Annotated in this window: 224 protein-coding genes and 2 pseudogenes (2 of these 226 cut by a window edge); 106 read left to right on the forward strand and 120 right to left on the reverse strand. The window is 71.2% G+C overall.

All coding sequences use genetic code 11. The features are described from left to right. The 8 genes from IE307_RS00265 to modA all read right to left on the reverse strand — a co-directional run. A protein-coding gene (locus tag IE307_RS00265) for a three-helix bundle dimerization domain-containing protein (protein ID WP_229904241.1) crosses the window boundary here: on the reverse strand, window positions 1–325 show its 5' end (the start). The gene continues 449 nt to the left of window position 1, outside the view; the window shows 325 of its 774 coding nt (coding positions 1–325); it begins with the start codon at window positions 323–325; the stop codon falls past the left edge of the window. 28 nt (window positions 326–353) lie between these two features. Further along, window positions 354–1,511: a PrsW family intramembrane metalloprotease gene (locus IE307_RS00270; RefSeq protein ID WP_191295400.1), complete on the reverse strand. Its 1,158-nt coding sequence runs from the start codon at window positions 1,509–1,511 to the stop codon at window positions 354–356. Next, window positions 1,508–2,137, reverse strand: coding sequence for a hypothetical protein (locus tag IE307_RS00275; protein WP_191295401.1), 630 nt, complete (start codon window positions 2,135–2,137; stop codon window positions 1,508–1,510). Before IE307_RS00275 ends, IE307_RS00270 begins: the two co-directional genes overlap by 4 nt. 71 nt (window positions 2,138–2,208) lie before the next feature. Next, window positions 2,209–3,297: a YeiH family protein gene (locus tag IE307_RS00280; RefSeq protein WP_191295402.1), complete on the reverse strand. Its 1,089-nt coding sequence runs from the start codon at window positions 3,295–3,297 to the stop codon at window positions 2,209–2,211. Then, the gene (locus IE307_RS47225) at window positions 3,297–3,428 is read right to left on the reverse strand and encodes a hypothetical protein (RefSeq protein WP_268250325.1); all 132 of its coding nucleotides are present in this window, start codon (window positions 3,426–3,428) and stop codon (window positions 3,297–3,299) included. The genes IE307_RS00280 and IE307_RS47225 overlap by 1 nt, the downstream gene beginning before the upstream one ends. An 86-nt stretch (window positions 3,429–3,514) precedes the next feature. Continuing rightward, a complete protein-coding gene (locus IE307_RS00285) occupies window positions 3,515–4,561 on the reverse strand; it encodes an ABC transporter ATP-binding protein (protein ID WP_191295403.1) in 1,047 nt (348 codons plus the stop codon). After that, the gene (gene modB / locus IE307_RS00290) at window positions 4,558–5,355 is read right to left on the reverse strand and encodes a molybdate ABC transporter permease subunit (protein ID WP_191295404.1); all 798 of its coding nucleotides are present in this window, start codon (window positions 5,353–5,355) and stop codon (window positions 4,558–4,560) included. Before modB ends, IE307_RS00285 begins: the two co-directional genes overlap by 4 nt. Next, the gene (modA, locus tag IE307_RS00295; RefSeq protein WP_191295405.1) at window positions 5,352–6,149 is read right to left on the reverse strand and encodes a molybdate ABC transporter substrate-binding protein; all 798 of its coding nucleotides are present in this window, start codon (window positions 6,147–6,149) and stop codon (window positions 5,352–5,354) included. Before modA ends, modB begins: the two co-directional genes overlap by 4 nt. A 291-nt stretch (window positions 6,150–6,440) precedes the next feature. Here modA and IE307_RS00300 point away from each other — a divergent pair, with 291 nt between their 5' ends. Beyond that, window positions 6,441–7,397 (forward strand): threonine ammonia-lyase, encoded by a 957-nt coding sequence (locus tag IE307_RS00300; protein ID WP_229904242.1) that lies wholly within the window; start codon window positions 6,441–6,443, stop codon window positions 7,395–7,397. A 292-nt stretch (window positions 7,398–7,689) separates the two neighbouring features. Further along, window positions 7,690–7,833: a hypothetical protein gene (locus IE307_RS00305; RefSeq protein ID WP_191295406.1), complete on the forward strand. Its 144-nt coding sequence runs from the start codon at window positions 7,690–7,692 to the stop codon at window positions 7,831–7,833. A gap of 86 nt (window positions 7,834–7,919) precedes the next feature. Here IE307_RS00305 and IE307_RS00310 read toward each other — a convergent pair whose 3' ends face one another. Beyond that, window positions 7,920–8,795 carry an NmrA family NAD(P)-binding protein gene (locus IE307_RS00310; protein ID WP_191295407.1) on the reverse strand — a complete coding sequence of 292 codons (876 nt, stop codon included), beginning with the start codon at window positions 8,793–8,795 and terminating at the stop codon, window positions 7,920–7,922. 98 nt (window positions 8,796–8,893) lie between these two features. Here IE307_RS00310 and IE307_RS00315 point away from each other — a divergent pair, with 98 nt between their 5' ends. The 3 genes from IE307_RS00315 (at window position 8,894) to IE307_RS00325 (ending at window position 10,967) form a co-directional block, all read left to right on the forward strand. Next, window positions 8,894–9,451: a TetR/AcrR family transcriptional regulator gene (locus tag IE307_RS00315; RefSeq protein ID WP_191295408.1), complete on the forward strand. Its 558-nt coding sequence runs from the start codon at window positions 8,894–8,896 to the stop codon at window positions 9,449–9,451. A gap of 72 nt (window positions 9,452–9,523) precedes the next feature. Continuing rightward, window positions 9,524–10,093 carry an RNA polymerase sigma factor gene (locus IE307_RS00320; RefSeq protein ID WP_191295409.1) on the forward strand — a complete coding sequence of 190 codons (570 nt, stop codon included), beginning with the start codon at window positions 9,524–9,526 and terminating at the stop codon, window positions 10,091–10,093. Next, window positions 10,086–10,967 (forward strand): CU044_5270 family protein, encoded by an 882-nt coding sequence (locus IE307_RS00325; protein WP_191295410.1) that lies wholly within the window; start codon window positions 10,086–10,088, stop codon window positions 10,965–10,967. Before IE307_RS00320 ends, IE307_RS00325 begins: the two co-directional genes overlap by 8 nt. Window positions 10,968–10,986: 19 nt before the next feature. On the opposite strand, the gene IE307_RS00330 is transcribed toward IE307_RS00325, so the two are convergent. After that, a complete protein-coding gene (locus IE307_RS00330) occupies window positions 10,987–12,066 on the reverse strand; it encodes an amidohydrolase family protein (protein ID WP_191295411.1) in 1,080 nt (359 codons plus the stop codon). A 64-nt stretch (window positions 12,067–12,130) separates the two neighbouring features. Between IE307_RS00330 and IE307_RS00335 the strand changes: the two genes are divergently transcribed. Further along, window positions 12,131–12,604 (forward strand): MarR family winged helix-turn-helix transcriptional regulator, encoded by a 474-nt coding sequence (locus IE307_RS00335; protein ID WP_191295412.1) that lies wholly within the window; start codon window positions 12,131–12,133, stop codon window positions 12,602–12,604. A gap of 26 nt (window positions 12,605–12,630) precedes the next feature. Beyond that, the gene (locus IE307_RS00340; protein WP_191295413.1) at window positions 12,631–13,404 is read left to right on the forward strand and encodes a DUF6357 family protein; all 774 of its coding nucleotides are present in this window, start codon (window positions 12,631–12,633) and stop codon (window positions 13,402–13,404) included. A 7-nt stretch (window positions 13,405–13,411) separates the two neighbouring features. On the opposite strand, the gene IE307_RS00345 is transcribed toward IE307_RS00340, so the two are convergent. Beyond that, on the reverse strand, window positions 13,412–14,011 hold the full coding sequence (locus IE307_RS00345) for a TetR/AcrR family transcriptional regulator (RefSeq protein ID WP_191295414.1): 600 nt from the start codon (window positions 14,009–14,011) through the stop codon (window positions 13,412–13,414). Between the two features lie 153 nt (window positions 14,012–14,164). Here IE307_RS00345 and IE307_RS00350 point away from each other — a divergent pair, with 153 nt between their 5' ends. The 5 genes and pseudogenes from IE307_RS00350 to IE307_RS00375 all read left to right on the forward strand — a co-directional run bounded on the left by IE307_RS00350 (window position 14,165) and on the right by IE307_RS00375 (window position 19,965). Then, on the forward strand, window positions 14,165–14,986 hold the full coding sequence (locus IE307_RS00350; protein WP_191295415.1) for a CPBP family intramembrane glutamic endopeptidase: 822 nt from the start codon (window positions 14,165–14,167) through the stop codon (window positions 14,984–14,986). Further along, window positions 14,979–17,063, forward strand: a pseudogene (locus IE307_RS00360) (penicillin acylase family protein). Before IE307_RS00350 ends, IE307_RS00360 begins: the two are co-directional and overlap by 8 nt. A gap of 568 nt (window positions 17,064–17,631) precedes the next feature. Further along, entirely contained in the window at window positions 17,632–18,405 is a 774-nt protein-coding gene (locus IE307_RS00365) for an MOSC domain-containing protein (RefSeq protein ID WP_191295417.1), read from the forward strand. A 112-nt stretch (window positions 18,406–18,517) separates the two neighbouring features. Continuing rightward, complete coding sequence (locus IE307_RS00370) at window positions 18,518–19,348, forward strand: PDR/VanB family oxidoreductase (protein WP_191295418.1); 831 nt, start codon at window positions 18,518–18,520, stop codon at window positions 19,346–19,348. After that, window positions 19,345–19,965, forward strand: a complete 621-nt coding sequence (locus IE307_RS00375) for a DedA family protein (protein WP_191295419.1) — start codon at window positions 19,345–19,347, stop codon at window positions 19,963–19,965. Before IE307_RS00370 ends, IE307_RS00375 begins: the two co-directional genes overlap by 4 nt. On the opposite strand, the gene IE307_RS00380 is transcribed toward IE307_RS00375, so the two are convergent. Next, entirely contained in the window at window positions 19,955–20,872 is a 918-nt protein-coding gene (locus IE307_RS00380; protein WP_191295420.1) for a LysR family transcriptional regulator, read from the reverse strand. The genes IE307_RS00375 and IE307_RS00380 overlap by 11 nt on opposite strands. A 109-nt stretch (window positions 20,873–20,981) precedes the next feature. Here IE307_RS00380 and IE307_RS00385 point away from each other — a divergent pair, with 109 nt between their 5' ends. The 4 genes from IE307_RS00385 to IE307_RS00400 are packed head-to-tail and all read left to right on the forward strand — an operon-like array spanning window position 20,982 to window position 24,646. Then, window positions 20,982–22,100, forward strand: a complete 1,119-nt coding sequence (locus IE307_RS00385) for an FAD-dependent monooxygenase (RefSeq protein WP_191295421.1) — start codon at window positions 20,982–20,984, stop codon at window positions 22,098–22,100. Beyond that, window positions 22,097–23,848 carry a CocE/NonD family hydrolase gene (locus IE307_RS00390; RefSeq protein WP_191295422.1) on the forward strand — a complete coding sequence of 584 codons (1,752 nt, stop codon included), beginning with the start codon at window positions 22,097–22,099 and terminating at the stop codon, window positions 23,846–23,848. The genes IE307_RS00385 and IE307_RS00390 overlap by 4 nt, the downstream gene beginning before the upstream one ends. After that, on the forward strand, window positions 23,845–24,324 hold the full coding sequence (locus IE307_RS00395; protein WP_191295423.1) for a nuclear transport factor 2 family protein: 480 nt from the start codon (window positions 23,845–23,847) through the stop codon (window positions 24,322–24,324). Before IE307_RS00390 ends, IE307_RS00395 begins: the two co-directional genes overlap by 4 nt. Before the next feature lie 13 nt (window positions 24,325–24,337). After that, on the forward strand, window positions 24,338–24,646 hold the full coding sequence (locus IE307_RS00400) for an NIPSNAP family protein (RefSeq protein ID WP_191295424.1): 309 nt from the start codon (window positions 24,338–24,340) through the stop codon (window positions 24,644–24,646). Window positions 24,647–24,734: 88 nt separating this feature from the next. On the opposite strand, the gene IE307_RS00405 is transcribed toward IE307_RS00400, so the two are convergent. From IE307_RS00405 to IE307_RS00430, 6 genes are all read right to left on the reverse strand, one after another. Next, window positions 24,735–26,201 carry a sensor histidine kinase gene (locus tag IE307_RS00405; RefSeq protein ID WP_229904243.1) on the reverse strand — a complete coding sequence of 489 codons (1,467 nt, stop codon included), beginning with the start codon at window positions 26,199–26,201 and terminating at the stop codon, window positions 24,735–24,737. Further along, window positions 26,198–26,908 carry a response regulator transcription factor gene (locus IE307_RS00410; protein WP_229904244.1) on the reverse strand — a complete coding sequence of 237 codons (711 nt, stop codon included), beginning with the start codon at window positions 26,906–26,908 and terminating at the stop codon, window positions 26,198–26,200. The genes IE307_RS00405 and IE307_RS00410 overlap by 4 nt, the downstream gene beginning before the upstream one ends. Further along, entirely contained in the window at window positions 26,887–28,032 is a 1,146-nt protein-coding gene (locus IE307_RS00415; RefSeq protein ID WP_191295426.1) for a streptophobe family protein, read from the reverse strand. Before IE307_RS00415 ends, IE307_RS00410 begins: the two co-directional genes overlap by 22 nt. Beyond that, complete coding sequence (locus tag IE307_RS00420; protein WP_191295427.1) at window positions 28,032–28,814, reverse strand: ABC transporter permease; 783 nt, start codon at window positions 28,812–28,814, stop codon at window positions 28,032–28,034. Before IE307_RS00420 ends, IE307_RS00415 begins: the two co-directional genes overlap by 1 nt. Then, window positions 28,811–29,719 carry an ATP-binding cassette domain-containing protein gene (locus IE307_RS00425; RefSeq protein ID WP_373305952.1) on the reverse strand — a complete coding sequence of 303 codons (909 nt, stop codon included), beginning with the start codon at window positions 29,717–29,719 and terminating at the stop codon, window positions 28,811–28,813. The genes IE307_RS00420 and IE307_RS00425 overlap by 4 nt, the downstream gene beginning before the upstream one ends. Window positions 29,720–29,935: 216 nt before the next feature. Beyond that, entirely contained in the window at window positions 29,936–30,517 is a 582-nt protein-coding gene (locus IE307_RS00430; protein WP_191295429.1) for a TetR/AcrR family transcriptional regulator, read from the reverse strand. Window positions 30,518–30,718: 201 nt separating this feature from the next. On the opposite strand from IE307_RS00430, the gene IE307_RS00435 reads away from it, so the two are divergent. Together IE307_RS00435 and IE307_RS00440 are read left to right on the forward strand one after the other, a co-directional pair. Further along, complete coding sequence (locus tag IE307_RS00435; protein WP_191295430.1) at window positions 30,719–31,555, forward strand: alpha/beta fold hydrolase; 837 nt, start codon at window positions 30,719–30,721, stop codon at window positions 31,553–31,555. Beyond that, on the forward strand, window positions 31,548–32,117 hold the full coding sequence (locus IE307_RS00440; RefSeq protein ID WP_191295431.1) for a TetR/AcrR family transcriptional regulator: 570 nt from the start codon (window positions 31,548–31,550) through the stop codon (window positions 32,115–32,117). Before IE307_RS00435 ends, IE307_RS00440 begins: the two co-directional genes overlap by 8 nt. Before the next feature lie 3 nt (window positions 32,118–32,120). On the opposite strand, the gene IE307_RS00445 is transcribed toward IE307_RS00440, so the two are convergent. The 5 genes from IE307_RS00445 to IE307_RS00465 are packed head-to-tail and all read right to left on the reverse strand — an operon-like array spanning window position 32,121 to window position 36,237. Further along, on the reverse strand, window positions 32,121–32,654 hold the full coding sequence (locus IE307_RS00445) for a hypothetical protein (RefSeq protein WP_229904245.1): 534 nt from the start codon (window positions 32,652–32,654) through the stop codon (window positions 32,121–32,123). 46 nt (window positions 32,655–32,700) lie between these two features. Beyond that, a complete protein-coding gene (locus IE307_RS00450) occupies window positions 32,701–33,360 on the reverse strand; it encodes a response regulator transcription factor (RefSeq protein WP_191295432.1) in 660 nt (219 codons plus the stop codon). Beyond that, window positions 33,357–34,511, reverse strand: coding sequence for a sensor histidine kinase (locus IE307_RS00455; RefSeq protein ID WP_191295433.1), 1,155 nt, complete (start codon window positions 34,509–34,511; stop codon window positions 33,357–33,359). Before IE307_RS00455 ends, IE307_RS00450 begins: the two co-directional genes overlap by 4 nt. A gap of 14 nt (window positions 34,512–34,525) precedes the next feature. After that, window positions 34,526–35,317 (reverse strand): ABC transporter permease, encoded by a 792-nt coding sequence (locus tag IE307_RS00460; protein ID WP_191295434.1) that lies wholly within the window; start codon window positions 35,315–35,317, stop codon window positions 34,526–34,528. After that, on the reverse strand, window positions 35,314–36,237 hold the full coding sequence (locus tag IE307_RS00465) for an ABC transporter ATP-binding protein (protein WP_191295435.1): 924 nt from the start codon (window positions 36,235–36,237) through the stop codon (window positions 35,314–35,316). The genes IE307_RS00460 and IE307_RS00465 overlap by 4 nt, the downstream gene beginning before the upstream one ends. Window positions 36,238–36,591: 354 nt before the next feature. Here IE307_RS00465 and IE307_RS00470 point away from each other — a divergent pair, with 354 nt between their 5' ends. Next, window positions 36,592–39,447, forward strand: a complete 2,856-nt coding sequence (locus tag IE307_RS00470) for a chemotaxis protein CheB (protein WP_191295436.1) — start codon at window positions 36,592–36,594, stop codon at window positions 39,445–39,447. Window positions 39,448–39,453: 6 nt separating this feature from the next. Here IE307_RS00470 and IE307_RS00475 read toward each other — a convergent pair whose 3' ends face one another. Together IE307_RS00475 and IE307_RS00480 are read right to left on the reverse strand one after the other, a co-directional pair. After that, window positions 39,454–40,200, reverse strand: coding sequence for an ATP-binding protein (locus IE307_RS00475; protein WP_191295437.1), 747 nt, complete (start codon window positions 40,198–40,200; stop codon window positions 39,454–39,456). Next, on the reverse strand, window positions 40,197–40,592 hold the full coding sequence (locus IE307_RS00480) for an STAS domain-containing protein (RefSeq protein WP_191295438.1): 396 nt from the start codon (window positions 40,590–40,592) through the stop codon (window positions 40,197–40,199). Before IE307_RS00480 ends, IE307_RS00475 begins: the two co-directional genes overlap by 4 nt. Window positions 40,593–40,849: 257 nt before the next feature. On the opposite strand from IE307_RS00480, the gene IE307_RS00485 reads away from it, so the two are divergent. Beyond that, entirely contained in the window at window positions 40,850–41,098 is a 249-nt protein-coding gene (locus IE307_RS00485) for a hypothetical protein (RefSeq protein WP_191295439.1), read from the forward strand. Here the strand turns inward: IE307_RS00485 and IE307_RS00490 are convergent. Further along, entirely contained in the window at window positions 41,077–42,495 is a 1,419-nt protein-coding gene (locus IE307_RS00490) for an amidase family protein (RefSeq protein ID WP_191295440.1), read from the reverse strand. The two genes, IE307_RS00485 and IE307_RS00490, sit on opposite strands and share 22 nt — an antisense overlap. 161 nt (window positions 42,496–42,656) lie before the next feature. On the opposite strand from IE307_RS00490, the gene IE307_RS00495 reads away from it, so the two are divergent. Together IE307_RS00495 and IE307_RS00500 are read left to right on the forward strand one after the other, a co-directional pair. Beyond that, on the forward strand, window positions 42,657–44,438 hold the full coding sequence (locus IE307_RS00495; protein WP_191295441.1) for an N-acetylglutaminylglutamine amidotransferase: 1,782 nt from the start codon (window positions 42,657–42,659) through the stop codon (window positions 44,436–44,438). 115 nt (window positions 44,439–44,553) lie between these two features. After that, a complete protein-coding gene (locus IE307_RS00500) occupies window positions 44,554–45,837 on the forward strand; it encodes an MFS transporter (RefSeq protein ID WP_229904246.1) in 1,284 nt (427 codons plus the stop codon). Between the two features lie 41 nt (window positions 45,838–45,878). Here the strand turns inward: IE307_RS00500 and IE307_RS00505 are convergent, their stop codons facing one another. The 3 genes from IE307_RS00505 to IE307_RS00515 are packed head-to-tail and all read right to left on the reverse strand — an operon-like array spanning window position 45,879 to window position 48,301. After that, complete coding sequence (locus tag IE307_RS00505) at window positions 45,879–46,529, reverse strand: GOLPH3/VPS74 family protein (RefSeq protein ID WP_191295442.1); 651 nt, start codon at window positions 46,527–46,529, stop codon at window positions 45,879–45,881. A 9-nt stretch (window positions 46,530–46,538) separates the two neighbouring features. Beyond that, the gene (locus tag IE307_RS00510; RefSeq protein WP_191295443.1) at window positions 46,539–47,141 is read right to left on the reverse strand and encodes a response regulator transcription factor; all 603 of its coding nucleotides are present in this window, start codon (window positions 47,139–47,141) and stop codon (window positions 46,539–46,541) included. Beyond that, window positions 47,138–48,301 carry a histidine kinase gene (locus IE307_RS00515; RefSeq protein WP_444543456.1) on the reverse strand — a complete coding sequence of 388 codons (1,164 nt, stop codon included), beginning with the start codon at window positions 48,299–48,301 and terminating at the stop codon, window positions 47,138–47,140. The genes IE307_RS00510 and IE307_RS00515 overlap by 4 nt, the downstream gene beginning before the upstream one ends. A 133-nt stretch (window positions 48,302–48,434) precedes the next feature. Here IE307_RS00515 and IE307_RS00520 point away from each other — a divergent pair, with 133 nt between their 5' ends. From IE307_RS00520 to IE307_RS00535, 4 genes are all read left to right on the forward strand, one after another. Further along, the gene (locus IE307_RS00520; protein WP_191295444.1) at window positions 48,435–49,319 is read left to right on the forward strand and encodes an ABC transporter ATP-binding protein; all 885 of its coding nucleotides are present in this window, start codon (window positions 48,435–48,437) and stop codon (window positions 49,317–49,319) included. Window positions 49,320–49,346: 27 nt separating this feature from the next. Then, window positions 49,347–50,066 (forward strand): ABC transporter permease, encoded by a 720-nt coding sequence (locus IE307_RS00525; protein ID WP_191295445.1) that lies wholly within the window; start codon window positions 49,347–49,349, stop codon window positions 50,064–50,066. A 324-nt stretch (window positions 50,067–50,390) separates the two neighbouring features. After that, the gene (locus IE307_RS00530; protein WP_191295446.1) at window positions 50,391–51,152 is read left to right on the forward strand and encodes a class I SAM-dependent methyltransferase; all 762 of its coding nucleotides are present in this window, start codon (window positions 50,391–50,393) and stop codon (window positions 51,150–51,152) included. A gap of 239 nt (window positions 51,153–51,391) precedes the next feature. Beyond that, on the forward strand, window positions 51,392–52,834 hold the full coding sequence (locus IE307_RS00535) for a PepSY-associated TM helix domain-containing protein (protein ID WP_229904247.1): 1,443 nt from the start codon (window positions 51,392–51,394) through the stop codon (window positions 52,832–52,834). Window positions 52,835–52,957: 123 nt separating this feature from the next. Here IE307_RS00535 and IE307_RS00540 read toward each other — a convergent pair whose 3' ends face one another. Beyond that, on the reverse strand, window positions 52,958–53,509 hold the full coding sequence (locus IE307_RS00540; RefSeq protein WP_191296402.1) for a sigma-70 family RNA polymerase sigma factor: 552 nt from the start codon (window positions 53,507–53,509) through the stop codon (window positions 52,958–52,960). A gap of 79 nt (window positions 53,510–53,588) precedes the next feature. Between IE307_RS00540 and IE307_RS00545 the strand changes: the two genes are divergently transcribed. Both IE307_RS00545 and IE307_RS00550 read left to right on the forward strand, forming a co-directional pair. Then, entirely contained in the window at window positions 53,589–54,731 is a 1,143-nt protein-coding gene (locus IE307_RS00545; RefSeq protein WP_229904248.1) for an MFS transporter, read from the forward strand. Then, window positions 54,728–55,498 carry a hypothetical protein gene (locus IE307_RS00550; protein ID WP_191295448.1) on the forward strand — a complete coding sequence of 257 codons (771 nt, stop codon included), beginning with the start codon at window positions 54,728–54,730 and terminating at the stop codon, window positions 55,496–55,498. The genes IE307_RS00545 and IE307_RS00550 overlap by 4 nt, the downstream gene beginning before the upstream one ends. Here IE307_RS00550 and IE307_RS00555 read toward each other — a convergent pair. Next, entirely contained in the window at window positions 55,467–56,573 is a 1,107-nt protein-coding gene (locus tag IE307_RS00555; RefSeq protein ID WP_229904249.1) for an acyl-CoA dehydrogenase family protein, read from the reverse strand. The two genes, IE307_RS00550 and IE307_RS00555, sit on opposite strands and share 32 nt — an antisense overlap. 55 nt (window positions 56,574–56,628) lie before the next feature. On the opposite strand from IE307_RS00555, the gene IE307_RS00560 reads away from it, so the two are divergent. Together IE307_RS00560 and IE307_RS00565 are read left to right on the forward strand one after the other, a co-directional pair. Beyond that, a complete protein-coding gene (locus IE307_RS00560) occupies window positions 56,629–58,209 on the forward strand; it encodes a CoA transferase (RefSeq protein WP_229904250.1) in 1,581 nt (526 codons plus the stop codon). Continuing rightward, window positions 58,206–59,837, forward strand: coding sequence for an AMP-binding protein (locus tag IE307_RS00565; protein WP_268250326.1), 1,632 nt, complete (start codon window positions 58,206–58,208; stop codon window positions 59,835–59,837). Before IE307_RS00560 ends, IE307_RS00565 begins: the two co-directional genes overlap by 4 nt. Here IE307_RS00565 and IE307_RS00570 read toward each other — a convergent pair. Genes IE307_RS00570 through IE307_RS00585 form a run of 4 tightly spaced genes read right to left on the reverse strand, consistent with a single transcriptional unit; the run spans window position 59,827 to window position 62,680 of the window. Continuing rightward, window positions 59,827–60,597, reverse strand: a complete 771-nt coding sequence (locus IE307_RS00570; RefSeq protein ID WP_191295450.1) for a metal ABC transporter solute-binding protein, Zn/Mn family — start codon at window positions 60,595–60,597, stop codon at window positions 59,827–59,829. The genes IE307_RS00565 and IE307_RS00570 overlap by 11 nt on opposite strands. Before the next feature lie 3 nt (window positions 60,598–60,600). Then, on the reverse strand, window positions 60,601–61,404 hold the full coding sequence (locus IE307_RS00575) for a metal ABC transporter permease (protein WP_191295451.1): 804 nt from the start codon (window positions 61,402–61,404) through the stop codon (window positions 60,601–60,603). Further along, complete coding sequence (locus IE307_RS00580; protein ID WP_191295452.1) at window positions 61,401–62,036, reverse strand: ABC transporter ATP-binding protein; 636 nt, start codon at window positions 62,034–62,036, stop codon at window positions 61,401–61,403. The genes IE307_RS00575 and IE307_RS00580 overlap by 4 nt, the downstream gene beginning before the upstream one ends. 44 nt (window positions 62,037–62,080) lie before the next feature. Beyond that, on the reverse strand, window positions 62,081–62,680 hold the full coding sequence (locus IE307_RS00585) for a sigma-70 family RNA polymerase sigma factor (RefSeq protein WP_191295453.1): 600 nt from the start codon (window positions 62,678–62,680) through the stop codon (window positions 62,081–62,083). Window positions 62,681–62,699: 19 nt separating this feature from the next. Between IE307_RS00585 and IE307_RS00590 the strand changes: the two genes are divergently transcribed. The 3 genes from IE307_RS00590 to IE307_RS00600 all read left to right on the forward strand — a co-directional run bounded on the left by IE307_RS00590 (window position 62,700) and on the right by IE307_RS00600 (window position 64,739). Next, entirely contained in the window at window positions 62,700–63,272 is a 573-nt protein-coding gene (locus tag IE307_RS00590; RefSeq protein ID WP_191295454.1) for a hypothetical protein, read from the forward strand. A gap of 127 nt (window positions 63,273–63,399) precedes the next feature. Further along, a complete protein-coding gene (locus tag IE307_RS00595; RefSeq protein WP_229904251.1) occupies window positions 63,400–64,149 on the forward strand; it encodes a zf-HC2 domain-containing protein in 750 nt (249 codons plus the stop codon). 23 nt (window positions 64,150–64,172) lie between these two features. Beyond that, entirely contained in the window at window positions 64,173–64,739 is a 567-nt protein-coding gene (locus tag IE307_RS00600; protein ID WP_191295455.1) for a copper resistance CopC family protein, read from the forward strand. Here the strand turns inward: IE307_RS00600 and IE307_RS00605 are convergent. Genes IE307_RS00605 through IE307_RS00625 form a run of 5 tightly spaced genes read right to left on the reverse strand, consistent with a single transcriptional unit; the run spans window position 64,736 to window position 69,211 of the window. Further along, window positions 64,736–65,701, reverse strand: a complete 966-nt coding sequence (locus tag IE307_RS00605) for a GlxA family transcriptional regulator (RefSeq protein WP_191295456.1) — start codon at window positions 65,699–65,701, stop codon at window positions 64,736–64,738. The two genes, IE307_RS00600 and IE307_RS00605, sit on opposite strands and share 4 nt — an antisense overlap. After that, window positions 65,691–66,521: an ABC transporter ATP-binding protein gene (locus tag IE307_RS00610; protein ID WP_191295457.1), complete on the reverse strand. Its 831-nt coding sequence runs from the start codon at window positions 66,519–66,521 to the stop codon at window positions 65,691–65,693. The genes IE307_RS00605 and IE307_RS00610 overlap by 11 nt, the downstream gene beginning before the upstream one ends. After that, a complete protein-coding gene (locus IE307_RS00615) occupies window positions 66,518–67,588 on the reverse strand; it encodes a FecCD family ABC transporter permease (RefSeq protein ID WP_191295458.1) in 1,071 nt (356 codons plus the stop codon). The genes IE307_RS00610 and IE307_RS00615 overlap by 4 nt, the downstream gene beginning before the upstream one ends. Before the next feature lies 1 nt (window position 67,589). Then, window positions 67,590–68,582 (reverse strand): ABC transporter substrate-binding protein, encoded by a 993-nt coding sequence (locus tag IE307_RS00620; protein WP_191295459.1) that lies wholly within the window; start codon window positions 68,580–68,582, stop codon window positions 67,590–67,592. A gap of 14 nt (window positions 68,583–68,596) precedes the next feature. Then, entirely contained in the window at window positions 68,597–69,211 is a 615-nt protein-coding gene (locus tag IE307_RS00625; RefSeq protein WP_191295460.1) for a DJ-1/PfpI family protein, read from the reverse strand. Between the two features lie 251 nt (window positions 69,212–69,462). On the opposite strand from IE307_RS00625, the gene IE307_RS00630 reads away from it, so the two are divergent. Continuing rightward, window positions 69,463–69,924, forward strand: a complete 462-nt coding sequence (locus IE307_RS00630; RefSeq protein WP_191295461.1) for a hypothetical protein — start codon at window positions 69,463–69,465, stop codon at window positions 69,922–69,924. Window positions 69,925–69,934: 10 nt separating this feature from the next. Here IE307_RS00630 and IE307_RS00635 read toward each other — a convergent pair whose 3' ends face one another. Continuing rightward, window positions 69,935–70,717: an MBL fold metallo-hydrolase gene (locus IE307_RS00635; RefSeq protein WP_191295462.1), complete on the reverse strand. Its 783-nt coding sequence runs from the start codon at window positions 70,715–70,717 to the stop codon at window positions 69,935–69,937. A 91-nt stretch (window positions 70,718–70,808) separates the two neighbouring features. On the opposite strand from IE307_RS00635, the gene IE307_RS00640 reads away from it, so the two are divergent. Beyond that, window positions 70,809–71,411, forward strand: coding sequence for a TetR family transcriptional regulator C-terminal domain-containing protein (locus tag IE307_RS00640; RefSeq protein ID WP_191295463.1), 603 nt, complete (start codon window positions 70,809–70,811; stop codon window positions 71,409–71,411). Window positions 71,412–71,417: 6 nt separating this feature from the next. Here the strand turns inward: IE307_RS00640 and IE307_RS00645 are convergent, their stop codons facing one another. Beyond that, window positions 71,418–73,223 (reverse strand): glycoside hydrolase family 2 protein, encoded by a 1,806-nt coding sequence (locus IE307_RS00645; RefSeq protein WP_191295464.1) that lies wholly within the window; start codon window positions 73,221–73,223, stop codon window positions 71,418–71,420. A gap of 189 nt (window positions 73,224–73,412) precedes the next feature. On the opposite strand from IE307_RS00645, the gene IE307_RS00650 reads away from it, so the two are divergent. From IE307_RS00650 to IE307_RS00670, 5 genes are all read left to right on the forward strand, one after another. Next, complete coding sequence (locus IE307_RS00650) at window positions 73,413–73,988, forward strand: hypothetical protein (RefSeq protein WP_191295465.1); 576 nt, start codon at window positions 73,413–73,415, stop codon at window positions 73,986–73,988. A 9-nt stretch (window positions 73,989–73,997) separates the two neighbouring features. Next, window positions 73,998–75,638, forward strand: a complete 1,641-nt coding sequence (locus tag IE307_RS00655; protein WP_191295466.1) for an AbeC-like domain-containing protein — start codon at window positions 73,998–74,000, stop codon at window positions 75,636–75,638. 14 nt (window positions 75,639–75,652) lie between these two features. Further along, complete coding sequence (locus IE307_RS00660; RefSeq protein WP_191295467.1) at window positions 75,653–76,015, forward strand: hypothetical protein; 363 nt, start codon at window positions 75,653–75,655, stop codon at window positions 76,013–76,015. Window positions 76,016–76,153: 138 nt separating this feature from the next. Then, complete coding sequence (locus IE307_RS00665) at window positions 76,154–77,737, forward strand: glycoside hydrolase family 76 protein (protein ID WP_229904252.1); 1,584 nt, start codon at window positions 76,154–76,156, stop codon at window positions 77,735–77,737. An 85-nt stretch (window positions 77,738–77,822) separates the two neighbouring features. Then, a complete protein-coding gene (locus tag IE307_RS00670; RefSeq protein ID WP_191295468.1) occupies window positions 77,823–78,761 on the forward strand; it encodes an acyltransferase domain-containing protein in 939 nt (312 codons plus the stop codon). Here the strand turns inward: IE307_RS00670 and chvE are convergent. Beyond that, window positions 78,758–79,852 (reverse strand): multiple monosaccharide ABC transporter substrate-binding protein, encoded by a 1,095-nt coding sequence (gene chvE / locus IE307_RS00675; RefSeq protein ID WP_308436323.1) that lies wholly within the window; start codon window positions 79,850–79,852, stop codon window positions 78,758–78,760. The genes IE307_RS00670 and chvE overlap by 4 nt on opposite strands. A 175-nt stretch (window positions 79,853–80,027) precedes the next feature. Then, entirely contained in the window at window positions 80,028–81,413 is a 1,386-nt protein-coding gene (gene yczR, locus IE307_RS00680; protein ID WP_191295469.1) for a MocR-like transcription factor YczR, read from the reverse strand. Window positions 81,414–81,509: 96 nt separating this feature from the next. Here yczR and IE307_RS00685 point away from each other — a divergent pair, with 96 nt between their 5' ends. Continuing rightward, window positions 81,510–82,682, forward strand: coding sequence for a M20 family metallopeptidase (locus IE307_RS00685; protein ID WP_191295470.1), 1,173 nt, complete (start codon window positions 81,510–81,512; stop codon window positions 82,680–82,682). 71 nt (window positions 82,683–82,753) lie between these two features. Then, entirely contained in the window at window positions 82,754–83,965 is a 1,212-nt protein-coding gene (locus IE307_RS00690) for a PucR family transcriptional regulator (RefSeq protein ID WP_191295471.1), read from the forward strand. 101 nt (window positions 83,966–84,066) lie between these two features. On the opposite strand, the gene IE307_RS00695 is transcribed toward IE307_RS00690, so the two are convergent. Beyond that, the gene (locus tag IE307_RS00695) at window positions 84,067–84,357 is read right to left on the reverse strand and encodes a DUF4342 domain-containing protein (RefSeq protein ID WP_191295472.1); all 291 of its coding nucleotides are present in this window, start codon (window positions 84,355–84,357) and stop codon (window positions 84,067–84,069) included. A gap of 134 nt (window positions 84,358–84,491) precedes the next feature. Between IE307_RS00695 and IE307_RS00700 the strand changes: the two genes are divergently transcribed. Continuing rightward, a complete protein-coding gene (locus tag IE307_RS00700) occupies window positions 84,492–84,851 on the forward strand; it encodes a hypothetical protein (protein ID WP_191295473.1) in 360 nt (119 codons plus the stop codon). Between the two features lie 67 nt (window positions 84,852–84,918). On the opposite strand, the gene IE307_RS47400 is transcribed toward IE307_RS00700, so the two are convergent. Beyond that, on the reverse strand, window positions 84,919–85,509 hold the full coding sequence (locus tag IE307_RS47400; protein WP_191295474.1) for a LysM peptidoglycan-binding domain-containing protein: 591 nt from the start codon (window positions 85,507–85,509) through the stop codon (window positions 84,919–84,921). A 331-nt stretch (window positions 85,510–85,840) separates the two neighbouring features. Here IE307_RS47400 and IE307_RS46525 point away from each other — a divergent pair, with 331 nt between their 5' ends. Further along, a complete protein-coding gene (locus IE307_RS46525) occupies window positions 85,841–86,068 on the forward strand; it encodes a DUF2188 domain-containing protein (protein ID WP_229904253.1) in 228 nt (75 codons plus the stop codon). Window positions 86,069–86,104: 36 nt separating this feature from the next. Here IE307_RS46525 and IE307_RS00715 read toward each other — a convergent pair whose 3' ends face one another. Further along, a complete protein-coding gene (locus IE307_RS00715) occupies window positions 86,105–87,109 on the reverse strand; it encodes a Ppx/GppA family phosphatase (protein ID WP_191295476.1) in 1,005 nt (334 codons plus the stop codon). Between the two features lie 197 nt (window positions 87,110–87,306). Between IE307_RS00715 and IE307_RS00720 the strand changes: the two genes are divergently transcribed. Next, window positions 87,307–89,925: a SpoIIE family protein phosphatase gene (locus tag IE307_RS00720; RefSeq protein WP_191295477.1), complete on the forward strand. Its 2,619-nt coding sequence runs from the start codon at window positions 87,307–87,309 to the stop codon at window positions 89,923–89,925. Between the two features lie 4 nt (window positions 89,926–89,929). Here the strand turns inward: IE307_RS00720 and IE307_RS00725 are convergent, their stop codons facing one another. Both IE307_RS00725 and IE307_RS00730 read right to left on the reverse strand, forming a co-directional pair. Then, window positions 89,930–91,147, reverse strand: a complete 1,218-nt coding sequence (locus IE307_RS00725) for a GAF domain-containing protein (RefSeq protein ID WP_191295478.1) — start codon at window positions 91,145–91,147, stop codon at window positions 89,930–89,932. Window positions 91,148–91,254: 107 nt separating this feature from the next. Then, the gene (locus tag IE307_RS00730) at window positions 91,255–92,397 is read right to left on the reverse strand and encodes a carboxylate-amine ligase (RefSeq protein WP_191295479.1); all 1,143 of its coding nucleotides are present in this window, start codon (window positions 92,395–92,397) and stop codon (window positions 91,255–91,257) included. Window positions 92,398–92,553: 156 nt separating this feature from the next. On the opposite strand from IE307_RS00730, the gene IE307_RS00735 reads away from it, so the two are divergent. Continuing rightward, a complete protein-coding gene (locus IE307_RS00735) occupies window positions 92,554–94,104 on the forward strand; it encodes an FAD-dependent monooxygenase (RefSeq protein WP_191295480.1) in 1,551 nt (516 codons plus the stop codon). A 210-nt stretch (window positions 94,105–94,314) separates the two neighbouring features. Next, on the forward strand, window positions 94,315–95,133 hold the full coding sequence (locus IE307_RS00740) for an ANTAR domain-containing response regulator (protein WP_229904254.1): 819 nt from the start codon (window positions 94,315–94,317) through the stop codon (window positions 95,131–95,133). A 37-nt stretch (window positions 95,134–95,170) separates the two neighbouring features. On the opposite strand, the gene IE307_RS00745 is transcribed toward IE307_RS00740, so the two are convergent. Further along, a complete protein-coding gene (locus IE307_RS00745) occupies window positions 95,171–96,160 on the reverse strand; it encodes a hypothetical protein (RefSeq protein WP_229904255.1) in 990 nt (329 codons plus the stop codon). Window positions 96,161–96,225: 65 nt separating this feature from the next. On the opposite strand from IE307_RS00745, the gene IE307_RS00750 reads away from it, so the two are divergent. From IE307_RS00750 to IE307_RS00760, 3 genes are all read left to right on the forward strand, one after another. Continuing rightward, entirely contained in the window at window positions 96,226–96,696 is a 471-nt protein-coding gene (locus tag IE307_RS00750) for a (2Fe-2S)-binding protein (RefSeq protein ID WP_191295482.1), read from the forward strand. After that, on the forward strand, window positions 96,693–98,720 hold the full coding sequence (locus IE307_RS00755) for a xanthine dehydrogenase family protein molybdopterin-binding subunit (RefSeq protein ID WP_191295483.1): 2,028 nt from the start codon (window positions 96,693–96,695) through the stop codon (window positions 98,718–98,720). Before IE307_RS00750 ends, IE307_RS00755 begins: the two co-directional genes overlap by 4 nt. Window positions 98,721–98,799: 79 nt before the next feature. Further along, window positions 98,800–99,276 carry a MarR family winged helix-turn-helix transcriptional regulator gene (locus tag IE307_RS00760; protein WP_229904256.1) on the forward strand — a complete coding sequence of 159 codons (477 nt, stop codon included), beginning with the start codon at window positions 98,800–98,802 and terminating at the stop codon, window positions 99,274–99,276. 297 nt (window positions 99,277–99,573) lie between these two features. On the opposite strand, the gene IE307_RS00765 is transcribed toward IE307_RS00760, so the two are convergent. Further along, window positions 99,574–100,608, reverse strand: coding sequence for a LacI family DNA-binding transcriptional regulator (locus tag IE307_RS00765; RefSeq protein ID WP_191295484.1), 1,035 nt, complete (start codon window positions 100,606–100,608; stop codon window positions 99,574–99,576). A gap of 216 nt (window positions 100,609–100,824) precedes the next feature. Here IE307_RS00765 and IE307_RS00770 point away from each other — a divergent pair, with 216 nt between their 5' ends. From IE307_RS00770 to IE307_RS00785, 4 genes are read left to right on the forward strand one after another with little or no spacing between them, the layout of a single operon-like run. Continuing rightward, a complete protein-coding gene (locus IE307_RS00770; protein ID WP_191295485.1) occupies window positions 100,825–102,081 on the forward strand; it encodes an ABC transporter substrate-binding protein in 1,257 nt (418 codons plus the stop codon). A gap of 18 nt (window positions 102,082–102,099) precedes the next feature. Continuing rightward, window positions 102,100–103,011: a carbohydrate ABC transporter permease gene (locus IE307_RS00775; RefSeq protein ID WP_191295486.1), complete on the forward strand. Its 912-nt coding sequence runs from the start codon at window positions 102,100–102,102 to the stop codon at window positions 103,009–103,011. Window positions 103,012–103,015: 4 nt separating this feature from the next. Then, window positions 103,016–103,903 carry a carbohydrate ABC transporter permease gene (locus tag IE307_RS00780; protein WP_191295487.1) on the forward strand — a complete coding sequence of 296 codons (888 nt, stop codon included), beginning with the start codon at window positions 103,016–103,018 and terminating at the stop codon, window positions 103,901–103,903. A gap of 18 nt (window positions 103,904–103,921) precedes the next feature. Then, a complete protein-coding gene (locus IE307_RS00785; protein WP_229904257.1) occupies window positions 103,922–105,274 on the forward strand; it encodes a GH1 family beta-glucosidase in 1,353 nt (450 codons plus the stop codon). Here IE307_RS00785 and IE307_RS00790 read toward each other — a convergent pair. The 4 genes from IE307_RS00790 to IE307_RS00805 are packed head-to-tail and all read right to left on the reverse strand — an operon-like array spanning window position 105,249 to window position 109,436. Then, on the reverse strand, window positions 105,249–106,622 hold the full coding sequence (locus IE307_RS00790) for an alpha/beta hydrolase (protein ID WP_191295489.1): 1,374 nt from the start codon (window positions 106,620–106,622) through the stop codon (window positions 105,249–105,251). The genes IE307_RS00785 and IE307_RS00790 overlap by 26 nt on opposite strands. A gap of 9 nt (window positions 106,623–106,631) precedes the next feature. After that, window positions 106,632–106,886, reverse strand: a complete 255-nt coding sequence (locus IE307_RS00795) for a DUF3253 domain-containing protein (protein WP_191295490.1) — start codon at window positions 106,884–106,886, stop codon at window positions 106,632–106,634. Further along, a complete protein-coding gene (gene crtI / locus IE307_RS00800) occupies window positions 106,883–108,343 on the reverse strand; it encodes a phytoene desaturase family protein (protein ID WP_191295491.1) in 1,461 nt (486 codons plus the stop codon). Before crtI ends, IE307_RS00795 begins: the two co-directional genes overlap by 4 nt. A gap of 16 nt (window positions 108,344–108,359) precedes the next feature. After that, entirely contained in the window at window positions 108,360–109,436 is a 1,077-nt protein-coding gene (locus IE307_RS00805) for a polyprenyl synthetase family protein (RefSeq protein WP_191295492.1), read from the reverse strand. 144 nt (window positions 109,437–109,580) lie between these two features. On the opposite strand from IE307_RS00805, the gene IE307_RS00810 reads away from it, so the two are divergent. From IE307_RS00810 to IE307_RS00825, 4 genes are all read left to right on the forward strand, one after another. Then, window positions 109,581–110,507: a phytoene/squalene synthase family protein gene (locus tag IE307_RS00810; protein WP_191295493.1), complete on the forward strand. Its 927-nt coding sequence runs from the start codon at window positions 109,581–109,583 to the stop codon at window positions 110,505–110,507. 13 nt (window positions 110,508–110,520) lie between these two features. After that, window positions 110,521–111,483 carry a Rieske (2Fe-2S) protein gene (locus IE307_RS00815; protein WP_191295494.1) on the forward strand — a complete coding sequence of 321 codons (963 nt, stop codon included), beginning with the start codon at window positions 110,521–110,523 and terminating at the stop codon, window positions 111,481–111,483. Between the two features lie 80 nt (window positions 111,484–111,563). After that, entirely contained in the window at window positions 111,564–111,851 is a 288-nt protein-coding gene (locus tag IE307_RS00820; RefSeq protein ID WP_191295495.1) for a WhiB family transcriptional regulator, read from the forward strand. Then, a complete protein-coding gene (locus tag IE307_RS00825; protein WP_191295496.1) occupies window positions 111,848–112,711 on the forward strand; it encodes a MerR family transcriptional regulator in 864 nt (287 codons plus the stop codon). Before IE307_RS00820 ends, IE307_RS00825 begins: the two co-directional genes overlap by 4 nt. On the opposite strand, the gene IE307_RS00830 is transcribed toward IE307_RS00825, so the two are convergent. Genes IE307_RS00830 through IE307_RS00860 form a run of 7 tightly spaced genes read right to left on the reverse strand, consistent with a single transcriptional unit; the run spans window position 112,708 to window position 118,701 of the window. Further along, window positions 112,708–114,150, reverse strand: coding sequence for a cryptochrome/photolyase family protein (locus IE307_RS00830; RefSeq protein ID WP_191295497.1), 1,443 nt, complete (start codon window positions 114,148–114,150; stop codon window positions 112,708–112,710). The two genes, IE307_RS00825 and IE307_RS00830, sit on opposite strands and share 4 nt — an antisense overlap. Continuing rightward, window positions 114,147–115,358, reverse strand: a complete 1,212-nt coding sequence (locus tag IE307_RS00835; RefSeq protein WP_229904258.1) for an NAD(P)/FAD-dependent oxidoreductase — start codon at window positions 115,356–115,358, stop codon at window positions 114,147–114,149. Before IE307_RS00835 ends, IE307_RS00830 begins: the two co-directional genes overlap by 4 nt. Next, window positions 115,355–116,878, reverse strand: coding sequence for an FAD-dependent oxidoreductase (locus tag IE307_RS00840; protein ID WP_191295498.1), 1,524 nt, complete (start codon window positions 116,876–116,878; stop codon window positions 115,355–115,357). Before IE307_RS00840 ends, IE307_RS00835 begins: the two co-directional genes overlap by 4 nt. Continuing rightward, window positions 116,875–117,567 (reverse strand): class I SAM-dependent methyltransferase, encoded by a 693-nt coding sequence (locus IE307_RS00845; protein ID WP_191295499.1) that lies wholly within the window; start codon window positions 117,565–117,567, stop codon window positions 116,875–116,877. Before IE307_RS00845 ends, IE307_RS00840 begins: the two co-directional genes overlap by 4 nt. After that, on the reverse strand, window positions 117,554–117,868 hold the full coding sequence (locus tag IE307_RS00850; protein ID WP_191295500.1) for a lycopene cyclase domain-containing protein: 315 nt from the start codon (window positions 117,866–117,868) through the stop codon (window positions 117,554–117,556). Before IE307_RS00850 ends, IE307_RS00845 begins: the two co-directional genes overlap by 14 nt. Next, window positions 117,861–118,187, reverse strand: a complete 327-nt coding sequence (locus tag IE307_RS00855; protein WP_191295501.1) for a lycopene cyclase domain-containing protein — start codon at window positions 118,185–118,187, stop codon at window positions 117,861–117,863. Before IE307_RS00855 ends, IE307_RS00850 begins: the two co-directional genes overlap by 8 nt. A 55-nt stretch (window positions 118,188–118,242) precedes the next feature. Further along, window positions 118,243–118,701 (reverse strand): hypothetical protein, encoded by a 459-nt coding sequence (locus tag IE307_RS00860; RefSeq protein WP_191295502.1) that lies wholly within the window; start codon window positions 118,699–118,701, stop codon window positions 118,243–118,245. A gap of 213 nt (window positions 118,702–118,914) precedes the next feature. Between IE307_RS00860 and IE307_RS00865 the strand changes: the two genes are divergently transcribed. Next, a complete protein-coding gene (locus IE307_RS00865; RefSeq protein WP_191295503.1) occupies window positions 118,915–119,502 on the forward strand; it encodes a histidine phosphatase family protein in 588 nt (195 codons plus the stop codon). 28 nt (window positions 119,503–119,530) lie between these two features. On the opposite strand, the gene IE307_RS00870 is transcribed toward IE307_RS00865, so the two are convergent. Genes IE307_RS00870 through IE307_RS00880 form a run of 3 tightly spaced genes read right to left on the reverse strand, consistent with a single transcriptional unit; the run spans window position 119,531 to window position 122,561 of the window. Continuing rightward, entirely contained in the window at window positions 119,531–120,886 is a 1,356-nt protein-coding gene (locus tag IE307_RS00870; protein WP_191295504.1) for a PEP/pyruvate-binding domain-containing protein, read from the reverse strand. Continuing rightward, entirely contained in the window at window positions 120,874–121,476 is a 603-nt protein-coding gene (locus IE307_RS00875; RefSeq protein ID WP_191295505.1) for a transcriptional regulator, read from the reverse strand. The genes IE307_RS00870 and IE307_RS00875 overlap by 13 nt, the downstream gene beginning before the upstream one ends. Then, entirely contained in the window at window positions 121,473–122,561 is a 1,089-nt protein-coding gene (locus tag IE307_RS00880; RefSeq protein ID WP_308436326.1) for a TetR/AcrR family transcriptional regulator, read from the reverse strand. Before IE307_RS00880 ends, IE307_RS00875 begins: the two co-directional genes overlap by 4 nt. 138 nt (window positions 122,562–122,699) lie before the next feature. Between IE307_RS00880 and IE307_RS00885 the strand changes: the two genes are divergently transcribed. Continuing rightward, window positions 122,700–123,545, forward strand: a complete 846-nt coding sequence (locus IE307_RS00885) for an NAD-dependent epimerase/dehydratase family protein (RefSeq protein ID WP_191295506.1) — start codon at window positions 122,700–122,702, stop codon at window positions 123,543–123,545. Window position 123,546: 1 nt separating this feature from the next. Here IE307_RS00885 and IE307_RS00890 read toward each other — a convergent pair whose 3' ends face one another. After that, window positions 123,547–124,020, reverse strand: a complete 474-nt coding sequence (locus IE307_RS00890; protein ID WP_191295507.1) for an Lrp/AsnC family transcriptional regulator — start codon at window positions 124,018–124,020, stop codon at window positions 123,547–123,549. A 112-nt stretch (window positions 124,021–124,132) separates the two neighbouring features. On the opposite strand from IE307_RS00890, the gene IE307_RS00895 reads away from it, so the two are divergent. Next, window positions 124,133–125,416 carry an APC family permease gene (locus IE307_RS00895; protein WP_191295508.1) on the forward strand — a complete coding sequence of 428 codons (1,284 nt, stop codon included), beginning with the start codon at window positions 124,133–124,135 and terminating at the stop codon, window positions 125,414–125,416. On the opposite strand, the gene IE307_RS00900 is transcribed toward IE307_RS00895, so the two are convergent. Further along, window positions 125,310–125,981 (reverse strand): hypothetical protein, encoded by a 672-nt coding sequence (locus tag IE307_RS00900; protein ID WP_191295509.1) that lies wholly within the window; start codon window positions 125,979–125,981, stop codon window positions 125,310–125,312. The two genes, IE307_RS00895 and IE307_RS00900, sit on opposite strands and share 107 nt — an antisense overlap. A 164-nt stretch (window positions 125,982–126,145) precedes the next feature. Here IE307_RS00900 and IE307_RS00905 point away from each other — a divergent pair, with 164 nt between their 5' ends. The 3 genes from IE307_RS00905 (at window position 126,146) to IE307_RS00915 (ending at window position 129,375) form a co-directional block, all read left to right on the forward strand. Next, window positions 126,146–126,313, forward strand: coding sequence for a hypothetical protein (locus IE307_RS00905; protein WP_191295510.1), 168 nt, complete (start codon window positions 126,146–126,148; stop codon window positions 126,311–126,313). A gap of 468 nt (window positions 126,314–126,781) precedes the next feature. Continuing rightward, window positions 126,782–128,755, forward strand: a complete 1,974-nt coding sequence (locus tag IE307_RS00910; protein ID WP_191295511.1) for a sensor histidine kinase — start codon at window positions 126,782–126,784, stop codon at window positions 128,753–128,755. Beyond that, on the forward strand, window positions 128,743–129,375 hold the full coding sequence (locus IE307_RS00915) for a response regulator transcription factor (RefSeq protein ID WP_191295512.1): 633 nt from the start codon (window positions 128,743–128,745) through the stop codon (window positions 129,373–129,375). Before IE307_RS00910 ends, IE307_RS00915 begins: the two co-directional genes overlap by 13 nt. Window positions 129,376–129,393: 18 nt before the next feature. On the opposite strand, the gene IE307_RS00920 is transcribed toward IE307_RS00915, so the two are convergent. The 5 genes from IE307_RS00920 to IE307_RS00940 form a co-directional block, all read right to left on the reverse strand. After that, on the reverse strand, window positions 129,394–131,715 hold the full coding sequence (locus IE307_RS00920; RefSeq protein WP_229904259.1) for a DUF7617 domain-containing protein: 2,322 nt from the start codon (window positions 131,713–131,715) through the stop codon (window positions 129,394–129,396). A 199-nt stretch (window positions 131,716–131,914) separates the two neighbouring features. Then, window positions 131,915–134,272 carry a bifunctional salicylyl-CoA 5-hydroxylase/oxidoreductase gene (locus tag IE307_RS00925; protein ID WP_191295513.1) on the reverse strand — a complete coding sequence of 786 codons (2,358 nt, stop codon included), beginning with the start codon at window positions 134,270–134,272 and terminating at the stop codon, window positions 131,915–131,917. Continuing rightward, entirely contained in the window at window positions 134,269–135,849 is a 1,581-nt protein-coding gene (locus tag IE307_RS00930) for an AMP-binding protein (protein WP_191295514.1), read from the reverse strand. The genes IE307_RS00925 and IE307_RS00930 overlap by 4 nt, the downstream gene beginning before the upstream one ends. A gap of 26 nt (window positions 135,850–135,875) precedes the next feature. Next, window positions 135,876–136,778, reverse strand: a complete 903-nt coding sequence (locus IE307_RS00935) for an acyl-CoA thioesterase (RefSeq protein WP_191295515.1) — start codon at window positions 136,776–136,778, stop codon at window positions 135,876–135,878. Further along, the gene (locus IE307_RS00940; protein ID WP_191295516.1) at window positions 136,775–137,257 is read right to left on the reverse strand and encodes a cupin domain-containing protein; all 483 of its coding nucleotides are present in this window, start codon (window positions 137,255–137,257) and stop codon (window positions 136,775–136,777) included. The genes IE307_RS00935 and IE307_RS00940 overlap by 4 nt, the downstream gene beginning before the upstream one ends. A 40-nt stretch (window positions 137,258–137,297) precedes the next feature. On the opposite strand from IE307_RS00940, the gene IE307_RS00945 reads away from it, so the two are divergent. The 3 genes from IE307_RS00945 (at window position 137,298) to IE307_RS00955 (ending at window position 139,498) form a co-directional block, all read left to right on the forward strand. Next, window positions 137,298–137,714, forward strand: coding sequence for a RidA family protein (locus IE307_RS00945; protein WP_191295517.1), 417 nt, complete (start codon window positions 137,298–137,300; stop codon window positions 137,712–137,714). Window positions 137,715–137,778: 64 nt separating this feature from the next. After that, on the forward strand, window positions 137,779–138,627 hold the full coding sequence (locus tag IE307_RS00950; RefSeq protein WP_191295518.1) for a fumarylacetoacetate hydrolase family protein: 849 nt from the start codon (window positions 137,779–137,781) through the stop codon (window positions 138,625–138,627). A gap of 46 nt (window positions 138,628–138,673) precedes the next feature. Beyond that, on the forward strand, window positions 138,674–139,498 hold the full coding sequence (locus IE307_RS00955; protein ID WP_191295519.1) for a PaaX family transcriptional regulator: 825 nt from the start codon (window positions 138,674–138,676) through the stop codon (window positions 139,496–139,498). Window positions 139,499–140,001: 503 nt separating this feature from the next. Here the strand turns inward: IE307_RS00955 and IE307_RS00960 are convergent. Next, entirely contained in the window at window positions 140,002–140,535 is a 534-nt protein-coding gene (locus tag IE307_RS00960; RefSeq protein WP_191295520.1) for a M15 family metallopeptidase, read from the reverse strand. A gap of 89 nt (window positions 140,536–140,624) precedes the next feature. Between IE307_RS00960 and IE307_RS00965 the strand changes: the two genes are divergently transcribed. Together IE307_RS00965 and IE307_RS00970 are read left to right on the forward strand one after the other, a co-directional pair. Further along, window positions 140,625–140,969: a hypothetical protein gene (locus IE307_RS00965; RefSeq protein ID WP_229904260.1), complete on the forward strand. Its 345-nt coding sequence runs from the start codon at window positions 140,625–140,627 to the stop codon at window positions 140,967–140,969. 14 nt (window positions 140,970–140,983) lie between these two features. Continuing rightward, entirely contained in the window at window positions 140,984–141,469 is a 486-nt protein-coding gene (locus IE307_RS00970) for a glutathione peroxidase (protein ID WP_191295521.1), read from the forward strand. Here IE307_RS00970 and IE307_RS00975 read toward each other — a convergent pair whose 3' ends face one another. Continuing rightward, window positions 141,470–142,372 (reverse strand): DUF1963 domain-containing protein, encoded by a 903-nt coding sequence (locus IE307_RS00975; RefSeq protein WP_191295522.1) that lies wholly within the window; start codon window positions 142,370–142,372, stop codon window positions 141,470–141,472. A gap of 254 nt (window positions 142,373–142,626) precedes the next feature. Here IE307_RS00975 and IE307_RS00980 point away from each other — a divergent pair, with 254 nt between their 5' ends. Next, on the forward strand, window positions 142,627–143,469 hold the full coding sequence (locus IE307_RS00980; RefSeq protein ID WP_191295523.1) for an AfsR/SARP family transcriptional regulator: 843 nt from the start codon (window positions 142,627–142,629) through the stop codon (window positions 143,467–143,469). Here IE307_RS00980 and IE307_RS00985 read toward each other — a convergent pair. Genes IE307_RS00985 through IE307_RS00995 form a run of 3 tightly spaced genes read right to left on the reverse strand, consistent with a single transcriptional unit; the run spans window position 143,446 to window position 147,268 of the window. Beyond that, window positions 143,446–143,958, reverse strand: a complete 513-nt coding sequence (locus IE307_RS00985) for a flavin reductase family protein (protein WP_191295524.1) — start codon at window positions 143,956–143,958, stop codon at window positions 143,446–143,448. The genes IE307_RS00980 and IE307_RS00985 overlap by 24 nt on opposite strands. 8 nt (window positions 143,959–143,966) lie before the next feature. Beyond that, the gene (locus IE307_RS00990) at window positions 143,967–146,051 is read right to left on the reverse strand and encodes a tetratricopeptide repeat protein (protein ID WP_191295525.1); all 2,085 of its coding nucleotides are present in this window, start codon (window positions 146,049–146,051) and stop codon (window positions 143,967–143,969) included. Between the two features lie 11 nt (window positions 146,052–146,062). Then, complete coding sequence (locus tag IE307_RS00995; protein ID WP_191295526.1) at window positions 146,063–147,268, reverse strand: hypothetical protein; 1,206 nt, start codon at window positions 147,266–147,268, stop codon at window positions 146,063–146,065. A 369-nt stretch (window positions 147,269–147,637) separates the two neighbouring features. On the opposite strand from IE307_RS00995, the gene IE307_RS01000 reads away from it, so the two are divergent. Then, complete coding sequence (locus tag IE307_RS01000; RefSeq protein ID WP_191295527.1) at window positions 147,638–148,072, forward strand: cupin domain-containing protein; 435 nt, start codon at window positions 147,638–147,640, stop codon at window positions 148,070–148,072. A gap of 3 nt (window positions 148,073–148,075) precedes the next feature. Here IE307_RS01000 and IE307_RS01005 read toward each other — a convergent pair whose 3' ends face one another. Then, window positions 148,076–148,441, reverse strand: coding sequence for a winged helix-turn-helix transcriptional regulator (locus IE307_RS01005; protein WP_229904261.1), 366 nt, complete (start codon window positions 148,439–148,441; stop codon window positions 148,076–148,078). A gap of 106 nt (window positions 148,442–148,547) precedes the next feature. On the opposite strand from IE307_RS01005, the gene IE307_RS01010 reads away from it, so the two are divergent. The 4 genes from IE307_RS01010 to IE307_RS01025 all read left to right on the forward strand — a co-directional run bounded on the left by IE307_RS01010 (window position 148,548) and on the right by IE307_RS01025 (window position 151,212). Then, window positions 148,548–148,916 carry a DoxX family protein gene (locus tag IE307_RS01010; protein ID WP_191295528.1) on the forward strand — a complete coding sequence of 123 codons (369 nt, stop codon included), beginning with the start codon at window positions 148,548–148,550 and terminating at the stop codon, window positions 148,914–148,916. 39 nt (window positions 148,917–148,955) lie between these two features. Then, the gene (locus IE307_RS01015; protein WP_191295529.1) at window positions 148,956–149,666 is read left to right on the forward strand and encodes a spermine/spermidine synthase domain-containing protein; all 711 of its coding nucleotides are present in this window, start codon (window positions 148,956–148,958) and stop codon (window positions 149,664–149,666) included. 72 nt (window positions 149,667–149,738) lie between these two features. Continuing rightward, a complete protein-coding gene (locus IE307_RS01020; protein WP_191295530.1) occupies window positions 149,739–150,830 on the forward strand; it encodes a VanZ family protein in 1,092 nt (363 codons plus the stop codon). Continuing rightward, entirely contained in the window at window positions 150,805–151,212 is a 408-nt protein-coding gene (locus IE307_RS01025; protein WP_191295531.1) for an SRPBCC family protein, read from the forward strand. Before IE307_RS01020 ends, IE307_RS01025 begins: the two co-directional genes overlap by 26 nt. 3 nt (window positions 151,213–151,215) lie before the next feature. On the opposite strand, the gene IE307_RS01030 is transcribed toward IE307_RS01025, so the two are convergent. After that, window positions 151,216–153,291, reverse strand: coding sequence for an alpha/beta hydrolase (locus IE307_RS01030; RefSeq protein ID WP_229904262.1), 2,076 nt, complete (start codon window positions 153,289–153,291; stop codon window positions 151,216–151,218). Next, on the reverse strand, window positions 153,288–154,361 hold the full coding sequence (locus IE307_RS01035) for a class I SAM-dependent methyltransferase (RefSeq protein WP_191295532.1): 1,074 nt from the start codon (window positions 154,359–154,361) through the stop codon (window positions 153,288–153,290). The genes IE307_RS01030 and IE307_RS01035 overlap by 4 nt, the downstream gene beginning before the upstream one ends. Window positions 154,362–154,465: 104 nt before the next feature. On the opposite strand from IE307_RS01035, the gene IE307_RS01040 reads away from it, so the two are divergent. Then, the gene (locus IE307_RS01040; RefSeq protein WP_229904430.1) at window positions 154,466–157,129 is read left to right on the forward strand and encodes a LuxR C-terminal-related transcriptional regulator; all 2,664 of its coding nucleotides are present in this window, start codon (window positions 154,466–154,468) and stop codon (window positions 157,127–157,129) included. Here the strand turns inward: IE307_RS01040 and IE307_RS01045 are convergent. The 5 genes from IE307_RS01045 to IE307_RS01065 form a co-directional block, all read right to left on the reverse strand. Further along, window positions 157,097–157,747 (reverse strand): VOC family protein, encoded by a 651-nt coding sequence (locus IE307_RS01045; protein WP_191295534.1) that lies wholly within the window; start codon window positions 157,745–157,747, stop codon window positions 157,097–157,099. The two genes, IE307_RS01040 and IE307_RS01045, sit on opposite strands and share 33 nt — an antisense overlap. Window positions 157,748–157,757: 10 nt before the next feature. Further along, on the reverse strand, window positions 157,758–158,375 hold the full coding sequence (locus IE307_RS01050; protein ID WP_191295535.1) for a DedA family protein: 618 nt from the start codon (window positions 158,373–158,375) through the stop codon (window positions 157,758–157,760). Beyond that, window positions 158,372–159,514, reverse strand: a complete 1,143-nt coding sequence (locus tag IE307_RS01055) for an alpha/beta hydrolase family protein (protein ID WP_191295536.1) — start codon at window positions 159,512–159,514, stop codon at window positions 158,372–158,374. The genes IE307_RS01050 and IE307_RS01055 overlap by 4 nt, the downstream gene beginning before the upstream one ends. A 77-nt stretch (window positions 159,515–159,591) precedes the next feature. After that, window positions 159,592–160,248 carry a response regulator gene (locus IE307_RS01060; RefSeq protein WP_191295537.1) on the reverse strand — a complete coding sequence of 219 codons (657 nt, stop codon included), beginning with the start codon at window positions 160,246–160,248 and terminating at the stop codon, window positions 159,592–159,594. Then, a complete protein-coding gene (locus IE307_RS01065) occupies window positions 160,245–161,699 on the reverse strand; it encodes a sensor histidine kinase (RefSeq protein ID WP_191295538.1) in 1,455 nt (484 codons plus the stop codon). The genes IE307_RS01060 and IE307_RS01065 overlap by 4 nt, the downstream gene beginning before the upstream one ends. A 127-nt stretch (window positions 161,700–161,826) precedes the next feature. On the opposite strand from IE307_RS01065, the gene IE307_RS01070 reads away from it, so the two are divergent. Both IE307_RS01070 and IE307_RS01075 read left to right on the forward strand, forming a co-directional pair. Next, a complete protein-coding gene (locus IE307_RS01070; RefSeq protein WP_191295539.1) occupies window positions 161,827–162,408 on the forward strand; it encodes an NADPH-dependent FMN reductase in 582 nt (193 codons plus the stop codon). A gap of 5 nt (window positions 162,409–162,413) precedes the next feature. Beyond that, window positions 162,414–163,010, forward strand: coding sequence for a TetR/AcrR family transcriptional regulator (locus IE307_RS01075; protein WP_229904263.1), 597 nt, complete (start codon window positions 162,414–162,416; stop codon window positions 163,008–163,010). Here the strand turns inward: IE307_RS01075 and IE307_RS01080 are convergent. Together IE307_RS01080 and IE307_RS01085 are read right to left on the reverse strand one after the other, a co-directional pair. Then, window positions 162,997–163,761 (reverse strand): zinc-binding dehydrogenase, encoded by a 765-nt coding sequence (locus IE307_RS01080; RefSeq protein ID WP_229904264.1) that lies wholly within the window; start codon window positions 163,759–163,761, stop codon window positions 162,997–162,999. The genes IE307_RS01075 and IE307_RS01080 overlap by 14 nt on opposite strands. A gap of 226 nt (window positions 163,762–163,987) precedes the next feature. Further along, window positions 163,988–164,716 (reverse strand): SDR family NAD(P)-dependent oxidoreductase, encoded by a 729-nt coding sequence (locus tag IE307_RS01085; RefSeq protein ID WP_191295540.1) that lies wholly within the window; start codon window positions 164,714–164,716, stop codon window positions 163,988–163,990. A gap of 101 nt (window positions 164,717–164,817) precedes the next feature. Between IE307_RS01085 and IE307_RS01090 the strand changes: the two genes are divergently transcribed. Further along, the gene (locus tag IE307_RS01090; protein WP_191295541.1) at window positions 164,818–165,654 is read left to right on the forward strand and encodes a helix-turn-helix transcriptional regulator; all 837 of its coding nucleotides are present in this window, start codon (window positions 164,818–164,820) and stop codon (window positions 165,652–165,654) included. Here IE307_RS01090 and IE307_RS01095 read toward each other — a convergent pair. From IE307_RS01095 to IE307_RS01105, 3 genes are all read right to left on the reverse strand, one after another. Further along, on the reverse strand, window positions 165,647–166,573 hold the full coding sequence (locus tag IE307_RS01095) for a bile acid:sodium symporter (protein WP_229904265.1): 927 nt from the start codon (window positions 166,571–166,573) through the stop codon (window positions 165,647–165,649). The two genes, IE307_RS01090 and IE307_RS01095, sit on opposite strands and share 8 nt — an antisense overlap. A 93-nt stretch (window positions 166,574–166,666) precedes the next feature. Beyond that, window positions 166,667–166,975, reverse strand: a complete 309-nt coding sequence (locus IE307_RS01100; RefSeq protein WP_191295542.1) for a hypothetical protein — start codon at window positions 166,973–166,975, stop codon at window positions 166,667–166,669. Between the two features lie 43 nt (window positions 166,976–167,018). Next, complete coding sequence (locus IE307_RS01105) at window positions 167,019–167,375, reverse strand: nitroreductase family deazaflavin-dependent oxidoreductase (protein ID WP_191295543.1); 357 nt, start codon at window positions 167,373–167,375, stop codon at window positions 167,019–167,021. Window positions 167,376–167,438: 63 nt separating this feature from the next. On the opposite strand from IE307_RS01105, the gene IE307_RS01110 reads away from it, so the two are divergent. The 3 genes and pseudogenes from IE307_RS01110 to IE307_RS46530 all read left to right on the forward strand — a co-directional run bounded on the left by IE307_RS01110 (window position 167,439) and on the right by IE307_RS46530 (window position 170,334). Further along, complete coding sequence (locus tag IE307_RS01110) at window positions 167,439–167,981, forward strand: hypothetical protein (protein WP_229904266.1); 543 nt, start codon at window positions 167,439–167,441, stop codon at window positions 167,979–167,981. A gap of 130 nt (window positions 167,982–168,111) precedes the next feature. Further along, window positions 168,112–169,920: pseudogene (locus tag IE307_RS01115) on the forward strand (glycoside hydrolase family 3 protein); the annotation flags it as partial. Between the two features lie 27 nt (window positions 169,921–169,947). Continuing rightward, entirely contained in the window at window positions 169,948–170,334 is a 387-nt protein-coding gene (locus IE307_RS46530; protein WP_229904431.1) for a carbohydrate-binding protein, read from the forward strand. Here the strand turns inward: IE307_RS46530 and IE307_RS01120 are convergent. From IE307_RS01120 to IE307_RS01140, 5 genes are all read right to left on the reverse strand, one after another. Then, the gene (locus tag IE307_RS01120; RefSeq protein ID WP_191295545.1) at window positions 170,331–171,404 is read right to left on the reverse strand and encodes a glycosyltransferase 87 family protein; all 1,074 of its coding nucleotides are present in this window, start codon (window positions 171,402–171,404) and stop codon (window positions 170,331–170,333) included. The two genes, IE307_RS46530 and IE307_RS01120, sit on opposite strands and share 4 nt — an antisense overlap. Continuing rightward, window positions 171,401–171,901, reverse strand: a complete 501-nt coding sequence (locus IE307_RS01125; RefSeq protein WP_191295546.1) for a VanZ family protein — start codon at window positions 171,899–171,901, stop codon at window positions 171,401–171,403. The genes IE307_RS01120 and IE307_RS01125 overlap by 4 nt, the downstream gene beginning before the upstream one ends. Window positions 171,902–172,041: 140 nt before the next feature. After that, on the reverse strand, window positions 172,042–172,668 hold the full coding sequence (locus IE307_RS01130) for a response regulator transcription factor (RefSeq protein WP_191295547.1): 627 nt from the start codon (window positions 172,666–172,668) through the stop codon (window positions 172,042–172,044). Next, window positions 172,665–173,657 carry a sensor histidine kinase gene (locus IE307_RS01135; RefSeq protein WP_191295548.1) on the reverse strand — a complete coding sequence of 331 codons (993 nt, stop codon included), beginning with the start codon at window positions 173,655–173,657 and terminating at the stop codon, window positions 172,665–172,667. The genes IE307_RS01130 and IE307_RS01135 overlap by 4 nt, the downstream gene beginning before the upstream one ends. Before the next feature lie 68 nt (window positions 173,658–173,725). Next, window positions 173,726–174,952: an aspartate aminotransferase family protein gene (locus IE307_RS01140; protein WP_191295549.1), complete on the reverse strand. Its 1,227-nt coding sequence runs from the start codon at window positions 174,950–174,952 to the stop codon at window positions 173,726–173,728. A gap of 77 nt (window positions 174,953–175,029) precedes the next feature. Here IE307_RS01140 and IE307_RS01145 point away from each other — a divergent pair, with 77 nt between their 5' ends. The 7 genes from IE307_RS01145 to IE307_RS01175 all read left to right on the forward strand — a co-directional run bounded on the left by IE307_RS01145 (window position 175,030) and on the right by IE307_RS01175 (window position 183,730). Then, the gene (locus IE307_RS01145; protein WP_191295550.1) at window positions 175,030–175,899 is read left to right on the forward strand and encodes a LysR substrate-binding domain-containing protein; all 870 of its coding nucleotides are present in this window, start codon (window positions 175,030–175,032) and stop codon (window positions 175,897–175,899) included. A 2-nt stretch (window positions 175,900–175,901) separates the two neighbouring features. Next, complete coding sequence (locus tag IE307_RS01150; protein WP_191295551.1) at window positions 175,902–176,885, forward strand: LacI family DNA-binding transcriptional regulator; 984 nt, start codon at window positions 175,902–175,904, stop codon at window positions 176,883–176,885. 89 nt (window positions 176,886–176,974) lie between these two features. Next, window positions 176,975–178,258 carry an ABC transporter substrate-binding protein gene (locus IE307_RS01155; RefSeq protein WP_191295552.1) on the forward strand — a complete coding sequence of 428 codons (1,284 nt, stop codon included), beginning with the start codon at window positions 176,975–176,977 and terminating at the stop codon, window positions 178,256–178,258. Further along, the gene (locus IE307_RS01160) at window positions 178,255–179,136 is read left to right on the forward strand and encodes a carbohydrate ABC transporter permease (protein WP_229904267.1); all 882 of its coding nucleotides are present in this window, start codon (window positions 178,255–178,257) and stop codon (window positions 179,134–179,136) included. The genes IE307_RS01155 and IE307_RS01160 overlap by 4 nt, the downstream gene beginning before the upstream one ends. Then, the gene (locus tag IE307_RS01165) at window positions 179,133–179,960 is read left to right on the forward strand and encodes a carbohydrate ABC transporter permease (RefSeq protein ID WP_191295553.1); all 828 of its coding nucleotides are present in this window, start codon (window positions 179,133–179,135) and stop codon (window positions 179,958–179,960) included. The genes IE307_RS01160 and IE307_RS01165 overlap by 4 nt, the downstream gene beginning before the upstream one ends. Window positions 179,961–179,965: 5 nt before the next feature. Further along, the gene (locus IE307_RS01170; RefSeq protein ID WP_191295554.1) at window positions 179,966–182,680 is read left to right on the forward strand and encodes a glycoside hydrolase family 2 TIM barrel-domain containing protein; all 2,715 of its coding nucleotides are present in this window, start codon (window positions 179,966–179,968) and stop codon (window positions 182,678–182,680) included. A 45-nt stretch (window positions 182,681–182,725) separates the two neighbouring features. Further along, window positions 182,726–183,730: an LLM class flavin-dependent oxidoreductase gene (locus tag IE307_RS01175; RefSeq protein ID WP_191295555.1), complete on the forward strand. Its 1,005-nt coding sequence runs from the start codon at window positions 182,726–182,728 to the stop codon at window positions 183,728–183,730. Here the strand turns inward: IE307_RS01175 and IE307_RS01180 are convergent. Continuing rightward, window positions 183,719–184,990, reverse strand: coding sequence for a lanthionine synthetase LanC family protein (locus IE307_RS01180; protein ID WP_191295556.1), 1,272 nt, complete (start codon window positions 184,988–184,990; stop codon window positions 183,719–183,721). The genes IE307_RS01175 and IE307_RS01180 overlap by 12 nt on opposite strands. Window positions 184,991–185,014: 24 nt before the next feature. Between IE307_RS01180 and IE307_RS01185 the strand changes: the two genes are divergently transcribed. Together IE307_RS01185 and IE307_RS01190 are read left to right on the forward strand one after the other, a co-directional pair. Then, window positions 185,015–185,866 carry an aminoglycoside phosphotransferase family protein gene (locus IE307_RS01185; protein WP_229904268.1) on the forward strand — a complete coding sequence of 284 codons (852 nt, stop codon included), beginning with the start codon at window positions 185,015–185,017 and terminating at the stop codon, window positions 185,864–185,866. Between the two features lie 30 nt (window positions 185,867–185,896). Further along, a complete protein-coding gene (locus tag IE307_RS01190; RefSeq protein WP_191295558.1) occupies window positions 185,897–188,926 on the forward strand; it encodes an AfsR/SARP family transcriptional regulator in 3,030 nt (1,009 codons plus the stop codon). Window positions 188,927–188,946: 20 nt separating this feature from the next. Here the strand turns inward: IE307_RS01190 and IE307_RS01195 are convergent, their stop codons facing one another. The 11 genes from IE307_RS01195 to IE307_RS01245 all read right to left on the reverse strand — a co-directional run bounded on the left by IE307_RS01195 (window position 188,947) and on the right by IE307_RS01245 (window position 198,923). Then, the gene (locus IE307_RS01195; protein ID WP_191295559.1) at window positions 188,947–189,720 is read right to left on the reverse strand and encodes an ABC transporter permease; all 774 of its coding nucleotides are present in this window, start codon (window positions 189,718–189,720) and stop codon (window positions 188,947–188,949) included. Beyond that, on the reverse strand, window positions 189,717–190,667 hold the full coding sequence (locus tag IE307_RS01200) for an ATP-binding cassette domain-containing protein (protein WP_191295560.1): 951 nt from the start codon (window positions 190,665–190,667) through the stop codon (window positions 189,717–189,719). Before IE307_RS01200 ends, IE307_RS01195 begins: the two co-directional genes overlap by 4 nt. Window positions 190,668–190,734: 67 nt before the next feature. Continuing rightward, complete coding sequence (locus IE307_RS01205; RefSeq protein ID WP_191295561.1) at window positions 190,735–191,847, reverse strand: MalY/PatB family protein; 1,113 nt, start codon at window positions 191,845–191,847, stop codon at window positions 190,735–190,737. Window positions 191,848–191,862: 15 nt separating this feature from the next. Continuing rightward, a complete protein-coding gene (locus tag IE307_RS01210; RefSeq protein ID WP_191295562.1) occupies window positions 191,863–192,306 on the reverse strand; it encodes a winged helix-turn-helix transcriptional regulator in 444 nt (147 codons plus the stop codon). Beyond that, window positions 192,303–193,244: an LLM class F420-dependent oxidoreductase gene (locus tag IE307_RS01215; RefSeq protein WP_191295563.1), complete on the reverse strand. Its 942-nt coding sequence runs from the start codon at window positions 193,242–193,244 to the stop codon at window positions 192,303–192,305. Before IE307_RS01215 ends, IE307_RS01210 begins: the two co-directional genes overlap by 4 nt. Further along, window positions 193,241–194,329, reverse strand: a complete 1,089-nt coding sequence (locus IE307_RS01220) for an acyl-CoA dehydrogenase family protein (RefSeq protein WP_191295564.1) — start codon at window positions 194,327–194,329, stop codon at window positions 193,241–193,243. Before IE307_RS01220 ends, IE307_RS01215 begins: the two co-directional genes overlap by 4 nt. A gap of 115 nt (window positions 194,330–194,444) precedes the next feature. Further along, window positions 194,445–195,194 (reverse strand): glucose 1-dehydrogenase, encoded by a 750-nt coding sequence (locus tag IE307_RS01225; RefSeq protein WP_191295565.1) that lies wholly within the window; start codon window positions 195,192–195,194, stop codon window positions 194,445–194,447. Beyond that, window positions 195,195–196,700, reverse strand: coding sequence for an aldehyde dehydrogenase family protein (locus IE307_RS01230; protein ID WP_191295566.1), 1,506 nt, complete (start codon window positions 196,698–196,700; stop codon window positions 195,195–195,197). Window positions 196,701–196,708: 8 nt separating this feature from the next. Continuing rightward, complete coding sequence (locus tag IE307_RS01235) at window positions 196,709–197,557, reverse strand: 3-oxoacyl-ACP reductase (protein WP_191295567.1); 849 nt, start codon at window positions 197,555–197,557, stop codon at window positions 196,709–196,711. Window positions 197,558–197,567: 10 nt separating this feature from the next. After that, a complete protein-coding gene (locus tag IE307_RS01240) occupies window positions 197,568–198,653 on the reverse strand; it encodes a Zn-dependent alcohol dehydrogenase (RefSeq protein WP_191295568.1) in 1,086 nt (361 codons plus the stop codon). 78 nt (window positions 198,654–198,731) lie between these two features. Then, entirely contained in the window at window positions 198,732–198,923 is a 192-nt protein-coding gene (locus IE307_RS01245; RefSeq protein WP_191295569.1) for a ferredoxin, read from the reverse strand. A 45-nt stretch (window positions 198,924–198,968) separates the two neighbouring features. On the opposite strand from IE307_RS01245, the gene IE307_RS01250 reads away from it, so the two are divergent. Continuing rightward, window positions 198,969–200,129, forward strand: a complete 1,161-nt coding sequence (locus IE307_RS01250) for an acyl-CoA dehydrogenase family protein (RefSeq protein WP_191295570.1) — start codon at window positions 198,969–198,971, stop codon at window positions 200,127–200,129. Between the two features lie 10 nt (window positions 200,130–200,139). Next, window positions 200,140–201,051 carry an acyl-CoA dehydrogenase family protein gene (locus IE307_RS01255; RefSeq protein WP_191295571.1) on the forward strand — a complete coding sequence of 304 codons (912 nt, stop codon included), beginning with the start codon at window positions 200,140–200,142 and terminating at the stop codon, window positions 201,049–201,051. Here the strand turns inward: IE307_RS01255 and IE307_RS01260 are convergent. Then, window positions 201,035–202,123: an NAD(P)H-dependent flavin oxidoreductase gene (locus IE307_RS01260; protein WP_191295572.1), complete on the reverse strand. Its 1,089-nt coding sequence runs from the start codon at window positions 202,121–202,123 to the stop codon at window positions 201,035–201,037. The two genes, IE307_RS01255 and IE307_RS01260, sit on opposite strands and share 17 nt — an antisense overlap. Then, window positions 202,104–203,690, reverse strand: a complete 1,587-nt coding sequence (locus tag IE307_RS01265) for an acyl-CoA synthetase (RefSeq protein ID WP_191295573.1) — start codon at window positions 203,688–203,690, stop codon at window positions 202,104–202,106. Before IE307_RS01265 ends, IE307_RS01260 begins: the two co-directional genes overlap by 20 nt. A 73-nt stretch (window positions 203,691–203,763) precedes the next feature. Between IE307_RS01265 and IE307_RS01270 the strand changes: the two genes are divergently transcribed. Together IE307_RS01270 and IE307_RS01275 are read left to right on the forward strand one after the other, a co-directional pair. Next, on the forward strand, window positions 203,764–204,555 hold the full coding sequence (locus tag IE307_RS01270; RefSeq protein ID WP_191295574.1) for a crotonase/enoyl-CoA hydratase family protein: 792 nt from the start codon (window positions 203,764–203,766) through the stop codon (window positions 204,553–204,555). Window positions 204,556–204,564: 9 nt separating this feature from the next. After that, the gene (locus tag IE307_RS01275; protein WP_191295575.1) at window positions 204,565–205,287 is read left to right on the forward strand and encodes an HAD family hydrolase; all 723 of its coding nucleotides are present in this window, start codon (window positions 204,565–204,567) and stop codon (window positions 205,285–205,287) included. On the opposite strand, the gene kstD is transcribed toward IE307_RS01275, so the two are convergent. From kstD to IE307_RS01295, 4 genes are read right to left on the reverse strand one after another with little or no spacing between them, the layout of a single operon-like run. After that, complete coding sequence (gene kstD, locus IE307_RS01280) at window positions 205,284–206,990, reverse strand: 3-oxosteroid 1-dehydrogenase (protein WP_191295576.1); 1,707 nt, start codon at window positions 206,988–206,990, stop codon at window positions 205,284–205,286. The genes IE307_RS01275 and kstD overlap by 4 nt on opposite strands. Then, entirely contained in the window at window positions 206,987–207,439 is a 453-nt protein-coding gene (locus IE307_RS01285) for a pyridoxamine 5'-phosphate oxidase family protein (protein WP_229904269.1), read from the reverse strand. The genes kstD and IE307_RS01285 overlap by 4 nt, the downstream gene beginning before the upstream one ends. Beyond that, window positions 207,432–208,946 (reverse strand): acyl-CoA synthetase, encoded by a 1,515-nt coding sequence (locus IE307_RS01290; RefSeq protein WP_191295577.1) that lies wholly within the window; start codon window positions 208,944–208,946, stop codon window positions 207,432–207,434. Before IE307_RS01290 ends, IE307_RS01285 begins: the two co-directional genes overlap by 8 nt. A 25-nt stretch (window positions 208,947–208,971) precedes the next feature. Beyond that, on the reverse strand, window positions 208,972–210,000 hold the full coding sequence (locus IE307_RS01295; RefSeq protein WP_191295578.1) for an LLM class F420-dependent oxidoreductase: 1,029 nt from the start codon (window positions 209,998–210,000) through the stop codon (window positions 208,972–208,974). Window positions 210,001–210,045: 45 nt separating this feature from the next. Between IE307_RS01295 and IE307_RS01300 the strand changes: the two genes are divergently transcribed. From IE307_RS01300 to IE307_RS01325, 6 genes are all read left to right on the forward strand, one after another. After that, window positions 210,046–210,990, forward strand: a complete 945-nt coding sequence (locus IE307_RS01300; protein ID WP_191295579.1) for a Zn-ribbon domain-containing OB-fold protein — start codon at window positions 210,046–210,048, stop codon at window positions 210,988–210,990. 7 nt (window positions 210,991–210,997) lie between these two features. After that, window positions 210,998–212,053: a thiolase family protein gene (locus IE307_RS01305; protein ID WP_191295580.1), complete on the forward strand. Its 1,056-nt coding sequence runs from the start codon at window positions 210,998–211,000 to the stop codon at window positions 212,051–212,053. Then, window positions 212,054–213,196, forward strand: coding sequence for a thiolase family protein (locus IE307_RS01310; protein WP_191295581.1), 1,143 nt, complete (start codon window positions 212,054–212,056; stop codon window positions 213,194–213,196). Further along, window positions 213,193–214,053 (forward strand): TIGR03619 family F420-dependent LLM class oxidoreductase, encoded by an 861-nt coding sequence (locus tag IE307_RS01315; RefSeq protein ID WP_191295582.1) that lies wholly within the window; start codon window positions 213,193–213,195, stop codon window positions 214,051–214,053. The genes IE307_RS01310 and IE307_RS01315 overlap by 4 nt, the downstream gene beginning before the upstream one ends. Continuing rightward, on the forward strand, window positions 214,050–214,490 hold the full coding sequence (locus IE307_RS01320; RefSeq protein ID WP_229904270.1) for a nuclear transport factor 2 family protein: 441 nt from the start codon (window positions 214,050–214,052) through the stop codon (window positions 214,488–214,490). The genes IE307_RS01315 and IE307_RS01320 overlap by 4 nt, the downstream gene beginning before the upstream one ends. Before the next feature lie 117 nt (window positions 214,491–214,607). Beyond that, window positions 214,608–215,084 (forward strand): hypothetical protein, encoded by a 477-nt coding sequence (locus IE307_RS01325; RefSeq protein ID WP_191295583.1) that lies wholly within the window; start codon window positions 214,608–214,610, stop codon window positions 215,082–215,084. A gap of 351 nt (window positions 215,085–215,435) precedes the next feature. Here IE307_RS01325 and IE307_RS01330 read toward each other — a convergent pair whose 3' ends face one another. After that, entirely contained in the window at window positions 215,436–216,662 is a 1,227-nt protein-coding gene (locus IE307_RS01330) for a cytochrome P450 (RefSeq protein WP_191295584.1), read from the reverse strand. A 128-nt stretch (window positions 216,663–216,790) separates the two neighbouring features. Here IE307_RS01330 and IE307_RS01335 point away from each other — a divergent pair, with 128 nt between their 5' ends. Beyond that, window positions 216,791–217,918 carry a steroid 3-ketoacyl-CoA thiolase gene (locus IE307_RS01335; RefSeq protein ID WP_191295585.1) on the forward strand — a complete coding sequence of 376 codons (1,128 nt, stop codon included), beginning with the start codon at window positions 216,791–216,793 and terminating at the stop codon, window positions 217,916–217,918. Here the strand turns inward: IE307_RS01335 and IE307_RS01340 are convergent. The 3 genes from IE307_RS01340 to IE307_RS01350 are packed head-to-tail and all read right to left on the reverse strand — an operon-like array spanning window position 217,902 to window position 220,469. Beyond that, window positions 217,902–218,846 carry a protein kinase family protein gene (locus IE307_RS01340; protein WP_191295586.1) on the reverse strand — a complete coding sequence of 315 codons (945 nt, stop codon included), beginning with the start codon at window positions 218,844–218,846 and terminating at the stop codon, window positions 217,902–217,904. The genes IE307_RS01335 and IE307_RS01340 overlap by 17 nt on opposite strands. Window positions 218,847–218,856: 10 nt before the next feature. Beyond that, window positions 218,857–219,711 (reverse strand): SDR family oxidoreductase, encoded by an 855-nt coding sequence (locus IE307_RS01345; protein ID WP_191295587.1) that lies wholly within the window; start codon window positions 219,709–219,711, stop codon window positions 218,857–218,859. Further along, complete coding sequence (locus tag IE307_RS01350) at window positions 219,708–220,469, reverse strand: SDR family oxidoreductase (protein WP_229904271.1); 762 nt, start codon at window positions 220,467–220,469, stop codon at window positions 219,708–219,710. The genes IE307_RS01345 and IE307_RS01350 overlap by 4 nt, the downstream gene beginning before the upstream one ends. Before the next feature lie 63 nt (window positions 220,470–220,532). Here IE307_RS01350 and IE307_RS01355 point away from each other — a divergent pair, with 63 nt between their 5' ends. The 4 genes from IE307_RS01355 to IE307_RS01370 are packed head-to-tail and all read left to right on the forward strand — an operon-like array spanning window position 220,533 to window position 223,828. Continuing rightward, on the forward strand, window positions 220,533–221,300 hold the full coding sequence (locus IE307_RS01355) for an enoyl-CoA hydratase family protein (protein ID WP_191295588.1): 768 nt from the start codon (window positions 220,533–220,535) through the stop codon (window positions 221,298–221,300). Then, window positions 221,275–222,072 (forward strand): CoA transferase subunit A, encoded by a 798-nt coding sequence (locus IE307_RS01360; RefSeq protein WP_191295589.1) that lies wholly within the window; start codon window positions 221,275–221,277, stop codon window positions 222,070–222,072. Before IE307_RS01355 ends, IE307_RS01360 begins: the two co-directional genes overlap by 26 nt. After that, window positions 222,069–222,782 carry a CoA-transferase subunit beta gene (locus IE307_RS01365; RefSeq protein ID WP_191295590.1) on the forward strand — a complete coding sequence of 238 codons (714 nt, stop codon included), beginning with the start codon at window positions 222,069–222,071 and terminating at the stop codon, window positions 222,780–222,782. Before IE307_RS01360 ends, IE307_RS01365 begins: the two co-directional genes overlap by 4 nt. Next, the gene (locus IE307_RS01370; protein WP_191295591.1) at window positions 222,779–223,828 is read left to right on the forward strand and encodes an NAD(P)H-dependent flavin oxidoreductase; all 1,050 of its coding nucleotides are present in this window, start codon (window positions 222,779–222,781) and stop codon (window positions 223,826–223,828) included. Before IE307_RS01365 ends, IE307_RS01370 begins: the two co-directional genes overlap by 4 nt. Here IE307_RS01370 and IE307_RS01375 read toward each other — a convergent pair. The 3 genes in view from IE307_RS01375 to IE307_RS01385 are tightly spaced (at most 14 nt apart) and all read right to left on the reverse strand, a layout consistent with a single transcriptional unit that may run on beyond the window. Then, window positions 223,812–224,942, reverse strand: coding sequence for an acetyl-CoA C-acetyltransferase (locus IE307_RS01375; RefSeq protein ID WP_191295592.1), 1,131 nt, complete (start codon window positions 224,940–224,942; stop codon window positions 223,812–223,814). The two genes, IE307_RS01370 and IE307_RS01375, sit on opposite strands and share 17 nt — an antisense overlap. Window positions 224,943–224,956: 14 nt before the next feature. Next, entirely contained in the window at window positions 224,957–225,553 is a 597-nt protein-coding gene (locus IE307_RS01380) for a TetR/AcrR family transcriptional regulator (protein WP_268250327.1), read from the reverse strand. 14 nt (window positions 225,554–225,567) lie between these two features. Next, window positions 225,568–225,984, reverse strand: the 3' portion of a protein-coding gene (locus tag IE307_RS01385; protein WP_191295593.1) for an SDR family oxidoreductase. It continues 327 nt past the right edge of the window; only the last 417 of its 744 coding nucleotides appear in the window; its start codon lies beyond the right edge, outside the window; the stop codon is at window positions 225,568–225,570.

Genomic DNA, 225,984 nt, shown 5'->3' on the forward strand with positions numbered 1-225,984 from the left:
CCCTGCGTGCAACCCCGGCCGTGTGCGCCCAACGGCGGGGTAACTCCTCGGCGAGCAGACGGCGTGCCGTGTTCCGCGCCCAGCTGGACAGGAACGTCCCCGTCGTCTCGGCGACCGGGAAGGCGCGCGCCGACGCCCGCACCTCACGGGCCACGAACAGCGGCACGTACTCCTGCACCCTCGCGCCGCCGAACCGCGCCCGGGCCCGTTCGATCCACTCGTGCACGAGGCTCGGGGGCACGTCGTCGTACTCGCGGACGAGCTGGGACTCCAGCCGCCGGATCCGCTCGTCCGCCTGGCTCGCAACTTCCGCCGTGGTCGTCACGCCCACCACCGTAAGCCTTGAAGACGTCCTAGCGAACGGCTCCGCGCAGCCTGAGCAGTTCGGCGCGGGCGTGGAGGACCTCGTTCGTCTCGAGCCCTTGCGCGCGGGCCAGTTCGCGGGCAAGATCCGCCGTCGCGTCCTGGAGGTGCCGCGACCTGCTGCGACCGTGCACGAGCCTGCGGAACGCCTTGCGGTCCCTGCGCAGTCCGCTGACCGCGGAGAGCAGTGCGGGATCGATCACACCGGCGTCCACCTCCGGCTGCAGCAACCGGCGGATCCAGATCCGCTCCTGCCGGGCGGCGTGCCGCAGGACGTAGAAGAGGGTGATCAGTTCGATCGCCGCGATCAGGAACGGCAGCACGACCGCCACGGCGCCGATGCCGCCGCTCAGGCCGGTCATGTCGTCCCAGGCGAAGTGGAACACCATCGCGGTCAGCATGGTCAGGACGCCGCGCGGCACGTTGCGCTCGCCCGGTGTGCGGCCGAGTACCCACATGAGGCCCGCGCAGAAGATGGCGCTGAACAACGCGTGCGACACGATGCCGGCCGCACCGCGGACCAGGAAGATCTGCAACGACGTGAGGACCTGGCCGGTGCCGAAGGTCTGCGCAGCGCCGTTGTAGACGTAGAGCACGTCCTCGAAGACCTGGAAGCCCAGGCCGATGAACGCGCCGATGATGAAGCCGTCGTAGGCGCCGCGCACGAGCCTCGGGGCGAGCCCGATCAGCAGGACGAGGCCCAGCGCCTTGCCGAACTCCTCGTTGATCGGCGCGGTGAGACCGGCCGCCCAGTCGGCGGCGAACGCCGTGCCGCCGAGCTTCGTCCAGATCTCGAGCAGCGCGGTGTTGGCGGGCAGGGCGATCCAGAACGTCGCGGCGAGACCTCCCCAGAAGAACGCGGCCGCGAGCAGGGCGGCGGGTTGCGCGGTGTAGCGGTTCTGGTGGCGCAGCAGGAGCAGCCACGGCACCAGGTACAGCCCGAACAGCAGCACTCCCCCAGTGAGGGCGGGGCTGTAGAAGTGCGCCCCCGGACCGAAGTAGCGCACCACCGCCAGCGCGCCACCGCCCACACCCAGCAGGTAGACCCAGAACGCGAGGTTGCGGGGCTGGACGAACCGGAACCGCTCCCCCCAGCCCGACTGCTCGATCGCGGCGAGCTGCGCGGTCTTGGCCTCGGTGGTCGTCATCGGCCCGCTCCCGCCGTGATGCCGCGCAGGAACGTCCCCACGGTGTCCTGCTGGCGTTCGAACTGGCCCGGCGCGGTGCGGACCCGCACGAGCAGTGCCGGTGCCGCGTCGGCCTGTCCCGGCGTCCTGGTCATCTTGAACGCGACGTCGAGGCCGTCGCCCTGTGGCGAGGTGCTCGCCTGCGCGACGCCGACGAGGCCGCTCGCGGTCGTCACGGTGCCGCGCGACCCGTCGATCCCCGGCGCGCCGCCCTCGGAGCGCAGCACCTGGTCGAGGAACGCGGCCGCGGACCCGGTGAACGCGGCGCCCCTCAACGCGATCGCCGCGCCCCCCGTCGTCAGCTGGACCTGCACGCTCGCCGGGGACGCGGAGCCGGAGCCCGCCAGGACGCCGTCCTCGAGCTGCCACCCCACCGGTGGCACGGCCGTCGAGCCGTCGCCGAGGTCCAGCACGTCACCGGCGCGGATCTCGTTGTGCCACGGGATGACCGCGTTCAGCGCCGGCAGCCCGTACAGGAGCAGCAGTGCGATGGCGAGGACGCCCAGGGCGGGTGCGAACGTGCGCCGGTCGAGTCCGAGGAACCTGTGCTCGACCGGCACCCATCCGCGCGGTGCTGTCTCCGTCATCCGCCACCCCTCTCACGCACGCGACCGGCACCACCTGACCACAGATGGCGCCGGTCGGCAGGACGTGGAGGTCAGCCGTTGAAGCCGGAGAAGAGAATGCTCGCCAGCCCCAGACCCACCAGCAGGTTGAACACCGCGGCACTGGCGAAGACCCCGATCGGTTTCCACCCCGCCTCCCGCAGCGGAGCGACCTTGAACTCCAGCCCGATCGAGACGAACGCCAGGATCAGGAACAGCGTGCGCAGGTCGTTCACGGTCGTGATGGCGGCCTTGTCGCCACCGGACTCCAGGAAGATCGTCGCGATGATCGATGCCGCCAGGAAACCGAGCACGAACTTGGGAAAGCGCTCCCACAACGCCTTGCCGCTGACCTTCGCCTCCCCCGTGCGCTCGACCTTCAGCGCGAAGTAGGCCGTCAGCGCGACGGCGACGACACCGAGCAGCGCGTTCTGCGTCGTCTTCACGATCGTCGCGATCTGCAGCGCCTCCTCGCCGACCAGTGCGCCGGCCGCGCTCACGGCGGCGGTGGTGTCGATGTTGCCGCCGATCCACGCGCCCGCCACCGCGGGCGACAGGCCGAGGGCGTCCACGGCCAGTGGCAGCAGGAAGATCGAGGGCAGCGCGAAGATGATGACCAGGCTCGCGGTGTAGGCGAGCTGTTCCCGGCGTGCCTGCACGGCGCCGGCCGCCGCGATGGCCGCGCTCACACCGCAGATCGACACCGCCGACGCCAGCAGCGCCCGCAGCTTCGAGTCGACGCCGAGCTTGCCGCCGAGCCACCACGTGAACCCGAACACCAGTGTGATCAGCAGGAACGCCTGGGCGATGGCGGGGCCGGCGGCCTTGACGATCACCGCGAAGTTGATCGACGCGCCCAGCAGCACCAGGCCCGTCTTGATGAAGAACTCGGTGCGGAACCCGGCGGCGAGCTTGTCCCGGAACCCGAGCCCGGTCAGCACCGCGTTGCCCAGCAACCCCAGCAGGATCGCGTAGACCGGGTACTCGACGCTCTTCGCGATGCCGCCGAGCCAGGTGCCCTTGGTGAACACCGGCACGTTCTGCTCCAGGTACCGGGTCAGCGCGCCCAGCACCACGACGACCGCGACACCGGCGACCGCCCACCACACCTGAGATCGTTGCCGCGTCTCGACTTCCGCCATCACGGCACCAGCCAGCCCGGCAGGGCGCCGACCAGCACCAGGCCGAGCAGGACCAGTCCGGCGATCGTCGCCGCCCAGTCCTCGTTCAACGCGAGCTTGCGCTCACGGCCGACACCGTCCTCCGCGCTCATGCCGCGCCTCCGTCCACTCCGTGGTGGCGGCAATGGTCTGAGCAGGAGGTGAGCGGCGGCAAGGGCTCCCGCGATGTGGAACGGTGTCAGGCCGGGTAGACGTGGACCTCGGTCGCCTTCACCGCCGCCCACAGCGCGTCCCCGGGACGCAGCCGCAGCTCGGCGAGCGTGGCCGTGGTGATGTCGGCGAGCACCGCCGGCGGCCCGTCCAGGCGGACGCGGGTGGTGTGCGCGTGCTGCTCGACCGCCGCGACCGTGACGGGCCAGACGTTGCGCGGGCTGCCCTCCGGCCGCGCCGCGTGCAGGCTCACGGCGTTGGGCGGGAACACGACGTGCACCGGACCGTCGACGGGTTCGGCGATGGTGAGGCCGCCACCGCCGTCCAGGCCGACCTGGGTGCCCGATGCCCTGCCGCGGTAGAAGTTCAGGCCGACGAGGTTCGCGACGTAGTCGGTGCGCGGCCGGCGGGCGACCTCCGCGGGAGGACCGGACTGCACCGCGCGGCCGCCTTCGAGGATGACCAGCCGGTCCGCGAGGACCATGGCGTCCAACGGGTCGTGCGTGACGAGCAGCGTGTGGCCGCCGAAGTCGGCGAGGTGGCGGCCCAGTTCCGACCGCACCTGCAGGCGGGTGCTCGCGTCCAGCGCGGCCAGCGGTTCGTCGAGCAGCAGCAGGCTCGGGCCGGTCGCCAGCGCCCGTGCGAGAGCGACCCGCTGGGCCTGACCGCCTGACAGGGAACGGGGTCTGGTCTGCTCGTACCCGCTCAGCCCGACCCGGTCGAGCCAGCGCGCCGCCTCGGCACGTGCCTCGGCCTTGGGCGTGCCGCGGGACCTGAGTCCGAAAGCGACGTTCTCCAGGGCGGACATGTGCGCGAAGAGCAGGTAGTCCTGGAACACCACGCCGATCGGCCGCTTCTCGGCGGGCACGAACGCGTTCGCACCGTCCCAAGTGGACTCCGCGACCGTGATGTGCCCCGAGGTCAGCGGGAGCAGGCCCGCGAGGGCGCGCAACGCGGTGGACTTGCCGGCGCCGTTCGGGCCGAGCAGTGCGACGACCTCGCCCGGCGCGATCGTCACGTCGAGGTCGAGGGAGAAGGTGCCGCGCGTGACGCGCAGCTCGGCGTCCAGGGTCACGTCGGCCCGCTGATCCACCGGTCGCGCAGACCGGCCAGCACTCCGACGGACACCAGCAGCAGCACGACGCTCAGCACGATGGCGGCGTCCGGATCCGTCTCCAGCGCGAGGTACACCGCCAGCGGCATGGTCGTGGTCTCACCGGGGAAGTTGCCGGCGAACGTGATCGTGGCGCCGAACTCCCCCAGCGCCCGCGCCCAGCACAGCACCGCGCCCGCCACCACACCCGGCAGCACCGACGGCAGCGTCACGCGCCGGAACGTCACCCACTTCGACGCGCCCAGCGTGGCCGCGGCCTCCTCGTAGCGCGGATCGGCGGCCCGCAGCGCGCCCTCGACCGAGATCACCAGGAACGGCATCGCCACGAACGCCTCCGCGACGACGACACCGGCGGTGGTGAACGGCAACGAGATGCCGAACCACGCGTCGAGGTGCTCGCCGATCAGGCCGCGCCGCCCCAGGACCAGCAGCAGCGCCACACCTCCGACCACGGGCGGCAGCACGAGCGGCACCGTGACGAGCGCGCGCAGGAACCCCCGGCCCGGCAGCCCGGAGCGCGCCAGCAGCCACGCCAGCGGGATGCCGAGCACCAGGCACAGCACCGTCGCCAGCGAGGCGCAGATCAGCGACAACCGCAGCGCCTCACCGACTTCCGCGCTGAGCAGCGTCGGCAGCGAGGTCCACGGCGTCTTGACGAGCAGCCCCGCCAGCGGGACCAGCAGGAACGCCAGCCCGGCCACGGCGGGCAGGACGAGGACGACGGGCAGCCGTCCCCGCACCCGGTTGCGCGTCACGGGCCGTCGAAGCCCGCCGCGCCCAGCACGGCACGGCCCTCGCCGGACAGCACGAAGTCGACGAACGCCTTGGCCACGGCGGCGTTGGGCGCCTTGGCCAGCGGGGCGATCGGGTAGTCGTTGACGGCCTGCGCGGACTCGGCGAACTCGATGCCCTCCACCTTGTCCCCGGTGGCCTTCACGTCCGTCCGGTAGACGAGCGCGCCGTCGACCTCGCCGAGCGAGACCTTGGTGAGCACGGCCTTGACGTCCTGCTCCAGCGTGTCCGGCTGCGGCGTGATCTTCGCGAGCTCGAAGACCTTCTTGGACGCGGCCCCGCACGGCACCTGCTCCGCGCACAGCGCGATCTTCTTCCCCGCGTCGGCGAAGTCCGCGAGCCCGGCGATCCTGCCCGGATTGCCCTTCGGCACCGCGATCGCGAGCCTGTTCTTCGCGAACGTCCTCGGCGCGTCCGTGACGGTCCTGGTGTCGGTCACCTGCTTCATGTTCGCCGGTGCTGCGCTCGCGAACACGTCGGCGGGCGCGCCCTGGTTGAGCTGCTGGGCCAGCGCCGAGCTGCCGCCGAAGTTGAACCTGACCTTCGTGCCGGGGTTGGCGGCCTCGAAGTCTTCGCCCAACTGGGTGAACGTCTCGGTCAGCGACGCCGCCGCGAACACGGTGACGTTCCCGGTGACCTCCGGCGCCCCCGAGCCGGGCGCCGGCGTGCTGCCGGTCTGCTGGCCGCACCCGGCGAGGGCCAGCGCGGCCGCCAGTCCGGTGGCCGCGATTCTGGACGTTATCCGCAGATTCGGCATGCATCGATCGTAGATGCCGCTCGTGCGGCACGAAAGTACCCCTTCTGTTCCGCAGATGCGCCAGTACCCTCGCGTCCGCGAGGTCCACCACGTGCTGGGCGTCCGCCGACGGCTACCGCGTGCTGCTGTCGTGGGCGGAGGTCGACCCGGAGTTCGGCACCGGTCGACGCCAGGTGTCTCGCGTTCGCTCGTGGATCAGCACGCCGGACACCCCGTGAAGCCGCTCCCCAGTGGACACTCGGCCGCTCCTGTCACGGCCGGGATCCGGCGGACACCACCTAGGGTGGTGCCATGGCTGACCTGGTGACCATCGACGACGTGAGGGCCGCGGCCGAGGTGATCGGCGGACGGGTGCTGCGCACGCCGACGTTGCCCTCCCCCGGACTGTCCACCCTGCTCGGCGTCCCGACGACGGTCAAGCTGGAACTGTTGCAGCGCAGCGGTTCCTTCAAGACGCGCGGCGCGTTCACGAAGATCCTCTCGCTCTCGGACGAGGCGCGGGCGGCGGGTGTGGTCGGGGTCAGCGGCGGCAACCACGGGATCGCGCTGGCCGACGCCGCGAGCGCCCTCGGTGTGGCCGCCACCGTCGTGATGCCGTCGTCGGCACCTGCCCGGTCGGTCGAACTGGCTCGCGCCTCCGGGGCGGACGTGCGGCTCACCGACGGGCTGGCGGCGGCGTTCGCGCTGCTCCACGAGCTGGTGGAGGCGGGCGCGACGCTCGTGCACCCCTACGACGACCCGGTCGTGGTCGCCGCTCAGGGCACGGTGGGTCTGGAGTTCGCCACCGACGCGCCGGACGTCACGGACGTGCTGGTGAGCATCGGCGGTGGTGGGCTCATCTCGGGTGTGGCGGCGGCGTTCCACGCGCTCGTGCCCGGCGTGCGCGTGTGGGGTGTCGAGGTGGAGGGCGCTGACGCGATGCGTCAGGCGCTGGACGCCGGTGGACCGGTCGACATCACGCCCACGTCGATCGTCTCGACCCTGTCGGCGCCGCACGCGTCGCAGCTGACCTACGACCACGCCGTGACGCTGGTCGAGGACGTGCTGGTCGTGTCCGACGCCGACGCGGTGCGGGGGTCGATCGCGCTGGCCGAGGCGCAGAAGGTGTGGGCGGAGCCCGCCGCCGGGTGTCTCGTGGCGGCGGCGCCCGCGGTGCTCGAGCGGGTCGGGCCCGGTGCGCGGCTGGGAATCGTGGTGTGCGGCGGGAATGCGACTTTCGCGGACGTCGTTCGCTGGAGCGGCGTTTAGGGCACGCTGGGTCCCTCGACCGCGGAGGACGACCGTGCGCCAAGACGAACCAGCGACCACGGCCGTGGTCGCCGCCGTCCGCCGCGGTGGATCTCGCGACGTTGCGCCGGCGGACGACGCCGGAAGCGGGCGAACCCTGTCGCACGTGCTGACGGACTGGCCCGTCCGGTGCCCGAACGGCGCGCGGACCGTCGAGGTGCTCGTGACAGCGGGCGGTGACGTCAACGCGCGATTCCGGGGTTCGCACCGCGAGGCGCCGCTCCATTGAGCCGCGAGCGCCGAGGAGGTGGAAGTGCTCAACGCCCTCCTGGACGCCGGCGCGGACATCGACGCCGTCAGCGCCCCGCGGCGCCAAGCGCTCGGCGCACTCCCGTTGACCGCTGTGGCGCGCACCCCCGGTGCGCGAGGTTCAGGTCGTCCCGGCCCGCACCGGTGAGGAGGGCTCGAGCGGTCGGACAGGCCGAGCGGCGCTGGGCGCCGACCCGGGCTGGGTGCCGCCCTGGGAGCGCACTCCCTGACAGGTCAGCCGAGCGCCTCCCGCGCCCAGGTGGCGAAGCTGGTCAGCGGCAGGCCCAGTTCCCTGGCGTACTCGGGACGGCCGACCATGCCCGACTCGTTCATCCGGTCGTGGCCCGCGCCCATCTCCGGCATCCCGGCGGCGAGAGCCTGCTCCAGCGTCAGGTCCGGCGCGGTCAGTTCGGTGCCGAGCACGCCGGAGAGCACCTCGGCGACCTCCGCCATCGACAGGTGGTCGCCGGCCAGTTCCAGCTCGACGCGGTCGAAGCGCTCCGGCTCCGCGACGGCGGCGGCCACGGCCGTGCCGACGTCCCGCGTCGCGACCAGGGACAGCCGGGTGGTGGGCTTCACCATGCTCACCAGGCCGCCCTCGACGCCGCGCGGGAACAGGAAGGCCGACTCCGGCAGGAAGTTCTCCATGAAGAAGCCGGGCTTGAGCAACGTCCACCGCTCGAACCCGGCCGCGCGGACCCGCTCCTGGATCGCGGCCTTGGTGTTCATGGACGCGGCGCGCACCGGGTAGAGCTCGTCGACGAAGTGCGGGCCGGCGCCGTCGACGGTGGTCTGGATGAACTGCGGAACGCCCTGTTCCACCGCGGCCTCGATCAGGTTGGTCGCCTGGGCGAGCTCTCCGGGGAAGTCGAAGCCGTCCTGCTTGAACTCGGCCATCTGCACCGAGAACACCGCGCTGGCGCCCTTGGCCGCGCGCACCAGTGACTCGCGGTCGTGCAGGTCGCCGGTGACGAGTTCGACTCCGAGGGCCTTGGCGCGGTCCGACTCCGGATCGCGGACCAACGCGCGCACGGGGACACCTGCCGCGGTCAGTGCGCGGACGGCCGCGCCTCCCTGCTTGCCGGTGGCTCCGGTGACGAGCACGGACATGGCTCTCCTCCACGAAGGACGTTTAAACGGCGGGGCCCGCCGTTTCGGTGTCCGCTACGATATGGCGGGCCCCGCCATTTATCAACCACGAGGTAGCCATGACCGATCGCCAGCGCGCAGACGCCCGGCGCAACCACGAGCGGATCCTCGCCGTGGCCGAGCAGGAGGTCGCCGTGCACGGCGCGAACGCCTCGCTCGAGCAGATCGCCCGCGTCGCCGGCGTCGGTTCGGCGACCGTGCGCCGCCACTTCCCCACCCGCCAGGCGCTGCTGCAATCCGTTCTGTGGCACCGGATCGAGGTGCTGTGCGAGAGGGCGCGCGAGCTCACCGGGGCAGGCGACGGCAGGGCCGCGCTCCTGGAGTGGCTGGCCGAGGTGGTGACGTACTGCGTTGCCGCGAAAGGACTTGCCACCGCGCTGGCCCACGAAGGCGACCCGGTCAACGGGAACTCGTGCGCCTCGGCCATCGAGGAGGCCGCCGAACCGTTGCTGCGCAGGGCGATCGAGGAAGGCGCCGTCGCGCGGGACGTCACGGTCGTCGAGCTCGTCACGTTGATCGTCGGCATCGCGATGGTCACCGAACACCACCAGGACCCGGCCGCGTCGGCCGAGCGGCTGTTCGCGGTGGCGGTGGAAGGGATCAGTCCGGCCGGCTGACCGCGGCGCCGTGAACTCGATCGGGGAGTTGAGCGGATAGCAGGGTGAAGACCCTTCACCCGAAAGGCCACCATGACAGCGACCGACGCGGAACTCATCGAGGCGTCGTTGCGCGTGCCGGAGGAGTTCGCCCTCCTCTTCGACCGGCACGCGCCGCACATACAGCGCTACCTCGCCCGGCGCCTCGGTCAGCAGGCCGCCGACGACCTGCTCGCCGAAGCGTTCCTGGTGGCGTTCTCGAAACGGGAGCGCTACGACTCCTCCCGCCCGGACGCCCGGCCGTGGCTGTACGGCATCGCCACCAACCTCGTCGGCCAGCACCGGCGCGAGGAGGTGCGCCGGCACCAGGTGCACCCGGCCACGTCCCACGTGGGCGACCACGCCGACCGGGTGGCCGCCGACGTCACCGCCCAGGCCATGCGGTCGATGCTGACCGGCGCACTGGCCGTGCTGTCCACCGAGGACAGGGACGTGCTGCTGCTGGTCGCCTGGGAACAACTCAGCTATCTCGAGGTCGCCGAGGCGCTGGCGATCCCGGTGGGAACGGTGCGGTCCCGGCTGAACCGCGCCCGCCGCAAGGTCCGGGAAGCGCTGGGAACCGACAACCACACCGAGGTCGAGGAGCTGCTCAACAATGGATGACCTCCAGCTCGTCCGGGAACTGGACGACACCCCGCTCAAGTCCGCCGACCAGCTCGCCGCCGCACGGGCACAGCTCGTCGCGGGCATCAAGCCGCGCCGGCGTGGCCGCGCCGGAGTCATCGCCGTCGCCACGATCGCCGTGGCGGCCGCGGCGGCCGCCGTCGTCGTGACGGTGCTGCCGTCCGGCTCCCCGGACGAGCCGCGGCAGGACGCCACGCCCACCGGCTCAACGGCCCCGGTGGACACCGCCGTGCAGCTGCTGAACCACGCCGCCGCGGCAGCCCGTTCGAAGCCCGACGAGGTGCCCCGGCCGGATCAGTTCTACTACGTGCGCAACGGCGAGTGGGAGGGCTGGCTCTCCGTCGACGGCACCCGTGACGGCCGGATCAGCACCTCCAGGGCCGACGAGCCGGTCACCACGCCCGGCTGCGTCAACGGCACCAGGAAGGTGCTCGACAAGTACGACAAGCCGACGGGCGCGACCGAGAAGTGCACGCCGGTCCGCGCGTACCGGGACGACCTGCCCACCACAGCCGACGACGTGCTTCGGCTGCTGAAGGGCGAGGACAAGGGCCGGCCGGTCAACTCCTACGGCAAGGACGTGCTGGCCATGGTCAGCTTCTCCTACCTGCCGGGACCGCAGCGGGCCGCGTTGTTCGACGCGGCGACGCAGGTGCCGGGGTTGACGGTCGTCGAGGACGTCTCGTCCGGCCGGCCCGGCATCGGGATCAGCTGGCCCGTGCCCGAGGGCTCCGCGCCGTGGGCCGAGCCGGTGGTGATGGTGTTCGACAAGGACACCTACGAGTACCTCGGCACGAAGAACTCGCCGCAGGACGCGGCCGGGTTCGTCGACCAGGTGGGCGACCGCGTCTAGCGGACCCTTCGGGGAGCGCCTACCGCCCTGGGGTCGGTAGGCGTTGCCCCGCGATCCACACGCCCACGACGTCCCGCGTCACCGAGATGTCGACAGTCGGGTCGCCGCCGACCAGGACCAGGTCCGCGCGCTTCCCGGCCTCGACAGCGCCTCGATCGCGGAGGCCGAAGACCTGCGCGGGCACGGAGGTCGCGGCCGCGAGAGCCTCGGCCGGGGTCAGCCCGGCGGCGACGAGGAGCTCGAGTTCGCGGTGCAGCGACTCGCCGTGCTTCGGGGCGAACGGCGCTCCGGGCGCGGAGTTCGCGTCCGTCCCGGCCAGCAGCGGGACGCCGGCCTCGCGCAGCTTCGTGACCGTGTCGCGCGCGTGCTCGTAGCGGAATCCGGCCGCCGCGAACAGCTTCGCGACGCCTTCCATCATCGTCAGCGTCGGCACGGACACCATCCCGATCTCCCGCATCCGGCCGATCGTGTCGTCGTCCAGCACGGCGTCGAGCGGTGCGTGGGTGCTGACGTCCGCACCGGCCTCCACGGCCACCCGGAACGCGCCCGTCGTGGTCGCGTGGGCGACGACGAGCAGGCCGTGCTCGTGCGCCGCCTGGACGAGGGCGTTCACGGTCGCCTGGTCCATGCCCTCGGGCGGCGCGGCCTCGGTGACGACCTTGACGTAGTCGGCGCCGCCGGCGACCCGTCGTCCGACGAACGCGCGCGCCTCGTCCGGGGTGGTCACGACCGCCTCCGCCGGGATGCCCGGCATCTTCGCGTGATGACCGCCCTGCCCGACCGCCGGCACCGTGGCGCTCAGGATCTGCGCGACGCCCTTCTGCCGGCGCATCTCGTCGACGAACTCGAGCGGCCACGCGCCCATGTCCAGCCCCGTCGTCACACCGCGGCGGGCGAGGTCCTCCAGGTCGGCGCGGCCGCGCACGGTGTGCACGTGCGCGTCGATCAGGCCGGGCAGCAGCACGCCTCCCGCCGCGTCGACCACCGTGTCGGCCGGGGCGGTGTCCTCTCCGGACACCGATTCGCCGAACACCACCCGCCGGGGCCCGCTCACCGCCGAACCGTCGAACACCCGCACGTTCTCGATCGCCGTCGTCATCGCGCCTCCGCAGATTTACCTTTAGCGAAAGCTATCACGAAAGCGGACCGGTTAGGATCGGTGCATGGCAACACCCCGTGAGCTGTCCTCGCTCTCCCTCGCACAGCACGCCGTGAGGTTGCGGACGCTCCTGGACCGGCCGATCGCCGAGGCGCTCAAGAAGCACGGGCTCTCCGCGGGCGAGCTCGACGTGCTCGGCGCCCTGGCCGCGTCCGGTGACGCCGGAGCGCTCCCCCGCGAGCTGTCCTCGCAGCTCCTGCTCACCACGGGAGGCCTCAGCAACATCCTCCGCAGGCTCGAGGAGGACGGGCACATCACCCGCGAGGCGAACTCGTCCGACGCGAGGAGCAGCATCGTGCGTCTCACCGAACAGGGACTGCGCGTCGGACGGGAGACGGGGAACGCCGTGAGCGAGGCGATCAGCCGCGTCCTGCGGCCCGTCGACCGATCCGTGCTCGACACGGCCGCCCAGCTCCTGCACCAGGTTCTCGTCGACCTCGACGAGGACGCGCCGGTGCACCGCGAGTTCCCGTCCTGAGTCCCCCGAGCGAAGAGGTCCACGACATGAGCGAAGTCGTCTTCTCACGCGAGAACGTCTGGATCCCGCGAGTGGTCCGCGCGGACGGCGAGCTCAGGCTCCGGCTCGGCGCGGGAGCCGACGCCAACCACGACCCGCGCACGTTCACGTTCCCGATCTCCGAGGCCCACTTCGCGGTGATCTCGGAGGACCTGACCCGGCACCTGCTGCTCTGGAGCGCGGTCCTGCCCCTGTGCGAGGCCGCCGGAACGCGGGGTCCCCTGGACGAACGCGCCGCGGTCGCGCTGCTGGACCCGGTCCTCCTCGGCACGCCCGAGGACGTCGAGTCGTTGTTCCGGACCGTCCCCTGGGACAGGCGCCAGCTCATCGCCCAGGGCGCGGACATCGGCCTGCTCGAGCGCGGCGAGATCTTCGCGGCCTTGCGTTCCGCGACCACGAAGTCCGACTGGCACCGCGTCCAGAGGCACGACGCGGACCGCGACCGCGCCCGGCGCGGCGTACAGCTGAGCCCCCTCGACGCGGCGTTGCTCGAATACACGGGCCGGTACGTGCACGGCGGGAAACGCCCGGCCCGCGAACCCGGCGCCGTCGACCCCGCGCTGCTGCCCGAGGTCATGCGGGTGGTCGCCACCGCCGAGCAGGCCTGCGCCGGACTGGACCTCTCCCCCGGGTGGCGGCAGGTCGAAAAGACCGTCGAGGACGCGGTGCGCCGCGCCTACCCGGATCTGGTCGACGACGCCGTGCGCACCGTGAGCTTCCTGATGTGCTCCGAAGCCGCCGCCCGAGCACGGACGGCCTGACAGCGGCTCACCTGGGCGCCGACGCCCGGAAGACGACGGACAGGGCGTCGTCCAGGACGCCCTCCTCCTCGTCCCCGGTGGGCCGCGCGACGGGGACGATCCTGCTCAGGGCCATGCCTTCCACGACCGCCAGCAGGAAGCGGGCCCGGCGCGGGATGCCGGCCTCGGGGATTGCGCCCTGCTCGGCCAGCACGCGCAGCCAGCCGGCTATCGCGTCGAGCGTCCTGACCGTGTAGGCCCCCCAGGCGTTGCGCGCCTCGGCGGTGCTGCCGGAACCGAAGGTCGTGCTGAGGACCGTCAGCATCCTGTCCGCGGCGGCCCGGCTCATCGGCTGCGGCGGCGGCAGGAGCTGCACGAGGCACTCGCGGAGCCTGGTCTCGGCGGGCACGGACGTGTCGCGGATCCGCATCTCGGACGGCGCGTCGTCGAGCGCGGTGGCGAAGATCGCCTCGTGCAGCGCCTGCTGGGTCGGGAAGTAGTGGCGCAGCGTGCTGGGGCCGATGCCCGCCCGCTCGGCGACCGCCCTGACCGCGAGCGTCGACTCGGGGTCCTCGGCCAGCAAGGCCCGCGCCGCGTCCACGATCTGCTGCCGCCGGGAACCGACCATCGCTCTCCTCGGCCTCCTTCCGAACCTGGTGCCGATGGCGAGGAAGTCGACCACGGGGCGCGCCCGATCCTACCTCGGCCGAAGTGCTCCGGTTGTCGTTAGTACATTGTGCTAGTACGTTGTGCTAACGACCCCCGGAAGGAACTTCTGATCATGTCCACATCGAACGGTGACCAGGTCGTACGGCCTGGCCCCGCTCCCAGCTCCGCGCGGCCGCGGCGGCTCGAGGTCTGGCAGTTCCTCGTGCTGGTCGTGGTCTACCTCGTCCTCGTGCAGGGCGTGAGCGCGCTGCTGACCTCCGGCCAGGACGTGTCCTACGGGGCGCCGACGTCGATCGACTACCTGGTCCGCATGATCGTGGTCCCGGTCGGGCTCGCCATCGCGTTCACACTGGGCGTCGTCGGCTACCTCGGCACCTGGCAGGAGGTCTTCGCCGACCACCGGCCGGTGCGGCGCTGGCTCGTCGTCGTCCCGATCGCGCTCTTCGCCACGGTCGCCGTGATCACCAACTACCCGGGCCTCGCCTCCCACGGCCTCGCCTTCGCGCTCCTCCTGCTGGTCGCGACGCTCATGGTCGGCTTCGGCGAGGAGCTCTTGTTCCGCGGGATCGGCGTGATCACGTTCCGCGCCAACGGCCACAGCGAGTTCCGGGTCGGCCTGTGGACCACCCTCCTCTTCGGCGCGGCCCACGGCACCAACATCATCACCGCCGGCCCGAAAGCCCTCGTCCAGGTCGTGCTCACCAGCGCGACGGGTCTCGTGTTCTACCTCATCCTCCGCAGCACCGGCGCCCTGCTCGCGGCAATGGCCGCACACGGCCTCTGGGACTTCTCGGTGCTGAGCAGCCAGGTGCGCCCAGACGAACCGTGGCCACTCGTCAACCTCGCCGGCGTCGTCCTCGCCCTCCTGCTCCTCCTCGTACTGGTCCTACGCCGCCGCATCACGCCACAACAGGAAAAGGAATGCGATGTCTGACACCAACCCGTTCCCCCGCAGGTCCGTGCTGCGCGCCGCAGCCGGGGCGGCCGGCGCGGCCGCGGCCACCGCGATCGCCGGTCCGAGCTCCGCCCTCGCCTCGCTGGCAGGCCAGCAATGGCACGTGAACGGCAAAAGGCACCTGACAATCACCTGGGACGAGTGGGCAATCCCCACCATCACGGGCAAGGACGAGTTCGACGTCACCCACGGCGTCGGCTACGCCCAGGCCAGGACCAACGCCCGCGAGATCCTGGACATCTACGGCAGGGCCCGCGGAGCGGCCGCAGCCCGCTGGGGCTCCCCCTACCTGGCGGAGGACAGGTTCACCGTCCAACTAGGACTCAAAGCCAAAACCGACCAGTGACTCAGCGCCCAGAAGCCGAAAACCCTCGCCCGCATCAAGGCCTTCTGCGACGGCTTCAACGCCGCCTGCACCGAAAACCCCGCACTGGGCGGCGACCGGCGCGAGATCCTGCCAGTCACCCCAAGAGACGTCATCGGCCACGTGGTCCGCGTCTTCGCACGCTTCACCACCCTCGACGGCAAAGGGCTGGCGTTCCCGCCAGAACAGTTCACCGACACCGTGGGCTCCAACGGCTGGGCGGTCTCCGGCCACCGCTCCTCCACCGGACACGCGATGCTGGTCATCAACCCCCACCTGGTCTGGCGCGGCTACCAGCGGTTCTTCGAAATGCGCACCCGCCACCCGGGCCGCGACTTCCACGGCGCCGCACTGCTGGGCCTCCCGTGGCAGAACATGGGCTACAGCCCGTCAGTCGGCTGGGGGCACACGGTCAACCCCATCCCGAACATGTCGGTCTACGACCTCAACCTCACCGGCAACCGCTACCTCCACAACGGCCGCCAACGCGAACTAAAGGTCACCGAACACCGCATCAACGTGCGCGGCGAAGCCCCCGTCACAGTCCTGGAACGCCACAGCGTCCACGGCCCGGTAGTCACCGCGCCAGACGGCACAGACGTGGCGATCCGCATCGCCGGCGTCCTGCACCACCCGGCCACCTCAGCCCTGGAGGGCTGGTGGCGCCTGTCCTTGGCCACCAGCGTGCAAGAACTCTTCAAAACCCACGACAAATCACCCCTCCCCCTCTTCAACATGATCGCCGCAGACGCACACGGCTCCATCGGCGCCCTCTACTGCGGCACTCCCCCGACCCTCAACCACGCCACCTACGACGACACCCAGCGCCGCCTCCCCGGCGACGACCCGAAGTGGTTGTGGAACGAGGTCCACCCGGCCTCGAAGATGCCCAGAGTCATCAACCCGGAGTCCGGCTGGGTCCAGAACTGCAACGAGACCCCGTGGTTCTACACCGACCCACCCCTCCCCGCCGCGAACTGGCCGGCGTCCATCGCCCCCGGCGTCACCCAGGTGGACGACTTCCGCCCGATCACCTCCCGAACCTGGCTCAAGTCCCAGAACAAAATCACCCCAGAAGCCCTGCTGGGCCTCAAATTCACCAAACGCGCCCTGCTGGCAGACGTAGTCCTCGACGAACTCCTGGCAGCCGCCAAGACCCAGACAGACCTCCAGGACGCGGTCACCGTCCTGTCCTCCTGGGACCGCCACGCCAACCAGGACAGCAAGGGCTACGTGCTCTTCTACCTCTGGAGCATCCTCAACGTCACCGGCATCGGCGACAAAACCCTCTTCCGGCACGTCGCAGAACCAGGCGCCGTCCCCACGGGCCTGGCCAACCCCACCGCAGGCGTGGCAACCCTCCGCGCAGCCAAGGCGATCCTCCTGAACACCGGCACCCCTCTGGACGCCTCCGTAGGCCAGGTCGCAACCCTCGGCGAGGGCCAGAACACCATCCCCGCCAACGGCGGCTCCGGCGTCGTCGGCATCCTGAAGTCGTTCGAGATCATGCCAACGGCCGACGGCTTCAAGAAGGTCCTCGGCGACACCTGGGTGTCACTGGTCCAGTTCCGCCCGAACGGCAAGACAACCGCAGACAGCGTCCTCGTCTACGGCAACACCACCGAACCCACCGCTCCACCGTCGAAGTCGCAGTACCCGGTGTGGGCAGCCGACCGCCTGCGCACACCCTGACAACAAACGCGACCAGCCACCGCAAGCCCACCCGCGCGGTGCCAACCGCCGCCCGCCAACGCAAAGCAACCTCGGACGCAGGCCCGGCGCGTGGTGCCAACCGGACAGCCGACAACGCAAGCCGTCCATGCACCCAACCTGGCGTGGCGATGCGCAGCGAGCCGTCCGAGCTGAAAGCTCTGGGCGGCGGCGCACCCCGCTCATGGCGATTGGGGCTTGACCTTGAGGGGCGGGGTGCTACCCCTCATCGGGCACGGCCGGGCGCTTTTCAGCCCGGCTTTTCCGGCCGTCTCAGCGCCCCGCCAGAGGCTCAAGGTCAAGCCCCAATCGCCACCCCGCTCTTCGTCCCGACCTGCGCGCCCGTCCTCGCAAGGCGACCAACCCCCAGGAACGCGACCAACCCCGCTGGAACAGGAACGAACCAACGCAACCCGACCCCGCCGATTACGCAATCGTGAACCCACAATTGCCAACAACGCACTTGTAGTCACAACACCACCTGCCTAGCTTCAAAAGGGACCTCACAGCAATCGCCATTCCCCATCGGCGACAGAAATGCGAGCCCCCCTTGCCAGGCACAGCAAAGAACCTCTTCACCTACCCGATCAAAGGCCTGACCGCCCACCCCCTGGACCAGGTAATCCTCCACCCGAACCGAGGCTTCCCCCACGACAGAACCCTGGCCCTGGCCCGCCCGAACGGCCGCTACCAGCCCGGCACCCGAACTGCCCTGCCAAAACAGGAGTTCTACGCTCTGGTCTCAGACCCCCGCCTCTCCGGCATCATCACCCACTACAACCCGGACACAGAGATCCTCACAGCCGAAGTAGCAGGCCACCAGGTCCTGAACACCGACCTCAGCACCACCGAAGGCACAGACGAAGCAACGCGATTCTTCACCCGCGTACTGGACCTACCACCAGACCAGAACCCAGTACTGGCAAGAGAACCCAACAGACGCTTCACCGACGCGAACGCGGCCGGCGACGGCCCGATGAACTGGGTCTCCCTGATCAACCTGGCCTCCCTCCGCGACCTGGAAGCACGAACCGGCACCACCATCGACCCACAACGGTTCCGCGCCAACATCTTCGTGGACGGTCTTCCAGCGTGGTCCGAAGTGGACCTGCTCAACCAGAAGTTCACCCTGGGCGGCATCCAAGTCAAGGCCGTCCACCAAACCAAACGCTGCGCCGCAACCGAGGTGAACCCAGCAACAGGCAGACGCGACCTACCAGTGGTGACCCTGCTGCAACGCACCTACGGACACCAGTTCATGGGGTTCTACGTAGAGGTCCTCACCACCGGAACCCTGCACAAGGGCGGTGAGGTAGTTGTCTGACCTAACTCTAGAAGTCAGCGAGACAACCGACCTGACCCCAACAGTCCGCCGCTTCACCCTGCAACACCCCCACGGCCTCGCGCTGCCACCACACGAACCAGGCGCGCACATCGTGATCACCACCCCAGCCGGCCACAAGCGCAGCTACAGCCTCGTAGACCCTGGCGGCGACCAGCCGCGCCACTACGCCGTATGCGTCCGCCGCGACAACAACAGCCGAGGCGGCTCCACGAGCATGCACAACGACGTGGCCGTGGGAACAACCCTCCGAACATCCCTGCCGGCCAACAGGTTCCCCCTACACCCGTCACCGAAGTACCTGTTCATCGCAGGCGGAATCGGCATCACGCCCATCCGGTCGATGGTGCGCCAACTGCGCGCGGAGGCCAAGACCGACACCCGACTCCTCTACCTGACCCAGTCAGCCGAAGAGACCCCGTTCCGGGAGGAGTTCACCGGCCCACACGACACAGTGCACCACAGCGACGACCACGGCCTGCTGGACCTGTGGCCCTACCTGGCCGAACCAGACGACGACACGCGCGTCTACTGCTGCGGCCCGGCTCCACTCATGCAAGCCGTCCACACCCTGACAGCCCACTGGCGCGCCAGCCGGATCCACGTGGAGCAGTTCACGGCGGAACGCAAGATCTCCGCACCGTTCACGGCGGTCTGGGCTCCTGACGGCCTCCGGGTGGAGGTTCCAGCGCATCTCTCACTGCTCGAAGCCCTGCGCCGCAACGGTGTTCCGGTCGAGTCGTCCTGCGAGGCCGGGGTCTGCGGCACCTGCCGGCTGGCGGTCCTCGAAGGCGAGGCCGAGCACCACGACTCCGTGCTGACCGACGAGGAACGGCCATCCACCATCGTGGCCTGCGTGTCGCGCGCCGCTTCCTCCGAGATCGTCGTCGGACCTCTCGTCCGTTCCCGAAAGGACCACCCGTGATCGACTGGCTGCGGCTCGCCGAGTCGCTCATCTCCTCGCCCTGGCTCTACGCGGTGCTGATCGCGGTGTCCTTCCTGGACTCGTTCCTGCCGCTGATCCCGAGCGAGCCCGTCGTGATCGTCGCGGGCGTGTACGCGGCGACCGGGCAGACCGACATCGTGCTCGTCATCGCCGCCACCACGCTCGGCGCGTTCCTCGGCGACATGGTCCCGTACGCGGCGGGGCGGTTGTTCGGCACTCGCTTGCTCAAGCGGCTTCCGCCCGGCAGCAAACGCCGTGCCGCGCACGACTGGTTCGCCCGCGAGCTCGACGCCCGCGGCGGCTTCATCCTCGTGACGACGCGGTTCATCCCGGTCGGGCGTTACCTGGCCACGTTGTCGACGGGGCTCGTCAACTTTCCCCTGCGCAAGTACGTGCTGTTCATCGCGTTCGCCACCGCCTCCTGGAGCGCCTACACCGCGCTCACCGGCTACCTCGGCGGCGTTCTGTTCCAGGAGAACACGTTGCTCGCGATCGCCGTCGGCGTCGGTCTCGCGTTCGTCGTGACGGGGTTCATCGAGGTCGTGCGCCGCATCCGCCACCGCGGGAGTGCCGTGCCGGACACCGTCACCGACTGAGGCCTTCGGCGGCGGCGGCCATGATGTGACGGGTGCGCTCGCGCAGCAACTGGTGCGTGCGGTCGTGGTGGTTGCGCGGATGCCACGCCATGCCGACCGTCACGGACGGCAGTTCCACCGGAACGGTGAACGTGCGGAGCCCGAGCGTGTCCAGCATCCGCCGCGCCAGCCTGGCCGGGGCGATGCAGACGACGTCGGTCTCGGAGGCGATGAACAGGGCGCTCGCGAACGTGGGCACCACGGCCGCCACGCGCCGGCTCAGGCCCAGTTCCGCCAGCTGCTCGTCGATCGGGCCCTCCGCCCGGCCACGCCGCGACACGACGATGTGGTCCGCGTCGGCGAACCGTTGCGGTGTGACCACCTTCGCCTTCGCGAGCGGGTGACCCGGCCGCACCACGCCGATCAGCCCCTCGGTGACGAGCGCCTCCGTGTGGATCTCCGAGTCGCCGGGGCGGATGTTGCCGATCTCCAGGTCCACCAGCCCCTCCCGCAGCGCGGGGACGTCCTCGAGGGTCTCCGGCCGCAGGCGCAGTGAGATGCCGGGGGCCTGCTCCCGCAGGTCGTCGATGAGCGACGGGATGAACGTCGTGGACAGCATGTCGGTGACCTGCAGGTCGAACACGCGCACCGCGGTCCGCGGATCGGCCGTCGTGGACGGCGCGAACAACGCCCGTGCCCTGGACGCGATCGCGTGCACCTCACCGCGCAGCTCCAGGGCCCGCGGGGTGGGCACGAGGTCGCGCCCGGCCCGCACGAGCAGCGGGTCGTCGAAGACCCGGCGCAGCCGGGCCAGCGCGCGGCTCATGGCGGGAGCCGAGGTGTGCAGCTTCGCCGCCGCCTTGGTGACGCTGTTCTCGGCGAGCAACGCGTCCAGCGCCTCGATCAGGTTCAGATCGATGTAGTCCATCCTCGGATTATCACATTCGAAAGACTCACGTACCAGAGTTGCACTGGCAGCAATCCACATCAGCTCCTAGTGTCGGTGACAAGAGAAGAAATCGTTGGAGGACAAGGACATGACGGGGGAAGCAACCGTGACACGGGCTGTCGTGATCGGCGCCGGAATCGTGGGGCTGACGACGGGGATCGCCCTGCACCGAGCCGGGATCGACGTGGTGATCTGCGAGCACGCGCCGGAGATCCGCGCGGCCGGAGCCGGACTGGGCTTGTGGGCCAACGCGCTGGCGGTGTTCGACGAGCTCGGCATCGGCGACGAGGTGCGCGCCATCGGCAAGCCCAGCGAGATGTACTTCCACGACCCCGCCGGGAGGCTGCTCGACACCCCGGAGTTCGGTGCCGAGGACCACCAGTACCTGCTGGTGCACCGCGCGAAGCTCAACGACCTGCTCGCCGACGCCGTCGGGCGCGAGAACATCCGCCTCGGCACCGGTTTCAGCGAGTACGAGGAACGCGCGGACGGCGTCGAGGTCCGGTTGACCGACGGCAGCAGCGAGGAAGCCGGCCTGCTCGTCGGCGCGGACGGGGCCTACTCCGCGGTGCGCGCGCAACTGGTGCCGGGCACTCCGGCGCAGGAACACGCGGGCCACCAGGTGTGGCGCGCGGTCGTGCCCACCACCGGCATCTCCGTGCCCGGCAACCGGTTGATCCTGGGCACCGACGGGTGCCGGGGCGGGTACGTGCGCACCGCGGACGGAACCGTGTACTGGCTGGTGAACCAGTTCAAGTCGCCGCCGCTGACGGGCACCCGCAAGGAGCAGGCGCTGGAGCGCGCCCACCACCTGGAGGAGGGTGAGGGCGGCGTTCTGGCCCAGCTGATCGCGGCGACGCCGGAAGAGCTGATCCTGCACAACCAGATCATGCTCGTGCCGCCGCTGCCGCACTGGGTGTCGGCCCGGGTCGCGCTGGCGGGCGACGCGGCGCACGCCATGTCGCCGCACATCACCGCCGGGGCGACGCTCGGCATCGAGGACGCCGCCCTGCTCGGGCGCCTGCTCGGCTCCGGCGGCGACGTGCCGGCCGCGTTGCAGGCCTACCAGGCCGACCGGATCCCGCGGTACGTCCGCGTCGCGGAGCTGTCCGCGGCGGTCGAGCACTCCCCCACGCCGCAGGACTTCGCGCGGCACTACGCCGCGTTCAGCAACTGGATGATCACGCCCCAGCAGGTCCGGGCATGAGCTTCGTCGTGGACGTCGACGTGGCCGTGCCCATGTGCGACGGCGTCGCCCTGGCCACCAACGTGTGGCGGCCGGAAGGTCCCGGGCCGTTCCCCGTGCTGCTGGTCCGCACCCCGTACGGCAAGGACGACGCCGGGACGTTCGGCAACCCCAAGCTGCCGGACGTGTTCGCGTTCGTGGAAGCCGGTTACGCGGTGGTGGCGCAGGACGTCCGCGGGACCTCCCGCTCGCCCGGGACGTTCGCGCCGGGCACCCACGAGGGTCGCGACGGCACCGACACCCTGGCGTGGCTCGCCGGACAACCGTGGTGCGACGGCGCTGTCGGCATGTGGGGCGGGTCGTACATGGGCTTCACCCAATGGCTCGCGGCCGCGCACACCCCACCGTCGCTCCGCGCGGTCGCACCCGTGATGAGCTCCGCCGACCTGTACCGCGCGCCGTGGTACTCCCCCGGCGGCGCGTTGTCCCAGGACGCCGTGCTGACGTGGAGCACGCTCTCGGCCCTGCGGAACCTGGGCCGAGACCCGGCCAGCGGCGATCCGGCCGACGCAGCGACCCTGTTGTCCACTTTGGACGACCCACGGCGGCTGCACGATCCGTTGCCGCTCAACGGACGCGAGGCCGTGACGCGCAACCTGCCGTGGTTCGGCGAGGTGCTCGGTCATCCCGAACGGGACGAGTTCTGGCAGGAGGTCGCCGCGATCGACCGCTGTGGCGACATCACCGTTCCGGCGCTCCAGTTCGGCGGCTGGTACGACGTGTTCATCGGCGAAACCGTGCGCTCGTACCGGATGATGCGCGCCCACGGCGGCAGCGCGGCGGCTCGAGACGGGCAGCGGCTCGTCATCGGCCCCTGGGCGCATCCCGACGGCGCGGACCTCGGCACGTTCCCGGACCGGTCCTTCGGGCTCGCCGGCAGCATCAAGGCCGCCGACGTCACCGGCGAGCACCTGCGGTTCTTCGACCGCTGGGTGCGCGGGCGGACGGACGTCCCCGACGACACCCACCGCGTCCGGATCTTCGTCATGGGCGTCGACCAGTGGCGCGACGAGGAGGACTGGCCGCTGCCCGGCACCCGCTACACCGACCTGTTCCTCGGCGGGAACGGCCGAGCCAACACCGTTGCGGGCGACGGGGTCCTGACGCGCGACGCCGTGCGGGAGGAAACCGCGGACACGTTCCTGTACGACCCGCGCCGCCCTGTTCCGACCCTGGGCGGCACCGTGCTCGCCGGAGCGCCGGGCGATTACCCCGGCCCGGCAGACCAGTCGGCCGTCGAGACGCGGGACGACGTGCTGTGCTTCACCAGCCCCGTCCTCGACCAGCCGGTGGAGGTCACCGGGCACGTCACCCTCGTGCTGCACGTCTCCAGTTCGGCGCCGGACACCGACTTCACCGGCAAGCTCGTCGACGTGCACCCCGACGGCAGGGCGATCCTGCTGTGCGAGGGCATCCAGCGCGCCCGCTACCGCGACTCGCTGACCGAACCGGCGTTGATGGAGCCCGGCACCGTGTACGAGCTGACCGTCGACATGTGCGTCACCTCGAACGTCTTCCTGCCCGGCCACCGCATCCGGCTCGAGGTCTCCAGCAGCGACTTCCCCCGCTACGACCGCAACCCCAACACCGGCGGCACGATCGCGAGCGAGGACGCCCCGGTCGTGGCCGTCAACCGGGTCCACCACGGACCGGCGCACCCCAGCCGGCTGGTGCTGCCGCTCGTCGACCGCGCGGAGGTGCGGACATGACCACCCTCGAGGAACTGGCCGACCGGGCGGCCGTCACCGACGTCGTCACCGGCCTCGCCCACGCCCAGGACGACCGCGACTGGGTCGCGCTGCGGCGGCTGCTGGCCGACGAGGTGCTGCTGGACCTGTCGACCCACCACTTCGGCAGGCCACCGGCCACCATCCCGGCCGCGGACCTGGTCGAGCTGGCGAGCGGCACCCTCACCGGGTTCGACAGCACGCACCACGCCACCTCCAACCTGGACGTGCGGCTGTCGGGCGACGAGGCGCGGTGCCGCGCGCACGTGGTCGCCTACCACCACGTTCCCGCGGATCCCGGCGTCGTCGACCACTGCACGATGCGCGGGTACTGGCAGCTCGGCCTGAGCAGGATCGGCGGGCGCTGGCTGATCACCCGCTGGGCCGTGCAGCGCACCTGTCCGTGGGAGGGCTCTCCGGACGTCTACGCGCTCGCCGCCCAACGCGCCGCTTCCTGACGAGGAGAACCCGATGTTCTACGAGATCCGCACCGAACACGCGCGAGCCGGCCTCGGCGCCGAACTGGCGCTGTACATGGACGAGATCGTCATCCCCCTGCACCAGGAGCGGGGCATGACGGTGGTCGGCTCCTTCGCCGGTGCCGAGGACACCTTCGTCTGGATCCGGCGCTTCGAGGACGAGGCCGACCGCGAACGCGTCCTGGACGCCGTCCACGGCCACCCCCGCATCGGGACCGTCGCCGACACGGTGTCGGCGATGCTGAACCGGTCGGAGTTCACGGTCAGGCTGGAACCGACCTCCCGGTCCGGCCTCCGCTGACCCCGGCCCGGATCGCGAGGCGTGCTCCCCGGCAGGAAGAACCGTGGGCGTTCGCCGCGCTGCTGAACGGTTTCGCGGCAGACCTCGCTCAACGGGCCTGGTCGTGCAGGGGCAGGGTGAGGCGGAACCGAGCGCCCTCGCCCAGGGTCGTGTCGAGCTCGACGTCACCGTCGTGGGCACGGGCGAGGGCGCGGGCGATCGCCAGGCCCAGTCCGGCGTTGGCACCGTCCGGGCGGGTGCGCGAGCGGTCTGCGCGGTAGAAGCGGTCGAAGACGCGGGCCGCCTGGTGCGCGCTCAAGCCAGGCCCCCGGTCCGCCACCTCCAGCACGGCACGGCCGTTCGCCGAGCCCACGCCGATGCGCACGGGGCTGCCCGGCGGGGTGTAGGTGGCGGCGTTGGCGACGAGGTTGGTGACGACCTGGCGCAGGCGGTCCTCGTCGGCGTGGACGGGGGCGGGCCCGGGTGGTCCGGCCCCGTCGAGGCCGGTGAGCTCGACCGGGCGGGACGGGTCCAGGGCGAGCAGGTCGTGGCGGGCGTCGTTGGCGAGGGTGCGCAGGTCCATCGGGGCGGCGTCCAGCTGGGCGCGCGGTGCCTCGTCGAGCCTCGCCAGCAGGAGCAGGTCCTCGGTGAGGCCGGTGAGCCGGGTGGCGTCGCGGTCGATGCGGAGCATCGCCTCGTCCACGTCGGCGCGCTCGGGCATCCCGCCCATCCGGTACAGCTCGGTCGAGCCCTTGATGCCGAACAACGGCGTGCGCAGCTCGTGGCTCACGTCCGAGAGCAACGTCCGCATGCGCGCCTCGGACGCGGCCCGGTCGGCGAAGGCGCGTTCGAGCTGGCCCAGCATCGTGTTGAGCGAGGTCGCCAGGTGCCCGACCTCGGTGGCCGGCGCCGCGAGGACGGGCACGCGGCGCGTCAGGTCCCCGTCGGCGATCGCGGCGGCGGTGTGCTCGATCCGGCGCAGCGGCCGCAGTCCCCTGCCCAGCGCGAACCAGCCGACCGCCGTCAGCAGCAGGAGCAGCACGGCGCCGCTGACCAGGCTCGTCGTGCGCAACCGGGCGGTGGTGGCGTCGGCTTCGGCCAGCGGCGCCGCGACGACGACCGTCCCGTTCCAGCCGGTGGCGGGCTTCGCGATCGCGCGCCAGCGGCCGGAGCCGTCCGCGGCGGGCAGGTCGACGGGCCCGCCGCCGGTGGGCACCGTGCGCAGTTCGGCCGGGCCCGGCAGGGAGATGTCGTCCGGCCGGCTGGGGTGCAGGGTCCCCGCCACCTCGCCGTTCGCGTCCAGGTACACGAGGTGGGGCCCGCCGATCAGGCGCAGCGCGGGATCGAGGAGATCGGGGCGGGCGGTGGTGCCCGCGGTGCCGAGCGGCCCGGCGGCGGGGACGCGGGAGAGGATCTCGCCGAGCGAGCGCAGCTGGGCGTCGACCCGGTCCAGCTGGTAGCGCTCCAACTGGTCGGACACGACCGCGCCGACCAGGCCCAGCCCCGCGAGGAGCAGGCTCGCCGTGAGCAGCAACAGCCTGGTGCGCAGGGAAAGCCCGCCCAGAACCCGTCTCACCGCGCGGGCTCCCTCATCACGTACCCGACGCCGTGCACGGTGTGGATCAGCTTGGGATCGTCCACGTCGACCTTGCGCCGCAGGTACGAGATGTAGGTGTCGACGATGCCCGCGTCGCCGCCGAAGTCGTAGCGCCACACCCGGTCGAGGATCTGCGCCTTGGACACCACGCGCCCGGCGTTCTCCATCAGGTACCGCAGCAACCGGAACTCGGTGGGCGAGACGCGCACCGGCAGCCCGGCCCGCGTGACACCGTGGCCCTGGGGGTCGAGCACGAGCGCGCCGACGGTGAGCACGTCCTCCCGGTGGCCCGAGGTGCGGCGCAGGATCGCGCGGATCCGGGCGATCAGCTCCTCCAGGTCGAACGGCTTGGTCACGTAGTCGTCGGCACCCAGCGACAGGCCGGTGACCTTGTCCGCCTTGCGATCCCGCGCGGTGAGGAACAGGACGGGCACGGGCCCGCGATGCCCCTCCGCGCGCTGCTCGCGCAACCGCCGGACCACCTCGAACCCGTCCACGTCCGGCAGCATCACGTCGAGCAGCACGAGATCGGGCGGGTCCTCGGTGGCCGCGGCGACCGCCTCGGCCCCGGTCGCCGCGGACGTCACCTGGAACCCCGCGAAGCGCAGCGTCGCGGACAGCAGTTCGCGCACCGTGGCCTCGTCGTCCACCACCAGCAGCGTCGTCACCCGACCCGGTTCTTCCACGCAGGCGACCATACGGACACCAACCTGAGAACCCCGTTCGCGAGCAGCCCGACGACGCACCCCAAGGCCAGCGCGGCCAACGGGTTCACCGCCCACGACGCGTCGAGCACCGGCACCTCGAACCCGAACGCGTCGACGCCGAGCCGCACCGACACCCGCGACCACCACGCCAGAACCCCCAGCGCGACCGCCGTTCCCGCACACACCACCAGCGACCTGCCGGCCAGCGCGACCACGACACCCAGCCCCAGCACCACGGCGACCGCCACCCACGTCAGCGGCCCGCCGTGCGCGGGCGGTGCGACTCCATCGAGGACGCACGCGAGCGCGCCGTCCGTCCGGACCGTCCACGGCAAGCCCAGCCCCAGTGCCACCACGCCCAGCACGACCGTCGGGAACAGGAGCAGGACACCGCCCGCCACGGCCGGGCCGCCCAGCACCCCTGCGAGCACCACGGCCGCGACGGCGAGGCCGCTCGCGGTCCACAGTGGACCGCGCAGGCGAATCCCGAACCGCCTCACGAGCCAGCACACCCCGACCACGGCCGGCACCCAGCCGATCGCCGCCGGTCCGACCGGTGCGGAGAACCCGATGCTCAGCTCGTCCACCGGACCGCCTCGGCCCCACGGTCCGATGGCAGGCAGTCCGCAGACGCCGGACATCCCGCCTGCGGCGCCACCGGGCGGCGTCACCGTGCCTTTCGCCGCCAAGGCGATCGCGGCGACGCCGCCGGGGAAAGCGATGGCGGCTGCCGCGCCGCGGACGAGCAGCCCGTCCCGGTGGCGCAGCAGCAGCCATCCGAGCACCAAAGCACCCACCAGCGCCACTCCCGACGGCACGACGCCGAGGTTGCCCCGCACGGCGACCGGCATGCTGCCCGACGGGACGGCGCTCACGTCGGCTGAGCCTCCGACGGCCATGGCGACGACGGTCGCCGTCAACCGGCCGAACTCCGCCACCTCGCCTGCGTCCACGAGCAACAACGCGGCTGCGGCGGTGCCTGTCATGGCGGCCAGGGCCGCGACTGCCGCCACCGCACCCCGCCGGACCTCCTGCCACCGCACCACCACGCGTCCTGGCGATGTGGTGCCCGCGACGGCCTTCACGTCACGCCGCGCCGCCATCACACGTCCCGGCGTTCGAAGACCACGAACGCGGCACCCAGCACCGCGGCGACCCCCAGGCACATCCCGCCCAGGTTCAGCCACGGGTGCGGGTAGGCGGGGTTCGGCACGGTCGCGAACACCGCCGCCGCGCCCTGCGTGGGCCAGAAGTCGAGCAAACCCTGGAACCACGCGGGAAACAGCCCGGCCAAAGCAGGCACCAGGAACACGACGCCCACCAGCGTCGTGATCGCACCCGCCGTGGCCCGCAGGATCGTGCCGAGGCCGATCGCGAACAGTGCGATCGCCGCGAGGTAGAGCCCGCCACCCACGACGGCGGAGAGCACTCCGGGGCCGCCGAGTTCGGCGTGCGGCACGTCCTGCGCGGCGAGAAGTGCCTGGCCCAGCAGGAAGGTCGCGAACATCAGCACCTGGCCGGCCACCACGGCGACGGCGGTCGTGACCACCACCTTGGCCGCGAGCAGGCGGTGTCTGCGCGGCGTGACCACCAGTGACGTCCGCACGAGGCCGGTCGCGTACTCGGAGGTGACCACCAGTGTGCCGAGCACACCGATGACCAACTGGGCCACGAGGTACGCGGTCAGGCTGCGGGCCGTCGGGTCCCACGCCAGCAGTTCGGCGGCGGACGCACTCCGGTACTCGTCACCCGCTCTGCCGGTCGCCATGGCCGCGACGCCGAGGCCCACCGCGAAGAGGCAGGCGAGGGTGTACCAGGTCGACTGCAAGCTGCGCAGCTTCACCCATTCCGCGTGCAGCGCGTGACCGAACCGCGCGGGGCTCACGCGGTCACGCCCTGGTACTCGACGCTGTCCCTGGTCAGCTCCATGAACGCGTCCTCCAGCGACGGTCGCTGCGGGGTGAGCTCACCGAGGACGGTGCCGTGGTAGGCGGCGAGCTTGCCGATCTCCTCGCTCGCCAGGCCCGAGACCACGAGCGACGAGTCGGGTCCTTCCCGCACGGCGGCGCCGGCCGCGGTCAGCCGGAGCGCGAACGCGGCGGCCTCGGGCGTGCGGACGAGCACCACGCCCTCGCCCCTGCCGCGCAGGAACTCGGTCATGCCCGTGTCGGCGATGAGCTTGCCGCGGCCGATCACGACGAGGTGGTCGGCGGTCTGCGCCATCTCGCTCATGAGGTGGCTCGAGACCAGCACCGCGCGGCCCTCGTGGGCCAGGGACCGCATGAAGTCGCGGATCCAGCGGATGCCCTCGGGGTCGAGCCCGTTGACCGGCTCGTCGAAGATCAGCACCTTGGGGTCGCCGAGCAGCGCCGCCGCGATGCCGAGCCGCTGCCGCATGCCGAGCGAGAACGCGCCCGCCCGCTTGTGCGCCACGCCTTCCAGCCCTGTCCTGGCGAGCACCTCGTCCACCCGGCGGCGCGGCAGACCGTTGCCGACGGCGAGCGCCAGCAGGTGGTCTCGGGCCTTCCGCCCGCCGTGCACGGCGCCGGCGTCGAGCAGGGCGCCCACCTCGGTCAGCGGCACGGGCAGGTCCCGGTAGCGGCGTCCACCGACCGAGACCGCACCGCGGGTGGGCGCGGCCAGGCCGAGGATCACCTTCATGGTGGTGGACTTGCCCGCGCCGTTCGGGCCGAGGAACCCGGTCACCTGGCCCGCCTCGACGGTGAACGACAGGTCGTCCACCACGGTGTCGAGGCCGTACCGCTTGGTCAGCCCCCGCACTTCGATCATCGTCATGGGCCCGAGCGTGGTGACCCGGTCTGATCGATCCCTGGGAGTTCCTGGGAGAACTCGGGGAATCGCGCGTCCGAACGGGGTCGCGGCGCCGAGTTCACAGGGAACACCCAGATCCCGGCGGGACGAGCACGCACCTCGGCGACGGCGACCAGAGGTTCGAACACCACCTTGCCGTCGTTCTCGACGGCCGGCACGTCACGGAACTGCCGGTCAGGTCCCGGCGGAGCGCGGACTCCCGGCCCGCAGACCGGAGACCAGGGTGTCGATGAGCGCGTGATAGCTGCGGTCGACGTCGCGCGGCAGCCCGAACGCGCCCGCGCTCTCGAGGCTCGCGAAGCCGTGCATCGCCGATCGCAGCGCACGGGCGGCGTCGACCGCGTCGTCGTCGTGCAGCCCGAAGCCGGCGACCACGGCGAACAGGGCGCGCACCGACTCGTCGCTGACCCGGCGGTCTTCCTCGTCGCCGGCCGCGGGAGCGCGCAGGGAGGCCGTGTAGCGGCCGGGGTGGTCGCGGGCCCAGCGGCGGTAGGCGTCGGCGAACGCGTGGACAGCGTCCGGGCCCGCCCTGCCGACGGCCGCGCGGGCGGCCTCGTCGCCGAGTTCGCGCTTGGCCTGCAAGGCGATGCCGCGGCGCAGTGCGTCCAGCGACTCCACGTGCCGGTAGAGCGACGGCGTGCGCACCCCGAGCCGTTCGGCCAGCAGACCCATGGTCAGCGCGTCGAAGCCGACCTCGTCGGCGAGGTCGGCACCGGCCGCGATGACGGTGGCCGGACCGAGGCCCGCCCTAGGCACGAGCGCCCGCCGCAACAGAGGTCATCAGGCACACCACTTCGCCGAGGTACTGGACACAGCCTGCGCACTCGATCATCTCAGGTCCTCGTTCCGCCACCGTGCGACCACGTCCGCCGTGTCGCCGGTCTCAGCCGTTGACAGCGTCTGGCTAATTGCGTTAGCTTTTAGCTAATCACATTAGCTTCTGTCCTGGAGGACGGCATGACCGAGCACCTGAACATCGCCGGCAACACCATCGCCTACGACGTGAGCGGGCAGGGACCCCTCGTCGTGCTGGCCCACGGCATCGGCGACAGCCGCCACTCCTACCGCTTCCTCGCCCCGGCGCTCGTCGCGCAGGGCTACCGGGTCGCGAACGTCGACATCCGCGGGTGCGGCGACTCCGGCCTCGGCTGGGACGGCTACAGCCGCACCGACATCGCGGGCGACCTGGTCGCCGTCGTCCGCCACCTCGGCGGCCCGGCCGTGATCATCGGCCAGTCGATCAGCGGCGGTGCCGCGACCATCGCGGCCGCCACGGCACCCGACGTGATCGCCGGCGTCGTGGAGCTCGCGCCGTTCACGCGGGCGCAGTCCTTCGACGTGGGAGGGCTGCTGCGGGTGAAGCGCTACCGCGCCGGCTACACCCAGCTCGCGAAGGTCCTGGTCGCGGGCAGCCTGACGGGCTGGAAGAAGTACCTCGACCTGGCGATGCCGATCAAGCCCGCGGACTGGGAGGCCGAGCTCGGCCGCATCGACTCCAAGATGCGCGAGCCCGGCCGGATGAAGGCGTTGCAGGCCATGTGCAAGGCCAATCCCGCCGACGCCGGCGCGCAGCTGGCCAACGTCACCTGCCCGGTGCTGGTCGTCATGGGCAGCGCCGACCCCGACTGGGCAGACCCGCGTGCCGAGGGCGAGAAGGTCGTCGCCGACCTGCCGCGGGGACTCGGTGAGCTGGCGGTGATCGAGGGCGCCGGGCACTACCCGCACGTCCAGACCCCCGACGAGGTCCTCGCGCTCGCCCTGCCGTTCCTGGCCAGGACGCTGACCCGTGCCTAGGGAACGGCTCGGTCCGTCGTCGGTGACGCGGGCCGCCGCGGACCTGGCCGACGAGGTCGGGTTCGAGCGGCTCGGCATGGGCCTGCTGGCCCGGCGTCTGCTGGTCAGGACCCCCTCGCTCTACAAGCACGTCGGCGGCCGGGCCGATCTCGCCCACCGGGTCGCCGTCCTCGCCACGACCGAGCTCGGCGACGCACTCCGCGACGCGACGCAGGGCGTTGCGGGAAGCGAGGCCCTGGCCGCGGCGGCACGGGCGCTGCGGACCTTCGTGCACGACCACCCCGGCCGGTACGCGGCGGTCAGCACCGCCCGGCCGGTGGGAGCCGGCGACCCGCTCGTCCCCGCCCGGCGCCGGCTCCTCGGTTCGCTCACGGCGGTGCTGCACGGGTACCGGCTGGACCCCGGGCAGGAGCTGCACGCGCTGCGCATGGTGCGCAGCATCGTCGCGGCGTTCGCGACGACGGAGACGGCCGGCGGGTTCCAGGTCGAGGTGGACGCCGAGGACAGCTTCACCTGGATGGTCACCTTCATGGACAACGGTCTGCGGGCCGCGCGGTCGTGACGGTCACCGCTGCCCGCGCACGCGCCCCCAGGGCTTGAACACCGAGAGCACCATCGCGAATCCCAGCAACACCAGCGCACTGGTGGCCAGGAACGCCACGAACCACATGTCCTGCAACGGTTGTTCGCCTGAGGCCAGTTCACTGATCGGTCCGAGGAAGAACAGCAGCATCGCGCACGCGACGACGTTGAGGACCAGTTTCACGGCGACCCACCAGAAGCGCACGAGTCCCCACTTGGTCGACAGTCCCAAGAGGACACCGGTGAGCAGGCAGACCAGGCCGGCCACGAGGGCGGCCAGCAGCAGCGGGACGACGGAGTAGTTCGCGAGCGCCTGGTACACGTCGGTGCGGTCGTCGCCCGACCGCGCCCAGCCGACCGCCACGAGGACGGCGGCGGCGACGTCGACCCCGATCCACGCGCCCGCCGACACGACGTGCGTCACGAGGACGGTCTTGCGCAGCCCGGCCGCCAGGGGCCAGCGGACCCGGTTCGTCCGTGCGGGCAGGGTGGTTCGGGGCGTGGTGAGAGTGCTCATGGTCGTCCTTGTCCGTGGGGGTGTGTGGAAGACGTGCGGGTGGGCCTCAGGAACGGACCAGTCCGGTCTGGTGGGCCACCACGACGAGCTGGGCGCGGTCACGCGCCTGGAGCTTCGCCATCGCACGGTTGACGTGGGTCTTGACGGTGAGCGGTGAGACGAAGAGCTGGGCGGCGATCTCGTCGTTGGACGAACCGTTCGCGGCCAGGGCGACGACCTCGCGTTCGCGCTGGGTCAGCACGTCCAGGCGTTCCGGGTTGACCGGCTCGCTGGTGCGCTGGGCCAGGAAGCGGCCGATCAGCGCCTTGGTCGCCTTCGGTGACAGCAGTGCGTCGCCCTGGGCGACCGTGCGGATCGCGGCCTGCAGTTCGGCGGCGTCGACGCCCTTGCCGAGGAAACCGCCGGCGCCCGCCTGGATGGCCTGGGCCACGTGCTCGTCGACCTCGAACGTGGTCACCACCAGCACCTTCACGCCTGCGAGGTTCTCGTCGGCGGTGATGCGGCGGGTGGTCTCGAGCCCGTCCATCCGGGGCATCCGGATGTCCATGACGACGACGTCGGCGCGGCTCGTGCGCAACTGGTCGAGCGCTTCCAGCCCGTCGGCCGCCTCGCCCACGACCTCGAGGTCCGGCGCGGAGTCGATGAGGACGCGGAACCCGGCGCGGATGAGCGGCTGGTCGTCGGCGAGCAGGACGCGGATGGTCATGAGTTCTTCCCGAGGGGCAGGGTGACGTGGACGTGGAAGAGGTCGCCGGGGCCGAGGGCGGCGTGCGCCGTGCCGCCGACCGCGCTCGCCCGTTCCCGGATGCCGATCAGCCCGAGGCCCGAGCCGCCCGCGGGTGCGGTGCGGCCGCGGGGGTTCACGACCTCCAGGACGAGCTCGGCCCGCGTGTAGGTGACGGAGAGGTGCGCGGTGCCGTTCCCGTGGCGGTGGACGTTGGTCAGCGCTTCCTGCACGACCCGGTAGGCGACGAGGTCGACGGTCGCGGGCAACGGCCGCGGCTCGCCGGCCGAGGTCCACCGCAGCTGCAGGCCGGAGTCCCGGAACGTCTCCACCAGCGGTCCCAGCCGGTCCATGCCGGGCGCGGGTTCCGCCGGTCCGTCCTGCTCGTCCGCCCCGCGCAGGACGCCGAGCAGGTCGCGCAGCTCGTCGAGCACGGAACGGCTCGACCGGCGGACGTGTTGCAGCGCTTCGGCCGCGGCACCGGGCTGCGAGGTGATCAGGTGCTCGGCGACGGCCGCCTGGACGTTGATCACGGAGATGTGGTGGGCCACCACGTCGTGCAGCTCGCGAGCGATGTGCAACCGCTCCTCGGCCACCCGGCGCCGCGCCTCCTCCTCGCGGGACTGCTCGGCCCGCAGCGCCCGTTCCTCGACGGCCGCGATGAACGCCCGTCTGCTGCGCACCGCCTCCCCCGCCGCCGCGGCCATGCCGATCAGGGCGAACCGGCCCAGGTTCTCCCAGAACGAGCCCGTCGGCCCGGCCACGAGCGCGACGGCCGGAACCGCCAGCAGGACAACGGCCTGCGCCGCCCGGCGCGCCGTCCACCGGTCGGTGTGCACCGCGAGCGTGAAGGTCGCGACGGCCAGCGGAACCAGGAACGGTTCCAGGTCGGCTCCCAGTGCGGTCGCGGCGGCCACCCCGAGAGCGGTGACCGCCACCGTCCACAGCGGCCACCTGCGGCGCGCCACCAGGCTCACGGTGACCACCGCCAGCAGGCCCACCACCGGCGGGGTCCGGACGTCCAGCGACGACTCCCCGCCGTCGGCGGTGCTCATCGCGAAGATCACCGCGCAGATCACGATGGCGCCCAACGCGTCCACGAGAAGCGGATGCCTGCGCGTCAACAGCCCCATCGCGATCTCCTCGCCTACACGTCACGACGGCGCAGCAGCACCGCGGCGACGAGCAGGGGAACGACGACCCAGGCCGCGAACACGGCGGCGCCGGAGGACGCGGTGAGCAGCCCGGGACCGGGAGCGACGCTCGTGAACGCCTCCGCCGCCGAGGAAGGCAGGAACTTCAGCACGCCGTCCCTCCACGAGACCGGCAGGAGGAGACCGCCCAGCCCCGGTGCGAGGAACACGAGGACCACCAGGGCGGACACCGCTCCCGCGGTGTTGCGCAGGAGCGCGCCGAGCGCGAGACCGATGACCGCGACCCCGGTCATCGTCACGGCGGACCCCACGAGTGCCGCGAGGACACCGGCGTCACCGATCCTCGCCGTGGGCAGCCCGGCGCCGCCCATGACGGCCTGCCCGGCGAAGAAGACGATGAACGCGCTCGCCAGCACGACCGGGAACACGGCGCCGACGAGCACGACGACCTTGCCCGCGAGCACCGGCGACCGCGACGGCACACCGGTCAGGGTGGACCTGATCATGCCGGTGGAGTACTCGCCCGACACCACCAGCACCCCGAGCACACCGACCACGAGCTGGGCGAACAGGACCCCGCTCAGGGTGATGCCCGCCGGGTCGGTCACCCCGTCGGCACCGTCGGAGTCCGTGCCGATCGTGGAGGCGAAGACCAGCCCTGCCACGATCATCGTCAGCGACGCGCCCAGCACCGTGAGGCCGCTGGACCGCACCGAGCGCAGCTTCACCCACTCGCTGCGCAGCACACCACCGAACGTGAGTCCGGCCTCGCGGGTGGCCGTCACGCCGCCTCCCCGAGCGAGGTGGCCGCGCCCTGGTACTCGACGACGTCGCGGGTCAGTTCCGCGTAGGCGTCCTCGAGCGACGCCTTCTGCGGAATCAGCTCGAACAGGGGGATCCCCGCCTGCAACGCCCGCGTGCCGATGTCCTCAGTGGACAGACCGGTCACGTCGAGCACGTCGCTCGTGACCGAGCTGATCCGCACCCCGTCGCCCCGCAGCACCTCGACGAGTTCGCGGCTGCGCGGCGAGCGGACGTGCACACCGCGTTCGACGGACGCGATCAGCTCCGCCATCGGCACGTCGGCCACGAGCTTCCCGCGCCCCACCACGATCAGGTGTTCGGCGGTCAGCGCCATCTCGCTCATCAGGTGCGAGGAGACGAAGACCGTCCTGCCCTCGGCGGCGAGGTCCTTGAGCAGGTGCCGGATCCACCTGATCCCGTCCGGGTCAAGGCCGTTGACCGGCTCGTCCAGCACCACCGTGCGCGGATCACCCAGCAGGGCGACCGCGATGCCCAGCCGCTGGCCCATGCCGAGCGAGAAGGCGCCGGCCCGGCGCCTCGCCACCTCGGTGAGGCCCACGACCTCCAGCACCTCGTCGACCCGCCTGCCCGAGATGCCGTGCGTGGCACCGAGTGCGAGCAGGTGATCACGAGCAGAGCGTCCGGGGTGCACGGCGCGCGCGTCGAGCAGCACGCCGATCTCCCGCAACGGGGCGCGGTGCGCGCGGTAGGGCTTGCCGTTGACCCTGGTGAAGCCGGAGGTCGGCGAACCGAGCCCCACGAGCATCCGCATGGTCGTCGTCTTGCCCGCGCCGTTCGGACCGAGGAACCCGGTCACGACGCCGGGTTCGACGGTGAAGGAAAGCCCGTCCACCGCGGTCTTCGGCCCGTACCGCTTGCTGAGGCCCACCACCTCGATCATTGTTTCTCCCGGGGGTTCGTCTGTGTCCCTCAGAGATTCGCCGATCGAGGAGCAAAGGACGTCGTACTGACGCAGATGCTTGAATACCGCGTTCGCAGTATATGAACGAAAGCGCTGGTAGCGGAACCGTCCGGCAGTTGCACAACGGTAAATCGACGATTAACCGCAGCGCATTTCATTCGCGCGGCGACGGTGGAAATGCGACGACGCCAGGGCCGGAATTCACGCCGTCCCCGGACCCCACCCACATCTCAGCGCTCCACTCGCCCAGCACATCCCCTGGAACGAGGTCACGAGGAAGCACGCGGCCAGGCCGGGGGACGGAACAGGCCCGGACGAAATAGGCTCACCGGTGTGAACCCCGACGCCGCCCGCTACCGGGCAGTGGTCATCGGTGCCTCGCTCGGCGGCGCCGAGGCACTGCAGGTGCTGCTCGGCGGTCTGCGCACCGACCTGCCCGTCCCCGTCGTGATCGCCCAGCACCTGGGCCCCGGTGTGAGCCACCTGCACACGATGCTCGGCCGGGCGTCGCGGCACCCGGTCGTCTGGGCTCAGGACGGCCAGGTCCTCAGCGCGGGGCACGTCTACCTGTGCCCGGGACGCACCCAGGTGAGCCTGGAGCCGGACGGCACGCTCACCGTGCATCCCAAGCCCGGCAAGTCCTCCATGAGACAGGTCGACGGGCTGTTCGTCTCCGCCGCGAACTCGCTGGGCGGGCAGGTGCTCGCGCTGGTGCTGACCGGGCTGGGCAGCGACGGCACCGCCGGCGCGCTGGCCGTGAAGCAGGCGGGCGGCACCGTGATCGTGCAGGACGAGTCCACCGCGACCGCGTTCGGCATGCCGTCGGCGGTGATCGCCGCGGGAGCGGCCGACCTCGTGCTGCCGCTGGGTGAGCTGCCCGACCTGCTGGACCGGGTGGTCGGGTCCGGCCGTCCGGTGCCCACGCCCGCCGTGCGGGCGAGCGAGGCGGTGTTCGCCGCGGGCGGGCGGCTCGGGCGGCTGATGAACGAGGTCGACTGGGGTGCCACCGCGCTCGGCCCGGTCGACCGGTGGCCGGTCGTGCTGCGCGACACACTGGCCATGGTGCTGACCAACCCGGTGCCGATGGACCTGATGTGGGGCCCGGACCTGCTGCAGCTGTACAACGACGCCTACAGCGCCGTCATCGGCGAACGCCACCCCGGCGCGCTCGGGCGGTCGGTGTTCCAGGTCTGGCCGGACGCGGCCGCGACGTTCGGCCCGGCCCTGCGGCAGGTCCTCGACACCGGGACGGCCGTGCGCCTGGTCGACCAGGCGTTCGTGGTGAACCGGTCGGACCGGCTGGAGGAGGTGTTCGCCACCGTCGCCTACAGCCCCGTCCGCGACGGCGGCCGGGTCGCCGGGGTGCTCGCCACCCTGGTCGAGACGACGGACCAGGTCCGCAACGCCCGCCGCCTGGACACGTTGCACCGCCTCGCCGCCACCTCGCGCCAAGCGGGCGACACCACGTCCGACCTCGAGGTGTGCCAGTGGCTGATGCGCGCGCTGGAGGCCAACTCGCAGGACGTCCCGTTCGCCCTGGTCTACCTCGTCGAGGGCCGCGGGGCGCGCGCCCACCTCGCCGCCTCCACCGGCCTGAGCGAGGACAGTCCCGCGCTGGAGCGGATCGTCACCAGCGACCGGCCGTCGGTCTGGCCGCTGCACGCCTGCGTCCGCGAGGCGGCTCCGCAGGTCGTGGACGACCTGACGAGCCGGTTCCCCGACCTGGTGTCCGGGACCTGGCCGGAACCGCCGCACACGGCGCTCGTCCTGCCCGTCACCCCCGTCCTCGACGGCGTGCCCGCGGCCCTGCTCGTGCTCGGCGTCAACTCCCACGCCCCGCTCGACTCCGGTTACCGCCAGTTCTTCGACCTCGTCGCCGAACGGGTGGGGGCCACCCTGCTCGCGGCGCGGATCCACCGCGAGCAGCAGCGGCAGGTGACCGCGCTCGGGGAGCTCGACCGCGCCAAGACCACGTTCTTCGCCAACATCAGCCACGAGTTCCGCACGCCGCTGACCCTGTTGCTGCTGCCGCTGGAGGAGCAGCTCACCACCCTGCCGCCCGAGCACCTCGACACCGCCCGCGTCGCCCACCGCAACGCGCTGCGCCTGCTGCGGCTGGTCAACACCCTGCTCGCCTTCTCCGAACTGGAGGAGGGCCGCGGAGCGCCGTCGATGGAGGACGTCGACGACCTCGCCGCGCTGACCGAGGAGCTCGCCGAGGTGTTCCGCCCGGCGGTCGAACGGGCGGGACTGCGGCTCGTCGTCGACTGCCCGCCGCTCGGCCGGCCGGTGCGGCTGGACACGGGCATGTGGCAGGCGGTCGTGCTCAACCTGCTGTCCAACGCGCTCAAGCACACCTTCACCGGGTCGATCACCGTCGTGCTGCGCGCTCAGCGCAGCCACGTCGAGCTCGCGGTGACCGACACCGGGACGGGCATCGACGCCGCCGAGGTGCCGCACCTGTTCACCCGCTTCCACCGGGTCGAGGACGCGAAAGCGCGCAGCAGGGAGGGCTCCGGCATCGGGCTGGCCCTGGTCCGCCTGCTCGTGTCCCGCCACCACGGCAGCATCCGGGTCCGCAGCGTTCCCGACTCGGGCAGCACCTTCACCGTGTGGGTCCCGTTCGTGCAACCACGCCGCGGCCACGAGCCGGCCGTCCGCGTTCAACCGGACGCGACGGCACGCCTGCGGCAGGCCTTCTCCGAGGAGGCCGAGTCCTGGCTGGCCGCCGGGGTGTCCACAGTGGACGACCAGGTCCGGCCGCCGGACGCGGCGCGGCCTCACGAGCGGACCAGCGTGCTCGTCGTCGACGACAACACGGACATGCGGGACTACCTGCGGCGCCTGCTCCAGGAGCACTACGACGTCCACACCGCCTCCGACGGCGACCAGGCGCTCGACCAGCTCGCCGGCCACCGGGTCGACCTCATCGTCAGCGACGTCGTGCTCCCCCACCTCGACGGGTTGCGCCTCATCGAACGCGTGCGCGGCGACCCTGCGCTGCGCGCCATCCCGATCATCCTGCTGACGTCCCTCGGCACGACACCGCAGACGTTGCAGGGCCTCACCTCCGGCGCGCACGACTACCTCGTGAAGCCGTTCGCGGCCGAGGAGCTGATCGCCCGCGTCGAGGCGCAGCTCGCCCTGCGCCGGGTCCGCAACGCCGTCGCCGAACGCCCGGCCACCTGAGCGGCCCTACCTCGCCCCGACGACCGCCCACACGGTCTTGCGGCCGCCGGCCTCGTCGGCGAAGCACCCCCAGGTCCTGGTCAGCTGCGCGACGAGGTGCACACCCCTGCCCGCGTTGGCGACGTCGCTCGCCGGGTCGGCGAGCACCACGGGAGCCGGGTCGTCGTCGCCCACGGCGACGGTGAGCAGCCCGCGTCGCAGTTCGAGCCGCAGCCGGGCCTCCGAACCGGTGTGCTCCACCGTGTTCTGCACGAGTTCCGAGGCGACGTGCACCGCGTCCAGCGCCTGCCCCTCGGACAGGTCCCACCGCACGCACGTCTCGCGCACGAACCGGCGGGCGGCGCCCGGACTGCTCAGGTCGTGCGGCAGCACCACGTGCGCACGCCGGCGCGGTGCGGGCCGGTCGACGTTCGCCATCGCCTCCTCCAGGTCACCGAACACCCCCACGTAGCGGCGGATCGGCGAGCAGCGCAGGAGTTCCGCGTGCGCGGGGCCGGTGGCCACGAGCACCGGGACGGCCGGCCAGTCGCTGATGCGCAGCCACACCGCGGTGAACACGCTCAACGCGGAGGTCGCCGCGATCGCGGTGGCGCTGAGGTCGACGACCAGTGCGCGGGGCTGGTCGATCGCGCACTTGAGCATGAAGTCGCGCAGGAGCGGATAGGTCGTGCGCCCGAGGACGCCGTCCGGGCGGATCACCGCGCACATGTCGCGCTCGTCCACGTGACACCGCAACCGCTCCACGTCGATCATCGGCCGGTGGCGGCGTCGGAGGCCGCACCGATGCTGCGCAGCGCCTCCGGGACCGAGGCGCAGAGCGGGAGGTACCTGGTGAGCCCGGTGATCTCCAGAGGCCGGCGCACAGCACGGGTGTTCGCCACCACGCGCACCGTGACGCCGTCGCGCAGGGCCTGCCGGCGAGCCCGCACGAGCAGGTTCAACCCGGTGGACCCGATGAAGCCGACTTCCGAAAGATCGATCACCACCGCGCGTGGCACCGCGTTCAGGCAGGCGGACAGCGGTTCGCCGACGACGGCCTCGGTCAGCATGTCGATCTCACCGGCCACCCGGACGACCACGGCGACGCCGTGGTCCTCGACGCTCACGGATGCGCTCTCGGCCGGTGCGGGACGCGGTTCAGGCATGAGACGGTCTCCCCGTGCTGCGGAGCGGGACGAACCGGGCTGCCTGCTGAACCCGGATCGCGGGGGGTCAAGCCAGATACCCGCACCGTATGCCCGTTCTCGCCGAGCGTCGACTCGAGGCCGCTCGCGCGAACCGAACGGACCAGTGCACACGAACGGGTGGTTGTGCCACGAGAAGTCCCCGGCACGTGTGAACCGGCTCGCGCGTGGGTAACCGCGCGCGTGGCAAGTCCGCCTCACGGCGTCGAGAGGGCAACATGAGCACGCTCAGGCACGCACCGGTCGTCGCACGGATGACCACGCCGGCGCAGCGCGGTGACGACTCCCCGCTGTGGCAGCCGAACCGGCGCTCCGTCCGGTACGCCGTCGACCTCCTCGGCGCGCTCATCGTCGTGGCGGGCTTCGTCTCGGGCGAGTTCGCGCTGGGCTTCGGCGGTGCGGTGGTCCTGCTGGCCGGCATGTGCCTGCACGTGTCGTGCGGTCGTCAGGGCGTGGAAGGCAGGTAGGCCGGCGTCCGGCGAGCCCGCGACGCCTCTTCGAAGGCCGCCGCGCGGCGCAGCACCGCGTCGTCCGCTCCCCGTCCGCCGATGAACGACACGCCGATCGGCAACGGGCCCGCGAACCCGGCCGGAACGCTGGTGTTCGGGTAGCCCGCGACGGCCGCGGGCAGGGCCGTGCGCGGTCCGGCCGGGTCGCTGCCGCGCGCGAGCCACGCGGGGCCGTTCGTGGGCGCCATGATCACGTCCAGGCGGTGGGCGGCCAGCACCTCGTCGATGGACCGGCGCGCCAGCTCGGTCGCGGTGCGCCGCCGGCGGAGGTGGACCGGGTCGCTGAGCGAGAGCGTCTTCCCCGCTTCGTGGAACAGCTCCTGGCCGAACACGCTCAGCTCGACCGGGTCGTCCTCGTTGAACTCGACCAGCTCGCGCATCGTGCGCGGCGCACCGGGCCGGGTGCGCAGGTACCGCTCCAGGTCGTGCCGGAACTCGGCGACCATGGCCGGCCGGTCGGCCGCGTGGACGAGGTCCTGGTACGGCAGTTCGACGTCGACCGCGGTGGCCCCGTGGTCGCGCAGGAGCTCCACCGCCGATGCCACGACCCGGTCGACGTCAGCGTCGAACCCGGTCCTGCGCCACACCCCGACCCTCGCGCCCCGCAGGGTTCCGGGGGTGAACACCTGGTCGCCGCCTTCCATGGCGGCCATGAGGATCGCGGCGTCCACGACGTGCCGCGCCATCGGACCGGCCGTGTCCCGCAGGGAGGTGATCGGCACGATGCCCGCGTTGCTGATCCGGCCGGGCGTCGGCTTGAACCCCACGACACCGGCGTGGCCCGCCGGGGACACGATCGAGCCGTTGGTCTCGGTGCCGACCGCGACCTGCGCGAGCGACGCCGCCACCGCGACGGCCGAACCGGAGGACGACCCGCACGGGGTGCGGTCCAGCACGTGCGGGTTGGCGGTCTGCCCGCCCACCGCCGACCAGCCGGAGGTCGCCCACGGGGACCGGAAGTTGCCCCACTCCGTCATGTTCGTCTTGCCCAGCAGGACGGCTCCCGCGTCACGCAGGCGGGTCACGACCGGGGCGTCGGCGCCCGGCGGCACGCGCAGCGCTCGCGAACCGGCGGTGGTCGCCAGCCCGCGGGTGTCGATGTTGTCCTTGAGCAGCACGGGAATGCCGTCCAGCAGGCCGCGGGCCTGGCCGCGCGCTCGTCTGCGGTCGCTCTCCTCGGCCTGGTGCGGCGCTGTCGGGTCGATCGCGAGCACGGCACGCAGCAGCGGATCGACCTCGGCGATGCGACGGAGGTAGGCGGCGGTCAGGGCGGCCGAGGTGAGCTCGCCCTCCGCCATCCGGCGCGCGAGAAGTGGGATGGTCGCCTGATCGAGGTCGGCGGCCAGGAGTTCCATGCCCCCATTGCCGACCCGCCGCCCCGCCCGCGTCAACCTGCGGACGGGTAATGCGGTCGTGCGCTTGCTCACACGCGAGACCGCTCACAGGGAGAACATGGTCATCGGCATTCGGGGGTATTCGGGTGACACCTGTCAGCCCACACCTCCGAGGAGACGTCATGTGCGGAATCGCCGGTGAGATCGTCGTCGACCAGGCTGGCCGGCCCGACCTCGGCGCGGTGGAGCGCATGACGCGGACCATGTGGTCACGAGGGCCGGACGGCGCGGGCCACTGGGCGGAGGGCCGGGTCGCGCTCGGCCACCGCAGGCTGTCGATCATCGACCTGTCCGACGCCGGCGCGCAGCCCATGGTCGACGACGAACTCGGGCTCGCCGTGGCGTTCAACGGGTGCATTTACAACTACGAGCAGCTGCGCGAAGAGCTGTCCGGCCGCTACAGCTTCCGGTCCACCAGCGACACCGAGGTCATCCTCAAGGCCTACGACCACTGGGGCGAGGGTTTCGTCGAGCACCTCGTCGGCATGTTCGCGATCGCCCTGTTCGACCGGCGGCGCGACCGGGTGCTGCTGGTCAGGGACCGGCTCGGGATCAAGCCCCTCTACGTCGCCGAGGTGCGCGGGCGGACGCGGTTCGCCTCCACGCTGCCCGCCCTGCTCGCGGGTGGTGGTGTCGACACCGAACTCGACCCCGTGGGCCTGCACCACTACCTGACCTGGCACTCCATCGTCCCCGCGCCGCGCACCGTCCTGCGCGGGGTGCGCAAGCTGCCGCCCGCCACGATCCGCGTGTTCGAGCGCGGGCAGGAGCCCCGCGACCACGTCTACTGGCAGCCGTCGTACACGCGGCGCCCCGAGCACGCCGACTGGACGGCGCTGGACTGGCGGCAGGCGGTGCGCGAGGCGTTGCAGGTCGCCGTGCGCCGCCGCACGGTGTCCGACGTGGAGGTCGGCGTGCTGCTGTCCGGAGGCCTCGACTCGAGCCTCCTGGTCGCGCTGCTCGCCGCCGAGGGGCAACGGCCCAGCACGTTCAGCATCGGCTTCACGAGCCGCGACGACGTCGAGGGCGACGAGTTCGCCTACTCCGACGCGATCGCGCAGAAGTTCGGCACCGACCACCACCAGATCCGCATCGGCGACGAGGAGATCGCCTCGGCGGTCGAGGACACCGTGGGTTCGATGAGCGAGCCGATGGGCAGCCACGACGTCACCGCGTTCCACCTGGTGTGCCGGGAGGTCTCCCAGCACGTCAAGGTCGTGCAGTGCGGTCAGGGCGCCGACGAGGTGTTCGCCGGGTACCGCTACCACCAGCCGGCGGCCACCGCCGCCCGGCGCGAGGCGGCCGAGGTGCTGCGCGACGCGTTCCACGACCTCGGGCACGACGAGCTCGCGCACGTCCTCGAACCGGACTGGCTGACCCGTCACGACGTCAGCGCCGTCCTCGCCGCGGAGCACCTCTCCGATCCCGGTGCGGACACGGCTCTGGACGCCGTGCTCAGGACCGACACGCACCTGCTGATGCCCGACGACCCGGTGAAGCGGGTCGACAACATGGCGATGGCGTGGGGCGTCGAGGCACGCGTGCCGTTCCTCGACCAGGACCTGGTGGAGCTCGTCGCCGCGTGCCCGCCGGAGCTCAAGGCCGGCCAGGACGGCAAGGGCCTGCTCAAGGACATCGGCCGCGACCTGCTGCCGCTCGAGGTCGTCGACCGCAAGAAGGGCTACTTCCCCGTGCCGGCCCTCACCCGGCTCGACGGCGAGGTCCTCGACCTGCTGCGCGCGACCATGACCTCCCCCGCCGCACGCGGGCGCGGGGTCCTGCGCCGCGACTACGTGGACGGCCTCCTCGCCGACCCCAACGGCCACGCCACCAAGGCCGGTGGGAACGAGCTGTGGCACCTGGGCGTGCTGGAGATGTGGTTGCAGCAGCACGGCATCGGCTGAACCCGCTGTGCCGGGAGCTCGTCCGCCGGCCGGAAAATCGTGTGCACCCCGCGATATGGTGCTGACGCGGTTGTGACGCTCCGTGCGTTGCCGCGTCAGAGCACCGGGGGAAGAGATGTCGGCCGGCGAGGCGAGCATGGGCGCGTGGCGCATGCTGCGGACGAACGGCCCGTTGCGCGCCCTGTTCACCGCACGGACCGTGTCGTACGCGGGCGACTCGCTGAGCATGGTCGCGTTGATGCTCCACGTGGCCAACTCGACGGGTCAGGCCATCGCCGTGGCGTTGTTGCTGCTGGCGGGAGACTTCGTGCCGTCGCTCATCGCACCGCTCACCGGCGCGATCGCGGACCGGTTCGACCTGAAGCGCGTGATGATCGCCTGCGACGTCGCACAGGGCGCGCTGGTGCTGCTCATCGCGTTGTCACTGCCCCCGTTGCCGCTGCTGCTCGTGCTGGTGGCGGTGCGCGCTATCGCGGGGCAGATCTTCATGCCCGCGTCGCGCTCCGCGGTGCCCGCGATGGTGCCGGGCGCGCACCTGGAGACCGCGAACTCGGTGATCGGCTTCGGCGCGAACACCGCCGAGGCGGCCGGCCCGCTCATCGCGGCGGCCCTGCTGCCGTTCCTCGGCGTGCAGGGCGTGCTGGTGGTCGACGCGGCGTCGTTCTTCGTGTCCGCGCTGGTGCTCACGGCGGTGCGCGCGATGCCGCCGGTGCCGGACCCCGACCGCGACGACGCCACCCTGCTGGAGCAGGCGAGGTCCGGGCTGGGCTACATCCTCCGCACTCGGGCGATCCGGATCATCACCCTCGGTTTCTGCGCGGTGGTGGCGTTCAACGGCGTGGACGACGTGGCGCTGGTGCTGCTGGCCAAGGACACGCTGCACTCCGGTGACTCGTCGGTCGGTCTGCTGCTCGGTGCCGTCGGCATCGGCCTGCTGGCCGGATACGCGCTGCTGACCCGTTACGCGTCGAAGGCGTCCATGGTCACGTTGCTCGTCGGCGGTTTCCTGGTGAGCAGCGCGGGCAACTTCCTGACCGGCTTCGCGTGGGCCGTCACGGCCGCGTTCACCGTGCAGGCGATCCGCGGCCTGGGCATCGCGGGCATGGACGTCGGCTCCAGCACGCTGCTGCAGCGCACGGTGCCGCCGGCGATGCTCGGCAGGGTGTTCGGCAACCTGTACGGCACCATCGGGTTCGCCGCCGCCATCTCGTACGTCGGCGGCGGTCTGCTGCTGGACGCCACGTCTGCGCCCACCACGTTGATCGTCGCGGGCGGTGGCGGCGTGCTGTGCACCCTGGTGGTGGCGATCTTCCTGCCCCGGGCGCTGAAGGCCCATCCGCTCCCCCAGGCCGTGGACGGGCTCGCGGCGTCCCCTCCTGCTCCGACCGACCGCCAGTGAGCGGTGCCCGCCAGGTCCGGCGGGCACCGCTCTGTCCGGCATCAGGTCACCGTGGTCACCACGGCGACCGTGACGGCGGCGCTCGACGCGGCGATCGCGGCCGCGGTCCTGACCACCGCGGCGTTCACGGCCTCGGCGCCCCAGTTGCCCTTCTCCAGTTCCTTCGCGCGCCGTGCGACGTCACCCGACCACGCGAGCTGCGGCCGCAGCATGGGCAGCGCACCGCTCGCGGACAGCAGCGCGGTCAGCGCCGCGGTGCGGGGGTCCGGGGACGCGCCGTCCACCAGCACCGCGCGGATGCGCTGGCGGACCTCCTCCTCGTGACGGGTGTCCGCGGCCGGCAGCGTGGTGACGCGGAACAGGCCCAGCACCTTCTTCTTCTCCCTGCTGATCAGGCCGCGCTCGACGAGGCGGTCGACCACGCGCGTCCACATGTCGGCGCCGATCTTGAGCAGGAGCGAGTCGACGGACCTGGGCTTCTCGGCGGCCTTGTCGTAGCCGTACCGCAGCAACGGGTCCTCCGGTGCGGTGCCGGTGACGACGACCTTCCTGTCCCGCACCTCGACCAGGCCCGCCAGGGCGAGCTCGACCAGCACGGCGCCGCCCATCGTGTAGTGCAGCGTGCCGGCGGCGGCCGGGGTCCCCGACTCGTCGTCCATCAACAGCAGGGCGAGGTCCTCGACGATCAGCATGTCTTCCTCTCAGAGCCAGTCGTGTTCTCGTGCGTAGCGCGCGGCCTCGTGCCGCGTCTTGGTCTGGGTCTTCTGCATCGCGTTCGACAGGTAGTTGCGGACGGTGCCCTCCGCGAGGTGCAGCTGGCGGGCGATGTCGGCGACCGAGTAGCCCTCCCTGGTCGCGCGCAAGACGTCGATCTCGCGGTCGGTCAGCGGGCAGTCGTCGGCCACGGCCAGCCCGGAGACGTCCGGGTCGATCCACCTCCTGCCGCTGTGCAGGGCAGCGATCACCGACGTGATGTGGGCGGGGTCCGCGGACTTGGTGACGAATCCCTGCACCCCGAGCTTGAGCGCCTTGCGCAGCACGCCGGGACGCGCGTGCCGGGTCAGCATGAGGATCACCTGGTCCGGCAGCACCCGGCGGATCTCCACCACGGCTTCCAGACCGTCCACGGACGGCATCTCCAGGTCGATCACGAGCACGTCCGGCCGATGCTCGAGCGTGGCCGCGACGGCCTGCTCGCCGTCCGCGGCCTCGGCGAGGACGGTGATGTCGCCCTCCATCGGCAGCAGCGCCGCCATCGCCTTGCGCAGCAGTGCCTCGTCGTCGGCCAGCACCACCGTGGTCATCGCGCCACCCCGTGCGGGAAGGCCGCGGCCGTGACGAACTCGCCGTCGTCCTGCGCCACCGTCAGCTCTCCCCCCACTCCCGCGAGCCGGTCCCTGAGCGTGGACAGGCCTCGCAGCTCCGGCAGGTCGCCGGGCGCGCCGTCGTTGACGATCGTGATGCCGGACTCCGCGAGCGTGATCCGGACCTCGCCCGCCTGCGCGTGCCGCAGGATGTTGGTCGTGGTCTCCCGCAGGACCTGGCCGAGCAGCTCGCCCGCGCGTTCGTCGACGGCCGCCTCCCGGATGATCCGCACCCGGATTCCCGCCGCCTCGAAGAGGTTCTTCGCGTTCTCCAGCTCACCGACGAGGTTCAGCCGCCGCTGCGCGTACGCGAGTTCCTTGGTCTGCTTGATCGTGTCGCCGACCAGGGCGTGGATCTCGCGCAGCTCCGCCTCCGCGCGATCGGCGTCGCGCCGCACCAGCTTCTCGGCCAGCGCGGTCTTGAGCTTCACCACGTGCAGCGTGTGGCCCTGGATGTCGTGCAGTTCGCTCGCGAACCGGATCCGTTCCCGCGCGACGGCGAGCTCCGACTCCTGTTCGCGGGCTTCGTCCAGTTCCGCCAGGACCTTGTAGAACGCCTGGTTGGCGAACATGAACCCGAGCGTGACCACCATGACGGCGGACGGGACCAGCACGAACAGGAACGCGGTCGAGCCGGCGTTCTCGTACGGCCTCAACAGCCTCGACGCGCCCACCACCGTGACGAACGCGACGAGCCCCACAGCGGCCGGAATGCGGTGCCGCGGCATCTGCGGCACGATGAGCGGGCCGACGACCGTGATGCTGTAGAACGCCGTGCTGCTGCCGCTGACCAGGGCACCGAAGACCCAGACGGCCGCGCTGGTTCCCAGCAGGGGCACGGTGAAGCGCCGGATGTCGTCCTTCGCCCACCGCACGACCGCGACCATGGCCACCAGCACGCCGGCGACCAGCACGGCCGCCTCCCACCAGACGCGCGAGTCGGTCACGACCAGCACCGTCCCGACGGGAATGATCACCGCGATCTGCGTGGTGATGTTCAGCCTGCTCATCCGGCCGCGAGCCGACGTGGCGTAGCTGACCTTCACGCGCGGTTCGGCGGTCCGGTGTCCACTGTGGCTCTCCGACGCAGGCTGTGTCACCGTCCCAGTATTTCGCCGCGGTCATGACGGCACCAGTGACGCCACGTCATGCCTTCGGGGGCACAAATGTCATGGCCGGGTGATGACGTGGTGACACTGCCGCGGGATCGCCGCAGGCAGTGGAATCAACGGCATGCCGACCACACCCGTCATCGAAGTCGAAGGCCTCAACGTCACCTACGGCGACTTCCACGCCGTGCAGGACCTGTCCTTCCACGTGCGACGCGGCGAGTTGTACGCGCTGCTCGGCACGAACGGCGCGGGCAAGACCTCGACCCTGGAGACGATCGAGGGGCACCGCACCGCCACCTCGGGCACCGTGCGGGTGTTCGGGCAGAGCCCCGCCGACCGCTCCGCCGTGCGCCCCAAGATGGGGATCATGTTGCAGGACAGCGGGTTCACCCCAGACCTGACGGTCGCGGAGTCCGTCCGGCTCGTCGGCGCGCTCACCCGCCGCACCGACCGGGTCGACCGCGTGCTCGACGTCGTCGACCTGACCCGCAAGGCGGACACGAAGGTGTCCCAGCTCTCCGGCGGCGAGAAGCGCCGCCTCGACTTCGCCACCGCCGTGTACGGCACGCCGGAGCTCGTCTTCCTGGACGAACCCACCACGGGCCTCGACATCCAGTCCCGCGACGACCTGTGGTCCACAGTGGACAAGATGCGCGAGACCGGTACCACAGTCGTTCTCACGACGCACTACCTCGAAGAGGCGCAGCAACACGCCGACCGCATCGGACTCATGCACCGCGGCAGGTTCCACCGCGAGGGCACGGTAGCCGAACTGACCAGGACGCTGCCGTCCGTGATCCGCTTCGGCCTGCCCGCACCCGCTCCGGCACTGCCGCTGCAGGCCACGCGCGAGGGCGACGGCCGGTACCTCGTCGAGACCTTCGAGCTGCAGAAGGCCATGTCCGCGCTGCTGCGCTGGGCCGAGGACCACGGCCTCGAGCTGCGGGACCTGGAGGCGGGCCCGACCCGCCTCGACGACGTCTTCCGCGCCATCGGCAACGCCTGACCCGCTCCGTCCGGAAAGGACACCGCAGTGCTCCCGATCTTCCTCAGCGAACTGACCCAGATCTTCCGCAACCGGTCGGTGCTGATCACCAGCTTCGTCATGCCCATCGCCGTCAGCGCGTTCTTCCTCTACCAGCACGACCTCTTCACCCAGATCGGCAGCCTCGGCTACATCGCGGCGATCGTGATGTTCACGGTCTGCGCCTTCGGCCTCTACGCCAGCTCGGTCACCACCCTGGCGTCACGCCGCCAGAACCTGTTCCTCAAACGCCTGCGCTCCACCGCCGCCGGCGACGCCGGCATCCTCGCCGGACTCGTGCTGCCCGCCACCGCCATCGCACTGGTCCAGGTCACCGCGATCATGGCGGTGCTCGCCGCGGTCACCACCGCACCGGACAACATCGTCCTGCTGGCGCTCGCGGTCGTGACGACCGCGGCGATGATGGTCGGCCTGGCCCTGGCCACCGCCGGGCTCACGAACTCGCCCGAGCACGCCCAGGTCACCACGCTGCCCGTCTGCCTCGGCGTCGTCGCCGTAGCCAGCTGGGTCGGGATCAGCGGCACCGAGGACCTGACGCTGCTCAAGCGGCTGCTGCCGGGAGGGGCCGCGACCGAGCTCGTCGTGAACGCCTGGACGGGCGGGGTCGCGACGACGGACTCGCTGCTGCTGCTGGCACCGACGCTGGCCTGGGTGTTCCTGGCCGCCGTGCTCGCCTCCCGCCTGTTCCGCTGGGAACCGCGGCGCTGATCCGCCGCCGGTGGGCGGGGAGCTGACACGCTCGTCGTGAACGCGCCGCCGGCGGGCGGGCGCGGAGCTGGCCCCTCGCGGTGAACGCTCAGGCGGGACCACAACGGCGAACTCACCGCTCCTGCCGGAGCGGGTGTCCCTGGCGGCCGTGCCCACCTCCCGCCTGTTCTGCTGGAAACCGCGGCGCCGGCCAGCGCGAGTCCCTCAACGCCGTGCCCGCCTCCCGCCCGTTCCGCTGAAAGCCACGACGCTGACCACCCCGACGTCCCGGACGAGCTGACACTCTTGATCAGTCGATCCGACCGACCCAGAGGAGATCAGGCAATGGTGGACCACGGAGCCGTCGCGAGGACGTGGGTCGAGCGGTGGGACCGCCAGCAGGAGCACTACATCGCCGAACGAGAGGAGCGCTTCCAGGTGATCGGCGACGTGGTCGAGCGCGTGTGCGCGCCCGTCGAGGCCCCGCTGGTGGTGGACCTGGGCTGCGGGCCCGGTTCGTTGTCGACGCGGCTGCACGCGCGGGTCCCGCACGCGAGGATCGTCGGTGTCGACGTGCACCCGTTCCTGCTCGGCCTGGCCCGCCACACCCGTCCCGCGCAGGCGTCGATCGACTACGTCCTCACCGACCTGGGCGAGCCCGGCTGGACCGGGCGGGCGGGTGGCGACCGGATGTGGGACGCCGCCGTGTCGACCACCGCGTTGCACTGGCTCGAGCCCGAGCGGCTGCAGGGCGTCTACGACGACCTGGCGACTGTGATCCGTCCCGGCGGCGTGCTGGTCAACGGTGATCACCTGTACCCCGAACGGCCGGTGCTGCGGGAGATTGCGGAGTTCGTGCGCGAGCGCCGTGCCGAACGGGCGGGGGTTCTCGCGAACGAGGACTGGGCGACCTGGTGGGACGAGGCCCGGTCCGACGCCGGGTTGCGCGCGATGTTCACCGAGGACGAGCTGGCCACGAAGTCGGGTGGCCACGGCAACGACCTCAGCGCCCGCTGGCACGAGGACGCGTTGCTGCGGGCCGGGTTCAGCGACGTCGGAGTCGTCTGGCAGTACGGCGACGACCACGTGGTCGTCGCCGTGCGCTGAGAACCCGGGAACCAGGGCGCCGCTCCGGCCGACCACCTGAGTGCTGGCACCTCTTGATGGCGGCGGGTGGGAAGGGGGAAGGGGGCGGGAGGACAGGCCGCCCCCTTCGCCAGGACGGGACGCGCTCCGTGACCGGCTGAGCGCGGTCAGTCATGCGCGGAGAACGCGGGAACCAGGCCGGGGTCGCGGACGACTACTGCTCCAAGCCCGCACTCCGTCCCCCTGCAGAGGTGTCCCCGATGTCCGCTCCCCCGCTCGAGCTCGAACGAACAGACGAGACGACCCGGACCAGCCAGATCTCCGTCGTGCCACTGCTGCGCAGGCTGCACTTCTACGCCGGGGTGCTCATCGGGCCGTTCCTGGTCGTGGCCGCCGTGACCGGCATGCTCTACGCGTTCGCGCCGCAGATCGACGACGTCCTCTACGGCGACAAGCTGTGGGTGGAGCCCGCGGGCACCGCCCGTCCCGTCTCCGAGCAGGTCGCGGCGGCGCAGGCGTCCCTGCCCGAGGGCACCGTGACGGCGGTGCAGCTCTTCGACGACCCCGAGGCCACCACGCGCGTCGTGTTCGCGGCCCCCGGTCTGGCCGAGGAGTACAGCAAGACCGTCTACGTGAACCCCTACACCGCGCAAGTGCAGGGCGAGCTGACCACGTGGGCGGGCGCGACCCCGGCCGTCACCTGGCTCGACCAGCTGCACCGCGACCTCAACCTCGGCCCGGTCGGCAACCTGTACTCGGAGCTCGCCGCCAGCTGGTTGTGGGTGCTCTCCCTGGTGGGCCTCGTGCTCTGGATCGCCCGCCGCCGCACCGCCAAGCGCCGGGTGCGCGCGCTGCTGGTGCCGGAGAAGGGCGCCAAGGGCGTGCGCAAGACGCGGTCCTGGCACGCGAGCCTCGGCGTGTGGGCACTCGTCGGCGCGCTGTTCCTGTCCGCCACCGGGCTCACGTGGTCGAACTACGCCGGCGAGAACTTCAGCGCGGTGCTCGTCGCGCTCAACGCCAAGGCGCCCGCTCTCGACACCGCTCTCCCCGGCTCGACGCCTGCCGCTCCCGCGGCCGGTGAGCACTCGGAGCACAACGGCAGCGCGGGCAGCACCGAGCCGGTGGACGCCAAGACCTTCGACGAGGTGCTCGCCGCCGGACGCGGGGCCGGCCTCGACGGACCGGTCGAGCTCGCCCCCGCCGCTGCCGGGACCGCGTGGTCCGTCGCGCAGACCGACCAGCTCTGGCCGATCCGCCAGGACAAGGCCGCCGTCGACCCCGCCACGGGGACCGTCACCGCCCGCGCGGACTTCGCCGACCGCCCGTTCCTGGCGAAGCTGTCCTCCCTGGGCATCTACGCCCACATGGGTCTGCTGTTCGGCCTGGCCAACCAGATCGCGCTCCTGCTGCTCGCCGCGACGATCCTGGCGCTCATCTTCTTCGGCTACCGCATGTGGTGGCAGCGCAGGCCGACCCGCGCCGACCGCAGTGCGCCTCTCGGCGCGGCTCCGAAGCGCGGTGGGTGGCAGCAGCTCCCGCTGTGGTTCGTCATCCCCGCGCCGCTCGTGCTGATCGCGGTCGGGATCGCCATGCCGTTGCTGGGCATCAGCCTCGTGGCGTTCCTGATCCTCGACGGCGTCATCGGCGCCGTGCGCGCGCGGAAGTCCGAACGCACACCGGTGGTCGCCGGACAAGGCGACTGAGCTAACTGGGGAACTGGTCGGCGATCTCGTTCGACCAACCCGGTACCGGTGTGGCTCCGAACCGGAGGAGCGGAGGTGGCGGGTCGGGGGACCTGCAACCTCCCGCCCCGCGAAAGCCCGCGGTCAGGACACGCGGCGGCCCGTGCGGTCGTCGTCGATCGCGATGACCAGGTCTTCGCGGGCGCGGGCGACCCGCGACCGGATCGTCCCGACAGGACAGCCGCAGACCTCGGCGGCGTCGGCGTAGGACAGGCCCAGCAACTGGGTCAGCACGAACGCCGTGCGCCGCTCGGGGTCGAGTCCGCTGACGAGCTCGTTGAGCACGACGTCCTCGGCGAAGCCCGGCTCGACCCGCTCCCCCGCGTCGTCCGCGCCGTCGTGCGGGCGGGGCCGCGAACGCAGGGAACGGATGTGGTCCGCGACCACCCTGCGGGCCACCGACAGCAGCCACGTGCGAGCCGGTGCCCTGCCCTCGTAGCGCGCCAGGGCCGGCAGCGCCCGGAGGTAGGTCTCCTGGGAGAGATCGTCCGCGAGCCGCACGTCGCCCGCCAGGTGCGCCACGAACCGCCACACGTCGGCCTGCGTCGCGCGGACGAACGCCTCCGTGGCGGCACGGTCGCCCGTGCGCGCACGAAGCGCATGGCCGGTGATCTCAGCGTCGTCGCCGCGCAGCATCCTCACACCTGGGGTTACGAACCGCACGACGTCCCGGTTCACCTGGAACTCCCCCGTCCCGGCGTCCGACCTCTGGGACGTGAGAACCGTCGTGACCGCGGTGTCCACGGCCGCGATGGCCGTGTCGATGCTGCAGCTGTTCGTGCTGGGCGCGCTGGGACCGGTGCTGATCGCCGAACTCGGGGTGGCCGAGTGGCAGCTCGGTGCGTTGGTAGCGGCCGGGTTCGGCGTGGCCGCGGTGTTGTCGCTGCCCGCGGGTGCGCTGGTGGACCGGATCGGGCCGCAGCGCGGTCTCGTCGGTCTGTTCCTCGTGAGCGCGGTGGCGCTGACCGTGCTGGCGGTCGCGGGGTCGGCCTGGTGGATCGCCGCGGGTGTCGCTCTGGGCGGCATTCCGCAGGCCCTGGCCAATCCCGCCACCAACAAGGTGATCATGGCGGCCGTGGCACCCGAGCACCGCGGGCCGGTGACCGGTTGGAAGCAGTCCGGCGTGCAGCTGGGGGCGTTCGTGGCGGGTGTGCCGCTCGCCGGTGCGGCCGCGGTCGTGGACTGGCGGTGGGGTGTCGGGGTGCTCGCGGTGCTGTGCGTGGCCGGTGCGGTGGCGTCCGCACGGCTCGCGGTGCCCGTTCCACCTGCCAGGAGCGGGCCGGCAGGCGTTGTGGGGCAACGGGTTCGCGCGCTGGCCGCGTTCTCGGTGGCGCTGGGGTTCGGGCTGGCGTCGGTGAACACGTTCTTCGCCCTGTACGGCGTGCAGCGGCTCGACCTGTCCGCGCCGGTCGCGGCGTGGCTCCTCGCGGTGATGGGACTGGCCGGCATCGCGGGCCGGGTGTGGTGGAGCGGGGCGGCGGGCCGGGCGGACGACCCCGCCGCCGTGCTGCCGTCGCTGGGGCTGGGTGCCGTCGTCTCCGTGGCGGTGGTGGCGCTGGCGGACGGGGCGCACTGGCTGGTGTGGTTCGGTGCGGCGGGGATCGGGGTGTTCGCGGTGTCGGGCAACGCGGTCTCGATGGTCGCGGTGATGCGGGCGGTGCCGCAGAAGCTGGCCGGACGGGCGGCGGCGGTGGCGTCGGCCGGGTTCTTCGGCGGGTTCGCCGCCGGACCGCCGGTGACGGGGCTGGTGGTGAGCCGGGCCGGCTACACCTGGCTGTGGGTCGTGGTCGGGGTGGCGTTCGCGGTGGCGACCGGAATCGCGTTCCTGGTCACGCGACGCACTGAGGTGACGGTGTGAGCGACTGGGCGCACGACCTGGTGCGGCGGATGTGCGAGCAGGTCGACGAGGCGGAAGTCGTTGCCGGGGAACGCTTTCCGCTTTACCGTCGCGACGGGAGGTGGAAGACCTCTGCCCGCGGGTCGTGGACCGGAGGGTTCTGGGCGGGGCTGCTCACGTTGCGCCGCCTCGCCACCGGAACCGGCGAACTCGCAGCGGTGCGGGACCGGTTGGACGTGTGGGCGGACGCGGACACGGTGCTGCGCGGCATGATCTTCTGGTACGGCAGCGGCGCGGAACGGCTGGGACTCCTCGCACCCAGGCCCAGCACGGCGAAGGTCGCGGACGGTCTCGCCGCCGGCTTCGACGCGGAGCTGGGCGCGATCCCCTGGGGCACCGCGCTCGCCGCCGACGGTCCTGCCGTCCGCGCGGATGGAGCCGCCGGGGCCGTTCCGCTGCTGGAAGCCCACGCCCACCACGACATCGCCCGGCGCCACCAGGACGCGCACCTGCGCCTCACCCCGGAATGGCCGCGTGGCAAGGCCTGGCTCCTGCTCACGAACCCCGGCGACTGGACCGTGTCCACTGAGGACAGTTCTGCGCAGGCGATCGCGGCCGTGGCGATGCTGAAGGCGGGCAGGAGAAGCGAAGGCGAACAACTGCTGCGCACACTGCCGGAAGGCGCCGAGTACGACGGCATGACCGGGCTGCAGGTCGTGTGGGGCGACTTCTTCACCTTCCTCGGCGCCGCGATCGTCACGGGTTTGGCGCCGCCCGGCGTGTGGTGAGCAACCGGCGTCCGGTCGTCGTGACGTGCAGTTCGTCCGCGCCGTCGAGGATGCGGGCGGACCGTGCGACGCGCAGCAACCGCGGCAGACCCGTTGCGGCGGTGAGGCCTTCCGCGCCGTAGACCTGGATGGCGGCGTCCACGGCGGTGTTCAGGGCACGTGCGGCGGCGACCTTGGCCAGGCTCACCTCGACCGGCGCGCGCTCGCCACCGGCGACCAGGGCCGCGGCGTCGCGGGTGAGCAGCCGAGCGGACCGCACCTCCAGCTCGGACTCGAAAGCCAGGCGCTGCACCAGTTGCCGGTCGGCCAGCACGCCGTCGCCGAGCACCCGCGACACCGCGCGGTCCGCCAGCAGGTCCAGGCACCGTTGCGCCTGGCCGATCCAGCGCAACGCCCGCAGCGTGCGTCCCAGCGCGAGGCGTTCGCCGGCCAGTCGCAGACCCTGGCCCGGTTCGCCGACGAGGTGCGTCGGCGGCACGCGGACCGCGTCGAACGAGATCTCGTGCTGCCCGCCGGCTCCGAGGACGTCGAGCTCCCGTTCGACCCGGAACCCGCCCGCGGGCACGGCGAGGACCGAGAACCCGTCACCGGTGCGGGCCATGACCAGCACCAGGTCCGCGCGCGCCGCACCGCTGGTGAACCACTTGCGGCCCGTGACGGTCCACCAGCCGTCGGCGCCGCGTTCGGCGGTGGTGCGCAGACCGGACGGGTCCGAGCCCGCCACATCGGGTTCGGTCATCGCGTAGCTCACGTGCACGCGTCCCGCCACGAGGTTCGCGAGCACCTCGTCCTTCAGCTCGGGGTGGGCGTGCGCGGTCAGCATCCGGACGTTCAGCAGGCTGGACGAGCCGACGACGTCCGGGCCGTGGTCGCTGCGGCCCTCGTCCTCCGCCACCGCGAAGTAGCCGGCGAGCGGCTGGCCACCGCCGCCCAGCTCGACCGGCAACGGCCGTGCCCACAAGCCGGCTTCTCTGGCGCGCTCGCGCAGTTCCAGACCGCGGCCCGCGTCCAGTTCCGGTTCGGCGGGGATCACGACGTCGTCGACGAACCGACGCAACTGGGTGTCACCTGTCACCGACACATCACACCATCGTGGGAACCCGGATGGCTCTGCGTCCGACCTTTGAGTCATGACGGAAGCCACAGCAGTGCAAGTCTCGGCCCTGGACGGCGCGACCGCGTCCGTCTCGGGCACGAGCGCGGCGGCACGCCTGATGCGCGCTCATCTCCGTGCCCTGGGGGCGGAGGTCGGCGGCGGCTCGACGGAGCACGCGGCGGAGGCCGTTGTCGTACTGCGCAACGGGGACCGGCACGAGGTGGTGGTCGACTGGGCCGGACCGGTGACCGTCCCCGGCCTGCGCGACGAGGCGACCGTCCAGGCCGCGTGCGGTGTGATGCACGTGCACGGCAGGAGTTCCGGTTCGCCGCGCGGCATCGGCGTGGACTACTGCGGCACGGCAGCGGGCGTTCTCGCGATGACCGGGTTGCTGGCGGCAATCCTGCGCGGTGAGCCACGGGTGCGGACCAGCGTCGCCGAGGCCGCGTTGCTGACGATCTCCCAGTACCTGGCGGCGGCCGGCGCGGACGAGGCCGAGGCCGTCGACCTGCGGCCGGGTGGCCCGCCGTTCGTCAGCGCGGACGGGGTGCGGTTCGAGGTCGAGGCGCTGGTTCCCGAGGTGTGGGCGGCGTTCTGGACGGCACTGGGCACCGGCGCCGTGCCGGTGCGGGACGGCTGGAGGCCCTACCAGTTCCGCTACGCGACGGCGACCGCCCCGATCCCGGACGCGCTGCACAAGGCAACCCGTGGCGCCACCTACGCGGAGATCACCGAAGCCGCCGCCATCAGCGGTGCAAGCGTGTGCGCGTTGCACAGTCCGATCGAACCGATCGCCGGCCCGTGGCGCATCGAGCCCACCGGTGGTCACACGACGCGCGACGGCACGGACCTCGTGGTCTACGAGGCCGGTCGGCGCATCCAGGCGCCGATGGCCGCACACCTCCTGGGGTTGTTGGGCGCCAAAGTGATCCGCGTCGAACCACCGGGCGGCGACCCGTTGCGCGGCATGCCGCCGATGTCGGGCGACACCTCCGCACGCTGGCTCGCGCTCAACCGCGGCAAGGGCGCCGTCGAGATCGACCTGAAGGACCCGGCCGACCGGCAACGGCTGCGCGACGCGCTGGCGGACGCGGACGTGTTCCTGCACAACTGGGCTCCGGGCAACGCCGAGAGGTGGCGGCTCGCCGCACCCGACCTCCCCGGCGGCATCGTCTACGCGTACACCTCCGGCTGGGGCGGTGGCGCGCTGCCGAACGTCCCGCTGGGCACCGACTTCATGGTCCAGGCCCGCACCGGGCTGGCCGAGCTCGTGCGTCCGTCCGATGAGGACCCCGCGCCGTCGCTCATGACGCTCGTGGACGTGCTCGGCGGACTGGTCGGCGCCGAAGCCGTGCTCGCGGGCGTGCTCACCCGGAGGCTGACCGGCCGTGGCGTCGCCGTCGAGAGCAGCCTGCTCGGCGCCGCGAGCGCGTTGCTCGCCGGTCAGAACGGCCGCCCCGCACCAGGTTTCCGCGTTCCCGCCGACGGCCGCGTCGGCGGTGTGGACGTGGCCGGCGATCTCGCGGCGCTGCTGGGTGATCCCCGCTTCGCCGCCGTTCTGGGCCGCGACGACCGCGGCTGTCCCGCACTCGGTTCCCCGTGGAGGTTCTCGTGACGCTCGCCGCACCCCTCGCCGTGAAGCACCTGGCCGACCTGGTGCCGCACGAGGTCCGGCGCTCGTGGGCGGCCACCGGCCTCTACCGGGACCGCGACCTGTACTCGTTGTTCAGAGAGCACGTGCTCGCCGGTCCCGGCCGCACCGCGATCGTCGACGCCGACGGTGATGTCAGCTACGCCGAGCTCGACCTCATGGCCCGCTCGCTCGCCGTCGGCCTGGCGGGCATGGGGGTCGGGCAGGGCGACGTCGTCGGGATCCAGCTGCCCAACGGCAGACTCGCCTGCGCGTTCGACCTCGCGATCGCCGCGCTGGGCGCGATCGCGCTGCCCTACCCGGTCGGTCGCGGTGACCGGGAGGCGGCGAGCCTGCTCAGCCGTTCCGGCGCGGTCGCCGCGGTCACCACGACGTTCTACGGCGACTACCCCTGCGCGCAACGCACTCGCGCGCTGGCCGGTGAGCTGCCCGACCTGCGCACCGTCATCGCGGCGGGCGGCGGTCCGGTGCCGGCGGGCTGCGTGCCGGTGACGGCGTTGCTGGCAGCCGACCCCGCGCGGTTCGAACCGGACTCCCCCGATCCCGACGGCCCGGCCCGGATCCTGGTCACCTCCGGATCCGAGGCGGCGCCGAAGATGGTGCTGTACTCCCACAACGCCCTCGTCGGCGGTCGCGGCCGGTTCATCGGCGAACTCGTCGGCGACAGCCCGGATCTGCGGAACTTCGTCATGGTCCCGCTCGCGTCGTCCTACGGCAGCAACGGAACCTCGGTCACCCTGGCGGTGCACGGCGGCACTCTCGTGCTGCTGCCCAAGTTCGACGTCGTGAAGGCGCTGGCGATGATCGAACGCGCCCGGCCGACGCACGTGCTGGCGGTGCCCACGATGCTGCGGATGATCGTCGACTCCCCCGACCTGGCCCGGTTCGACACCTCGAGCCTGCGGGTCGTGGCGCTGGGCGGTGCCGCACTCGACGCCACCACGGCCGCACGTGTTCGCGAGACGTTGGGCTGCAAGGTGGTCAACGTCTACGGCTCGGCCGACGGCGTCAACTGCCACACCGCGCTCGACGACCCGCCCAGTCACGCCGGCACCGCGGGCCGTCCCAACCCGACGGTGGCCCGGCTGCGGATCGTGGACGACTCGCTGCGCGACGTCCCGCCCGGTGAGGTCGGCGAGATCGTCTCGCTCGGCCCGATGTCCCCGCTGTGCTACGTCGGCGCACCGGAGCTCAACGAGCGCTACCGCACCCCGGACGGCTGGGTGCGCACCGGCGACCTCGGCCGCATCGACGCCGACGGCTACCTGCACGTCGTCGGGCGGCGCAAGGACGTGATCATCCGCGGTGGCCTGAACATCAGCCCCGCGGAGGTGGAAGCCCTCATCTCCACCCACCCCGCCGTGCGGGACGTGGTGTGCGTGCCAGTGCCGGACGAGGTCCTGGGCGAACGACTGTGCGCGTGCGTCGTGGCCGATCCCGTGCCGGCGCTGGAGGAACTGACCGCGCACCTGGCGGCGCAGGGCCTGGAGCCGCGCAAGTTCCCCGAACGCCTGGTCGTGGTCGACGCGCTCCCGCTCGGCGCGGCGGGCAAGGTCGACCGCCGCGCCGTGCAGGACCTCGTCAGGCCTTGAGCGCTCGGGTGATCTCCTCGGCGTTGGTCTTGAAGACGCCGAGGAGGTCCAAGTCCTCACCGGGGTAGTTCACGATCTTGACCTGCTTCGCCGACGAGCCGGGAAGCACCGTGCCGGTGGACATGTGCACGTTGTCGAACACCAGGTCCGGCTGCTTGCCCGACAGCTCGGCGAGTTGGCCGGGGGTGACCGGCTGCGGGCCGAACGTGCCGACGACCTCGGCACCGGTGATCGCGGCCATGTAGGCGACGAACGCCTGGCTCACCACCTTCGGCGCCCTGCCGCCGGGGAACGCCCCGCCCACCTGCGTCTTGACGTCGGCCAGCGTGGTGTCGAACTTCTTCAGCCACTCCTGCGCCGCGGCCGTCGTGCCGAGCAGGCCGCCGAGCCGCAGCACCTCGGCGCGCACCACGTCCGGCGCGTTCTCGAGCTTGACCGCCTCGACCTTCGCCGACCCGCCCGCGGCCTCCTTCAGCTTGCCCGCGAACCCCTCGAACTCCGCGTACAGCACCAGATCAGCCCCGGCCACGGCAGCGAGGTCGGACGGCTTGGGGTCGTAGTCGGCGGCGTGCGCGACGGTCGCCGGCACGACGACCTTCACGTCGGTCGCGCCCGCGGCCCTGGCCAGCGCGGCCTCCCACGCCGTGGCCGCGACGACCTTCCTGCCCGCCGGGGCGTCCGGGGTCGCCGCGGTCGGCGCGCCGCCCCCGCAGGCGGTCAGCGCGAGCACCGCGCCGAGCACGACGAGCTTGATCTTCACGGGTCAGGTTCTCCTCATCGGTAGCAGCTGGGCGAGCAGGGCGATCACGCCCGCCAGCAGGACGAGCACCGGACCAGGGGGCTGGTCCAGCGCGAGTGCGAGCAACAGGCCGGCCACGGCCACCACGAGCCCGATGCCGATGGACGCGACGACCATCCCGGTCAGCCCGCGCCCGATGCGCCGCGCGGCCAGTGCGGGCAACAACGTCAGCGCGTCCACGAGCAACGCGCCGGTCAGCTTGATCGCTCCGGCGATCGACACCGCGATCACCACGAGCAGGGCCGCGGTCAACGGACCGGTGCGCACGCCCGAGCAGGCGGCGAGCTCCCGGTCGTGCAGCAACAACGACAGATCCCTGCGGCGCCACCAGAAGAGCGCCGGGATCACCACCGCCAGCACCCCGAGCACCACGAGGTCGGCCGGCCGGGTGGAGAGAATGGATCCCCACAACAACTCGAAGGCACCGTTGGCGTTCACGCCGGAAATCGACAAAACCAGCAACGCCACGGCGATCGCGAGACTCATCAACAGCCCCATCGCACCCGACAACCCGGCGGAGGTCGTGGCGAACGGCGCGAGCCCACCACCCGCCAGCGCGCACAGCACAAGGGCCCACAGCAAGGGATCCGTGCCGGTGAGCAGACCGATCGCGCTGCCCAGCAACGCCACGTGCATGATCGCGAACCGCACCGGGTAGATGTCGAGGCCGACGATCAGCACCCCGACCGGAGGCAACGCGACCGCACCGAGCAGCAGGCCGAAACCCGCGCGCTGCACCGGAACCAGCGCCAGCAACTCCGCGATCACGCGACGTCCCGCAGCCGTCCGGCGGCCATCTCGACGACCCGGTCGCACGCGTCGGCCACGGCACGGTCGTGGGTGGCCACCAGCAGCGTCACCGGCAACCCGGTGAGAACGGCGGCGGCCTCCTCCTGTCCCGCGAAGTCCAGTGCCGCGGTGGGTTCGTCGGCCAGCAGCATCCCCGCCCCCGCGGCGACGGCACCGACCGCACGCGCGAGCCACGCCCGTTGCGCCTGCCCACCGGACAGGGTGTGGACCCCGCGCGACTCCATCCCCGCGAGCCCCAGCCGTGCGGCGGCTTCCCGCGCCGCCTCCCCGTCACCGCTGCTGTCGAGGAGTTCGCCCAGCAGCAGGGGAAACCGGCCGGTCGACCGCAACTGCGGGATCCACGCCACCTCGCCGCGGCGCTTGCGCCACTGCGCCGCCGTCGCCGCCCGCTCGCCGCCGACCTCGACCACGCCGTCGGAGACGGGCTGGAAACCCAGCACCGCACGCAGGAGTGTCGACTTGCCGGAACCGTTGGTGCCGATGAGCGCGACCCGCAGACCGGCGGGCACGTCGAGGTCGGCGGAATGAACGGCGGAGTGCCTGCCGTAGCGGCAGTGCACTCCCTCGAGCAGCAGGGACAACGCGGTCACGTGCTACAGGTCGTTCACCCGGCCGGGGTAGTTCCCGGCGAGGCTCAGCCGGTTTCGCTGGCGTCGCTCCCGGTGGCCCTGACCAGGTCCTCACGCGCTCGCGCGACACGGGAGCGGATCGTCCCGATCGGGCAGCCGACGACCTCGGCCGCCTCGGCGTAGCCCAGCCCGAGCACCTGCGTGAGCACCAGTGCCTCGCGCCGGTCGGGCGCCAGCGCGTCGAGCAGCAGGTTGAGTTCCACGACACCGGTGAAGCCGGACGAGCCGCTGTGCCCCCGGTCCGCCGCCTGCACCCAGTCGACGTCCGCGGACACCCGAGGCCTCGACCGCGCCATCCGCACCTGGTCGATCACGACCCGCCGGGCGATCGACAGCAGCCACGTCGTCGCCGAGGACCTCGCCTCGAAGTTGCGCAGGCTCGGCAGCGCGCGCAGGAACGTCTCCTGCGTGAGGTCGTCCGCCACACCGACGTCCTCGAGGTGCGCGACGAAACGCCACACGTCGCGCTGGGTGGCCCGCACGAACCGTTCCAGGGCGTCGCGGTCACCCTCCCGGGCCTGCAACGCCCAGCGGGTCACCTCGTCATCGGCGAAGTTCACGATTCCGAAGCGTAACGGGCGGAAGTTCGGGAACTGACCGGCCATTCGGACCGACTACTGGAACGTGTCCTGTCACTCCGTCCGCGAAGCGCTCTCGGTCCGCCTCGGCGGTGAGCACGAACCCGTGCCCGCCGCCGAGGTGGTCGCGCACCTCGGCACGTGCGCGGACCGCGCCGGGTGGCTCGTCCGGGCACCGGCCCTGACCAGGGCGATCCGGGTCAGGCAGGTCCACCGGGTCGACGCCGTCCTCTCGCCGCACGACCCGTCGTGGCGGCGCGTGGCGCTGGGCGCGGCCGGTGTGACGCAGCTCGCGCTCGGCGTAAGCCTGCTCCACGCGGCACTGCGCGCCGAACGGGCGGCGGGCCTGCTGCCGGCGCCGGGGTGGTCCGTCGGCGTGCTCGCCGTTCTCCCGGCAGCCGACCTGCCCGGCGGCGCCGCAACCGTCTCACGGGCCGCCTCCCGCCTGCCCCCGGTCGTCGCCCTCGTGGTGCGGCGCGAACACCAAAACCGACCGGCTCCACACCGTCCGAGGGTCGGCGGACACCAGTTCTCCGGCGGCAGCAACCGTCCGGGCACACCACCCGGCTCGCCGGGCGGGCGTCCACGGCTGAGCCCGGTGGTGAGCCGGGCCGCATGAGACGTCACATCGGCGTGGTCATCCCCACAGCGCCGATGTCCACCGCCGCGACACCCGCACCGGGCCACGTGCCCGGTGCGGGTCCGCTCCGAACCGCTCGCAGATCACCGGGAACCAAGTGGGCGCCATGACCGACAATGTGAACGTGGACTGCAGCACCTGCCGCGAAGCCCTGTCCGCGCGACTCGACGGGGAAGACGAGGGCGTGCCCGCCGCCGAGGTGGACGCGCACCTCGAGACGTGCGCGGACTGCCAGGAGTGGCAGGAGACCGCCACCACGCTCAACCGCACCCTGCGCGTGCGGGCGGCGACCCCCGTGCCCGACCTGACCGCCGCGATCCTCGACGCGGCTCCCCCGATCATCCCGCCCGCGCCCCGCGGCTGGCTGCCCAGGACGGTGCTGGGCGGCGTCGCCATCGCCCAGCTCACCCTCGGCCTGGCCCAGGTGCTCGGCACCGGCTCGTCCGCGCACGGCGACCACGCCACCGGCGTCGACAGCAGCCACCTGTTCAACGAGAGCACCGCCTGGAACCTCGCGCTCGGGCTGGGCCTGCTCTGGACCGCGCTGCGCCCCGCCGCGACCGCGGGCATGCTGCCCGTCACCGCCGCGTTCGTCGCCGTGCTGATCCCCTACTCGGCCAGCGACCTGCTCAACGGCACCGCCACCGCCGGCCGCGTCCTGTCCCACTCCCTGTTGCTCGCGGCACTCGCCCTGCTGGCGCTGACGCACTTCCGCGACCGGGGCCCCGGCGGACGCACGACGTCTTCTTCGGACAGCGACACCACCGAAGACTCCTCCGAGTCCTCACGCCGTGAGGACAAGCACCGTGCCCGCCGCGTCCGGCTGCGGCCGGTGAGCCGGCGCGACGTCGCCTGATCCCGTTCGAGATGAGGACGTCGATGCCCTTCCGGCGCACGGCCGCGGCTCTGCTGCTGGCGTTCGTGGCACTCGGCTCCACGGCCGTGCCTGCCTCGGCGCACACCGAGCTCAAGAGCAGCGACCCGGCCAAGGGTGCGGCCATGCCCGCCCCGCCGCAGCAGGTCCAGCTCACGTTCAGCGAACCGGTCACGCTGCCGGCCGACGCGATCGCCGTGACCGGGCCCGGTGGTGTGAAGTGGACGGTCGGGCAGATAGCGGTGACCGACGCCGTGGTCACCGCTCCGGTCACCGCGACCGGTCCCGCCGGCGCTTACGCGATCGCCTGGACGGTCATCTCCGCGGACGGCGACCCGGTGAGCGGCACGATCGACTTCACCCTCAGCGCACCAGCGACGACCACAACTACGACAACCGTGCCGGCCACGACGACCACCACCGCCACGTCCAGCGTCACGCCCGCGGCTCAGGTCCAGGACGACTCGGGCGGCGTGCCCGCCTCGGTGTGGATCCTCGTCGCGGTGCTGGTCGCCGCGGGCGTCGGCGCGGTGCTCTTCCTGCGGCGCAGGGTAACCGCCTCGCCGGACTAGCCCGGCTGCCGGAAGGTCTGCCGGTACCGCTGCGGACTCGTGTGCAACGCCCGGTCGAAGTGCGCGCGCAACGCCGTCGCCGAACCATGACCGCTGCGCTCGGCCACCACGGGGATGGCCAGGTCGGTGGTCTCGAGGAGCTCCCGGGCGAGCTGGAGGCGCTGGCGGGCCAGCCAGTCCAGCGGAGTCGTGCCGGTCTGCTCGCGGAACCGGCGCGTCAGGGTGCGGGTGCTGAGGTTCGCGTGCCGGGCGACGTCGGTGAGGGTGAGCGGAGCGCAGGCCCGCTCCCGCATCCAGGCCAGCGTCGCCGAGAGCGTGCCGCCGGTCGTGGGCGGGGGCGGCGGGATGAACTGGGCCTGGTCGCCGTCGCGGGTGGGCGGCATGACGACGGCCCGCGCGGCGGACGCGGCCACGGCGGCGCCGTAGTCGCGGCGCACGAGGTGCAGGCACAGGTCGAGGCCCGCGGCGACGCCGGCGGAGGTGAAGACCCTGCCCTCGCCGACGTACAGGGCGTCGGCGTCGACCTCGACGTCCGGGTGGCGGCGGGACAGTTCGGCCGCGGCGGCCCAGTGCGTGGTCGCGCGGCGGCCGGACAGCAGGCCCGCCTCCGCGAGGGCGAAGGCGCCGGTGCAGATGGACACCGTCCGGGCGCCTCGGGAGGCGGCGGAGCGGAGCAGGTCGGTGACCTCGGGCGGGATCGTGCGGGTGCGCGTCACCCCCGGCACGACGATGGTGCCCGCGTCCTGTGCCGCGTCCAGGCCGTGCGGGGCCTCGATGCGGTAGTAGCCGACACCGCCGGCCGTGGCCGTCACCGACGGGGCGGTGCCGCAGACCCGCACCTGGTACGGGTAGTCGCCGCCGGGCAGCCGGGTGAGGCCGAAGACCTGGCACGGGATGGCCAGGTCGAAGCCCACCACGCCGTCGAGGGCGAGCACGGCGACGACGTGCGGGTCAGTCGGCATCGGCGCCGACCCCGCTCAGCCGGCGGGTGCGGCAGCTCCAGTGGCACGCGTCCGGGCACACGCAGCGCGGCCGCAGGACGAACCGGGCGGTCCCGTCGTCGTGGTGCACGGTGGCGTCCACGCCGAACACCTCGCCGATGGTCTCCGGCGTCAGCACGTCGGCGGGAGGCCCGCAGGCGACCAGCCGGCCGTCCTGGAGCACCGCCGCGGTGTCGGCGTACGCGGCGGCGAGGTCGAGGCTGTGCAGGGCGGCGAGGACGGTGACGTCCAGGTCGCGGACGAGCTCGAGGAGGTCGAGCTGGTGGCGCAGGTCGAGGTGGTTGGTGGGTTCGTCGAGCACGAGCAACCGCGGCTGCTGGGCGAGCGCGCGAGCGAGCAGCACGCGCTGGCGTTCGCCGCCGGAGAGCTCGCCGACCCGGCGGCCGGTGAACGCCGTCAGCCCGGTGCGGTGCAGGGCCTCGTCGATCGCCTCGTGGTCGGCGCGGGTCAGCCGGTCGAACAGGCCGAGGTGAGGGGTGCGGCCCAGGGCGACGGTCTCGGCGACGGTGAACTCGAACCCGGTGTGCTGCTCCTGCATGAGCACGCCGATGTGCCGTGCCGTCCGGGCCGCGGGGACGGACCACAGGTCGTGGCCGTCGAGGCGGACGGTGCCGGAGTCGGGGCGCCGCGCCCGGTAGACGGTGCGCAGCAGGGTGGACTTGCCGCTGCCGTTCGGGCCGACCAGCGCGGCGAACTGTCCGGAGTGGACGGTCATGCTGACGTGGTCGAGAGCCGGTCGGCCGCCGAGCGCCACCGAGACGGAGTCGAGGTCGAGTCTCATGCGTTCTCCTGGGTGGCGAGGCCGCGGGCCCGCATGACGAGCAGGAAGAACGGCACGCCCAGGAACGCGGTGAGGATGCCGATCGGGAGCTCGGCCGGTGCGATCAGGATCCGGGCCGCCACGTCGGCCCACAGCAGGAACAACGCGCCGAGCAGCGCGGTGACCGGCAGCATCCGCCGGTGGTCGGCGCCGACGAGCATGCGCGCGAGGTGCGGCACGATCAGGCCGACGAACCCGATCCCGCCCGACACCGCGACGACCGTGCCGGTCAGCAGCGTGGTGAGGACCAGCAGGTACCAGCGGAGCCTGGTGGCGTTGACGCCGAGAGCGGCGCTGGCCTCCTCGCCGAGGACGAGGGCGTTCAACCGGCGTGCGCGGATCATCAGCAGCACGGCCACTGCGGCGACGACGGTGGCCGTGACGGGCAGGGTCTCCCACCGGGCGCCGGACAGTCCGCCGAGCATCCAGAAGATGATCTGCTGCTGCGCGGCGGAGGAGTCGGTGCGGGCGAGCATGAACGAGGTGAGCCCGGCGAACAGGTGCCCGAACGCGACACCGACCAGGATCAGCCGCATCGGCAGCAGGCGGCCGCGGTGGCGGGCCATCACGAGCACGACCGCCATCGCCGCGGTGGCACCGGCGAACGCCGCCGCCGGCAGGGTCAGCGCGCCGAGCACCGCCGCCCCCGTCGTCAGGACCAGCACCGCTCCCACCGACGCGCCGTGGGACAGGCCGAGCAGGTACGGGTCCGCGACCGGGTTGCGCACGACGCCCTGCACCACGGCACCGGCGAGAGCGAGCCCCGCGCCCACGACGGCTCCGAGCAGCACGCGGGGGAACCGGATCCGCCACACGATCAGGTCCGCGGCGGCACCGGTGTCTCCCCCTCCGCCCAGGTGGTGCAGCAGGATGCGCGCGACCTCGTCCGCGGGCACGCCGACCGGGCCGACCCCGGTGGCCAGCAACGCCGACACGACGAGGACGGCCGCCAGAGCGGTGAGCAGGACCGGATAGGGCACGGCGTGCCGCACGGGCGACGCGCGGCGTTCGTCGAGAGCGGTGGTCATGTCAGCCGGCGTGCAGGGCGTTCGCGAGCTGTTCCAGGCCGTCGACGTTGAGCGGGCTGGGGAACGACACCAGGTACTGCGAGGTCGAGATGATCTTCCCCTGCCTGCCGGCGGTGGTGTTCGCCAGCAACGGGTTGGCCTTGACCGCCGCCACCAGTTCCTGCCCCTTCAGCTTCGCGAACGTGTAGTCCGTGATGACCCACACGACCTGCGGGTCGCGCTGGACGACCTCCTCCGGCGAGATCTCCGCGTGCATCGACGAGACGTCGGAGAAGATGCTCTCGCCGCCCGCCAGGGAGATCAGGGCGTGCGCGATGGTGCCGGCGCCCGATGTCTGCAACGGCTGCCCCGCCACCGGGTTGTCCTGCAACACCAGCACCTTCGGCTTGGCACCGGAGGTCTTCGCCGCGACCGCCTTCGCCCGTCCCTCCAGCTCCGCGACGAGCTGCTCGGCGCGTTCGCCCACCCCGAAGACCGCGCCGAGCTTGCGCACGTACTCGTAGGTGGGCGCGAGGTCGGTCAGCGCGGCACGTCCGCTGCCGGGTCCGCGCAGGCAGGAGGTGAGGCCCTTGGCCCTCATGGTGACGAGGTCGGCGTCCTTCGGGCTGCCGGACGGGCCGCCGAACGACTCGAAGCTGGTCAGCACCAGGTCGGGCTGCTGCGCGGCCACCACCTCGGTGACCGGCACCCGTTCGGCGAGGACCGGGATCTTCGCCAGCCGTTCCGCGTGCGGCGCCTGGTCCGCGCTGAACGGCGCCGGAAACCCGGTGCCCACGATCTTGTCCGCCACCCCGAGCCGCACGAGTGTCTGCGCGGCGTAACCGTCGAGCGTCACCACCCGCTCGGGCGTCTTGTCGAACGTGACGTCCTTGCCTGCGCAGTCCTTCACCGTGACCGGTCCACTCGGGACGGACGCCGGCGCGGCGGACGGGCTCGCCGTGCCGCACGCCGCCAGCGGCAGCACCGCGGCCAGAACCAGAACCGCTCGTCTCATCGGGCCGTTGCTCCTCATCGCCGCACACCTGCTCCAGCCCCGCGCCACAACGGTTCGCGGCGCTCGTACTCCATGGCGCGCTGCACCAGTCCCGACGCGTCGGGGCCGCGGAACCTCTCGACCAGCCACAGCGCCAGGTCCAGCCCGGACGTGACACCGCCGGCCGTGACCAGGTCACCGTCGTCGACCACGCGCGCGTCGACGTGCACACCGCCCGCCGCCACCAGATCGCCGACCGCCCGGTGGTGCGTGGTGCACGGCCTGCCGGTCACCAGACCGGCCGCCGCCAGCAGCAACGCGCCCGTGCACACCGACGCCAGCACCAGGTCCGGGCGCACGGCCCGCGCCAGCGCGGCCGGCAACCTGCCGTCGGCGATCTCGGCGCGCACACCCGTGTTCTCGCCCGAGGCGTAACCGCCACCGGGCACGATCAGGACGTCCGCCTCCTCAGGCGCCCAGGGCTCCGGGTGCAGCGGCAGCCCACCCCGGGTGGTCGCCGCGGACCCGCTCGGCGCGGTCAGACGCACTTCGACGCCGAGCCCGGCCCGCGCGGCCATGCCGAGCACCGAGAACGGCCCGACGACGTCCAGGTCGTCCATGCCGTCGAAGACGACGATGTGGACCCGCAAGACCAGCCTCCCCTACCGCCGGTGACGATGGACGGCGCCAATGGTCACCGTCCGGGCACGGCACGAGGAAGTGGCCGCGAAGCCAACATCCGCCCGGATCTCGCCACCACGACGGGCGCATTCCAGCTCGTCCCACCCCAGTAGTCGTCGGAGGGCCCCGAGGAGTTCCCGGGCGTTCGTCCACCCCGGACGGTCGGGATTCACCTGTACGGACAGGTCCGGGCCGGGCCATCGGACGGAGATCCACCAATATGATCGTCCGCATCATGGGCGAACCCGCGGACGACCCGGCAGGCGACGGCGACGCCGTCATCGACGACCCACTCCTCACCACTCCGGTGGCCAGGCTGATGGCGCTGGCGATGGAGACGAACGTCCGCGTGTTCGACGTGCCCGCGGCGCGCAGCCTGGGCCTCGCGGGCCTGGTCGGCGTGGGCTCCGACGGCAACGGCGACCCGAGGTGCTCGATCGGGCTCACCGACGACCTCGACGACGACCTGCGCGCCGACGTGCTGGCGTTCGGCATCGCCGTGCTCGTGGGCACTCCCGAACTCCTCGACGAGAGCCCGGACGGCGTCCTCGGGATCGGCCGGGAGCGCCTCGACCAGCACGAGAGCGGCCCCGGCAACCTGGCCTGGCACATCCTGCAGACGTGCGGGCGGGAGTCGCCGTCGACGACGTTCCGGCTGCTGGTCATCCAGCCCGACCAGTAGCCGAGTGCCGTCAGAGGGCCAGGTCCAGCCACTCCCCGACGGCGAGCACGTGCGCGCGCTGCCCGGCGTGCCTGCGGAACTCCCCCTCCGGATCGCCCACCTCGACGTAGCCGGGCAGCTTGAACGGCTGCTCCGCCTCGTAGTGCATCGGCACCGCGTACCGGGCGCCCAGGACCTCCGCCGCCGCCGCGGCCTGGAACGGGGTCATCGCCGCGGCCACCGGGCTCGGCGGCTGCAGGTGCGGTGCGTCGACCACCGCGCCGTTGGCCGGCACGAAGACCGCGTCGAACGGGCTGAAGCGGCGCGCGACCAGCCACCACCAGCCGTGGAACATCGTGTCGCCGCCGTGGAAGACGCGCTGGCCGTCTGCCTCGACCACCCAGTTCAGCTGCGGGTCGCCCAGCCCGTCGACGGACGGCACCGCCGTGACCCGGAAAGGCCCGAACTCGCGCACCGACCACGTGTCCACGACCTCGACGGCCAGCCGCCGCTCAGCCAGTTCGCGCTCGCTCAGCAGGGTCGCCACGTTGTCCACGTCGTCGCCGTGGCCGGGCGCCGGGCGCAGCACCGGCGCTCCCGCGGGCAACGCCTCCGCGAGCGCGGTCGCGTCGGTGTGGTCGCGGTGCAGATGGGTGACCAGCGCGGCGGTGGCCTGCCCGCTCGGCGCCACCAGCCCGATGCCCGGCTTCCAGCCCGTGAAGAGCGGTGACAGGTCCAGCACGTGGTCGATGAGCAGCCTCCTGCCCGCCGCCTCGACCTCGAGACCCGCCCAGCCCAGTCGTCGTACTCGCACTTCGCACTCCCTCGTCGCGGTCTGTGCGGCGAAGTTAGCGTACGACCGTTCTCCAAATCAATAGCGAACGCACGTACGCTATTGTTGTACCATGTCACCGCGTCGCTCCGCAGCCGAGGCACTGGTCACCCGAGCCCGGATCCTCAGCCGCGCCGCCGCGATCGCCTCGGAGGAGGGGCTGGACGGCATCACCATCGGCCGCCTCGCCGACGAGCTGGAGATGAGCAAGTCCGGTGTGCACAAGCACTTCGGCACCAAGGAGACGTTGCAGATCTCCACTTTGGACAAGGCGTTCGTCGACTTCTGGCACCAGTTCGTCGAGCCCGCGCTGACCGAACAGCCCGGTTTGCGGCGCCTGCGCGTTCTCTGCGACAACTCGGTGCGCTACCTCACCGAACCGCTGCTGCCCGGCGGGTGCCTCGTGACGGCGTCGCTCAGCGAGTACGACGGCCGCCCCGGCGCGGTCCGCGACGCGGTGGTCGAGGTGTGGTCCCGCTGGCAGGAGCAGCTGCGCGCCGACCTGGTCGTCGCGGTCGAGCGGGGTGAGCTTCCCGGGCGCTTCGACGTCGAGCAGGCGCTGTTCGAGATCCTCGCCGCCGGTTTCGCGCTCAACGCCGCCATGCAGCTGCAGCACGACCAGGCCGCTCCCGGGCGTGCGCGCCTCGCCATGGAACGTGCGCTCAGTCAGCCCTGAGCCGGGTCATTCGCCGCTCGCGCTGCGCTTCGCCTGCCGGTACTCGCCGGCGACCTCCTCGACCGGGATCGCGGCGGCGGGGCGGGTGTTGATCCGGCGCACCTCGTCGACGGGCAGCTTCGGCAGCCGGTCGGCGGTGAGCAGGCCGTTGGTCTCCTGCAGCGTGTCGGTGAGCTGCGTGTAGCAGAACCCCGCCACCGCAGGGCTTTCGAGCAGCGCGGACGTGAGTTCGTCGTAGCGCTTCAGCAACGCGTCCGCGTCCGCGAGCGTCGCGTAACCGTGCCACTCCTCCCCCGCCTGCGGGGTGAAGCTCAGGCCGCCGTACTCCGACAGCATCACCGGAACGCCCGGCACGCGCCCCTCCAGCAGCAGGCGCCGCCCGGCCGGGCCTGATCCGGCCAAAGTGGACTCGACGCGGGCGGCGTCCCCGTAGCGGGACAGCAGTCCCGCGGCGGTCGGGGTGTAGTCGTGCAGGCCGTAGATGTCGCTGACCGTGTGCTCCCAGCCGTCGTTCGAGATGACCGGCCGGGTCGGGTCCAGCGCCTTGGTGAGGTGGTACAGGGCCGTCGCCAGCGCCCGTTGCGCGGGGTCGGTGGCGATGTGGTCCACGCCCCAGCTCTCGTTGAGCGGAACCCAGGCCACGACACAGGGATGGCTTGCGTCGCGCCGCACGACCTCCGTCCACTCGCGACTGAGCCGGGCGGCCGACGTCGCCGAGAACGCGTAGGTGCTCGGCAGTTCGCCCCACACGAGCAGGCCGAGCCGGTCGCAGTGGTGCAGGAACCGGGGGTCCTCGACCTTCTGGTGCACCCGGACGCCGTTGAACCCGAGTTCCTTGACCAGCCGCGCCTCGCGGAGCAGGTCGTCGTCCGACGCGGCCAGGTGCGTCCGCGGCCAGTAGCCCTGGGCCAGGACCATCCGCGGGAAGTACGGCGCGTCGTTGAGCGTGAAGCGGCCTTCGCGGACACCGACCTCGCGCAACCCGAGGTAGCTGTGCACCACGTCGGTCCCCGTCGCGCCGGAGAGCTCCAGATCGGCGTCGATCAGGACGGGCCGTTCGGGGGACCACAGCAGCCGGCGGAGCTCCTGGCGGTTCTCCGCGGCCGGCAGGGTGATCGTGAGCCGGGCGCGTTCACCGCGCACCACCACCGACTGCTCGGCGAGCACCTCGTCGCCCAGCCGCAGCCGGACGTCGAGCCGGTGGCCGTCGGGCACACCGCCGAACCCCGCCTCCAGGTCGACCACCCCGTCGAACGGCCTGGGCGTCCAGCGCACCGAGTCGATCCACACCCGCGGCACCCGCTCGAGCCACACGGGTTGCCAGATCCCAGTGGTGCGGTGGTACCAGATCTCGTGCGGCTCGGCCCGCCAGTCCTGCTTGCCCCGCGGCTGGTGCGGGTCGTCGCGGTCCTCCGCCCGCACGACCAGCACCTGCTCGTCGCCGTCGTGCAACGCGGCGGTGACGTCGGCGGAGAACGGCGTGTGGCCACCCTCGTGCGTCGCGACCAGCCGCCCGTTGACCCAGACCGACGCGCGGTGGTCGACGGCGCCGAAGTGCAGCAGCACCCGGTGCCCGTCCGCCTCCGCCGAGAACGTGCGGCGGTACCAGACGACGGGGTGCGAGCCCGTGTCACCGATGCCGCTCGCCGCCGACTCCGGCGGGTAGGGCACGGTGATCGTGCGGTCGAACACCGCCCCGGCCGCGTGCCAGTCCTCGTCGAGACCGGCCTCGGCGTCGTCGTGGGCGAACTCCCACTCGCCGCACAGGTCGGTCCAGGTCGCCCGCGTCAGCTGGGGACGGGGGTGGGTCATCGGTGAGCTCCTCCGGATCGCGGCTCAGTGGGCAGCGCGCTTCCTCTGCCACGTTCCTACCACGCGGCGGACCAGCGGGCGGACCAGAGCCGAACGGCGACCGCCTGCACCTGATCGGCGGCCTGGCCCGCCCACTCATACGCCAATCGGCCGTCGCAGCGAAACCGTTGGAAGATCTAGGTTTGCGGGGTGACAGGGCAGGGGGAACCCCACTTACCGCGGTTGTTCGAACCCGGCGTCGCCGTGCTGCTCGGCTTCGTCGTGGTGGTCGGCAACCCGTGGCTGGACCTGCAGGTCGCGCTGGCCGACTCCGGCTCGGCTCTCCGCGTCGTCTCCGTGCTGTTCTCCTACCCGAGCTGGCACGTCGACCTCGACAGCGCCGGTCCGTTCTTCTTCTGGTTCGCGAACCTGCGAACGGTGCTGTTCGTGGCGCTGGCCGTCATGGGACTGTCGAGGGTCTCCCGATGGGTGAGCGAGGCGGCGGGTGGCAAGGGTCTGTTCGTCACCACCGTGGGACTCACGACGCTCAGTGCCGTGGTCTCCGGGATGGTCGCCTCGGTGGCGGTGACGGTTCTGCTCGACTCGCGGGAGACCGGGCCCTACCTCCTCGACGGCCAGCCGGAGGAGTTCTTCCTCGTCCAGCTCAGCACGTCGGCCGCGTTCGGCGTGCTGTTCGGCTCCGTCCTCGGCGCCGTCGTGGCCCTGCGGCGCCGGACGCCGGCGAGCCGCGAGCGCCGTGTCCACGCACCGAAGTCGTTGTGGTGAAGGGGATCGATGAGCCAGCCGACCGCGTTCTCCCCCGACGACACGACCCGCTACCTGTGCGTCGCGGCCCGGACCGACGAGAGGTTCGCCGACCGGATGACCAAGGCGCTGCTGCACGACGACCTGCACGCCGCGGCGCCGTCGGTCGGCTTCTCGGTGCGCCCCGTGCTGGCGCACGCGCTGGCCGGGATCCGGCAGCGCCGGGTGCGGGACTGGTGCCTGCTCGTGGCCACGGCACTGGCGCTGGTCATCTCTCCACTGTGGACCCTGCTGGCGTTGCTGGTGGTGCTTCCGATCGCCGGTGGCCTCGCCCGGCGCGCCGGTGAGTCCCGCCGGCTGCGCGACGTCGTGGTCGCGCTGGTCACGCTCGCGGTGCTGCTCCTGCTGGCCGTGTCCGTCGTGTCCGCGCTCGGCAGCGCCCCGGCGCCGACGCGCAGCCGTCCGCGGCCGGAACCCCCGGTCGACGACTGGCTGGTCGGCCTGCCGTGGCTCGCGCTGTTCCTCGGTCTCGGCATGTACGCGCTGATGGTGTGGAGCGAGTGGCAGACCCGCCAGACGTTGCTGAGCGACCTCACCCGAGCCGCGTTCCACCCGGAGGCGGCGCCGCCGCTGCCGCCGAGCCAGGCGTGGTTGTCCGACCGGCTGGCGGCGATCGACGAGGCCGAACGCGGCAACGTGACCGTCTACGACGGCTTCACCCCGTTCATCGGGCACGGCTCGCTCGTGTCCACGTGGTCGTTCGCCCTGCCGTCGTTGCGGCGCGACTCCGACACGGAGAGCGTCGTGCCGCTCGACGCCGTCGACCTGGTGGCCCACGTGCGGGACCGGCTGACGGGCATCGGCGTGCAGCCCGACGAGCTGCCAGGGCTGTTCCTCACCGAACGGGCCTTCGTCAGCGGCAACGCGCTCACCATGCACCCGTCGCTGCTGCCCGAGCGCGACCAGGCACCGCGCCAGCACCTGCCCGCCGAGGACCTGGCCCGGCTCGCCGCACGCCCGCACGGCTCGGCGCGGCACTACCTCTGCGCCCAGGTCCCGTCGTGGGGCGGTGAGGTGGTCGCCAGCACGTTCCTGCACTTCTCCACCGACGGGCGACTGCTCTACCTGCAGTGCGACCGGACGGTGCTGGGACCGTTGTGGCAGCAGTACCACGACGTCGACCGGATCAGCCCGGTGCTCACGGCGGGCGCGGTCGGCCGCATGCTGGCCAGGGCGGCGAGCGGGCTGGCCGGCGCGGTGCCGCGCGCTCCCTTCCGCGTGGTGCGCGACCTGACCTCCCACTGGCGCTGGCAGCGACACCGCACCGTCGAGCGGGCGATCGCCCAGCAGGACCTCGGTTACAGCTACGGCGCCCGGTTCAGCGTCCGCGAGGAGGCCACGGACACGAACTATCACAACTACTTCCAGAAGACCGACGCCGCCAAGCACCTCAAGCTGATCGAACGGCACGTGCTCGCCGCGCTGCTGGACTTCCTCGACGAGCGCGGCGTGGACACCACCGAGTTCCGCAACCGCCAGATGACGATCCTCAACCAGGGCGTGATCCAGACCGGCGGTGTCAGCAACGTGGGCAACCAGGCGATCGGCAGCGAGGCCACCGCCACGGCGCACTTCGCCACGCCCGAACCCGCCTCCGGAAAACCGTCGTGACGCAAGGAGAACCCATGCCGGAGAGCTCGCCGAACTACGGGATCCAGCAGTCCGGCGGGGTGAGCAACGTCGGCAACCAGGCGGTCGGCCAGCACGCCCGCGCGATCAGCCACGGCCTGCGGTTCACCGCCTCACCGGCGACCACCGAACTCATGGCCGAGCTGAAGGCGTTGCTGGAACAGCACCGCGCGGAGCTCCCCGACGAGGTGGACGACGCCGCCGGGGAACTGGAGGACGAGCTGGACTCGCCCGAACCCGACCGCGGGGTGATCGCACGGGCCCTCGAGCGGATCAACAACATGGTCAAGCCCGTCGCCCCGCTGGTCGAGACCGTCGGCGAGCTGAGCAACGCGGTCGAGTCGGCGTTCGGCGCCTGACACCTCTCCCCGTACCGGCCATGACAAGAACTTGGCCGGTCAGAAGCGTTGACGCCCGGAACGGCCGAACCCTAACCTGAAATTTGAGAGCGCTCTCACGCATTCCCCCGAGCCGCCCACCCTGCACCGGGAGGTCTCATGCTGAGAGCTGCGCTCCTCACGTCCCTGATGGTGTCCGCGACCGTTCTGGCCGTTCCCCCCGAGTCGACGGCCGAAGCCCCGCAGGTGGTCCGGTCCACCGCGGACTGCGACTACTACTGCGACGACCGCGATCCGTCCCTTCCCCTGAGCGCACGTCGCTCCGCCCATCGGCCGGGCACGAGCGCGCCACCGACGACCGCCGGTCCGCCGTCCACGGGAAGCGTCCCGCCGGCCGCGGCGGCCGTGATCTGCAACAGGCACTGCGACGCCCGCGATCCCGCGCTCGCGCCCGCGGACCGCCTCGCCCAGACCGTCTCCGTCGCAGGACGCCAGATCTCCCTGCGCTTCAACGACACCGACGCGATGGGCTGGGCGGTGGTCTCCTCCGCCCAGCAGGGGGACGAGGTGTGGCTGGACCGCTCGTTCGACGCCGGCGCCACCTGGGGTTCGGGATCCAGGCTCGGCAACACGGCGGCTCCCGCGGGCTTCGGCACGTGGCGCACCACGATGTTCAACGTGGACGACTGGGCCGGGCTCGGCGTCGGTCTGCTCCGGGCCTGCGGACGCCCCGCCGGTTCGTCCTCGATCGCGTGCACCAGCTGGTACCGCACGACCTGGAACGCCGGTGAACGCCGTACGGCCGCCGCGACGGCACTGATGGAGCGCTACAACCTCGGCACCGGCCTGTTCGACACGACCGGGTGGTGGAACTCGGCCAACGCCCTCACCGCCGTCATCGACAACATCCGCGTGACCGGGATGAACAGCTACCGCTACGCCATCGCCCGCACCTACGACCTCAACCGCCAGGCCTGGCAGGGCAACTTCATCAACGACTACAACGACGACATCGCCTGGTGGGGCCTGGCGTGGCTGGCGGCCTACGACCTGACGGGCGACAGCAGGTACCTGAACACCGCGAGGGCGGGCGCCGACCACATGTTCCGGTACTGGGACTCGGTGTGCGGCGGCGGGATCTGGTGGAGCTCCGGCAAGAACTACAAGAACGCGATCGCCAACTCGCTGTACGTCCAGCTCAACGCCGCCCTGCACAACAGGATCCCCGGCGACAGCACCTACCTGCAGCGCGCCAGGGCCGGCTGGACCTGGTTCCTCAACAGCAAGATGATCAACAGCGCCAACCTGGTCAACGACGGCCTGACCTCCTCCTGCGCCAACAACAACCAGACCCCGTGGAGCTACAACCAGGGCGTCCCGATCGCCGCTCTCGTCGAACTGCACCGGGCGACCGGGGACGCGAGCCTGCTCACCAAGGCCAGAGCCCTCGCCGACGCCTCGACCACCAGCGCCTTCCTCAACCCCGGCGGGATCCTGTTCGACGACGGCGGAGGTGGCGACGTCCCGTCGTTCAAGGGCATCTACGTCCGGGGCCTGGCCGCGCTGAACCGGGCGCTGGCGGACCGCCCGTACACCTCCTACCTGCGCCGCCAGGCCGACACCGCCCACGCGAGGGACCGCTCCAGCGCGGACGCCTACGACCAGCCGTGGGCGGGCCCGTTCCAGCGCAGTGACGCCGCCCGCCAGCACAGCGCGGTGGACCTCATGAACGCCGCCGGTTAGCCGCACCGCGGCGAGGTCTTCGAACGGTCCGGCACGTGGTCGAACGACCACGTGCCGGACCTCCGGCGCCGGTAGGGTCGTCCACGTGGACCTGGAGGAGATCGCGGCCCGGCTGGAAGTTCCCGTCGAGGAGGTCGAACGCGTGCACCGGCTCGCGGGCGACCTGCCGTCCGCTCCCCTGCCGGCGAAGGCCGACGCGCCCGCGATCCTCGACCGGCTCGCGGTGCCGCCCGAGGACGCCGCCGAGATCCTGGCGGGCTGGCCGGACTCTCCACTGTGGACTCCGGAGCTGCACTGGCTGCGAGACCGCTCGACCGCCCTGGTGCTGGCCGACCTCGGCGGTCACGGCTGGCTGTCACCGGGCCCGGAACTGCCGCGCGACCGGAGTCCCGCCTGGCGCCACCTCTACGTCTACTCGTTCCTGGCCCTGGTCGACGTCGTGACGAAGTACCACCGCGACCACGGCATCGCCGGCGCCGTGTCGTGGACGACCCTCGCGGACCTGGGCCGCAACCTCGCGATCGACCGGCGGATGCGCGGCGAGGGCTGGCCGGTCATGCGGAGCTGGCTGACCCTGCACTCGCGCGGAGCCGTCTACGAACTGGGCCGGTTGCAGCACCACCGCGGCGACACCGCGATCTCCCTGCACATTCCCGACGCGGGACCGCTGACCCCGGACGCGGTCGAGGCGTCGCTCGACGAGGCCCGCGCGTTCTTCCCGCGCCACTTCCCCGGCGAGCGGTACACGGCGTTCTCCTGCGGCTCGTGGTTGCTGGACCCCCAGCTGCGGGAGTACCTGCCCGCGGACTCCAACATCGTGCGGTTCCAGCAGAGGTTCGAGCTGGAGCCCGGCGTGGAGCCCGAGGCGCCGGACGCCGACGTCGAGGTGCTGCGGTTCGTGTTCCGCACACTCACCACCCCGCTCGACGAGCTGCCGCGCCGCACGGTGCTGCAACGGGCGGTCGTCGAGCACCTCCAGGCGGGCCGTCACTGGCACTGGCGCCGCGGTCGTTTCCCGCTCTAGCGGAGCTGGTCGTCCGTGTAGTACCCGGACTCCACGAGAACCTTGTGGTAGTTGGACTTGTCGACGCTCACCGGGTTCAGGAGGAACGCCGGGACGATCTTCACGCCGTTCTCGTAGTCGTTGAGGTTGTTGAGCTGCGGCGGTGTCCGGCCCTTGAGCACGGCCTCCGCCATCGACGCCGTGGCCGTCGCGAGTTCGCGGGTGTCCTTGTAGATCGTCGAGTACTGCTCGCCCGCGATGATGGACTTCACCGACGGGAGCTCGGCGTCCTGCCCGGTCACGACCGGGAAGGCGGGGCCGTAGCCGTTGTTCTTCAGCGCGGTGAGGATCCCGAGGGAGATGCCGTCGTAAGGCGAGAGCACGCCGTTCACCTTGTTGCGGCGGTACGCCGTGGTGAGGATCTCCTCCATGCGCTTGCGGGCGGTCTCGCCGTCCCACCGCAGGGTCGTCACGGCCTGGAAGTCCGTCTGACCGCTGCGCACCACCAGCTTGCCGTCGTCGATGTACGGCTTGAGCACCGACATGGCCCCGTTGAAGAAGAACACCGAGTTGTTGTCGTCCGCCGAGCCGGCGAACAGCTCGACGTTGAACGGACCCGCGGCGGCGCCGGGACTGCCGTCCACGTTGCGCAGACCCAGCCCGGACAGCAGCGACTCGGCCTGGTAGATGCCCACCCGGAAGTTCTCGAAGGTCGCGTAGTAGTCGACGTTCGGGCTGCCGCGCAGCAGCCGGTCGTAGGCGATCACCGGAATCCCGGCCTCCGCGGCCATCAGCAGCGGCTGGGTCAGGGCCGAGCCGTCCACCGAGGCGATGATCAGGAGTTTCGCTCCGGCCCGGATCTGGCTCTCCACCTGCCTGATCTGGTTGGGCACGTCGTTCTGCGCGTACTGCAGGTCGACCCGGTGCCCCCGCGACTCGAGGTCGCGCTTGATGTTCTCGCCGTCGCTGGTCCAGCGCTGTGACGTCGTCGTCGGCATGGTGACGCCGACGAGGGCGCTCTCGGGTTCCTTGCTCTCCCGGCCGGCCGCGGGCGCACCGCACGCCGTCACCAGCAGGAGGATCACGGGCACCACGAGTTTCGACGATCGCATCCCTGCTCCTCGCGCGGATCAACATCGTTGTTGACGGTCGCCACGGTTCTCGAGGCAGGCCGAAGACGCGGTTGTGATGTGACCCGCGCCACAAGCGGATGTGGACGTTAACAACTCGAGGTGGACGGATCAAGCAAACGGGCGACTCAGCCATCAGAACCACGAATGGCTGCGCTCAGGCGGTCCACCCGGACACCCGCGGATCCCGCGTGGACGGAGCCGAAGAGCGCTCCCACGCCTCCCGGAGGAGATCGGCCACGACCTCGGCCTGACCGGCAGGCAGCGTGAACGGCACCCGCAGCCACCGGTCGGCCGTGCCGTCGACCGCGAAGCGCGGTCCCGCGGTGATCCGCAGGCCGAGGTCGAGCGCCGAGGCCGCCAGCCGTGTCGCGCTCGGTCGCGGGAGCTCGATCCACAACGCCATGCCCGCCCGCGGCGAGGTCCAGCGCCAGTCCGGGACACGGGCCCGCAGGGCCTCCTCGAGGGCGGCGCGGGAGCGGCGCAGCAGGTCGCGCCGCTCGGACAGGATCGCGTCCGCGTCGTCGAGGAGCCGCACCGCGACCAGCTGGTCCAGGACGGGACTGCCGAGGTCGACGGAGGCGCGTTCGTGCGCGAGTCGGTTGAGGAGCGCGGGGTCGGCGCGCATCCACCCGATCCGCAGCCCGGCCCAGAACGCCTTGTTCATCGACCCGAGCGTGACGACGTCGTGCCGCAGCACCGCGGCCGGAAGCGGCGCGGGTCCGTCCAGCACCAGGTCGGCGAACGTCTCGTCGACGGCGACGACCGCGTCCCGCAGATCGGCGAGAACCCTCCGGCGGGCGTCCTCGCCGGCGACCAGCCCGGTCGGGTTCTGCCCGTCCGGGGTCAGGTGGGCGGCCGACATGCCGGCGGGAGGCCGGTCCCACCCGGCGGCCGTGACCGGCAGCGGGACCGGACGGACGTGGTGCGCGCGCAGGGCGTCGAGGACCGCGGGGTAGGTGGGCTGTTCCACCAGCACCGGCTGCCCTGGACGGCAGACGGCGCGGACCACGAGGTTCCAGCCCTGCAGGGCGCCGCTGGTCACGAGGACCTGCTCGGGCTCGGTCGGCAGACCGCGACCGGTGAGGTGCCTGGCCACCGCGGCGCGCAGGGAGGGCAGCCCGAAGGGGTGCAGGCCGTGACCGGCGAGCTGCGACGAGAGGTCCGCCGAGGCCGCCGTCACCGCGTCGAGCAGCTGCGACGGGGCGGGCAGGGCGGCCACCGTCAGGTCGAGGACGTCGGCGGGCTCCCCCGCGACGCTGTCCGGCCGCTGGACGCGGGCGGAGGGAATGCTGATCGAGCTGCCCGCCCCGTGCGCGCTGCGCAGGTACCCCTCGGCGCGCAGCAGGTCGTACGCGGCGCTCACCGTCGTCCGGCTCACGCCCAGCGTCGCGGCGAGGGAGCGCTCGGACGGCAGCCGGGCGCCGTGGGGCAGCCGACCGTCCAGCACCAGGCCGCGCACTCCCCTCGACAGGGCGACGTAGGCGGCGCCTCCGCCGGACAGCCACGGTTCGAGCAACGCCGCCAGGCGGTCGGGACCCATGCCAACACCTCCGACTTGGCCGTGTCGCCACCAGGCCAAGTCTGGACATGATGCGCCCGCGCGGCCCGCCGAGCGCAGGAGACGGAGAAACCCATCGTGAGCGCACAGTCACCGCCCAGCCCCGGACGCGACGACGTCCTCGACCTCACCCGCGAGCTGCTGCGGATCGACACGATCAACCCGCCGGGCAACGAGAGGGAGGCTGCGGAGGTCGCCCTCGCCTACGCCCGAAGCCACGGCCTCGACGGCGACCTGCAGCCGCTGGGCGACAGCCGCGCGAACCTGCGCCTCGTCCTGCGGGGCGAGGGCGAGCAGGCACCGATCATGTACTGCGGGCACCTCGACACCGTCCCGCTGGGCACCGCGCCGTGGACGCGCCCGCCGCACGCGGCCGAGGTGGAGGAGGACGGCGTGCTGTGGGGACGCGGCGCCGTCGACATGAAGGGCGGTCTCGCCGCGATGCTCGTCGGGCTCACCACTCTGGCGCGCACCGGCACGCGGCCACCGGGAGACGTGCACCTCCTCGCCACCGCCGGTGAGGAGGTCGACTGCGCCGGCGCCCGTGCCGCCCGCGACGCCGGTCTGCTGGAGGGCGTCGGCGGCCTGGTGATCGCGGAACCGACCGATCTGGACCTCGTGGTCGCCCACAAGGGCGCGCTGTTCCTGGAGTTCGTCACCCGCGGGCGGGCGGCGCACGGTTCCATGCCCGACCAGGGCGTCAACGCCATCACGCACATGACGACCCTGCTCGACCGCCTGAGCGCGCTCGACCTCGGCTCCGCGACCGATCCCCTGCTGGGCGGACCGACCGCGAGCGTCGGCACCGTCCAGGGCGGTTCGGTGGTCAACATCGTCCCGGACCGGTGCACCGCGCAGGTCGACCTCCGCAGCGTGCCGGGCGTCGACCACGCCGTCCTGCTGCAGAGGATCGAGAGGATGCTGAGCGAACTGGCGCTCACCGTTCCTGATTTCGACGCCCGGATGACCGTGACGGGTGACTACGCGGCCGTCGGCACGGACCCCGGCGAGCCCCTGGTGCGGACCGCCCGGGAGGTCCTCGCGGGAGTGCTCGGCCGTCCGCCGGGGACGTCCGGTGTCAGCTACTTCTCCGACGCTTCGATCCTGCAGCCCGGCACCGGCCTGCCGACCGTGCTGTGCGGCCCAGGCGACCCGAACCTCGCGCACCAGACTGACGAACGCGTCCACGTCGACGACCTCCGGCGCGCCGCCGAGTTCTTCACCCTGCTCCCCCTGGCGCCGCGTTCGTGACCCGCGCTCCGCGGCGACCTCCGGCCGCAGCGGTGGGATGATCGCTCTGGCACCGGCAGGAAGGGCGTGTTGTGAGCGATCTCGACCTCCAGTCCGTCGTGGACGGTCTCGCCGAGCGCCTGCACCGGTCGGTGGCGATCGACGACCCGTCCGTCCGGCTGATCGCCGCGAGCCGCCACTTCGGTGACGAGGACGCGGTCCGCGTCCGGTCCGTCCTCGACCGGTCGATCGAGCCCGCCGTCACCGAACGCCTCTTCGCCCTGGGCATCGCCCGCTGGACCGCGCCCGGCGTCGTCGCCCTCGACGGCGCCCTGCCGCGGCTGTGCGCTCCGATCCGGTGCAACGGCATGCTTCTCGGCTACCTGTGGCTCATCGACGAGGCCGGCGCGTTCACCGAGTCCGAGATCGCCGCGGCCGACGACGCCGCCACCACCGCGGGCACGCTGCTGTACCGGCGGTTGCTGCTGCACGAGCGTTCGAAGGCCCGCCACGAAGCCATCCTCCGCGAGCTCGTCTCCCCCGACACCGCCGTGCGGGACCAGGCGATCGAGGACCTCCGCGCCGAACAGCTCTTCGGTGACGACTTCGGCCACTTCACGGTGCTCGCCGTCCAGTCCCGCGAGGCGGAGGAAGTCGCTGCCGCGCACCAGGTCGCGTTCGAGGCGGCACTGGAGGAGGGCGTTCGCCCTGTCACGGACGACGTCGCGCTGATGGTCGCGAACCGCGCGCGCGGCTGGATCCTGTTGATCCAGCGGCAACCGCCCGCGACGGCGCTCGTGAACGCGATCACCGAGCGCGTCACCGCCCGGTTGCGACGGCTCACCGACCCCGCCGCACGCCTCGCGTTCGGGCTCGGCACCACCGTCACGGACCTCAGGTCGGTCGCACTGTCCTACGAGCACGCCACACTGGCCACCCGTGCCGCACTCCTGTTGCCCGGCAAGGGAGACCTCGCCCGCTGGGGCGAACTGGGACCGTACGAGCTGCTGCTGAAGCTGCCGGTGGACGACCTGCGCACGCCGGCGGTGGCGGCGCTGGAGCAGGCGGACAACCACGACGTGCTGATCGACACGCTGACGGCGTTCTTCGACCACGCCGGCAACGTCGGGCGGACCGCGACCGCGCTCACGATCCACCGCGCCACGCTGTACCAGCGGCTCAAGAGGATCGAGCACGTCACCGGGTGCAGCCTCGACAACGGCGACGACCGGCTGCTGCTGCACCTCGGCCTCAAACTGCGCACCCTGGCCGCCGCGTACCGCGCGCGGACCCGCCCGATCTGATCAGCGCGGCCGTGACCAGGCGGGTGGCGCAACGCACACAGCAGCGGCGGCCGGGACATTCCCGGCCGCCGCTGCTCGATCCCCCTGCGCTGTCCCCTGGACTAGACCTGCTCGGTCCCGACCGTCGTCGCGGGCTCATCGCCCGGCTGCTGGCGGTTCTCGAGCGTGATCCCGCACTTGCCGACGAGCGCGACACCGGCACCGATCGTCGTGGCCACCGGTGCGGCGAGCGCCGCGACCAGCCCGATCGCCACCGGCACCTCCAGCACCACGTCGTCCTTGCTGTCACGCACGACCACACGACGGTTGATGCCCTCGCTGACCAGCCCGCGAACGGCGTCGACCACCGAGTCGACGGCGGTGCGGGCGGACTCGGACCTGGACTCAGTCATTGCTCTCCTCGAACCTGCGGATTACCCCGACGACTCAAGACTGCCCGCAACCGGGCGCGCTGCCATCAGGGTTTCCCCCTGACCTCCACCTGATTTGACCCCCAGGTGCCCTGATCACCGGCACACTGGATCTCATGGGGGAACCGAATGACAGGAACCGGCGCATCGACGCTTGGTTGGCGGAAGAGTTCGGCGACGCGAGCGCGGTCGTGCTCAGGACGAACCAACTCGTGGGGCTGTCCTTGGCCGCTCAGCGAGGAGCGGTGCCGCCGGACGAGGTGATGCAGTACTGGTACCACCAGATCTTCAGCGCGCGGATCATGGCGGCCCAGTCCGAGGCTTCGTTCATCGACGCGGCACGGGCGAAGGGCTGGCCGGACGAGACGATCGGCGAGATGCTGATGGTGGATCCGGACCGGCTCGACGACCACCGCGACGAGCAGTACTCGATCCACCTCAAGATCCATCCCGCGATCCGGCGACAGCAGTGCTGAGCACTCCCAGAACCGAGCACTCCGATGCGGAACCCCGTGGTCCCGCACCGGAATCCACCCGCCTACATCACTTGGTCGCGATCTTGTCGCCCGGCCGGATCAGGTCCGGGTTGGTCAGGAACCGGGCGTTCTTCGCCACCAGCGCCTGCCAGCCCCCTTCGACGCGGAGCTCGTCGGCGATGCGGCTGAGCGTGTCGCCGTCCTTCACCGTGTAGTCACCGTCCGGGTTGCTGGTGGACGGCGGGGCCACCGGTGCCACGGGGACCGCGCGCCGCACGGCCGTGCCGGTGGCCGGCTTCTGCCCCTGGCGTACCGGTTGTGGTGTGCCCGCGGACCCACGCCGCCCGCAAGTGCCCCAGGCTCCGATCCCCTGACTGCGCAACACGTTCTCGGCGACGCGGATCTGCTCCTCGCGGGAGGCCTGGTCCGCGCGGCCGGCGCCGCCGTTGGCCTGCCAGGTCGACTGGCTGAACTGGAGTCCGCCGTAGTAGCCGTTCCCGGTGTTGGTCGACCAGTTGTTCCCGCTCTCGCACTGCGCGATCCGGTCCCAGTCGACCGGTGCCGAGGCGGACGCGGTGCCCGCCGCTGTGGCGAAGGCCGTCGCGGAGACGGCGATGAGCACGGCACGACCGGTGAAGTTGCCACGGAGATGACGCATGTCCCTTTTCGCACACCGCCTCGCTCTCGCCTGCAGCGGCGCCTGTCCGGCGGGGGCTTTCGTCCGTGACCTGGACAGGGCGCGCCGCTGGACAGGTGAGCGGGCGGCGAGCCCTGGTGGTGCAGCGGCCTGACGACCGCAGGCTGGACCGTAAGGACGGTGCGGCGGATCCGCACGACCGGACGCGGGCAAGATCACCCGATGGGTGATGATCACGGGGCCGGCGTTTCCGCGGTGGGGGCCACGGGAAGCGGCCGCGTTCCCGGTGTGTCGAAGATCCGGCCCGTGGGCACCCTCCGGTCACCACATCCCCATCGGCAAGGAGGCCGCGTTGAAGGGCGACGTCGAGACCTACAACGAGAACGGGACCTGGAAGAACAAGGTCGAAGGCAACTCCCAGGCTTCCAGCACGCACGACACCAAGGACGAGGCGACCGCCAAGGGCCGCGAGATGGCGATCGAGCGCGGTGTCGAGCACATCATCCGCAACCTCGACGGCACGATCGGCGAGCGCAACACCTACCCGCGCGAGCGCGACCCCCGCAACATCCCCGGCTGAGCCGGAAGCGGTGCGGGGGAGGCGACTCCCCCGCACTCAGCGGTGGTGCAACGGCGTCACCGTGCCCTGCTCGGGCATGCGGACCAACGGCTGCAACGGCAACGCGACAGCGCTGTCGGCCGTGGTTTCCAAGTGGCGCAACATGATTCCCTCGCGCAACGCCCACGGGCAGACCCGCAGGCGTTCGACTCCGAGCGCGCTCATCGTGGCGTGCGCGACGACAGCGCCCGCCAGGATCTGCCGGGCCCTGGACTGCGACACCCCGCGCAACCCCGCCCGCTGCGCCGCGGACATCGTGGCCAGCCGCGGGATCCAGTCGCGGACGTCGTCGGCCGTGAGGTTCCGCGCGACGAAAGGTCCCTCGCGCTGCGACGGCGCTCCCGCGAGCCGTGCCAGTTGTTTGAACGTCTTCGAGGTCGCCACGACCCTGCGCGGCACGCTCTCCCACCGCAGCCGGTCGACCATCTCTCCCAGCGTCTCGCGCACGTGGCGTCGCAACGCTCTCAGCTCCGAGCGCCTCGGCGGGTCGTGCTCCAGGAACGCCCTCGTCAACCGACCGGCGCCCAGGGGCAGCGACACCGCGAGCTCGGGGTCGGCGTCACGTCCCAGCGCGATCTCCATCGACCCGCCGCCGATGTCCAGCACCAGCAGACGACCGACGGACCACCCGTACCAGCGGTGCGCGGCCAGGTACGTCAGCCGCGCCTCGTGCTCGCCCGACAGGAACTGCGGGCGCAGACCGACCTCCGCCTCGACGAGGTCGACGATCTCGTCGCGGTTGGTCGCGTCGCGCACGGCCGAGGTCGCGAACGGGTACAGCTGGTCGACGCCGTGCCGGTAGGCGGCGGCCACCGCGTCCGCCACGGCCCTGACCACCCGCCCGACCCCGGCCGGGCTGATCGACCCGTCCGGTTCGATCTCCTCGCCGAGCAGCGTCGGGTGCTTCACCGAATGGGCGGGCAACGGCGGCGCACCAGGGCGCACGTCGACGACCTGCAGCTGCGCGGAGTTCGACCCGATGTCCAGCACACCAAGACGCATGCGATGCACATACCCGCCCTCGCGCGGATCAACCGGCGGAGGGGCTTGAGACGTGCGGCGCCGGGGTACAGGTAGGACGGCCGTACGATGCGGTTGACGTGCGTCAAGCAGCCGGCGCCGTGGACTCCACCCTGCCGACGAAGGGAGCGCCGCGGTATGGCCATGACGACCGGGTGCCGTTCGGGAGGCAGTGCAGGATGATCGAACCGGAGCCCGGGCTCACCGCACTCGTGGACGACCTGCCGCTGGTCGTCTGGAGAGGCGATGCGCACGATCGCGCCGTCACGTTCATCTCGCGCTCCGTCGAGCGCGTGCTCGGCCACCCGCGGCAGCGTTGGCTCGATTCCGAGTTCTGGGGCGACATCACCCATCCGGATGACCGTGAGGACAGCGAACGGGTGCGCTGGGGGTCGGACTCCGACTACGAGTCGGTCTACCGGGTTCGCACGTCCGAGGGCACCCTCGTCTGGCTGATGGAGAAGGCACGGGTGCACGGCACGTTCCGCAGCGGCGTGCTGATCGACGTGACGGCCCGGCACGCCGCCGACGAACGGCAGCGCTTCCTCGACGTGCTCGATCGCGAGCTCCAGCGGCTCGACGACGCGGAAGACCTGATGGCGCTGGCGACCCGGATGCTCGGCGAGCACATGAACGTCGACCGGTGCGCCTACGCGCGCACGGAGGCCGACGAGGACCACTTCGTCATGAGCGGCGACCACGCCACGGGGCTGCCCCCGCTTCCCGGCCGGTTCGCGATGCGGGCGTTCGGCAACGGCGCGCTGGCGGCCATGCGTGCGGGCGAGCCGTGGGTGGTGGACGACGCCCTGAACGACCGGCGGCTCGACGCCGAGGACCACGAGGCCTACCGCGTGACCGGCATCCGCGCGGTGATCTGCCTGCCGCTGTTCCGCGGCGGGCGGTTCGTCGCGGCCATGGCGGTGCACCAGGCGACCACCCGGCACTGGACCCGCGACGAGGTCGACCTGGTGTCGGTCGTGGTGAACCGGTGCTGGGAGTCCCTGCAGCGGGTGCACTCCGACAGGGCGTTGCGCGACGGCGAGGAACGCCTGCGCCTGCTCGTCGACCGGGCGACGGACGCGATCTGGCTGCTGGACCACGACCTGCGGTTCGTGACTGCGAACCCGGCGACGGGCCACCTGCTCGGCTACCGGTCCGACGAGTTGATCGGCACGCCCATCACCGACCTGCTGGTGGGCGGCCTGCCCGACGACCTCTCGATCTCCCAGGTCGTGACCCTGCGCCGCGTCGACGGGACGGAGATCGTGCTGGAGCTCAGCATCCAGGCCACGCCGACCGGGCTGCAGGCGATCGGCAGGGACGTCACCGAGCGCCAGCGCGTCGAGGCCGAACGCGAACTGCGCCTGCAGCGCGAGCACGAGATCGCGGCCGCGTTGCAGGAGAGCCTGCTCCCCCGCGAGCTCCCGGCCCTGCCCCGGCTCGCCTCCTCCGCGCAGTACCTGCCGGCCGCGCAGCACTCCCAGATCGGCGGCGACTGGTACGAGGTCGTCCTGGTCGGCACGACTCGCGTCGCCCTCACGGTCGGCGACGTGGTCGGCAAGGGCCCCACCGCGGCCGCCGTCATGGGTCAGCTGCGCAGCGCGCTGACCAGTTACCTGCTCGACGGCCACTCCCCCTCGGAGTCGCTGCGGCGGCTCGACGCGTTCGCGACGCGCGTGCACGGCGCGGCCGGCAGCACATGCGCGTGCCTGGTCTTCGACTGGACCAGCGGCGAACTGTGCTGGGCCTCGGCTGGCCACCCACCGCCCGTGGTGGTCGACGAGTCCGGGGCCCGCCTGCTCACGGCGGAGAGCGGACCCGTGCTGGGCGCCGGAGGGCCGGTGCTGCCGAGCCAGCACACGGTGGCGTTCCCGCCAGGAGCCTCGGTCGTGCTCTACACCGACGGCCTGGTCGAACGCCGTGACGAGGTGCTCGACGCCGGCCTGCGCAGGCTGACCGCGGCCGCGGACGGCGCCTTCGACTTCGACCCCGCCTCCCTGGCCCGGCGCGTCATCGACGCGATGCTCTCGGACGGCCAGTCCGACGACGTGGCCCTGGTCGTCGCCCGGCACCTGCCCGCACCGCTGCAGCTGCGCCTGCCCGCCACTCCCGACCAGCTCTCCCCGCTGCGCCGCGCCGCGACGAACTGGGCGCGCCTCGCCGGACTGTCGGAGGACGCCGCCTACGACCTCGAACTGGCGCTCGGGGAAGCCGCCTCGAACGTCGTGGACCACGCCTACCCGGACGGCGGCGGCACGCTCGAATCGAGGCTCGAGAGCACCGGCCTCGGTGTGCGCGTGACCGTGACCGACCAGGGCCGGTGGCGGCCGCCCCCGGAGGACAAGGGGCATCGCGGCAGGGGCCTGAGCATGATCCACGCCGTCTCCGACGACGTCGACCTCCAGGCGGGCGAGGCCGGTACGGTCATCCGCTTCCACATCCCCGCCGCGCAGGACCACCGCACCGAACCCGCCCCGCACCGGCCCACCGGTGTCGCGAGTGGACTGTCGGACGGCGATGACGCGGACGCGCAGGTGGTCCTGCTCAGCGGCGACCTCGACGTGTCCACCGTGGACGGTCTGCGGCTGGCGCTGCTGGACCGGGTGAGCGCGCGCGATGAGAAGCCGATCGAGGTCGACCTGACCGGCGTCGGTTACCTGAGCAGCTCCGGGATCGCGTTGCTGCTGCAGGCGATGGTGTGCGCGAAGGAGCACGGCCGGGTGCTGTCGCTGGTGGCCAGCGGAGCCCCGGCACGGGTGCTCGAACTGTCCGGCCTCGCGCACACGACCAAGGCCTAGACCGCTAGCGGTTCAGGTACGCGCCCAGACCGCCGAGCTCCTCGCCCGCGATGAAGACCGACCGCACGTGGATGAGGACCTCCTCCACGTGGACGGCGCAGCCCCAGGCCGAGTCGCCCCACGAGTCCGCCACCTTGATCTCGGCCTGCGCCGGGCACCCGGCCTTGCCGCCCAGCTGGCACCGCTCGGGGTGCGGCGTCCTCGCCTGCTCGGCCGCCGCGGCGCGCATCTGCGCGGCCAGTTCCGCGGCGGCGTCCGCACGTCGTTCGGCATCCGCGCGCAGTTCCCGTTCCGCCTGAACGGCCTCGGCCAGCGCCTCCCGGGCCGCCTCGGCGCGGGCCTCGGCGGCCTGGCGCGCGACCTCCAGGTGGTGGCGTTCGATGGCCAGGGCCGCGGTGCCGGCGAAGACCCGGATGAGGGCTAGGTCGGTGTCCTGCGGGACGCGGGCGGTGCGGTGGTACATCGCGAACGTGCCCAGAAGTCCGCCGTCGCGGGCCAGGATCGGCGTGGACCAGCAGGCGCCCAGCCCGGCCTGCTGGGCGAGGTCGCGGAAGTCGTCCCAGAACGGGTCGGTGCCGATGTCGGTGACGATCACCGGTTCGCGCCGGTGGGCGGCCGTGCCGCAGGAGCCGACCCCTTCGCCGGTGGCGATGCCGTCGATGGCCTCGTTGTAGAAGGCGGGCAGGCTGGGAGCGGCGCCGTGCCGCAGGTGCAGCCCGTCCGGGTCGGCCAGGAGGACGGACACCAGCAGCTCCTCCGGTGCCAGCTCCTCGATGCACCGGGCCATCCCGTCGAGGACCTCGGCCAGCGGTGCCTGCCTGGCGATCTGCTCCAGCAGCGCGCGGTGCTCCGCCATCAACCGGTGGGCGTGCTTGACCTGAGTGGTCTCCACGCCGATCACCTGAACGCCGAGCAGGTCGCCGGCGGGGTTGCGGCGCGGTTCGCTGGTGAGGTCGAAGAACGTCTCGCGCTCGTGCGCGCCGGAACCCCGGACGACCCGCACGTCACGACGGGAGTGCGACTCGCCGGTGCGGTAGGTCTCGTCGAGGAGGACCGCGAGATCCCCCTCGCGGTCCTCACCGAAGGCGGCCAGGAAAGCCGGGCTGGCCGCCTCCACCACGTGCGCCGGTCCTGCGAAGGTCGCGAAGACAGCGGAAGACTCCCCGAACAGCGTCCTCAGGTCGTCGTCAGCTGTCTGCTCGTGCACGCCGAACGTGCTCATGGCTGCCCTCTCGCCATGCGTCACAGGCTCGCTGTTTGACCTCGGACGCTGATTGTCCTCGCCCCTCGGCGAGTACCGGAGATCTTACGCAACCAGGAAAGCGGACCTCAGCACGCAGTCGTCTCCTGTGGAGCGGTGCGGTCCGCGTTGTCGACGTCGACCAGGCTCAGCAGGGACTCCACGTCGCCGTTGCCGAAAGCACGGCGCTGCCGTTCCGCGCCTCCGCCCTCGCCGTCGAGCAGGCGCAGACCTCGTTGCACCGCAGGGAGATCGCCGTTGGCCTCGAACACCGGGGTCAGCCGGCGCACCAGGTCCTCCAGCTGGTCGCGGACGGGCCGCGGTTCGCCGGACAGGACGTCCAGGACCGTTCCCCGCATGCCCTCGTTGGACGCGCTCCAACAGGCCTGGCGCAGCACCTCCTGCGGCACCGGCTCGGCCTCCACACCACGCCCGACGTCGACGACCGCCTGTGCGACAAGGGCTCGGACGACCGCCGCGAGCAGGACCGCCTCGTCCACGGTCGCCGCGACGTCGGAGACCCGCACCTCCACGGTCGGCAGTTCGGTGGCCGGGCGCACGTCCCAGTAGACCATCGCCCTGTCCAGCGCGGTGCCCGCCGCGATCATGGTGTCGCACAGTTCCTCGTAGTGCTCCCACGAGGAGAACACCGGCGGCGGCCCGGAGACCGGCCAGCGCGACCACACCGTCGAACGCCAGCTCGCGAACCCGGTGTCCTCGCCGCCCGAGAACGGGGAGTTCGCGGTCACGGCGGCCAGCACGGGCAGCCACGGGCGCACGTGGTTGCACACCTGCACCGCGGTCTCCCGGTCGGGCACCTCGACGTGGACGTGGCACCCGCAGATCAGCTGTTGTTCCGCCAGCGCACCGAACTCACGGGCGATCCGTCGGTACCTCAGGCTGTCCGTCACCTCACCCGACGCCTCGCCGAGCGGAGGCGCGCCCACGGCGATCGCCCGGCACCCGGCCGCCCGCGCGGCCCGCGCCACCTGGCGGCGCGTCTCGAGCAGCTCCCGGCGGGCCTGCTCGACGTCGCGGCACACGGTGGTGTTGATCTCCACCTGCGCTCCGGTCAGCTCGTGCTCCAGTTCGAGCCCGAGCTGTTCTCTCGCGATGGCAACGACTTCTTCGGCCAGGTTCACCGGAGCACCGGTCTGCGGATCCACGAGGAGGAACTCCTCCTCCACACCGACCGTCGGACTCCAGACGTCCTTCGATGGCGCACCAGCCACGTTTCACCGTCCAGCTCATAGGGGAATCGCCGGTTACCCGTTCGGGGGACGAGGAAACACGGGGCACGACCATGTGGACGTCCGAAATGACTTTGCGGCGCCGCGCGGAGCGCCCCACACTGGGCCGCCGTTGCCGGAGGTGCGGATGGGTGGCAGATGTTCGACGTGATCGTGGCCGGGTGCGGGCCGACCGGCGCGGTGCTGGCGGCCGAGCTCCGGCTGCACGACGTGCGGGTGCTCGTGGTGGAGAAGGAAACAGAGCCCGTGGCGTCGTTCGCCCGCGTGGTGAGCCTGCACGTGCGCAGTCTCGAGATCATGGCCATGCGCGGGCTGCTCGACCGCTTCCTCGAACGCGGGAGGCGGCGTCCGGTCGGCGGGGTCTTCGCCGCCATCCCGAAACCCGCGCCCGAGGGCATGGAGTCCGCTTTCCTGCTGGGCATCCCGCAACCGATCGCCAACCGCCTGCTCGAGGACCACGCGGTCGAACTGGGCGCGGAGGTCCGGCACGGTGCCGCGGTGGTCGACCTCGACCAGGACGACGAGGGCGTCACCGTCGTCCTCGCGGACGGGGAACGGCTGCGGGCGCGGTACCTCGTCGGCTGCGACGGCGCGCGCAGCGCCGTGCGCAAGCTGCTCGGCGTCGCCTTCCCCGGTGAACCCTCGCGCAACGACACGTTGATGGGCGAACTGGAGGCCACCGCGCCGCCAGAGGAGATCGCCGCCAGGGTGGCCGAGGTCCAGCAGACCTCCGGGGTGTTCAGCTTCGGACCGTTCGGTGACCAGGTCTACCGCGTCGTCGTCCCCGCCGGGGGCGTCAGCGAGGACCGCGAGAAGCCGCCGACCCTCGACGACTTCCGGCAGGCGTTGCGCGCCGTCGCCGGCACCGACTTCGGCGCGCACTCCCCGCGCTGGCTGTCCCGCTTCGGCGACGCGACGAGGCTCGCCGAGCACTACCGCGCCGGCCGGGTCCTGCTGGCGGGTGACGCCGCGCACATCCACCCGCCCGCCGGAGGCCAGGGCCTGAACCTGGGCCTGCAGGACGCGGCCAACCTCGGCTGGAAGCTCGCCGCGCGGATCCGCGGCTGGGCACCGGAGACCCTGCTCGACACCTACGAGACCGAACGCCGTCCGGTCGCCGAGGACGTGCTGGACAACACCCGCGCCCAGGTGCTGCTGGCCTCCCCCGAGGCAGGACCGCGGTCGGTGCGCAGGCTGCTCACCGAACTGATGGACTTCGACGAGGTGAACCGGCACCTGCTCGAGAAGATCACCGCGATCGGCGTCCGCTACGACTTCGGCGCGGGCCCCGACCTGCTCGGCCGCCGCCTGCCCGACCTCGACCTGGTCCGGGGCCGCCTGTACGACCGGCTGCACCGGGGCCGCGGCCTGGTGCTCGACCGCACCGGACGACTCACCACCGGGGGCTGGTCGGACCGGGTCGACCTCATCGCGGATCCGGTCGCGGGGCTGGACGTTCCCGCGCTCCTCCTGCGTCCCGACGGACACGTCGCCTGGATCGGCGACGACCAGCGGGACCTCGACGACCACCTCGCCCGCTGGTTCGGCGCACCGGATTCCCGCCACGGGAGAGCCGCGGTCGGCAACACCGGCGAAGTGTCATCGAATCCGACCCCCGGAGCCGCCGGCTCCACACCTGGTGGTCCCGCCAGGTCACCGGATCGCACTGATCGAACCGAGGCGGTGTGAGCGCGGAGCCTGCTGGGTACTGAGAGAACGCCGAACACGCGCGTGTGTTCGCACGGAGGACCCCCTTCGGGTGGTCCGGCCGGCGCCGGCAGCGGGAAGTTGAAGCACTCCAGCAACCCGCCGCCGGCGTCGGTTCCAGCGCGGTGGGGACGACCCGCGCTTGTCAGGTGGCCGTAGGATCTGCTGGACGCGCGTCAAGCAGCCGGCGCCGTGGACTCCACGATGATGAAGGGGAACCGCGGCATGGCCGACTACGTGCAGGCAGGAACCGTGAGACCCGTGGATGGGACACGCCCCGACCCGGTGGCCCGCCTGGACGAGGCCACCGAGGCGTTGTCGGAACTGCACAACGCGTTCACCGGCGAGGAGTCGCTCGACGAGGCGCTGCAGCGGGTCGCGGACACGGCGGCCAGGGCGGTGCCCGACGCCGACGCGGTGACCGTGTCCGTGGTCACGGACGAGAAGCTGCGCACCGCGGCCGCCACGGTCCAGGGAGTCGTCGCGCTCGACCAGGAGCAGTACGACTCCGGCCGCGGGCCGTGCCTCGAATCGGCCCGCGAACTCGTCCCCGTCCGCGCGGTGATCGGCGAGCACCGGGAGCAGTGGCCGGAGTTCGAGACCGCGGCCGAGGCCGCCGGTGTCCGCGCCTACCTGTCGGTGCCGGTCGTCCTCCCGGCGTCCGACGCCGTCGGGGCGCGCCACATCGGCACGCTGAACATCTACAGCTTCACGGGGACGGCGTTCGACCCGTTCGACGAGGGGCTCATCCGGCTGTTCACCACGGCGGCGTCCGCGACGATCACGAGCTCCCAGCGGTGGCAGCACTCGCAGCGCCAGGTCCAGCACCTGGAGCGGGCGCTGGAGTCACGAGCCGTGATCGAGCAGGCGAAGGGCGTGCTGATGGCGGTGCACACGTGCACCGCCGAGGACGCGTTCGACATGCTCGTGGAGCAGTCGCAGCGCGCGAACACCAAGCTCCGCGACGTCGCGGCGAAGCTGCTGAAGTCGGCGACCAGGTCCTCGGGATGACCTCCAGGGCGGCGCGGCTCCGCGCCGCCCTGCCCGGTCACGACCGCCCGAGGCGCGCGAGCCTGACACCCGCCCAGATCAGCAGGGCGAGCACGCCCACCAGCAGGTACTCGATCAGCGGGATGCGCACCACCTCGTCGATCTTGCCGATCCCCCGCCAGGAGTACACGGCGAGCGCGGCCACCACGAACGTGCCGCCGATCCACCACCGCACCGCCGCGCTGAGGCCGACGCCGTGCATCTGGGTGAGCACGAAGATCGCCACGAACCCGAAGAAGAACATCGGCCACATGCCGTTCGGGCCGGAGTTCATCACGGCGACGAGCGTGCCGTGCACGGCGACGAGCAGTTCGAGGGTGAGCGTCCACCAGCGGTTCGTGTGGGATCTCGTGAACATCAGACTGCTCTGCACGAGCAGCAGGAACATGTAGAAGAACCCGATGAGGTGTCCGCTCGAGGACTCCATCGGGTGGTACCAGAACGTGTAGATGGCGGCCCAGCTGAACAGGTAGCCGTGGTAGCGGCGGGCGAGGTCGACGACCTGCGCGGAGATCGGCGCGGACCAGGTGAGCACCAGGCCGCGGCGGCGGTTCTCCATCAGCAGGACGACGACCAGGAGCAGGACCACCGAGCCCTGCGAGCTGAAGATCGAGACGTCCTGGGCCAGACCGTCGTAGAACACCTGCGTCTGCAGGGCGTGCAGGGCGATGAACCCGCCGTTCGCGGCGAGGGCGATGACGTTGACGCGGTGCAACCCGGTGGTGTAGCGCCTGATTCGCGTCTGGGCGTAGTAGATCAGGCCCCACGACACGAGTTGGTGCGCCGCGTAGCCCACCCAGGCGGACGCCCTGGTCCAGAAGGTCGGGTCCGGCAGCTTCCAGTAGTACCAGGAGGCGCCCTGGTCGGGCAGCAGGGCGACGCCGTGCAGCCGCTGGCCCAGCAGCCAGACCAGGCCGGTGAGCAGCGCACTCGCCACCACACCCCACACCAGGACACGGCGACCGGGCCGCCGCAACTCGTTCAGCATGCTGAGCATTATGCACGGTTCGTCGTGATACGTTCAGCGCACTGAGCAAATCAGGAGGCAACGCGGTGGCCCGATATCTGTTGCGCGTCAACGGTGAACGGCACGAGGTCGACGTCGACGGAGACACTCCCCTGCTGTGGGTGTTGCGCGACGAACTGGGGTTGACGGGGGTCAAGTACGGCTGCGGGGTCGGCCTGTGCGGCGCCTGCACGTCCCATGTGGACGGTCAGGCCGCGCGGCCCTGCGTGCGCACGGCGGCGGACAGCGCGAAGACCCGCATCACGACGGTCGAGGGCCTGTCGCGCGACGGGAACCACCCGGTGCAGCGGGCGTGGCGCGAGCTCGACGTGGCGCAGTGCGGCTACTGCCAGCCCGGCCAGGTCATGGCCGCCGCGGCACTGCTCGCCCGCGACCCCGACCCCGACGACGCGGCGATCGAGGAGGCCCTGCGCGACAACGTGTGCCGGTGCGGCACCTACCCCCGCATCCGCGACGCCGTCCGCCGCGCCAGCCGGATCATGCGGGAGGAACGATGATCAGCAGGCGAACGTTGTTGCGCGGCGCGGGAGCCGGCGCGCTCGTCGTCGCGATTCCGGTGCCCGTCCTCGCCTCCGGGGGACTCGTGCCGAACGTCTTCGTGCGCCTGGACGACGCCGGTCGCATCACCGCGACCGTCCCACGCCCCGACACCGGCCAGGGCGTGCGCACGGTGGTCGCGCTGATGGTCGCCGAGGAGCTGTCGGTCGAACCCGGCGACGTCCAGTTGGAACAGGCACCCGGCGACACCGAGCGCTTCGGTCCTCAGGCCGTGATGAACTCGACCTCGGTCCGCCAGCTGTCGACACCCGTCCGCACAGCCGCCGCGACCGCCCGCTGCCTCCTCGTCACCGCCGCCGCCACGCGCTGGCGCGTACCGGTGGCCGAGTGCACGACCCGCGACGGCGCCGTCCACCACCCACGCCGAGGACGAGCGCCCTACCGCTCCCTCGTGCGTGCCGCCGCCGCACTGGACCCGGCCACCGTGCCGGTCGCACTCACACCGCCGGAGAAGTGGCGACTGCTGGGCAAGACCCGCGCCGGCCGCGTGGACGCCCGCGACATCACCACCGGCCGCACCCGCTACGGCATAGACTCACGGCCACCCGGCGGCCTGGTGGCGGTCGTCGCCCGTCCCCCGTGGATCGGCGCGGTGCCCGACACGATCGACGACACCGCGGCCCGCGCCCTCCCCGGAGTGGTCGACGTCCTGACACTCACCGCGCCGGCCGAGGGCCAGGGCGGCGTGGCGGTGATCGCCAAGTCCACCCACCAGGCCCTGAAGGCCCGCGACGCCCTCCGCGTCACCTGGCGCGGCGGCACCCCCACCGCGGACAGCCGCACGTGGCTGAGCGACCTGCGAGCAGCCCTGCCCGCCCAAGGCCCCATCAACGGCATGCAGCAAGTCTTCGAAATGCCGCTGCTGGCCCACGCGCCGATGGAACCGATGAACGCCACGGCGCACGTCCGGCCAGATGGCGTCACCATCTGGGCTCCAACCCAGGACCCCGGCGGCCTGCGCACCCAACTGGCTCGCCAACTAGGTGTCCCCGCGACCTCGGTCCGCGTGGAGACGGCGGCGTCCGGCGGAGCCTTCGGACGCCGCATCGAACCCGACCCGGTCCTGGAGGCAGTCGCCTGCTCCCGCCGGACCGGCACCCCGGTCCAGGTGCTGTGGACCCGCGCCGACGACATGCGCAACGACTCCTACCGCCCGATGTCGGTACACCGCCTGTCGGCGGAGCTGGGTCCGGATGGCCTGCCCATCCGAAGGGCCCACGAGGTGGCCACCTGGCCGCTGACCGTCCTGCCGATCTTCGCCAATCCGGCCCTCATCAAGGCGAGCGGCGACCACTTCCCCTACTCCGTGCCCGGTGACGTCACCGTCACCGTCCGCCCCGCTCCCCTGCGCACCGGCTTCTGGCGCTCCGTCTACGCGGGCCAGTTCGTCTACGCCGAGGAGAACTTCCTCACCGAGATCGGCAAGCGCTCCGGCCTCGACCAGGTGGCCCTCCGCCGAACCCTGCTACCACCGGCCTCACGCCTGCACCGCGTGCTCGACGCCGTCGCCGCCCGCGCCCGCTGGACCAGGCCACCCGCACCGGGCACCACCCGCGGCGTCGCCTGCCTGGAGGACTACGGCTCCGCGATCGCGGTCATCGCCGTGGCCGACCCCGCCTCCCGCCGCCTGCTGCGCGTGCACGCGGCCGTCGACGTGGGCGTGGCGCTGCACCCGTCCGGCGTCCGCGCCCAGGTGGAGGGCTGCGTGATCGACGCACTCTCCACCGTCCTCGGCGCCCAGATCACCGTCCGGAACGGACAGGTCGCCGAATCCTCCTTCGGCGACTACAAGTGGGCGCGACTCGGCCAGACCCCGGACATCGACGTCACGATCGTGCCGTCCACCACTCCGCTGGGCGGCCTGGGCGAACTCGCCTACCCACCCGCGGTCGCGGCCATCGCGGCGGCGTTGGCGGGCGACGCACCGGTCACGGGCATGCCGTTCGGTGTCGATGTGGGGTGATCGCAGGTGAAACACCCGTCACCCGGCGCGCGGGTCACACCGACGTCGGGTGATCGGGCGGATCTGGGATGATGGGGCCGTGGCCGAGGGAGACGAGCTGGCGGTGGCCGACCGCCCGGACCAGGTGGGCGCGGACGTCGCCTCCTGGCCCACAGGCAGGCTCCTGTCGGTCGCGGCGCGCGTCGTCGAGAAGCGCTTCGAGGACTTCCTCGCGACCCGCGGCCTCACCCACGCCGGCATGATCACCCTGCACCACCTGGCCGACGGCCCGCGCTCGCAGCGCGAGCTCGCCGTGCTCTGCCGGGTGACCGACCAGACCATGAGCCGCACGATCGAACACCTCGACCGGGGTGGGCACGTGGTGCGCAGCCAGGACACGAAGGACCGCAGGCGCACCTCGGTGAAGATCACCCCGGCGGGGCGCCGGGCCCTCGCCGCCGCTCGCCGTGAGGAACGCGAGTCCGACACGTTGCTCGGCGCCGTGGACGACTACGAGCACTTCCGGCGGCAGCTGATCGCGCTGATCGCGGCGGCGACGTCCACAGAGGACAGCTGAGTCCCCCTGCCCGGTGGCTCCGCCTTCCACCAAACCGATGCCTGCCGCACCTCGGGCGTCGACCGCCCCGGCCCGCAGAAACCTCTGGACACCCCGCAGCCGGCACAAGCGCAGCGCCGACACCCAACCCACACGTCGAGCGAGCGGCCCACGTCGAGTGCGCGGCCACAACGTCGAGCGCGCGGCTCACACCGTCGAGTGCGCGGCTCACACCGTCGAGTGCGCGGCCACAACATCGAGCGCGCGGCTCACACCGCCGATTGCGCGGCCACAACGTCGACCGCGCGGCCCACACCTCTAACCCGCCCCGCAGGAACCCCTCACCACGAGCCGCGTGGGCAGCACCACGGGAGCCTCCCGCTCCGCCCCGGTGATCATCGCCATGATCGCCTTCGCCGCCGCCACCCCGAACCCCGGCTTGTCCTGCGACACCGTCGTCAGCGCCGGCTCCACGACCGAGGCGATCTCGATGTCGTCGAACCCCACCAGCGCCAGGTCCTCCGGCACCCGCACCCCGGCGGCACGGGCGGCGAGCAGCGCACCCACCGCCATCTCGTCGCTGGCCGCGAACACCGCGGTGGGCGGCTCGGGAAGAGCCAGAAGCCGTTGCATGGCAGCGGTTCCGCTCGCGCGGTAGTAGTCCCCGGCCACCACGTAGTCGTCTCGCAACGAATGTCCCGCCTCGACCAAAGCCCTGCGGTAACCGGAGACGCGGGCCTCGGACGGCTGGTTCCCCAGGGGACCGGTGATCGTGGCGATGCGCGTGTGGCCAAGGCCCAGAAGGTGCTGGACGGCCGAGAAGGCGCCGCCGGCGTTGTCCGAAGTCACGTAGGTGGCACGGGGCCCGTCGACGACGACGTCCACTGCGACACAAGGAACTCCGGACTGCGCGAACGCTCCGAAGGCCTCGGCGTCGGAGCCGCTGTCGATCAGGACCAGGCCTCCGAGGTGGTGGCGTCGGGTCATGTTGACGTAGCCGACGGGGTCCGCGAGTGACGCGCCGACCTCGCGGGCGTCGCCGCTGGTCGCGAGCATCAGCAGGTGGTAGCCGTGGGCGCTCAGGGCGGACTTCAGGCCTATCAACAGGTCCTGCAGGTACGGGTGGCGCCAGCCGGGCCTGCGGTGGTCGGTGTCCCAGACGAGGCCGATCATCGTCGACTGCTTGGTCGACAAGGCCCGCGCCGACTCGTTGGGCCGGTAGTCCAGCTCTTTCGCGACGCGCAGGACGCGGGAGCGCGTTTCCTCGTTGACCGTTTCCGGCTGGTTGAAGACGCGCGACACCGTCGCCACGGACACGCCGCAGAGCTGGGCGATCTCTCGCCCGGTCGCCATCAGACCTCCCGAAATCACCGTAAGCGGTTACATAAACCCTACGAGCAGCAGTTCTCCTAGTCAAACCGCTGCGGCGGCGAAGCCGTTTATCGATTCGTTACTTGACTGACGGCGCGTAACCCCGCTGTCATAGGCGCCACACATTCGCGCCGCACATCTTCCGGAGAACCACTTCTCCTGCTTCAGCGCGCCCAAAAACCAACGGAGGCCTGGAAAATGCGCCCCAAAGCACTCGCACTCGGCTGCGCCGTCATGGCGACGGCCCTGGTGCTCAGCGGTTGCGGCAGCGGTACCGCGTCCGGCGGCAAGACCAAGCTGACGATCGGTCTGTTCGGCAACTTCGGGTACGCCGAGCTGCTCAAGGAGTACGCCGCCGCGCACCCGGACGTCGAGATCTCCGACCGCACCGCCTCCTACTCCGACCACCACAAGAACCTCGCCGCGCACCTCGCCACCAGCAGCGGCGCGGCGGACATCGAGGCGGTCGACACCGGGTACGTCAACCAGTTCAAGGCCACGCCGGACAAGTTCGTCGACCTCAACACCAAGGGCGGCGACCAGCTGAAGGACCGCTGGCTGCCGTGGAAGTGGGAGGCCTCGCTCAGCAAGGACGGCAAGCAGATCGGCTACGGCACGGACATCGGCGGCCTGGCCATCTGCTACCGCCGCGACCTGCTGCAGAACGCCGGGCTGCCGGCCGACCGCGACCAGGTCGCCGCGCTGTGGCCGACCTGGAAGGACTTCATGGCCGCGGGCAAGAAGTTCCAGGAGAAGGCGCCCGAGGGCGTGAAGTGGTTCGACGGCGGGCCGACCGTCCTCAACGCGATCGTCGGTCAAGCGTCCACGGGCTACTACGACAAGACCGACAAGATCGTCGTGGGCGAGAACAAGGAGATCAAGGACGGCTGGGACCTCGTCGTCGACGGCGTGAACTCCGGTCTGTCCTCGAAGCTGCTGTACTCGACCCCGGTCTGGAACACGGGCTTCAAGCAGGGCCAGTTCGCGACCGTGACGTGCCCCGCCTGGCAGATGGCCAAGATCAAGGACCAGGCCGGTCCGGAGGCCGCGGGCAAGTGGGACGTCACGTCCGTGCCCGGCGGTGGCGGCAACTGGGGCGGCTCGTACCTGACCGTCCCGAAGTCCGGCAAGAACGTCGACAAGGCCGTGGAGCTGGCGGCGTGGCTGACCGCGCCCGAGCAGCAGGCCAAGGTGTTCAAGAGCGCCGGGCTGCTGCCGTCGATCCCCAAGCTGTACGAGGACCCGTCGATCATCGACTACAAGAACCCGTACTTCAACGACGCCCCGATCGGCAAGCTGTTCACCGACGCGGCGAAGAAGCTCAACCCGCAGTACCAGGGGCCGAAGGCGGGCGACATCCAGACCGCGATCGGCAACGCGATGCAGCGCGTCGAGCAGGGCAAGCAGAACGGCGAGGAGTCGTGGAAGCAGTTCGTCGGCGACGTGCAGAAGTGACGCGCTGACATGGTCTTGATGGACAAGACGGCCAGAAGGCACCGCTGGGACGCCAAGTTCGCGCCGTACGGGTACGTGGCGCCGTACTTCCTGATCTTCGGTGTCTTCGGGCTGTTCCCCCTGCTCTACACGATCTGGGTCTCGCTGCAGGACCGCAACCTGCTCGAGTCCGACGCGGCGACCTTCGTGTGGTTCGACAACTACGCGAAGCTCATGGCGGACCCGTACTTCTGGAACTCCATGGGCAACACGCTCAGCCTGTGGCTGCTCACCACGGTCCCGCAGATCCTGTTCGCGCTGTTCATCGCCCAGCTGCTCAACCGCAAGGTCCGCACGCGCACGCTGTTCCGGATGGGCGTCATCCTGCCGAACATCACCTCGGTGGCGGCGGTGACGATCATCTTCGCGCAGCTGTTCGGCCGGGACTTCGGCCTGTTCAACTGGGTGCTGGGCCTGTTCGGCGCGGGGCAGATCGACTGGCAGGCGGGCACGGCCTCGTCGCACATCGCGATCGCCGTGATGGTGGTGTGGCGCTGGACCGGCTACCACGCGCTGATCTTCCTGGCCTCGATGCAGGCGATCTCACCGACCCTGTACGAGGCGGCCACCCTGGACGGCGCGAGCGGTCGCCAGCAGTTCTGGCGCATCACGGTTCCGCTGCTGCGGCCGCAGATCATCTTCACGACGATCATCGCGACCACCGGCAACATGCGCCTGCTCGCCGAACCGCTGCTGTTCAACCCCGGCGCCGCGGCCGCGACGGGCGGGTCGGACCGGCAGTTCCAGACCGCCGCGCTGTACCTGTACGAGCAGGGCTTCACCAAGTACGACTTCGGCTACAGCTCGTCGATCGCGGTCGTGCTGGCCATCGCCACCGTCATCGTCGCCGGGATCGGCTACCTGGTGACCAAGCGGATCCGGACGGAGTGACCCCATGACCGCTGTACTGGAACGCCCCGCGCCGGCACCGCCCGCCGGGCCCGCGGCGAAGGTGCGCAGGCTGGCCAGGCGCGTGGCGGGGCCGTGGACCTACGCCGCCCTGATCGCGATCCTCGCCGGGTCCGCCTTCCCGGTGTACTGGTCGTTCGTGGTGTCCTCGCAGACGCCGGACGCGATCGACAGCGTGCCGCCCGTCCTGGTGCCGGGCGGCCACCTCTTCGCGAACATCGCGCGTGTCTTCGACACCACCGACTTCGCGCTGGCGCTGCTGAACTCGATCGTGGTGTCGGGCACCGTGACCATCTCGGTGGTGCTGTTCTCGACGCTGGCCGGCTTCGCGTTCGCCAAGCTGAAGTTCCGCGGCCGCAACGTGTTGCTGCTGCTGATCATCGGCACGCAGGCGATCCCGACCGAGCTCGGCATCATCCCGCTCTACATGATGATGGCCGAGTTCGGCTGGGCCGGCGAGATACACGCGGTGATCGTGCCGGGGCTCGTCACCGCGTTCGGCGTGTTCTTCATGCGCCAGTACTTCGAGCGCGCGATCCCGGACGAGCTGCTGGAGGCGGGCCGGATGGACGGCTGCCACTCGCTGCGGCTGTTCTGGCACGTGGCGCTGCCCGCCGCGCGTCCGGCGGCCGCGGTGCTCGGGCTGTTCACGTTCATGCAGGCGTGGAACGACTTCTTCTGGCCCCTGGTCGTGCTCACGCCGGAGAACCCGACCGTGCAGACCGCTCTGTCCACCCTGGCCAGTGGCTACACCACGGACTACACGCTCGTGCTGACCGCCGCGACGATCGGCACGGTGCCCGTGCTGGCCGTCTTCCTGTTGTTCGGCCGCCAGATCGTCGGCGGCATCATGTCCGGCGCCGTCAAGGGCTGATTTTCTTTGGAGACTGCAGTGAGCTTTCCGGACGGTTTTCGCTGGGGCGTGGCGACCTCGGCCTACCAGATCGAGGGAGCGGCCCGGCTCGACGGCCGCGGTCCGTCCATCTGGGACACCTTCGCGCAGGTCCCCGGCGCCGTCGCCTCGGGCGACACCGGGGACGTGGCGGCCGATCACTACCACCGCTGGGCCGAGGACGTCGGGCTGCTCTCCGACCTGGGCGTGGACGCGTACCGGTTCTCGGTGTCGTGGTCGCGGGTCCTGCCCGAGGGTCACGGCAGGATCGAGCAGCGAGGCCTCGACTTCTACCGGCGGCTCGTGGAGGCGTTGCTGGGCAGGGGCATCGAGCCCTTCGTGACGCTCTACCACTGGGACCTGCCCCAGGCGCTGGAGGACCAGGGCGGGTGGCGCAGCCGCGACACGGCCCACCGGTTCGCCGACTACGCCGCCGTGGTGCACGAAGCGCTCGGTGACGTGGTCAGGAAGTGGACCACGCTGAACGAGCCGTACTGCTCGTCGATCGTGGGCTACGGCGAAGGCCGCCACGCACCCGGCGCACGCGAGGGCCACGGTGCCCTGGCGTCGGTGCACCACCTGCTGCTGGGCCACGGTCTCGCCGTGCAGTCGATGCGCGCGAACGGGTTGCCCGAGCAGGAGTTCGGCATCGTGCTCAACCAGTCCCCGTCCGTGCCGGTGACGGACTCCCCCGCCGACGTCGCCGCCGCGACCCGTCAGGACGTCCTGCTGCGCCGGCAGTTCACCGACCCGCTGTTCGGCTCGGCGTACCCGGAGGAGCTGACGTCGATGTTCGGCGACATCAGCGACTTCTCGTTCCAGCAGGACGGCGACCTGGAGATCATCGGGCAACCGCTGGACTACGTCGGCCTCAACTACTACTACCGGCTGCACGTCGCCGACGCGCCCCACCGCGAGCCGGACCCGGCCAAGCGCACCGCCCACGACATCGGCGTCGACACGACCCAGCTCCCGGACGTGCCGCGCACGGGCATGGGCTGGCCGGTCGAACCCGTCGGCATGACGACCGCGCTCGCCGGCCTCAAGGCCCGGCACCCCGATCTGCCGCCGGTCTACGTCACCGAGAACGGCTGCGTCTACCCGGACGTCGAGGGGTTCGAGGACACCGAGCGCATCTCCTACCTGAAGGACCACATCGCGGCGGCTCAGGCCGCGGACGTGGACCTGCGCGGTTACTTCTGCTGGTCGCTGCTCGACAACTTCGAGTGGGCGCACGGCTACAAGCACCGGTTCGGCCTGGTGCACGTCGACTACCAGACGCTGGAACGCACGCCGCGCGCCAGCTACCGGTGGTACCGCGACTTCATCAGGGAAGCACGGCAGGACAGCTGACCGCGGGCGTCTTCAGGTCGATCAGGTAGCTGTCGACGCTGGTCCGGGTGCAGGCACTGCGCGGGTAGGCGATGTGGCCCCAGCCCTCGTAGGTGAGCAACGCCGTGTTGCGCGGTGCCTGCCTCTTGATGTTGACCGCCCACTCGTGCGGGGTCGTCGGGTCGTACCTCGAGTTGATGACCATGATCTTCGGCGCGTCGCCGATGTCGAGGCGGTGCGGCGGGTTGGCGGGCCGTCCGGGGACGCCGATGCACGCGGTGGCCTCGTCGTGGCCGAGGAAGCTGCCGCGCATGATCGGCGACCGGCGCAGCTCCTCGGCCCGGAACCGCTCGTACTCCCGGAAGTTCCTGATCCGCAACGAGAAGTCCTGGCAGACCGAGGCCAGCACCACCGACTCGTAGTTCGGCTCGAAGTCCTGGGTGCGCAGCACCGAAGCGCCGGTGATCAGGTCCGCCGCGTAGAGCCAGTCAGGACCGCGCAACGCGAAGTACATGTCGTCGAGCAGGCGCTGCCGCCCGCCCCGCTCCCCGTCGGCCCGGACGAGCGCCGCCTCCCAGGCCGCGCGGACGTCCTGTCCGTGCAGCACGCAGGAAGTCGTGCTCTCGCACCACTTCTCGAACTCCCGGAACGAGTCGTCCGAGGCCGCGGCCCGGTCTCCGACGAACCGCCGGAGGTCCGCGCTGTGGTCGACGACGCTGTCGAGGACCATCGCACGGAGGTGGCGACCGAACTTCTCGGCGTACACCTGGCCGAACGTCGTGCCGTACGACAGGCCGAAGTAGCTGATCCTCTTCTCGCCCAACGCCCTCCGCGCCGCATCCAGGTCCCGCGCCACGGTGGCGCCGTCGGCGTGGTCGAAGACCGGACCGCTGCGTTCGCGGCACTGCGCGAGCACGGTCTGGTTGTGCCGCAGCAACGCGGCGAACGCGGCCTCGTCCTGCGGGTGGACCGACGGCTGACCGGGCATGAGGTCGGCGCAGCGGATCGCCAGGCTGCCGCCCGTGCCCCGCTGGTCGACGCCGACGATGTCGAACCGGGCGCGGACCTCGGGGCTGAACAGGCGCGACAGCGCGAACTCCGCCGCGGAGCCACCAGGTCCGCCGGGGTCGACGACCAGCACCCCCAGCCGGCGCGCCGGGTCGGTGGCCTGGTGGCGCGCGATCGCGAGGTCGATGCGCGGCCCGCCCGGCCTCGCCCAGTCGAGCGGGACGGTCAGCGTCCCGCACTGGCCTTCGGGGTTGTCCGGGCACGGCGCCCAGGAGATGGGGTCCGCGGGTTCGGCGTGGGCCGCCCCCGCGGAGATGACCAGGACCACAGCAGCTACGGATGTCGCCAGTGCCCGCCTCATCGCCCCACCCTAGGGCAGAAGGCGAATCCGTACGGGTCCGTTCCATTCTTCTTCCGGCGACAACACCTGTTCGCCCTGCGTGACCACGACACGGCCATGGGCGGCCAGCTCCCGCGCGACCGCACGAGCCGGTTCCATGAGGTCGCGCCACCCGTCGTCACCGACGGCGCGCGCGGCCTCCGACGGACAGATCGACTTGGCCGGCCCGCGGGCCGCGAGCAGGTCCAGGATCGCCTGCTCGAGCCGGTGCGGGACCGTGCTCACCGCCGCAGCCGCTCGGCCGCGAGCCTGCCCGAGATGAGCACCGGCGGGATGCCGACGCCCGGGGTCGTGCCGCTGCCCGCCAGCACGACGTTGCCGTCGCGGAACGGCAGGTTGCCCGGCCGGAACGGGCCGGTCTGGGCGAAGGTGTGGGCGGCGGAGAACGGCGTGCCGGCGGCCTGGCCGTCGCGTGCCCAGTCGTCCGGTGTCACCACCGCGAGCGGTTCGGCGTCGACGAGGAGCTTGCGCGCGGACATCTCCTCGACGATCTCCTCGGCGTACCTCTGCGCCATCGCGTCCCAGCGCAGCGGAGCGGTGTCGAGGTTCGGGCACGGCGCCAGGAGGTACTGCAGGTGCCTGCCGTCCGGCGCCAGTTCGGGGTCCGTCAGGGTGGGTGTGGTGAGCAGCAACGACGGATCGCTCATCAGCTCCCCCCGCTTGACGATCTCGTCGAACGTGCCGTCCCACTTGTCGCCGAACGAGATCGTGTGGTGCGCGAGGTCGTCCGCCACCCGGCCCGCCGACAGGTGCACGACCACCGCGGAAGGCGACCAGCGCAACGGCATCACCCGGCGCGGCTCACCCCGCAGCAGCCTGGTGCTCTGCGCCGGACCCGTGGCCAGAACGACTGCGTCACAAGGGATGCGCGCATCGGCCGTGCGCACGGCGTTGACCCGGTGACCGACCCGTTCGAGCTCCTCCACCTCGACGCCGTAGTGGAACGTCACCCCCGCTTCGGAGGCGGCGTCGGCCAGCGCCTGCGGCACCGCGCGCATGCCTCCGCGCGGGAACCACACGCCCGCGATCGTGTCCATGTAGGCGATGACGGCGTAGGCGGCGAGAGCGTCCTTCGGCGCGACACCGGCGTACAACGCCTGGAACGTGAACACGCGCCGAAGCCTGTCGTCCTTCAGGAACCGCCCCACCGCCTTCGCCAGCGAGCCGAAGCCGCCGAGCCGCGCGAGCTTCACCAGGTCGGGGCCGACGAGGTCCAGCGGCGAGTCGAAGCTCGCGCCGATGAACCTGTCGCGTTCCACCTCGTAGAGCTTCGTGAGCCACGCCCGCATGTCGAGGTAGCCCTGCGCCTCGCGGTCGCCCGCGAACTCGCGGACCGCCTGCTCCATGCGGTCCGCGCCGGTGTGCACGTCGAGCGCCGTGCCGTCGGAGAAGGTCGCGCGGTAGGCGGGGTGCAGCGGCAGCAGCTCGAGGTGGTCCTCGCGCCGGTGGCCCACCGCGGCGAACGCGTCGTCCAGCAGCTCCGGCATCGTGAGCACGGTCGGCCCGGTGTCGATCCGGTGGCCGTCCACGTCGAGACGGCCCGCGAGGCCGCCGGGGTGCGGCTGCCGTTCGAGCACGGTCACCTCGTGCCCGGCACCGCGCAGGTGCAGTGCCGCCGAGAGTCCCGAGAGCCCGGCACCGACCACGACCACACGGTCCGTGCGGCCCTTAACCACGTGCACCACTGCGTTCCCCCACTCAGGTCGTTCGTGCCACGGCACGGCCGGCGAGGCGCACCAGTTCTTGACGTGCATCGTCGTCGATGGCCGCGCGCTCCAGCGCCGCCACCCCCGAGGCCGCGAGCTTCTCGATGTGCTCCTCCACCGCCGCGACGGCCCCGAGCTCCACGAGCAACGCGCACACGTCGCTCACGGTCCGCTCGCTGACGGCCCCGGCCTCCAGGCACCGCCGGAGCAACCTCTGCGCCGCGGGCTTGCCCTGCGCGCGGGAGAGGGCGATGGACATCAACGGCGTCCGCTTGCCCTCCCTCAGGTCCTCCCCCACCGGCTTCCCCGTGAGCGAGGAGTCGCCGTACACGCCCATCAGGTCGTCGCGCAGCTGGAACGCGACGCCGATGTCGTGGCCGTACGCGCGCAGGGAGTCCACGACGTCGACGTCGGCGCCCGCGAGCGCGGCCCCGAGGTGCAACGGCCGTTCCACCGTGTAGGCGGCGGTCTTCAGGGACGCCACGCGGACCGCGGCCTCCAGCGACTCCTCGCGCTGCGCGACACCGAGGAGGTCGAGGTGCTGCCCCATGATCATCTCGGTCCGCATCGACTGCCACGGACCCCAGGCACGGCTCAGCACGTCGGCGGGCAGACCGGCGGTGACCAGCGCGTCGTCCGCCCAGGCCAGTGCGAGGTCGCCGACCAGGACCGCCGCGGAGTCGCCGTACTGCCGGGCGCTGCCTGCCCACCGTTCCCGCCGGTGCCGCGCCGCGAACGACTCGTGCACCGACGGCTTGCCCCGTCTGGTGGGCGAGCGGTCCATCACGTCGTCGTGCACCAGCGCGCAGCACTGCAGCAGTTCCAGGGCCACCAGTGCCCGCACGACGGCGTCCGCCGGCGGCGCGCCACCGCCTGCCCGCCAGCCCCACCACGCGAACGTCGGCCTGATCCTCTTGCCACCGGCCAGGATCAGCTCGCGAAGCTCGGCCGTGAGCTCGGGGGCCAGGTCCTGCCTCGCGCGCAGGAAGTCGTGCAGTGCTTCGTCGAGCAGGACGCGGAAGTCGTCCACCTGCGACGGGCGAGCGTCCACGCTGGTCAGCAGCGACATCGGCGTTCCCCTGGGAGTCGGCGGGCGTTCGGTGGTTTCGAGCTAAGCAGCGCGGTGACGGCTCCGCATGATGAGCGCCGTCGTTGTGCGAAGGACTACTCGTGGACTTAGCGTTGAGGGACTTCTTCCGCGAAAGGACCGCTGATGTCGGCTGAGCGCGAACTGGACGCCGCGGGGGTCACCGACCCGGCGTTGCGCGACGCGTACCGGCGCTGCCGTGAGCTCAACGCCCAACACGGCCGCACCTATTACCTGGCAACGAGGTTGCTCAGCGCGGAGCAACGTCCCGCCGTGCACGCCCTGTACGGGTTCGCCCGGTGGGTCGACGACGTCGTCGACGACGTCCACAGTGGAGTGGACGCCAAGGTCGCCGAGCTCACCGCGATCGACGGCCGTCTGCAGGCGGCGCTCGCCGCCGGGACGACGGACGACCCGGTGCTCGCGGCGCTGATCGACACCGTGCACCGCTACGACATCCCGGTTCAGCACTTCCAGGACTTCATGGCGTCTATGCGGATGGACCTCACCGTCACCGACTACCCGACTTGCGCGGATCTAGACAGGTACGTCCACGGTTCCGCCGCGGTGATCGGCCTGCAGGTGCTCCCGGTGCTCGGCACCAGCGTGCCGAGGGAGGAGGCCGAGCCCGCCGCCGCGGCGCTCGGGGTCGCCTTCCAGCTCACCAACTTCATCCGCGACGTCGGCGAGGACCTCGACCGCGGCCGGGTGTACCTGCCCGCCGACGAGCTCGCGGCGTTCGGCGTCGACCGGGAACGGCTGATGCACGCGCGGGCCCAGGGCAAGGCCGACCAGCAGGTGCGGGCGGCGCTGCGCGACCAGGTGCGCAGGGCGCGGCAGCACTACGACCGGGCCTGGCCGGGCATCGGCATGCTCGCCCCGCGGTCGCGGCCGTGCGTGCTCACCGCCTACCGCCTGTACGGGCGGATCCTCGACCTCGTCGAGGACGCGGACTGCGACGTGCTGTCGCGCCGCGTCGTCGTGTCGAACGGCAGGCGCCTCGCCGTCGCCCTGCCCGCGCTGGCCAGGGCGGTGTTCGCCCGTGCCGCGTGAGGGGAGGAAGGCCATGCGCGACCGGATCCCGCTGCGGATCTACTCCAGCCCGCCGTGGCGCGAACAGCGCCCGACGTGGCAGGACGCGAAGCCCGCGCTGATCGAGGCGGCGCTCAAGCGCGCCACCGCACGGCCGTCCGGCAACTGGTTCGTCGCGGGCGCCAGCCGTGACGTCGTGAAGGGCAAACCGTGCGGCCGCACCATCGCGGGGCAGGAGGTCGTGCTCTGGCGCGGGCCCGGCGGTGTGCTCATGGCCGGGTCCGGCTCGTGCCCGCACCTCGGCGCTCCGCTGTGCGACGGCGCCGTGGCCGAGGGCAAGCTGATCTGCCGCTGGCACGGCCTCGCGCTCGACGGCACGCGGTTCGGCGCGTGGACGCCCTTCCCCGCGCACGACGACGGCGTGCTGGTGTGGGTGCGCCTCGACCGGGCGGGCGGTGAGGAGCCGCTGGACGCGCCCGTGCTGCCGGAGCGCCCGCCGGCCGGGTCGATCGACGCGGTGGCCACGCTCATCGGCCGCTGCGACCCCGAGGACGTGATCGCGAACCGGCTCGACCCGTGGCACGGCGCGTGGTTCCACCCCTACTCGTTCGCGAACCTGCACGTGCTGGAGACCCCGACCGACGCGGAGGACCGCTTCCTGGTCGAGGTGACGTTCCGGCTCGCCGGGCGCGTCGGCGTGCCGGTCATCGCCGCGTTCACCTGCCCGGAGCCGCGCACGGTCGTGATGCACATCGTCGAGGGCGAAGGCGCCGGCAGCGTCGTCGAGACGCACGCGACCCCGATCCGCGACGGCCGCACGGCCGTGGTGGAGGCGACGATCGCGCACTCGGACCGTCCCGGTTTCGCGCACGCCAGGCCTGCGGCGGGGGCGTTGCGCCCGGTCATGCGCTGGGCCGCTGCCCGGTTGTGGCGTGACGACCTCGCTTACGCCGAACGCCGGTACGCACTGCGCCGGACGGGGCGGTTCCCGGATTAGAGACCCCGAGTTGCGTCGTTTCTGAGTCGATTTTAGGATGGTGTCCACCATCGAGGTCGACTCATCAGAGGACGTGCGTAATGCCCGAATTGTCCCGTCTGCCTCAACCCGTCGCGGAGTCGTGGGACTGGCAGCTCGCCGGTCTCTGCCGGGGCATGGACAGCGCCTACTTCTTCCACACGCCGAACGAACGCGGCTCCGCGCGAGACCAGCGCGAAGCCGCGGCCAAGGCCATCTGCCAGCGTTGCCCGGTCATGGAAAAATGTCGCTCGCACGCGCTGGAGGTCCAGGAGACCTTCGGCATCTGGGGTGGGCTCGGGGAGAGTGAGTTGAGGGCGATTCTCGCGAAACGTGCTCGTAGGACGTGACCTACACGCCACGAGCGGTGGCCGGCATGCTCGGCATCGCCCCCACCACGCTCAGGACGTGGGACCAGCGCTACGGCCTGGGCCCCTCGATCCGCACCGAAGGCGGCCACCGCCGGTACGAGGACGCGGACGTCGAAGTGCTGCGCCGGATGGTCGTGCTGACCGCCCAGGGCGTGGCGGCGGCCGCCGCGGCGGTGCTGGCGCGGCAGAAGCCCGTCGCACCCACGGCCGGCCCGCGCACCTCGATCACCCCCGCGGAAGCCCTCGTCGCGCAACGCGGTTTCCTGGCCGCGGCGAAACGGCTCGACGAGCCGATGATGTCCGACCTCGCCTCGAAGCTCCTCACCGACCACGGTGTCGTGTCCGCGTGGGAGACCGTGTTCGTCCCGGCCCTGGTGGAGCTCGGCCACCTGGTCGTGAGCAGCGGACAGGGTGTGGAGGTCGAGCACCTCGCCAGCGGGAGCGTGCTGCACGCCCTGCGCGGGATCCCCCGCACGAGCAGTCCGGGAGCGCTATCCGCGTTGTTGTCGTGCGCGCCGGACGAGCAGCACTGGCTGCCGCTGGAGGCGTTGGGCGCGGCGCTGTCCGAAGAAGGCTGCATGTGGGGCAACCTCGGCGCACGGGTGCCCGCCGAGGCGTTGTGCGACGCGGCGGACCGCTTGCGTCCCGGCGTCGTGCTGGTCTGGGCCCACCGGCCCGACCTGGCGCTCCGCGTTCCCCTGGAAGAGCTCGGCACGCGCTCGGGCGCCGTCGTCGCGGTCGCGGGCGCCGGGTGGCACGGCCTGGAGCTGCCGTCGTTCGTGCGCCGGCCGCAGTCCCTGACCGAGGCGATCGGGATCGTCCTGGAACGCGCCCGCTAGAAGATCTCCCGGTCGCGTTCCTGCGCGCGCACCTCGTCCAGCTCGGAGATGCGGCGCAGGCCCTGCACGGCGCGGGCCATGCGGTGGTTGCCGCTCACCTGCGCCTCGTGCCGGTCGAGCCACGCCCAGTACCCCGCGGTGTACGGGCACGCGCGTTCTCCCGTGCGCTGCTTCGGGTCGAACCAGCACGTCTTGCAGTGGTCGGTCATGCGGTTGAGGTAGGCGCCGCCGCTGAGGTACGGCTTCGTCGCGATCACGCCGCCGTCCGCGTGCTGGCTCATGCCGATCACGTTCACCGGCATCACCCACGGGAAACCGTCCACGAAGGACGTGACGAACCAGTCGTTGAGCGCGGCCGGGTCGTACCCCCGTTGCAGCGCGTGGTTCCCCAGCACCATCAGGCGCTGGATGTGGTGCACCCAGCCGTGGTCGCGGACGCCTTCCAACGCCGTGCGTAGGCACGCCGCGCGCACCATCGACGGCCGCAGCTCCGCCCACCACGACGGCAGCTCGGTCGTGGCGCGGAAACCGTTGTGGCGCCGGTAGTCCTGCCCGAGGTGCCAGTAGAGCTGCCACACGTACTCGCGCCAGCCGAGCACCTGCCGGACGAACCCCTCGACGCTGGCCAACGGCGCGTCGCCGCCGCGGTAGGCGTCCTCCGCCGCGTAGACGACCTCCAGCGGGTGCAGCAGGCCGTGGTTGAGCGGCACGGACAGCAGCGAGTGCGCCATCGTCCAGTCCTTGGTCAGGACGGCGTCCTCGTGCGGGCCGAAGTGCGGGAGGCGGTCGCGCAGGAAGACCTCCAGCGCCTTCAACGCCTCTTCGCGGGTGATGGCGAAGCGGCGCGGGCCGTCCCGGCCCACGGCCGGAAGGTCCATCGCGTCGAGGTCGGCACGCACCTGCGCGTCGATGTCGTCCTCTTCGGGCCACCACGGCGCCGGAACGCCGAGCCGGCCGCGTTTCGGTGGCGGCTCGCGGTTCTCGGTGTCGAAGTTCCACCGCCCGCCGACCGGTTTCTCGCCCTCCATCAGCACGTCGAAGCGGGTGCGCTGGTAGCGGTAGAAGTCCTCCATCAGGAACCGCTCACGCGGGCCCGCCCACGCCGTGAACTCGTCGCGGGACAACGCGAACGCGGGCGTGGGCAGCACTTCGACGCCGAGCTCGACCAGCATCTGCCGTGCGGCCGCGGAACCCGGCTGGTAGGCGACCACCGGGCCTTTCAATTCACGGATCGCCTCGCGGTACGTGTTCGCGCGCACGAGCGTGACGCGGTCGGGGAACTCGGCGGCGAGATGGCGCATGCCGGACAGCACCAGGTGCAGCTTCTGCCGGTGATACGGCCTGCGGCGCAACGCCGCCGCCGACTCGACCAGCACGATCTCGTCGTGACCGGTGTAGAAGTGCGGCCCCAGCTGGTCGCCGAACAGCAGCAGCGTCACCGCCCACCGCGCAGGTCGGCGAGCACGGCGTGCGCGGCTCTCCGCCCCGAGTGCAGCGCCCCCTGGATCGAGCTCGTGTCGCGGTGGTCGCCGCACACGTACCGGCGTTCGCCCGCGCGGACGGACTGCTTCAGCCGGTGCGGCGCCGTCATCGAGGGGATGGCGTGCGGGATGTCGTAGCGCTTGAGCACCTCCCACCGGCTGGTGTCCGTGCCGTACAGGCGGTCCAGGTGCCGGCGGACGTCCTGCTCGCCGGCCTCGCCCACCACCGAGGCCTGCACCAGCGGGGCGTGCGGCGAGTACGGGCGCGACACCTCCGACATCACCGCCGTGTTCACGACGGGGCCGCCGTTGGCGTCGACGACCAGGCACCCGTCGCGCAACGGGGACCTCGGCGGGCGGAAGTACCAGGTGGTCACGCCGTTCCAGCGCGGTTCGGCGAGGCCCGGCAGCAGGCGGGCCGCGGTAGTGCCGTCCGTCGCGACCACCACCGCGTCGGCGGTGATCCGTTCGCCGTCCTCCAGGTCGACGCCGTTGTCGTGCACGGCCTTGACCGCGGTCTCCAACCGGACGGAGTCCCTGGGAAGACGTTCCGCCATGGCCTTGGGCAACTCCCCCATGCCGAGCGCGGGCACCGCGGCGCCGCCTCGGGCGAAGCTGCGCCACACCAGGTGGAAGAACCTAGACGACGTGCTCAGCTCCCGTTCCAGGAACACGCCGGACAGGAACGGGCGGAACACCGCCTCGACCGCGCGATCGGAGACTCCCAGTTGCCGCAACGCCTCGCGGGTCGTGCGTTCCGGCCGCGTCAGCAACGGCCGCACCGGCCCGAAGGCGTCCGGCGCCGAGAACCGCGCGACCGCCGCCACGTCACGCGCGCCCAGGACGTGCTGGCGCAGGAACCCGTCCCACGCGGACGGTCCGCTGCGCGGGTCGGCGAGCAGGTCGTGCCTGCCGTTGTCGTGCACGAACGCGCCGGGCCGGAAGTGCCGCAACGGGAACGGGTCCAACCGCAGCCGTTCCAGATCGGGATAGGCGGGCAGCATGATCTGGAAGCCCCGGTCGAACCGCACGCCGTCCTCGACGTCGGTCCGCACGCGGCCGCCGACCTCGTCCGACGCCTCCAGGACCGCGACCTCGACGCCCGCCGCGGCCAGTTCCAGTGCGGCGTTCAACCCGGCCAGACCGGCCCCCACCACGACGATCACAACGTCCTCCAGCGACGGGCGGCCGAGCGCAGCAGCCCGACGCGGCCCTCGGTCGGCACGGTCCACAGCTCGGTGCCCGCGACGCCCCAGCGGCTCAGCAGGTGGTTGGCGGCGGCGAACCCGGTGGTGGCCGCGCGTTCCATGAGCGCGACCGGCAGGTCGATGCGCACCAGGTCGCCCGCCATCACCAGGAACTCGTCCGGGGTCGTCACGCGCGGCCTGCGGGCGAATCCCCCGGCGGGGAACAGCGGGCAGTCCTCGCGCAGCTCGTGCCGTTCGTCGACGACGCCCGCCTGCTTGGTCTCCGGGTAGACCTCGGTGAGCTGCACCCAGAGGCGGGCGCGGGCGGACTGTTCGTCCACATCGGACGGCAGCGCGTACCCGTGCAGCTCCACCACGGAACCACCGGTGCGCGCGGCCCACGCCCGTGCCTCGTGCTCGTAGTGGTCGAGCACGCTGATGTTGTCGAGCAGGTCGTGGCCACCGGTGCCGAGGAAGCCCGGCCGGTCCGCGTCCACCGGCCTGTCGAGCCAGTACCGCGACACCAGGAACCGGGGCGCGGTCTGCAAATTCCCGATGGTGTCGCGCCACGCGGAGTCGCCGAGCGAGGGCGAGTCGCCGACGAGCGCCCGCAGGCCGGGGACGTCCGCGGCGAGCACCACGGCGTCCGCCTCGATCGCGCCCTCGCCGATGGTGACCGAGTAGCGCTTCTCCTCGCCCGGCAGCACGGACCTGACCTCGACGCCCGTGCACACCGTCGTTCCCAGCGAGGTGAGATGGCGCCGCAGCGGCTCCCACAGGCCGTGCGGGAACGGGTCGGCTGCCACGTCGAAGAGCAGGCCCTCGCTGGAGCCGAGGAAGTAGATGTGGAACATGACCGCGAGCTCCGCGGCCGACATCCGGGTGGGGTGCGCGAAGAAGCTGCGGGAGAACACCTCGAACGCGAGGGCGTGCGCGGCCTCCGGGAAGCGGATCTGCTCCAGGTAGGAGGCGGCGTCGATGGAGTCGAGCTCCTCGTACACCCTCGGCACGGACACGTCGAGCAGCGACAACGCCGCCCGCGCGTTGACGTCGGGCAGGTCGCGCCAGCGGAACGTGGGACTGCCGCGCAGGAACGCGAGGGCGTTCCACGGCACGGACTTCGGCAGGTTCGCGAAGCCGTCGCGGTGGCCGGAGGCGTGCTGCAGCGGGTAGTCCGGCAGGCCGGTGAGTGCCCGTCCGGCGGGGTCGACGCGCTTCAGCAACGCCCGCAGGTTGTAGTACTGGCGGAAGAACGCGTGGAAGCCGCGCGTCATCGTCGCCTCGCTGCCGTCGGCGAGCCTGGTGCTCCAGCCGCCGACGCGCCCGCCCAGGTACTTCTCCCGTTCGCACAGCACGACCCGCGCGCCGCGTTCGGCGAGCAGCGTGGCCGCGGAGAGGCCCGCGATGCCCCCGCCCACCACGACGACCACGGGTGCGTCCCCGTCGAACTGCGGACGCCCGGCCGGTGCCGGGATCCGCACGGCCCTGCGATCCCTCACCGCTGCTCCTGTGCCGGAACGTGACCGCGGAAGGTGTGCACCACGCCGAGTTGCAGACCGGGCAGGGGCGCGCTGCGGACGCCGGTGAAACCGTTGCGCCGCAGCCGGTCCCGCAGAGCGGAGGCCCCGTCGAAGTCCATCACGCTGCGCCACAGGTAGGTGTACAGCGAGCGGTCGCCGGTGACCAGCCAGCCGGCCGGCACGATGAAGCCGCACAACGCCGTCCACACCGCCGTGCTCACCAGCGAGTCGCGCACCGAGTACTCGTGCAGCACCAGCGTTCCACCGGGCTTGACGAGGTCGCGGATCCGCTGGAGCGTGGCGTCGGGCTCGGGCAGGTTGCGCACCAGGTAGGCGGCGAACACCGCGTCGAACTGCCCCTCGTCCACGTCCTCGGCCCGGCTGTGCACGAACCTGACCGTGTCGGGCCAGCGCTTCTCCCGTGCCCGCGCGATCATGCCCGCCGAGGCGTCCACGGCGACGATCTCCACGCCGGGCGCGGCCGTGACCAGCGCGGCGGTGGAGGCACCGGTGCCGCAGCCGAGGTCGAGCACCCGCATGCCGGGGCGCAGGCCGAGCGCTCTCGCCGACAGGCGCAGCGCCTGGTGGTAGCCGGGGTTGAGCCCGACGAGGAAGTCGTAGCCGCGAGCGGCTCGGTCGAACTTCCCCGGTACCTCAAGCTTGTTCACGAGCCAGCCTTCCTCGTTCCCACAACAACAACACGGCGGTGACCATGGCGAACCCGTAGAGGAAGTCCTCCACGGGGATGTCCCAAGGCACCCGCACACCGCTGATCGCCCAGTCCGCGTAGAGCACGATCGGCTCGTCCAGCTTCGTCAGCCACCCGTCCACCGGCACCTGGAACCCGAGCACGATCGCCATCGTCACCCAGTAGGCGGGCCGCTTGAACAGGCCCGTGCGCAGCAACCAGAACTCCAGCGACAGCACGACGACGACCGCCGTCATCGCGGCGAGCGAGTACTCAACCATCGCGCGACCATCGTTTCGAACGCTCGCGCACGGCCTCGTAGGTCAGCACGGCGCAGAGCGGGATCGCCACGAAGAACAGGACTTCCTCGATCGGCAGCACCCCGCCGATCACCACCCCGGTGGTCGCCTCGGGGTGAAAGCTCCAGTGTCCACGCAGGATGGCCACGACATCCCACACCGCTAGCACGACGAGCACAGGTGCGATGGCACGCGCCAACTCCGGTCCGCGGCGGTATACACCCCGTCCCATCCACTCCAGCGGCACCGTGACGAGCACGCACGCGCCCAGCACCGCCAGGTACTCGTACTGGCTTCGCATCACCGACCTCCCGTGAAAACGGTATGGGCGGTGCGGTGACTCTGCACAACGGCCGTCAGGTCGTACCCGACTTGGCGACCGCGTAATAAGCGTCCACGGTGTCGCCGTCGATGCCCACGTACGCGTCGATCCACGCGGCCGCACCGCGCACGAGCACGAGCACCGCGTCGGACTGCTCGTCCTCCGTCAACCTCGCCAGGATCAGACCGACCCGCTGGTCGTCACCGCTCGCCAAGGCGCTCAGCACGTCCGAGGCCACCTCGGCCGCCCGCGCGCTGGCCTTGTCCCCGCCCGCCGGCACGGACACCGGGATGCGGGCGGACGGCTGCAGCGACCCGCGCGGAACACCGCGCAGGAGGATCGCCGCACACGTGTCGATCGCGACCACCCTCGTCCGCTCGTCCGATGCCAGGCACCGCACGGCCTCGATGGACCACGGGTGGTCGCTCCTGTTGATCGCACCCACCGCGGCCAGGGTCAGTTCCCTGGCCTGAACGTCGTCGAGCCGGTGCATCGACTCCCTGCCTTCCTTCGCAGTCGACCCCGACTGTGCCCCCGCACCTGGAATTTCTGTGTTGCTACAACCACAACTCAGTCATGGTCAAACGACCGGGCGCCCGGTGCATGACGAGTGGTCCGGAGTTCACCCGTCCGACGCAGCGCATTCGACTTGCCTATCCCAACTCGGATGTTGATAACATCCGGATGTTCAGCGAAGGCAGGTGAGATGGCGACCAGGCACCTCTACGTGGTGCGCCACGGCGCGGCAGACCCGTTCGGCACCTTGACCAGCACCGGCGAGCGCCAGGCCCACCTGCTGGGCGAGCGGCTGGCCCGCTCCCCCGTCGACGTCGTGTGGCACTCGCCCCTGCCCAGGGCGGTACGCACCGCCGAGATCCTCGGGGAGCACCTGCCGGGGGTGCTGGTGGACGAGGCGGCCGAGCTCGTGGACCACGTCCCGCACGTTCCGGCTGATCCCCCGCCTGCGTGGGCCGGGTTCTTCGACGGTTACGACGCGGCGGAGGCGGCTGCGGGCGCCCGTCTGGCAGAAGCCCTGACCGACCGCTTCGCGCGTCCAGTGGCGGCCGAGTCGCACGAGGTGCTGGTCACCCACGCCTATCCGGTTGCCTGGCTGGTGCGTCACGCGCTCGGGGCGCCGCCGGATCGCTGGCTGGCGATGAGCTGTGGCAATACCGGGCTGACGGCGCTTCAGTTCCGCGAGGGGACGCCGCCGTCCTTGTTGGTGTACAACGACATGAGCCACCTGCCGGAGGAGTTGCGCTGGACGGGCTTCGGGCCGGGCAGCCGACCCTGACGGACGCGCCGTCGCCTCAGCCCGCTGGTCACTCCGCCGCGGAACGGCCGGTACCGCCGCCCAACACGGCCCGCGCCGCGGCAAGGCGCTCGGCCTCCCCGCGTCCGGAACGATCCCCCGACACCTCGTCCGCCCATTCGAGCAACCGGCGCAGGTGGGCATCGGCTCCACCCGTGACGACGGGCGGCGTGCCGAGGACGACGACCCCGCTGGTCCCGTCGATGGTGACCATCGCACCCACCTCGACCTCCCTGCCGCCCAAGGTCACCGAGTCGGCCCCCACCACGAGGTCCGCCACGCCCACCACCGCGGGTTTGCCCATGGACCGCGCCACGACCGCGGCGTGACTGGCCGGACCGCCGCGTGCCGTGACGATGCCGGTGGCCGCCGCCAGGCCGCGGATGTCGTCCGGCGACGTCTCCGGCCGCACCAGCACGACCGGGCCGTGAACCGCGAGGCGCACGGCCTCGTCCGCCGTGACGGCCACCCGGCCCGCGGCGACGCCGGGGCAGACGCCGAGGCCACGTGCGATGGCGTCGGCATCCGGAGTGATCCGGGGTGTGCGGACGTGCTGGAGGTGGTGAGGCGCGACGCGCAGGAGTGCTTCGGCGCGGGTGATCGCGCCCTCGTCGGCCAGGTCGGTGGCCAGGCGGACGGCGGCGGCGCCGGTGAACTTGCCGGGGCGCACCTGCAGCAGCCACAGCGTGCCCGACTCGTAGGTGAACTCGACGTAGCAGGCGTCGCGGTAGTGCTGTTCCACTCGTACGAGTGCGTCTTGCAGGCCCTGCCACACCCCGGGTTCGCGGTCGAGTTCGCGCAGAGGGAGCGTCAGGGCGCGGCCGGAGACGACCTCGGAGCCCTGGTGTCCGAAGAGGACCTCGCCGAACGGCACCTTCTCCCCCGTGTTCGGGTCGTGGCTGAACGCCACGCCGGAGCCGCTGCGGGAGTCGCGGTCCCCGAACACCATCCGTTGCACGACGACGGCCGTGCCCAGGTCGTGCGGGATGCCGTGGAGGGTTCGGTAGGTGCGGGCGCGCGGGGTGTTCCAGGACGAGAAGACCGACTTCAGGGCCTCGGCCAGCGTCCCGGGGGTGGGGCGGACGTTGAGGACCGTGTCCATCATGCCGGGCATCGAGACGGCCGCGCCGGAGCGGACCGAGACCATCGACGCACCCAGGGTCTCGACAGCAGTGGCGAGTTCGTCGGTGAGGCCGTCCGGGAGTGTGCCGTCGGCCAGGAACGCACGGCAGGCGTCGGTGATGACGACGACACCTGCCGGTACCGGCAGGCCCAGGCGGTGGAGCAGCACGAGGCCGTGAGCCTTGCCTCCTAACACTTCCGGTGGGTCCGGCAGCGTGGCGGAGAGGTGCCTCACCCACCCCATCGCGCGATCCCCAGCGTCGCGAGGAGGTCCTCGTGCAGCTCCGCCCAGATCGTGTGGAAGGAGTCCATGCTGTCGGCCAGGCAGGCCAACTCACCCGCGCGTGCCCGGGTCAGGGCGGAGGTCAGGCGTGGTTCGTAGCGGGCGAACCGAGGTGCGGCGGCGGCCAGGGCGGCGATGACGACCAGCGCGCGGGTGTGGAGGTCGGTGAACAACGCGAGAACGCGGGCGTCGTAGGCGGTGTCGCTGTGGTCGTTGACGGTCGTGACGCCGTCGACCGACCGCATCTGCCAGGCCGTGCACAGGTCGAGCAGTTCGGGGTTGAGCACGAGGAACTCGTCGAACGCCTCGGCCAGCGCGGGGCGGGTGCCGGCCGTCTCCAGTTCGGCCTTGGTCCCGGACGCGTCCGCGGCGCGGCCGGACTCGGTCAGCGACCACCCGCCGAAATGCCTGTCGTGCGTGACGAGGCCGGCGACGGCGAGGTCGATCAGCTCGGACTCCACTTCGGACTCCGTCAGCCCCGTGAACGACGCCACGCGGGTGAGTCCGGTGCTGCCTACGCAACGCAGAGCGTGCAGTACCACCAGGTTCACGGCATTGCCTCCCGCCTGCGCGCTCCGGCCGCGTGGCCGGCGCCGCGTCCGTGAGCACGGGCGACGATCACGCCGCCGCGCACGCTGACCGCCGCCTCGGTGTCGTCGCCGACAGCGGTGAGGCCGATCGCCGACGCCACCAGCGCCTCGTCGTCGAGCACCAGCCGGACGTGCTGCCACGCCTCGGCCGCGAAGACCCTCCGCAGGCAGCCGACGGCATCGGCCACCCGGAGCCGGACGAGCCTGCCGGTCTCCTCCTGGTCGCCCGTCACGACGACCACCACGACCTGCTCACCGGGCTTCGCGGCGCGGACGGCCTCCTCGGCCGCGCCGAGGCGGCCCGCGCCCAGCACCACGACGAGCCCGTCGGTGAGGTCGACCCGCCCACCACTGATCCGGTCGACGAGGTCCCGGGGCGGAACCCACCTGTCCGAGCAGGTCGAAGCCGGTGCGACGTACGGCAGGTGTGGCGGCGCCCAGACGTCCTCGAGGTTGATCGTGGCCAGGTGCCGGCACGCGTGCGCCACGTCGAACGGGTCACCGAACCCCGGTGCCGTCCCGGCCTGGTGGCCCGCGCCGTCCAGCACGGTCAGCGCGAGCTCGGCCACCCGCACCCGCCGCACCGGCGCACCCTTCTCCAGGGCGACGGCCAGCAGCAACGCCTCCAGACGCGCCAGTTGTGCCAGCACGGCCGGACCGTGCTCGTCCTCGAACACGCCGTCCAGCGACCTCAGCTGCAGCCGCCCGCCCGGCGCCGAGTCGCCCACCAGCGGCAACCGTTCGAGCCACACCCGCGCGAACACGCCCAGCGCGTCGATCCGGGAGGACGGCGACACCGTCGCCCGCGGCTCGGCGGCCCTCTCGACCAGGTCGATCAGCACGGCCAGGTACAGGGCCCGCTTGCTGGGGAAGTTCGAGTACACCGCGCCGCGCGTCAGTTCCGCGCGCTCGGCGATGCGGTCGACCTTGGCCGGCACGAACCCGTGCTCGGCGAACTCCTCCCGCGCCGCGGCCAGCACCGCGGCACGCGTCCGCGCCTGCTGCTGCACCCGAGTCAGCCGCACCATCGCCACTCCCGCCGCCACGTCTGAGATGTTCTGGACATTCAGATTACATCATCATCCGAACCGTGATGCCCATCGGGTATCGAGGACGACCGGACAGGTCTTGGACGGTCCAGCGGATCAAGCCGAGGCTGGAGGCACCACAGGAAAGGACTCACCATGAAGGTGTTCGTCACCGGAGCCTCCGGCTACATCGGCAAGGCCACCCAGTCCGCGTTGCTGCGCCACGGGCATGTCGTCGAGGCCCTCGCCCGCACCGACGCGTCGGCGAACGCGGTGCGCGAGGCGGGCGCGACGCCCGTGAGGGGTGGACTGTCCGATCTGGACGTCCTCACCGCCGCCGCGGGCCGCGCGGACGCCGTGATCCACCTGGCACAGGCCGACAGCGCCGAGGCCGACCTGGCCGCCGCGACCGCGATGCAGGAGGGCGCAGGCGAAGGCGTGTACGTCCACACCGGCGGTACCTGGGTGTACGGCGACACCGACGGCATCGCCGATGAGGACGCCGCCTGGAACCCGCCACCGCTCGTCGCGTGGCGCGAGGACGTCGAGAAGGAGGTGCTCTCGCGCGGCCGGTCGGTCGTGATCAGGCCGGGGCTGCTGTACGGCCGGGAGAACCGCCTGATCGACGCCTTCTTCACCCGGCCGGGCAAGGAGATCGGCGCGATCCCCCACATCGGCGACGGCACCAACCACTGGTCGCTCGTGCACGTGGACGATCTCGCCGAGCTGTACGTCGTCGCGCTCACCGCACGAGCAGGCGCGGTGTACGTCGGCGTCGGCGGCGTGGACCCGACGGCACTCGAGATCGCCACCGCGATCAGCCACGGCGCCGGTCTGGATGGCAGGACCATCTCGTTGTCCCTCGACGACGCCCGCGCGCGGATGGGTCCCATCGCCGACGCGTTCGCACTGGACCAGCGGTTCACCCCGGCGCGGGCGCGGGAGGAACTCGGCTGGACGCCCCGGCACACCGACCCGCTCGCGGACTTCGCCCGGAGCTGAGTCAGCTCAGCTGGTCGACCGGCAGCGGACCCCGTGACCGCATGGTCCGGATGGCGAACGAGCTGCGCACGTCGACCACCGTCGGGATCGCCAGCACGTGCTTGAGCAGCAACGGCTCGTACGACGGCAGGTCGGGCAGCACGCCCTCGGCGAAGAAGTCGGCGGATCCCGTCACCAGGTGGCACGCCACCACGGCCGGGATCCCCAGCAGCGTCTCCTCCACCTCGCGGGCGGTCTCCGCCGAGTGGTTGTTGACCTTGAGCTCCAGGAAGACCGTGAGCCCCAGCCCCGCCTTCGCCGGGTCCAGCTCGGCCCGGTAGCCCGCGATGACCCCCGCGCTCTCCAGCGCGCGGACCCGGCGCAGGCACGCGGACGGCGAGAGGCGCACCGCTTCCGCGAGCTCGTTGTTGGGCACCCGGCCGTCGATCTGCAGCCGGCGCAGGATCGCCCGGTCGACCGCGTCGAACCTGTCCATGTGCACAGTATTCGATCAGATGTGCTTCTTGCGCAATCCAGTTGCGCCGATGGTTGCCATGGCGCCTGATCTTCGCATCGCGTGCTTCGCTTGACGCTCCAGAATTCTGGGCATGTCCTCACCGCTCACCGTGTCGCGCAGTGCGGCGATGTACGTCGGCGCCCTGCTGGGCCCCGGTCTGCTGATGCTGCCCGGCCTGACCGCCTCCCTCGCCGGTCCGGCATCGGTCCTGACCTGGGCCGCCCTGCTCGTGCTCTCCGGCTTGCTCGGCTGGGTCTTCGCCGCCCTCGGCATCCACGTGCCGTCGGCGACGGGAGTGCGGGGGTACGTCGCGCTCGGCCTCGGTCGCGGGGCGTCCGCCGCGACGTCGTGGACGTTCCTCGCCGGGATCGTGGCGGGCACCCCGATCGTCTGCCTGATCGGCGGCGGTTACGTGGCGGACCTCGCCGGCGCCGGCCGCGTGACGGCCTGCCTGATCGCCCTCGCGATCATGCTGGCTGTCCTGGCGATCACGTCCCGTGGCCTGCGCACGTCGTCGACCATCCAGTTCGGACTGGTGCTGCTGCTCCTCGCGGTGGTGGCCGTCAGCGTCGTGGGCGGGGCGTTCGCGGCACGCGCCGAACACTGGACTCCCTTCGCTCCGCACGGCTGGACCGCGATCGGAACGGCCGCCGCACCGCTCATGCTGTCGTTCGTAGGCTGGGAGGCCGCCGCACCGCTGACCTCGAGGCTGACCGACCCGCGACACCAGCTGCCGCGCATCGTCGCGATCACGCTGACCGTCACGAGCCTGCTCTACCTGTCACTCGCCGCCGTGACCGTCGCAGCCCTGGGCCCGGACGCCGGAAGCTCCACCCCCGTCGCGAAACTGCTGGCGCTGGCCATCGGCCCGGCAGGCGTGGTCCTGGCAGCCGCATCCGCGGTCGTGCTCACCCTAGGCACCGTCAACGCCTACCTCTCCGGCGCGGCGACACTGGCCCACTCCCTAACGCCACGCGTCGACCACAGCCCGGACACCCCGCCGCGCTGGCTGAACCTCGCCATCCTCGCGTCGGGCGGCGTGCTCTTCGGCCTGCTGGGCGCCGGTGCGCTGGAACTGGAGTCGCTGGTGTCCGTGCCGAGCGCGATGTTCCTGGTGGTGTACCTCGGCTGCACGGCCGCCGCGTGGAAGCTGCTCTCCGGCAAAGTGCGCATCGCCGCAGCGGTCGCCTTCGTCCTGGTGCTGGCCATCGTGGCGTTCACCGCGACGGCGGCAACTCCCGCCGTCGCCGTCGCACTGCTGGCGTGGCTCAACGAACATCGCGCCACGCGTGGTACCCGAGACCGATCGCACCCGCGGCCATCGGCACGCTCGTCAGCAGACCGGCCAGCCCGTTGCCCGGCACCACGAACGTGACCACGATGAACAGCAACAGAACCGGCACCCACCCCGGAACCGCGCGCGACCGGAAGAGCCCGACGCACTGCAACACCGTGCCCACCAACACCAACACCGCACCGGGAACCATCAACGCGAACAGGTACGCGGACCCGTTCGCCGCCCCCACCACCGCCTCACCGGCCGCCACCCCGACCGACGGGTCCGTCGGGAAGAAGTAGGCCGCGGCCCACCCCGCGACCCCGGCCCCCTGCAACCCGCCACCGACCCACATGAGCCCGGCACCCCAGGTCGCCCAAGCGCTGCCACGGCGCCGGACGAGAACCATCGTCGCCAGCGCCTGCAACGGGATGTTGAGGACCTGCATGGCGGCAAGGCCGGTGAGCAGTCCCCACCACAGTTCGCGACGGGAGGCGATGTCGGCGTACGAGTAGGTCTCGCCGCCCGCCGCCGGCTCCGGCCAGAGCAGCCCGCCCGCGACGGCGGCGACGGACGTGGCACCGAGAACGACCGCGAGGACGGCGAGGCGTGCACGGGTGGAGGGTGCGGCGGTGTCGGGTGCCGCAGTGGTGTCGACGGACATGGTCTCGAACCTTTCGGTGGGGTCGGGTGGTGCGGGGCAACTGGCGGGGTCGGGTGGGACCGGCCCACCGGAGGGTCGGGTGGTGCGAGGCGACTGGCGGGGTCGAGTGGTGCCGAGCGACCGGCGGGGGTCGAGTAGTGCCGGGCAACCGGCAAGGTCAGGTGGTGCCGGACGACCGGCGAGGCCAGGTGGTGCCGGACGACCGGCGAGGCCAGGTGGTGCCGGACGACCGGCGAGGCCAGGTGGTGCCGGACGACCGGCGAGGCCAGGTGGTGCTGGCCCACCGGCGGGTCAAGGAATGCCGGATGACCAGCAAGGTCAGGTGGAACTGAGCAACCGACGGATCAGGTGGTGCCGGGCAACCAGCGAATTCGAGTGGAGCCAGGCAACCGACGGGGTCGAGCGGAGCCAGACGACCCGCAGGATCGGCTGGTGCCAGGCGACCGATGGGTCAGGCGGGACCGGGCGACTTGCGAAGTCAGGCGGTGCCGGGCAACCAGCGGGGTCGGCCGGTGCCAGGCGGCCGGCGGGGTCGAGTGGAGCCGGGCAACCGGCGGGTCGTGCCGGACGACCAGCGGGTCGAGTCGTGCCGGACGACCGGCCGGATCCGGCTGGTGCCAGGCAATCTGCGGGGTCAAGCAGTGCCGGACAACCCGGCGGGCTCAGGTGGAGCCGGGCCACCCCGGCGAACGACTCCATACAACCGCCCAGGACGTGCCGGCCACATCGGTACCGACCCCGGACCCCTTCTCCGTGCTGACACGGAGGCCAGCCCGTCACACCGGCCTTACCCTGGGCCGATGAGATGGCCCCGACCGGCAGCGCTGGGTCTCCTGGGCGTCTCCGCCGCCCTGGCGGCGGGCGGCGCCTGGCTCCTGTTCCCCGCGCCGGGCCACCCGAACCAACCACCCGCGGCTTTCGTAGGACTCGCCACCCTCGGACTGGCCATGGCCGCGCTCGGCGTCACGATCGAGTTCCGGGTGCGCGCCAACCCCGTCGGCCCGCTCCTCGCCTGGGTCGGGGCGATCGTGGTCTTCCTGGCCGCCCGCGACGTCTACTACCGGGCCTGGCTCGATGATCCGGCGTCGGTGCCGCTGGACTCCCGAGTCGTCGCGCTGCTCAACGAGAGCGGCTGGTGGCTCCTGGCCGCCGTGGCGCTGCTGCTCCTGCACTTCCCGAACGGTGCGCTGCCCGGCCGGCGCTGGTCGGGGTTGCCGCCCCTCATCGTCGTCCTCGCCGTGGCGCAGCAAGCGTTCGGCGCGACGCCGCGGGAGCCGTTCACCGAGCCGATGGAGGGACTGGCCCACCCGTGGGGTCCGCCGTCCGACCTGGTCCACGTCCTGAGTTACGTGGTGAACATCGGGCTGGTCCTGACGCTGCTCGCCGCCGGGGTCTCCCTGGCGACGCGGTACCGCAAGACGAAGGGGGTCGAGAGGGCTCAGCTGAAGTGGCTCGCGTTCGCCGGGCTGGCTGTGACGGCGTACCCGGTGGTGTGCCTGGCCGAGATCGTCGTGACCGGCCGAAGTGGTGTCGTGGCAACGGTGTTCGGTGTCGTGACGATCGTCGCGCTGTTCTGCTCCGTCGGTGTCGCCATGCTCCGCCACGACCTCTACGACGTCGACCGCGTGCTGGCCGACACCATCAGCTACACGATCGTCCTGCTCGTCCTCGTCGGGGCGTACGCGGTGTCGGCGCTCGCCCTCGGCCTCGTCGCGGGGCGGGGCTCCCCCGTCGCCGCGGCCGGTGCGACCGCGGTCTGCGCGGTGCTGCTCACGCCGGTCCGCCGGCGCCTGCAGCGCGCGGTGGACCGGCGGCTCTTCCCCCGCACGAGGGCCGCGTTGCTCGCCATCGAGGACCTGCAACGCCGCGTGCACACCCAAGCCGCACAACCGGAAGAGCTCGAAGCGACCCTGCGCACGGCGCTCAAGGATCCCGCTCTCCGGGTCGGGCTGCTCCTCCCGGTGTCGACGGGCTTCATCGACGGCGACGGCGCACCGGTGGCCGGCACCGGGCTGGTCCCGATCACCCTCGGGGGCACGCAGATCGGCGTGCTCGCCTCGTCCGGCACCACCCCGGCGGTGCTCGAGGTCGTCGCCGCGGCGGCCGCGAGCCTGGTGGAGGTGGCGCGCCTGCGCGGGGAGCTCGCCCACGCACTGCGGGAGGTGGAGGCCAGCCGCACGCGGATCGTCCAGGCGGGCGACGCCGAACGGCACCGGCTCGAACGCGACCTGCACGACGGGGCCCAGCAGCGGCTCGTGTCGCTGGGCATGGCGATGCGGCTCGCGCAGCGCCGGCTGCCCTCCGGCGAGGTCGACGTGCACTCCCTGCTCGACCAGGGCGTCGCCGAACTGGCCACCGCCATCGCGGAGCTCCGGCAGATCGCGCACGGCCTGCGTCCCACCAGCCTCGACGACGGACTGCACTCCGCGCTGGCCGCCCTCACCCAGAAGCTGCCGGTGCCGGTGGCGCTGGAGATCTCGCCCGAACCCCTGGCGGACGACATCGCGATCACCGCCTACTACGTCGCCGCCGAGGCCATCACCAACGCCGCCAAGCACGCGCACGCCAGCGCGATCACCGTCCGCGTCACGCAGCAGGCCGACGAGGTCAACGTGTGGGTGAAGGACGACGGCTGCGGCGGCGCCGATCCGGGGAGCGGTTCCGGACTGGCCGGTCTGGCCGACCGGGTCGCCGCGCTGGGCGGGTCGCTGCGGCTGCACAGCCGGCCGGGCGCCGGCACGACCATCCAGGCGGTGCTGCCGTGCGCATCGTGATCGGGGAGGACTCGACGCTGTTCCGGGAAGGTCTCGCGAGCCTGCTGTCCCACGCGGGACACGACGTGGTGGGCCGCGCGGCCGACGCCGAGACGCTCGTGACGGTGGTGGCGCGGGAGAAGCCCGAACTGGCCATCGTGGACGTCCGGATGCCTCCGGACCTGACCGACGACGGCGCGAGGGCTGCCCGCCGGATCCGTTCCGCGCAGCCGGATGTCGCCATCCTGCTGCTGTCCCAGCACGTCGAGACGCGGCACTCCGTCGACCTCGTCAGCCAGGGCGGTTTCGGGTACCTGCTCAAGGACCGCGTGCTCGAGGTCGACGACTTCCTGGAGTCGATCGCCCGCGTCGCCGCCGGTGGGTCCGCCCTCGACCCCGAGGTGGTGGGCAGGCTGCTGGGCAGACCCGCCACCAGCGCGCTCACCCCGCGCGAACGCGAGGTGCTCGGGCTGATGGCGGAGGGCTGCACGAACGTCGGGATCGCTCGGAGGCTCTGGCTCACCGAGCGCACCGTCGAGACCCACGTCGGCAGCATCATGGCCAAGCTGGGGCTGGCCGCCAACGTGGAGGAGCACCGCCGGGTGCTGGCCGTCCTGACCTACCTGGCCGAGTACGGCTGATGCTCCTCCACGAACGACCTACAGCACGCAGAGCAGCGAACACGCCTTCGCGGACGACCAGTCGGTGTACGTCCTGGTCGCGTTGACCGGTGTGTACTTCGCCTTCGCCTTGTTGGTCAAGGGGAACAGCGCCAGCAGTGCGTAGGTCGAGCAATGCACCACTTTGGACTCACCGGGTTGCAACGTGAACGGTCCGGTCTGGCAGTTCGGCTCCACCTCGTCGACCACGTAGGCGTCCCCGACGGGGATCGGGCCGTTGTTCGTCACGGTGACCCGCCAGTACGCGGTCGCGTTCAGCAGCCCGAGAACACCCACGGGTGCCTGCTTCACCCACGGTCCGGCGCCGCCCGCCTTGCAGTTCGCGGGCGTGTACGAGCCGCAGATCTCCTTGTTCACCACCACGTTCGGCATGCACGCCGAGCCGGGTGCGACCTGGCGCGTCACCGTGTTGGACGTGATGGCGCCGGTCGCGTCCGTCCCGTTCGCGGTGTTCGCGACGGAGGTGACCGGGCACTCCGCGGAGATGGCCGTGCGGAAGCACATCTGCGGTGCGTCGCCGTTGAACTCCACGGCCAGCGACGGCTGGTTTCCTCCGCCGAAGTCCGCGGCGTTGTTCAGCACGATCGACGCCGTCAGGGTCAGCGAGGAGGCCGTGACGCCGGCCAGGTCGACCGTGCCGTCGGAGGCGAACCCCGGTGTGACGACCGGGTTTCCGCCGCCGTCCACGGCCTTCACGGTCGACGCGCCGAAGTTCACGTTCGCCGGTGTCATGCCGACGAGTCGCGCCTTGGTGTAGGTGGTGGCGTGCGGTTTGCCGTCGCAGTAGAACTGCGAGGGGTTGAGCGACACGGAGGCGCCACTGCGTACGCACGGCGACGCCCCCGTGTCAGGATCCAGTGAGAACAGCACCTGGGCGTCTCCCAGCCCGAGCAGGCAGCCGGTGGGAGCGTCGTAGGCGTAGCCGTAATCTCTTGTCACACCACCGTTGACGTTCGGGTGGGAGACGCGCAACGGCATGCCGGGGCAGGCGGTTCCCGTGCTCCAGTCGTGGCAGGCCGTCACTCCCGCGTACGGGCCGCCCCAGATGCCGTAGTAGCTCCGGACGCGGTCACCGGTGCGGACGACCTCCGGCGTGAACACCAGGCTCATGCTCTCCAGGCTCGCCACGGCGGCGGGTGCGGGCAGCGACGAGCCGTCGATGGCGTAGCACGTGGTGACGTTGAAGGCGCCGGCCGTGCTCGCACACGCACCGGTCTCCTGACCCGTTGTGCTGTAGGAGGTGTAGGCGTTGTAGGTGTGGTTGTTCACCGGCCCGAGCGACTTCGGCGCCGGCCAGCCCGCGCACACGCCCGCGGCACCGGGGTCGAAGCAGCCCATCACCGGGTTGGTGCCGCTCATCATCGACGACGAGGCGAACAGCTTGCCCCCGGCGACGGCCAGCGCGCCGAGGTAATAGGTGCCGTGGTTGGTGAACGGCACGATCGGCGCGTAGGGCTGGCCACCGCACGCGGTCTGCGACGAGGGCGTCCAGCAGAGCACGTGGCCGGAGTTCGCGACACCGTAGAGGTTGCCGCCGATCTGCACGAGTCCCGCCATCTCGAACGTCTGCGCGGACCGGTTCATCAACGGCCAGTAGCCGCAGTTGCCGGGCGCGGCCAGGTCGAGGCAGGCGACGCCGACCGAGGACGCGGTGGTGGCCGAGTAGTACACGCGGGCGGAGTTGGCCGAGTCGCGGACGTACTGCGGCGCCATGGGACTGGCGATGTTGCCGGTGTCGCCCGTCCCGAACGGACCGGGCGCCGTGTTGAGCGGCTTCGGCCACGGACCACCGGGACACGGTGCGTTCGTCGTGACGTCCGTGCACACCAGCTTCCTGGCCTGGGCGATCGAGTGGTGGTAGATGTTCCACGCCTGCAGGCGACCGGCCGGCGTGCGGTGCAGGATCGGGATGAACCCGTCGCCGCCGGTGAAGGCCGCGCTGGCCTGGACGGGTGGCGTGAGCAGGGTGGACAGGGCCTTGCCGCCGTTGCGCACGCCGGGGTTCGTGGCGCTGAGCGGGTTCCCCTCGGTGCCCGTCCAGCCCGGCGGCACCTGCAGCGAACCCTGCAGGTAGCTCTGGCCGGCGCCGATCGGGTCGGTGATGGTGGCGGCGCCGTTGGCGCCGCTGTCGTAGGACACGACCCAGGTGGCCGTGTCGCCGTGGGAGGCGGGATCGGACACGCCCTGCACGGACTTGGTGAGCGTGGAAACGGGTGGCTGGGCGACCACCGGTACGGCGGCGGTGAGGGTGGCGCCGGCGAGCACGCCCGCGAGCACCATTGCCGGCAAACGTCTTCGCACGAGAGAGGTCCCTTCAGCGGCGGTGGGTTCGGGAACTGACCGCCGACGCTAGGACCGTCCGCCGTGCTCGAAACACCCCCTCACCCGCGTGCACGGGATGTCTGCCCCATCAGACCAATGCGGTTGCACGGACCATGTGACCGGACAAGGAATTCCAATTCATTGCCGAATCAACTTTCACCTGAACGCGCTGAAGTGCCTATCCGAGAACCGAATGCTCGCGGTGCGGGGTCCAGCGCACGTGCACGTCGCGGTCCGGCGGATCGGATCGGAGAAGGGACAACCGCGGCCGTACGGCGTCGGTGCGCGCGGACGGCGGCTTGCGGCTGCCGGCGCGGTACTGGACGGGCCACTCGGCCCGGTGGTCCTGCTCCGCGGCCGCGTGCAGGGTCCAGTGCGGGTCGTAGAGGTGCGTGCGCCCGAGCGCGCAGAGATCGGCGCGGCCCGCCAGCAGGATGGAGTTCACGTCGTCGTAGGAGGCGATGGCGCCGACCGCGATCACGGCCGCACCCTGGACCTCGTGGCGGATCCGGTCGGCGAACGGGGTCTGGTAGCTGCGACCGTAGGCCGGGCGCTCGTCGGCCGTGACCTGACCGGTCGAGACGTCGATCGCGTCCGCGCCGTGAGCGACGAACGCGCGGGCGATCTCCACGGCGTCGTGCTCGGTGTTGCCGCCGTCGACCCAGTCCGTGGCGGAGATGCGCACGATCATCGGCCGCTCGGCCGGCCACACCGCGCGGACGGCGTCGAACACCTGCAGGGGGAACCGCAGCCGGTTGGTCAGGGTGCCGCCGTACTCGTCGGTGCGCTGGTTCGCGATCGGCGAGAGGAACGACGAAAGCAGGTAGCCGTGCGCGCAGTGCAGTTCGAGCAGGTCGAAGCCCGCCTCGGCCCCTCGGCGAGCGGCGGCGACGAACTCGCCGGTGATCCGGTCCAGCTCCTGGCGCCCGAGTTCGGAGGGAACGGGCGAGCCGGGGCCGTACGGCAGCGGTGACGGGCCGACGACGTCCCAGCCTCCCTCGGCCAGTGGTTCGTCCATGCCCTCCCACATCAGGCGCGTGGAGCCCTTGCGGCCGGAATGGCCCAGCTGCAGGCCGATGCGGGCGGTGCTCCGCTCGTGCGCGAACGCCACGATGCGTGCCCACGAGTCGCGCTGTTCGTCCGTCCACAGGCCGGTGCAGCCGGGCGTGATGCGTCCTTCCGGCGAGACGCAGACCATCTCGGTCATCACCAGTCCCGCCCCGCCCATGGCCTTCGAGCCGAGGTGGACGAGGTGGAAGTCGCCCGGAACGCCGCCGGTCGCGGAGTACATGTCCATCGCCGAGACGATCACGCGGTTCTTGAGCTCGAGCCGCCCCAGCCGGAACGGCTGGAACATCGCCGGCGCGACCGTCCGCAGGCCCTGGGAGGCGGCGAAGGCGGCGTCGACGCGGTCGGCGAACTCACGATCGCGGGTGCGGAGGTTGTCGTAGGTGATCCGGCGCGAGCGCGTGAGCAGGTTGAAGCAGAACCGGGTCGGCTCCTGGTCCGCGTACATGCCGATGTTCTCGAACCACTCCAGGGACGCCTGCGCGGCTCGTTGCGTGGACTCGACGACCGGGCGCCGTTCGACCTCGTAGGCCGTCAGCGCGGCTTCGACGTCGTGGTGTTCGTGCAGGCACGCGGCGAGGGCCAGCGAGTCCTCCATCGCGAGCTTGGTGCCCGAGCCGATGGAGAAGTGCGCGGTGTGCGCGGCGTCGCCGACCAGCACCAGGTTGCCGTGGTGCCAGCGTTCGTTGCGCACGGTGGCGAAGCTGAGCCACTTCGAGTTGTTGGCGAACACCTCGTGGCCGTCGAGCTCCTCCGCGAACAGCTCGCGGATGCGGTCGACGGCGCGTTCGTCCGAGGCGCCCGGCGGGAACTGCTCCCCGGTGTCGAACCCGGCGCGGCGCCACACGTCCTCGTGCATCTCGACGATGAACGTCGAACCCGTGTCGGAGTACGGGTAGCCGTGGACCTGCATGGTCCCCCACCGCGTCTCCTTGATGAAGAACTGGAACGCCTCGAAGACGCGGTCCGTGCCCAGCCACATGTACTTGTTGCGCCTGTGGTCCACAGTGGAGCGGAAGACGTCCGCGAACGACTGCCGCACGAGGGAGTTGACGCCGTCCGCGCCGACGACCAGGTCGTGGTCCGACCGCAGGAGCTCGGTGGCGGGCGCGGGCGTCGAGAAGTGCACGACCACGCCCAGATCGCGGCAGCGCCGTTGCAGCAGGGCGAGCAGCTCCTTGCGGCTCATCGCGGCGAACCCCTGACCGCCCACCGTGTGGCTCTCGCCGCGGTGGTGGACGTCGATGTCCGTCCACCGCGCGAACCGCCGTGCCATGGCGCCGGCGAACTCCGGGTCGGCGTTCTCGATCCCGCCGAGCGTCTCGTCGGAGAACACCACGCCGAAGCCGAACGTGACGTCCGGAGCGTCGCGTTCCCAGATGGTGACGTCATGCGACGGGTCGAGCTGTTTCATCAGCGCGGCGAAGTACAGGCCGGCGGGGCCACCACCGACGACGGCGATCCTCATCGCGGCACCTCCTCCTCGACGATCTCGCGGAGCGCGAAGCGCTGCAGCTTGCCGCTCGCGTTGCGGGGCAACGAGGTCCGGAACCGCACCTCGCGCGGGTACTTGTAGGGCGCGATGGTCCGCTTGACGTGGTCCTGGATCTCCCTGGCCTTCCCGTCGTCCGCGGGCACGCCCTCGCGCAGCACCACGAAGGCGCAGACGACCGAGCCGCGTTCGTCGTCGGGCTTGGCCACGACGGCGGACTCCAGCACGTCCGGGTGGGTGTCGATGGCCTCCTCCACCTCGGGGCCGCCGATGTTGTAGCCGGAGGAGACGATCATGTGGTCGCTGCGGGCGTGGTAGTGGAAGTAGCCGTCCTCGTCGCGGTGGAAGACGTCGCCGGTGACGTTCCAGCCGCCCACCACGTAGTCCTTCTGCCGCTCGTCGTCGAGGTAGCGGCAGCCGACAGGGCCGATCACGCCCAGCCGTCCGACCTCCCCCGGCCCGAGTTCCTCGCCGCCGGCACCGAGCACGGTCGCGCGGTAGCCGGGCACCGGTTTGCCGGTGGAGCCCGGCCGGATGTCGTCGCCCGCGGCGGAGATGAAGATGTGCAGCAGTTCCGTGGCGCCGATCCCGTCGATCACGCGGAGCCCGAGCCGGTCGTGCAGCCGTTGCCACGTCTCGAGGGGGATGTGCTCGCCGGCCGAGACGGCGGTGCGCAGACCGCTCAGCTTCGCCTCAATGCCGTCGCGCAGGATCGCCTTGTACGCCGTCGGTGCCGTCGCGAGGACCGTGACTCCTTGCTGCTGCACGAACTCCGCGACCTGGGCGGGCGTGGCGGCCTCGGTCAGCAGCGCGCAGGCACCCGCCCTGAGCGGGAACACGACGAGCATGCCGAGGCCGAACGTGAAGGCGAACGGGGCCGTGCAGGCGACCAGGTCGTCGGCGTTCAACTTGAGCACGTGCCGGCCGAAGGTGTTGTCGATGGACAGGACATCGCGGTGGAAGTGCGCGGTGATCTTGGGTGAGCCGGTGCTGCCGGACGTCGGCGCGAGCAGGGCCACGTCGTCCGCGGCGGTGTCCACGGCGGTGAACTCCCCCGCCTTGGTCGCGGCGCGTGCGGCGAGGTCGTCGTGGTCGACGACGGGCAGCAGGGCGCGGACCTCGTCGGCGAACCGCCGGTCCGCCAGCGCGAGCGACGGACGGGTGCGCTCGATGACCGGGGCGAGTTCGCGGGCGCGCAACGCGGCCATGGTCGTCACCACGACACCACCCGCCTTCAGGACGCCGAGCCACGCCGCCACGGTCCACGGGTTGTTGGGCGACCGGAGCAGAACCCGTTGCCCTGGAACGAGACCGAGGTCTTCGGAGAGCACCTGGGCCACCTGGTTGGCGTGCGTGAGCAGCTCGCCGTAGGACCAGACCTCCCCCTCCGGCGTGCGCAGTGCCGGGCGGTCAGGACCGAACCGCGCCACCGGAACGTCGATCAGCTCGGTGGCGGCGTTGAGCCTGTCCGGGTACCGCAGGTCCGGCGTCGTGAACTCGATCGCCGGCCACAGCGCCGAGGGAGGTAGGTGATCGCGAGCGAAGGTGTCCATCGGTGAGTCCTTCCGCGGGCGGCGGGTCAGGAAGCGCGGATCATGCCCTCCTGGGCGGCGGTGGCGAGGTGGCGGCCATCGCGGGTGAAGAAGCGGCCGTACCCGAGGCCCCGGCCCGAGCCGGCGGCGACGGCCTCCTGCACGTAGAGCAGCCAGTCGTCGACCGGCCCCTCGCGGTGGAACCACATCGCGTGGTCGAGGCTCGCGGTGACGAGTCCCGGGCGCGCCCACGGAAGGTCGAGCACGCGCAGGATCGGTTCGAGGATCGTGTAGTCGCAGACGTAGGCCAGCGCGGCGAGGTCGCGCTGGGCGTCGGTCAGCCCGTCGACCGGGCGCAGCGGGTCGAACGGTTTGATCCACACGGCCTGGTGCGGGACCTTCTCCCCTTCGACGGCGAGGTAGACGGGGCCGGGCACGTGCCGCATGTCGAAGCTGCGGCCGCCCGACCAGTACGCCTTCGACTCGTCGGTCATCGTGCCGCCGGTGCGTCCGGCGAGGAAGTCCTGGGAGCTGGGGATCGTGTCGGGACCGGGCAGGTCGTCGGTGAACTCGGCCTCGTACGTGCCGCTCGGCTCGCCCGCGGCGAAGTTCGCGAGTGCGACGTAGAGGGGCTTGCCGTTCTGGTAGCCGCGGACCTGGCGGGTGCTGTAGCCGCGGCCGTCGCGCAGCAGCTCCACCTCGTAGCGCACCGGAGCGCCGATGTCGGCCGGGCGCAGGAAGTAGCTGTGCATCGAGTGCAGCGCCTTGCCGTCGGTCACCGAACGCATGGCGGCGGCCGCCGCGGCGGCGACCAGGTCTCCCCCGTACGCCTTGGGCCACGGGCAGGGCTGGGTGACGGCGGTGAACGCGAGGTCGAAGTGCTCGGGTTCGGCCTTCTCCAGCGTGACGGCCCCGGTGAAGATCGCGGAGGTCGTCGCGGGGGCGGTCATCGGCTCAGCCAGTCGCGCAGGTCCTCGTCCGGCACGTCGTCCAGGTTCACGACGATGTTCTCCGGCGTCCGCGTCGTCATCCACGTGAGCGGGTTGTTCCGGTCGAGGTTGCACTCGATGTGCGGCATGAACGGGGGCACGAACACCCAGTCGCCCTCCTCCATGTCGACGTAGTCCTCGAACCTCTCGCCGAAGTAGATCCGCGCGCGACCGGACAGCACGTACCCGCCGGTCTCGGCCTCGCCGTGGTGGTGGGTGACCGAGCGGTAGCCGGGTTCGTTGGTGACCTTGCCGAACCACAGCCTCGTCGCCGGGGTGTGCTGGATGCTCACGCCCGAGATCCGGACCGCGCCGCCGGAGTTCGCGGTGTCCGGGTTCTCGGCGCCGCCGCGCGTCACGACCGGCGCCACCAGTCCGCTGGGCAGCCGGTACATCGAGTTGTCGCCTTCGAGCCGGTACTTGCTGAGGTCGGGCTCCATATCTCGTATTCTTCACGACCGTCAGATAGTGTCAATACTCATGAGGCCTGCAGCAGTGAACCCGGCCAGCCTTCCCCGGCCCCGCGGCTACTCCCACGGCACCCTCGCCGGCACCACCCTGCACCTGGGCGGGCAGACCGCCCTGGACGCGGAGATGCGGATCGTCCCCGGCGGGATCGTCGAGCAGTTCCGCCAGGCGTTCGGCAACGTGCTGACGACGTTGCGCGCGGCCGGCGGCGAGCCGGAGGACCTGGTCAGCATCACGATCTACCTCACCGACATCCCCGACTACCAGGCGCACGGCAAGGAGATCGGCGAGGTGTGGCGCGAGCTCGCCGGACCCGTCTACCCGGCCATGGCGGGCATCGGCTGCACGGCGTTGTGGCAGCCGGAGGCGCTCATCGAGATCCTCGGCGTCGCGGTGATCCCCGAAGAGCGGCTGGTCAGGCCTACCTGAATCGATAGCGTTCCCATGATCTACGAAACGTGAACGCGATATCCGAGTTCGAGGAGGTTCGCGGGTGAAGCTCGCTTCCGTGACCGTCGACGGCGTGCGCCGCGGTGCCGTGGTGGACGGGGAGTCGATCACACTGCTGTCGTCCACGGTCGACGACGTCGTGCGAGGTGCTCCGGTCGTCACGGCCGGCGTCCTGCCGTTGTCGGAGGTGCGGCTGGAGTCGCCGGTGCACCGCTTCAACCGCGACGTCCTGTGCACCGGCTGGAACTACTGGGACCACTTCGACGAGTCGGCGGGCAAGCGCGAGGGACAGGACCCGGTGTCGCGCCCGCTGCGCCCGACCTTCTTCACCAAGGGCCCGGACACGGTCATCGGCCCGTCCGACCCCATCGCCTACGATCCCTCGCTGTCGCAGAAGTGGGACTACGAGGCCGAGATCGCGATGGTCATCGGACGCGACGGCCGCTCCATCCCGGAGGAGAAGGCGCTGGACCACGTGTTCGGCTTCCTCGTCGCCAACGACGTCTCCCAGCGCGACCTCCAACGCGCGCACGGCGGCCAATGGCTCAAGGGCAAGAGCCTCGACGCGACGATGCCCCTCGGCCCGTGGCTGACCACGACCGACTCGGTCGACCTGACCGGGATGCGAGTGCAGTGCGAGGTCAACGGCGTCCTGCTGCAGGACGCCTCGAGCACGCAGATGGCGTTCTCGTTCGCGCAGATCATCGCCGAACTCAGCGAGGGCATGACCCTGCGGGCGGGCGACGTGATCCTGACCGGCACCCCCAGCGGCGTCGGCAACGCCCGCGAACCACAGGTCTTCCTGCGCGACGGCGACGTCGTCGTGACGCGCGTCAGCGGCCTCGGCGAACTGCGCAACACCGTCACCCTGACGGACCTCGGCGGACGTTAAGCTCACGGCTGATCAAGGTGAGGAGAGGGCACTGGACGTCGCGGACATGACCGTGGAGACCGCGGCTCCCGCCGGGCGCGACCGGCTGGGCCCGCTCATCATCACGATCTTCGGCCTCTACGCCCGCGGGGAGCACAACTGGCTCTCGGTGGCGTCCGTCGTGCAGCTCATGGCCGACCTCGGCGTCGAAGGCCAGGCCGCCCGCTCCTCGATCTCCCGCCTCAAGCGCCGCGGCGTGGTGCGGGCCGAACGCCGCGGCAGCGCCGGGTACGCACTGGCCGAGTCCACTTTGGAGACCCTGGCCGAGGGTGACACCCGGATCTTCGAGCGCCGTCGGGCGGTCGCTTCGGACGGTTGGCTGGTGGTTGTCTTCTCCGTGCCTGAGTCCGAGCGGGAGAAGCGGCACGCGTTGCGGACCAGTTTGACGCAGCTCGGGTTCGGGACTGCTGCGCCTGGCGTGTGGGTGGCGCCGGGCAATCTCGCTGTGGAGACTCGTCGCACGTTGGAGCGGCGGGGGTTGTCGGAGTACGTGGATCTGTTCAGCGGGGAGCACTTCGCCTTCGGGGATCTGCGGTCGAAAGTTCGTTCCTGGTGGGATCTTGATGAGCTGACTGATTTGTACGCGGACTTCTTGCGTGCGCATCGGCCGGTGCTTGAGGTTGGGGTTGTGTCGGCATTGCAGGCTTTTCGGATTTATGTGCCGATGTTGACTGCTTGGCGGAGGTTGCCTTACAGCGATCCCGGGTTGCCGTTGGCGTTGTTGCCGCCGGGGTGGAACGGGGTTACGGCTGAGGCGCTGTTCGAGCAGTTGAATCGGACGTTGAGTGCGCCGGCTCGGGAGCATGCTTTGGGTGTTATTCGGGGGCGGTAGGTGCGGGTTCCGTTGTTGGTGGCGGTTCCAGCGGGGTTGGTCGCGTTCCTGGGGCTCCGTCGCCTTGCGAGGACGGGCGCGCAGGTCGGGACGAATCACGGGCTGGCGATTGGGGCTTGACCTTGAGCCTCTGGCGGGGCGCTGAGACGGCCGGAAAAGCCGGGCTGAAAAGCGCCCGGCCGTGCCCGATGAGGGGTAGCACCCCGCCCCTCAAGGTCAAGCCCCAATCGCAGGACCGGGGTGCACCGCTGCCCAGAGCTTTCAGTTCGGACGGCTCGCTGCGCATCGCCACGCCAGGCTGGATGCATGGACGGCATGCGATGTGGGCTGTCCGGCTGGCACCACGCGCCGGGCCTGGGTGCTTGGCACCTTGCGTTGGCGGCTGCGAGTTGGCACCGCGCGCCGGGGTTGCGTCCGAGGTTGCTTGCGTTGGCGGGCGACGGTTGGCACCGCGCCGGTGGGCTTGTGGTGGCTGGTCGCGTGCCACCAGGGCTCGCTGTGCGCTACTCCACCGCGTTGCTCTGTGGTTGCGGGCACTGGCCGCCTGGCGTCGTCAGGAGTTCGAAGTGCCACATCTCGTTGGCGTAGGCCTGGCAGAGGCCGTAGTCGGAGCCGTGCTGGATGAGCCAGTCATCGGCGTTCGTCGGGCCGATGTCGATTGCCTTGCCCTTGACGTGGGCCGACTTCTCGGGTGGGTGCACCCAGCGGCGGGCTTCCTCTTCGGAGCGGTAGAGGTCGATGGCCTCGTCCAGGAGGCGTTGCTGGTGGGCCTTGCTGCGCCAGCCCGAGGTGACGCGGAACTCGACGCCGGCGAGTTTGGCGTCCGCTGCGGCTTGGCGCATGGCCGTGAGGAGGGCGGGGTCGAGGTTTGCGATGGCGGCGTGGTTGTCGTCGTTCAGCGAGATGCTCTCGTTCTTCGGGATGCTGCCGTCGCCGGGCACGGTCGGATGTGTGTCCGTCGGCTGCGGTGCTGTGGGTGAGCAGGCGGTCAGTGCCAGTGCGCCGGCGAGCACGATCCAGATTGTCTTGAGGGCCACGTCGTCGACAGTGCCGAAGTGATGTCCTCGGACGGCCAGCGGAACGTGCGCGTTGTGCAACAGCACGTCGACTGAGTAGAACGGTGATCATGGAGTCACGGATCACGGTGTGTCGCGGGTGTTGTTGCGGCACGGAGCGCAAGCACCCCGAGGTCGACCACGAGCGGCAGCTCGAGGTGTTGCGGGAGGGGTTGGTGTCCGTGCGGGTGGCCGACTGCCTTGATGCGTGTGAGGTGTCGAACGTCGTCGTCGTGCAGCCGAGCCGGGCCGCGCGTCAGGCCGGGGCGCGGCCCGTGTGGGTCGGGGCCGTGCTCGAGGAGGAGGCGGTGCGGGGTGTGATCGACTGGGTCGGCGCCGGTGGGCCCGGGCTCGCCGCTCCCCCGGCCGCCGTGCTCGAGCGGATCGTGCCCGCCCCCGGTGTTCGCGGGGAATGAACTACGTTGGGGGCATGGAGATCTACGACATTCCCGTCCGCACGCTGGCCGGTGAGCCCGGTGACCTGAGCGGGGTGCGGGGCAAGGTGGCGCTCGTCGTGAACGTCGCCTCGCGCTGCGGCCTCACGCCGCAGTACGCCGGGTTGGAGCGGTTGCAGGAGAAGTACGGGGCCGAGGGCTTCTCCGTGGTCGGGTTCCCGTGCAACCAGTTCATGGGACAGGAGCCGGGTACGGCCGAGGAGATCGCCACCTTCTGCTCGGCGACCTACGGGGTGTCGTTCCCGATGTTCGAGAAGATCGAGGTCAACGGGCCCGACCAGCACCCCGTCTACCAGGAGCTGACGAAGCACGCGGACGCCGACGGGACGGCCGGGGACGTGCAGTGGAACTTCGAGAAGTTCCTCGTGTCGCGGGACGGGCGGGTGCTCGCGCGGTTCCGGCCGCGGACCGAGCCCGAGGCCGCCTCGATCACCGAGGCGATCGAGGCGGCGCTGCGCTAGCTATTCGGTGAACATGGTGAACGAGCGCATCTGGTCGAAGCGCCGGGCCGCCAGGTCGTCGGTGCTGATCAGGAAGCACCCGTAGTAGAACTCGCTCGTCGTGTGGAACTGGGCGAGCGGCAGCCACTCGGTGTTCAGCCGGTGCTCCTCCTCGCGGCGGAGGCGGGTCCGCTCCGCCCTGGGGAGGTCGGGGTCGACGGTGGCGCTGAGGGCGGCGCTCGCCATCTGCGTGTACGGCGGGTCCTGGCCGCCGATCTCCCGGCAGTAGCCGCCGAGGCGGAGCGCGGCGCCGCGATTCGGGTCCGGCCAGAGCTCGTCGACCAGGTTGAGCAGTTCCTCGACGTGCTTCAGGTCGTCGAGCAGCTGCTTCACGGCGTCCGACGCGAACTCGGCGTCCTGCTCCTCGAGCCAGTCCGGCAGCACCGGCCGGACCCATGCGGACAACCGGTGCTCCGGGATGAGGAACGGGATGTTCTCGTGGAAGAACGTCCTGGTGGCGTGGCCTTCCGGCGGTGACGCCTCCTCAGTCTCCGTGCCGGCCGGGACGTGGACGACCCGCGCGTGGTCCGGTTCCTCCAGCGGGGCTTCCGCCTCCATGTCGTCGTCGTGGTTCAGGAAGAACAGCAGCGAGCCGTCCTCCGGTAGCGGGAGCCCCTCCGCCCGCGGGAGGAGCGCGCAGTCGACGGACGCGACGAACGGCAGTGGGGACCCGTTGCCGGTGCCCGGCCACTCCGTGCCCACCGGTAACCGGGGAAGTCCGCCGCTCTGACCGACGACCTCGTCGTCGGGGCTGCCCGTGCCCAGCCAGACCGCGAATCGGAGCTGGTCGGCGAACTTGTCGACCTCGTCCTCCGGGAGACCCCGATCGACGGCGGCGCGGCGGAACTGTTCGTAACGGTTCATGGCGGAGCATGATCTCAGACCAGGAGAGCGTTCCCACGAGCGGTCTCGTTCAGGAGAACGGCCGAGCGCAGGTCCATTGGTCCAGAATGGACGTCCACAGTGGAATTACGCCGTTCGGCGGATGCCGTGCCGCAGATGACGCTTCCGCCGGTGTGCCATAGCGCGGACCGGCAGTTTGAAGACGAACACTACCTCAACCGCAGTCGGCTGGTTAACACTCTCGGTGTCGGACATATCGGGAAGGGGGCGAGCAGGTGGCGACCGGAGACGAACCGCCGCACTTCCGGGTCCTGGGCACGTTCGAGGTGACGCGGGGCAACCACCGGTGCACGCCGACAGCTCCGAAACAACGGGCGTTGCTCGCCATGCTCGCCTTGCACGCCAACGAGTTCGTACCGACGAGCCGCATCGTGGACCACCTGTGGTCGCGGAACGCGCCGCGGTCGGCCGTCGCCGCCCTGCACGGCTACGTGACGTCGGTGCGGCGGGTGCTCACCCCCAGCTGGGTGGGGTCGCGCAACTCGCACCCGTTCCTCCGCACGCGTTCGTCCGGCTACGTCCTCGTCCTGGAGCCTCACCAGCTGGACCTGACCAGGTTCCGCGAGCTCGCCAGGCAGGGCCAGGCGGCCATGGCGGACGGCGACTGCGCACGCGCGTGGGAGAAGTTCGCCGTGGCGCTGTGCCTGTGGCGGGGCTCCCCGCTGGCGGACCTGCGCGAGACGGGGACGTTCGACCACGACATCGCGCGGCTGGAGAAGGAGTACCTGGAGCTGCTGCGCAACAGGTTCGACGTCATGCTGTGCAACGGTGACGGGCACGCGGCCGTGTTCGACCTGGAAGAGCTGTGCCAGACCCACCCGCTGTGGGAGAGGTTCCACGAACAGCTGATGCTCGCGCTGTGCCAGGCGGAACGCCGCGCCGACGCGTTGACGGCCTACGCCAGGGCGTACCGGCTGCTGTCGAACCAGGCGGGAATCGAGCCGGGGCCACGACTTCGGGCCATGCACCAGCTCATCCTCAACGGCGAGGACCCGTTCGACCGGGTGCACCGGCACGAACGGGTGCTCACGGACCTAGGCCGCACCGTTTCCCCTTAGGCGCCAGTCGAACAGCCGGCGGTAGAAGACCAGCGGTTCGGCGTCCTCCACCCGCGTGCGGGTGACCTCACCGATCAGGACGGTGTGATCACCGTGGTCGAACACCGCCGTCGCGGTGCAGCGCAGGTAGATCGGCACCGCGCACAGCCGGGGCACGGACCCGTCCCACTCCCAGGCGACGTCGGCGAACTTGTCCGCCCCACGGCTCGCGAACGTCCGCGCGGTGCGTTCCTGCGCGGTGCCGAGCACGTGCACACCGAACTCCGCGCAGTGCGTCAACGGTTCGCAGCAGCGTGAAGCGTGGTCGACGACCACAAGCACGGACGGTGGATCCACGCTGTACGAACAGATCGAGGACACGAGCAGTCCGCACGGCCGGCCGTCCGCCTGCCGCGTGGTGACCACGGCCAGACCGGAGACCAGCCGGCTCATGGCGTCGGTGAACGTGGCCACCGGCAGTCCGGTGGCCACGTCCTCCGTTGCTGTCACGGCGTTTCCTACCTGGCCGACGCCGCGGCGCAGAGTTCCCTGCGCTCCCGGGCGTCCTCGTCGTCGGTCACCGCGAGCACCGCGTCGTAGTCCAGGATCGCGGCGGCCAGCTCGCCGGACTCCTCATAGGCGACCGCACGGTTGTAGCGGGACTCCGGGTTGTCGTCGAGCGTGATGGCCCGGCTCAGGTAGCTGATCGCGTCGGTGAGCTCGCCGGACGCCACCGCGATCGTCCCGCGGATCGCCCACGCCTCGGCCAGCCTCTCGTTGCGCCGCACGGCCTGGGCCAGCGCCTCGGACGCCGCCGTGTACTCGTCCTGCTCGACCAGCAGCTGACCCTTGAGGCACAACAGGTGCGCGTTGTCCGGCGCTACCTCGAGAGCGGCGGAGACGTCGCGCCACGCCCCCTCGACATCGCCCTGGGCGAGCAGGTGTCCTGCGCGGTTGATGCGAGCGTCGACGTGCCGCGGATCCAGTTCGACGACGTAGGCGAAGTCGGCCATCGCGCCCTCGACGTCGCCGAGCGCGAGCCGGGCGTCGCCGATGTTGTAGTACGCCTCGGGGAACGGCGGCGAGAGGCGCAGCGCCTCGCGGTAGGCGTCGACCGCCTCCTCGTCGCGGCCGAGCCTGCGCAGGACGTTGCCGACGTTGAAGTGGTGCTCCGGGAAGTTCGGATCCCGTTCGAGGACGTAGCTGTAGTCGGCCAGCGCGTCCTCCAGGCGGCCCATCGCGCCGTAGACCTGGGCACGGTTGTAGCGCAGCACCAGGCGGTGCAGCACGTGCTCGTCCGGGCCGAGCTCGCGGTCGAGCCTCGCCATGCCGTCGTTGACGAGAGCGAGCGCCACCTCCGGCTTCTGCTCGCGCACCTCGACCAGCGCCAGTCCGTTGCGGGTGAAGACGGACTGGAACGCCTCCTTCTTGGGGTCGGAGAGCTGCGAGGCGATGGCGATGGCGAGGTTCATCCATGCCCTGGCCTGGACGTAGTCGCGTTCCGCCTCCGAGTAGTGCCGCGCGTAGAGCATGGCCATCGCGTACGACAGCTCCAGGTGGATGGCCGGATCGATGGAGGCGGCACGTCCTTCGACGTAGAGCTCCTCGGCCTCCGCGGCGCGGCCGACGGCGGCGAGCACGATGCCGGTCTGGAACGTGAGGTGCCACCACAGGTCGGGGTCGGCCTCCCGGTCCGCGGCCGCGCGCCCGCGCAGGCCGTGGTCCGCCGCGGCCTGGTAGAGCCCGACCTTGTGGCAGTGGTCCAGCGCGACGCGCAACGCCTTCGCGCCCGCTCCGGCGGGGTCGCTGCCGTGCTCCAGGTGGAACGGGATCGCACCGAGGTGCAGCGAGAACTCGTCGGCCCGCACCAGTTCCGCGGCTCGGGCGTCGTGCAGTGCGGCCCGAGCCTCGGCCGGCAGGTCGAGGTAGGCGGCCAGCACGCGCGGGTCGTCCGAAGTGCCGTCACCGTCCACATAGGCCTGAGCCGGGTTCTCCGGCAGTGCCTCCGCCGAGACCGGCTCCGCGTCGACGACCTGGGCGTGGGCGGCGATCGTCCGCGCCAGCGACACGTCGATCTCACCGCTCGGGTCCTCCAGCGGCGCGCTGCTCGTGCCCACGACGACGGTGAGGTCCGGGATGTCGCCCCGGCGCAGCAGGACGGCGATGAACTCCTGGTCGGACGCGTCGGCCTCGTGCGCGTTCTCGATCACGAGCGTGCGCGGCCCGCCACCGAGGGCGGCCAGGTAGTCGCGCAGCAGCTCGGCCAGGCCGTTCGCGATGTTGCGGGTGTGCAGCCGCGAGTAGTAGCGGGTGCGTTCGCTGTCCTGCACCGCCCATTCGAGCGTGTGCCAGGCGTCCGGCACCCGGCCCGCCAGTTCCGGCGTGGTCGTGAGCAGCTCGATGTTGTGCCGCTCCCCCAGTTCCGGGCACCGCTGCAGCAGGTCGCCGGCGATCTGGCGCAGCAACGACCCCGCAGCCGTGTACGGTCCGCGCAGCCGCCGGTGGGCGTCGAGGACCGCCCAGACCGGCGGCAGGTCCAGTGCGGCGAGGGCGTGTGCCCGCTCGCGCCTCCGGTCGGCGCGGATCCAGTAGCGGCTGTCCATGGTGCGTCCCTTCAGTGAATGACGTGGTGCAGACGACGGTCGCGGCGCGTCCGCACGCGCTCCCGGACCATGAGCCAGCCGAGCACCGCGCACTGCGCGAGCGCGACGGCGCCGAAGACGACCGAGTCGAGCAACTGGGCCGTGGGCACCCCGTCGCCCGTGAGCCGCCCGAGGACGCCGGTGACGAACCGGTAGAGCACGGGGGCGCCGGCGAGCACGAACGTCGTGAGGCTCGCGGTGTACCCGACGACGACGAGCCACGAGTACCAGCGCGCCACCCGGCGGTCGACCGGGTGCAGCGCCGACTCGTCCGCCTCGGGTTTCCCGGCCAGGCGCCGGAACCTGTTCTTGACGATCCGCAGCGCGGCCCCGTGCAGGTCGACGCAGCCGAGGACCGTGCTCACGAGCACGTAGATGTCCGTGCGCAAGTACAGGAAGAACTGCCAGATCACCCGGAGCAGCGCGGCGAACGCGACGGCCAGCAGGAACCGCCCGGGACCGGACAACGTGCCGTCCGCGTGCCGCGTCAGGTCGGCGGCGATGGTGCACGCGGCGATGCCGAGGACGTCGGCCAGCAGCCCGGCGACGATCGGCAGGTAACGCTGCCTGCGCGGGACCGCCACCAGTCCGTCGAGAGATGTCTCCAGCACGATGAAGTAGAGCCGCCGGCCTATTCGCAACCGCGATCGCACACCGAGCCGCCGTCCGGCCAGCGCGTGGAACGACTCGTGCAGGAAAAGGAGCGGAATCGCGGCGAGGAAAAGCCCGACCTGGATGACCATGTAGTAGTCGGAGAAGAAGATGTTGTGATAAGTCGGCCGCAGGTCCGCGTTGAACACCATCGCGAACAATCCCCAGGCGGCGAGACCCGCGTAAACGACCCACGCGATCGGTGAGAACAAAGCCGCGCCGAGCCCGCTGAACCGGACGGGCGCCGTCTCGGCGACCACCTCCCCGGTTCCGCGGACGAGACCGAGCTCGTCCAGCCCCGCGAGGACGTCCTCGACGTCCACCTCTTCCCCGTACTCGCGCTCGAACCACGCCGCCGCCTCGCGCGGGGTGTCGCCGTCGACCAGCCTGCGCACGAGTGCGGCGCCCTCACCGGGGAAGATGCCGTACGAGTCGACGTCGGGCCGCCCGATCGTCACCTCGTCACCGTCCTCCAGGAACACCAGCGGGTGCAGCGGCACCGGCCGGTCCGGGTCGAACTCGGTCACGACGTTCCTCCCCCCGTGTGGATCGGGTGCGCCGGACCCCCGTGAGCCCGGCGCACCCGCGTCGAGCCCTAGACCGGCTTGACGTTGTACTGCGAGCAGGCGGCCGCCGTGAGGCGGACCGGGCCCACCTTGCGAATGGTGATTCGCTTCATCTTGGCCTTGGTCTTGTCCATGAGTGCTCCTCCCTCCGATTTCCAACTGACATCGAGGAGTCTGCCCGCGCACTCCAAGAAAGCTCCAAGAGCTCTCCAAAACGCGACTGGGCCGAATGAGCGACGAGAATGCGAATGGGCGGTATTGCCGATCGGACGTCAGGTGGCAGCACGACGAGCGCACGCGGCCGGGCCAGATCTGAGTACGTTCGTTCCCATGCGGATCATCAAACGGCTCGCGCTCGGCGCGGCGGTCGTCGGCCTGTCGGCCCTCACCCCACCGGCCGTCGCGAGCGCGACACCGGGCAGCGGGGTCGGCGCGGTCACGATCTTCGACCACGTGGTGGGCGGCACCCGGTACGTGCTGAAGGAGATCACCATCGCGCCGGGCGGTTCCACGGGCTGGCACTACCACCCAGGACCGGTGAAGGGCGTCGTCACGAAGGGCGAGCTGACCCACCACGAGTCGGACTGCTCGGTCGACGGCGTGTACCGGCCGGGCCAGTTCATCACCGAGAGCAGCGGCACCGGGTACGTCCACATCGGACGGAACCTGGCGACCACGCCGCTGGTGCTGACCGTCCTCTACGAGAACCCGGCCGGCGACCCGCTGGCGGTCAGCACGCCGAACCCCGGCTGCGCCTTCGAATGACCCCTACCGGCGGCGGTTGGCGTTGATCTCGTCGCGGTGCTCCAGCGCCCACTCGGCAAGCGCGATCACCAGCGGCATCAACGTCTTCCCGAGGTCGGTGAGCTCGTACTCGACCCGCGGCGGCACCTCCGCGTAGGCGGTGCGGCTGATCAGGCCGTCCTCGACCAGGTGCTTCAACGTCAGCGTGAGCATGCGCTGGGAGATGCCGGTGATGGTCTTCTCCAGCGCGCCGAAGCGCAGCGGACCCTCGCGCAGCGCGCCGACCACGAGCAGGCTCCACTTGTCGCTGATGCGGTCCAGGACCTCGCGGACCGCCCCGCCGTCGTCCATCGGCGGCGGGCAGCTGTTGGTGCGCGTGAGCCCCGTCACAACCAGCTCTCCCTTCCTGGACACATACACCGGTGTGCCTTTTGTGGCGCCCTCGATGCAGACACATCATGAGGCTACGCACAACAGGTAAGAATTGGAGAGTGCAATGAACATCGCGCTGTGGGTGGTCCAGGGTCTGCTGGCGGCCGTGTACCTGGCCGCCGGTCTGATGAAGCTGGTGCGGCCGCGCGAGCAGATGGTCGCGTCCGGCAGCTTCGACTGGGCCAAGGACATGAGCGACGCCGCGGTGAAGGGCATCGGCGCCGTCGAGGTCCTCGGCGCGCTCGGCCTGGTGCTGCCGTGGCTGACGGGCATCGCCCCGGTCCTGACGCCGATCGCGGCGGTCGGCCTGGTCGTCGTGCAGGTGCTCGCCGCGCGGGTGCACCTCAAGCTCGGCGAGACGAAGTCGTTGCCCGTGAACGTGGTTCTGCTGCTGCTGGCGGCGTTCGTCGCGATCGGCCGTTTCACCGGCTGACCCGATCGGGTCGGAGTCCACGAGGTACCGTGCCGTCGCATGAGTGCTCGGTTCCAGGAACTCGACTACCGCCAGACCCCACTCGGTGAGCTCTCCCTGCGGCGCCGGCTCGAGCCCGGCACCGGCAGGGAGATCCACGAGATCAAGCTCAACGAAGAGTTCCTGATGTCGAGCCTGTTCACCGTCGCCGAGGTCGAACTGGCCCACCTCGCGCTCGCGGAACTCTCCGGTGAGTCCCTGAACGTCGTCGTGGGCGGTCTCGGTCTCGGCTACACGGCGCAGACCGTGCTGGAGCACCCGCGCGTCGGTTCGCTGGCGGTCGTCGACGCCCTCAACGAGGTCATCGAGTGGCACCAGCAGGGCCTCATCCCCGCCGGGAAGGCGCTCGCGGCCGACGAGCGGTGCCGGCTGGTGCACGGCGACTTCTTCGCGCTGGTCCGGTCCGGGCAGGGCTTCGAGCCGGACGGAAAGCCGCTCGACGCGATCATCGTCGACATCGACCACTCCCCGCGGCACCTGTTGCACCCCACCAACGCCGACCTCTACGGGCCCGAGGGCACCCGGCGTCTCGCGGATCTGCTCACGCCCGGCGGGGTCTTCGCGCTGTGGTCCAACGACCCGCCCGAGGACGAGTACGCCGTCACCCTCGCGACGGTGTTCACGGACGTGCGGGCCGAGGTCGTGAGCTTCCCCAACCCGCTGCAGGGCATCGACTCGACCAACACCGTGTACCTCGGCAAGCGCGGCTGACCGACGCGTCCGTTCGCCGCAACTTGACCGGTTGTGGTTTGGACGGCGACGACAGCGGGCAATGGACCCCTCATGATGGCGTCGTACTGGGAGACCGCCCGAACCGGTTTCCTGGCGTTCGTGGGTGTCGGCCTCGTGGTCCTCTTACCCCTGATCCTGTTGCACTACTTCCGTTTCCGGCGGGTCGAGCCGCGCAGGGCGTTCGTGCTGTACGGCCTGCTGGCCTACGGTCTGGTCGCCCTGGCGCTGATCTTCCTGCCCTTCCCGCGCGACGTCGCGAACCTGTGCACGGGCGAGCAGATGCTGTCCACCGTCCCGTTCCAGTGGGTCACCGACATGAGCAACAACATGGCGGCGAACGGTCGTTCCGGCGTCCTGGCGATGGTCAAGTCGCAGGCGTTCCTGCAGCAGCTGTTCAACGTCGCGTTGTTCGTCCCGCTGGGTGTGGTGCTGCGCAAGGCCTACGGCAAGGGGCCGCTCGCCGTCCTCGCCATCAGCCTCGGGCTGTCGCTGGCCATCGAGGTCGTGCAGTACACCGGCAACTTCGGCTTCTACCCGTGCCCGTACCGGATCTCCGACGTCGACGACCTGATCTCGAACACCTTCGGCGGCCTGCTGGGGTGGATGATGGCACCGGCCGCGTTCGTCGTGCCCAGAGTGCCCTCGTCCGACGAGGCGACCGCGCCGCCGAGCACCGTGACCCTGCCGCGCCGGCTGATCGGCCTGGTCGCCGAGCTCGTGCTGGTGGTCGTGATCACGAAGCTGGTGCTGAACTCGGACCCGCGCTGGGCGGTCTGCGTGCTCGTGGCACTCCGCGTCGTGCTCCCGGCCGCGGCGAACGGGATGACCGTCGGCGGGATCCTGCTGCACTACCGGATCCGCTCCGAGGACGGCTCCCGCGCCAACCCGCTGCAGCTCGCCCTGCGCGAGCTGCTCGGCCTCACCGGCTTCATGGCCTACGCGACCGTCGTGTCCCCGCTCATCAACATCGGCTGGTGGGACCTCGTGGTCGTGGCGCTGTACGTCGGAGGGGCGTTCGTCGTCCCCGTGTTCCGGCGTGACCAGCGCGGATGGCACGAACAGGTGGCTCGCACGCGGGACGTGTTCGCGCTGCGGGAGACCGGGTACCCCGAGCGCCATGACGACGTACACGCACACAGCTGAGGCGGACATCCCGGCCGACACCCTGTTCGGGTTCATCGCCGAGCCCCGCAACCTGCCCCGGTACTTCCCGCAGATGACCGCCGCCGAGCCGGAGGGCGGCGAGCAGGTGCACGTCGAGGCCGAGGTGCACGGACACCACGTCGAGGGCGAGGCGTGGGTCCGGCCGGACGCGGAGCGCAGGACGCTCGAATGGGGTGCCGAGGGCCCGGACGACTACCACGGCGAGCTCCAGGTCGAGGAGGTCGCGCCGGGCCGTTCACGCCTCACGATCAGCCTGCACAGCGTCCGGGAGGCGAAGGGCGACGAGGTGCAGCGCGGACTCGAGGAGACGGTCGCCGTGCTCACCCAGACCGCCGCGGCCGACGACCGCGCGAACGACTGACGGTCAGAGCAGCTCGGCGAGCAGGGCGGCGGCGCGGGACGCCCCGTCGCTCTCCACCTCCCGGTACTCGACCTCCCGCCCGATCTCCCCGGCGATCGCGGCGGCCAGCACCTCGCGGTCGGCTACCTCCTCGTAGGTCATGCACCGGCCCGCTCCGTAGCGTTCGAGCCGGTGCCGGACGTGGAAGTTCTGCTCGAAGTGGTGCCGCAGCGGCACGTAGATGAACGGGCGCCGGGCGGCCGTGAGTTCCATGCACGTGGTCAGGCCGCCCTGCACCACCGCCAGGTCGCACGCGGCGAGGTGCCGCGGCAGGTCCGGCAGGTAGCCGTGGATCTCGACGCCCTCCTGCGGCCCGAACGCGGCCGGGTCGATGCGGGGTCCGGTGACGACGAGGAACCTCAGTCCCGGCACCTTGCGCCGTGCGGCGGGCACGGCGTCCAGCACCCGCCGCAGCAGCGAGTCGCCCACTCCGGAGCCGCCGACCGTGACCACGCACAGCTTCTCGCCGGCCTCCCGCGGCGCCGCCCGGCCGTCCGGCGGGTCGGACCCGATGATGTAACCCGAGAAGTCGAAGTTCTGCTCCGTCCACTCGCGAATCGCGGGCAGCCCCTCTCCGAAGTGCAGCGGAACCACGTCCTCCGGGTTGCCGACGAACACCGACCGGTCCCGCACGCGGTGGTACCGGGCCCGCTGCTCGATCATGTCGAGGTTGTAGTCGGTGGCGAGGCGTTGTTCGCGGGCTCCCCCGTCCGGCATCGGGAGCCAGCCGACGAAGTCCGTCAGCCAGGCGAACGAGAACCGCTTGAGGCCTGGGTTCTCGTGCAGGAAGTGGTCGACCTCCCAGGCCTCGTCACCGATCACCAGGTCGTACCGCTCGGCCTCCAGCAGGTCGTGGAACACCATGAAGTTGCTGACCAGCACGGCGTCCAGGCGGCGGAACGCCTCGAACACGTGCAGGTCGTGCTCGCCCGCGTCGTCCTCCACGTGGGACGACTCGTTCGCGAGCCACGCGGACGCCGGGTGGACCCGCTCGCCCGCCGGCGCGAGCACCTCGGTGACCGGGTGCTGCGCGAGCCAGTCGAGTTCCAGCCGAGGGTGGAGCTTGCGCAGCTCGGTGGCGATGGCGAGGTCGCGGCGGGCGTGGCCGAGGCCGATCGGGGAACTGAGGTACAACGCCCGCGGCGGCCCGCCCCGCGACACGCGCGTGCGTCGCACGACGGGGTGCACCCGGTCCACGAAGTCCTTGATCAGCAGGTTGATCCGCACCGGGTCGCGGGCGTGCACCCCGTGCCCGGCACCGTCGAGCAGCACGAGCGAGCCGCCGGTGAGCTCGGCGAGGCGTTCGCCGATGGCGTGCGGGCGGACGCGGTCGTCGGTTCCGTGGACCACCAGCACCGGGCAGCGCACCGCACGGCAGGCGTCCTCCATCGAACCGGAGGCGAGCCGTCCGGCCGTGGTGTCCACCAACGTCACGGGGTCGATCTCGTGCGCCCACCGCACGGCGTCCTCGATCTGCTTGGTGGAGTGCGGTTCGGCGAACATCCTCACGAAGAACCAGTCGACGAAGTCGTCGTAGCCGCCGTCCAGCCAGTAGCGCCGGTTGTACTTGCCCTCGGCCGACTCCCAGGCCTCCTTCTCCTGCTCCTGAACGCCGATGAGCGAACCGCTGGCCGGGCCGATCGCGACGATGCCGGTGACGCGATCGGGGTGGTGCGCGGCCGCGAGCACCGACCAGGCGTCTCCGCGGGACAACGCGACCAGCACCGCCCGTTCGGTGCCGGTCGCGTCCATGACCGCGATGGCGTCCGCCGCGCACTCGTCGTCCACATAGGACTTCGCGCCGGCCGGCCGGTCCGACTCGCCGGACCCGCGGCCGTCGAAGGTGACGACCCGGAAGTGCCGGGCGAGGAAGGGGACCTGGGCCTTCCAGAACCTCGACGGCACGATCGACCACGTCGGCATGAGCAGCACCGTCGGCCTGCCCGGGTTGTCGTAGACGCGGTACGCGAGCCGCACCCCGGCGCGCTCGGCGAACCCCGTCCGGTCGGCCTCGCGCACCGGGCGCGGCTCGGTGTTCACGGGCGGACTTCGAGGACCTGGTTGAACGGGGTCTGCGCCACTGCGGCGAACCGGGTGAACCCGCCCGCCACCGCCACGTCGCGGATCCGCGCGGGCCCGGCCTGCGTGCCGAGCGCGAGGCCGACGTCCTGCGACAGCGATGCCGGCGTGCACAGCAACGTGGAGAAGCCGTAGTAGGTGCGGCCGACGGGGTTGAGGTTGTCCTCGACGTGGTCACCCGCCATCGGTTCGACGATCATCCACGTGCCGTCGGACGCGATCGCGCTCTTCACGTGCCGTGCGGCGCCGACCGGGTCGCCCATGTCGTGCAGGCAGTCGAACATGGTCACGAGGTCGTGGTCCGTACCGCTGAAGTCCTGCGCGGACGCCACTTCGAACGTCACGCGGTCGCCGACCCCGGCGGCCTCCGCGCGTTCGCGGGCGATCCGGACCGACTCGGGGTGGTAGTCCGAGCCGGTGAACGTGGAGTTCGGGAAGGCCCGTGCCATCAGGATCGTTGATGCGCCGTGGCCACAGCCGACGTCGGCCACCCTGGCGCCCTTGTGCAGTTTCGCGGTCACGCCGTCGAGCGCGGGCAGCCAGCCCTCGATCAGGTTCGCCTCGTAGTTCGGCCGGAAGAACCGCTCGCAGCCGAGGTGCACGTCGGTGTTGTGCTCGTGCCAACCCACCCCGGACCCGCTGCGGGCCGCGTCGAGCACGCGCCCGGCGTCGCGCACGGTGCCCAGCGCGATCTGGAACATGCCGGGCAGGAACGCGGGGCTGTCCTCGACCGTGAGCGCGACCGCGTGCTCGATCGGCAGTGCGTACCGGCCGGTCGAGGGGTCGTAGGTGACGTACCCGCCGGCGGCCTGGGCGTTGAGCCACTCCCGCACGTACGGCTCGGCCGTGGCGCTGCGGTCGGCGAGTTCGGCGGGGCTGATGGGCTCGCCGGAAGCCATGGCGCGGTAGTAGCCGAGCTCGTCCCCCATGACGACGAGGGCGGCGTTGAGCGTGGCGCCGACCTCGTCGACGGCACGGAACACGAACTGCATGAGCTTGTCGGTGTCGACCTCGGGTCTTGTCGTGGTCATCTGCTCTTCCCTCCATCTGAGGGCCGGAACCTATGAGCGCCAACGGGACGGCCGCATCAGGTGCCCCACCTAGGGTTCGCGGACCTACACTCCCCCGTGTGCTGATGGGGCGCGACTCGGAGCGGCAGCGGATCGAGCGACTCGTCGCGGGCGCTCGGATCGGGCACGGCGGTGCCCTGGCGCTGACGGGCGAGCCGGGTGTCGGCAAGACCGCGTTGCTGCGGTTCGCGGCCGAGTGCGCGTTCGGCATGAACGTCCTGCGGGCGGCCGGGAGCGTGCCGGAGCAGGAGATCCCGTTCGGTGCCCTGCACCAGGTGCTGCGGCCCGCGCTGGACCGGCTGGGCGAGATCCCCGGGCCCCAGGCGCGGGCGTTGTCCGTCGCGCTCGCCCTGGGTCCGGGCGAGGTCGTCGACCGCTTCGCGGTCGGCGCCGCGACGCTCAGCCTGCTGTGCCGGTTCGCCGAGGAACGCCCTGTGGCCGTGCTGCTCGACGACCTGCACCTGGTCGACCGCGCCTCCGCGGAAGCGCTCGCGTTCGCGGCCCGCAGACTCGCCGCCGACCCGATCGTGCTGCTGGCCACCACCCGCTCACCCGACCCGCCGCTGCCCGCGCTGCCGTTGTCCGGCATCGACCTGGCCTCCGCCGGCGCCCTGGTGGCGAGCCGTTCGGACGTGCCGGTGTCGCCCGAGCTCATCGCCCGGCTGCACCGCGCGACGGCCGGCAACCCGCTCGCGTTGATCGAACTGGCCCCCGAGGCGCATCGGCACGTCTCGCCCGAGGCACCGCTGCCGGTGTCCGCCGCGCTGGCCCACGAGTTCGCCGCGCAGGCGGGCTCCCTCGGTGAGGCGGGTCAGGCGGCGCTGGCGGTCGCCGCGGTGGCGGGCACCGACCTGCGCGTGGTCGCCGCCGCGTGCCGGGTGCTGGACGTGCCCGTCGACTCGCTGACCGAGGCCGAGAGCGCCGGTCTCATCCGCATCGCCGACGGTCACGTCGAGTTCCGGCACCCGTTGATCCGGGCGGCCGTCCACGGCGCCGCACCCCACCGCCGGTCGATCCACCGCGCGGTCGCCGAGGCACTGGGACCCCACGACGCAGACAGGCACGCCTGGCACCTCGCCGAGGCCGCCGTCGGACCGGACGCCCACGTCGCGGACCTGCTGGTCGGCGCGGCGCTGCGGGCGCACGAACGCAGTGCGCACGACGTCGCCTCCGCCGCCTACGAACGAGCCGCGCGGCTGAGTCCGGATGCCGGGCGCCACGCCGCGCTGTGCGTCTCCGCGGCGGAGTCGGCGTGGCTGGCGGGCGAGACGGCGCGATCCGTCTCGTTGCTCGACGAGGCGGGCGGGCTGACCGACCCCGGCGTCCGGCTGCGGGCCGTCGAACTGCGGGCGGCGATCGCGGCCCGCACCGGTTCCCTCACCGAGGCCCGCGACCTCTGCCGCGTCGCCGCCGGGGAGACCGGCAGCCCCGACGCGGGCGTGGTGCTGCTCGCCGACGCGGTGCACGCGTGCTTCTACCTCGGCGACACCGTGACCGGGGTCGAACTGGCGCACGAGATCGAGGCGGTGCTGGAGCGCGTGACGACGCCGCGGGCGCGGGGGCTCGGGCAGATGGCGGCGGGGGTCGCGCGGATCCTCGCCAACCGCGGCGGCGCCGGCCAGATCCGGGCCGCCGTCGACCTGCTCGCCTCCTCCGGGCGGCTGCGCGACGACCGGCGCAGGCTGTCGTGGCTGATGATCGGACCGTTGTTCCTTCGCGACTCGGACTCCGGCGAGGAGTTGAGGCGCATCGTCGCGGACGCCCGTGCGGAGACCGCCGTCGGCACGTTGCCCGCACTGCTGTTCCACGTCGCGCGGGACGAGGCCACGACGAACCAGTGGAGCCGTGCCGAGGCGACCTACGACGAGGCGACCCGGCTGGCGCGGGAGACCGGGCAGGAGACCGAGCTCGCGATGTGCCTGGCCGGTCTCGCCTGGCTGCGGGCCCGGCTGGGTGACGAGGAACGGTGCCGCGACCTCGTCGCGGAGGCGTTGCCGATCTGCCGCGCCCGGGACATCCACATCGGCCGGGTGTGGTCGCTGTTCGCGCTGGGAGAGCTCGAACTGGGCCTCGGTGACCCGCAGAAGGCGTTGGCACACCTGGAGGAGCTCGCCGCCCTGCTCGACGAGCTCCTGCTGACCGACCCGGACCTGTCGCCCGCGCCGGAGCTCGCCGACGCGATGGTGCGGCTGGGCCGGCGCGAGGAAGCCCTGCGGGTCGCGCGGCGTTTCGGGGCCGAGGCCGCGGCGAAGGGGCAGCCGTGGGCGTTGGGCCGCGCGGAGCGAACGCTGGGCGTGCTCAGCGACGACTTCGACACCCACTTCGAGGCGGCTTTGTCCTTCCACCACAGGACTTTGGACGACTTCGAGACCGCGCGCACCCGGCTCGCCTACGGTGCCCGCCTGCGACGTGCCCGGCGGAGGGTGGACGCCCGGCCGCACCTGCACGCGGCGCTGGAGACGTTCGAGAACCTGCGCGCGGCCCGGTGGGCGGACGTCGCCGCGGTCGAACTGGGCGCCACCGGTGAGACGATCGAACGCAGGCCGAGGAGCGAAACCCTGACACCACAGGAGTTGCAGGTCTCGCTCCTGCTCGCCGAGGGCAAGACCACCCGCGAGGTCGCGGCCGCGCTGTTCCTGAGCCCCAAGACCATCGAGTACCACCTGCGCAAGGTCTACACGAAGCTCGGCATCCGCTCACGCGCCGAGCTGGCCGACCGGCTGCCCTGACGCCCACGCGAACCCGTCGGGGTCGGTGAACCGCCCGGCGCCGTGCATCTCGATCCGGTGCGAGCCGGAGCCTTCCGGGGCCACCCCGGCGTCCTTGGCGAGGGCGCGCCGCCGGTAGAGCCCGAGCTTCACGGCACCCGCCGCGGCGAACTGGACGTACGTGCGGCCGAAGCTCTTCTCCACGGCGAAGCCCTGCTCGACGTAGCACCGCCTGCTCGCCGCCACGTCCGTCGCACCGAGCAGCAGCACGACGTCGTTGATCTCACCGGTGGCGGGGCCGGTGTTCTTCTTCGCCGACGTCGCCACCTTCCAGATGGTGCCGTCCGGCGCCCGCACCACGCCGCCGTAGCCCCACAGCGACTTCGCGGCGGGCTTGAGCACCGTCGCGCCGGCGTCGACAGCGCCGCCGGCCAGGAGGTCGACGTCCGCGGGCTGCGACACCGTGAGCGACAGGGTGAAGCCGCGGAAGCCGGTGGCCGGCTCCTGCGAGGCCCGCAGGCGCAGGCGGGAGCCGAGTCCGAAGGCGTTGGCGTTGGCGTTGGCGTTGGCGTTGGCGTAGAAGCGTTCGGCGGCCGCGAGGTCGGCCACCTCGAGGGTGATCGCGTCGAGTGAGGTCATGCCGGGAACGCTAGGCGTCATCCTTCGCCCGGTGCTTCTCGATTCCTGACCGGACCGCGATCACCGCGACGACGACCACCACCGCGGCCACGACCATGCTGCCGGTCCCGACCACCTTCTCGATCTTCCGCGCCGTCTCCCCCGCCGCGGCGCCGAGGCCGATGTGCAGCGCGCACCACCCCGTCGCGCCGACCAGCACGGCGGGCAGGAACGTCCGGTAGGGCAGTCCGGCGGCCCCCGCCGCGGCGGGCAGCACGGTCCGCAGCACCGGGAGGAAGATCGCGACCAGCACCGCGACCGCTCCTCTGCGCCGCAGGAAGTCCGTTGCGCGGTCCCAGTGCCGCGCGCCGTGCCGTCGCACGATCTTCGACTCACGCAGCCGTGTGCCGTAGCGCCTGCCGAGCAGGAACCCGACCGAGTCGCCGCCGACCGCGCACACCGTGGTCACCAGCCACATCCCGACGAACGCGGGCGGGCTCGTGGCGGTGGTGCCGAGCACGAAGAGGCCGGTCTCGCCGGGTGCGATGAACCCCAGGCCGAGCGTGCACTCGCCGAACACGAGGACACCGGCGGCGACGACCACCCAGAACGGCGGCAGGGCCGCGAGCCAGTCGAGGAACGCGGTCACGGGACGAGCCTCGCGTCCGGGTGGGCGGGCGAGTCGCCGTCGAACAGGGTGGTGTGCCGTCCTCGCAGGTGCAGGTCGAAGAACGCGGCGAGGTACTCCCGTTGCGCGGCAAGGCTCCGGTGCGCGTCGACGGTGCCGATCGCCGCCGCGAGCTTGTCGGTGGGCAGCGGGTGCCTCCGGTCGATCTGGGGCAGCAGCACCTGGGCGTCGGTGAAGCTCGCGTGTTCCGCCTCGGCCAGGTGCACGTCCCGCTTCCAGCCGGTGGAGTTCGCCCAGAACGACGCCCAGTCCGGTGCGTGCACGTGGTCGTGCGGGAGCTCGTCCGCCCCGCTGGTTCCACCGCCCATCAACAGGAACGGCCGGTCCGCGCCCCGTGCGCTCGCCTGGCCGGACCTCGGGTCCAGGCTGCCGTCGAGGTTGGCGCCCGCGTCGATGCGCGGGTCGGTGAGCATCGCCTCGGCGGCGGTGAACCCGCCCATCGAGTGGCCGGCCATGCCGATCCTCGACAGGTCCATCGCGGGCGCGAGAGCCGTGGAGCCGAGCCGGTCCAGCACGAAACCGGTGTCGCGCACCCGTTCCCGCATCATCAGCGCGGTGTCCACGCGGCTGACGGGCAGTTCGACGCGGTCGGGGAACTCCACGGGACCGGCGAAGGTGTGGTCGATCGTGACGACGACGTAGCCTCGGCTGGCGAGGTCCTCGACGAGCGTGGTGCCGAACGAGCGCGACTGCCCGCGTCCCGGCGAGTAGACGACCACCGGGCGACGTCCGGGGAACACGGGCGCGTCCGTCCTCGCGCGGACGCGGGTGCCCGCGAAGTCGGCGACGCCGGGATCGAGCCCGACCGACCCCGCGGAGGTCTGGTCGTAGAACGCGGCGATCCCAGCGCGGAGGTGGCGTGCGGGGGCCCGCAGCGACGGCATCGCCGGGTACCACAACGAGATCATCACTTCGCGCGACCTGCCTGGGGCCCACGGATCGGCGCGGCTCTCGTCCACGAGGTGCAGTTCGGTCGTGCCCACGGGGAACGGCCCGGACGGCTTCGGCAGCGAGAGCGGGACGGGGTCGGCGACCGCGGGGCCGGCGAGCGCGGCGGTCAGCACTCCCGCCACGACAACGGCTTCGTACCTGGTTTTCACATGTCCGAGCCTGTCGATCAGGCCTGCCGCCCGGCATCTGTCGAACGCTGCCGGGCACACTGGCCGAAAGACATAGGTCAGCCCTGGTCGACCAGTCCGGCCTCGAACGCGATGATCGCGGCGCGCACCCGGTTCGGCACCTCGAGCCGCCGCAGGATGGAGCTGACGAACACCTTCACCGTGCCCTCCACGACGTGCAGCCGCCTGCCGATCTCGGCGTTGGGTAGCCCGGCGCCGACCAGCGCGAGCACCTCCCGTTCGCGCTCGGTGAGCCTGGCGACCAGTTCCCGCGCGCGCACCGAACCGGACACCCGTTCGCCGCCCAGCCGCTGGACCGCCCAGTGCGCGATCTTCGGCGACAGGTACGCGGCCCCCTCCGCCACGGCCCTGACCGCGGCGAAGAGCTCCCTCGGATCTCCCGTCTTGAGCAGGAAACCGCTGGCACCGCCGTCGAACGCGCGCGCGATGTGCTCGTCCTCGGAGAACGTCGTCAGCATGATCACGCCGGTGCCCGGGACGGTGCGGCGGATCTCGGCCGCCGCGGCCAGCCCGTCCACGCGCGGCATCATGATGTCCAGCAGCACGACGTCCGGCCGGTGGGCCTGCGCGAGTTCCACCGCCTCACGCCCGTCGGCCGCCTCACCGACCACCTCGAACTCGGGTTCGGCGCCGAGCACCGCGCGGACCCCGGCCCTGGTCAGCGGTTCGTCGTCGGCCAGCAGCACCCGGATCACCGCTCCTCCCCCGCCGAGATGGCGCCGCGCGGCACGGTCTCCTTGAGCACCAACCGGTCCGCGACGAAGCACAGCCGGAAGAACAGCCGCTCGTCGGTCTGCTCGCTCGCCCAGTGATAGCGGCAGTCAGCGCCCTTCGGCGGGTCGGAGAGCATGCGTTCGGGGTCCCCCAGGATCTGGAACGGTGGCAGCACGGCCTCGACGTCCGCCTGCGGCGCGCCGGGCACGATCTTCTCGAACACCTCGGGATCGAGGCTGTTGCCGGCCCCGACCGTCGCGTAGAGCGCCATCGTGAGCACCGCGACGGCGGTGCCGGCCAGCAGCGGTGTCCTGGCCACCCCGGCCAGGCGGCGACGGGCGGGCGGACCGGCGGGCGCCGGTCGTGCGTCGTGCGGCAGCTCCGCCACCAGCGCGAACCCGTCGTCCCGCGGCTCGGCGGTGAGCGTGCCGCCCAGCGACCGGACGTGGTCGGCCAGTCCGGCCAGCCCGGTTCCGCCGCCTGGTCCGGGCCTCGCGGCCATCTGTCCATTCGCGACGGTCACGGTCGTGGTGTCGTACGAGCGCTCGACCCGCACGCTGACCGGTGCTCCCGGCGCGTGCTTGGCGGCGTTCGTCAGTCCTTCCCGGACGATCCGGTGCACGGCGCGTTCGACAGGTTCGGGGGACGGCCCGGCCGGGGTCCACGAGACGTCCATGCCCGCGGCGGCCGCGCGTTCGACCAGTGCGCCGACGTCGGTCCGTTCGTCCCGCGGCCCGAGCACGCCGATGATCTCCTGGAGCCGTTCAGTCGCCGCCGCCACGCCCGCCCGCAGCTCACCGGCCGCCAACCGGTGCCGTTCCGGCAGGTCCGGCGCCACCTCGAGCGCGGCCGCCCGCAAAGCGACGAGCCCCCACTCGTGGCCGAGCGAGTCGTGCATGTCCCGCGCGATCCGGGTCCGTTCCCGCAACGCCGCCTGGTCGAGGCCCGCCGCGGAGAGTTCGGCGCGGAGCCGCAGGTACCGGCCCAGCAGCCACGGTCCCAGCACCACGGCCAGCACGATCAGCACCAGCACGGACCAGTCGTAGACCCCGAACAGCACGCCGAACCCGCCGCGCACCGATCCGTCCGCCAGCACGCTGACCGGCAGCCCGGCCAGCAGCACGGCGGCCAGCGGCAGGAGCACCGGCTCCGCTGCCCACCTCCCGGCGCGGAACCCGAACACACCGGCCGCGAAGAACGGCCAGACCCACGGCAGGTTCGTCACGGTCGGCGCCAGCACCAGCGCCGGTGCGGCCGCGGCCGCGACGTGCGCGCAGACCGTCCACACCGGAGACCTCCGGAAGAGCACGACCGCGGCGGTCAGCAGGACGAGCGCGGCCACCAGTCCGACGAGCCCCTCGAACACCGCCGCCGCCGCCAGGACCACCCACAACACGGCGTCCGGCCACCGCAGCCCCCAGCCGCACCTCATCGGTTCATCGTAGAAGACGGCCGTTGTGACCCACGGCACCCAGCCGCCCCGACTCAAGCGGGGTACAGTCCATTTAGAGAAGCGGGGTACGGTCCGCTTCAATCGAGGCGGCGAAGGACATCAGGACATGACGCACATCGGGATCATCATCGGCAGCACCCGCCCCGGCCGGAACGGTGAGCAGGTGGCCAAGTGGGTGCTGGAGAACGCCGGGCAGCGCACGGACGCCACGTTCGAGCTGGTCGACCTCAAGGACTACCCGCTGCCCCACCTCGACGAGCCGATGCCGCCCGCCATGGGCCAGTACCAGCACGACCACACCAAGGCCTGGGCGGCGAAGATCGCCGAGTTCGACGGCTTCGTCATGGTCACGCCCGAGTACAACCACTCGACGTCCGGCGTGCTGAAGAACGCGATCGACTACCTGTTCGCCGAGTGGAACAACAAGGCCGTCGGCTTCGTGTCGTACGGCAGCGTCGGCGGTGCGCGGGCCGTGGAGCACCTCCGCCTCGTCGCGGGTGAGCTCAAGATGGCCGACGTGCGCACCAGCGTGGCGCTCTCGCTGTTCACCGAGTTCAAGAACTTCAGCGAGTTCCTCCCGTCCGAGCACCAGGTGGCCACGCTGTCCACGATGGTCGACGAGCTGGTCGCCTGGAGCAGCGCGCTCGCGCCGTTGCGCGACCGTCAGCTCGCCGCGCAGCAGTCGTAACGGTCGTGGAACCCGTCGCGCTGCCGTGGGGCCCGCCCCGTGAGGAACGGGCCGACGCCGCGCGCAACCGCGCCCACCTGATCGGCGTCGCCCGCGAGATGGTCGCCGAACTCGGCGCCTGCAACGTCACCATGGACGCCCTCGCCGAACGCGCCGGGCTCGGCAAGGGCACGGTGTTCCGCCGCTTCGGCACGCGCGCCGGCATCTTCCACGCGGTGCTGGACGAGGAAGAAGCGCTCTTCCAGCACCGCGTGATGACCGGGCCCGCACCGCTGGGGCCCGGCGCGCCGGCGGCCGAGCGACTGGCCGCGTTCGGACGGGCGCGGCTCGAGTTCCTGGCCGCGCACCTCGCACTGGCCCGGGCCTCGCTCGACGTCGCCCGGCCGGTCCCCGGTCAGAGCCCGTCGTTGTTCCACGTCCGGATGCTCCTGGCTGAGGCCTGCCCGGACGACGCACTGACCGGCACGCTGGCGTTGCAGCTCGTGGCCGCGCTCGAAGGGCCGGTCCTGCTGTACCTGCAGAGGCAGGACGAGGGCCCGCTCGTGGTCGACGACCTGATCACGAGCTGGCAGGTCCTCGTCGAACGTCTCACGGCACGGTGATCACGACCTTGCCGACGACACCCGAGCGCCGGTGGTGCGCGAAGGCCTCCGGCGCGTCGTCGAACCGGTGCACGCCGTCCACGACCGGACGGATGCCGTGCCGTTCCACGAACGCGACCAGGTCCCGATGCTGCCGTGCGCTTCCCACGGCGACTCCGCGCAGGGAGCCGCCCGAACCGAACAACCGCATGACGTCGAGGGGCTCCGGCTCCTGGGTGAACAGGCCGACCAGCGCCACCTCCCCGTGCGGCGCCAGCGCGGCCAGCGACTCGTTGATCGTCGTCGTGCCGACCGTGTCGACCAGCTTGTCGACACCGCCGGTCAGCTCCCGCAGCTTCGCGCTCCACTCGGAGAAGTCGTCGACCACACCGTTCGCTCCCGCGCCGAGCAATCGCGCCGCGGCCTCCGGGCGTCGCACGATCCCGTAGTACTCGGCGCCCGCGGCCTTGGCGAGCTGCATCGCGTAGACGGCCACCCCGCCCGTGCCGAGCGAGGCCACCTTCTGCCCTGGCAGCACCTCGTGGTCGCCGAACAGCGCGTTCCAGGCCGTCACCCCGGCGCAGGGCAGGGTCGCGGACTCCACGTGGTCCAGGTGCGCGGGCGCCCCGACCACCTGGTCGACCGGCAGGACGACGTGGGTGGCGAGCACGCCGGGGGCGTCCAGCGCGCCGAGCCCGAGCGGCGGGGACGGCACCGGGGCGTCCCGCCAGTGCAGGTTGGTGACCGCCTCGCCTTCCGCGAACGCATCCACCCCCTCGCCGAGCGCGTCGATCGTTCCGGCGACGTCCGAGAGCGGTACGAGCTCCCGGCCGGGGAGCCGTCCGAACGGGCCCGCAGCACCATCTGGTCGCGGCCGTTCAGCGACACCGCGCGGACGCGCAGCCGCACCTCACCGGGACCCGGTTCGGGGACCGGAACCTCGCGGAGTTGCAGGGCTCCGGCGTCGTGCGCGCCGGCCGGGAGCACCCACTGCCTCATCACGTCCACTCCAGCCTGGTCGTGCCGATGCCGCCGTCGACCGCGATCGTGGTGCCGTGGACGAACTCCGCGGCCGGCGAGGCGAGCCACACGACCGCCTTGGCGATCGCGTCCGTCGTGACAGGACGTCCGGCGGGTGTCGCCGCCGCCATGCTCGCGGCGAGGCCCTCGCCCTCCCCGTCGCGGGTGACACCGGGCGCGATCCCGGCCACGCGGACGCCGTGCGGCCCGAACTCGGCGGCCCAGCCGCGCGTCAGGTGCTCCACGGCCGCCTTCGAGGCGCTGTAGAGCGCGGCGAACGGCAGCCCCTCCGACGCCATCCACGAGCCGATGGTGATCACCGTGCCGGACCCGCGTTCGACCATGCCGGGCACGGTCGCGGCGACCAGGACGTGCGGGGCGCGGACGTTGACCGCCAGCGTCGCGTCCAGGTCCTCGTCGGACAGGGCGGTGGTCGGCACCGGCGGGCAGACGGCCGCGTTGTTGACCAGCAGGTCGACGCGTCCGTCCAGCGCGTCGAGGGCGCGGGCGGCGAAGGCCCGCAGTTCGGAGGGAGGCGCCGTGAGCTCGGAGGGCAGGAAGACGGCGCCGATCTCACCGGCGAGCGCGGTCCCCCTGGACCGGTCCCGGCCGGTGATCACGACACGGGCCCCGGTCGCGGCCAGCGCTCGCGCGGTGGTCGCGCCGATCCCGGACGTGGAGCCGGTGATGAGTGCGTGTGTTGCCATGCCCTCCACGACACTGGACCGCGACCACGGCAACCAGTGCGCGTTCACCCGGGGCACGGCATGACCAGGTTGATCTCCCCGCGCGCCTCTACGCTCGTGACGTGACCCGAGACCGTGCCGCGCTGGGCGCCTTCCTGCGCGCCTGCCGCGACCGCCTGACCCCGGCCGAGGCGGGCATCACCGCCTTCCCCGGCCGGCGCCGGGTCCCGGGGCTGCGCAAGGAGGAGGCGGCGCTGCTGGCCGGCCTGAGCACCGACCACTACAGCCGCCTCGAGCAGGGCCGCCAGTCGCGCGTCTCCGAGGACGTGGTCGACGCGCTGGCCAGAGCCCTGCGGCTCACCGAGGTCGAACGCCGGCACCTGCGTGACCTGGCCGCGCCGACGAGGCGCACGGCGGTGACCGACGCACGGCCACAACGCCCGGAACCCGGTCTGCTGCGCGTCATGACGGGCCTCGACCACCTGCCCGTGCTCCTGCTCGGCCGGCGGTCGGAGGTGCTGGCGCGCAACGCCCTGCTCACCGAGGTCCTCGGCCACGACCTGCCGCCGGGAACCTCGTTCGTGAGGTACCTGTTCACCGATCCTGACGTCCGCGACCGCATCGTGAACTGGCACGACTTCGCCGCCGCGGCGGTCGGCGGTCTGCGCCTGGAACTCGGCGTGCACCCCGGCGACCGGCTGCTGATCACCCTCGTCGACGACCTGCGCGCCGCCGATCCGCAGGTCGCGAGGTGGTGGGACGAGCAGAGCGTGGCGGACCGGACGTCCCTCACCAAGCAGATCGCGCACCCGGTGGCGGGCGGCCTCACCTTCGGCATCGAGGCCGTCAGCCTCCCGCACGCGCCCCAGCAGCGGCTCGTCGTCTACACGGTCGAGCCCGGCTCCCCCACGGCCCAGGTCCTGCCGATGCTCGCGTCCTGGAGCACCCCCGTCAGCTGACGAGCCGCGGCACCAGGCGCACGTAGACGACCATGCCGACCACCTCCACCACCGTCTGCGTGACGACCACCGCCGCGGCGACATCGCCCCAGGCCAGCGCCAGCGGCAGCACGACCAGCGAGTTGCGCGTGGCCCCCGTGAACACGATCCCCCGGCTGCCCGGGACGTCGAGCCGGAACAACCGGGCGACGGCGAGCCCGGCGAACGCCATCACCACGAGGAACACCACGTAGAACGGCACCACCCGCACGACCTGCGGCAGGTCGTCGCCGAGCTTCGGCACCTGCGACGCCACCACCGTGAACAGCGTCGCCGCCATCAACGGCACCATCGACGTGCCGATCCTCCCGACCAGCCCTCCCGCGAACGCCTGCGTGAGCCACGCCAGCACCAGCGGAACCACGATCAGCACCACGAACGCCTCGACGAACGGCCCGGGCCGCACCGCCGCCAGGTCCGTTCCGAGGAACAGCAGCAGAAAACCGGGCAACAACACCATCTGTGCGAGCAGCAGCAACGGCGTGGCAGCGAGCAGGCGCTGGTTGTCACCACCCGCCAGTCCGCTGAACACGATCACGTAGTCGACGCACGGCGCGAGCAACACCAACAGCACGCCCACCCGCACGGCCTGCTCAGCGGGCAAGAACGCGAACATCGCGGCGACCACCAACGGCACCACCACGAAGTTCACGACGAGCGCCGCGCCGACGAACCGTCCCGATCGCAGCGAACGCCCGAGCCCGGCCACCGGCACCTGCAGGAACGTCACGTACAGCAGGACCGCCAGCACGGGGTTGATGAGGTGCTCCAGCACCGGCCCCGCACCCGGCGCCGCCCACCCGGCCACCCCGCCCGCCGCCAGCGCGCCGAGGTACACGACGACCTGGTGGCGTTCCACCCCCGCGACGAACCCCGGCAACGCGCCCTCCCGATCGGATGATCAGGACGCTATCCCGTCACCACGGCAGGGGGCACAACGGCGCGTGCGAGCAGGTGACCGGTGCGCGGCCTCTCACCTCGCCGCCAGCGCGTCGAGCACCTGGGCCTGTGCCTCCGGCACCGAGATGGCCAGGGTCAGACCGCCTCCGGTCGCCGTCAGCTCGAAGGTGAAGAAGGAGCAGCAGCCCGTCTCCCGCACCGCCAGGTCCGCCGCCCGTGCCGCGACCTCCGGTCTCGGCTCCAGGTCGAGGACGAGGCGGGTCCTTTCCGGACGGTGGCGCCTCGCGGTGGCGAGCAGGTCGTCGAACTCGGCCACGCGGAACGGTCTCTCCGCCGTCGGCAACGTGCACGCCTCGGGCGCCCACACCTCTGCTTCGTCCATGCTCCGACGGTAGACCCGTGCTCAGGCACCGGGGTGCAATTCTTCACGCGAGGTCCATGCGGAGGAACTCGGTGATGCGGAGCGACTTCGGCCGCCCGACCACGACCCCCAGGGCCGCGAGCGCCTCCTCCTCCCCCACCACGCGTGGCGCGACCAGTTCGACCTCCTCGCCGTCGACCGCCAGCCGGGCGTGCCCCGCAGCCAGGACGTTGCGCACCCAGTCCGAGCCCAACCCGTGGACCAGGTAGCCGCCCTGGACCGGATGAGCTTCCATCGGCGTGCGGTAGGGCATTCCCGAACTGCGGCCCACGTGGGTGAGCACCACGCGCTTCCCGCTCTTGAACGCGCGCGGGGTGAACACGCGGCTGTTGAGGTGGCCCCACCACCCTGGCATCGGCATGTCGGACTCCTCTCCTGCTCCAAGACGTCGTCGGCGTGCGATCTGTTGAAGTAGCGTGCGCGCGTGGAGATCACTGACGACCGCGTCTTCCCCGCCGCGCTGGTGGCGTTGAGCGGCATCGACTTCCCGTACGAGTACGACGAGGAAGCCGATGAGCCCTCGCCCTCGAACATGGACTACGAGCCGCACGAGGAGTTCGAGTCGGCCGAGGACACGGACCACTGGCTCCGGCACTGGACGGGCAACGGAGAACTGGACAGCACCCGGTTCCGGCTCTTCGGGAAGGACGGCACGGGCGGGCTGGCCGTGCTGTGGCTGGTGCGGGAGGGGCCGCTGACCGCGCAGCCGGTGATGTTCTTCGGGTCGGAGGGCGAGGTCGGGCCCGTCGCGGTGAACCTGGGCGAGTTCCTGTGGTTGCTCGCGGGCGGGGTGGGGCCGCAGGAGGCGGTCGAGTTCGGGGCGGAGACCGGTGTGCCGAACGAGGAACTGCGCGCAGTCGCGGAGAAGTACTCCGGGGTCGAGCCGCGCACGCCCGCCGAGGTGCTGGCCGCGGCGCGGGCGGAGTTCCCGGACTTCGAGCAGCTGGTGCAGTCCTGGTGCCGCTAGCAGCGTGAGGGGAACCGGAACCAGTACCGGTTCCCCTATGGTCTATACCACTTTCCAGGTGCGGGTTACGCTCGGCGAACCCTGTTGTGCCGCAAGGTAAACAGGACCTCATTCCCCGGAGGTCTGCCCTGTGAGAAAGTTCCTCGCGGCCGCACTTCTGCTCAGTGCCGCCGTCATCCCCACCCCTGCGGCCGCCGCGGCCGATCCGATCTACAAGGACCCCGCCCAGCCGGTTCCCGCTCGCGTCGCCGACCTCCTGAGCCGCATGTCGCTCGACGAGAAGGTCGGCCAGATGACGCAGGCCGAGCGCAACGCGGTCAGCAACGCCGACCTGACGAACTTCCGGATCGGGTCGCTGCTGTCCGGCGGCGGGTCCGCGCCGTCGCCGAACAACGCCACGTCGTGGGCGAACATGTACGACAACTTCCAGCGGGCCGCTCTGGCCACGCCGCTGGGAATTCCCATGATCTACGGCGTGGACGCCGTGCACGGCCACAACAACGTCGTCGGCGCCACGATCTTCCCGCACAACATCGGGCTGGGCGCGACGCGTGATCCCGCGCTGATGCAGCGGATCGGGCGCGCCACGGCCGAGGAGGTGTCGGGCACCGGTATCGACTGGGACTTCGCGCCGTGCCTGTGCGTCGCGCGCAACGACCGGTGGGGCCGGACCTACGAGTCGTTCGGCGAGACGCCCGAGAACGCGACGTCGATGACGACGATGATCACCGGCCTGCAGGGCTCGAAGCTGTCGGACCCCGGCTCGGTGCTCGCCACGGCCAAGCACTGGATCGGCGACGGCGGCACGACGAACGGCACCGACCAGGGCAACACGCAGGTCAGCGAGGCAGAGCTGCGCGCGACGCACCTGCCGCCGTTCCGCGAGGCCATCGCGCGCGGCGTCGGTTCGGTGATGATCACCTACAGCAGCTGGAACGGCACGAAGCTGCACGGCCACAAGTACCTGGTCACCGACGTGCTGAAGAACGAGCTCGGCTTCAGCGGCCTCGTCGTGTCGGACTGGAACGCCATCGACCAGATCGACGGCCGGCCCGGCTTCACCGCCGCCGAGGTGCGCGACTCGATCAACGCGGGCCTAGACATGATCATGGTGCCGACCGAGTGGCGCACCTTCATCACCTACCTCAAGCAGGAGGTGCAGGCGGGCCGCGTGCCGATGTCGCGCATCGACGACGCCAACCGCCGCATCCTCACCAAGAAGTTCGAGCTCGGCCTGTTCGAGAAGCCGCTGACCGACCGGGGCTACACCTCCACCGTCGGCAACGCCGAGCACCGCGCCCTCGCCCGCGAGGCCGTGCGCAAGTCGCAGGTGCTGCTCAAGAACCAGAACGGCGTGCTGCCGCTGCCCAAGACCGCGTCGAAGCTGTTCGTGGCGGGCAAGAGCGCGGACAACATCGGCTACCAGAGCGGCGGCTGGACGATCTCCTGGCAGGGCGGCAGCGGCGCGGTGACGCCGGGAACCTCAGTGCTGCAAGGCATCCGTTCAGCCGTGTCGCCGTCCAGCACGGTGACGTACAACCGCAACGGCACCGGCATCGACGGCACCTACAACGCCGCGATCGCCGTGATCGGCGAGACCCCGTACACCGAGGGCGCGGGCGACCGCCCCGCAAGCCTGGGCCTCGACGCCGAGGACATCGCGACCCTGAACACCCTGCGCGCCACCGGTGTCCCGGTCGTGGTGGTGCTCGTCTCCGGCCGCCCGCTCGACATCGCGGCGCAACTGCCGCAGTGGCACGCACTCGTCGCGGCCTGGCTGCCGGGCACCGAGGGCAACGGCGTCGCGGACGTCCTGTTCGGCGACTACAAACCGACCGGCACGCTGCCGTTCACGTGGATGCAGAGCGCCTCCCAGCAACCGATCAACACCGGCGACGGCAAGACTCCCCTGTTCCCGTACGGCTTCGGCACGCAGTTCCCCGCCACGCAGAACGCCTACGGCATCATCGGCGCCTCGTACTACGACGAGCAGCGCGGCACGCAGGTCGAGCGGTGCACCGACTCGGGCTGCGGGCAGAACGTCGGCTACCTGACGCCCGGCGACCACGTGGCCTACGCGGACGTCGACTTCGGGGCCACGCCACCGACCTCGGTGACCACGCGCCTCGCGTCCGGTTCCACGGCCGGCGGCACCCTGCAGTTCCGCCTCGACAGCCCGACCGGTCCGGTGGTCGCGACCGTGTCGGCGGCGAGCACGGGTGGGTGGCAGACGTGGACCAGCCGAACTGCTGCTGCCTCCGGAGCTACCGGGGTGCACCGGTTGTACCTGGTGGCGACCGGCGGCACGGGTGGTGACCTGGCGAACGTGAACTGGTTCCAGTTCGCCCGTTAGACCGGTGGTGGAACGGGGATCCGGGCGGGAACCCCGTTCCACCGCCTCACTCCCAGGGCGCACCAGCCGAGGAACGCGAGCCCCAGCCACACGTAGGTGTTCCCGACGACGTGCTGCCACCACGTCCACCCCAGCTCCCGATCACCCGCGGTAGGCAGCAACCAGTGCGGCCCCACCGCGAACACCACCACGACCGCGACGCGCACCCGACCGTTCAGCAACGCCAACGCCGGCGCGATCCACACCCAGTGGTGCGACCACGACACCGGCGAGATCAGCAGTCCCGCCGCAGCGGTCGCCACCAGCGCCGTGAGGTCGTCCCGCAAACGAGGCAGCACCACGACCGTCAACCCCAGCACCGCCACCGCCGCGACGAGCCACACGAACTCCGGTGCGCCCAGCCGGAACAGCAAGCCGCGCAACGACTGGTTCGCGCTGTAGGCGAGGCCGCCGACGCGTTCCGGGTCGAGCATCGCGTGCAACCAGAACTGCTGCGCCTGACCGGGTGCGAGCACAGCGCACACGACGAACGTGGCCACGGCGGTCAACGCGGGCCTCCACCGCCCGCGGCACAGGAAGAACAGCACGAAGATCGCCGGGGTCAGCTTGATCGCCGCGGCCAGTCCGACGAGCGTCCCACGGGGCCAGAACGTGCGCGGCAGCAGGCAGTCGGCGGCGACCAGGCCTAGCAGGACCAGGTTGATCTGGCCCAGGTCGAGGCTGACGCGCAGAGGTTCGAGCAGCAGGCACAACGCGATCAGGCCGAACCCCGCCCACGTGCGGGCCGCGGCCGTGAAGAGGCCGATGCCCACCGCCGTGAAGAGAAGTGCCGCAGCAGCAACGGGAAGTGCCGTCAGGCCGCTGAACACCATCGCCGCGAAGGGCGGGTAGGTGAACGGCAGACCGCTGGGGCCTCGGAAGTGCGTGGTGTAGAGGTCCGTTCCGGCCAGCCACGCCCTACCGCCCGCGAGGTACACGCGCAGGTCGAGCAGGCCGGTCCCGAAGCTCCGGAAGAGGACCCACACGAGCAGACCGGCGACGACCGCGGTCCAGAGGTGCCGGGCGTTCACCGGCGCACCGCCAGGAAGCCGGCCGCGAGGGCAGCCGCCACGACGGCTCCCGCGCTGTTGTTGAGGAAGTCCTGCGTCTCGCACAGGCCGCGGCCGATCAGCGGCTGCACGACCTCGATCGACGCGCTCAGCGCGACCGCCGAGACCGCCACCGCGAGCGGCCGGCGCGTCGCGAGGACCGCGCACCAGACCAGCGGGACGAACAGCAGCGCGTTCAGCAGCTCTCCCGAGCCGTTCAACGAGAACCCGGTGACGTGGCAGAACTCGTGTTCGGGCCACTGCGCCCAGGCGGGGACCGTCCGCGAGAGCGTCACGCCGAGGACCACGCCGAGGAAGATCCCCGCGAACACCGCGGGAACCGGCCGCCACCCGAACCTCCTGGCGGCGAACCGCGCTCCGAGGCCCAGCACCACGGCCCCGGCCAGGAGGCCGCCCGCGATCAGCGGGTTCCCCAGCGCCCTGCCGATCTCGCCCAACACCGACCACGCGTTCAGCACAGCTCGAAACCCTTCGCCCACAACGAAATCCGATGTGGACGATCTTGTCGCCGGAGCAGGTTCCGCCGGATCGGCCCGAGGGACGGGAGATCATGGCCATCAGGCCACCCGCAGGCACTGGAGCGGCCGAACGGCCGTGGTCAGCCGGCCACCACGTGCGCGCGGAACGCCCACGCGACGATCTCGACGCGGTTGCGCGCACCGACCTTCGTCTGCACGGACGCCAGGTACGCCTTGACCGACGACACGGAGACCTTCATCGCGGCGGCGATCTCGTTGTTGCTCGAGCCTTTTGCGACATGGCGCACGACGTCCAGCTCGCGCTCGCTCAACACCCCGGCGTCGGCGGAGGCGACCGGTGGCGTCGACCGGCGCAGGACCCGCAGAACCACCTGGGGTGACACGAGAACGTCCCCGCGCGCCGCCGATCTGACCGCCTCGGCGAGCAGGCCCGGCGACGCGTCCTTGGTGAGGAACCCGCTCGCGCCCAGGTCCAGTGCCTCGTTCAGGACATCGTCGCTGTCGAACGTCGTGACGATCACGACGCTCGTGTGCGGGGCGAGCTGACGGGTGACCTCCAGGCCGTCGAGGCCCGGCATCCGCACGTCCACGAGGCACACCTGCGGCTCCAGCTCGCGGGCGCGCTGGACCGCGCTGATCCCGTCCGCGACGTCCGCGACCACGCTGATGTCGGGCTGCGCGTCCAGGATCAGCCGGAACCCGGCGCGCACCATGTCCTGGTCCTCCGCGATGAGCACGGAGATCACGCGCGCACCTCCAGCGGCAGCTCGGCGGTGACCAGCCAGCCGTCACCGGTGGGGCCCGCGAAGAACCGACCGCCCAGTTCGTGCACGCGTTCCCGCATGCCCACCAGGCCGAACCCGCCGGAGTGCGAAGGCCGTGCCGTTCCGTCGTCCACGACGGACAGCATCACCGCACCGGCACCGAGCCGCACGTCCACCTCCACGTTCGTCGCGTCCACGGCGTGCTTGCGCACGTTGGTCAGGGACTCCTGCACCAGCCGGAGCACCGACCGCCCCAGCTCGGGCGGTACGTCCGGGGGGAGCTCGACGTTCGCGCGCACCTGCAGCCCCGACCTCTCCACGAGCTGGAGCAGGTCGGCGGAGAGATCAGTGGTCGCCGCCGCGGCACCGTTGTCCCGCAACGTCTTGACCATCAGGCGCATCGCGCCCAGCGCGTCGGTGCCGCCGTCGACGATGCCGTCCAGCATCGCGCAGGCCTTGTCCTTGTCCTGCTCCGCCACGACGAGCGCGGCCTGTGCCTGCACCAGCATGCCCGTGACGTGGTGCGCGACCACGTCGTGCAGCTCACGCGCCATGTCGAGGCGTTCGTCGCGCCGGGCACGCTCCTCCGCCGCGGCCGCCCGATCCGCCCGTGACCGCTGGAACAGGCGCGCGTACAGCCCCGCGCCCACCGCGGTCAGACAGGCCACCAGCACCAGCGGGAGGTAGTCGAACCGGAAGCTGACCCAGGTGGCGTGCGCGGACACCAGCACCAGCGCCGCGAGCGCCACCACCGCCGGTCGTACCGACGCCTTCCAGGCCAGCCAGAAAGCGACTCCCAGCACGAGGAGCGCTTGAACGGTCGCGACCGGCGGGGTCCTCAGCACACCGCCGTCGACCCCGGGAGCGTCCTGGAAGAACGCCCGGCTGAACCCGTTGCTGAGGCCGGTGACGACGAAGACCGCCGTGCAGACGAGCGCGGTCGCGGCCAACGGCCGGTGGTGAACCCCCATGCGGGCGATCGTAGGAGAGGCGGCGGCGACCCGCCTCGACCGTCCAGCCGAGGCGAGTGGCCATGTGGTCAGGCGGCGCCGATGGCCTCGTCCAGGATGCCCAGCCCCATCGCCAGCTCCTCCTCCGACGCCGTCAGCGGCGGCGCGATCCGGAACACCCCTCCCATCCCCGGGATCTGCACGATGTTCATGTGCAGGCCGAGGTCCAGGCACCTCTGCGTGATGGGCGCGGACATCGACTCGTCCGCGATCTCCAGCCCCACCAGCAACCCGCGCCCGCGCACGTCGGTCACCAGGTCGTGCCGGGAGGCGATGTCCTCCAGCCCGTTGCGCAGGAACGCCCCGAGCTTGGCCGCCCGCTCGTCCAGCCGTTCCTCGGCCAGCACGTCCAGCACGGTGTTGCCCACGGCGGCCACCAGCGGGTCCGACACGTGCGTGGTGAAGAACAGGTAGCCGCGGGCGTGCGCCTCCGCCTCGATCTCGTCCGAGGTGATCACCGCGGCCAGCGGCAGCCCGGCCCCGAGGGTCTTCGACAGCGTCAGGATGTCCGGCACCACGCCGTCGCGTTCGAACGCGTACCAGTTGCCCGTGCGGCACAGGCCGGTCTGCGCCTCGTCCATGATCAGCAGCATCCCGCGCTCACGGCACTTGGCCTGCAACGCCGCGAAGTAGCCCAGCGGCGGTTCCAGGATGCCGCCCGAGGAGAGGATCGGTTCGACGATGCAGGCGGCCAGTGAGCCGACCGACTGGGCGTCGATCAGGTCGAACGCCAGGTCCAGCTGCGCCTGCCAGTCACCGGTGGGGGCCGGGATCGCGAAGTTGCCGGGCGTGGCGGGGCCGTAGCCCTTGCGGCCGGCGCTGTAGGTCGCGGCGGCCGCGGCGGCGGTCATGCCGTGCCACGAGCGGGCGAACGCCACCACCTCGTGCTTGCCGGTCACGAGCTTGGCCATGCGCAGCGCGGCCTCGTTGGACTCGGCGCCGGTGGTCAGCAGCTGCACCTTCGTCAACGACGGCGGCAGTGTCTCGGCCAAGCGCCGCGCCAGGTCCACGACCGGGCGGCTGAGCATGCCGCTGAACAGGTGGTCGAGGTTCGCGATCTGCCGCTGCACCGTCTCGACGATGCGCGGGTGCGAGTGCCCGAGGATCGCGCTCATCTGCCCGGACGTGAAGTCCAGGACGCGGCGGCCGTCCTCGGTGAACAGGAAGCTCCCCGACGCGCTGTCGATGATCTCGCGCGTGAACGTGCCGCCGTAGCGGACGAGGTGGCGGTCGACGTCGTCCCAGAAGGTGTCCATGACTGACAAGCTAAAACGCGCCGAGCGACAGGTCCATCTCACAATGCCACGCTCGCTGTTCGGAAATACTGCACAGCATGACGCTCAACCCGTGGCGCCTGCGCCTGCTCAGCCAGCTCGACGCGCTGGGCACCGTGCGGGCCGTGGCGCAGGCCGCGAACCTGAGTGCTTCGAGCGTGTCCCAGCAGCTCGCGGTGCTCGAGAGCGAGACGCGCACGCAGCTGATCGAACGGACCGGGCGGCGCGTCCGGCTCACGTCGGCCGGCCTCATCCTGGCGAGGCGGGCGCGGTCGATCCTCGACCAGATGGAGGCCGTCGAGGCCGAGCTCCGAGGGCTGAACGACGAACCGTCGGGACTCATCCGGCTCGGAGCGTTCCAGAGCTCGGTCCACACCCTCGCCGTGCCCGCGATCGGGAGCCTCGGTCACCCGCACCTCAGCGTCGAGATCGTGGAGCTCGAACCGCACGCCAGCATGCCCGCGCTGCTCTCCGGCGAGGTCGACGTGATCATCACGACCACCGACTTCGTGGAGCTGCCGGTGCCGGGGGACATCGACGTCGTGCCGCTCGGCGAGGACCCGATCGTGCTTGTCACGCCACCAGGGCAGCCCAAGAACGACATCGCGGCGTGCAAGGACGAGCCCTGGGCGTTCGACATCCCCGGCTCGTACATGGCGACGCTCGCGACGCGGCTGTGCCGGCAGGCGGGGTTCGAGCCGAGGGTCGTGGGCCGGTTCAGCAACTACATGCTGACGCTGAAGCACGTCGAAGCCGGGCTGGCCGTCGCGGTGCTGCCCGCGCTCGCGGTCGACCGGCGGTTCGACGTGCTCACCAGGGAGTTGCCGGTCACGAGGAGGATCACCGCCGCGGTGCGCCGCGACTCGCGCGCCGCGATCACCGCGGTGCTCGACGCACTGCATACTCGGTCGCAGTCGGACGAGAGGTGATCATGAGCAAGCGCGTCACGATCAACGACGTCGCACGGGTCGCCGGGGTCTCGCGGCAGACGGTGTCGCGGGCGCTCAACGACAAGGGTGAGATCGACGGCAGCACCAAGCAGCGCGTCCTCGACGCCGCCAGGGAGCTGGGCTACCGGCCGAGCCGGTTCGCGCGCGGCCTGGTGCGCCAGGACAGCACCACGATCGGCCTGGTCATCCCCGACCTGCTCAACCCGTTCTTCACCGAGGTCGCGGCCGGGGCGCTGGAGGCCGCGCGCGCCCGCGGCTGGCACGTGATCGTCTACGACACGGCCGACAGCATCGCCGAGGAACGTGGCACGCTGGAGGTCGTCACGTCCCAGGTGGACGCCGTCGCCGGGTACTTCAGCCTGGACGAGGCCGAACTCGACCGGCACCTCAGCGGCCTTCCCGCGGTGCTCATCGGCCGTGACCACCGCATGCCGCGTTTCAGCTCGATCCGCATCGACGGCGAGAAGGGCGTGCACGAGGCCATCGACCACCTCGTCACCGCGGGGCACCGCCGGATCGGCATGCTCGACCACGCGGGCCGCGCCGAACCGAGCCTGCGGCGTGACTGGTTCACCGACGCGATGAACGAGCACGGGCTGCACGCTCCCGTCGTCGGCAACGCCGTGCAGTCGGCCGACGGGGGCGCGGAGGCGTTGCACGAACTGCTCGGGCAGCATCCCGACCTCACCGCCGTGTTCACCTACAACGACATCATCGCCATGGGCGCGCTCAAGGCGGCCCGCAAGCTCGGCAAGGCCGTCCCGCGCGACCTCGCGGTGATCGGGTTCGACGGGTTGCAGCTCGGCACCGTGGTCGACCCGGCGCTCACGAGCGTCGCGCTCGACACCCGCCGCATCGGCGCGCTCGCGATTGAGCAGGCCGGTCGCCTCGTCGCGGGCGAGACGCCGTTGCCGGAGGAAGAACTGCTGGTCAGCGCTGTGCTGTTAGTGCGCGAATCCGCCTGACCCTTGACAGACCCCCTTGATCGGCACATGCTTCGCGCCAATCCGTGAACGTTCACGGGAGCGTTCACGGGCTCTCCGGAGGGTCCCCGATGACGTTGACTCGACGCAGGTTCTTGACCGGCGCGGCAGCACTCGGCGCAACCGCGCTGGGCGCCACCGCCTGCACCAGCCCGACCACGGCCAACCCGGGCAGGACCACGCTCTGGTACTCGACGAACGGCCTGTCGGAGAAGGTGCTCGGCGAGGCCGTGCAGCGCTTCCCCGCCCAGAAGCTCACGCCGAACAAGGTGAGCGGCGAGCTCAACCGGCGGCTGCTCGCCGCATTGTCCGGCGAGGCCTACCTGCCGGACATCACCATGCTCGGCGACGGCATCTCGACGTACTTCAGCGCCACCGACAGGTTCGCCGACCTCAACGCGCTCGGCGCGCGGCAGGACGAGTCGCGCTACCTGCCGTGGAAGTGGCAGGCGGGCCGCAGCCCCGGCGGGTTCCAGCTCGGCTTCCCGATCGACACCGGACCGGCCGCGCTCTACTACCGGCACGACCTGTTCGCCGAGGCCGGGCTGCCGAGCGAACCCGGGGCGGTCGCCGCCGCACTGTCCACGTGGGACGACTACTTCGAGTTCGCGAAGCGGGTCAAGGACAAGCTGCCCGGCCGGTACCTGATCACCGACACGAAGATGGTCTTCACGTACTCGCTCGCGCAGGAGGAGCAGAAGTACCTCGACCGCGAGAACCGCTACCTGGCCGACCAGTCGCAGGTGCGGCGGGCCTGGGACCGCGCGGTGACGGCGTTCCGGATGGGGCTCACGGCGGGGTACGCGGGCGCGGCCACCGGTGAGGGCGTCGACCGGCGCGCGGCCTGGACCAGCGGCAAGGAGGCCGCGTTCGTCAACGCCTCCTGGATCACCGGCAACCTCAAGCAGTCGGCGCCGGGCACGTCCGGCCGCTGGAAGGTGTGCCAGGCACCCGGCGGTCCCGGCAACCAGGGCGGCTCGTTCCTCGCGATCACGAGGTACTGCCCCGATCCGCAGGGCGCCTACGAGGTCGTGAAGTGGTTGATGTCGCCGGAGAACCAGGCCGCGTCCTACCTCGAACTGGGCCTGTTCCCGTCCAGCCCCGCCGTCTACTCCGATCCGGAGGTGCTGGCCGCGGAGGAGTTCTTCGGCGGTCAGGCGACGATCGAGGTGTTCGGCGAGATCGCGGAGGAGGTCCGGCCCGTGTACTTCTCCCCCTGGGACATCACGATCTCCGACACCTACACCGACGAGCTGGCCAACGTCGAGAGCGCGGGCAAGGACCCCGACCAGGCCTGGCAGGACGCCCGGACCGCGGTCGAACGGCTGCTGCGCCGGCAGGGGGTGCTCGCGTGAACCGCAGGTGGAGGTACCTCCCGCAGTACCTGGCGATCGCACCGTTCTTCGTGCTGTTCGCGATCTTCGGGGTCTACCCCGTCGTGTACTCGCTGTGGCTGTCGTTCCAGCGGTGGAACGGCGTCAGCGAGATGAAGTTCGTGGGGCTGGAGAACTTCAGGTTCCTCCTCACCGACTCGGTGTTCTGGGAGTCGATCGGCAACACCCTGGTCATCTGGGTCATGTCGACGATCCCGATGCTGGTCCTGTCGGTGCTCGTCGCGCTCGGCCTGAACTCCTCGGTGCGCCACAAGGGTTTCCTGCGGGTCGCGTACTTCCTGCCCAACGTCACGTCGATCGTGGCGATGTCGCTGGTGTTCGGGTCGTTCTTCTCCAACGAGTTCGGCGTCCTGAACTGGTTCCTGGGTCTGCTCGGCGTCGATCCGGTGCAGTGGCTCACCGATCCGTGGGCGATCCGGATCGCGATCTCCGTTATGATCATCTGGCGGTGGACCGGGTACAACGCGATCATCCTGCTGGCCGGGTTGCAGGCGCTCCCCCAGGACGTCTACGAGGCCGCGAAGCTCGACGGCGCGGGCCCGGTGCAGACGTTCTTCCGCGTCACGCTCCCGTTGCTGCGCCCGGTGTTGCTGTTCTCCGTCGTCATGTCGGCGATCGGCGGCCTGCAGATCTTCACCGAGTCGCAGATCCTGCTCGGCGACCGAGGCGGCCCCGAGGGCGCGGGCATGACGATGGTCCTCTACTTCTACAACACCGCGTTCGCGGACAACGACTTCGGCTACGGCGCCGCCATCGCGTGGGGCATCTTCGTGGTCGTGGTGCTGTTCTCGATCCTCAACTGGCGGCTCGTGCAACGCCCGGACGGAGGCGGCAAGTGAACCGGACGAAACCCGGCACCCTCCTCACCTACGGCGCGTTGGTGATCGGTGCGCTGATCACCCTGTTCCCCTACTACCAGCTCGCGGTGATGGCCTCGAACACCACCGCGGACATCTACTCGTCCCCGCCCAGGTTCTGGTTCGGCGGGCACCTGTTCGAGAACGTCGGTGAGGTGTTCGCGAAGGTCGACTTCTTCGGGTCGGTGCTGAACACGCTGGTCGTGGCGATCGCGACGACCGTGCTGGTGCTGTTCTTCGACTCGCTGGCGGCCTTCACGTTCGCCAAGTACGACTTCCCCGGCGGCAACGTCCTCTTCGCGGTCCTGCTGGCCACCTTCGTGGTGCCGACGCAGCTCGCGGCGATCCCGCAGTTCGACCTGATGGCGAAGTTCGGTCTGGTCGGCAGCCTGAACGCGCTGATCATCCCGGCGGCGGCCAACGCGTTCGGCATCTTCTGGATGCGGCAGTACGCCCGCGGCGCCATCTCGGACGAGGTCCTGGAGGCCGCCCGCGTCGACGGCGCGAGCTTCTTCCGCACCTACCTGTCGGTGGGCCTGCCGGTGCTGCGGCCCGCGCTGGCGTTCCTCGGCATCTTCACGTTCGTCAACGCGTGGAACGATTACCTGTGGCCGCTGGTCGTGTTGATCGACTCGAACAACACGACGCTGCAGGTGGCGTTGTCGCAGCTCAACGGTCTGTACATGCAGGACTACGCCGTCGTGATGGCCGGGACGCTGGTGGCGATCGTGCCGCTGGTGATCGTGTTCCTGATCGGCGCCCGCCACTTCATCAGCAACATCTCCGCCGGCGCAGTGAAGGGCTGAACACCTTGTCGTACCTCGAGGACATGGGACCCGGCACGGGATCCCTGCCGCCCCGCGCGTTCTTCACCTCCGACGCGGCCTCGCTGCCGCTGGACGGGACCTGGGACTTCCGCCTCGACGAAGGCGACTGGGGCACCATCACCGTGCCGGGGCACTGGCAGCTGCAGGGCCACGGTTCCCCCGCGTACACGAACGTCCGGTACCCGTTCCCGGTCGAACCGCCGTTCGTGCCCTCCGAGAACCCGGCAGGCGACTACCGGCTGACCTTCGACCTGCCGGAGAACTGGCCGGACGAGCCGGCGGTGCTGCGCTTCGACGGCATCGACTCGTGCGGACTGGTGCGGCTCAACGACGTCGAGCTGGGTGTCACCCGCGGCAGCAGGCTGCCCAGCGAGTTCGAGGTCGGGCACCTGCTGCGGCCGTCCGGGAACGTGCTGACCGTGCGCGTGCACCAGTGGTCGGCCGGCAGCTACCTCGAGGACCAGGACATGTGGTGGATGTCCGGCATCTTCCGTTCGGTGATGCTGCTGTCGCGTCCGCGCGGTGGCGTCGCCGACTACGAGATCCACGCGACCTACGACCACGTCCTCGGTTCGGGCACGGTGTCGGTCCAGGGCGGGATGCTGTCCGTGCCCGAGTTGGAGGTGCGCGACCTCCTGCCGGGGCAGTCGGTTTCGTTGCCCGTCGAGCCGTGGAGCGCGGAGAGCCCCCGGCTGTACGACGGCGTGGTGTCCACCGCCGCCGAGCGCGTGCCCGTGCGGATCGGCTTCCGGACAGTCGCCATCTCCGATGGCGTGCTGACCGTGAACGGTGCTCGTGTCGTGTTCAGGGGCGTGAACCGGCACGAGCACCACCCCCGCTTCGGCCGTGCGGTGCCGCGAGAGGTGGCCCTGCAGGACGTGCTGCTCATGAAGCGGCACAACGTCAACGCCGTGCGCACCAGCCACTACCCACCGGACCCGTACTTCCTGTCGCTGTGCGACGAGTACGGGCTGTGGGTGATCGACGAGTGCGACCTCGAGACGCACGGGTTCGGTGAGCTGGGCTGGGCCGGCAACCCGAGCGACGACCCGCGCTGGGCCGAGTCCTACGTGGACCGGATGCGGCGGATGGTCGAGCGGGACAAGAACCACCCGTCGATCGTGCTGTGGTCACTGGGCAACGAGTCCCACACCGGCCGCAACCTCGCGGCGATGGCGTCGTGGACCCGCGACCGCGACCCGTCACGGCCGGTGCACTACGAGGGCGACTCCGACTGCGAGTACGTCGACGTCTACAGCCGCATGTACGCCTCGCACGAGGAAGTGGACGAGATCGGCCGGGAGCGCACCCACGGGTTGCCGTTCGTGCTGTGCGAGTTCGCGCACGCCATGGGCAACGGGCCGGGCGGGATGCTGGAGTACCGCGAACTCTTCGAGGAGCACCCGACCGTGCAGGGCGGGTTCATCTGGGAGTGGATCGACCACGGGCTGGAGCGCGACGGGCACTTCGCGTACGGCGGCGACTTCGGCGAACCGCTGCACGACGGCAACTTCGTGATCGACGGGCTCGTGTTCCCCGACCGGACGCCGTCACCGGGCCTGGTGGAGTTCGCCAAGGTCTTCGAGCCGGTGCGGATCACGGGCACCGGGACGGGAATCCGGATCGAGACCCGCTACGACCACGTGGGGCTGGACCACCTGAGGTTCGACTGGGTGCTGGAGGACGAAGGGGCAGAGGTCGCCACGGGCACGCTCGTGGTGCCCCCGGCGGGCCACCACGACCTGCCTCTCCCCGACCTCCCCGCCGTGTCCGGGGAAGCCTGGCTCACCGTCCGCGCCTCCCTGGCCTCCCCCGCGCGGTGGGCCGACGCCGGCCACGTCGTCGCATGGGGCCAGCTCCAGGTCTCCGAAGCCCGGCCCACCTCGTTGCGCGCCACCGAGCGCGTGCGCCCCGGCCTCAGCCTGGGACCCGGCCGGTTCGACCCGGCCACCGGCCTGCTGACCAGGCTCGGAGACCTCGCCGTGGACGGCCCCCGCCTCGACCTGTGGCGAGCACCCACCGACAACGACCGGGGCTCCGAGCACCCCGACGACAGGGCCTGGCGCGACGCTGGCCTGCACCGCCTGCAGCACCGCGTCATCACCGTCGACGCCCAGGAGAACGCACTGGTCGTCCGCACCCGTGTGGCACCTCCGGCCTGGGGGTTCGGCATGTTCGCCGACTACCGATGGACCGCCGGCGGCGACCGCCTCAGGCTCCAGGTCGACGTCACCCCCGACGGCGAGTGGCCGTGCACGCTCCCCCGCCTCGGCCTGCGGATGGCGCTGCCGGAGGCGGACGTCGTCGAGTGGTTCGGCGCGGGACCGGGCGAGGCCTACGCGGACAGCCGCCAGGCCGCCCGGATCGGCCGCTTCTCCTCGACGGTCGACGCGCTGCAGACGCCGTACGTCTTCCCCCAGGAGAACGGCAACCGCGCCGACGCCCGGTGGCTCGAGATCGGGGGCGTCCGGGTCGAGGGCGAGCCGGTGTTCGACTTCACCGCCCGCCGCTGGACCAGCGAGGACCTGGACGCCGCCCGGCACACCCACGAGCTGATCCCGCGCGACCGCGTGTACCTGAACCTCGACCTGGCCCAGCACGGCCTCGGCACGGCGTCGTGCGGTCCTGGCGTGCTGCCGCAGCACCGGCTGCACGCGCGGAAGGCGAGCTTCGTGGTCGATCTCAGCATCCGGAACTAGTTGAGACGTCATCTAAGCTCGGTGGGGAGACTGAAGGAGGGTTCCGTGCCGCGGAAGTCAGAACCGTTGCGGAAGCTCGGTTTTCTCACCATCGGGCTGTTCGACGAGCACGATCCGGGTGCGGGCCACCGGAACACGCTCGACGTCATCGTGCTGGGCGAGGAGCTCGGGTTCGACAGCGCGTGGGTGCGGCACCGGCACCTGCAGTTCGGCATCTCGTCGCCGGTCGCGCTGCTGGCCGCCGCCACGCAGCGGACCAGCAGGATCCAGCTCGGCACCGCGGTCATCCCGCTGGGCTGGGAGAACCCGCTGCGCCTTGCCGAGGACCTCGCCACGGTCGACGTGCTCTCCGGCGGCAGGCTGAACCCCGGCATCAGCGTCGGGCCGCCGATGCACTACGACGACGTCAAGCACGCGCTCTACCCGGAGACCGCGGACGTCGAGAACTTCAGCTACGACCGCGTCCAGCGGTTGCTGGACTTCGTCGGCGGCGAGAAGGTCGCGTCGTTCAGCGGCGTCGAGGGCATCGAGGTCTGGTCCGACCGCGTCCAGCCGCACGCGCAGGGCCTGCGCGAGCGGATCTGGTACGGCGGCGGCAGCCTGCGCTCGGCGAAGTGGGCGGGCGAGCACGGCCTGAACCTGCTGACCAGCAACGTGGCCCAGTCCGAGGGCTCCGAGGACTTCGCCGAGACCCAGCAGGCGCACATCAGGACGTTCCGCGAGCACGGCGGCGGCCGGGTGTCCCAGGGCCTGGTCGTGATCCCGACGGACTCGGCCACGCCCGAGCAGCGCGCGAAGTACCAGGCCTACGTCGACGGACGGTCCGCGCGCATCGGCAAGACGTTCGGGCCGCGCCAGATGATGTTCGAGCGCGACATCATCGGCACGTCCGCCGAGATCGCCGACCAGCTCCACGCGCACCTCGGCTTCCAGGAGGTCGACGAGGTGGCGTTCGCGCTGCCGTTCAGCTTCGCCCACGAGGACTACGTGCAGATCCTCACCGACATCGCCACGAAGCTCGGCCCGGAACTGGGCTGGTCACCCGCCTAGAGCCCACCACGTGTCGACGCGCGGCACCGACCGCGCGTCTCCGCGTTCCACCCGGTCCGCGTGGAACAGGAACCCGGCGATGCCCGCGGCGCCCTGCATCCAGCCGATGCCGGGCGGCAGCAGCGGTTCGTCGGCGCGGTGCTCGACGAACCGCCAGCACACCCCGTCGCCGTCCGGGATCGCGCGCTCCACCACCACGTCGGCCAGGTGGAGCGCGAAGTCCGTGTGCTGCCCGGAGTCGAGCAGCACGTCACCGACACCTGCCGTGCCGCAGCACCGGCCGTCGTTGTCCCAGAAACCCGGGTACCTCCGCTCGGGCAGGCCGGAGACGCGGATGCTGTGGAAGCAACGGCGACGCCACTCGTCGACGTCGGTACCCGCCACCTCGGCCACGCCCGCACGACGCAGGGCCGGCCACAGCAACGAGGTGCCGGTCGGGCCGTGGCACCAGCCGTAGCTGAACTCCTCCACGTCCGGGACGCGGGGACAGGAGGCCGAGACGCGAAATCCCCCGTCCGAGGTGTCGCCCAGCGTCACGAGGTGCCCGGCTCCGGCACCGGCGGCCTCCACGAGATCGGGGCGCCCGAGCTCGGCACCGGCCAGGGCGAGCGCCGTCGCGATGCCCGACAGGCCGTGCGAGAAGTTGGGGGCCTCGCTCCGCGCCTCGTAGAACCGCGACGGCACCCTGCGCCAGTTCAGCCCGCCGGGCGCTTCTTCCCGTTCCGCCACCAGGACCTCCGCCGCGATGCCGGCCAGGTCCCCGGCGCCGGGAACCTCGTGACGACGGGCCCACACCGCGCCCAGCAGCACCCCCGCCGTCCCCAGCGTGAGGTCGTGGGTCCGGGTGCCCTCGCGGAACCGCGGTGGAACGAAGATGTCGTTCGGCCATCCGTCCGGTGTGGACAGTTCGAGCAGCCTGGCGACCGCCTCGCCGGCGCCGGGCGCCCCCAGTGCCGTCAGCACGCTGATCGCGCTGACCAGCCCGTTGAAGAACGTCACGTCACTGGTCTCATCGATGCTCTCCCGCACGCGCGCTGCGATGACCTCCGCCAGCTCCTCCTCGCGCGGCGACCACTCCCGGCTCAGGCGGATCTCCGCCAGCACGTGCGCCAGCCCGCCGATGCCCGCGTACATGCCCTCGCGCCACCGGGCGTCGAGATCACCTCCCGGGAACTCCGGGATCCACACGCCGTCGTCGTCCCGCACCTGGTCCAGCACCCACCGCCAGGCAGCCTCGGCAGTCCCCCGGTACGTCCCCATGCCTCGATGATTACATTGGCGGAGGTGACTGTGGAGCGGATTCTCGCGGCCGCCGGCCTCACCGGCGCGGAGCTCAGCCCGCTGGGCGGCGGCACCTACAACTCGGTGTACCGGGTCTCGGCGCGCGAGGGCGAGTTCGTGCTCAAGACACCGCCCGCCGGCCTGCCCGGCCTCACCTACGAACGGCAGCTGATCCGCACCGAGGCGTTGTTCTGCACGCTGGCGTCACCGGTCGCGCCCGTGCCGCAGGTCGTGTACGCCGACGACACCGCCCTGCTGACCACGTGCCTGCCCGGCGAACCGGTCTTCGGCCGGTCCGACGTGGACCGCCCGCGGCTGCGCCGGCAACTCGGCACGGCCGTCCGCGCCCTCCACGACGTGACCGGGCCCGGCTTCGGCTATCCGCAACTCGGCCTGCGCACGACGTGGACCGAGGCGTTCACCGGCATGTTCGGCGCGGTGCGGGCCGACGCCGAACGCCACGGAGTCGCACTCCCCGACCTCGACCTGACCCGGCACGCCAAGGCGTTCGACGAGGTCGAGCGTCCGGCGCTGGTGCACTTCGACCTGTGGGACGGCAACGTCCTCGCCGACACCGGCCTCACCGGCTTCGTCGACGGCGAACGTGCGTTCTGGGGTGATCCGGTCGCGGAGTTCGTGTCGCTCGCGCTGTTCGGCTCCATCGAGGACGATCCGGACCTCCTGACGGCCCACGGCTTCGAGTTCACCGACGCCGCGCGCGTCAGGCTGGCCGCCTACCAGGCCTATCTCTACTCGATCATGCTCACCGAACGGGTGCCGCGCGGCAGCACCGACCCCGAGTTCGAGCGCGTGATCATGGACGCGTTGACGCGCGCACTGGGTGTTCTCGCCTGATCGCCGCACGTGATCTGGGAAGCTGGAACCGTGCGCGTGGCATTGCTGGGCCCGACGGCCGTCGAGGCCGACGACGGCACACCGGTCGACATCGGTGGTGCCCGCGTCCGCATGCTCCTGGCCCGGCTCGCGCTCGACCCCGGCCGCCCCGTGCCGACGACGACGCTGATCGACGACCTGTGGGGTGAGCAGCCGCCCGCCGACGCCGGGAACGCGCTGCAGTCGCTCGTGTCGCGGCTGCGCAAGGTCTGTCCCGTCGCGCTGGAGCCGGGCGGGTACCGGCTGGGCGTCGCGACCGAGGACGTCGACGTCTTCCGGTTCGAACGGCTCCGCGCGGCGGGCAGGCTGGACGAGGCGCTGGCGCTGTGGCGTGGTGAGGCGCTGGCCGACGTGCGGGAGGCGCCGTTCGCCGGGCCCACCGCCGCACGGCTCGAGGAAGCGCGTCTGTCCGCTGAAGAGGATCGCGGCGAGCTGGACGTCGCCGCGTTGACGGCGTTGCACGAGAAGCACCCGCTGCGGGAACGGCTGGCGGGTCTGCTGATGCGGGCGTTGTGCGCGCAGGGCAGGCAGTCCGACGCGCTGCAGGTTTACGCCGGGGTCCGGGGCAGGCTCGCGGACGAGCTGGGTGTCGATCCCTCCCAGGAGTTGCAGGACGTGCACCTCGCGGCGTTGCGCGGTGAACTGGGGCCGCGGCCCGTGGCCGACCGGTTGCCGGTGCGGCTCACCAGCTTCGTCGGGCGCGACGAGGAGCTCGCGGAGATCACCGGGATGCTCGGCCAGGCCCGGCTGGTGACGCTGGTCGGGCCCGGTGGCGCGGGCAAGACGCGGCTCGCCACCGAGGTCGCGGCGCGGCATCCGTTGCACGGCAAGGGCCGCGTGTGGTTCGCCGCGCTGGCCGGCATCCGGGCCGCGGAGGACCTGGCAGGTGCGGTGCTCAGCGCGTTCGAGCTGAGCTTCGGCGGGGATCCGCTGCGCCGGGCGAGCGAGGGCATGAACCGGATCGCCGAGGTGCTCGGCGCCGGGGAGTCGTTGCTGGTGCTGGACAACTGCGAGCACCTCATCGGCGCGGCGGCCGAGTTCACCACCGAGCTGCTGCGCAGGGTCCCGAACCTCCGGGTGCTCGCGACCAGCAGGGAGCCGCTCGCGATCGACGGCGAGTCGCTGTGCCCGATCGGTCCACTCGCCGTGCCCAACGGTCAGGCGGACGTGGGCCGGTTCGGCGCCGTGCGGTTGTTCCTCGACAGGGCGAGCGCGGTGAAGCCGGGCTTCGTGCTCGACGAGTCCACTGTGGACGACGTGAAGCTTATCTGCCGCAGGCTCGACGGCATGCCGCTCGCGCTGGAACTGGCGGCGGCGCGGCTGCGGTCGATGACGGTCCGGCAGATCACCCAGCGCCTCGACGACAGGTTCCGGCTGCTCACCTCGGGCAGCCGCACCGCGCTGCCGCGCCAGCGGACGTTGCGCGCGGTCGTCGAGTGGAGCTGGGACCTGCTGACCGAGGAGGAGCTGCGGCTCGCCAGGCGGCTCGCGGTGTTCCCCGCCGGCGCCGACCTCGCCGCGATCGAGGCCGTCTGCCTGCCGGACGCGTTCTACGTGCTCACGTCGCTGGTCGAGAAGTCCATCGTGGACACCGTCGAGATCGACGGCGAGCAGCGGTACCGGATGCTGGAGACGATCCGGGTCTACGCGGACGAGCAGCTCGAGGCGTCCGGCGAGAAGCGGGAGGTCGTCGGCCGGTTCCGGCGCTACTACCGCGAGCTGACCGAACGGTGGGAGCCGCTCACCCGCACCGCTCGCCAGCTCGAGGCGATCAACGTCTACGAGGCCGAGCAGGACAACGTCGTGGCCGCGTTGCGCGGCGCGATCGACGACCGGGAGGTCGAGCTGGCGGCGGACCTGCTCGGCGGCACGTTCTGGTACTGGCTCGTCAAGGGCGACAACGACCGCGCGGAGATGTCGGTGCGCGACCTGCTCGCGCTCGGCGACCTGCTGCCACCCGACCGGTTCGCGACGTTCAGGGCGATGCAGCTGATCATGGCCGCGGTGCCCGGAGTGACGGACGCCCAGGAGGCCGCGGCGGTCATCGAGAGCTGTGTGAACAGCGGCGCCGTCCAGAAGTACCCCTCGCTCGCGATCGCGCTGCCGATGCTCGCGTTCCTGAGCCAGAACACCGAGCTCGCGCGGCGCGAGGTGCGGCGCGCCTCGGCGAGCGAAGACCCGTGGGCGCGGGCGGGCGCGGAGTGGGCGCACAGCTTCATACTGGTCGACGAGGGTGATCTCGAGGGCGCCGAACGGGCCCGCGACCGCGCGTACGACCAGTTCACGGCCATCGGCGATCGCTGGGGTTCGGCGATGACGCTCGGCATGAAGGCCGCGTTCGTCTCGCACACCGGCGACAACCAGGCGGCGATCGACCTCTACCAGCGCGGGCTGGCGGTCGCGACGGAGCTGCGGTCCCAGGACGACGCCGTGCAGCAGCGGTGGCGGCTCGCGGTGGAGTACGCGCGGATGGGCGACCACGCCGCGGCGGCGCGCGAGGTGGCGGCGGCGGAGCAGTTCGTCAGGGACGTCGGTAACGACCAGCTGTCCACGATGCTCGGCTACGCGAAGGCCGAGGTGGTGCTGCGTGCGGGCGGGCTCGAGGAGGCACGTGCGCTGAGAGCCTCGTTCGAGCAGCGCGCCACCGCCTCGTCCGCGCTCGGGTCGTTCGTCGCGGAGTGGATCGCCATGCTCGACACGCGCATCGCGATCGCCGACGGCCGGCTCGACGAGGCCGACGCCTGCGTCGCGGTGGCCGTGCGGACGACGTCGGACCGCGGCGACATGCCGGACCTCGCGTCGGTCGCCGAGCTGCTGGCCCTCGTCCGCCACGCCCAGGGCCGCGACGACGCGACCGTGCGGGTGCTCGCGCTGGCCCAGGTCATCCGCGGCCGCCTGGACATGGGCGACCCGGACGTGCGGCGGCTGGTCGCCGAGCTCGGTGAGCCGCAACCGCTGACGATCACCAAGGCCGAGGCGCTGCGCCGGGTGCGCGACGAGGCGGGCCTCAGCACCGGCTGAAGCCCGCCTCCCCGATCCGGTCAGACCCTCCTGCGGTAGGCCCACATCGCCAGCGGGAAGAACACCGCGACCGCGGCGGCCATCCAGATCAGCGATCCGGCGAGCGGCCCGGCGATCGCGCCGCCGTTGAGCAGCCCGCGCAGCGCGTCCGACAACAGGCTGACGGGGCTGATGTCCGCCCACGCCTTGAGCCAGCCCGGCATCGTCGAGGTGCCGACGAAGACGTTGCTGCCGAACGTCAACGGCATGATCAGCACGATCATGATGCCCTGCACCGCCTGCGGGGTCTTGAGCAGCATTCCGACGAACACCGCCGCCCAGCAGAAGCACAGTCCGAAGAGGATCGCCAGTGCCGCCGCGATCAGCAGCTCCGCCGGACCGGTCTGCACCCGGTACCCCATGACCGTGGCGACGATCAGGAGCACCACGACGCACACCACGTACCGCACGACGTCCGCGAGCACCGCGCCGATCAGCGGCGCCGACCGCGCGATCGGCATCGCGCGGAACCTGTCGAACACGCCCTTGGAGACGTCGGTGTTCAGCTGGACGCCCGCGGTCATGCTGGCCTGCAGGATGTTCATCACCAGGATGCCCGGCACCAGCATCTGCAGGTAGGCGTCGGTGTTCCCGGCGAGCGCGCCGCCGAAGAGGTAGGTGAACATCACCAGCAGGATGATGGGCGCGAGCGTGACGTCCATCAGCTGTTCGGGATTCTTGCGGATCTTGAGGATTCCCCGCCAGGCCAGCGCGAAGCCGTGGCGCACTCCCCTGTCCAACGCGATCGTGCTCATACCAGGCTCCCCTCGTTCTGCTTGCCGGTGAGCGCGAGGAAGACCTCGTCGAGCGAGGGCAGCCGCAACGCCAGTTCGTCCGCGGTGATGCCGGCCTCGTCGAGCTTGCGGACCAACGTGGACAGCAGCACCGGGTCGTTCACCGGCGCGGTCAGCAGTCCCGTGTCGTCGTCACGCGTCGGCCTCACGCCGGTGAGGTCGCCCAGGATGCGGTGGACCACGTCGAGGTCGCGCAACGACGTGGGCCGCACCTGCAGCGTCTGCCCGCCCACGCGCCGCTTCAGCTCGTCCGGCCTGCCCTCGGCCACGACACGGCCGTGGTCGAACACGGTGATCGAGTCCGCGAGCTGGTCGGCCTCCTCCAGGTACTGCGTGGTGAGCAGGACCGTCACCCCGTTCGCGACGAGCCTGCGCACCACCGCCCACACCTCGTTGCGCGCGTGCGGGTCCAGCCCCGTGGTCGGCTCGTCCAGGTACAGCACGGACGGGTTGCCGACCAGGCTGGCCGCGAGGTCGAGCCGGCGGCGCATACCTCCCGAGTACGTCTTGGCGGCCCGTCCCGCGGCGTCGGTGAGCTCGAACTGCTCGAGCAGCTCCGCCGCCTTCGCCCGCGCCCCCGCACGGGAGTGGTCGAGCAGCCTGGCCAGCAGCACGAGGTTCTCGGTGCCGGACAGGTCCTCGTCCACCGACGCGTACTGCCCGGTCAGCCCGATCAGCGACCGGACCGCCCTCGGGTCCTTCACCACGTCGTGCCCGTGCACCGTGGCGTGTCCCGCGTCCGGGCGCAGCAACGTCGCCAGCACCCGCACCGCCGTGGTCTTGCCCGCGCCGTTCGGCCCGAGCACGCCCACGACCTTCCCCTCCGGCACCTCGAGGTCGACGCCGTCCAGCGCCTTGGTCTCCCCGTAGTGCTTGACCAGGCCTTCTGCCCTGATCGCGAGTGCCATCGTTCCTCCCTGGTGTTCCAGGGGGAACTGTGCGCCGCCGCGCTGGCAGACCGCGCACAGCGCGCTGTCAGCGGCTGGCAGCCATCCTGCGCACGGCCTCGGTGATGATCTCGGGCGAGGTCCCGATGTTGAACCGGACGTGGCCCGCTCCCCCGCTGCCGAACCCGTCGCCCGACATCAGCGCGACGCGTCCCCGTTCGAGGAAGAACGCGGCGGGGTCGTTGCTGACGGCCCGGCAGTCGAGCCAGGCGAGGAAGGTCGCCTCGGAGGGTTCGTACCCGATCTCGGGCAGGTGCTCGGTGAGCAGGTTCTTCAGGAGCTTCCGGTTCTCGTCGAGGCCCTGCAGCAGCGCGTCGAGCCACTCGCCGCCGTCTCGAAGCGCGGCCGCGTGCGCGATCGTACCGAAGTGGCTCGGCCCGTGGCTGACCTCCTCGGGCAACTTCGCGAGCTCGTCGGTGCCGGAGATCGCGACCGCTGCCCGCATGGCCGCCAGGTTCCAGCCCTTCGACGCGGACATGAGCGACATGCCCTGCGGATCGATGCTCAGGTACGGCACGAACCTGGCGTTGCCTGACACGACCGGCGCGTGGATCTCGTCGGCGATCACGCGGACGCCGTACTTCCCGGCCAGCCGCGCCAGCGCGGTGAGCTCCTCCGCGGTGTGGACGGCGCCGGTCGGGTTCTGCGGGTTGCACAGCAGGTACACCGGGCGGTCGGCCTTGACGTGCCGGAACGTCCACTCGATCACGTCGAGGTCGAGACGTCCGCCTCGCAGCGGGGCCTCGACGACCGCGCGGCCCGTGCTCCGGACGAACAGGAAGAACGGCGGGTACACCGGCGGGCTGACGATCACGGGGGCGCCGGGCCCGGACACCAGTTTGATCAACTCGACGGCGCCGAGCATCACGTCGGACACGAGCGCGGTGCGTTCCACGGGCAGGTCCCAGTCCCAGCGCCGCTTCGCGAACGCCGCGAGCGCCTCGGGGTAGGCGGTGCCGGCCGGGTACCCGGTGTCGCCGAGTTCGAGGGCGTCCGTGAGGGCCTTCTTGACGGGCTCACACAGGTCGACGTCCATCTCGGCCACCCACAACGGCAGCACGTCGTCGGGGAACTCCCGCCACTTCACACTCGTGCGCTGCCTCAACCGTTCCAACGACACCTGGCTCAGCGGGTTCAGCATGAACCCCAACGTAGGTCACCCCGCGTGCGCCGACACGTTGTGCGCGGTGATCTCCTCGCCGCAGCACCGGCACGCGAGGAACGCGTCGGCCGGCTTGCCGCAGGCGTTGTGCTCCAGCACGATCGGCGGTCCGTCCGGCGCGGGCACGTGCCTGTCGCCCCACTTCATGAGGATCACGATGGCGGGGAACAACTCGAGCCCCGCCTCGGTGAGCCGGTACTCGTCGCGGTCCTCCGCGTACGGGACCCGGTGCAGCAGCCCGGCCTCGACCAGCGTTTTGAGCCGCGCGGACAGGGTGGGGCGCGGGATGGTGAGGTTGCGGACGAACTGGCCGTACCGGCGCACGCCGAAGAACGCCTCGCGCAGGATCAGCAGCGTCCACTTCTCCCCGACGAGGTCGAGCGCCCGCCCGACGGATTCGCCGCGGAACCGGCGGTCGAGGGCGTCGGGGTCGATCATCGGCGTTCCTCCGTCAGCAGCGGGGACAGCGTCGTGAGCAGTCTGCTGCCCGCCGGGTCCTCCGCCGTCGCCGGGACCAGTCCGACGTGCTCGGCGCCTGCCTCGAAGTACTCGTCGACGCGGCCGGCGACCTCCTTGGCCGATCCGATCGCGCCCACCGCCTCGATGAGGTCGACCGGGATGGCCTGGGCCAGTTCAGAACGCGGCCTGCCCGCTCGGGCCTCGTCGACGAGGGTGCCGTGGCCGAGGGCGGTGAACATCTCGCCGTAGCCGGGCGGTGCGAGGTAGACCGCGAGCTGGGACCGGAGCTGGCGGAGGGTGGCGGGTCCGGGTTCGAGGGCGGCGGGGATCCAGACAGCGAGCGGCGGAGGTGCTGCGGTCAACGCGCTGAGCTGCTTCTTCACGGCGGCGACGTGGTCGGCGCTGACGAGGTTCAGCACCACCTCGTCCCCCTCGGCTGCCGCCACCTTGGTCATGGCCGGGCCGAACGCCGCCACCGAGATCGGCGTTCCCGGAACCGGGTGCTGCAGCCGAAACCCGGCCACCCGCTCCCCGTTCAGGATCGCCCTCGTGTCCCGCACGGTCTCCCGCATCCGCCGGACCGGCTCCCAGGTCCGTCCGTGCCACTCGGTCACGATCCGCGGACTGGACGCCCCCAGCGCCAGCCCGGCCCGGCGCTCGGTCGTCGCGACCACTGTGGACAGTCCGAGCGCCAGCGCCACCGGGCTGCGCACCCCGGCCGCGAGCGGCCCGATCCTCAACGAGATGCGCGACGTCCTCAGCCCGACGGCCGTGGCCAGGGCGAACGCGTCGAACGTCGCCATCTCGCCGATCCACACCGTCCCGAACCCGGCCTCGTCCGCCGCGACGGCGATGTCGAGCGCCTCCGCGGGCGGCCGGTCGAGCCAGAACGGCGTCACCACGCCCACGGACGTCACAGCTGCTCCGTCCGCGCGGGCACGCCGAGCAGCACCTTGCCCGGCAGTTCGAGGGACGCCGCGTTGACCTGGAAGTGCGCCGAAGCCGTGTGGGCGTCCCGGAAACGCCGCTGGATCGCCGCGCCGTCGTAGATCGCGCCCCCGCCGGCGAGGTCGTACAGCTCCGACACCACCGAACGCGCGGTGCGAGCCGCGTGCGTCGCGGCGAGCCTCAACCCGGCCCGCGCGGCCACCGGCACCGGTTCAGTCCCCTGTGCCGCCTCCCACGCTTCCGCCACCGCCTCGTGGAAGAACGCCCGCGCCGCCCTCAACGACGCGGACGCCGTCGCCACCGCGGCCTGGGTCGACGACCGTTCCGCCAGCGAGCGGCTGGATCCGAGCGGCTTGCGCCCGGCCAGCGCCACGAAGTCGTCCAGCGCGCCGAAGGCGTTGCCCAGGGCCGCCGCCGCGACCGATGCCGCGAAGAACCCGAAGACCGGGAACCGGTACAGCGCCCCGTCCCGCAACGGTCCGTCCAAAACGGACAGAACCCGGGAGTCGGGCACGAACACGTCCCGCGCCACGCAGTCGTGGCTCCCGGTGCCGTGCAACCCGGTCGTGTGCCAGGTGTCGAGCACCTCCAGCGACGACTTGGGCAACGCGGCCACCTTCATCGCCCCGGCGTGGACGAACCCGGCGAACAGCCAGTCGGCGTGCCCGATGCCCGAGCAGAACGACCACTGCCCCGACACCACCACGCCGCCGTCCGCGTCGACACCGCGGCCCTTCGGCGCCCACACCCCGGCGGCGACCGACTTCGGGTCTCCGAACACCTCGTCCGCGCCCTCCCCTGGCAGGTAGGCGGCGAGGAGTCCGGAGGTGGCCGCGATCGACACGCACCACCCGGCGGAGGCGTCGCCACGGGCGATCGTCTCGGCGACGGCCAGCGTCTCGCCCGGCGGGGCTTCCGCCCCACCGAGCGAGCGCGGCACGCCGAGCCGGAACAGGCCCTCCGACCGGATCGCCTCCACCAGCCCGGGAGCGAGCGCGCGGGCCGCTTCCGACTGGGGCGCGAGTTCGCGGGCGAGGTCGGCAACGGCCTGCACGGGGCCTCCAGGTTCAGGATTCTTACCGGTTCAGAATCCTTACCGTAGACATTCCCTCACCCGTGGCGCAAGAACTCAGGCGAACGGCAGTGCGGCCGGCGGCTCCTGGCACCCGTCAACCGTTCAGCGCGTGCGTCGCGGTCGCCCCTCCGTCCACCACGAACTCGCCACCCGTGCAGTACGCGCTGTCGTCACTGGCCAGGAACAACACGACGTTCGCGACGTCCTCGGGCTGCCCGATCCGCCGCAGCGCCAGCTTCTTCCCGATCGGCGACACGTCGATCGGACGTCCCAGCGCCTCGCTGACCATCGAGGTGTCGATGGCCCCGGGGTGCACGGAGTTCACGCGGATCCCGTGCTGCCCCAGCTCCATCGCGGCGACCTTGGTCATGCCGCGGATCGCGAACTTCGACGCCGTGTACGCCGTCAGGTACGGCATCCCGCCGAGACCTTCGACGGACGACACGTTCACGATCGAGCCGCCACCGGCCGCCTTCATCGTCTCCACGACCGAGCGCATGCCGAGGAACGTGCCGACCTGGTTGATGCCGATGACCCGCTGGTAGTCCGCGAGCTTCGTGTCCGCCAACGCGGAGAAGTGCAGAATGCCCGCGTTGTTCACGAGGACCGTGATCTCTCCGAACGTTTTGACGGTGAACGCGACCGCCTCGGCCCACGACTCCTCCGACGACACGTCCAGGTGGCAGTACTCGGCGCCCAGCTCGGCCGCGAGCTCCTTGCCCTGGTCGTCGAGGACGTCGGTGATCATCACCTGGGCGCCCTCGGCGACGAACCGGCGTGCCGCGGCCGCGCCCTGACCCCGTGCCGCGCCGGTGATCAGGGCGACCTTCCCGCTCAGCCGCATCTACATCATCTCGTCGGTCAGCGGCATCATCACGGTCTTCAGCTCGGTGTAGGCCTCGTAGGCGCTCTGCCCGCCCTCGCGGCCGAGGCCCGACTGCTTGTAGCCGCCGAACGGGATGTGCGGTTCGAGCTGGAAGCCGTTGATGCCGACCATGCCGACGCGCAACGACTTCGAGACGCGGAACGCGCGGCGGACGTCGTTGGTGTAGACGCCTGCGCCCAGGCCGTACTCGGTGTCGTTCGCGATGCGGATGGCCTCTTCCTCGTCGTCGAACGGCACGACGGTCAGCACCGGACCGAAGATCTCGTCCCGCGCGATGGCCATGTCGTTGGTGGCGTCGGCGAAGATCGTCGGTGCCACGAAGTTGCCGGACGCATAGTCGCCGTCGAGCCGGGTGCCGCCGGTGACCAGGCGGGCGCCGTCCTGCTGGCCGCGTTCGATGTAGCCGAGCACGCGGTCGAGCTGCTTGCCGTTGATCAGCGGGCTGGCCAGCACCGCCGGGTCGAACGGGTCGCCGAACGTCACCGCGGTCGCGAGCATCTGCGCCATCGAGAGGAACTCCTCCTGGGCGTCCCTCTGCACCAGCGCCCGCGTGTGCGCGACGCAGGCCTGGCCGGACAGGCCCATCGTGACCATGCCCATGCAGGTCATCGCGGCCAGGCCGACGTTCGGGGCGTCCGAGAAGACGATCGCGGGCGACTTCCCGCCCAGTTCCAGGGAGACGCGCTTCATCGTGCCCGCGGAGGCCTCGACGATCCGGCGGCCGACCGTGCGGCTGCCGGTGAAGCTGATCTTGTCGACGCCGGGGTGGGTGATCAGCGCCTCGCCGGTCGGGTTGCCGGGGCCGGTGACGAGGTTGACGACGCCTTCCGGCAGGCCCGCCTCGAGCAGCAGGTCGACCATGCGGATCACGCAGAACGACGCGAACTCCGACGGCTTCACCACGACCGTGCAGCCGGCAGCCAGTGCGGGCGCGAGCTTCTGGGCGAACAGCACGAACGGCGCGTTCCACGGCAGGATCGCCGCGACCACCCCGACCGGTTCGCGGAACGTCATCGCGAGGTGGTCGCCACCCTGGTAGGGCGGCAGGGTCTGGCCGCCGACCTTGTCGATCCAGCCGGCGTGGTGGTCGAAGATGTCGGCCGCGATGCCCACCGAGGTGGCGTAGATCTGCCCGAACGACAGCGGCACGCCGTTGTCGAGCGCCTGCAGGCCGCGCAACTCGTCGGAGTGCTCGCGCAGCAGGTCGCCGTACCTGCGCAGGACCTTGATCCGTTCGCCGGCCCGGCTGCGCGGCCACGGCCCCTCGTCGAACGCCTTGCGGGCCGCGAGCACCGCCGCGTCCACGTCCTTCGCCGAGGCGACGGCGAAGCTGCCGATCTCCTCGCCGGTGGCGGGGTGGTGGTGGGTCCAGGTCTCGTCCGTCTCGCGGAACTCGCCCCCGATGAGGAGCCGGCCGTCCTTGAGGCCCAGTGTCTCGCGGTGCGGTTGGACGGTGAGCGTCACAGCTCCTCCTACAGGGCCATCGTTTCCGTACAGGCGAAAGTCCTCTGTGGATCCCGGTCGGCGAAGTAACCGTCGAGATCGGTGAACGCGTCGAACTTCTGCTCGACGGTCGGCGGCGCCATCAGCGCGACCATGCCGCCGTGCACGACGAAGACCTGTCCGCTGACCTTGTCGCCGGACGGTCCCGCCAGGTGCGCCACGAACTTCGCGACGTGCTCGGGCGCCAGCGAGTCGTCACCTTCCGGCGCGTCGCCGAACACGTGCGCGGTCATCTGGGTGCGGGCACGCGGGCAGATCGCGTTGGCGCGCACGCCGTAGCGGCTCGTGCCCCGCGCGGTCGCCACGGTCAGCGCCGCGATGCCCGCCTTGGCCGCCGCGTAGTTGGCCTGACCCTCCGAGCCGAGCAGGAACGCCTCCGACGAGGTGTTGACGATTCGCGCGTAGACCGGTTCGCCCGCCGCCTTGGACTGCTGCTTCCACAACGCGACCGCGTTGCGCGACAACAGGAAGTGGCCGCGCAGGTGCACGCGCACGACCAGGTCCCACTCCTCGTCGGTCATGTTGAACAACATCCGGTCGCGCAGCACGCCCGCGTTGTTCACCAGGACGTGCAACCCGCCGAACTGCTCCATCGCGGTGGTCACGAGGGCGTCGGCGGTGGCCCGCTCCCCCACGTCACCCTCGACGACCACGCACTTCCCGCCCAGCTCCTCGATCTCGGCCGCGGCGGCGTCGGCCGATCCCGGCAGGTCGTTGAGCACGATCGACGCACCCGCCCGTGCGAGCTCGAGCGCTTCCGCGCGACCGAGCCCGGCACCGGCGCCGGTGACCACGGCGACCTTCCCCGCAAGGTCCACAAGAGACTCCCTAGTCGAACAGAATGACCTGGCGGATCAGGGATCCGCCGCCCTTGAGCGCCTGCAGGCCCTCGTTCACGTCCTCCAGCCGGATCCTCTTGCTGATCATGCCCTCGAGGTCGAGCCGGCCCTGCCGCCACAGCGCGATCATGCGCGGGATGTCGCGGCGGAAGTTCGCCGTCCCGTAGAACGACCCGTGCAACGTCTTGTCGTGCAGGAAGAGCTCCTGGGCGCTGAACGAGACCATCGCGTCCGCCCGGCCCGCGCCGACGACGACCGTGTGCCCGCCTCGACGGGTGAGGTCCCACGCCTGGCGGATCGTGGCGGGCAGGCCGACGACGTCGAACACGTAGTCGAAGCCCATGCCGAAGTTCAGCTGGTTGTTCAGGTCCGCGATGCCGTCGGGCGTCGTCGCGTGCGTCGCGCCGAACCTCTGCGCCACCTCGTGCTTCTCCAGCACCGGGTCCACGGCGACGATCTTCGCCGCGGCGGCGAGCCGCGCGCCCTGGATCACCGCGACGCCGACACCACCGCAGCCGATCACGGCCACGCTGGAGCCCGGTTCGACCTTCGCGGTGTTGAGCACGGCGCCGACACCGGTCAGGATGCCGCACGACAACAGCGCGGCCACGTCCCACGGCACGTCGTCGTCGATCTTCACCGCGGCGTCGGCGGGCACGACCATCTCCTCGGCGAACGCGCCGAGCCCCGCGTACCCGAAGGCCGGGTTGCCACCGACGACGAACCTCGGTGACGTGAAGGCGGAGATGGTGTGCACGAGGCACAGATGTGACTGGCCCGTCACGCACTGGGCGCACTTCCCGCACGGCGGCACGAACGTGATCGCCACGTGGTCGCCGACCGCGAGCGACGTCACGGCGCTCCCGATCTCCGCGACCTCACCGGCGCCCTCGTGGCCGACGACGCCGGGGGCCAGCGCTGGCAAGGTTCCGTCCATTGCGGACAGATCGCTGTGGCAGACCCCGCACGCCTTGATCCTGATGCGGATCTCCTGCGGGCCCACGGGTGTGGTGGTCACGTCGTCGCGGAGCTCGAGCTTGTCGTCGCCTACCTGGTTGAGCACGGCAGCCTTCACCGGTATCACTCCTCGCTGAGCTCACGGCCGAAGTACCCGTAGGACACTAGAATCTGTTCTCGTTCATGACAAGGCCCATCAGCGTGAGAGGCGCAGCGCGCCCTTGGGGCACGACGCGACGGCCCGTTCCGCCGGAGCCTCCTCGCCCGAGGCCAGCTCACCGTCCCGGATCTGCAAAACCTCGTCATCGTCGAGATCAAAGACCTCGGGCAGGATGGACATGCACTCCCCGTGCGCCTCGCAGAGCGAAGGGTCGACGCCGACCTTCATCGCGGCCTCCTGACATCAAGTAGAACTTGTTCTAGAGTAGCGGTCATGCGCATCGGTTTCACGCCCGAACAGGAGCAGTTGCGCCAGGAGTTGCGGGCGTACTTCGCCGCGCTCATGACGCCCGAACGCAAGGCAGGGCTCGCCGGCGGCAGCGACTACGGCGACGTCGAGGTCTACAAGGACACCGTCCGCCAGATGGGGCTCGACGGGTGGCTGACCATCGGCTGGCCGCAGGAGTACGGCGGTCGCGACCGCCCGATGCTCGAGCAGCTGATCTTCCTGGACGAGGCGTCCGCGGCCGGCGCACCGGTGCCGTTCCTGACGCTGAACTCCATCGGCCCGACGATCATGTCGCTGGGAACGCCCGAGCAGAAGGCCTTCTACCTGCCGAAGATCGCGTCCGGCGAGCTCCACTTCGCCATCGGCTACTCCGAACCGGAGGCGGGCACCGACCTCGCCGGCCTGCGCACGCGGGCGGTGCGCGAGGGCGACGAGTACGTGATCAACGGCCAGAAGATGTGGACGAGCCTCATCCAGTACGCGGACTACGTCTGGCTGGCCTGCCGCACCGACCAGGAGTCGCAGCGGCACAGGGGTTTGAGCATCATCATGGTGCCGACCACGGCCCCCGGCTTCTCGTGGACGCCGGTGCCGACCATGTCCGGCCCCACGACCAGCGCCACCTTCTACGACAACGTGCGGGTGCCCGCGTCGAACCTCATCGGCGAGGAGCACAAGGGCTGGAAGCTCATCACCAACCAGCTCAACCACGAACGCGTCGCCCTGTGCTCGGCCGCGCCGCTGCAGACCGCGTTGCGCGAGGTTCGTCAATGGGCGGACGAAACCGGTGCCGCGGAACAGGAGTGGGTCCGCTTGCACCTCGCCCGCGTGCACGCCAAGACCGAGTTCCTCAAGCTGATCAACTGGCGGATCGCGTCCGGCTCCGACGAGGCGCCGTCACCGGCGGAGGCCTCCGCCACCAAGGTGTTCGGCACCGAGTTCGCGACCGAGGGCTACCGGCTGCTGATGGAGGTGCTGGGCGCCAACGGGATCGTGCGCGCCGGCTCGCCCGGAGCGCTGCTGCACGGCCGGGTGGAGCGCATGCACCGGTCGTCGCTGATCCTGACGTTCGGCGGCGGCACGAACGAGATCCAGCGGGACATCATCGCGCGCGTGGGCCTCGGTTTGCCCGCTGTGCCCCGGTAAAGGAGACTTCGTGGACTTCACGCAGACCGAGGAGCAGCGCGAACTGGCCGCGCTGACCCGCAAGATCCTCGACTCGTCCGACTCCCCGTGGCTCGACCTGGTCAAGTCCGGCGTCGTGCCGGAACAGCCCGACGAGTTCGGCGTCCTGGAACAGTGCTCGGTCCTGGTCGAGCTCGGCCGCGCGGTCTCCGACGTCCCCTACCTGCCCACGACGGTGGCGGCGTCGGCGCTCGCGCAGTTCGGCACGCCCGAGCAACGTTCGCGCTGGCTGACGCCGGGAACCGTGCTGTCGGTCGCGCTCTCCGAGGCCGGCGGCGTGAAGACGACGGTGCCGTTCACCAGCACCGCTGCGGCCTTCCTGGTGGCCGACGGCGACCAGGTGTTCCTCGTCGAGGCGGACCAGCTGGAGATCGCACCCCAGGAACTGGTCGACGGCTCGGATGCCGGGTCCTTCGAGTTCTCCGGGGGCGAGGTCGTTCCCGGCCTCTCCCCCGACTGGCTGATCACGCGGTACACGCTGGGGGTGTGCGCTCTGCAGCTCGGCGTGACCGAACGGGCGCTGGAGCTGACGGCCGAGTACGCGCGGACCCGCGTGCAGTTCGACCGGCCGATCGGCAGCTTCCAGGCCGTGGCGCAACGTCTCGCTGATGCGTACATCGACGTGGCGGCCATCCGCCTGACGCTCTGGCAGGCCGCCTGGAGGCTCTCCGAGGGCCTGGACGCGGCCGAGGAGGTGGCGACCGCCAAGTTCTGGGCCGCCGACGCAGGGCACCGCGTGGCGCACACCGCCGTGCACGTCCACGGCGGCACCGGAATCGACATGAGCCACGAGGTGCACCGCTACTTCACCGCGGCCAAGCGCAACGAGTTCGAGCTGGGCGGGGCGACCGCCCAGCTCCTGAAGCTCAGCGCAGCTTGGTGAGGCGTTCGACCGTCGCGTCGAACTCCGCGAGCAGGTCCGCCAGGACGTCCGCGACCGGGCGGACCTCGTTCATCCGCCCGACGACCTGCCCGACCGGCATCGACACCACGGACGGGTCGTCGGACCGGGCGATCCGCAGGTGCGCCTCGCTCACCAGCAGGTTCTGCAACGGCATCGGCAACGGGTCCGGCGCCTCCTCCGACGTCCACGCCTCGGTCCAGCGCGTCTTCAGCAGCCGCGCCGGTTTGCCGGTGTAGATGCGGGTGCGGACGGTGTCGCTGGAACCGGCGGCGAGCAACGCCTGCTGCGTGCTGGAGTTGCCGAGCGTGTACTCGGCGGTGGTGAGCCAGTACGAGCCCATCCACACACCGGACGCGCCGAGCGCCATCGCCGCCGCGGCCTGCCGGCCCGAGCCGATGCCGCCCGCGGCGAGCACCGGGACGTCCACCGCGTCCACGATCTCCGGCACGAGCACCATCGTCGCGACCTCACCCGTGTGGCCGCCGGCCTCGTACCCCTGGGCCACCACGATGTCGACGCCGTTGGCCACGTGCCTGCGGGCGTGTTCCGCCTTGCCCGCCAGCGCCGCCACCGGCACGCCGGCCGCGTGCGCGCGTTCGATGACGTCCGCGGGCGGGGAGCCCAGGGCGTTCGCGATGAGCCGGATCGGGTGTTCGAGTGCCACGTCGACGTGCGAGCGCGCGACGGAGTGCAGCCAGCCGAGCACGCCCTCACCGCCCTCGCCGTCGGGCAGCGGTGGCACGCCGAGCTTCAGCAGCGTCTGAGCCACGAAGTCCTTGTGGCTCTGCGGGATGAGCCCGGCCAGGTCGATCTGCGTGCCCTCCTTCGGCACGGTGGCGGGCATGACGATGTCGACACCGTACGGTTTGCCGTCGGTGTTCTCGTCCATCCACGTCAACGCGCGGTCGAGGTCCTCGGCCTCGTTGAACCGCACGCACCCGAGGACACCGAACCCGCCTGCCCGGCTGATCGCCGCCGCCACGTGCTCGGACGGCGTGAAGCCGAAGATCGGGTGCTCGATGCCCAGCTCGTCACACAGGCTGGTGCGCATGGTCCTCCACGTGGCGCTTCGCCCACTGGTAGTCGGGTTTGCCGCTCGGGGTGCGGCCGATCTCGTCGACGAGCCACAGCGACCGCGGCACCTTGTAGCCCGCGAGCGTCTCGCGCACGTGGGCGTCCAGTTCGGACAGTGTCGGCGTGGTGCCGTCGCGAGGCTGGACGATCGCGCCGACGCGCTGGCCGAGCAGGTCGTCCGGCACGCCGATCACGAGGGCGTCGAACACGTCCGGGTGCGACTTCAGCACGCCCTCGACCTCTTCGGGGAACACCTTCTCGCCGCCGGTGTTGACGCAGGTGTTGCCGCGCCCCAGCAACGTGATGTCGCCGTCCTCCTCGAAACGGGCGAAATCGCCGGGCACGGTGAACCGCCTGCCGTCGACCTCGACGAACATGCGCGCGGTCTTCTCGGGGTCCTTGTAGTAGCCGATCGGGATGTGCCCGCCGCGCGCCAGCTTGCCGATCACACCGGCCTTCGGTTCGAGCTTGTTGCCGTCGTCGTCGATGACGATGGTGTCCTCGTTGAGCTTCACCTTGGTGCCGTCGGTCTTCACGATCTCCTTGGGCACCGCGCCGATGCCGGTGGACCCGGTCTCGCTCGACCCGATCGACTCCAGCAGCGTCGTGTGCGGCAGGAGCTCCTGGTACTGCTTCTTGACGGTGTAGGAGAACAGGGCGGCGCTGCTGTTGAGGATGTACAGCGACGAGCCGTCGTACGAGCCGCGCTGGAACTCCTCGATCAGGGGCCGGCCCATCGCGTCCCCGGTGATCACGGCGACCTGGACCTTTTCCCTTTCGATCACCTGCCAGATCTCGACGGGGTCGAACTTGGGCACCAGCACCACCGTGCTGCAGCTGAACAACGCCCCGAGCACGGCCCACTGCGCCGCGCCGTGGATCAGCGGCGGCAGGCACAGCCGGATGAGCCCGTAGTCCTTGCCGGAGTTGGCCTGGTGCCACTCGTCCGTCAGCCGCTCGCCGGTGACGAAGTCGATGCCGCCGCCGAGCGTGCGCCACACGTCCTCGTGCCGCCACATCACGCCCTTGGGCATGCCGGTGGTGCCACCGGTGAACAGGATGTAGAGGTCGTCGGGGCTGCGCGGCGCGAAGTCGCGCTCCGCCGACTCCTCCGCCAGCGCCGTCTCGTAGTCCGCGCCCTCGAACGGTTCCTCGGACTCGTCGTCGATCACGACGGCGTGGCCGGGCACACCGACCTCCGCGACGAGCGGCGAGTACCGCCGTTCGTGTACGAGAGCGGTCAGGTCCGCTTCCCCGAAGAGGTATTGCAACTCGTTCTTGGTGTAGCGGTAGTTCACGTTGATGGCCACGGCCCGCAGCTTGTAGACCGCGAGCATGGCTTCGACCAGTTCGATCGAGTTGCGCGCGTAGAGGCCCACGTGCGAACCCTGCGTCACGCCGTTCTTTGCCAGGTGGTGAGCCAGTTTGTTGGCTCGCGCCTCAAGTTCGGCGTAGGTGACCCTCTTGGACCCGCAGACGAGCGCGGTCCGGTCGGGCACGGTGTCGGCGGCGTGTTCAACGAGGTCTGCGACGTTGAGGGCCATGGTGGCAAAGTAGAACGTGTTACTGTTCGGGACAATCCCCCGTGCGGTCAGACTCGATCCAGGAGGCGCGCGAATGACGACCACGACAGAACCACACGCGTTGGTGGACTTGGTGGACAACGTCCTGGTCGTCACGATGAACCGCCCGGAGGTCCGCAACGCCTTGTCGGGCCCCATGTTGGCCATCATGCGCGAAGCCTGGGACCGGGTGGACTCCGATCCGGACGTCCGGGTCTGCATCCTCACCGGCGCCGGCGGCTCGTTCTGCGCGGGCGCGGACCTCAAGGCCATGACCACCAACCACCCCAGCGAGAACGCCGGCAAGTTCGACTTCTCCGTCATCGAGCCACTGCTCAAAGGACGTCGATTGACGAAACCGCTCATCGCGGCGGTGGAAGGCCCCGCGGTCGCCGGTGGCACGGAGATCCTGCAGGCGACGGACATCCGCGTGGCCGGCGAGAGCGCGCGGTTCGGCGTGTCCGAGGCGCGCTGGGGCCTGTTCCCGTTGGGCGGCTCGGCCGTGCGGTTGCCGCGCCAGATCCCGTACACGGTCGCGGCCGACCTCCTGTTGACCGGGCGCCACATCAGGGCGGCGGAGGCCAAGGAGATCGGGCTGATCGGGCACGTGGTGCCGGACGGCCAGGCGCTGGACAAGGCCCTCGAACTCGCCGCGCTGATCACGGCCAACGGACCTGTCGCGGTGCGGAAGATCCTGCAGACCATGCGGGAGACCGAGGCGATGCACGAGAACGACGGGTTCAAAGTGGACGCACGGCTCGGCATGGAGGTGTTCTCCAGCGAGGACGCCAAGGAGGGGCCGCAGGCGTTCGCGGAGAAGCGCAAGCCGGAGTTCAAGGGTCGTTAGCATCGCCGTGTGACCCCTGTTGTGATCATCGACCTCGACGACTGCCTGATCCCGGACGGCACCGCGGCGCGCGCCGCCATCGCGGCGGTGCTCGACGAGTTCTCGATCACCGCGGACGAGCAGGCGGTCGACACGGTGCTGGCCGCCGCCCGCCGGGAGTGGCGCGACAACCGCCGCGTGACGCACCGCGAGGTGGAGCGGGTCGCGTCCTGGGAAGCGCTCTGGGCGGACTTCCACGACCTGCCGATGCCGCAGGAGGTGGTGCAGGCGCTGGTCGGCAACGACGTGCGGGCGTGGCGGCTCGCCCTCGACGACCTGGGCAGCACCGCCGACGCCACCACAGCCGCTCAGGCCTTCCGCAGACTGCGCAGCGCCCTGGTGATCCCGTTCCCCGGCGTGGAGTCCGCGTTGGACTCGCTGGGCGAACGCCACGAGCTGTGGCTGGCGACGGACGGCTGCCGGTCTCTGCAACGCACGAAGCTGCTGCTGTCCGGCCTCGCCGACCGGTTCCAGCGCGTGTTCGTCTCGGGCGAGGTCGGCCATCCCAAGGGCACGGCGGGGTTCACGGACGCCGTCAGGACCGCGCTGGCGGACGACAGGACCGTGTGCTTCGTCGTGGGCGACAGCGTCACCACCGATCTCCTGCTCGCGGAGACCGGTGGCTGGCCGTTCGTGCGCATCACCGGCGAGGTGAAGTTCGCCGGCGCTGCGGCGTTCTGCCGCTGCCTCTAAACGTTGTTGGCCGCGATGTACCCGAACGTCATGGCGGGCCCGATCGTCGACCCCGCCCCGGCGTAGCTGCGCCCCATGACGGCCGAGCTCACGTTGCCCGCCGCGTACAGGCCGGGGATCACCGAGCCGTCCGGCCGCAGCACGCGGGCACGGGCGTCGGTGACCAGTCCGCCCTTGGTGCCGAGGTCGCCGGGCACGATCTTGAAGGCGTAGAACGGCGGTGCCCACAGCGGTGCGAGGCACGAGTTCGGGAAGACCGCCGGGTCGGTGTAGTAGTGGTCGTAGGCGCTGTCGCCGCGCTGGAAGTCGGGATCGCGGCCGGTCATGGCCTGGCCGTTGAACCGGCTGACGGTCGACCTCAGGTTCGCTCCCGGCACTCCGATCGCCGAAGCCAGGCCGTCGAGCGACCAGTTCTTCACCACCGCACCGGACTGGTACCAGCCGTCGGGCAGCGGCAGGGTCGGCGCCACGTCGGCGAAGAGGTACCTGTTGCGGTAGTTCTGGTCCACGACGAGCCACGCCGGGATGCACGGGTCGGTGGGGTTCTTGTCGTACATGACGTGCACGACGTCACTGTAGGGCGCGGCCTCGTTGACGAACCGCCGGCCGGCCGCGTTGATCATCAGACCGCCGGGCAGCGTGCGTTCGGCGAGGCAGAAGTAGGGCGAGCCGGGGGTCGGGATGGCCGGGCCCCACCAGGCGTCGTCCATCAGGTCGAGCGCCGCGCCCGCCCGGATGCCCGCGCGGTGGCCGTCACCGGTGTTCTCCTTCGCGCCGACCGTCCACTGAGTACCGATCGGCTGACGCTGGTACTGGGCGCGCATGGCCGCGTTGTGTTCGAAGCCGCCGGAACCCATGATCACGCCACGACGTGCGCGCACGACACCTCGTGACGTCACCACGCCCCTGACGGCGCCGTTCTCCACCACCAGGTCCTGCAGGCCGGTGTTCAACCAGACCGGGACGTTCGCCTGCATCAGGCCCGCACGCAGACCACCGGCCAGCGCCTGGCCCATCGTCAACGGCTTCTGGCCCGCGAGAGCAGCGGCGGTGCCTCGTGCCAGTGCGGCGGCCGCGGTCGCGGCACCCTTCGCGTTGACCAGGGCTAGTGCGAGCCACTTGTAGTCGGCGCCGTAGATGACCATGCCGGCCGGCGTGGCGAGGTAGGGCGCGTTCAGGTTCGCGAGTTCGGCGCCGAGGATCCGGCCGTCGATCATCTCCGGCTCGATCGAACGGCCCTTCGCGATGCCGCCGGGGTACTCCGGGTAGTAGTCGCTGTAGCCGTCCATGTGCCGGAAGCGCAGCGGGCTGTTCCGCATGACGAACGAGATCATCTGCGGCCCGTGCGTCAGGTAGGCCTGCTGCCGCACCAGGGGGATGTTGCCGACCACCGCCGCCAGGTACTGCGCGGCCTTCGCGGGCGTGTCCGGGATGCCCGCGGCCAGGATCACCTCGTTGTTGGGGATCCAGATGCCGGCGCCCGAGCGCGCGGCCGAGCCCCCGTACGTCGGCGCCTTCTCCACGACCACGCAGCTCAGGCCGCGTTTGGCGGCGGCCAGCGCGGCCGTCATGCCGGCCGCGCCCGCACCGACCACGACGACGTCGAACTCGCCGAGGTCGGCGGAGGCGGTGGAGGGTCTGACCAGACCGGAAGCCAGCGCGAGGCCGGCTCCGGCGATCACCTGACGGCGGTTCAGGTTCATGGGGTCGCTCCAGACATCGTCTTGCGGTGGTCCCAGCTGGCGGTCTTCGTCGGGCGGAAGACCACGGCGACGCGCCTCGACATCGCCTTGCGCAGGGCATCGCGGGCTTGCGGGTCGTCGCCGACCTCGCCGAAGTTGCGCGCCACGACGGCGTCCACGACCGGACCGAGGTCCGTGAACTCGGTGACGCCCTCCATGTGCACGCCGCGCAGCTGGTCGTAGCTCTCCCCCGCCTCCGCCAGCACGCTGCAGCGCGGGTCCCGTCGCAGGTTCACGATCTTCTGCGACTTGCGGTCGGTGCAGAACACCAGCTCGCCGTCCACCCACGCGAACCACATCGGCGCGAGGTGCGGCAATCCGTTGCGGCCGATGGTCGCCACGATCAACGTCTTCTGGCCCTGCAGAAACGCTTCTACTTCGGCCGACGTCATCTTGATCGCGTCACGCACGATCGCGCAGCTTTCGCTTGTAGAGCTTGCCGTTCGGGTCACGCGGCAACTCGGCCATGTACTCGACAGTGCGCGGCAGCTTGAACTTCGCCAACCGCGTCCGAGCGAACTCCAGCAGCTCCTCGGTCAGCGCGTCGTCACCCTCGACCCCGTCCGCGGGCTGCACGACGGCCTTGATCGCCTCGCCCCAGTCCGGGTGCGGCACGCCGAACACCGCCACGTCCACGACCTTGGGGTGGCAGATCAGCTCACCCTCGATCTCCGCGGGGTAGATGTTCACCCCGCCTGAGATGATCATGTCGTTCTTGCGGTCGCACAGGAACAGGTAGCCGTCGGAGTCCAGATAACCGATGTCCTGCAACGTGAACAGCTTGCCCACCCGCGCGGCACGCGTCTTCTCGGAGTCCTTGTGGTACTCGAACGTCGAGTCGCCCATCCGCATGTAGACCAGGCCCTGCTCGCCCACCGGGAGCTCGGTCCCGTCCTCGCCCAGGATCTTGATCTCCGACGTCGGCCACGGCAGACCGACGGATCCGGGCTTGCGCAACCACTCCTGAGCGGTGATCGCCGTGCCACCGCCCTCGGTGGCCGCGTAGTACTCGATCACCACGGGCCCCCACCAGTCGAGCATGCGGCGCTTCACCTCGAGCGGGCACGGCGCCGCGCCGTGGATCATCGCGCGCAGCGAACCCATGTCGTACTTGGCTTTGACGTCGTCCGGCAGCGCCAGCAACCGGTGGAACTGGGTCGGCACCATGTGGCTGTGCGTCACCTCGTACCGCTCGATCAGCCGCAGCATCTCCTCTGGCGCCCAGTGGTCCATGAGCACCGCGGTGTGCCCGAGCTGGATCGAGATGGTCACGAAGTTGAGCACAGCCGTGTGGTAGAGCGGGGAACCGCACAGGTGCACGTGCCCGTCGTGCGGCTTGATCCCGAAGATGCCGAAGAACCAGGCGGCGGACGGCGGTACGGCGTCGGGGTCGGCGCCGGTCAACGGCCTGCGCACGCCCTTGGGCCGTCCGGTCGTGCCAGAGGTGTAGAGCATCGGCGAGCCGGTGGTGCGGCCGTCGGGCCTGCCCTCCTCGCCTTCACCGAGCTTCGCCAGCGGGGTGAACCCCGCGACCTCACCGACCGCGAACCGCGCGTCGGCCGGCAGACCGGCCGACGCCTCCGCCGCGGCCACCGCGAAGCGTTCGTGCGCGACGAAGGCCTTGGCACCGCTGTCCTGCACGAGGTACGCGACCTCGGCCCCGGTCAGGTGCCAGTTGGCCATCACGACGTAGAGGCCGGTCTGGTAGGCGGCGAAGTACACCGCCACCAGGTCGGCGCTGTTGGGCAGCATCAGCACGATGCTGTCGCCGGATTCGAGGCCCAGGGCCCGGAACCCGCGTCCGTAGCGGTTCGCGGTGTCCGCGAGCTCGGAGTAGGTGATCTCGCGACCGCTCGGATCGACCAGCGCGGTCAGGTCCGGCTGATCGGCTGCGATGTTCCAGAGTCCTGTGACCACACCCTCAAAGTAGAACGCGTTTCACCTACTGACAAGCCTCCGACAAGGCCTTGATCGAGGCAACGTCGCGGCATCCGACGAGCAACGTCGTGACACCCGCCTTCTCCCACCGCCGGACCTCCTCGCGCACGTGCTCGGCGTCGCCGACGATGCTGATCTCGGCCACCAACTCGTCCGGGACCACCTGCGCCGCCTCGTCCTTGCGCCCCGCCTGGAAGAGCTTGCCGACGTCCTGGACGACCTCGCCGTATCCCATGCGGGTGAACACCTCGGCGTGGAAGTTCATCCCGGGAGCACCCATTCCGCCGATGTACAAAGCGACGAACGGCTTCAGCATCGCCCGCACCGACTCGGGATCATCCGTCACGACGACCTGGCACGTGGCCGCGACCTCGAAGTTCTCCCTGCTACGACCCGACTTCGCGAAGCCCTCGTCGAGCCACTCGTTGTACATGTCGGCGAGCCGTGGCGCGTAGTAGATCGCGAGCCACCCGTCCGCGATCTCCGACGTCAGCGCGACGTTCTTCGGACCCTCCGCACCGAGCCAAATGGGCAGGTCAGCGCGCAACGGGTGGGTGATGGGCTTCAACGGTTTGCCGAGCCCCAGCGCACCAGGCCCCTGGTAGGGCAACGGGTAGTGCGGACCGTCGTTGCTCACCGGCGCCTCGCGCGCCATCACCTGCTGCAGGATCGACACGTACTCCCTGGTCCTGGCCAGGGGTTTCGCGAACGGCTGCCCGTACCAGCCCTCCACGACCTGCGGCCCGGACACGCCGAGCCCGAGGATGAACCGGCCACCGGACAGGTGGTCCAGCGTCAGCGCGTGCATCGCGCAGGCGGCCGGCGTGCGCGCCGACATCTGCACGACGGACGTGCCGAGCCGCACCCTCGACGTCTCGGATCCCCACCACGCCAACGGGGTGAACGCGTCCGATCCCCACGCCTCGGCGGCGAACACCGCGTCGAAGCCGAATTCCTCCGCCGCCGCCACGAGAACGGCGGCGTTCTGAGGCGGACCGGCGCCCCAGTACCCGAGCTGCAGACCGAGCTTCATGCACCCATCTTGCCACCATTTCGAGAACCTGTTTCACTTTGATCTGTGACTCGGCCGCTGAGTGCTCCGCTCGACGTTGGCTTCGACTACACGCGCTCCCTCGGCCCGACGCTGGGCCGGTTCCTCTCGGATCTGCGCCGCCGCAGGGTGACCGGGATCCGCGGCAGCGACGGGCGCGTGCACGTGCCGCCGCTCGAGTACGACCCCGTGACCGCCGAACGCCTCCACGAGTTCGTGGACGTGGCGGCGACCGGTGTCGTGCGCGGGTGGTCGTGGATTCCCGAGCCCCTCGAAGGACAGCCGCTCGACCGGCCGTTCGCGTGGGCGCTCGTCCAGCTCGACGGCGCGGACACCTCGCTGCTGCACGCCGTCGACGCCGGTTCGCCCGATCAGATCTCCACGGGCGCACGTGTGCGTGCGAGGTGGCGCGGGGAACGAGTCGGTGCGATCACGGACATCGAGTGCTTCGAGCTCTCCGACGAGCCGGCGGAGGAACCGGCCGACGCCGATGACGTCACGATGGTCACCACGCCGGTGAACCTGCACTACACGCACTCGGCGTCGCCGACGGAGGACCCGTTCCTGCGCGGTCTCATGGAGGGAAGGCTGATCGCCCAGCGCTGCCCGTCCTGCGAGAAGGTCTACTTCCCGCCGCGACCGGCGTGTCCGACGGACGGCGTGCCGACCACGGACCAGATCGAGCTCACCGACCGCGGCACGATCACGACGTTCTGCGTGGTCAACGTGCCGTTCCTCGGCCAGCGCATCCCACCGCCGTACGTCTCGGCGTACGTGCTGCTCGACGGCGCGGACATCCCGTTCCTGCACCTGCTGCTCGGCGTCGCACCCGAGGACGTGCGGATGGGCATGCGCGTCGAGGCCGTGTGGAAGCCGCGCGAGGAGTGGGGACCGACCATGCAGAACATCGACCACTTCAAGCCGTCCGGTGAGCCGGACGCGCCGTTCGACTCCTACTCCCAGCACCTGTGAGGCTCGTGTGCGTGACATTGCGGTAGTCGGCTTCGCGCAGACGCCCTGCGTGCGCGAGACCGACGGCACCACCAACGGTGTCGAGATGCTGGTGCCGATCTTCCACGAGGTGCTCGGCGGGCTCGGGCTCACCAAGACCGACATCGGGTTCTGGTGCTCGGGCTCCTCGGACTACCTGGCGGGACGCGCGTTCTCGTTCGTCTCGGCGGTCGACGCGATCGGCGCGTTCCCGCCGATCGCCGAGTCGCACGTCGAGATGGACGCGGCCTGGGCGCTCTACGAGGCGTGGGTCAAGTTGCTCTGCGGCGAGGTCGACACCGCCCTCGTCTACGGCTTCGGCAAGTCGTCGGCCGGGCAGCTGCGCCGCGTCATGGCGATGCAGCTCGACCCCTACGTGGTCACACCGCTGTGGCCGGACTCCCTGGGTCTGGCGGGAATCCAGGCGCGCATGGGCATCGAGAACGGCCTGTGGGACGAGCGCGCGATGGCCGCCGTGGCCGCGCAGAGCCGTTCCGCCGCCCTCTCCAACCCGCTGGCCCAGCTGTCCGGCAAGGTCGACGCCGACGAGTTGCTGACCTTGCCCTACGTCGCGGATCCGTTGCGCCGCCACGACTGCGCGCCCATCACCGACGGCGCCGCGGCGGTCGTGCTGGCCGCCGGGGACCGAGCACGCGAACTGTGCGAACGCCCGGCGTGGATCACCGGCTTCGAACACCGCGTGGACTCACCGTCGTTCGGCACCCGCGACCTCACCACGTCGCCCTCCGCGGTGGCAGCGGGCAAGGCGGCGGGCGCCGACGGCGTCCAGGTGGCCGAGCTGCACGCGCCGTTCACCCACCAGGAGATCCTGCTGCGTCAGGCACTCGGCCTCGGCGACGACGTGACCGTCAACCCGTCCGGCGGCGTGCTGGCGGGCAACCCGATGTTCGCGGCCGGCCTGGCCCGCATCGGCGAGGCCGCCCGCCGGATCCACGACGGCACCGCCTCCAAGACCCTCGGGCACGCGACCAGCGGCCCGTTGCTCCAGCAGAACCTCGTCTGCGTCATGGAAGGGCGGGAGTAGATGCGACCGGCAGCAGTGGTCGGCACCGGCCAGACGCACCACGCGGCGAAACGCCTCGACGTGTCGATGGCGGGCCTGTGCCGCGAGGCGATCGACCGCGCGATGGCCGACGCCGGCGTGGACTGGTCCGACATCGACGCCGTGGTCCTCGGCAAGGCACCGGACCTGTTCGAGGGCGTGATGATGCCCGAACTGTTCCTCGCGGACGCCCTGGGCGCCGTCGGCAAACCGTTGCTGCGCGTGCACACCGCCGGCTCGGTCGGCGGCAGCACCGGCAACGTGGCCGCGTCGCTCGTCCAGTCCGGCGTCCACGACCGCGTGCTGGCCGTGGCCTTCGAGAAGCAGTCCGAGTCCAACGCCATGTGGGCGCTCTCCGTGCCGACACCGTTCACCATGCCCGTGCACGCGGGCGCGGGCGGCTACTTCGCCCCGCACGTGCGCTCCTACATCCGCCGTTCCGCTGCACCTGAGCACATCGGCGCGATGGTCGCCGCCAAAGATCGTCGCAACGGTTCCAAGAACCCTTACGCACACCTGAAACAGCCGGACATCACCGTCGAGTCGGTGCAGGCCTCCACCATGCTGTGGGACCCCATCCGTTACGACGAAACATGTCCCTCATCAGACGGCGCCTGCGCGGTCGTGATCTCGTCGGAACCCACGTCGGGTCAGGCCGCCTGGATCCGCGCGACGGCGATGCGCACCGAGCCCACGACGTTCGCCGGCCGCGACCAGGTGAATCCCCAGGCAGGCCAAGACGCCGCACGGGCGTTGTGGAAGCAGGCCGGCATCACCGACCCGCTGTCCGAAGTGGACGCCGCCGAGATCTACGTCCCGTTCTCCTGGTTCGAACCGATGTGGCTCGAGAACCTCGGTTTCACCGACATCGGCCAGGGCTGGAAGCTCACCGAGGCGGGCGAGACCGAGATAGGCGGCCGCCTGCCGGTCAACCCGAGCGGCGGCGTGCTCTCGTCCAACCCCATCGGCGCCTCGGGCCTGCTGCGCTTCGCCGAAGCCGCCATGCAGGTCATGGGCACCGCGGGAGACCACCAGGTCGACGGCGCGCGGGTCGCGCTGGGCCACGCCTACGGCGGCGGCTCGCAGTTCTTCGCCATGTGGGTCGTAGGATCGGAGAAGCCTTGAAGTTCACCGTGGGCATCGCCATGAGCCCGCTCGACCAGCTGACCGAGCTGGCCCAGTGCGCCGAGGAGTGCGGCTACGCCTCCATCGCCCTGCCGGACTCCCTCTTCTTCTCGGAGAAGGTCTCCGCGGACTACCCGTACACCCCGGACGGCTCCCGCATGTGGAACGCCGACACCCCCTGGGTGGACCCGTTCGTGGCCGCAGCAGCGATGGGCGCCGTCACGTCCCGCATCAACTTCTACACCCAGGTCCTCAAACTGGGCTCCCGCAACCCACTCCTCCTGGCCCGCCAGGTCGGCTCCGTGGCCCACATGACCGGCAACCGCTTCGGCTTCGGCGTGGGCCTGGGCTGGTCACCGGAGGAGTTCGAGTGGTGCGGCGTCCCCTTCAAGAACCGCGGCCCCCGCGTGGACGAGATGATCGACGTCCTCAAACTCGTGCTCGGCGGCGGCATGGTCGAGTACCACGGCGACTACTTCGACTTCGACCGCCTCCAGATGTCGCCGGCACCCACTTCGCCGGTGCCGTTCTACGTCGGCGGTCACTCCGCCGCCGCGTTGAAGCGCGCCGCCCGCGTCGGGGACGGCTGGACGTCGGCGATGATCAAGTTCGAGGAGCTCAAGTCGGTGATCGCCCAGCTCACCGATCTCGGCTGCTTCGAGCGGCCGTTCGAGATCCAGGCCGTGTGCATCGACCGGTTCGGGCTCGACGGGTACAAGCAGCTCGACGAGGTCGGCGTGACCGACACGATCGTGGTGCCCTGGCTGTTCTACGGCGTCGGCTTCGACGGCAGCCTGCAGGCCAAGAAGGACGGACTTCGGCGCTTCGCCGACGAGGTGATCGGAGAGTTCGCGTGACCGCAGTGACCTGGACGGCTTCCAAGACAGAAACCCCGGCCCGCGTGGCGTCCTGGCGCTCCATGGACTGCGTGACCCGCGGCGCCAAGGACGAGTGGCTGGCCCTCTTCGCCGAGGACGCCGTCGTCGAGGACCCGGTGGGCCCGTCGATGTTCGACGCCGAAGGCAAGGGCCATCACGGCAAGGAGGCGATCTCCGCCTTCTGGGACCTCGCCATCGCCAACGTGGAACGCTTCGAGTTCGCCATGCACGACTCGTTCGCCGCCGGCTCGGAGTGCGCGAACGTCGGCACGATCAGCGCGTTCCTGCCCGGTGGGGCGCGCGTCGACACCGAGGGCGTGTTCGTCTACAACGTGGGCGAGGACGGCCTGATCAAGTCGATGAGGGCGTTCTGGGAGACGGAACGGGCGCTGGCGACGTTGCGCGTCGAGACCTGATCACCCACAGCATGAGGCCCCTCCGTCCGCAGGCGGAGGGGCCTCAGTCGTATACGAGCGCTGGCGTAACGCGGGTGTCAATCGGAACGACCATCAGGGCGAACGAAGGAGACGCCCATGAGAGCAGTACTTGCCGTCATGCTCCTCATGGCGGTCGCCTCCTGCAGTTCGAGCGGATCCACCCGAGCCACGCCGACATCGAGCAGCACGGCGACCACGACGACCGCGCCGACGACGACCACGAGCAAGACGAAGTTCCTGCAGGTCTGGGAGCGGGAACTCACGGCTGCGTCTCCCCGCAAGAAGTGCCAGAGTGCCGACGCGTTCACCTCCCAGTGCGTGCTCGCACTGGAGAACTTCGCGACCACGATCGAGAAGCTCGCGAAGACCGTTGCGGTCGACGGTGCCAAGTACCTCGACACGGGCCTGACAGCACTCGAAGTCAGGGACGCTGCCCGCACGTGGAACGAGCAGTGCGTCACCGAACCACCTGAGGTTCGCGGCAAGCGAGGCTGCCTCCAGGCGCTCTTCAAGGCCATCAACGGAGACGAAGCAATCATCTCCGAGATCTACGAGGCCGAGCAGACCCGCTGACACCCAGGCCGACAACCACAGCCGGTCTCCACGCCTCCGTCCGCAGGCGGAGGGGCCTCAGTCGTCTCACGCATGGCAATGGCGAAGCCGAGCCCTTGGCCGCCAACGGCAATGGCGAAGCCGAGGCGTGCGAACCTCTCTCGGCTGAGCAAGCGGTGGTGACGCAACCACGACGGCGATTGGGGCTTGACTTTGGGTGTGAGGCCCTACACTGATCGATCGGCTGGGCTCCTTGATGCCCCAGCTTTTCAAGGCCGATCCAGGGCCTCACAAGGGCCCCGAAGTCAAGCCCCAATCGCAATCGTCGCGAAGCGGCGATGACCGGCACCGGCTCGTCACAGGCACGAACCGTCACGAGTACTGGACCCGGAACTCCTTGATGCCGTTGAGCCACCCGGACCGCAGCCGCCGCGGCTCCGCCAGCTGCTTGATGTTCGGCATCGCGTCCGCGATCGCGTTGAAGATCAGGTCGATCTCCAGCCGGGCGAGGTTCGCCCCGATGCAGAAGTGCGCCCCACTCCCCCCGAATCCGAGGTGCGGGTTCGGGTCACGGGTGATGTCGAACGTCTCCGGCGACTCGAACACCTCCTCGTCGAAGTTCGCCGACGAGTAAAACATCCCCACACGCTGCCCCTGCTTGATCTCCACACCGCTCAGCTCGGTGTCGGCCATCGCGGTCCGCTGGAACGACACCACCGGCGTGGCCCACCGAACGATCTCATCCCCAGCAGTAGCAGGCCGCGACGACTTGAACAGCTCCCACTGCTCAGGGTGGTCGAAGAACGCCTTCATCCCGTGCGTGATCGCATTACGAGTGGTCTCATTACCCGCCACCGCGAGCAACAACACGAAGAACCCGAACTCCTCGGAAGCCAGCCCGGCCCCGTCCACATCGGCCTGGACCAGCTTCGTCACGATGTCCGACCGCGGGCACTTCCGCCGATCCTCCGCCATGGTCCACGAGTACCCGAGCAACTCGGTCGCGGCGGTCAGCGGCTCGATCTCGAACTCGGGGTCGTCATACGCGATCATCTGGTTCGACCAGTCGAAGATCTTCCGCCGATCGTCCTGCGGGATCCCGATCAACTCGGCGATCGCCTGCAACGGCAACTCGCACGCCACGTCCGAGACGAAGTCACCGCTGCCCTTCTCCAGCGCCTCGGCCACGATCTGCTCGGCCCGGGACGCCAGCGCGTCCCGCAGGTTGTTGACCGCCCGGGGAGTGAAGCCGCGCGACACGATCGCGCGCTGCTTGGTGTGGGTCGGCGGGTCCATGTTGAGCAACAGCAGCCGCTGCATCTCGATGTTGTCGCGCGGCATGTCCTCCTTGAAGCGGATGATCGCCGTGTTCTCGCGACTGGAGAACAGCTCGCTGTTGCGCGAGACCTCCTTGACGTCGCGGTGCTTCGTCACGACCCAGAAGCCGTCGTCGGGGAACCCGGCCGAGCCCTGCGGTATGGAGTTCCACCAGATCGGCGCGGTCTGGCGCAGTTCGGCGAACTCCTCGAACGGCAGCCGGCTCGCGTACATGTCGGGGTCGGTGAAGTCGAAGCCTTCCGGGATGCGCGGCTTGCTCACGAGCAACCTCCTAGGTGGAACGCGTTCTATCCGATTCAAACACGCTTGCGCCTTGTGTTGAAGCCCCCACACGGCCAATCTGGAGCCTTACAGGAACGTGTTCTAGTTTCCAGTCCTAGGAGGCTCGCGTGGGCAGTCCGGTGATCGTGGGAGCGGTGCGCACGCCCATCGGCAGGCGGAACGGCTGGTTGTCCGGCCTGCACGCCGCCGAGCTCCTCGGTGCGGCACAACGGGGACTGCTCGACAGGACAGGTGCCGATCCGTCCACCGTCGAACAGGTCATCGGCGGCACCGTCACCCAGGCGGGCGAACAGTCGAACAACATCACCCGGACGGCCTGGCTGCACGCGGGCCTGCCGCAGACCACCGGCTGCACCACGGTCGACGCCCAGTGCGGCTCGGCCCAGCAGTCCACGCACCTCATCGCCGGTCTCATCGCGGCGGGCGCCATCGACGCCGGCATCGCGTGCGGGGTGGAGGCGATGAGCCGCGTGCCGTTGCGCAGCAACATCGGCGAGACCGGCATGCCGCGCCCCGACTCGTGGACGATCGACCTGCCCAACCAGTTCGTCGCCGCCGAGCGCGTCGCGGAACGGCGTGGCATCGGGCGCGAGGAGGTCGACCGGTTCGGCGTCCAGTCGCAGAACCGGGCTCGGGCGGCGTGGGCGGCGGGACGGTTCACCGCCGAGGTCGTGCCGGTGAAGGTCGGCGAGGACCTCGTGGACACCGACCAGGGCCTGCGCGAGACGTCCCTCGAAGCGCTGGCCGCACTCAAACCCGTCGTCCCGGACGGTGTGCACACCGCCGGAACGTCGTCGCAGATCTCGGACGGCGCCTCGGCCGTGATGGTCGTGGACGAGGAGTTCGCGCGGGCGCACGGCCTCACCCCGCGAGCCCGGATCGTCACGCAGTGCCTGGTCGGCTCGGACCCGTACTACCACCTGGACGGGCCCGTCGACGCCACCGCGCGCCTGCTCAAGCGCAGCGGCATGAAGATGGCCGACATCGACCTGTTCGAGGTCAACGAGGCGTTCGCGTCTGTCGTGCTGTCGTGGGCCGCGGTGCACCGGCCGAACCTCGACCGGGTCAACGTCAACGGCGGCGCCATCGCGATCGGTCACCCGGTGGGCAGTTCCGGGACTCGGTTGATCACGACCGCGCTGCACGAGCTGGAGCGCCGGGACGCGACCACGGCGTTGATCACGATGTGCGCCGGCGGGGCCATGGCCACCGGCACGATCATCGAACGGATCTGAGCTCCTCCGCCGGGTACGGGGTCCGCCGGCTCTCGTGCTGGAACCGGCGGTAGAAGTCCTTCATCACCGCCGCGACCTCGTTGTGGCGGTGGAGGACCTCCGCCACCCGCGGCGGAACCCCCTGTGAGCGCAGGGCGTACGAGAACCACATCACCAGGTGCGTCACGGTGTAGTACCGGTCGTAGCCCTCGTTGAGGGCGAAGAACGCGGTCTCCTCCTCGGACAGGTCGAAGGCGGAGGAGATCGCGAGGCCGTAGTCGGCGAAGTAGAGGCGCTCGCCGTCGGTCAGGACGTTCTGGAAGTGGCCGTCGAAGTGCAGCAGCCCGCGGGAGTTCATGAACTCGACCCCGGCGGCCAGCTCCCGTTCGACCATCTCGCAAGCGCTCGCGAGGTCGTCCTGGCCGTTCAGCCAGTCGTGCAGGTTGTGAGGGAAGTACTCCAGGAACAGCGCGATGCTCGTCCTCGACTCCCGCAGCGCTTCGATCCGCGGGCCGATCTCCGGTCCCCAGTAGCCGACCGCCTTCTCCAGCTCTTCAGACAGCGTCTGGCCGGGGTGCGGCAGAACCCGCCAGTGGTACATCAAAGGGAAGCCGTCGTGCTCACCCGCCAGCACCCAGTTCGTGGTCATCACGTGCACGGCCAGCTCGCGCCACGCCCCGAAACCCGCAGCCCCGACCAATCCGACGCCGTAGTGCGCGTGCACGGGCAGGTCGAACAGGTTCGCGGTCGACCCGGCGTTCCGCAGCTCCAGGTCGGTCAACGGCAACCGCTTCACGAACACCGGTGTGCCTCCGACGTCCAGCAACGCCGTCGGCCCGCCGATGCCCGTACCGATCGGTTCGGCTCGTTCCACCAGCTCACGCAGTTCCTGGTCGGTGAGCAGCGACAACGCGGACGAAACGGCGGCGTGGGAGGCCTGACGGGTCACATGATCGAAGTTACTCGGCTCCGTAGACCGGCACCGGGTGGTCCTCGGCGACCAACTCGCGCACGACGGGCCCGAGCTCGTCGGGCGACCACCGCGAGCCCTTGTCGGCCTCCGGCCCGCGCTGCCACCCGTGCACCACGCAGACGCGCCCGCCATCGACCTCGAACATCCGCCCGGTCACGTCCCCGGCCTCCTCGCTGCCGAGCCACACGACCAGCGGCGAGACGTTCTCCGGGGCCATCGCGTCGAACCCGTCCTCCGGCGGCGCCATCATCTCCGCGAACGTCGACTCGGTCATCCGGGTCCGCGCGGCGGGGGCGATCGCGTTGACCGTGACCCCGTACCGCGCCAGCTCGGCGGCCGCGACCAGCGTCAACGAGGCGATGCCCGCCTTGGCGGCCGAGTAGTTCGCCTGCCCGACGCTGCCGAAGAGCCCCGCGCCCGACGACGTGTTGATCACCCGTCCGCTGACGGCTCCCCCAGCCTTGTGCACGGCCCGCCAGTGCGCCGCGGCGTGGTGCAGCGTCGCGAAGTGGCCTTTGAGGTGCACGCGGACGACCTCGTCCCACTCGTCCTCGCCGCAGCCGACCACCATCCGGTCGCGCACGATGCCGGCGTTGTTCACGAGGACGTCCAAGCCGCCGAACTCGGAGACCGCCGCCTCGACAAGTCGCTGGGCACCGCTCCACGTCCCGACGTCGTCGGTGTTGACGATCGCCCGCGGCCCGATCAACGCGGCCACCTCGCCCGCGACCTCCGCGGACAGGTCGTTCACCACGACCCGCGCCCCGGTGGCGCCGAACGCCAGCGCGTGGGCACGGCCGATGCCGCGCCCCGCTCCCGTCACGATCACGACCCGGCTCATGAAGACTCCCCATCGGCTGCGGTCAGGAACGCGGGCGCCTCTCCCCCGCCGTGAACGACCAAGGTCGCGCCACTCACGTACGACGCCAGCGGCGAGGCGAGGAACACCGCACAGGCGCCCACCTCGTCGGGAGAGGCGAGACGCCCCAACGGCACGGTCCGCGCCACGGCCTCGATCCCGGCCTCGGAGCCGTAGTGCAGGTGCGACTGTTCAGTCCGCACCATGCCCACGGCCAGCGCGTTGACCCGCACCTTCGGCGCCCACTCCACGGCCAGCGACGACGTCAGGCTGTCGAGACCGGCTTTCGCGGCGCCATAAGCAGCGGTCCCAGGTGACGGACGCCGCCCGCTGACGCTGCTCACGTTGACGATCGAGCCGCCAGAGGCCTGCGTCTGCATCACGGCGTTCGCCGCCTGCGACACCAGCAACGGCGCCAGCAGGTTCAGCTCGACGATCCTCGAATGGAACCGCGGCGACGCCTTGTCCGCCAACGCGAACGGCGCCCCACCGGCGTTGTTGACCACCACGTCCAGCCGGCCGTGCCCGGTGACGATCCCGGCCACCAGCTCGGACACCTGGTCCGCGTCCCGCACGTCACACGGCACGAACGACGCGCCATCCACCTCCGCAGGTCGTCGAGCACACGTCACGACGACGGCCCCGGCCGAGAGGAACGCGCGGGTGATGCCGAGACCGACACCCCGCACGCCGCCCGTCACGAGGACCACTGCTCCGTCGAGGTCCAGTTCCACCAGCACCTACCCCGGTCGCTCCGGCACTGCTAAATTACCAAGCAATCGCTTGGTTCGGAAGGCGGCGCGATGGGAATCTCCAGCAGCCACACCGAAAACGGCATCATCGAGGTCACCGTCGACTACCCCCCGGTCAACGCCATCCCGTCCCAGGGCTGGTTCGACCTGGCCAGGGCGGTCACGGCCGCGGGTGAGGACCAGGACACGCGCGTGGTGATCCTGAGGGCCGAGAACCGCGGCTTCTGCGCGGGCGTCGACCTCAAGGAGATCCAGCGCGCCGAGGGGTACAACGCGCTGGTGGCGGCGAATCGCGGGTGCGCCAAGGCCTTCGCGGCCGTGTACGACTGCGAGGTGCCGGTGATCGCCGCGGTGAACGGGTTCTGCCTCGGTGGCGGTGTCGGGCTGGTCGGCAACGCGGACGTCATCGTGGCGTCCGACGACGCCACGTTCGGGCTGCCCGAGGTCGACCGGGGCGCGCTCGGCGCGGCGACGCACCTGGCCAGACTCGTTCCGCAGCACCTGATGCGGACGCTGTACTACACGGCCCGCAACGTCAGCGCGCAGACGCTGCACCACCACGGCAGCGTCGTCGAGGTGGTGCCCCGCGCGCGGCTCGACGACGCGGCCCGCGAGATCGCCAAGGAGATCGCGAAGAAGGACACGGCGGTGATCCGGGCGGCCAAGGAGGCCATCAACGGCATCGACCCGCAGCGCGTGCACCAGAGCTACCGCTTCGAGCAGGGCTTCACCTTCGAGCTGAACCTCACCGGTGTGTCGGACCACGCCCGGCAGGCCTTCCTGGACGGAAATCATGCGCGACAAGCGAATGACAGCTGACGAGGTCGTCGGCGAGATCAAGGACGGCATGACCGTCGGCATCGGCGGCTGGGGCTCGCGGCGCAAGCCGATGACCCTGGTCAAGGCGATCCTGCGGTCGGGGGTCGAGGACCTCACGGTCGTCACCTACGGCGGCCCGGACGCCGGGCTGCTGTGTGCGGCGGGCAAGGTCCGCAAGCTCGTCTACGGTTTCGTCTCGCTCGACTCGATCCCCTACGACCCGTGGTTCAAGCGGGCGCGGGAGACCGGCGCGATCGAGGTGCTCGAACTGGACGAGGGCATGTTCCAGACGGGGCTGCGCGCGGCCGGGCACCGGTTGCCGTTCCTGCCGATCAGGGCGGGGCTGGGATCGGACGTCCTCAAGTACGCGCCCGAGCTCAAGACCGTCAGGTCGCCGTACGACGACGGCGAGGAGCTGGTGGCCATGCCGGCGTTGAAGCTCGACGTCGCCCTCGTGCACCTCAACCGCGCCGACAAGCACGGCAACGCCCAGTACCTCGGGCCCGACCCGTACTTCGACGACCTGTTCTGCCTGGCCGCGGACCGGCGGTACGTCTCGTGCGAGCAGGTCGTGGAGACGTTCGACGGGCCGCCGCAGACGTTGCTGCTCAACCGGATGATGGTGGACGGCGTGGTGGAGGCGCCGGGCGGTGCGGGGTTCACGAGCTGCGTCCCGGACTACGGCCGCGACGAGGCCCTCCAGCGCGAGTACGCCAACGCCGCCACGGACCTCGAGCAGTGGCCGGACTTCTACGAGAGGTTCCTGGGATGAGCGACGTCACGCGAGCCGAGGTGTGCGTCACCGCGTGCGCCGACCTGTTCCTGGGAGCCGGTGAGACCCTCGCCAGCCCGATGGGCCTGATCCCGTCCCTAGGCGCGAAACTCGCTCGGCTGACGAGTGAGCCCGACCTGCTGCTCAGCGACGGTGAGGCGTTCCTGCTCACGCCCGAGTCCACCGTGGAGGGCTGGCTGCCGTACCGGAAGGTGTTCGACGTCGTCGCGCACGGCCGCCGCCACGTCGTGATGGGCGCGAATCAGGTCGACAGGTTCGGCAACCAGAACATCTCCGCGATCGGCGACCACGCGAGGCCCACTCGTCAGCTCCTGGGCTTTCGCGGCGCGCCGGGCAACACCGTCAACCACCGCACCAGCTACTGGGTGCCGCGGCACAGCACGCGGGTGCTGGTCGAGGCCGTGGACGTGGTGTCCGGTGTGGGCTACGACCGGGCCGCCGGGCCGTTCCACGACGTCCACCGGGTCGTCACGAACCTGGCCGTGCTCGACTTCGACACCCCGGACCACTCGATGCGCATCCTCTCCGTGCACCCCGGGGTGTCGGTCGACGAGGTGCGGAAGCAGACGTCGTTCCCGCTCATAGCAAACAACGTGACCGAGACGCGGCTCCCGACCGACGAGGAACTGGAGCTGATCAGGACCAGGCTCGATCCGCAGAGCAAGCGGGACAAGGAAGTCCCGCAGTGAGGACCGCGCTCACCGACCTGGTCGGCGTCCGGCACCCGGTCGTGCAGACCGGCATGGGCTGGGTCGCCGGACCGCGCCTGGTCTCCGCGACCGCCGAGGCCGGTGGGCTCGGCATCCTGGCCTCGGCGACCATGACCTTCCCCGAGCTCGAAGCCGCCGTCAAGGAGACCCGGTCCCGCACGTCCGCGCCGTTCGGCGTGAACCTCCGGGCGGACGCGCACGACGCGCCGGAGCGGATCGACCTGCTGATCCGCGAACAGGTGAAGGTCGCTTCCTTCGCGCTGGCCCCGAAACCGGACATGATCGCGAAGCTGACCGACGCCGGTGTCGTCGTGATCCCGTCGATCGGCGCGGCCCGGCACGCGGAGAAGGTCGCGAAGTGGGGCGCCCACGCGGTGATCGTGCAGGGCGGCGAGGGCGGCGGCCACACCGGCGGTGTCGCCACGACCCTCCTGCTCCCGAGCGTGCTGGACGCCGTGGACATCCCGGTGATCGCGGCCGGCGGCTTCTTCGACGGCAGAGGCCTCGCTGCCGCTCTCGCGTACGGCGCGGCCGGCATCGCGATGGGCACGAGGTTCCTGCTCACGCAGGAGAGCACGGTCCCGGACGCGGTGAAACAGGCCTACCTGCAACGGGATCTGAACGGCACCGTCGTGACCACGCGGGTCGACGGCCTCCCGCACCGCGTCCTGAGGTCGGACCTGGTCGAGCACCTCGAGAAGTCGGGACGGATCAGCAGCCTGGCCAGGGCGGTCTCCAACGCGGCGAGGTTCCGGCGGCACACCGGACTGTCGTGGCGCGCGATGATCCGCGAGGGCCTGGCCATGAAGCACGGCAAGGACCTCACGTGGTCGCAGGTGATCATGGCCGCGAACACGCCGATGCTCCTCAGGGCCGGCCTGGTCGAGGGCAGGACCGACGCGGGCGTGCTCGCGTCCGGTCAGGTCGCCGGGCTGCTCGGCGACCTGCCCACGTGCGCGGACCTGATCGAGGGGATCGTCAAGGACGCCGAGGCGGCGATCGACCGGCTCAGAGACGTTCGATGATCGTCACGTTCGCCTGACCGCCGCCCTCGCACATCGTCTGCAGTCCGAACCGGCCGCCTGTCCGCTCCAGCTCGTGCAGCAACGTCGTGAACAGCTTCGTGCCGGTCGCGCCGATCGGGTGGCCGAGCGCCAGCGCTCCCCCGTTGACGTTGACCTTCCCGAGGTCGATCTTCAGCTCCTTGGCCCACGCCATGGCCACCGACGCGAACGCCTCGTTGATCTCGAACAGGTCGATGTCCGACAGGGACATCCCGGCCCGCTGCAGCGCGTACTTCGTCGCCCGGATCGGCGCGGTCAGCATGTAGATCGGGTCGGACCCGCGGGCGGACATGTGGTGCACGCGCGCCCGAGGTGTCAGCTTGTGCTCGCGCACAGCCTGTTCGGACACCACGAGCACCGCCGAGGCGCCGTCGGAGATCTGCGACGACAGCGCGGCCGTCGTGCGCCCACCGGGCCGCAACGGCTGCAGCTTCGCCATCTTCTCGGCGCTGGTGTCCGGCCGCGGGCACTCGTCGGCCGCGATCCCGTTGACCGGCGCGATCTCGCGGTCGAACCGGCCCTCCTTGATCGCGGTGATCGCCCGGAGGTGGCTCTGCAGCGCGAAGTCCTCCATCTCGCGCCGCGACAGGTCCCACCGCACGGCGATCAGGTCGGCCGCCCGGAACTGGCTGACCTCCTCGTCGCCGTAGCGGTGCTGCCAGCCCTCACAGCCCTCGAACGGGCTGATGGTCATAGCTGAGCCGATCGGCACCTGCGACATGTTCTGCACGCCGCCCGCGACCACGACGTCGGCCGTGCCGCTCATCACCGCCTGGGCCGCGAAGTGCAGCGCCTGCTGGCTCGACCCGCACTGCCGGTCGACCGTCACGCCCGGCACCTGCTCCGGGAAACCCGCGGCCAGCCAGGACGTCCGCGCGATGTCACCCGCCTGCGGGCCGACGGTGTCCACGCACCCGAAGATCACGTCGTCCACGTCCGTGGGATCGACGTCGACGCGGTTGAGCAGCGCCGTGATCACGTGCGCGCCGAGATCGGCCGGGTGGACGTGGCTCAGTTCGCCACCACGCCTGCCCGCCGGGGTCCGCACAGCCTCGATGATGTACGCCTCGGCCACGAGGGCCCTCCTTCTTACGTCTTCGAGTTCTTCCTGCGGCCCGTGGCGATGCCGTCGAGCAGGATGGCGAGGTACTGGTCGGCGACCGCTTCCGCGCGCAGTTCGCCGTCCGGCCGGTACCACCGCACGGCCACCCACACCGTGTCGCGGATGAACCGGTACGCCACGTCGACGTCGAGGTCGGCGCGGAACACTCCCGCGCTGATGCCCTCCTCCAGCAACACCGTCCACAGCTTGCGGAACTCCACGCTGCGGTCGTCGATGTAGGAGAACCGTTCGAGCGGTGCCAGGTGCTTGGCCTCGTTCTGGTAGATCGCGACCGCGGCGTGCCGGGTGTCGATCGCCTCGAACGACGCCACCACCAGGGCCTTCAGCGTCTGCTTCGGACCGAGCCCGGCCTCGACGATCTCCCCGTACCGCGTGAACAGTTCGTCCAGGAACGTCCGCAGGATCTCGTCGACCATCGACTCCTTCGAGTCGAAGTGGTGGTAGAGGCTGCCGGACAGGATCCCCGCCGCGTCCGCGATGTCGCGCACGGTCGTCTGCCCGTACCCGCGTTCGGCGAACATCCGTGCCGCCAACGCGAGCAGTTCCTGCCTTCTGGTGCTCACCGGTCTTACCTTCCTCACGGGTGCTGACTGCTCACCGAGACGACCTCGCCCGTCAGGTAGGACGAGTAGTCGCTGGCGAGGAACACGATCACATTCGCGACCTCCCAGGGCTCGGCGGCGCGCCCGAAAGCTTCTCGAGACGCCAGTTCCGTCAGCAACTCCTCACTGGTGACCTTGGCGAGGAACGGGTGCGCCGCCAAGCTCGGGGCGACCGCGTTCACCCGGATGCCGTGCTCGGCGACGTCCATCGCGGCGCACCTCGTCAGCGCCATGACCCCCGCTTTCGCTGCGGCGTAATGGGCTTGACCCTTCTGGGCGCGCCAGCCGATCACACTGGAGTTGTTAACGACGACACCGCTTCGTTGGACGACCATTTGGCGTAGTGCGGCCCTGGTGCAGCGGAAGGTGCCGTTGAGCGTGACGTCCAGGAC

This window comes from Lentzea cavernae, from assembly GCF_014653695.1.
Classification (GTDB): domain Bacteria; phylum Actinomycetota; class Actinomycetes; order Mycobacteriales; family Pseudonocardiaceae; genus Lentzea; species Lentzea cavernae.

What these genes read in the sequence shown, in the direction of transcription:
- IE307_RS00270 (WP_191295400.1), bottom strand. Translation starts at nt 1,511, where the DNA reads ATGACGACCACCGAGGCCAAGACCGCGCAGCTCGCCGCGATCGAGCAG.
- IE307_RS00275 (WP_191295401.1), bottom strand. Translation starts at nt 2,137, where the DNA reads ATGACGGAGACAGCACCGCGCGGATGGGTGCCGGTCGAGCACAGGTTC.
- IE307_RS00280 (WP_191295402.1), bottom strand. Translation starts at nt 3,297, where the DNA reads ATGGCGGAAGTCGAGACGCGGCAACGATCTCAGGTGTGGTGGGCGGTC.
- IE307_RS47225 (WP_268250325.1), bottom strand. Translation starts at nt 3,428, where the DNA reads ATGAGCGCGGAGGACGGTGTCGGCCGTGAGCGCAAGCTCGCGTTGAAC.
- modA (WP_191295405.1), bottom strand. Translation starts at nt 6,149, where the DNA reads ATGCCGAATCTGCGGATAACGTCCAGAATCGCGGCCACCGGACTGGCG.
- IE307_RS00300 (WP_229904242.1), top strand. Translation starts at nt 6,441, where the DNA reads ATGGCTGACCTGGTGACCATCGACGACGTGAGGGCCGCGGCCGAGGTG.
- IE307_RS00310 (WP_191295407.1), bottom strand. Translation starts at nt 8,795, where the DNA reads ATGTCCGTGCTCGTCACCGGAGCCACCGGCAAGCAGGGAGGCGCGGCC.
- IE307_RS00315 (WP_191295408.1), top strand. Translation starts at nt 8,894, where the DNA reads ATGACCGATCGCCAGCGCGCAGACGCCCGGCGCAACCACGAGCGGATC.
- IE307_RS00320 (WP_191295409.1), top strand. Translation starts at nt 9,524, where the DNA reads ATGACAGCGACCGACGCGGAACTCATCGAGGCGTCGTTGCGCGTGCCG.
- IE307_RS00325 (WP_191295410.1), top strand. Translation starts at nt 10,086, where the DNA reads ATGGATGACCTCCAGCTCGTCCGGGAACTGGACGACACCCCGCTCAAG.
- IE307_RS00330 (WP_191295411.1), bottom strand. Translation starts at nt 12,066, where the DNA reads ATGACGACGGCGATCGAGAACGTGCGGGTGTTCGACGGTTCGGCGGTG.
- IE307_RS00335 (WP_191295412.1), top strand. Translation starts at nt 12,131, where the DNA reads ATGGCAACACCCCGTGAGCTGTCCTCGCTCTCCCTCGCACAGCACGCC.
- IE307_RS00340 (WP_191295413.1), top strand. Translation starts at nt 12,631, where the DNA reads ATGAGCGAAGTCGTCTTCTCACGCGAGAACGTCTGGATCCCGCGAGTG.
- IE307_RS00345 (WP_191295414.1), bottom strand. Translation starts at nt 14,011, where the DNA reads ATGGTCGGTTCCCGGCGGCAGCAGATCGTGGACGCGGCGCGGGCCTTG.
- IE307_RS00350 (WP_191295415.1), top strand. Translation starts at nt 14,165, where the DNA reads ATGTCCACATCGAACGGTGACCAGGTCGTACGGCCTGGCCCCGCTCCC.
- IE307_RS00380 (WP_191295420.1), bottom strand. Translation starts at nt 20,872, where the DNA reads ATGGACTACATCGATCTGAACCTGATCGAGGCGCTGGACGCGTTGCTC.
- IE307_RS00385 (WP_191295421.1), top strand. Translation starts at nt 20,982, where the DNA reads ATGACGGGGGAAGCAACCGTGACACGGGCTGTCGTGATCGGCGCCGGA.
- IE307_RS00390 (WP_191295422.1), top strand. Translation starts at nt 22,097, where the DNA reads ATGAGCTTCGTCGTGGACGTCGACGTGGCCGTGCCCATGTGCGACGGC.
- IE307_RS00395 (WP_191295423.1), top strand. Translation starts at nt 23,845, where the DNA reads ATGACCACCCTCGAGGAACTGGCCGACCGGGCGGCCGTCACCGACGTC.
- IE307_RS00400 (WP_191295424.1), top strand. Translation starts at nt 24,338, where the DNA reads ATGTTCTACGAGATCCGCACCGAACACGCGCGAGCCGGCCTCGGCGCC.
- IE307_RS00415 (WP_191295426.1), bottom strand. Translation starts at nt 28,032, where the DNA reads ATGGCGGCGCGGCGTGACGTGAAGGCCGTCGCGGGCACCACATCGCCA.
- IE307_RS00425 (WP_373305952.1), bottom strand. Translation starts at nt 29,719, where the DNA reads ATGATCGAAGTGCGGGGGCTGACCAAGCGGTACGGCCTCGACACCGTG.
- IE307_RS00435 (WP_191295430.1), top strand. Translation starts at nt 30,719, where the DNA reads ATGACCGAGCACCTGAACATCGCCGGCAACACCATCGCCTACGACGTG.
- IE307_RS00445 (WP_229904245.1), bottom strand. Translation starts at nt 32,654, where the DNA reads ATGAGCACTCTCACCACGCCCCGAACCACCCTGCCCGCACGGACGAAC.
- IE307_RS00450 (WP_191295432.1), bottom strand. Translation starts at nt 33,360, where the DNA reads ATGACCATCCGCGTCCTGCTCGCCGACGACCAGCCGCTCATCCGCGCC.
- IE307_RS00455 (WP_191295433.1), bottom strand. Translation starts at nt 34,511, where the DNA reads ATGGGGCTGTTGACGCGCAGGCATCCGCTTCTCGTGGACGCGTTGGGC.
- IE307_RS00465 (WP_191295435.1), bottom strand. Translation starts at nt 36,237, where the DNA reads ATGATCGAGGTGGTGGGCCTCAGCAAGCGGTACGGGCCGAAGACCGCG.
- IE307_RS00475 (WP_191295437.1), bottom strand. Translation starts at nt 40,200, where the DNA reads ATGATCGACGTGGAGCGGTTGCGGTGTCACGTGGACGAGCGCGACATG.
- IE307_RS00480 (WP_191295438.1), bottom strand. Translation starts at nt 40,592, where the DNA reads ATGCCTGAACCGCGTCCCGCACCGGCCGAGAGCGCATCCGTGAGCGTC.
- IE307_RS00485 (WP_191295439.1), top strand. Translation starts at nt 40,850, where the DNA reads ATGAGCACGCTCAGGCACGCACCGGTCGTCGCACGGATGACCACGCCG.
- IE307_RS00490 (WP_191295440.1), bottom strand. Translation starts at nt 42,495, where the DNA reads ATGGAACTCCTGGCCGCCGACCTCGATCAGGCGACCATCCCACTTCTC.
- IE307_RS00495 (WP_191295441.1), top strand. Translation starts at nt 42,657, where the DNA reads ATGTGCGGAATCGCCGGTGAGATCGTCGTCGACCAGGCTGGCCGGCCC.
- IE307_RS00500 (WP_229904246.1), top strand. Translation starts at nt 44,554, where the DNA reads ATGTCGGCCGGCGAGGCGAGCATGGGCGCGTGGCGCATGCTGCGGACG.
- IE307_RS00505 (WP_191295442.1), bottom strand. Translation starts at nt 46,529, where the DNA reads ATGCTGATCGTCGAGGACCTCGCCCTGCTGTTGATGGACGACGAGTCG.
- IE307_RS00510 (WP_191295443.1), bottom strand. Translation starts at nt 47,141, where the DNA reads ATGACCACGGTGGTGCTGGCCGACGACGAGGCACTGCTGCGCAAGGCG.
- IE307_RS00520 (WP_191295444.1), top strand. Translation starts at nt 48,435, where the DNA reads ATGCCGACCACACCCGTCATCGAAGTCGAAGGCCTCAACGTCACCTAC.
- IE307_RS00530 (WP_191295446.1), top strand. Translation starts at nt 50,391, where the DNA reads ATGGTGGACCACGGAGCCGTCGCGAGGACGTGGGTCGAGCGGTGGGAC.
- IE307_RS00535 (WP_229904247.1), top strand. Translation starts at nt 51,392, where the DNA reads ATGTCCGCTCCCCCGCTCGAGCTCGAACGAACAGACGAGACGACCCGG.
- IE307_RS00540 (WP_191296402.1), bottom strand. Translation starts at nt 53,509, where the DNA reads ATGCTGCGCGGCGACGACGCTGAGATCACCGGCCATGCGCTTCGTGCG.
- IE307_RS00560 (WP_229904250.1), top strand. Translation starts at nt 56,629, where the DNA reads ATGACGGAAGCCACAGCAGTGCAAGTCTCGGCCCTGGACGGCGCGACC.
- IE307_RS00585 (WP_191295453.1), bottom strand. Translation starts at nt 62,680, where the DNA reads ATGGCCGGTCAGTTCCCGAACTTCCGCCCGTTACGCTTCGGAATCGTG.
- IE307_RS00595 (WP_229904251.1), top strand. Translation starts at nt 63,400, where the DNA reads ATGACCGACAATGTGAACGTGGACTGCAGCACCTGCCGCGAAGCCCTG.
- IE307_RS00600 (WP_191295455.1), top strand. Translation starts at nt 64,173, where the DNA reads ATGCCCTTCCGGCGCACGGCCGCGGCTCTGCTGCTGGCGTTCGTGGCA.
- IE307_RS00605 (WP_191295456.1), bottom strand. Translation starts at nt 65,701, where the DNA reads ATGCCGACTGACCCGCACGTCGTCGCCGTGCTCGCCCTCGACGGCGTG.
- IE307_RS00610 (WP_191295457.1), bottom strand. Translation starts at nt 66,521, where the DNA reads ATGAGACTCGACCTCGACTCCGTCTCGGTGGCGCTCGGCGGCCGACCG.
- IE307_RS00615 (WP_191295458.1), bottom strand. Translation starts at nt 67,588, where the DNA reads ATGACCACCGCTCTCGACGAACGCCGCGCGTCGCCCGTGCGGCACGCC.
- IE307_RS00620 (WP_191295459.1), bottom strand. Translation starts at nt 68,582, where the DNA reads ATGAGACGAGCGGTTCTGGTTCTGGCCGCGGTGCTGCCGCTGGCGGCG.
- IE307_RS00630 (WP_191295461.1), top strand. Translation starts at nt 69,463, where the DNA reads ATGATCGTCCGCATCATGGGCGAACCCGCGGACGACCCGGCAGGCGAC.
- IE307_RS00640 (WP_191295463.1), top strand. Translation starts at nt 70,809, where the DNA reads ATGTCACCGCGTCGCTCCGCAGCCGAGGCACTGGTCACCCGAGCCCGG.
- IE307_RS00645 (WP_191295464.1), bottom strand. Translation starts at nt 73,223, where the DNA reads ATGACCCACCCCCGTCCCCAGCTGACGCGGGCGACCTGGACCGACCTG.
- IE307_RS00655 (WP_191295466.1), top strand. Translation starts at nt 73,998, where the DNA reads ATGAGCCAGCCGACCGCGTTCTCCCCCGACGACACGACCCGCTACCTG.
- IE307_RS00660 (WP_191295467.1), top strand. Translation starts at nt 75,653, where the DNA reads ATGCCGGAGAGCTCGCCGAACTACGGGATCCAGCAGTCCGGCGGGGTG.
- IE307_RS00665 (WP_229904252.1), top strand. Translation starts at nt 76,154, where the DNA reads ATGCTGAGAGCTGCGCTCCTCACGTCCCTGATGGTGTCCGCGACCGTT.
- chvE (WP_308436323.1), bottom strand. Translation starts at nt 79,852, where the DNA reads ATGCGATCGTCGAAACTCGTGGTGCCCGTGATCCTCCTGCTGGTGACG.
- yczR (WP_191295469.1), bottom strand. Translation starts at nt 81,413, where the DNA reads ATGGGTCCCGACCGCCTGGCGGCGTTGCTCGAACCGTGGCTGTCCGGC.
- IE307_RS00695 (WP_191295472.1), bottom strand. Translation starts at nt 84,357, where the DNA reads ATGACTGAGTCCAGGTCCGAGTCCGCCCGCACCGCCGTCGACTCGGTG.
- IE307_RS00700 (WP_191295473.1), top strand. Translation starts at nt 84,492, where the DNA reads ATGGGGGAACCGAATGACAGGAACCGGCGCATCGACGCTTGGTTGGCG.
- IE307_RS47400 (WP_191295474.1), bottom strand. Translation starts at nt 85,509, where the DNA reads ATGCGTCATCTCCGTGGCAACTTCACCGGTCGTGCCGTGCTCATCGCC.
- IE307_RS00715 (WP_191295476.1), bottom strand. Translation starts at nt 87,109, where the DNA reads ATGCGTCTTGGTGTGCTGGACATCGGGTCGAACTCCGCGCAGCTGCAG.
- IE307_RS00720 (WP_191295477.1), top strand. Translation starts at nt 87,307, where the DNA reads ATGATCGAACCGGAGCCCGGGCTCACCGCACTCGTGGACGACCTGCCG.
- IE307_RS00725 (WP_191295478.1), bottom strand. Translation starts at nt 91,147, where the DNA reads ATGAGCACGTTCGGCGTGCACGAGCAGACAGCTGACGACGACCTGAGG.
- IE307_RS00735 (WP_191295480.1), top strand. Translation starts at nt 92,554, where the DNA reads ATGTTCGACGTGATCGTGGCCGGGTGCGGGCCGACCGGCGCGGTGCTG.
- IE307_RS00745 (WP_229904255.1), bottom strand. Translation starts at nt 96,160, where the DNA reads ATGCTGAACGAGTTGCGGCGGCCCGGTCGCCGTGTCCTGGTGTGGGGT.
- IE307_RS00755 (WP_191295483.1), top strand. Translation starts at nt 96,693, where the DNA reads ATGATCAGCAGGCGAACGTTGTTGCGCGGCGCGGGAGCCGGCGCGCTC.
- IE307_RS00765 (WP_191295484.1), bottom strand. Translation starts at nt 100,608, where the DNA reads ATGGCGACCGGGCGAGAGATCGCCCAGCTCTGCGGCGTGTCCGTGGCG.
- IE307_RS00770 (WP_191295485.1), top strand. Translation starts at nt 100,825, where the DNA reads ATGCGCCCCAAAGCACTCGCACTCGGCTGCGCCGTCATGGCGACGGCC.
- IE307_RS00775 (WP_191295486.1), top strand. Translation starts at nt 102,100, where the DNA reads ATGGACAAGACGGCCAGAAGGCACCGCTGGGACGCCAAGTTCGCGCCG.
- IE307_RS00780 (WP_191295487.1), top strand. Translation starts at nt 103,016, where the DNA reads ATGACCGCTGTACTGGAACGCCCCGCGCCGGCACCGCCCGCCGGGCCC.
- IE307_RS00790 (WP_191295489.1), bottom strand. Translation starts at nt 106,622, where the DNA reads ATGAGGCGGGCACTGGCGACATCCGTAGCTGCTGTGGTCCTGGTCATC.
- IE307_RS00805 (WP_191295492.1), bottom strand. Translation starts at nt 109,436, where the DNA reads ATGTCGCTGCTGACCAGCGTGGACGCTCGCCCGTCGCAGGTGGACGAC.
- IE307_RS00810 (WP_191295493.1), top strand. Translation starts at nt 109,581, where the DNA reads ATGTCGGCTGAGCGCGAACTGGACGCCGCGGGGGTCACCGACCCGGCG.
- IE307_RS00815 (WP_191295494.1), top strand. Translation starts at nt 110,521, where the DNA reads ATGCGCGACCGGATCCCGCTGCGGATCTACTCCAGCCCGCCGTGGCGC.
- IE307_RS00820 (WP_191295495.1), top strand. Translation starts at nt 111,564, where the DNA reads ATGCCCGAATTGTCCCGTCTGCCTCAACCCGTCGCGGAGTCGTGGGAC.
- IE307_RS00850 (WP_191295500.1), bottom strand. Translation starts at nt 117,868, where the DNA reads ATGGTTGAGTACTCGCTCGCCGCGATGACGGCGGTCGTCGTCGTGCTG.
- IE307_RS00855 (WP_191295501.1), bottom strand. Translation starts at nt 118,187, where the DNA reads ATGCGAAGCCAGTACGAGTACCTGGCGGTGCTGGGCGCGTGCGTGCTC.
- IE307_RS00860 (WP_191295502.1), bottom strand. Translation starts at nt 118,701, where the DNA reads ATGCACCGGCTCGACGACGTTCAGGCCAGGGAACTGACCCTGGCCGCG.
- IE307_RS00865 (WP_191295503.1), top strand. Translation starts at nt 118,915, where the DNA reads ATGGCGACCAGGCACCTCTACGTGGTGCGCCACGGCGCGGCAGACCCG.
- IE307_RS00870 (WP_191295504.1), bottom strand. Translation starts at nt 120,886, where the DNA reads ATGGGGTGGGTGAGGCACCTCTCCGCCACGCTGCCGGACCCACCGGAA.
- IE307_RS00885 (WP_191295506.1), top strand. Translation starts at nt 122,700, where the DNA reads ATGAAGGTGTTCGTCACCGGAGCCTCCGGCTACATCGGCAAGGCCACC.
- IE307_RS00890 (WP_191295507.1), bottom strand. Translation starts at nt 124,020, where the DNA reads ATGGACAGGTTCGACGCGGTCGACCGGGCGATCCTGCGCCGGCTGCAG.
- IE307_RS00895 (WP_191295508.1), top strand. Translation starts at nt 124,133, where the DNA reads ATGTCCTCACCGCTCACCGTGTCGCGCAGTGCGGCGATGTACGTCGGC.
- IE307_RS00900 (WP_191295509.1), bottom strand. Translation starts at nt 125,981, where the DNA reads ATGTCCGTCGACACCACTGCGGCACCCGACACCGCCGCACCCTCCACC.
- IE307_RS00910 (WP_191295511.1), top strand. Translation starts at nt 126,782, where the DNA reads ATGAGATGGCCCCGACCGGCAGCGCTGGGTCTCCTGGGCGTCTCCGCC.
- IE307_RS00925 (WP_191295513.1), bottom strand. Translation starts at nt 134,272, where the DNA reads ATGAGGATCGCCGTCGTCGGTGGTGGCCCCGCCGGCCTGTACTTCGCC.
- IE307_RS00930 (WP_191295514.1), bottom strand. Translation starts at nt 135,849, where the DNA reads ATGGACACCTTCGCTCGCGATCACCTACCTCCCTCGGCGCTGTGGCCG.
- IE307_RS00935 (WP_191295515.1), bottom strand. Translation starts at nt 136,778, where the DNA reads ATGACCGCCCCCGCGACGACCTCCGCGATCTTCACCGGGGCCGTCACG.
- IE307_RS00940 (WP_191295516.1), bottom strand. Translation starts at nt 137,257, where the DNA reads ATGGAGCCCGACCTCAGCAAGTACCGGCTCGAAGGCGACAACTCGATG.
- IE307_RS00945 (WP_191295517.1), top strand. Translation starts at nt 137,298, where the DNA reads ATGAGGCCTGCAGCAGTGAACCCGGCCAGCCTTCCCCGGCCCCGCGGC.
- IE307_RS00955 (WP_191295519.1), top strand. Translation starts at nt 138,674, where the DNA reads ATGACCGTGGAGACCGCGGCTCCCGCCGGGCGCGACCGGCTGGGCCCG.
- IE307_RS00965 (WP_229904260.1), top strand. Translation starts at nt 140,625, where the DNA reads ATGGAGTCACGGATCACGGTGTGTCGCGGGTGTTGTTGCGGCACGGAG.
- IE307_RS00970 (WP_191295521.1), top strand. Translation starts at nt 140,984, where the DNA reads ATGGAGATCTACGACATTCCCGTCCGCACGCTGGCCGGTGAGCCCGGT.
- IE307_RS00975 (WP_191295522.1), bottom strand. Translation starts at nt 142,372, where the DNA reads ATGAACCGTTACGAACAGTTCCGCCGCGCCGCCGTCGATCGGGGTCTC.
- IE307_RS00990 (WP_191295525.1), bottom strand. Translation starts at nt 146,051, where the DNA reads ATGGACAGCCGCTACTGGATCCGCGCCGACCGGAGGCGCGAGCGGGCA.
- IE307_RS01000 (WP_191295527.1), top strand. Translation starts at nt 147,638, where the DNA reads ATGCGGATCATCAAACGGCTCGCGCTCGGCGCGGCGGTCGTCGGCCTG.
- IE307_RS01010 (WP_191295528.1), top strand. Translation starts at nt 148,548, where the DNA reads ATGAACATCGCGCTGTGGGTGGTCCAGGGTCTGCTGGCGGCCGTGTAC.
- IE307_RS01015 (WP_191295529.1), top strand. Translation starts at nt 148,956, where the DNA reads ATGAGTGCTCGGTTCCAGGAACTCGACTACCGCCAGACCCCACTCGGT.
- IE307_RS01020 (WP_191295530.1), top strand. Translation starts at nt 149,739, where the DNA reads ATGATGGCGTCGTACTGGGAGACCGCCCGAACCGGTTTCCTGGCGTTC.
- IE307_RS01025 (WP_191295531.1), top strand. Translation starts at nt 150,805, where the DNA reads ATGACGACGTACACGCACACAGCTGAGGCGGACATCCCGGCCGACACC.
- IE307_RS01035 (WP_191295532.1), bottom strand. Translation starts at nt 154,361, where the DNA reads ATGACCACGACAAGACCCGAGGTCGACACCGACAAGCTCATGCAGTTC.
- IE307_RS01040 (WP_229904430.1), top strand. Translation starts at nt 154,466, where the DNA reads ATGGGGCGCGACTCGGAGCGGCAGCGGATCGAGCGACTCGTCGCGGGC.
- IE307_RS01045 (WP_191295534.1), bottom strand. Translation starts at nt 157,747, where the DNA reads ATGACCTCACTCGACGCGATCACCCTCGAGGTGGCCGACCTCGCGGCC.
- IE307_RS01065 (WP_191295538.1), bottom strand. Translation starts at nt 161,699, where the DNA reads ATGAGGTGCGGCTGGGGGCTGCGGTGGCCGGACGCCGTGTTGTGGGTG.
- IE307_RS01070 (WP_191295539.1), top strand. Translation starts at nt 161,827, where the DNA reads ATGACGCACATCGGGATCATCATCGGCAGCACCCGCCCCGGCCGGAAC.
- IE307_RS01085 (WP_191295540.1), bottom strand. Translation starts at nt 164,716, where the DNA reads ATGGCAACACACGCACTCATCACCGGCTCCACGTCCGGGATCGGCGCG.
- IE307_RS01100 (WP_191295542.1), bottom strand. Translation starts at nt 166,975, where the DNA reads ATGGACGAAGCAGAGGTGTGGGCGCCCGAGGCGTGCACGTTGCCGACG.
- IE307_RS01105 (WP_191295543.1), bottom strand. Translation starts at nt 167,375, where the DNA reads ATGCCGATGCCAGGGTGGTGGGGCCACCTCAACAGCCGCGTGTTCACC.
- IE307_RS01135 (WP_191295548.1), bottom strand. Translation starts at nt 173,657, where the DNA reads ATGGGGGTTCACCACCGGCCGTTGGCCGCGACCGCGCTCGTCTGCACG.
- IE307_RS01140 (WP_191295549.1), bottom strand. Translation starts at nt 174,952, where the DNA reads ATGGACACCTTCTGGGACGACGTCGACCGCCACCTCGTCCGCTACGGC.
- IE307_RS01145 (WP_191295550.1), top strand. Translation starts at nt 175,030, where the DNA reads ATGACGCTCAACCCGTGGCGCCTGCGCCTGCTCAGCCAGCTCGACGCG.
- IE307_RS01150 (WP_191295551.1), top strand. Translation starts at nt 175,902, where the DNA reads ATGAGCAAGCGCGTCACGATCAACGACGTCGCACGGGTCGCCGGGGTC.
- IE307_RS01155 (WP_191295552.1), top strand. Translation starts at nt 176,975, where the DNA reads ATGACGTTGACTCGACGCAGGTTCTTGACCGGCGCGGCAGCACTCGGC.
- IE307_RS01180 (WP_191295556.1), bottom strand. Translation starts at nt 184,990, where the DNA reads ATGGGGACGTACCGGGGGACTGCCGAGGCTGCCTGGCGGTGGGTGCTG.
- IE307_RS01195 (WP_191295559.1), bottom strand. Translation starts at nt 189,720, where the DNA reads ATGAGCACGATCGCGTTGGACAGGGGAGTGCGCCACGGCTTCGCGCTG.
- IE307_RS01200 (WP_191295560.1), bottom strand. Translation starts at nt 190,667, where the DNA reads ATGGCACTCGCGATCAGGGCAGAAGGCCTGGTCAAGCACTACGGGGAG.
- IE307_RS01205 (WP_191295561.1), bottom strand. Translation starts at nt 191,847, where the DNA reads ATGCTGAACCCGCTGAGCCAGGTGTCGTTGGAACGGTTGAGGCAGCGC.
- IE307_RS01210 (WP_191295562.1), bottom strand. Translation starts at nt 192,306, where the DNA reads ATGATCGACCCCGACGCCCTCGACCGCCGGTTCCGCGGCGAATCCGTC.
- IE307_RS01225 (WP_191295565.1), bottom strand. Translation starts at nt 195,194, where the DNA reads ATGCGGCTGAGCGGGAAGGTCGCCCTGATCACCGGCGCGGCACGGGGT.
- IE307_RS01245 (WP_191295569.1), bottom strand. Translation starts at nt 198,923, where the DNA reads ATGAAGGTCGGCGTCGACCCTTCGCTCTGCGAGGCGCACGGGGAGTGC.
- IE307_RS01250 (WP_191295570.1), top strand. Translation starts at nt 198,969, where the DNA reads ATGCGCATCGGTTTCACGCCCGAACAGGAGCAGTTGCGCCAGGAGTTG.
- IE307_RS01260 (WP_191295572.1), bottom strand. Translation starts at nt 202,123, where the DNA reads ATGCGCACCAGCCTGTGTGACGAGCTGGGCATCGAGCACCCGATCTTC.
- IE307_RS01265 (WP_191295573.1), bottom strand. Translation starts at nt 203,690, where the DNA reads ATGGCCCTCAACGTCGCAGACCTCGTTGAACACGCCGCCGACACCGTG.
- IE307_RS01270 (WP_191295574.1), top strand. Translation starts at nt 203,764, where the DNA reads ATGACGACCACGACAGAACCACACGCGTTGGTGGACTTGGTGGACAAC.
- kstD (WP_191295576.1), bottom strand. Translation starts at nt 206,990, where the DNA reads ATGAACCTGAACCGCCGTCAGGTGATCGCCGGAGCCGGCCTCGCGCTG.
- IE307_RS01295 (WP_191295578.1), bottom strand. Translation starts at nt 210,000, where the DNA reads ATGAAGCTCGGTCTGCAGCTCGGGTACTGGGGCGCCGGTCCGCCTCAG.
- IE307_RS01310 (WP_191295581.1), top strand. Translation starts at nt 212,054, where the DNA reads ATGCGACCGGCAGCAGTGGTCGGCACCGGCCAGACGCACCACGCGGCG.
- IE307_RS01325 (WP_191295583.1), top strand. Translation starts at nt 214,608, where the DNA reads ATGAGAGCAGTACTTGCCGTCATGCTCCTCATGGCGGTCGCCTCCTGC.
- IE307_RS01345 (WP_191295587.1), bottom strand. Translation starts at nt 219,711, where the DNA reads ATGAGCCGGGTCGTGATCGTGACGGGAGCGGGGCGCGGCATCGGCCGT.
- IE307_RS01355 (WP_191295588.1), top strand. Translation starts at nt 220,533, where the DNA reads ATGGGAATCTCCAGCAGCCACACCGAAAACGGCATCATCGAGGTCACC.
- IE307_RS01360 (WP_191295589.1), top strand. Translation starts at nt 221,275, where the DNA reads ATGCGCGACAAGCGAATGACAGCTGACGAGGTCGTCGGCGAGATCAAG.
- IE307_RS01365 (WP_191295590.1), top strand. Translation starts at nt 222,069, where the DNA reads ATGAGCGACGTCACGCGAGCCGAGGTGTGCGTCACCGCGTGCGCCGAC.